This window comes from Nocardia sp. NPDC049149, from assembly GCF_043197455.1.
Classification (GTDB): Bacteria; Actinomycetota; Actinomycetes; order Mycobacteriales; family Mycobacteriaceae; genus Nocardia.
In genome coordinates, this window is sequence record NZ_JBICTD010000008.1 from 1 (window position 1) to 230686 (window position 230686).

The 230686-nt window shown below is 64.8% G+C and carries 205 protein-coding genes, 1 tRNA gene and 3 pseudogenes (1 of these 209 cut by a window edge); 112 read left to right on the forward strand and 97 right to left on the reverse strand.

Features of this window, described 5'->3' with window-relative positions; all coding sequences use genetic code 11:
- Window positions 1-180 precede the first annotated feature (180 nt).
- The 3 genes from ACGFNJ_RS29800 to ACGFNJ_RS29810 are packed head-to-tail and all read right to left on the reverse strand — an operon-like array spanning window position 181 to window position 3419.
- Window positions 181-849 carry an HD domain-containing protein gene (locus ACGFNJ_RS29800; protein ID WP_393455414.1) on the reverse strand — a complete coding sequence of 223 codons (669 nt, stop codon included), beginning with the start codon at window positions 847-849 and terminating at the stop codon, window positions 181-183.
- Window positions 850-883: 34 nt separating this feature from the next.
- Window positions 884-1954: a hypothetical protein gene (locus ACGFNJ_RS29805; protein ID WP_393455417.1), complete on the reverse strand. Its 1071-nt coding sequence runs from the start codon at window positions 1952-1954 to the stop codon at window positions 884-886.
- Window positions 1955-1961: 7 nt separating this feature from the next.
- Window positions 1962-3419, reverse strand: coding sequence for a hypothetical protein (locus ACGFNJ_RS29810; protein WP_393455420.1), 1458 nt, complete (start codon window positions 3417-3419; stop codon window positions 1962-1964).
- A 1325-nt stretch (window positions 3420-4744) separates the two neighbouring features.
- Between ACGFNJ_RS29810 and ACGFNJ_RS29815 the strand changes: the two genes are divergently transcribed.
- Window positions 4745-5179, forward strand: a complete 435-nt coding sequence (locus ACGFNJ_RS29815; protein ID WP_393455423.1) for a hypothetical protein — start codon at window positions 4745-4747, stop codon at window positions 5177-5179.
- Window positions 5180-5297: 118 nt separating this feature from the next.
- Window positions 5298-5594: a pentapeptide repeat-containing protein gene (locus ACGFNJ_RS29820; RefSeq protein WP_393456482.1), complete on the forward strand. Its 297-nt coding sequence runs from the start codon at window positions 5298-5300 to the stop codon at window positions 5592-5594.
- Window positions 5595-6425: 831 nt separating this feature from the next.
- Here the strand turns inward: ACGFNJ_RS29820 and ACGFNJ_RS29825 are convergent.
- From ACGFNJ_RS29825 to ACGFNJ_RS29840, 4 genes are all read right to left on the reverse strand, one after another.
- The gene (locus tag ACGFNJ_RS29825) at window positions 6426-7004 is read right to left on the reverse strand and encodes a recombinase family protein (protein ID WP_393456485.1); all 579 of its coding nucleotides are present in this window, start codon (window positions 7002-7004) and stop codon (window positions 6426-6428) included.
- A 203-nt stretch (window positions 7005-7207) separates the two neighbouring features.
- Entirely contained in the window at window positions 7208-9466 is a 2259-nt protein-coding gene (locus ACGFNJ_RS29830) for a hypothetical protein (RefSeq protein WP_393455425.1), read from the reverse strand.
- A complete protein-coding gene (locus ACGFNJ_RS29835; protein ID WP_393455428.1) occupies window positions 9466-11805 on the reverse strand; it encodes a P-loop NTPase fold protein in 2340 nt (779 codons plus the stop codon). The genes ACGFNJ_RS29830 and ACGFNJ_RS29835 overlap by 1 nt, the downstream gene beginning before the upstream one ends.
- Before the next feature lie 29 nt (window positions 11806-11834).
- Window positions 11835-12176, reverse strand: a complete 342-nt coding sequence (locus tag ACGFNJ_RS29840; protein ID WP_393455431.1) for a DUF5663 domain-containing protein — start codon at window positions 12174-12176, stop codon at window positions 11835-11837.
- A 2300-nt stretch (window positions 12177-14476) separates the two neighbouring features.
- Between ACGFNJ_RS29840 and ACGFNJ_RS29845 the strand changes: the two genes are divergently transcribed.
- The 3 genes from ACGFNJ_RS29845 to ACGFNJ_RS29855 all read left to right on the forward strand — a co-directional run bounded on the left by ACGFNJ_RS29845 (window position 14477) and on the right by ACGFNJ_RS29855 (window position 20676).
- Window positions 14477-18505: an AAA domain-containing protein gene (locus tag ACGFNJ_RS29845; RefSeq protein WP_393455434.1), complete on the forward strand. Its 4029-nt coding sequence runs from the start codon at window positions 14477-14479 to the stop codon at window positions 18503-18505.
- Between the two features lies 1 nt (window position 18506).
- A complete protein-coding gene (locus tag ACGFNJ_RS29850; protein ID WP_393455437.1) occupies window positions 18507-19430 on the forward strand; it encodes a hypothetical protein in 924 nt (307 codons plus the stop codon).
- A gap of 574 nt (window positions 19431-20004) precedes the next feature.
- Window positions 20005-20676 (forward strand): hypothetical protein, encoded by a 672-nt coding sequence (locus ACGFNJ_RS29855; protein WP_393455440.1) that lies wholly within the window; start codon window positions 20005-20007, stop codon window positions 20674-20676.
- Between the two features lie 708 nt (window positions 20677-21384).
- On the opposite strand, the gene ACGFNJ_RS29860 is transcribed toward ACGFNJ_RS29855, so the two are convergent.
- Entirely contained in the window at window positions 21385-22032 is a 648-nt protein-coding gene (locus tag ACGFNJ_RS29860) for a TetR/AcrR family transcriptional regulator (RefSeq protein ID WP_393455443.1), read from the reverse strand.
- A gap of 346 nt (window positions 22033-22378) precedes the next feature.
- On the opposite strand from ACGFNJ_RS29860, the gene ACGFNJ_RS29865 reads away from it, so the two are divergent.
- Window positions 22379-23197, forward strand: a complete 819-nt coding sequence (locus tag ACGFNJ_RS29865) for a cytochrome P450 (protein ID WP_393455446.1) — start codon at window positions 22379-22381, stop codon at window positions 23195-23197.
- Here ACGFNJ_RS29865 and ACGFNJ_RS29870 read toward each other — a convergent pair.
- The 3 genes from ACGFNJ_RS29870 to ACGFNJ_RS29880 all read right to left on the reverse strand — a co-directional run bounded on the left by ACGFNJ_RS29870 (window position 23107) and on the right by ACGFNJ_RS29880 (window position 25388).
- On the reverse strand, window positions 23107-23652 hold the full coding sequence (locus ACGFNJ_RS29870) for an IS3 family transposase (RefSeq protein WP_393455449.1): 546 nt from the start codon (window positions 23650-23652) through the stop codon (window positions 23107-23109). The two genes, ACGFNJ_RS29865 and ACGFNJ_RS29870, sit on opposite strands and share 91 nt — an antisense overlap.
- A 56-nt stretch (window positions 23653-23708) precedes the next feature.
- Window positions 23709-24038 carry a transposase gene (locus tag ACGFNJ_RS29875; RefSeq protein ID WP_393455452.1) on the reverse strand — a complete coding sequence of 110 codons (330 nt, stop codon included), beginning with the start codon at window positions 24036-24038 and terminating at the stop codon, window positions 23709-23711.
- Window positions 24039-24587: 549 nt separating this feature from the next.
- On the reverse strand, window positions 24588-25388 hold the full coding sequence (locus tag ACGFNJ_RS29880) for an enoyl-CoA hydratase/isomerase family protein (RefSeq protein WP_393455455.1): 801 nt from the start codon (window positions 25386-25388) through the stop codon (window positions 24588-24590).
- Window positions 25389-25485: 97 nt separating this feature from the next.
- On the opposite strand from ACGFNJ_RS29880, the gene ACGFNJ_RS29885 reads away from it, so the two are divergent.
- The 4 genes from ACGFNJ_RS29885 to ACGFNJ_RS29900 all read left to right on the forward strand — a co-directional run bounded on the left by ACGFNJ_RS29885 (window position 25486) and on the right by ACGFNJ_RS29900 (window position 30001).
- Complete coding sequence (locus tag ACGFNJ_RS29885; protein WP_393455458.1) at window positions 25486-26436, forward strand: winged helix-turn-helix transcriptional regulator; 951 nt, start codon at window positions 25486-25488, stop codon at window positions 26434-26436.
- 677 nt (window positions 26437-27113) lie between these two features.
- On the forward strand, window positions 27114-28442 hold the full coding sequence (locus ACGFNJ_RS29890) for a flavin-containing monooxygenase (RefSeq protein ID WP_393455461.1): 1329 nt from the start codon (window positions 27114-27116) through the stop codon (window positions 28440-28442).
- Window positions 28443-28477: 35 nt separating this feature from the next.
- A complete protein-coding gene (locus ACGFNJ_RS29895) occupies window positions 28478-29251 on the forward strand; it encodes an SDR family NAD(P)-dependent oxidoreductase (RefSeq protein ID WP_393455464.1) in 774 nt (257 codons plus the stop codon).
- Between the two features lie 117 nt (window positions 29252-29368).
- Window positions 29369-30001, forward strand: coding sequence for a TetR/AcrR family transcriptional regulator (locus ACGFNJ_RS29900; RefSeq protein ID WP_393455467.1), 633 nt, complete (start codon window positions 29369-29371; stop codon window positions 29999-30001).
- An 870-nt stretch (window positions 30002-30871) separates the two neighbouring features.
- Here ACGFNJ_RS29900 and ACGFNJ_RS29905 read toward each other — a convergent pair.
- Complete coding sequence (locus ACGFNJ_RS29905; RefSeq protein WP_393455470.1) at window positions 30872-31153, reverse strand: chitin binding peritrophin-A domain-containing protein; 282 nt, start codon at window positions 31151-31153, stop codon at window positions 30872-30874.
- A gap of 755 nt (window positions 31154-31908) precedes the next feature.
- Here ACGFNJ_RS29905 and ACGFNJ_RS29910 point away from each other — a divergent pair.
- Both ACGFNJ_RS29910 and ACGFNJ_RS29915 read left to right on the forward strand, forming a co-directional pair.
- Entirely contained in the window at window positions 31909-32412 is a 504-nt protein-coding gene (locus tag ACGFNJ_RS29910) for a MauE/DoxX family redox-associated membrane protein (RefSeq protein WP_393455473.1), read from the forward strand.
- A 23-nt stretch (window positions 32413-32435) separates the two neighbouring features.
- Window positions 32436-32891 (forward strand): TlpA family protein disulfide reductase, encoded by a 456-nt coding sequence (locus ACGFNJ_RS29915; RefSeq protein ID WP_393455476.1) that lies wholly within the window; start codon window positions 32436-32438, stop codon window positions 32889-32891.
- Here the strand turns inward: ACGFNJ_RS29915 and ACGFNJ_RS29920 are convergent.
- Window positions 32888-33136, reverse strand: coding sequence for a chitin binding peritrophin-A domain-containing protein (locus tag ACGFNJ_RS29920; RefSeq protein ID WP_393455479.1), 249 nt, complete (start codon window positions 33134-33136; stop codon window positions 32888-32890). The genes ACGFNJ_RS29915 and ACGFNJ_RS29920 overlap by 4 nt on opposite strands.
- Before the next feature lie 558 nt (window positions 33137-33694).
- On the opposite strand from ACGFNJ_RS29920, the gene ACGFNJ_RS29925 reads away from it, so the two are divergent.
- From ACGFNJ_RS29925 to ACGFNJ_RS29935, 3 genes are all read left to right on the forward strand, one after another.
- Window positions 33695-34057 (forward strand): hypothetical protein, encoded by a 363-nt coding sequence (locus tag ACGFNJ_RS29925; RefSeq protein ID WP_393455482.1) that lies wholly within the window; start codon window positions 33695-33697, stop codon window positions 34055-34057.
- 94 nt (window positions 34058-34151) lie between these two features.
- Window positions 34152-36179 (forward strand): lipoxygenase family protein, encoded by a 2028-nt coding sequence (locus ACGFNJ_RS29930; protein WP_393455485.1) that lies wholly within the window; start codon window positions 34152-34154, stop codon window positions 36177-36179.
- 201 nt (window positions 36180-36380) lie between these two features.
- Window positions 36381-37529: a YncE family protein gene (locus ACGFNJ_RS29935; RefSeq protein WP_393455488.1), complete on the forward strand. Its 1149-nt coding sequence runs from the start codon at window positions 36381-36383 to the stop codon at window positions 37527-37529.
- A 222-nt stretch (window positions 37530-37751) separates the two neighbouring features.
- On the opposite strand, the gene ACGFNJ_RS29940 is transcribed toward ACGFNJ_RS29935, so the two are convergent.
- Entirely contained in the window at window positions 37752-38714 is a 963-nt protein-coding gene (locus ACGFNJ_RS29940) for an amidohydrolase family protein (RefSeq protein WP_393455491.1), read from the reverse strand.
- Between the two features lie 127 nt (window positions 38715-38841).
- Between ACGFNJ_RS29940 and ACGFNJ_RS29945 the strand changes: the two genes are divergently transcribed.
- Window positions 38842-39465 carry a TetR/AcrR family transcriptional regulator gene (locus ACGFNJ_RS29945; protein WP_393455494.1) on the forward strand — a complete coding sequence of 208 codons (624 nt, stop codon included), beginning with the start codon at window positions 38842-38844 and terminating at the stop codon, window positions 39463-39465.
- Between the two features lie 213 nt (window positions 39466-39678).
- Here ACGFNJ_RS29945 and ACGFNJ_RS29950 read toward each other — a convergent pair whose 3' ends face one another.
- On the reverse strand, window positions 39679-41166 hold the full coding sequence (locus ACGFNJ_RS29950) for an amidohydrolase family protein (RefSeq protein WP_393455497.1): 1488 nt from the start codon (window positions 41164-41166) through the stop codon (window positions 39679-39681).
- Between the two features lie 258 nt (window positions 41167-41424).
- Between ACGFNJ_RS29950 and ACGFNJ_RS29955 the strand changes: the two genes are divergently transcribed.
- From ACGFNJ_RS29955 to ACGFNJ_RS29965, 3 genes are all read left to right on the forward strand, one after another.
- The gene (locus tag ACGFNJ_RS29955; protein WP_393455500.1) at window positions 41425-43047 is read left to right on the forward strand and encodes a PucR family transcriptional regulator; all 1623 of its coding nucleotides are present in this window, start codon (window positions 41425-41427) and stop codon (window positions 43045-43047) included.
- A 119-nt stretch (window positions 43048-43166) separates the two neighbouring features.
- Window positions 43167-43961: a 3-oxoadipate enol-lactonase gene (gene pcaD / locus ACGFNJ_RS29960; protein WP_393455503.1), complete on the forward strand. Its 795-nt coding sequence runs from the start codon at window positions 43167-43169 to the stop codon at window positions 43959-43961.
- An 86-nt stretch (window positions 43962-44047) separates the two neighbouring features.
- Entirely contained in the window at window positions 44048-44440 is a 393-nt protein-coding gene (locus ACGFNJ_RS29965; RefSeq protein WP_393455506.1) for a YybH family protein, read from the forward strand.
- Between the two features lie 380 nt (window positions 44441-44820).
- Here the strand turns inward: ACGFNJ_RS29965 and ACGFNJ_RS29970 are convergent, their stop codons facing one another.
- A complete protein-coding gene (locus tag ACGFNJ_RS29970) occupies window positions 44821-45069 on the reverse strand; it encodes an EF-hand domain-containing protein (protein ID WP_393456488.1) in 249 nt (82 codons plus the stop codon).
- Window positions 45070-45259: 190 nt separating this feature from the next.
- Window positions 45260-45856, reverse strand: a complete 597-nt coding sequence (locus tag ACGFNJ_RS29975) for a TetR/AcrR family transcriptional regulator (RefSeq protein WP_393455509.1) — start codon at window positions 45854-45856, stop codon at window positions 45260-45262.
- Window positions 45857-46024: 168 nt separating this feature from the next.
- On the opposite strand from ACGFNJ_RS29975, the gene ACGFNJ_RS29980 reads away from it, so the two are divergent.
- From ACGFNJ_RS29980 to ACGFNJ_RS29995, 4 genes and pseudogenes are all read left to right on the forward strand, one after another.
- Entirely contained in the window at window positions 46025-47182 is a 1158-nt protein-coding gene (locus ACGFNJ_RS29980; protein WP_393455511.1) for an acyl-CoA dehydrogenase family protein, read from the forward strand.
- A 24-nt stretch (window positions 47183-47206) separates the two neighbouring features.
- Window positions 47207-48013 carry a crotonase/enoyl-CoA hydratase family protein gene (locus ACGFNJ_RS29985; RefSeq protein ID WP_393455514.1) on the forward strand — a complete coding sequence of 269 codons (807 nt, stop codon included), beginning with the start codon at window positions 47207-47209 and terminating at the stop codon, window positions 48011-48013.
- Complete coding sequence (locus ACGFNJ_RS29990) at window positions 48013-48840, forward strand: SDR family NAD(P)-dependent oxidoreductase (RefSeq protein WP_393455517.1); 828 nt, start codon at window positions 48013-48015, stop codon at window positions 48838-48840. Before ACGFNJ_RS29985 ends, ACGFNJ_RS29990 begins: the two co-directional genes overlap by 1 nt.
- Window positions 48840-49163: pseudogene (locus ACGFNJ_RS29995) on the forward strand (MaoC family dehydratase); the annotation flags it as partial. The gene ACGFNJ_RS29990 and the pseudogene ACGFNJ_RS29995, both read left to right, overlap by 1 nt.
- On the opposite strand, the gene ACGFNJ_RS30000 reads toward ACGFNJ_RS29995, so the two are convergent.
- Window positions 49149-49829, reverse strand: a complete 681-nt coding sequence (locus ACGFNJ_RS30000) for an FAD-dependent oxidoreductase (protein WP_393456491.1) — start codon at window positions 49827-49829, stop codon at window positions 49149-49151. The pseudogene ACGFNJ_RS29995 and the gene ACGFNJ_RS30000 overlap by 15 nt on opposite strands.
- A gap of 309 nt (window positions 49830-50138) precedes the next feature.
- On the opposite strand from ACGFNJ_RS30000, the gene ACGFNJ_RS30005 reads away from it, so the two are divergent.
- On the forward strand, window positions 50139-50777 hold the full coding sequence (locus tag ACGFNJ_RS30005; protein WP_393455520.1) for a TetR/AcrR family transcriptional regulator C-terminal ligand-binding domain-containing protein: 639 nt from the start codon (window positions 50139-50141) through the stop codon (window positions 50775-50777).
- A gap of 144 nt (window positions 50778-50921) precedes the next feature.
- Here the strand turns inward: ACGFNJ_RS30005 and ACGFNJ_RS30010 are convergent, their stop codons facing one another.
- Window positions 50922-51932: a GAF domain-containing protein gene (locus ACGFNJ_RS30010; protein WP_393455523.1), complete on the reverse strand. Its 1011-nt coding sequence runs from the start codon at window positions 51930-51932 to the stop codon at window positions 50922-50924.
- 75 nt (window positions 51933-52007) lie between these two features.
- Here ACGFNJ_RS30010 and ACGFNJ_RS30015 point away from each other — a divergent pair, with 75 nt between their 5' ends.
- The 16 genes and pseudogenes from ACGFNJ_RS30015 (at window position 52008) to ACGFNJ_RS30090 (ending at window position 72498) form a co-directional block, all read left to right on the forward strand.
- The gene (locus ACGFNJ_RS30015; RefSeq protein ID WP_393455526.1) at window positions 52008-53189 is read left to right on the forward strand and encodes a cytochrome P450; all 1182 of its coding nucleotides are present in this window, start codon (window positions 52008-52010) and stop codon (window positions 53187-53189) included.
- A gap of 713 nt (window positions 53190-53902) precedes the next feature.
- Window positions 53903-54241: pseudogene (locus ACGFNJ_RS30020) on the forward strand (GAF domain-containing protein); the annotation flags it as partial.
- 315 nt (window positions 54242-54556) lie between these two features.
- Entirely contained in the window at window positions 54557-54943 is a 387-nt protein-coding gene (locus tag ACGFNJ_RS30025; RefSeq protein WP_393456524.1) for a hypothetical protein, read from the forward strand.
- Window positions 54944-55657: 714 nt separating this feature from the next.
- Window positions 55658-55903: a hypothetical protein gene (locus ACGFNJ_RS30030; RefSeq protein ID WP_393455529.1), complete on the forward strand. Its 246-nt coding sequence runs from the start codon at window positions 55658-55660 to the stop codon at window positions 55901-55903.
- 161 nt (window positions 55904-56064) lie between these two features.
- The gene (locus tag ACGFNJ_RS30035) at window positions 56065-57876 is read left to right on the forward strand and encodes a cutinase family protein (protein WP_393455532.1); all 1812 of its coding nucleotides are present in this window, start codon (window positions 56065-56067) and stop codon (window positions 57874-57876) included.
- Window positions 57877-57887: 11 nt separating this feature from the next.
- Window positions 57888-59087 carry a peptidoglycan DD-metalloendopeptidase family protein gene (locus tag ACGFNJ_RS30040; RefSeq protein ID WP_393455535.1) on the forward strand — a complete coding sequence of 400 codons (1200 nt, stop codon included), beginning with the start codon at window positions 57888-57890 and terminating at the stop codon, window positions 59085-59087.
- Between the two features lie 98 nt (window positions 59088-59185).
- Window positions 59186-60547, forward strand: a complete 1362-nt coding sequence (locus ACGFNJ_RS30045) for a hypothetical protein (protein WP_393455538.1) — start codon at window positions 59186-59188, stop codon at window positions 60545-60547.
- A 58-nt stretch (window positions 60548-60605) separates the two neighbouring features.
- Window positions 60606-61013, forward strand: a complete 408-nt coding sequence (locus tag ACGFNJ_RS30050; protein WP_393455541.1) for a hypothetical protein — start codon at window positions 60606-60608, stop codon at window positions 61011-61013.
- Between the two features lie 295 nt (window positions 61014-61308).
- Window positions 61309-61842, forward strand: coding sequence for a hypothetical protein (locus ACGFNJ_RS30055; RefSeq protein WP_393455544.1), 534 nt, complete (start codon window positions 61309-61311; stop codon window positions 61840-61842).
- Window positions 61843-62010: 168 nt separating this feature from the next.
- Entirely contained in the window at window positions 62011-63972 is a 1962-nt protein-coding gene (locus ACGFNJ_RS30060; protein WP_393455547.1) for a hypothetical protein, read from the forward strand.
- Window positions 63969-65543: a hypothetical protein gene (locus ACGFNJ_RS30065; protein ID WP_393455550.1), complete on the forward strand. Its 1575-nt coding sequence runs from the start codon at window positions 63969-63971 to the stop codon at window positions 65541-65543. The genes ACGFNJ_RS30060 and ACGFNJ_RS30065 overlap by 4 nt, the downstream gene beginning before the upstream one ends.
- A gap of 227 nt (window positions 65544-65770) precedes the next feature.
- On the forward strand, window positions 65771-67084 hold the full coding sequence (locus ACGFNJ_RS30070) for an ATP/GTP-binding protein (protein ID WP_393455553.1): 1314 nt from the start codon (window positions 65771-65773) through the stop codon (window positions 67082-67084).
- Window positions 67085-67685: 601 nt separating this feature from the next.
- Window positions 67686-68951 (forward strand): type IV secretory system conjugative DNA transfer family protein, encoded by a 1266-nt coding sequence (locus tag ACGFNJ_RS30075; RefSeq protein ID WP_393455556.1) that lies wholly within the window; start codon window positions 67686-67688, stop codon window positions 68949-68951.
- Window positions 68948-69460: a hypothetical protein gene (locus ACGFNJ_RS30080; protein ID WP_393455559.1), complete on the forward strand. Its 513-nt coding sequence runs from the start codon at window positions 68948-68950 to the stop codon at window positions 69458-69460. The genes ACGFNJ_RS30075 and ACGFNJ_RS30080 overlap by 4 nt, the downstream gene beginning before the upstream one ends.
- An 85-nt stretch (window positions 69461-69545) precedes the next feature.
- Window positions 69546-71111: a hypothetical protein gene (locus tag ACGFNJ_RS30085; protein WP_393455562.1), complete on the forward strand. Its 1566-nt coding sequence runs from the start codon at window positions 69546-69548 to the stop codon at window positions 71109-71111.
- 190 nt (window positions 71112-71301) lie between these two features.
- A complete protein-coding gene (locus ACGFNJ_RS30090) occupies window positions 71302-72498 on the forward strand; it encodes a hypothetical protein (protein ID WP_393455565.1) in 1197 nt (398 codons plus the stop codon).
- 37 nt (window positions 72499-72535) lie between these two features.
- Here ACGFNJ_RS30090 and ACGFNJ_RS30095 read toward each other — a convergent pair whose 3' ends face one another.
- The 4 genes from ACGFNJ_RS30095 to ACGFNJ_RS30110 all read right to left on the reverse strand — a co-directional run bounded on the left by ACGFNJ_RS30095 (window position 72536) and on the right by ACGFNJ_RS30110 (window position 74655).
- A complete protein-coding gene (locus ACGFNJ_RS30095; protein WP_393456494.1) occupies window positions 72536-72871 on the reverse strand; it encodes an Lsr2 family protein in 336 nt (111 codons plus the stop codon).
- A gap of 392 nt (window positions 72872-73263) precedes the next feature.
- A complete protein-coding gene (locus tag ACGFNJ_RS30100; protein WP_393455568.1) occupies window positions 73264-73698 on the reverse strand; it encodes a hypothetical protein in 435 nt (144 codons plus the stop codon).
- Window positions 73698-74141, reverse strand: coding sequence for a DUF4254 domain-containing protein (locus tag ACGFNJ_RS30105; RefSeq protein WP_393455571.1), 444 nt, complete (start codon window positions 74139-74141; stop codon window positions 73698-73700). Before ACGFNJ_RS30105 ends, ACGFNJ_RS30100 begins: the two co-directional genes overlap by 1 nt.
- 49 nt (window positions 74142-74190) lie before the next feature.
- Window positions 74191-74655 (reverse strand): hypothetical protein, encoded by a 465-nt coding sequence (locus ACGFNJ_RS30110; RefSeq protein WP_393455574.1) that lies wholly within the window; start codon window positions 74653-74655, stop codon window positions 74191-74193.
- 442 nt (window positions 74656-75097) lie between these two features.
- On the opposite strand from ACGFNJ_RS30110, the gene ACGFNJ_RS30115 reads away from it, so the two are divergent.
- Window positions 75098-76516, forward strand: a complete 1419-nt coding sequence (locus ACGFNJ_RS30115) for a hypothetical protein (RefSeq protein WP_393455577.1) — start codon at window positions 75098-75100, stop codon at window positions 76514-76516.
- Window positions 76513-77346 (forward strand): DUF1932 domain-containing protein, encoded by an 834-nt coding sequence (locus ACGFNJ_RS30120; protein ID WP_393455580.1) that lies wholly within the window; start codon window positions 76513-76515, stop codon window positions 77344-77346. Before ACGFNJ_RS30115 ends, ACGFNJ_RS30120 begins: the two co-directional genes overlap by 4 nt.
- 135 nt (window positions 77347-77481) lie before the next feature.
- On the opposite strand, the gene ACGFNJ_RS30125 is transcribed toward ACGFNJ_RS30120, so the two are convergent.
- Window positions 77482-77856, reverse strand: a complete 375-nt coding sequence (locus ACGFNJ_RS30125) for a hypothetical protein (RefSeq protein ID WP_393455582.1) — start codon at window positions 77854-77856, stop codon at window positions 77482-77484.
- A gap of 18 nt (window positions 77857-77874) precedes the next feature.
- Window positions 77875-79221 (reverse strand): hypothetical protein, encoded by a 1347-nt coding sequence (locus tag ACGFNJ_RS30130; protein ID WP_393455585.1) that lies wholly within the window; start codon window positions 79219-79221, stop codon window positions 77875-77877.
- A 229-nt stretch (window positions 79222-79450) separates the two neighbouring features.
- On the opposite strand from ACGFNJ_RS30130, the gene ACGFNJ_RS30135 reads away from it, so the two are divergent.
- From ACGFNJ_RS30135 to ACGFNJ_RS30150, 4 genes are all read left to right on the forward strand, one after another.
- Window positions 79451-80806: a hypothetical protein gene (locus ACGFNJ_RS30135; protein ID WP_393455587.1), complete on the forward strand. Its 1356-nt coding sequence runs from the start codon at window positions 79451-79453 to the stop codon at window positions 80804-80806.
- A gap of 9 nt (window positions 80807-80815) precedes the next feature.
- Window positions 80816-81505, forward strand: coding sequence for a methyltransferase domain-containing protein (locus ACGFNJ_RS30140; RefSeq protein ID WP_393455590.1), 690 nt, complete (start codon window positions 80816-80818; stop codon window positions 81503-81505).
- On the forward strand, window positions 81502-82422 hold the full coding sequence (locus ACGFNJ_RS30145; RefSeq protein WP_393455593.1) for a glycosyltransferase family 2 protein: 921 nt from the start codon (window positions 81502-81504) through the stop codon (window positions 82420-82422). Before ACGFNJ_RS30140 ends, ACGFNJ_RS30145 begins: the two co-directional genes overlap by 4 nt.
- A gap of 74 nt (window positions 82423-82496) precedes the next feature.
- Window positions 82497-85103 carry a valine--tRNA ligase gene (locus tag ACGFNJ_RS30150; RefSeq protein WP_393455596.1) on the forward strand — a complete coding sequence of 869 codons (2607 nt, stop codon included), beginning with the start codon at window positions 82497-82499 and terminating at the stop codon, window positions 85101-85103.
- Between the two features lie 417 nt (window positions 85104-85520).
- Here ACGFNJ_RS30150 and ACGFNJ_RS30155 read toward each other — a convergent pair whose 3' ends face one another.
- From ACGFNJ_RS30155 to ACGFNJ_RS30210, 12 genes are all read right to left on the reverse strand, one after another.
- Window positions 85521-85838, reverse strand: coding sequence for a hypothetical protein (locus ACGFNJ_RS30155; RefSeq protein ID WP_393455598.1), 318 nt, complete (start codon window positions 85836-85838; stop codon window positions 85521-85523).
- Between the two features lie 893 nt (window positions 85839-86731).
- Window positions 86732-90601, reverse strand: coding sequence for a MobF family relaxase (gene mobF / locus ACGFNJ_RS30160; RefSeq protein WP_393455601.1), 3870 nt, complete (start codon window positions 90599-90601; stop codon window positions 86732-86734).
- Window positions 90602-91239: 638 nt separating this feature from the next.
- Window positions 91240-91545, reverse strand: coding sequence for a hypothetical protein (locus tag ACGFNJ_RS30165; RefSeq protein ID WP_393455604.1), 306 nt, complete (start codon window positions 91543-91545; stop codon window positions 91240-91242).
- 522 nt (window positions 91546-92067) lie between these two features.
- Window positions 92068-92541: a single-stranded DNA-binding protein gene (gene ssb / locus ACGFNJ_RS30170; protein ID WP_393455607.1), complete on the reverse strand. Its 474-nt coding sequence runs from the start codon at window positions 92539-92541 to the stop codon at window positions 92068-92070.
- A 280-nt stretch (window positions 92542-92821) separates the two neighbouring features.
- The gene (locus tag ACGFNJ_RS30175; RefSeq protein ID WP_393455610.1) at window positions 92822-93178 is read right to left on the reverse strand and encodes a YraN family protein; all 357 of its coding nucleotides are present in this window, start codon (window positions 93176-93178) and stop codon (window positions 92822-92824) included.
- 639 nt (window positions 93179-93817) lie between these two features.
- Window positions 93818-94681, reverse strand: coding sequence for a bifunctional DNA primase/polymerase (locus ACGFNJ_RS30180; RefSeq protein ID WP_393455613.1), 864 nt, complete (start codon window positions 94679-94681; stop codon window positions 93818-93820).
- Between the two features lie 77 nt (window positions 94682-94758).
- Entirely contained in the window at window positions 94759-96507 is a 1749-nt protein-coding gene (locus tag ACGFNJ_RS30185) for a ParB/RepB/Spo0J family partition protein (protein WP_393455616.1), read from the reverse strand.
- A 75-nt stretch (window positions 96508-96582) separates the two neighbouring features.
- Window positions 96583-97035, reverse strand: coding sequence for a hypothetical protein (locus ACGFNJ_RS30190; RefSeq protein WP_393455619.1), 453 nt, complete (start codon window positions 97033-97035; stop codon window positions 96583-96585).
- 77 nt (window positions 97036-97112) lie between these two features.
- Entirely contained in the window at window positions 97113-97331 is a 219-nt protein-coding gene (locus ACGFNJ_RS30195) for a hypothetical protein (protein ID WP_393455622.1), read from the reverse strand.
- Between the two features lie 54 nt (window positions 97332-97385).
- A complete protein-coding gene (locus ACGFNJ_RS30200) occupies window positions 97386-98621 on the reverse strand; it encodes a hypothetical protein (protein ID WP_393455625.1) in 1236 nt (411 codons plus the stop codon).
- Between the two features lie 58 nt (window positions 98622-98679).
- Window positions 98680-99591, reverse strand: coding sequence for a DNA-processing protein DprA (gene dprA / locus ACGFNJ_RS30205; RefSeq protein ID WP_393455628.1), 912 nt, complete (start codon window positions 99589-99591; stop codon window positions 98680-98682).
- Window positions 99592-100326: 735 nt separating this feature from the next.
- Window positions 100327-101445 (reverse strand): DUF4192 domain-containing protein, encoded by a 1119-nt coding sequence (locus ACGFNJ_RS30210; RefSeq protein ID WP_393455630.1) that lies wholly within the window; start codon window positions 101443-101445, stop codon window positions 100327-100329.
- A gap of 398 nt (window positions 101446-101843) precedes the next feature.
- Here ACGFNJ_RS30210 and ACGFNJ_RS30215 point away from each other — a divergent pair, with 398 nt between their 5' ends.
- The 5 genes and pseudogenes from ACGFNJ_RS30215 to ACGFNJ_RS30235 all read left to right on the forward strand — a co-directional run bounded on the left by ACGFNJ_RS30215 (window position 101844) and on the right by ACGFNJ_RS30235 (window position 106564).
- Window positions 101844-102416 (forward strand): GNAT family N-acetyltransferase, encoded by a 573-nt coding sequence (locus tag ACGFNJ_RS30215; protein ID WP_393455632.1) that lies wholly within the window; start codon window positions 101844-101846, stop codon window positions 102414-102416.
- A 135-nt stretch (window positions 102417-102551) separates the two neighbouring features.
- Window positions 102552-102665 (forward strand): DUF1508 domain-containing protein, encoded by a 114-nt coding sequence (locus ACGFNJ_RS30220; RefSeq protein WP_393455635.1) that lies wholly within the window; start codon window positions 102552-102554, stop codon window positions 102663-102665.
- Window positions 102666-102748: 83 nt separating this feature from the next.
- A pseudogene (gene istA / locus ACGFNJ_RS30225) lies at window positions 102749-103977 on the forward strand (IS21 family transposase).
- A complete protein-coding gene (gene istB / locus ACGFNJ_RS30230; protein ID WP_393455638.1) occupies window positions 103977-104774 on the forward strand; it encodes an IS21-like element helper ATPase IstB in 798 nt (265 codons plus the stop codon). Before istA ends, istB begins: the two are co-directional and overlap by 1 nt.
- 401 nt (window positions 104775-105175) lie before the next feature.
- The gene (locus ACGFNJ_RS30235; RefSeq protein WP_393455641.1) at window positions 105176-106564 is read left to right on the forward strand and encodes a cytochrome P450; all 1389 of its coding nucleotides are present in this window, start codon (window positions 105176-105178) and stop codon (window positions 106562-106564) included.
- A 4-nt stretch (window positions 106565-106568) separates the two neighbouring features.
- Here the strand turns inward: ACGFNJ_RS30235 and ACGFNJ_RS30240 are convergent, their stop codons facing one another.
- Both ACGFNJ_RS30240 and ACGFNJ_RS30245 read right to left on the reverse strand, forming a co-directional pair.
- On the reverse strand, window positions 106569-107633 hold the full coding sequence (locus ACGFNJ_RS30240; RefSeq protein WP_393455644.1) for a hypothetical protein: 1065 nt from the start codon (window positions 107631-107633) through the stop codon (window positions 106569-106571).
- 20 nt (window positions 107634-107653) lie between these two features.
- On the reverse strand, window positions 107654-108781 hold the full coding sequence (locus ACGFNJ_RS30245) for a polyprenyl synthetase family protein (RefSeq protein ID WP_393455647.1): 1128 nt from the start codon (window positions 108779-108781) through the stop codon (window positions 107654-107656).
- 400 nt (window positions 108782-109181) lie between these two features.
- Here ACGFNJ_RS30245 and ACGFNJ_RS30250 point away from each other — a divergent pair, with 400 nt between their 5' ends.
- The 4 genes from ACGFNJ_RS30250 to ACGFNJ_RS30265 all read left to right on the forward strand — a co-directional run bounded on the left by ACGFNJ_RS30250 (window position 109182) and on the right by ACGFNJ_RS30265 (window position 112107).
- Complete coding sequence (locus ACGFNJ_RS30250) at window positions 109182-110513, forward strand: hypothetical protein (protein WP_393455650.1); 1332 nt, start codon at window positions 109182-109184, stop codon at window positions 110511-110513.
- A 293-nt stretch (window positions 110514-110806) separates the two neighbouring features.
- Window positions 110807-110974, forward strand: a complete 168-nt coding sequence (locus ACGFNJ_RS30255; RefSeq protein ID WP_393455652.1) for a rubredoxin — start codon at window positions 110807-110809, stop codon at window positions 110972-110974.
- Window positions 110975-111275: 301 nt separating this feature from the next.
- Window positions 111276-111659, forward strand: coding sequence for a peptidase inhibitor family I36 protein (locus ACGFNJ_RS30260; protein ID WP_393455655.1), 384 nt, complete (start codon window positions 111276-111278; stop codon window positions 111657-111659).
- Between the two features lie 199 nt (window positions 111660-111858).
- The gene (locus tag ACGFNJ_RS30265) at window positions 111859-112107 is read left to right on the forward strand and encodes a carbohydrate-binding module family 14 protein (RefSeq protein WP_393455658.1); all 249 of its coding nucleotides are present in this window, start codon (window positions 111859-111861) and stop codon (window positions 112105-112107) included.
- Between the two features lie 17 nt (window positions 112108-112124).
- Here ACGFNJ_RS30265 and ACGFNJ_RS30270 read toward each other — a convergent pair whose 3' ends face one another.
- On the reverse strand, window positions 112125-113096 hold the full coding sequence (locus ACGFNJ_RS30270) for a MauE/DoxX family redox-associated membrane protein (RefSeq protein ID WP_393455661.1): 972 nt from the start codon (window positions 113094-113096) through the stop codon (window positions 112125-112127).
- 1811 nt (window positions 113097-114907) lie between these two features.
- Between ACGFNJ_RS30270 and ACGFNJ_RS30275 the strand changes: the two genes are divergently transcribed.
- Both ACGFNJ_RS30275 and ACGFNJ_RS30280 read left to right on the forward strand, forming a co-directional pair.
- Complete coding sequence (locus ACGFNJ_RS30275) at window positions 114908-115324, forward strand: hypothetical protein (RefSeq protein ID WP_393455664.1); 417 nt, start codon at window positions 114908-114910, stop codon at window positions 115322-115324.
- A gap of 636 nt (window positions 115325-115960) precedes the next feature.
- The gene (locus ACGFNJ_RS30280) at window positions 115961-116290 is read left to right on the forward strand and encodes a thioredoxin family protein (protein WP_393455667.1); all 330 of its coding nucleotides are present in this window, start codon (window positions 115961-115963) and stop codon (window positions 116288-116290) included.
- A 159-nt stretch (window positions 116291-116449) separates the two neighbouring features.
- On the opposite strand, the gene ACGFNJ_RS30285 is transcribed toward ACGFNJ_RS30280, so the two are convergent.
- The 5 genes from ACGFNJ_RS30285 to ACGFNJ_RS30305 all read right to left on the reverse strand — a co-directional run bounded on the left by ACGFNJ_RS30285 (window position 116450) and on the right by ACGFNJ_RS30305 (window position 121064).
- Window positions 116450-116833 carry a YidB family protein gene (locus ACGFNJ_RS30285; RefSeq protein ID WP_393455670.1) on the reverse strand — a complete coding sequence of 128 codons (384 nt, stop codon included), beginning with the start codon at window positions 116831-116833 and terminating at the stop codon, window positions 116450-116452.
- 259 nt (window positions 116834-117092) lie between these two features.
- Window positions 117093-118652: an ISL3 family transposase gene (locus tag ACGFNJ_RS30290; protein ID WP_393456497.1), complete on the reverse strand. Its 1560-nt coding sequence runs from the start codon at window positions 118650-118652 to the stop codon at window positions 117093-117095.
- A gap of 269 nt (window positions 118653-118921) precedes the next feature.
- Window positions 118922-120217 (reverse strand): tyrosine-type recombinase/integrase, encoded by a 1296-nt coding sequence (locus ACGFNJ_RS30295; RefSeq protein ID WP_393455673.1) that lies wholly within the window; start codon window positions 120215-120217, stop codon window positions 118922-118924.
- Window positions 120218-120271: 54 nt separating this feature from the next.
- Entirely contained in the window at window positions 120272-120499 is a 228-nt protein-coding gene (locus tag ACGFNJ_RS30300; RefSeq protein WP_393455676.1) for a helix-turn-helix transcriptional regulator, read from the reverse strand.
- Window positions 120500-120990: 491 nt separating this feature from the next.
- Window positions 120991-121064: transfer RNA gene (locus ACGFNJ_RS30305), tRNA-Pro, on the reverse strand.
- Between the two features lie 214 nt (window positions 121065-121278).
- Here ACGFNJ_RS30305 and ACGFNJ_RS30310 point away from each other — a divergent pair.
- A complete protein-coding gene (locus ACGFNJ_RS30310) occupies window positions 121279-122007 on the forward strand; it encodes a GAF and ANTAR domain-containing protein (protein WP_393455679.1) in 729 nt (242 codons plus the stop codon).
- Window positions 122008-122009: 2 nt separating this feature from the next.
- On the opposite strand, the gene ACGFNJ_RS30315 is transcribed toward ACGFNJ_RS30310, so the two are convergent.
- The 6 genes from ACGFNJ_RS30315 to ACGFNJ_RS30340 form a co-directional block, all read right to left on the reverse strand.
- Window positions 122010-122675, reverse strand: coding sequence for a PAS and ANTAR domain-containing protein (locus ACGFNJ_RS30315; protein ID WP_393456500.1), 666 nt, complete (start codon window positions 122673-122675; stop codon window positions 122010-122012).
- Between the two features lie 154 nt (window positions 122676-122829).
- Window positions 122830-123111 (reverse strand): hypothetical protein, encoded by a 282-nt coding sequence (locus ACGFNJ_RS30320; protein ID WP_393455682.1) that lies wholly within the window; start codon window positions 123109-123111, stop codon window positions 122830-122832.
- Window positions 123112-123116: 5 nt separating this feature from the next.
- Window positions 123117-123767: a class I SAM-dependent methyltransferase gene (locus ACGFNJ_RS30325; protein ID WP_393455685.1), complete on the reverse strand. Its 651-nt coding sequence runs from the start codon at window positions 123765-123767 to the stop codon at window positions 123117-123119.
- Between the two features lie 47 nt (window positions 123768-123814).
- Window positions 123815-125266 carry an MFS transporter gene (locus ACGFNJ_RS30330; protein WP_393455688.1) on the reverse strand — a complete coding sequence of 484 codons (1452 nt, stop codon included), beginning with the start codon at window positions 125264-125266 and terminating at the stop codon, window positions 123815-123817.
- Between the two features lie 125 nt (window positions 125267-125391).
- Entirely contained in the window at window positions 125392-126015 is a 624-nt protein-coding gene (locus ACGFNJ_RS30335; protein ID WP_393455691.1) for a VOC family protein, read from the reverse strand.
- On the reverse strand, window positions 126012-126911 hold the full coding sequence (locus ACGFNJ_RS30340; RefSeq protein ID WP_393455694.1) for a LysR family transcriptional regulator: 900 nt from the start codon (window positions 126909-126911) through the stop codon (window positions 126012-126014). The genes ACGFNJ_RS30335 and ACGFNJ_RS30340 overlap by 4 nt, the downstream gene beginning before the upstream one ends.
- A gap of 71 nt (window positions 126912-126982) precedes the next feature.
- Here ACGFNJ_RS30340 and dapA point away from each other — a divergent pair, with 71 nt between their 5' ends.
- Together dapA and ACGFNJ_RS30350 are read left to right on the forward strand one after the other, a co-directional pair.
- Entirely contained in the window at window positions 126983-127861 is an 879-nt protein-coding gene (gene dapA, locus ACGFNJ_RS30345) for a 4-hydroxy-tetrahydrodipicolinate synthase (RefSeq protein ID WP_393455696.1), read from the forward strand.
- A gap of 52 nt (window positions 127862-127913) precedes the next feature.
- Window positions 127914-129449, forward strand: coding sequence for a DHA2 family efflux MFS transporter permease subunit (locus ACGFNJ_RS30350; RefSeq protein WP_393455699.1), 1536 nt, complete (start codon window positions 127914-127916; stop codon window positions 129447-129449).
- Window positions 129450-129559: 110 nt separating this feature from the next.
- Here the strand turns inward: ACGFNJ_RS30350 and ACGFNJ_RS30355 are convergent, their stop codons facing one another.
- From ACGFNJ_RS30355 to ACGFNJ_RS30375, 5 genes are all read right to left on the reverse strand, one after another.
- Complete coding sequence (locus tag ACGFNJ_RS30355; protein WP_393455702.1) at window positions 129560-130477, reverse strand: D-alanyl-D-alanine carboxypeptidase family protein; 918 nt, start codon at window positions 130475-130477, stop codon at window positions 129560-129562.
- A 127-nt stretch (window positions 130478-130604) separates the two neighbouring features.
- Entirely contained in the window at window positions 130605-131360 is a 756-nt protein-coding gene (locus ACGFNJ_RS30360; RefSeq protein ID WP_393455705.1) for a DUF6193 family natural product biosynthesis protein, read from the reverse strand.
- Window positions 131361-131441: 81 nt separating this feature from the next.
- Window positions 131442-133100 (reverse strand): FAD-dependent oxidoreductase, encoded by a 1659-nt coding sequence (locus ACGFNJ_RS30365; RefSeq protein ID WP_393455708.1) that lies wholly within the window; start codon window positions 133098-133100, stop codon window positions 131442-131444.
- A gap of 181 nt (window positions 133101-133281) precedes the next feature.
- The gene (locus ACGFNJ_RS30370; RefSeq protein WP_393455711.1) at window positions 133282-134067 is read right to left on the reverse strand and encodes an alpha/beta fold hydrolase; all 786 of its coding nucleotides are present in this window, start codon (window positions 134065-134067) and stop codon (window positions 133282-133284) included.
- A 19-nt stretch (window positions 134068-134086) separates the two neighbouring features.
- Window positions 134087-134653, reverse strand: a complete 567-nt coding sequence (locus ACGFNJ_RS30375; protein WP_393455714.1) for a TetR/AcrR family transcriptional regulator — start codon at window positions 134651-134653, stop codon at window positions 134087-134089.
- Between the two features lie 89 nt (window positions 134654-134742).
- On the opposite strand from ACGFNJ_RS30375, the gene ACGFNJ_RS30380 reads away from it, so the two are divergent.
- Together ACGFNJ_RS30380 and ACGFNJ_RS30385 are read left to right on the forward strand one after the other, a co-directional pair.
- Window positions 134743-135459 carry an SDR family NAD(P)-dependent oxidoreductase gene (locus tag ACGFNJ_RS30380; RefSeq protein WP_393455717.1) on the forward strand — a complete coding sequence of 239 codons (717 nt, stop codon included), beginning with the start codon at window positions 134743-134745 and terminating at the stop codon, window positions 135457-135459.
- A gap of 111 nt (window positions 135460-135570) precedes the next feature.
- Window positions 135571-136821 (forward strand): hypothetical protein, encoded by a 1251-nt coding sequence (locus ACGFNJ_RS30385; RefSeq protein ID WP_393455720.1) that lies wholly within the window; start codon window positions 135571-135573, stop codon window positions 136819-136821.
- A 27-nt stretch (window positions 136822-136848) separates the two neighbouring features.
- On the opposite strand, the gene ACGFNJ_RS30390 is transcribed toward ACGFNJ_RS30385, so the two are convergent.
- Complete coding sequence (locus tag ACGFNJ_RS30390; RefSeq protein WP_393455723.1) at window positions 136849-138354, reverse strand: putative glycoside hydrolase; 1506 nt, start codon at window positions 138352-138354, stop codon at window positions 136849-136851.
- Window positions 138355-138590: 236 nt separating this feature from the next.
- Here ACGFNJ_RS30390 and ACGFNJ_RS30395 point away from each other — a divergent pair, with 236 nt between their 5' ends.
- The gene (locus ACGFNJ_RS30395; protein ID WP_393455726.1) at window positions 138591-139559 is read left to right on the forward strand and encodes a polysaccharide deacetylase family protein; all 969 of its coding nucleotides are present in this window, start codon (window positions 138591-138593) and stop codon (window positions 139557-139559) included.
- An 88-nt stretch (window positions 139560-139647) separates the two neighbouring features.
- Here ACGFNJ_RS30395 and ACGFNJ_RS30400 read toward each other — a convergent pair whose 3' ends face one another.
- From ACGFNJ_RS30400 to ACGFNJ_RS30410, 3 genes are all read right to left on the reverse strand, one after another.
- On the reverse strand, window positions 139648-141591 hold the full coding sequence (locus ACGFNJ_RS30400) for a family 2A encapsulin nanocompartment cargo protein cysteine desulfurase (protein WP_393455729.1): 1944 nt from the start codon (window positions 141589-141591) through the stop codon (window positions 139648-139650).
- Window positions 141563-142495, reverse strand: coding sequence for a family 2A encapsulin nanocompartment shell protein (locus ACGFNJ_RS30405; RefSeq protein ID WP_393455732.1), 933 nt, complete (start codon window positions 142493-142495; stop codon window positions 141563-141565). The genes ACGFNJ_RS30400 and ACGFNJ_RS30405 overlap by 29 nt, the downstream gene beginning before the upstream one ends.
- A gap of 233 nt (window positions 142496-142728) precedes the next feature.
- The gene (locus ACGFNJ_RS30410; protein WP_393455735.1) at window positions 142729-144234 is read right to left on the reverse strand and encodes a PucR family transcriptional regulator; all 1506 of its coding nucleotides are present in this window, start codon (window positions 144232-144234) and stop codon (window positions 142729-142731) included.
- A gap of 162 nt (window positions 144235-144396) precedes the next feature.
- On the opposite strand from ACGFNJ_RS30410, the gene uraD reads away from it, so the two are divergent.
- From uraD to alc, 16 genes are all read left to right on the forward strand, one after another.
- Entirely contained in the window at window positions 144397-144909 is a 513-nt protein-coding gene (gene uraD, locus ACGFNJ_RS30415; RefSeq protein ID WP_393455738.1) for a 2-oxo-4-hydroxy-4-carboxy-5-ureidoimidazoline decarboxylase, read from the forward strand.
- Window positions 144906-145205 carry a hydroxyisourate hydrolase gene (gene uraH / locus ACGFNJ_RS30420; protein ID WP_069167052.1) on the forward strand — a complete coding sequence of 100 codons (300 nt, stop codon included), beginning with the start codon at window positions 144906-144908 and terminating at the stop codon, window positions 145203-145205. Before uraD ends, uraH begins: the two co-directional genes overlap by 4 nt.
- Window positions 145206-145208: 3 nt before the next feature.
- Window positions 145209-146084 (forward strand): factor-independent urate hydroxylase, encoded by an 876-nt coding sequence (pucL, locus tag ACGFNJ_RS30425; RefSeq protein ID WP_393455742.1) that lies wholly within the window; start codon window positions 145209-145211, stop codon window positions 146082-146084.
- A 2-nt stretch (window positions 146085-146086) separates the two neighbouring features.
- Complete coding sequence (locus ACGFNJ_RS30430; RefSeq protein WP_393455745.1) at window positions 146087-146956, forward strand: FAD binding domain-containing protein; 870 nt, start codon at window positions 146087-146089, stop codon at window positions 146954-146956.
- Window positions 146956-147429, forward strand: coding sequence for a (2Fe-2S)-binding protein (locus tag ACGFNJ_RS30435; RefSeq protein WP_393455748.1), 474 nt, complete (start codon window positions 146956-146958; stop codon window positions 147427-147429). The genes ACGFNJ_RS30430 and ACGFNJ_RS30435 overlap by 1 nt, the downstream gene beginning before the upstream one ends.
- A complete protein-coding gene (locus tag ACGFNJ_RS30440) occupies window positions 147426-148790 on the forward strand; it encodes an 8-oxoguanine deaminase (protein WP_393455750.1) in 1365 nt (454 codons plus the stop codon). The genes ACGFNJ_RS30435 and ACGFNJ_RS30440 overlap by 4 nt, the downstream gene beginning before the upstream one ends.
- Window positions 148787-151120, forward strand: a complete 2334-nt coding sequence (locus ACGFNJ_RS30445) for a xanthine dehydrogenase family protein molybdopterin-binding subunit (protein WP_393455753.1) — start codon at window positions 148787-148789, stop codon at window positions 151118-151120. The genes ACGFNJ_RS30440 and ACGFNJ_RS30445 overlap by 4 nt, the downstream gene beginning before the upstream one ends.
- 133 nt (window positions 151121-151253) lie before the next feature.
- Complete coding sequence (locus tag ACGFNJ_RS30450; protein ID WP_393455756.1) at window positions 151254-152696, forward strand: NCS2 family permease; 1443 nt, start codon at window positions 151254-151256, stop codon at window positions 152694-152696.
- A 12-nt stretch (window positions 152697-152708) separates the two neighbouring features.
- Window positions 152709-153776, forward strand: a complete 1068-nt coding sequence (locus ACGFNJ_RS30455) for an XdhC family protein (protein ID WP_393455759.1) — start codon at window positions 152709-152711, stop codon at window positions 153774-153776.
- A gap of 122 nt (window positions 153777-153898) precedes the next feature.
- Window positions 153899-154279, forward strand: a complete 381-nt coding sequence (locus ACGFNJ_RS30460) for a gamma-glutamylcyclotransferase (protein ID WP_069167058.1) — start codon at window positions 153899-153901, stop codon at window positions 154277-154279.
- Window positions 154276-155076, forward strand: a complete 801-nt coding sequence (locus ACGFNJ_RS30465; protein ID WP_393455762.1) for a hydroxypyruvate isomerase family protein — start codon at window positions 154276-154278, stop codon at window positions 155074-155076. The genes ACGFNJ_RS30460 and ACGFNJ_RS30465 overlap by 4 nt, the downstream gene beginning before the upstream one ends.
- On the forward strand, window positions 155073-155948 hold the full coding sequence (locus tag ACGFNJ_RS30470; RefSeq protein WP_393455765.1) for an NAD(P)-dependent oxidoreductase: 876 nt from the start codon (window positions 155073-155075) through the stop codon (window positions 155946-155948). Before ACGFNJ_RS30465 ends, ACGFNJ_RS30470 begins: the two co-directional genes overlap by 4 nt.
- Complete coding sequence (gene gcl, locus ACGFNJ_RS30475) at window positions 155945-157747, forward strand: glyoxylate carboligase (protein ID WP_393455768.1); 1803 nt, start codon at window positions 155945-155947, stop codon at window positions 157745-157747. The genes ACGFNJ_RS30470 and gcl overlap by 4 nt, the downstream gene beginning before the upstream one ends.
- Before the next feature lie 59 nt (window positions 157748-157806).
- Window positions 157807-158955, forward strand: a complete 1149-nt coding sequence (locus ACGFNJ_RS30480; protein WP_393456503.1) for a glycerate kinase — start codon at window positions 157807-157809, stop codon at window positions 158953-158955.
- Window positions 158948-160273 carry an allantoinase AllB gene (gene allB / locus ACGFNJ_RS30485; RefSeq protein WP_393455771.1) on the forward strand — a complete coding sequence of 442 codons (1326 nt, stop codon included), beginning with the start codon at window positions 158948-158950 and terminating at the stop codon, window positions 160271-160273. The genes ACGFNJ_RS30480 and allB overlap by 8 nt, the downstream gene beginning before the upstream one ends.
- The gene (gene alc, locus ACGFNJ_RS30490; protein ID WP_393455774.1) at window positions 160266-161294 is read left to right on the forward strand and encodes an allantoicase; all 1029 of its coding nucleotides are present in this window, start codon (window positions 160266-160268) and stop codon (window positions 161292-161294) included. The genes allB and alc overlap by 8 nt, the downstream gene beginning before the upstream one ends.
- A 127-nt stretch (window positions 161295-161421) precedes the next feature.
- Here the strand turns inward: alc and galE are convergent, their stop codons facing one another.
- Window positions 161422-162408, reverse strand: coding sequence for a UDP-glucose 4-epimerase GalE (galE, locus tag ACGFNJ_RS30495; protein WP_393455777.1), 987 nt, complete (start codon window positions 162406-162408; stop codon window positions 161422-161424).
- Between the two features lie 418 nt (window positions 162409-162826).
- Between galE and ACGFNJ_RS30500 the strand changes: the two genes are divergently transcribed.
- Complete coding sequence (locus tag ACGFNJ_RS30500) at window positions 162827-163573, forward strand: class I SAM-dependent methyltransferase (RefSeq protein ID WP_393455780.1); 747 nt, start codon at window positions 162827-162829, stop codon at window positions 163571-163573.
- A 487-nt stretch (window positions 163574-164060) separates the two neighbouring features.
- Here the strand turns inward: ACGFNJ_RS30500 and ACGFNJ_RS30505 are convergent, their stop codons facing one another.
- From ACGFNJ_RS30505 to ACGFNJ_RS30515, 3 genes are read right to left on the reverse strand one after another with little or no spacing between them, the layout of a single operon-like run.
- Window positions 164061-165188 carry a glycerate kinase gene (locus tag ACGFNJ_RS30505; RefSeq protein WP_393455783.1) on the reverse strand — a complete coding sequence of 376 codons (1128 nt, stop codon included), beginning with the start codon at window positions 165186-165188 and terminating at the stop codon, window positions 164061-164063.
- Complete coding sequence (locus tag ACGFNJ_RS30510) at window positions 165185-166498, reverse strand: 2-hydroxycarboxylate transporter family protein (RefSeq protein WP_393455786.1); 1314 nt, start codon at window positions 166496-166498, stop codon at window positions 165185-165187. The genes ACGFNJ_RS30505 and ACGFNJ_RS30510 overlap by 4 nt, the downstream gene beginning before the upstream one ends.
- Complete coding sequence (locus ACGFNJ_RS30515) at window positions 166495-167601, reverse strand: tartrate dehydrogenase (RefSeq protein ID WP_393455789.1); 1107 nt, start codon at window positions 167599-167601, stop codon at window positions 166495-166497. The genes ACGFNJ_RS30510 and ACGFNJ_RS30515 overlap by 4 nt, the downstream gene beginning before the upstream one ends.
- Before the next feature lie 99 nt (window positions 167602-167700).
- On the opposite strand from ACGFNJ_RS30515, the gene ACGFNJ_RS30520 reads away from it, so the two are divergent.
- Window positions 167701-168639, forward strand: coding sequence for a LysR family transcriptional regulator (locus tag ACGFNJ_RS30520; RefSeq protein ID WP_393455792.1), 939 nt, complete (start codon window positions 167701-167703; stop codon window positions 168637-168639).
- A gap of 29 nt (window positions 168640-168668) precedes the next feature.
- Here ACGFNJ_RS30520 and ACGFNJ_RS30525 read toward each other — a convergent pair whose 3' ends face one another.
- Window positions 168669-169100 (reverse strand): SRPBCC family protein, encoded by a 432-nt coding sequence (locus tag ACGFNJ_RS30525; protein ID WP_393455795.1) that lies wholly within the window; start codon window positions 169098-169100, stop codon window positions 168669-168671.
- Window positions 169101-169864: 764 nt separating this feature from the next.
- On the opposite strand from ACGFNJ_RS30525, the gene ACGFNJ_RS30530 reads away from it, so the two are divergent.
- From ACGFNJ_RS30530 to ACGFNJ_RS30555, 6 genes are read left to right on the forward strand one after another with little or no spacing between them, the layout of a single operon-like run.
- Complete coding sequence (locus tag ACGFNJ_RS30530; protein ID WP_393455798.1) at window positions 169865-171250, forward strand: ATP-binding protein; 1386 nt, start codon at window positions 169865-169867, stop codon at window positions 171248-171250.
- The gene (locus ACGFNJ_RS30535) at window positions 171250-171675 is read left to right on the forward strand and encodes a roadblock/LC7 domain-containing protein (RefSeq protein WP_393455801.1); all 426 of its coding nucleotides are present in this window, start codon (window positions 171250-171252) and stop codon (window positions 171673-171675) included. The genes ACGFNJ_RS30530 and ACGFNJ_RS30535 overlap by 1 nt, the downstream gene beginning before the upstream one ends.
- A complete protein-coding gene (locus ACGFNJ_RS30540; RefSeq protein ID WP_069167528.1) occupies window positions 171672-172022 on the forward strand; it encodes a DUF742 domain-containing protein in 351 nt (116 codons plus the stop codon). The genes ACGFNJ_RS30535 and ACGFNJ_RS30540 overlap by 4 nt, the downstream gene beginning before the upstream one ends.
- Window positions 171997-172602 carry an ATP/GTP-binding protein gene (locus ACGFNJ_RS30545; RefSeq protein ID WP_069167529.1) on the forward strand — a complete coding sequence of 202 codons (606 nt, stop codon included), beginning with the start codon at window positions 171997-171999 and terminating at the stop codon, window positions 172600-172602. The genes ACGFNJ_RS30540 and ACGFNJ_RS30545 overlap by 26 nt, the downstream gene beginning before the upstream one ends.
- Window positions 172599-173858: a cytochrome P450 gene (locus tag ACGFNJ_RS30550; RefSeq protein WP_393455804.1), complete on the forward strand. Its 1260-nt coding sequence runs from the start codon at window positions 172599-172601 to the stop codon at window positions 173856-173858. The genes ACGFNJ_RS30545 and ACGFNJ_RS30550 overlap by 4 nt, the downstream gene beginning before the upstream one ends.
- 10 nt (window positions 173859-173868) lie before the next feature.
- Complete coding sequence (locus tag ACGFNJ_RS30555; RefSeq protein ID WP_393455807.1) at window positions 173869-175098, forward strand: cytochrome P450; 1230 nt, start codon at window positions 173869-173871, stop codon at window positions 175096-175098.
- A gap of 57 nt (window positions 175099-175155) precedes the next feature.
- Here the strand turns inward: ACGFNJ_RS30555 and ACGFNJ_RS30560 are convergent, their stop codons facing one another.
- Window positions 175156-175980: an SAM-dependent methyltransferase gene (locus ACGFNJ_RS30560; RefSeq protein WP_393455810.1), complete on the reverse strand. Its 825-nt coding sequence runs from the start codon at window positions 175978-175980 to the stop codon at window positions 175156-175158.
- 167 nt (window positions 175981-176147) lie between these two features.
- Between ACGFNJ_RS30560 and ACGFNJ_RS30565 the strand changes: the two genes are divergently transcribed.
- Window positions 176148-176522, forward strand: coding sequence for a VOC family protein (locus ACGFNJ_RS30565; RefSeq protein WP_393455813.1), 375 nt, complete (start codon window positions 176148-176150; stop codon window positions 176520-176522).
- Window positions 176523-176538: 16 nt separating this feature from the next.
- On the opposite strand, the gene ACGFNJ_RS30570 is transcribed toward ACGFNJ_RS30565, so the two are convergent.
- Window positions 176539-177642 carry a glutamate--cysteine ligase gene (locus ACGFNJ_RS30570; RefSeq protein WP_393455816.1) on the reverse strand — a complete coding sequence of 368 codons (1104 nt, stop codon included), beginning with the start codon at window positions 177640-177642 and terminating at the stop codon, window positions 176539-176541.
- 463 nt (window positions 177643-178105) lie between these two features.
- Here ACGFNJ_RS30570 and ACGFNJ_RS30575 point away from each other — a divergent pair, with 463 nt between their 5' ends.
- From ACGFNJ_RS30575 to ACGFNJ_RS30590, 4 genes are all read left to right on the forward strand, one after another.
- Window positions 178106-178696, forward strand: coding sequence for a GNAT family N-acetyltransferase (locus tag ACGFNJ_RS30575; protein ID WP_393455819.1), 591 nt, complete (start codon window positions 178106-178108; stop codon window positions 178694-178696).
- A 31-nt stretch (window positions 178697-178727) separates the two neighbouring features.
- Window positions 178728-180302, forward strand: coding sequence for a Na+/H+ antiporter (locus ACGFNJ_RS30580; protein WP_393455822.1), 1575 nt, complete (start codon window positions 178728-178730; stop codon window positions 180300-180302).
- Window positions 180303-180453: 151 nt separating this feature from the next.
- Window positions 180454-181182, forward strand: coding sequence for a hypothetical protein (locus ACGFNJ_RS30585; RefSeq protein ID WP_393455825.1), 729 nt, complete (start codon window positions 180454-180456; stop codon window positions 181180-181182).
- A gap of 28 nt (window positions 181183-181210) precedes the next feature.
- Window positions 181211-181762 (forward strand): GrpB family protein, encoded by a 552-nt coding sequence (locus ACGFNJ_RS30590; RefSeq protein WP_393455828.1) that lies wholly within the window; start codon window positions 181211-181213, stop codon window positions 181760-181762.
- A gap of 83 nt (window positions 181763-181845) precedes the next feature.
- Here ACGFNJ_RS30590 and ACGFNJ_RS30595 read toward each other — a convergent pair whose 3' ends face one another.
- The 6 genes from ACGFNJ_RS30595 to ACGFNJ_RS30620 form a co-directional block, all read right to left on the reverse strand.
- The gene (locus ACGFNJ_RS30595; RefSeq protein ID WP_393455831.1) at window positions 181846-182163 is read right to left on the reverse strand and encodes a hypothetical protein; all 318 of its coding nucleotides are present in this window, start codon (window positions 182161-182163) and stop codon (window positions 181846-181848) included.
- A gap of 153 nt (window positions 182164-182316) precedes the next feature.
- The gene (locus ACGFNJ_RS30600) at window positions 182317-183402 is read right to left on the reverse strand and encodes a CU044_5270 family protein (protein WP_393455834.1); all 1086 of its coding nucleotides are present in this window, start codon (window positions 183400-183402) and stop codon (window positions 182317-182319) included.
- Window positions 183403-183570: 168 nt separating this feature from the next.
- A complete protein-coding gene (locus tag ACGFNJ_RS30605; protein WP_393455837.1) occupies window positions 183571-183873 on the reverse strand; it encodes a hypothetical protein in 303 nt (100 codons plus the stop codon).
- Window positions 183874-183947: 74 nt separating this feature from the next.
- On the reverse strand, window positions 183948-184352 hold the full coding sequence (locus tag ACGFNJ_RS30610; protein WP_393455840.1) for a VOC family protein: 405 nt from the start codon (window positions 184350-184352) through the stop codon (window positions 183948-183950).
- 71 nt (window positions 184353-184423) lie between these two features.
- Complete coding sequence (locus ACGFNJ_RS30615; protein WP_393456506.1) at window positions 184424-184906, reverse strand: helix-turn-helix domain-containing protein; 483 nt, start codon at window positions 184904-184906, stop codon at window positions 184424-184426.
- Between the two features lie 263 nt (window positions 184907-185169).
- A complete protein-coding gene (locus ACGFNJ_RS30620) occupies window positions 185170-185604 on the reverse strand; it encodes a hypothetical protein (protein WP_393455843.1) in 435 nt (144 codons plus the stop codon).
- Window positions 185605-185869: 265 nt separating this feature from the next.
- On the opposite strand from ACGFNJ_RS30620, the gene ACGFNJ_RS30625 reads away from it, so the two are divergent.
- Both ACGFNJ_RS30625 and ACGFNJ_RS30630 read left to right on the forward strand, forming a co-directional pair.
- Entirely contained in the window at window positions 185870-186661 is a 792-nt protein-coding gene (locus ACGFNJ_RS30625; RefSeq protein ID WP_393455846.1) for an SDR family oxidoreductase, read from the forward strand.
- Window positions 186662-186754: 93 nt separating this feature from the next.
- The gene (locus tag ACGFNJ_RS30630; RefSeq protein WP_393455849.1) at window positions 186755-187249 is read left to right on the forward strand and encodes an NUDIX domain-containing protein; all 495 of its coding nucleotides are present in this window, start codon (window positions 186755-186757) and stop codon (window positions 187247-187249) included.
- Here ACGFNJ_RS30630 and ACGFNJ_RS30635 read toward each other — a convergent pair.
- Complete coding sequence (locus tag ACGFNJ_RS30635) at window positions 187246-188247, reverse strand: LLM class flavin-dependent oxidoreductase (RefSeq protein WP_393455852.1); 1002 nt, start codon at window positions 188245-188247, stop codon at window positions 187246-187248. The genes ACGFNJ_RS30630 and ACGFNJ_RS30635 overlap by 4 nt on opposite strands.
- 18 nt (window positions 188248-188265) lie before the next feature.
- Window positions 188266-188559, reverse strand: a complete 294-nt coding sequence (locus ACGFNJ_RS30640; protein WP_393455855.1) for an ArsR/SmtB family transcription factor — start codon at window positions 188557-188559, stop codon at window positions 188266-188268.
- 341 nt (window positions 188560-188900) lie between these two features.
- Here ACGFNJ_RS30640 and ACGFNJ_RS30645 point away from each other — a divergent pair, with 341 nt between their 5' ends.
- Entirely contained in the window at window positions 188901-190352 is a 1452-nt protein-coding gene (locus tag ACGFNJ_RS30645) for an HNH endonuclease signature motif containing protein (protein ID WP_393455858.1), read from the forward strand.
- A gap of 394 nt (window positions 190353-190746) precedes the next feature.
- Here the strand turns inward: ACGFNJ_RS30645 and ACGFNJ_RS30650 are convergent, their stop codons facing one another.
- Window positions 190747-192132 carry a PQQ-binding-like beta-propeller repeat protein gene (locus tag ACGFNJ_RS30650; protein WP_393455861.1) on the reverse strand — a complete coding sequence of 462 codons (1386 nt, stop codon included), beginning with the start codon at window positions 192130-192132 and terminating at the stop codon, window positions 190747-190749.
- Window positions 192132-193535 carry a hypothetical protein gene (locus tag ACGFNJ_RS30655; protein WP_393455864.1) on the reverse strand — a complete coding sequence of 468 codons (1404 nt, stop codon included), beginning with the start codon at window positions 193533-193535 and terminating at the stop codon, window positions 192132-192134. Before ACGFNJ_RS30655 ends, ACGFNJ_RS30650 begins: the two co-directional genes overlap by 1 nt.
- 250 nt (window positions 193536-193785) lie before the next feature.
- Between ACGFNJ_RS30655 and ACGFNJ_RS30660 the strand changes: the two genes are divergently transcribed.
- The 6 genes from ACGFNJ_RS30660 to ACGFNJ_RS30685 all read left to right on the forward strand — a co-directional run bounded on the left by ACGFNJ_RS30660 (window position 193786) and on the right by ACGFNJ_RS30685 (window position 198550).
- Entirely contained in the window at window positions 193786-194883 is a 1098-nt protein-coding gene (locus tag ACGFNJ_RS30660; protein WP_393455867.1) for a sensor histidine kinase, read from the forward strand.
- The gene (locus tag ACGFNJ_RS30665) at window positions 194880-195533 is read left to right on the forward strand and encodes a response regulator (protein WP_393455870.1); all 654 of its coding nucleotides are present in this window, start codon (window positions 194880-194882) and stop codon (window positions 195531-195533) included. The genes ACGFNJ_RS30660 and ACGFNJ_RS30665 overlap by 4 nt, the downstream gene beginning before the upstream one ends.
- Before the next feature lie 120 nt (window positions 195534-195653).
- A complete protein-coding gene (locus ACGFNJ_RS30670) occupies window positions 195654-196043 on the forward strand; it encodes a hypothetical protein (RefSeq protein ID WP_393455873.1) in 390 nt (129 codons plus the stop codon).
- A 22-nt stretch (window positions 196044-196065) separates the two neighbouring features.
- A complete protein-coding gene (locus ACGFNJ_RS30675) occupies window positions 196066-196458 on the forward strand; it encodes a hypothetical protein (RefSeq protein ID WP_393455876.1) in 393 nt (130 codons plus the stop codon).
- 38 nt (window positions 196459-196496) lie between these two features.
- A complete protein-coding gene (locus ACGFNJ_RS30680; protein WP_393455879.1) occupies window positions 196497-197351 on the forward strand; it encodes a helix-turn-helix domain-containing protein in 855 nt (284 codons plus the stop codon).
- Between the two features lie 80 nt (window positions 197352-197431).
- Window positions 197432-198550 (forward strand): serine hydrolase domain-containing protein, encoded by a 1119-nt coding sequence (locus ACGFNJ_RS30685; protein ID WP_393455882.1) that lies wholly within the window; start codon window positions 197432-197434, stop codon window positions 198548-198550.
- A 117-nt stretch (window positions 198551-198667) separates the two neighbouring features.
- On the opposite strand, the gene ACGFNJ_RS30690 is transcribed toward ACGFNJ_RS30685, so the two are convergent.
- On the reverse strand, window positions 198668-199213 hold the full coding sequence (locus tag ACGFNJ_RS30690) for a GNAT family N-acetyltransferase (protein WP_393455885.1): 546 nt from the start codon (window positions 199211-199213) through the stop codon (window positions 198668-198670).
- A 320-nt stretch (window positions 199214-199533) separates the two neighbouring features.
- On the opposite strand from ACGFNJ_RS30690, the gene ACGFNJ_RS30695 reads away from it, so the two are divergent.
- Window positions 199534-199998, forward strand: coding sequence for a PaaI family thioesterase (locus ACGFNJ_RS30695; protein ID WP_393455888.1), 465 nt, complete (start codon window positions 199534-199536; stop codon window positions 199996-199998).
- 54 nt (window positions 199999-200052) lie between these two features.
- Here ACGFNJ_RS30695 and ACGFNJ_RS30700 read toward each other — a convergent pair whose 3' ends face one another.
- Genes ACGFNJ_RS30700 through ACGFNJ_RS30725 form a run of 6 tightly spaced genes read right to left on the reverse strand, consistent with a single transcriptional unit; the run spans window position 200053 to window position 205043 of the window.
- Window positions 200053-200895 carry an acyl-ACP desaturase gene (locus tag ACGFNJ_RS30700; RefSeq protein ID WP_393455891.1) on the reverse strand — a complete coding sequence of 281 codons (843 nt, stop codon included), beginning with the start codon at window positions 200893-200895 and terminating at the stop codon, window positions 200053-200055.
- Between the two features lie 16 nt (window positions 200896-200911).
- Window positions 200912-201760 carry an SAM-dependent methyltransferase gene (locus ACGFNJ_RS30705; RefSeq protein ID WP_393455894.1) on the reverse strand — a complete coding sequence of 283 codons (849 nt, stop codon included), beginning with the start codon at window positions 201758-201760 and terminating at the stop codon, window positions 200912-200914.
- Window positions 201757-202014, reverse strand: a complete 258-nt coding sequence (locus ACGFNJ_RS30710; RefSeq protein WP_393455897.1) for an acyl carrier protein — start codon at window positions 202012-202014, stop codon at window positions 201757-201759. The genes ACGFNJ_RS30705 and ACGFNJ_RS30710 overlap by 4 nt, the downstream gene beginning before the upstream one ends.
- Window positions 202011-202568, reverse strand: coding sequence for a PaaI family thioesterase (locus tag ACGFNJ_RS30715; protein ID WP_393455900.1), 558 nt, complete (start codon window positions 202566-202568; stop codon window positions 202011-202013). The genes ACGFNJ_RS30710 and ACGFNJ_RS30715 overlap by 4 nt, the downstream gene beginning before the upstream one ends.
- The gene (locus ACGFNJ_RS30720) at window positions 202568-203356 is read right to left on the reverse strand and encodes a ferritin-like domain-containing protein (RefSeq protein ID WP_393455903.1); all 789 of its coding nucleotides are present in this window, start codon (window positions 203354-203356) and stop codon (window positions 202568-202570) included. Before ACGFNJ_RS30720 ends, ACGFNJ_RS30715 begins: the two co-directional genes overlap by 1 nt.
- A gap of 28 nt (window positions 203357-203384) precedes the next feature.
- Window positions 203385-205043, reverse strand: a complete 1659-nt coding sequence (locus tag ACGFNJ_RS30725; RefSeq protein WP_393455906.1) for an AMP-binding protein — start codon at window positions 205041-205043, stop codon at window positions 203385-203387.
- Window positions 205044-205311: 268 nt separating this feature from the next.
- Here ACGFNJ_RS30725 and ACGFNJ_RS30730 point away from each other — a divergent pair, with 268 nt between their 5' ends.
- From ACGFNJ_RS30730 to ACGFNJ_RS30770, 9 genes are all read left to right on the forward strand, one after another.
- Entirely contained in the window at window positions 205312-206550 is a 1239-nt protein-coding gene (locus tag ACGFNJ_RS30730; RefSeq protein ID WP_393455909.1) for a cytochrome P450, read from the forward strand.
- Window positions 206551-206581: 31 nt separating this feature from the next.
- On the forward strand, window positions 206582-207802 hold the full coding sequence (locus tag ACGFNJ_RS30735; RefSeq protein ID WP_393455912.1) for a cytochrome P450: 1221 nt from the start codon (window positions 206582-206584) through the stop codon (window positions 207800-207802).
- A 73-nt stretch (window positions 207803-207875) separates the two neighbouring features.
- Window positions 207876-209447 (forward strand): FAD-dependent oxidoreductase, encoded by a 1572-nt coding sequence (locus tag ACGFNJ_RS30740; RefSeq protein WP_393455914.1) that lies wholly within the window; start codon window positions 207876-207878, stop codon window positions 209445-209447.
- Between the two features lie 116 nt (window positions 209448-209563).
- Window positions 209564-210832: a cytochrome P450 gene (locus ACGFNJ_RS30745; RefSeq protein WP_393455917.1), complete on the forward strand. Its 1269-nt coding sequence runs from the start codon at window positions 209564-209566 to the stop codon at window positions 210830-210832.
- Window positions 210833-211051: 219 nt separating this feature from the next.
- Window positions 211052-212704, forward strand: coding sequence for an amidase (locus ACGFNJ_RS30750; RefSeq protein WP_393455920.1), 1653 nt, complete (start codon window positions 211052-211054; stop codon window positions 212702-212704).
- A 116-nt stretch (window positions 212705-212820) separates the two neighbouring features.
- The gene (locus ACGFNJ_RS30755) at window positions 212821-213492 is read left to right on the forward strand and encodes a response regulator transcription factor (RefSeq protein WP_393455923.1); all 672 of its coding nucleotides are present in this window, start codon (window positions 212821-212823) and stop codon (window positions 213490-213492) included.
- The gene (locus ACGFNJ_RS30760) at window positions 213489-214877 is read left to right on the forward strand and encodes an ATP-binding protein (RefSeq protein ID WP_393455926.1); all 1389 of its coding nucleotides are present in this window, start codon (window positions 213489-213491) and stop codon (window positions 214875-214877) included. Before ACGFNJ_RS30755 ends, ACGFNJ_RS30760 begins: the two co-directional genes overlap by 4 nt.
- Before the next feature lie 60 nt (window positions 214878-214937).
- The gene (locus ACGFNJ_RS30765; protein ID WP_393455929.1) at window positions 214938-215888 is read left to right on the forward strand and encodes an NAD(P)/FAD-dependent oxidoreductase; all 951 of its coding nucleotides are present in this window, start codon (window positions 214938-214940) and stop codon (window positions 215886-215888) included.
- 46 nt (window positions 215889-215934) lie between these two features.
- Window positions 215935-216846 (forward strand): hypothetical protein, encoded by a 912-nt coding sequence (locus ACGFNJ_RS30770; RefSeq protein ID WP_393455932.1) that lies wholly within the window; start codon window positions 215935-215937, stop codon window positions 216844-216846.
- Between the two features lie 43 nt (window positions 216847-216889).
- On the opposite strand, the gene ACGFNJ_RS30775 is transcribed toward ACGFNJ_RS30770, so the two are convergent.
- The 4 genes from ACGFNJ_RS30775 to ACGFNJ_RS30790 all read right to left on the reverse strand — a co-directional run bounded on the left by ACGFNJ_RS30775 (window position 216890) and on the right by ACGFNJ_RS30790 (window position 219797).
- Window positions 216890-217282 carry an RNHCP domain-containing protein gene (locus ACGFNJ_RS30775; protein ID WP_393455935.1) on the reverse strand — a complete coding sequence of 131 codons (393 nt, stop codon included), beginning with the start codon at window positions 217280-217282 and terminating at the stop codon, window positions 216890-216892.
- 29 nt (window positions 217283-217311) lie between these two features.
- A complete protein-coding gene (locus ACGFNJ_RS30780; RefSeq protein WP_393455938.1) occupies window positions 217312-217692 on the reverse strand; it encodes an RNHCP domain-containing protein in 381 nt (126 codons plus the stop codon).
- 228 nt (window positions 217693-217920) lie between these two features.
- Complete coding sequence (locus ACGFNJ_RS30785) at window positions 217921-219156, reverse strand: MFS transporter (RefSeq protein WP_393455941.1); 1236 nt, start codon at window positions 219154-219156, stop codon at window positions 217921-217923.
- Window positions 219156-219797: a GntR family transcriptional regulator gene (locus ACGFNJ_RS30790; protein WP_393455944.1), complete on the reverse strand. Its 642-nt coding sequence runs from the start codon at window positions 219795-219797 to the stop codon at window positions 219156-219158. Before ACGFNJ_RS30790 ends, ACGFNJ_RS30785 begins: the two co-directional genes overlap by 1 nt.
- 277 nt (window positions 219798-220074) lie before the next feature.
- On the opposite strand from ACGFNJ_RS30790, the gene ald reads away from it, so the two are divergent.
- Complete coding sequence (gene ald, locus ACGFNJ_RS30795) at window positions 220075-221181, forward strand: alanine dehydrogenase (protein ID WP_069164063.1); 1107 nt, start codon at window positions 220075-220077, stop codon at window positions 221179-221181.
- A 41-nt stretch (window positions 221182-221222) separates the two neighbouring features.
- Here ald and ACGFNJ_RS30800 read toward each other — a convergent pair whose 3' ends face one another.
- From ACGFNJ_RS30800 to ACGFNJ_RS30840, 9 genes are all read right to left on the reverse strand, one after another.
- A complete protein-coding gene (locus ACGFNJ_RS30800; protein ID WP_069164064.1) occupies window positions 221223-221747 on the reverse strand; it encodes an Lrp/AsnC family transcriptional regulator in 525 nt (174 codons plus the stop codon).
- An 80-nt stretch (window positions 221748-221827) separates the two neighbouring features.
- Window positions 221828-222310, reverse strand: a complete 483-nt coding sequence (locus ACGFNJ_RS30805) for a pyridoxamine 5'-phosphate oxidase family protein (RefSeq protein WP_393455949.1) — start codon at window positions 222308-222310, stop codon at window positions 221828-221830.
- 5 nt (window positions 222311-222315) lie between these two features.
- A complete protein-coding gene (locus tag ACGFNJ_RS30810; RefSeq protein ID WP_393455952.1) occupies window positions 222316-223728 on the reverse strand; it encodes an amidase in 1413 nt (470 codons plus the stop codon).
- A gap of 129 nt (window positions 223729-223857) precedes the next feature.
- Complete coding sequence (locus ACGFNJ_RS30815) at window positions 223858-225201, reverse strand: glucarate dehydratase family protein (RefSeq protein WP_393455955.1); 1344 nt, start codon at window positions 225199-225201, stop codon at window positions 223858-223860.
- Window positions 225162-226604 carry an aldehyde dehydrogenase (NADP(+)) gene (locus ACGFNJ_RS30820; protein WP_393455958.1) on the reverse strand — a complete coding sequence of 481 codons (1443 nt, stop codon included), beginning with the start codon at window positions 226602-226604 and terminating at the stop codon, window positions 225162-225164. The genes ACGFNJ_RS30815 and ACGFNJ_RS30820 overlap by 40 nt, the downstream gene beginning before the upstream one ends.
- A 15-nt stretch (window positions 226605-226619) precedes the next feature.
- Window positions 226620-227756: a mandelate racemase/muconate lactonizing enzyme family protein gene (locus tag ACGFNJ_RS30825; RefSeq protein WP_393455961.1), complete on the reverse strand. Its 1137-nt coding sequence runs from the start codon at window positions 227754-227756 to the stop codon at window positions 226620-226622.
- Complete coding sequence (gene kdgD, locus ACGFNJ_RS30830) at window positions 227753-228682, reverse strand: 5-dehydro-4-deoxyglucarate dehydratase (RefSeq protein ID WP_393455964.1); 930 nt, start codon at window positions 228680-228682, stop codon at window positions 227753-227755. Before kdgD ends, ACGFNJ_RS30825 begins: the two co-directional genes overlap by 4 nt.
- A gap of 10 nt (window positions 228683-228692) precedes the next feature.
- Window positions 228693-229661, reverse strand: a complete 969-nt coding sequence (locus tag ACGFNJ_RS30835; protein WP_393455967.1) for a LysR substrate-binding domain-containing protein — start codon at window positions 229659-229661, stop codon at window positions 228693-228695.
- 73 nt (window positions 229662-229734) lie between these two features.
- On the reverse strand, window positions 229735-230686 hold the 3' portion of the coding sequence (locus ACGFNJ_RS30840; RefSeq protein ID WP_393455970.1) for a lactonase family protein. The gene runs 62 nt beyond the window's last position; the window shows 952 of its 1014 coding nt (coding positions 63-1014); its start codon lies beyond the right edge, outside the window; it ends in the stop codon at window positions 229735-229737.

Below are 230686 nucleotides of genomic sequence, written 5' to 3' on the forward strand. Positions count from 1 at the left end.
GAACAGGAGGACCCAGCACCAGCAGAACTCACCGCCTGACCATACTTCGGATCATGCGGTGACCACTCAGTTACACCACGCCCCGGGACTTGACCGACCGGACGCTATCAGTCGTTGGACGGAGGCGTTGGGGTGGCGTTCACCGGACGCAGCCGTATTGGGGCCACGGGTATCGGTTACTCAACGACGTGACCCGTCGTTGCCCGCAGAATCAGCGCGACTATTGCTCACGCGCCCGTGTTGTGGCACCCCGTCTGCAAAGAAGTGGGGCCTTTCGTCAAATATCGCCAATAATTCCTCGAAGTAGGGGCTGATCCTCGGATCAGTGGCGACCTTCGCCCGAGCTATCGATATTCTTGCCGCGTAGCGACCGTAATGAGGTCGGACCGGATGCTCGTTTGAGATAATTATTAAGATATGGGGAAGTATCTTGTCCAAGGCATAAACGAATCTGGACTCGGGGTCCACGCGGCGTTCATACGCGTCTATCGTGTTGGCTATCCATGGGAAAACATTTCCGAAATTGCTTCTAATTTTCCTCTGGGCGTGCTTCTCTCGTGAGATTTTCGACCCGAGCACCTCGCTAGGTGCCCAGATCGAAGTATCACCCGCATATCGCTCGACAACGTCGTGAACCAACGAATATTGCGCAATCAACCCGCGATCGAGTTCAGGCGCGATCGACGCAGCCAACGCGCAGGCCGTCAGCCCCAAAGAGAAGGAGTGCTCGGGCACATTCTCGCGTCTGGCAGACAGCTGAGGCAGCTTGACGGTTCTTTCAACTTCGGACAGTGGAAGGAGGAGGTCTCGCAGCAGAAGAATTAGATCATCTACATCAGGGTGCTCCATAGCGGGACTTCCTAACGGACTGGATGCGGGTAGCTCACGGTGTTCCGGATAGCGCCGCAACCAACGAGACGATCAGCGCTCCGGCCGCAGCCAAGAGGAGCCGAAGCCCAAGCGAGGATCCGACACCAAGAATAGCCGGTGCGGCGATCAATCCGGCCCCGACTGCGCTGGTCAACCCCCTGGTCAGACGGGGTGCAACTGGCCTGCTAACCACTATAGGTAGCGATACGCGTGTGGTGAGATCACCAGGTACTTGAGGATTTCCCGGCACTCTAATTGACAGTACGGTTCGCGAATTCACAGGCAAGCGTCTGGGGTGCAGCCAAAATTCAATATCATCGTATCGAGATGTAATATCATACGAATCATCGGAAGATATCTGGACGATTGCATCATCGCATTTTACGGTAATTCTACGTTCGTCCGATGCCAGGGTCTCACGAGAAAACCAACATCGCAGAATTGCGGCATTTCTATTGGACAATGTAGCGCTGCCATCATGTAGTTCCACCGGCGTCATGCTGAAGAACTTGGACCTCGAAAACATTTCTTTGAAGCTCTTATTGGTGGCGTACACCAACGACAGCCTGATGAAAAAGCTGCCGGAAAATGCCGACAGCTTCGACAACCGAGAGACAACGTCATTCCACTCCGATGGCCCACTGCCTGCTGCATTGGCGACCAGGCCGTCGCTTCTTGCAACCGCAGGCCAGTAGGTGCCACCATACCGAGACATAACCTGAGTTAGTACAACTTTACCTTTGTCTTCAATATCCACAGCATCGCGCTGAAGGCTAGTGACATCAGGGAAATCCTTAGCCAGAAACTTGATAATCAGCGCCTCGGCAATGATCTCCGCCGAGTGCACGGAGGCCAAGCGTGTCGGCATAATAAATGCGTCGACAGTTCCAACCTTTCCGCCGAATGCAATAACGGCATCCTGCCCTACAATCATGCCATTTCCAACGATGGATTGAATATCAGGAGCTACATATCGGGTTTCATAGCGAAATTGAAATATCCCGCCTGGCGGTGTGGCAACTACCGTAAGTATGTCCTCCGCGTAGCGTGGGCGTGCATCGGAAGAGATGAAGAGCAGGGTCATCTATATATCACGCGGCTTCGTTGTAGTATCCATCTATCTTTTGAGAAAGCACAATAAACCGATCCCATACGGCGTCTTGAGTTAGTTCGTCGAGATTCTTACGAGCTCGGGCTTGATACCTGATTCCATCCCCCTCAAGCTGATGGGCCCTCTGAATAATTACCCGCTGATCGAAGCCCACAGCTTGATCGGCGGTGAGGTCGACGATAATTCTGTTGGATGACCGCTCTTCGCCGATCTCAATCCAGCAGTGCCTCTTTACCGGACTAATATCGTTTCGATCGAAAGACAATTCACCATAGCAGTAGGTTGACTGCATGGAAAAGTCCGCTCGCAGTTTGCGTGCGAGCCATACTGACGACACACCACACTGCCCCGTTGGTTGCCCATCGATGTAGTCCTCGGCAAAATCCGGGTGCATTGTCTCACGGCACCAGCCACGTTCAAGAACTTCGCGAAATTTCGACAAAATTGAGAGCAGTTCTTTAGGAGCGCTCGGAGAACTGCTCTGCGCCTTGTCGAGAATCTTCAGATCCCTGAATGGAGTCTCCTGCATGCACCTGAGTCGCGAAGCAATCGGTGACTTCATATCGATAGGTCGGCCCAAGACGACATTGGGCGGCCAATCGGCAGTAGTTTTGCGTGCAAGCGGACTCGCAATCCTATTATTGACAAACTCGCCAGTTCGCTCGTACCGGTAATCAACTCTGAGCAACCCAAAGGGAATAAAGTTACTAGCAAGCATGGACGCACCACTGAAGCCGAGTAGAGGATTAACTGCAGTGAAAAGTATTCCATGTTGTCCGAGAACCACGAGCTTCTCGGCTATCCGAGCTATAGTGTAACTTACAAGATTCTTAGGCAAGTCGGCCACGCCCACCATTCGTGTCAGGATTAGAGGTTGCATTTCGGCTGTAGACGTAAGCTCGCGAGCTAGATTGATGTGATACGTGCGGTCGCATCTGGAGAGTCCAACGTACAACAGCGGATAGTCGGCTCCGGCTTCAAACGCGCCAAATTGAAATAGTGTATCAGCGCGCGGCGAAAGCAGATAGTGAATCTTTGATTGATACTCGTGCCCAATTGATGGAGGCACTGATCGGATATCAATCTTTAACTTCTCATCGTTACGCGCCACGGTTCCGCAACGATCAATCTTTAAATCACTCGAAACGCCGAAATAGTCTGCTCGCATATTGGCGAGATAATGCGAGTGCGAAATTCGATAGGCACGTGCTGCGACAATCGGCGCAACACTGTTGTACGCAACAGACGGTGAGGAGCTAATTTTGCAGTCAGGAGAAGGGAGATGCAGCCGAAGCTGCCGCTCGAATACAGGCTGAGTGGACTGCACTGCAGCGGCATCGCGACCGATCGAAGCACGCATCGTGGCGATGACCTGTTCAATCCGAGCATCACGTAGCGCTGCAAACCCCTCGGTGTAGCCAACTGCGCTGGCTGACATCACGGCTCTCCTCGGTGGGACGTCGTCCGTCGATTATGCCTTGTGGCACAGGCGCTCCGCACGGCGATCGAGTTGGCTCGATACTGGCACGGGAGCATAGCCGCAGCACGTCCCCCACTCAACCGTGACACATCGATCTTATTGCGTCACCCTTCACCCTTCACCCGTCAGACGGGAAATTTCGATCCAGCCAAATTCCTTAGCAATGCAGACGACCAACCGTTTGTTCCCTTTTGTAGAAGAAATCCGTTGCAAATCATTAGCCAGTGCGAAACACCCAAGAGCTTGGTTGGGCGGCCGGAAGGTGCAGAGTCCGGAACCGGTCCCGGCAGCCGCATCGCGCGAGTCGATCACACATCCAGAGCGTCGCGGAGTTGAAGAGGCCTTACCGACCGTGGTGCGGCACGGACTGATGTCAATGGCTCACGGGAGGTTCGAGCGTTAGCTTGGCCGCGTCGAACGCGCGACCAGCGGCTACTTGACTCTGACGCTAGGACCTGACTCCTGACAAGGATCGAGCCCCCAGGTACAAGGTGAGAAGCTCGAAGTAGCGGTGCCCTTCCCGATCGAACTGGCATCGGCCGGAAAAACCAATCCGGTCGATGCTCATTCGGTGGAGTTGGTGGCGTTGGGGTCACCGAACCTCCGCCGAGTTCAGGCGGATTCGGTGGTCGCCTGAAGGATGCTCGCCGACAGTCGCAACGAGCTCGGTCGCTCCCGTGCTCACACTGCCAAGAAGCAATCGGCTCGGACGAACTAGTACTGGCTTTCACAGCGGCCAGCACATTTTCCAAGATGCGCGGTCGGGCGGATGCCTCCAAGGTGGGCGGCGCACGATGCCGTCGCCATGGCCACTACCTGAGCCTTGGCCTAGCTCCTCACAAATCATGTTCCTGCGCATGACTTTCCGTCGGCGCGGTGCACTGTCGGCTCGATCCCCAGGCGGCTGGGTCACCACCGACGAAGCAGCCCGGCTACGGCGTGAGTTGTGCGCTCTCTGGTGTCGGCGGAACCATATCCTGAGCAGGCCGTGTTTCTTGCTTTCGCGGCAGCCCGGTCCTGATGGACGTACGGAAGATTCCCGTCGACAGTTGACCTTGCACGGCGAGCCGGCCTGATCTCGGCACCTGGCTCCGGTAGTTGAACATTCTCGACAGTCTGCGTCGTGGTGGTCCGTCCGGGAACTGCCCAATTCTGTACTCTGCCTCCGTGTCTGAAGGGGAGAAGCCTGCGCGCCACAAATCAGCCATATCGTTGTGGCGGTCAATCGCACTCATAGTTGTTGGCGCTGGTGTCGCCGGGTTTGGCGCGGCCGTGCTCTCGGGGTGGATGCCGACTTTTCGCAGCCGTTGGCGACGCTACTTGCAGGATCAGGCGTGCTTACGGCAGGAATCCTCACGTACCTTAATGGCCAAAGCGCCCGCGATCAGGCCGAGGAACACCACAACGAAGAGATGGCGCGGGAGCGTGAACGCCACGCAGACGACACCGAGCGGGCCCGAGAAGCGGCGTTGCGGGAGCGGTTCGGAGCCGCGGCGACCCAGCTGGCTGACAAGTCCGCAGCGATTCGTATCGCCGGGGTGTACGCGATGGTCGGTGTCGCGGACGAGCAGTCCGGTCTGAGGCGGCAGCAGTGCATCGACGTACTGTGCGGTTACCTGCGCCTGCCCTACGACCCGGAACAGGGCGGGTCCGGCCGCACCAAGTTAGTGACCAAAAACCTCCAGCGTCGACGGAGGCGAGCAGGAAGAACACACTGAATACCGGCAGAACGATCGCGAAGTACGCACGACCATCGTCCGAGCCATTGCCGACCACCTTCGTCCTGAGGCTGAACACGGCTGGTCATCAAGCAGTTTCGACTTTCGCACAGCGCACCTGGAGGGCGCCAACTTTTTCAAGGCAAAGTTCGGTGGCAGTGCCCAGTTCGACGGAGCGACCTTCTCCAACGACACCGGCTTCACTAGCGCGACTTTCGAGGGCGACACCTGGTTCCAGGGCGTGACTTTCGAGGGCAGCCCCCAGCGGCTCAGCGGGTTGGTTTGGGATGCCCAAGTTGCGGGCTACCGCGGAGGGACCGGCACCGCGGAGGCATCGACCGTTTGGGTTTGCCGATGCGGCTACGGGATGCTGCACGGCGGGCGATCCACTCGATCGGCTACGGTGCCGTGTTGATGATCGTGTCGCGCATGGTCTTTCGTGCTCGACTGTGCTGTTGTCGCACCGTCGATTCGGACGCGCACCCGAGCGTACTGCTCAGATAGTCCGCCCTTCGCGGCAAGGTACTCACTCGTGGTACCTCATTGGTATGAGGTACCACGAGTGAGCACCATTTCCTCCTCCGATCAGCGGCTTCGCAGACAGTTGGAGAGGTAGGTACTGATCGGAGGGAGAAATGAGGGACTGTACGGGGGACTAGATGGAAGGGAGACGAGATGGAGGCGAAACTAGACGCAGGAGATGACCGGCATCGGAGGGTGTTTCGAGCGGGGCTGGTTTGGGTGGCCGTGTTGCGGTTTGCGAGAGGTGGGACGGCACCGCGGAGGTGAGCGGGGACGGGACTTGTGAGCGCGGTTTGCGGACGCAAGGGGTAGCGAGGCTATTCGTCGGGCATCGGAAGTTGTTGCCTATGAACCGACCGGCGGGATTATTGATGCGCGTGCGTCATCGAATTGCCTTGATGCTTATCTGTCGAACACATCTAGGCGTGACATCGTTCTCGCTCATCTACCAGGTCGCTATGAGTCGTCGATGACTACAGCGCGTGAGGCATCGCGGTCGGCGGGGGTGGACCAGGATTGGGTGCAGCCAGCGCACATCGGGGGTGGGCTGGTCGCGGGGGCCGGTCCAGTAGGTGTGCCAATGAGCGCATCGGATGTGCGGCCGGACGCGCTTACTGGACTCTGTGCATCTGTGTCGTCGGTTTCTTGGGCTTCCAGGAGGGTCGCGATGGTCTGGTTTCGATGCTTGCGATCGGAAAGGGTTGCGAGCCAACCATCGAGCGGGTCAAAGAGTATTGATTCTCGCAGGTTTACGGTCATTGGGTGATCGGTCAGCGCATCGCTGCCGGGTGTGAGAGTTCTTGCACGGCAGCGGTAATAGACGTTCTGGCTGACTAGTTCGGCTTGCATTTTTGCGGTTGCAGGCGTCGCAGCGGATGTGCCGGCGCAGCAGGTACGGGCGTGGGATCAGTGTTCTGGTCCGCTCGAGTTTGGCGTGGTCTCGGTTGGTGATGCCGGCTCGGCCTCGGCGGATCAGGTGCGCTTCGGTGAACTGTTCGACGGAGACGATTTGCGGATGGGCAGGACGTCGGGAGCGGATGATGCGATCCGCGGTCGCTTGCACGAACCGGATCGCATAACCAGCTGCAACGTCATCGGGGTCGATCAGTTCTTCTCGCTTGGTCCATCGCCCGAACACCGCGTAGCCGGTGTAGCGCGGGTTCTGCAGGATCGCCGCGACTGTTGGTGCCTGCCAGCCGTCGCCGGAGTAGTGGCGGTTCTGCTCGGGGCGATGGGCTGAAGGGCACGGTATCTGGTCGCGGTTGAGTCCTTCCGCGATTGCCTTATCGCCTCGGCCGCCGATTTATTCGCGGAACAGGCGCTGGACAACCGGCGCCGCGGCCACATCGATCGAGAGGATGCGCAGCTTGAGCCCGTCCGCTGCGCGGTGCGGATTGGGATGCGGCGGCCCGTCGACCACGACGTACCCGTAGGGCGCGCGCCCGCCCTCTCGATGGCGTCGAGGAGCAGGATGGTCAGAGTCGGATGACTACGACGGCCAAGCCGCTAAACGACGGTCGCGGTCCGCGCCATCTCGGCGATCACCACGTACTCGGCAGTCGAGCTTTCCTCGACACCGGCACAACATGATTCGGTGGACACTCGGCTTAGGCTAGCCAGGACACGTTCGGCGTAGTATCTGCCGACCAGTTCCGCCTCGGCCATGATCGGACTGCCGAAGATCAGCGGATCGTCTGAATTGAGGCTCACCTGCAGACCCAGATTTTGCCACCGCTCGATAGGGAGATAGGCGACTCTGGGCAGCCCGGACAATCGCATGTTCGAGGTAGGGCACGCCTCGATGACGACGTCCGACTTCATTGCTTCGACGACCATCCCGGCAATCGATTCACCGAAATCGGCATTCATCTCCTCATAGTGACCGGTCAGATTGTCTCCGAGCGGTACATCGAGCACGTCGAAAGGAAAGAATGGCGCCCGGTGCGTCAATAAGAGCAACGCCAGCTGTTCACCGCCTGCGAGGCGGGCGGTATCGGCCGTCACGCTTTCTGGCGGAAACTCGATTCCGTTCCCTAATCCCAACCTCTGGAAACCGGACACCGACCGACGGCTGATCCACGCCCCGACCATGTCCTCCACCACGATCCCGCCGGCATGCAGGTTGGTGTCGGCGACGATTCGCTCCAAAAGGAGTCGTGCCTCGGCGGCGTGGATGCCGGACGCGATCATCCAGCACATGTCGTCGACTACCGACCGACGGGAGTATTCCCGATTGTCCGAACCCAGGACGAAGTCCGAAGTGATTCGGTCCAAAGCGAGAGCATGACCAACCCGCTCGACCACACGATTGGGTAGCACGAGTTCACCGATGCTTCGCAGGCCCTGGATGCGGGCAAGGAACGATTCCCCGGCATGACACGAACGCACCAGCGTCCTCCCCGTGCCCGCGCCGACGGAGCCCAGATGATCGAGCAACGGGACGAATACCCAATTGGGCATGGCGAGTTCGTCACCGGCGACGTCCACCGCGTTGACGTACGCACCGATTTCCCGATGCGATGCCAGTACGTTCAGGATCGCCGAAGTCAGCCGCCACAGCGGCTGGAGCGAATGGATGAGTGCCGGAGCGTCGCCGTTCTCGAGACGCTCACGGGTGCGCAGGAATGTCACCGGCATCGACAGCCGTCGCGGCGCAGCGGCAAGCGCCGAACTCCCGACAAAACCTGCCAGATGATCGGCAAGGCTCCGCAAGATCTTCTGTTCAAGATCGGCGAGCGATGTTCCGGTCGACGCACCGATCGACTTGCGAAACTCGGCGGCGACCACCTGCTCCTCGGTCATCACGCAATCGACCGAGTGAGCCACCGCAAGGGCGCGACCAACTGACACCGACGAATCTCTTAGCAACCCCATCTGATCGAAGCGGTCGACGAACGACGGTAGCCCCTCTCCTGGGCTCGACCGCAAAAAGCGGTTCACGAGAAACAGTGCGGCCATCAAGCCCTCGCATAGGCGTCGCTGTCGCATGTCACCGAATGCGACGCTGTCGCTAACGAACTTATGCAGGATTTGGATCGGGTCCCACATGGTAGCCGTCGGGACGCTGGATACCGCCGAGAGAACGTCCCAGGTGAAGGGATGGTCGACAGCTGCGTCCTTGAAACCGATAACGGCCGCCGAGCCGACGCACGCCCAAAACTCGCCGTCCACCCACTTGGCCATGATCTCAGGGGGCATCTCGACAGCTTTTCCTGCCGTTTGGTTCGCGAGGATGATCAAGAACTGACGCAGCGCGGCAACGATCACGCCGACCGAGTACGGTTCGCCTATCTCGTCATGTCCGACGACCTCCCGCAACTCCGGCGGCGACGATTTCGTCGAAAGACAGAGCATCCGGATCAACGTCTCCAGCCCCATCGAGGCACCCGAGTGGAGGTGGGCATCCGCGAGCAAAAGATCCTTCTCACAATGGTGGCTCGGGCCAACGGTGGCTTTAGGCGAGCCGATCAACTCCACGGGAAGCAGGTGACCGACCAGCTCCACCGGCGCTTTCGCGCCGTACACCGCGAGCTTGACCGGATCGTACGCGAACCTCTGGAGCACCGCCCTGATCTCCTCGGCCAGTTGCGGGGTCGTCGCCCCGGGCGATGCCAGCCGCCGGACGACAGTGGCCAACTCGAATGGCGCCCGGTCGACTCCCAACATCAGGCTGACGCGGACCAGTTGCTGGTGCGACAGCCCCATCCATTCGATACGTCCGAAGGCACGCGCTGCCAGCAGTGCGGCGGTTGTCGCTGCTCCCATCAACGTCTCAGCTGCGCGAGCACCGAGGCGATGAGTTCACGCTCAGCTACACCTTCGGCGGTGGCGGTCTCGGCGAACGAGTAGGAGGAGGTGTCCGCGACCACCTCTACCGCATCACTCGTCGACGTCTTTCCGATCACACCTCGACCTCGCAATTTCTCGTACTCACCGAGCAAGTGCTCGATACTCCCACGCATGTCGGAATCAACCTGATCGAACAGCGCGGTATACCCACACAACCACAGCCCCTCTTTGCCAATTCGAGTCGGCGGGGTGACATTCTTTTCGATCCGGCTACGGAGATTGGACCGCAATTCGTCCAGCCCTTCCGCGCCTCGTCGCGCCACCGTCAGATATTTAAGCCACGTTTCTATCAGCACGGGAAGATTGATGTCTTCTGGGAACAGTAGCTGATGGAACACGTAAGGCAGACCGGTCTCGAACCAGTGACAAAAAGCTTTCCCAGGCGTGTAACTGTCGCGGACCCTGCCGCCGTAGCGACCTTCTTCTTTAAGATACACCCGGCCGCAACTATCGATCAGCTGGAACATATCGGGCGGATCATCGGAAAGTATTTCCTCCGCCCCTTGGCTGGACCACCACGATCTCAGAATTAGGGCGACATATCGACGGATAAAGAGAGCGAGCTTCGCATGATCGGCCAAATGACTGCCGTAGAGAGAATTGTACAAGGAGTTCCATATGGCGTGCGAGCGTTGAGTATAGACAGCGCCAACGGAGATCGGGAAAAGAAAGAAGAGATCATCCGTGTTTTGACCGGCCATCTTGATGGACTGCAAAAAGAAGAAATCTGTCGACGAAATATCAGAGGCAGCCCGCGGCCGGGGCTCTGCGAATCCGGACAGCCGGAATATGTCTTGCAACAGAAGGAACGACGAGGCAGCCCCCGACCCGAGGTCGGCTTCGGTCATCGAGTCCTTGTCCTTCGACTCCGAGGGCAAGCTCAGCGCGGGGCGCCAAAACCTGCGGATCCGCAGGCGAACAGTGGAATCATCGATCACGGTTCGCCACGCGCCCGATGGGAGAACGTTCATCAGCAGGCCGGATGTCCAGGCAGTAGAAGCCTCGATGGAGATCGCGCCGTCGACGATCTCCACTCGTTCCACATCTAACCGCAGCCCGTAGTCCGCCCGAGCGCAGATTTCGTCCAACCATCGTGACAGCCACGGCCCGATGCTCCACATCTCACTGTTGCGCAGGGCGGACTCCAGCTCGTAGGAGACCCGCCAAAGGTTCTCGAGGCTGCGCGGCGTGTCCGGAAGCCAGGCAACGCCGGTGACCGAATTCAGGGTCGTAGGAATCTCGGAGTCCACCAGCCATTCGATGATGGCGTGGGCCTCGACACCGGTAGGGTCGAGCAGGCCGAGAATTTTTCGGAGCAGGCTTAGCAGCGTTTCGGATTCGAGCAGCGGGGCGAATGCCAGCCGACGTCCTGGCCGCAAGTAGGGCGGTGCGATCGAGTTTGCGGGACGTATCGTTTTGATGATCTGCTGGCGGGCCAGCGCCCGGACATGGCCCTCATGCAAACCGGGACCGTACTCCCTGCTCAGATCGGCCTCCAGATGCCGCTGAAGATTACCGCCATCGATACAGATCAACGGAATGACACCGGGAATGGAGCTGAGCGTCCTCAGGTCTGACAGGATCTCGACGGTCCGGTGCGGCACGAGGTCGGCATCGTCGAGCGGTACAACAATGGGGCAGTCGACCGGCTTCCGCAAAATGACCCGGGTCTGCGATACGAGATTCCGGAGCAGCGGGCCCAATTGGTCGCTGTGCTTGATCAGGCCCACTGCGTCGAGCGCGTACTGAGACAAGCTGTCTGAGCTTCTGCTGAGCACGTCGATCGTCCTCGGTGCGGTCAGCGCGGCGCTCTTGAGGACCTGCTGTATCAACAGCGCGATTTTCGGATCGGCGGCGCCGTTGTCCGTCCTCTGCTCGTGTGACAGCCCGATCTCGATCAGTTCACGCAGATGGGATACGAACACCGAGATGAGCGAATCCGTCGAACGAAAGGACTCCGGCCGCGTGATCGGCAGTAGCACATCGTCAGTATTCTCCAATATGAACCGGCACACGGTGGTCAGCAGTGTCGTTTTTCCGGATCCGCGTTCGCCGACGATCGCGACGACCGAGTCACCCTCTAGTATGGACGCGCTTCTGAAATAGCATTCCGCAGCGTCGACGCTATTGTCGACCGGTGGGTCGGGCGTCTCATCCGCATGCAATAGGTCGACAGCGACCCGAGCAAGATCTTTCAGCTCGGTTGTCGGCTCGAGCTGTCCGGTCAGGATGGAATACGCGGCAATCCTACGCACATTATTTCCCTGCTAGTTATACGGACGAACTATCGGCCACCAGGCGTCATATCTCTCTTGATGTGATGAGCTGCCGCCGCCGCCTTCAGTCGATCCAATATCAGACCCAGCTCCTCGACGACCACTTCCCTATAATCCGGGAGATTCTTCCGCAACCAGATCGCCCCCTCGGGACCGTCGTCGCCCTCGCGATCGATAATCTTCTCGAACTGCGCCAATTGCAACGCTGTCGCTTTTCGCGACAGGCTCCGCCCGACCCGGACCTCGAGAGTATCGTACAAATCCTTAATGCACTCCTCGACCTGATTCCGAGTGAGATTCCGGTAACCTGCTTCGGCCAGCATTTCAGGGCCGAGACTGAGTCGAGTCATGACGCTTTTATAGCACACCCACAGCTGGCATTCCTGCGAATCGGTTATCGATCTTGAATTCGTGTAGACCAATTTTGATCAACCGTCCAGCATTATTTCCCGCTGCTCTCGCACCATTCTCGGTTCCGCTCCGCCCGGACCTCCCAGCGCTTCGCGCGTTCCTGTTCGCGCTGACGCCAGCCAGTATTCAGCAACAGCACTTGAAGCAGACTTTGCTCCCACGCGCGTACCGATGCAAGATATTCGTGTCGGCCGCCTCCACTTGTGCGGTGTGCTTGCGATTCCCGCTCAGGGCTCCAGCGAGACCCGTCGGCGGTGCGGGCGGCACGAAGTCCGGACAGACGTGGTACTGCGGCGGTGGGGGCGGGGCGAGCAGGTCGGGACGATCGAACGGACGGTCTTCGATGTATTGGGAAGCGACTCCAGGTCGACCCAGTCGTCGACATCCAGCGTCGCTCGAGCAGATCGTCGATCTCGTCATACACCATGGCCAGCCGGGCATTTATATCGGTGACTTCCGCCTTGGCCGCCTTCTCCGTGGCGGCTCGCTCTGCGGCTGTTGCTCGCATCGCGGTTGCCGCAAACCTCTGCTGCCCCCTAGCGAACCGTTGGGCCTCGCGGACAACCGTATTGTGTGCACGCACAGCAGCGCGCTGACGCTGCTCCTCCCGTTGCTGCTGATGCTGTAGTTTGGCGAAAATTCCTCTACACCGGGACATCTCGGTTCGATCCCTCTCGTACGACTGGAGGTAGCCGGCCGTTCGTGGATGGAATGGTCCAGCTCAAACGAGTGTCCCAATACAGGTGTGCACTGTCTGTCCGCCGAACAGTCGACAGGGCACTGCCGACGGGTTCCATGTTATAGGCGGCTGCGCTCCAAGGCCCTCGGCTGTGGCCGCCGCTACGGTCAAATGAAGGAACCGGACGGTACTCTGCCGCGTCTAACCCATTGAATCGCACCAACGTTCGAGGATGCGGAATGACGGGCCAAATCCAATTACGCCGACTTCGCCCCTGTGTCGGACGAGGTCACCGACACCAGTCGGTACGTCCAGCAGGTCGTCGAATCGCTCATCAACGGCCGGACCTTCCTGGACACGGATATTGCAGCGCTGCTGTCCGAGTGCCGCGGAATCTCCGCTGAGTCGTTCGGCGCGGGGTGGCCCGAGGCAAAAGAAGGTGCGGACACCGTACTCGTGCCCTGGCCGAGATGGCCGAACTGCTCGGGGATCCCTAGTAGAACACTCGACGCTCAGGATCAGGGGGCAAGCGAATGCTACCCGCGAGTTCACCGGGTCGCTCGATCTACCGGTGCAGTGATGGCTCGGTCTCAGGGTTCATCGGATTTCTCAACGACAGCCTCGACGGTTGCAACAGCGCATCTCCACCGTGCAACAGACTCCACCGTGCAACAGAACTGAAACGGTGCAGCTGCGGAGGCGCCGGCCGAGGCTTTCCGCAACTGGCACGCCGGGGCAACCGACGTTTCCGAGGACAACGAATCCGTGCGCAAAGCCGTCCAAGCTGCGCACGACCGATATACGGCCGCCGTGGCCGGGGACCTGGCGATGCTGAACAGGTCATAGGACTCCATGACGAAATCGATCGTCGATACGCTGGCATCTTGGAGGAATGGCTGGAGGTCCTGCCGGCGCAATTGCCGCCGCTCGTGCTGCGTTGCCACTTCTCCCACCGGTCGGCGTTGCAATCGTCAAAGCATGCATGTGGTCAGTACTAGACGTCAGGCTCTAATGACCTGCTCGTTTGATCCGGCTGTCGGCGTAGGAACAACTCGGACCTGTCGAGCCGTGTCCGCGGCAAGGTCGAGCGTTCGGGGGCTGACGATACATCCGCTGGCAGTGACCCGTACACGTCCGAGGTTTGGGCTGACTAGGACAGCAGGTCCACAGCCGTTCAATATGTCGATCACATCGAAACAGGTCCAGGCGCAGGAGCATTCACGTCCGCATCGTCCTGCATGTCCGAAATTCTCGACACCAAGGCCCTCCATTGGGAAAAGCTTCGACTCCGACGCCTTGTCAATGTGCATTCGCTGCGGAATGCCCAGGCTGTCGTGGCCGGACCAGGCTACCTACAGCCTAAGTGGTCGGCCGTTCTATAGATGGTGCACCCAAGGCCGACCGAGTGAAGCGCGATCGTTTACATGCTATGTGCGCCAAGGACTTTCGCGTGGCTCTCTGGTGTGGCATCCTGTAGAGTCCGTCGCGACTGGCGGGCGGGCTCTGGGTGCGTTCTGCTCTACTACGTCTGTTGGCCCGTAAATCGAGGGGATCTGCGGTATGACCGCACAGCTGGACACTGCGAGGTTGGATGTCGTCGTCGCCAAAGCCGGCGAGTGGCGGGACCGGCTCATTGATCTTGGTTTCCGAAATACTCTGCTCTATTTTCGCGACACAAAGCACGGAAGTCTGGATCTGACAGCGGTGGATTCGTCGGCCCTGGCAGATCTCGAAGACGGCAAGCGGGTTTCGCTACGCGCCCTATTTCCTGATACGAACAAGCATCGTGACGCATGTGCTCGTGCCCGCAGCCTGTGCCGGCGCATCCAGCTCTTCGACGACGAGCAGGGTATCGACGTCGGGCGTGTCGCGTTCGGCCTGATACGGACAAATCCCTTGCAGCACAAGGGACTCGGTCCTGTGCCTGCGCTGCGGGCACCGCTGCTGCTACGCCCGGTTGTCCTCAAAGCCAGAACAGCCGCACAGAGTGACTACAGCATTGAGTTCAGCGACGAGGCCGAGTTCAATCCAGTGCTGCTCCATGCGCTGGATAGCCAATATGGCCTTGACGTTGACAAGGCACGCGCCGAACTGGAGCGATTGCTCGGTGAAACCACCAATCGTGCCGTTCTCGTAGAACAGGCGCACGCTGCGCTGGCCAGGATCGCCGACACTCAAGGGATCGAGCTCCGACTGGATCCGGCAATGGTTCTCGGCACGTTCAACTACGAGAAGCTACCGATGGTCGAAGACCTCGCCAGTGCAACCGATTTGCTCGAATCCCACGACCTTATTGCTGCCCTAGCGGGCTACGCGCCAGCCAGGGAGGCGCTCGCACTGGAAGCCAGCGACTACGCGCCGCCAGATGTTGACCAGTTGCAGCCCGCTGATGAGTACCTTGTACACGACGCTGATTCATCTCAACACCGGGCAATCATGGCGGCCCTGGCTGGTCGGCATGTCTATATCGAGGGACCGCCAGGCACAGGCAAGAGCCAGACCATCGCCAACATCATCGCTGGTGCCGCGGCCACTGGGAAGAAGGTTCTCTTCGTCGCCGAAAAGCGGGCGGCGATCGAGGCCGTCACGAACCGGCTGATCACGGTCGGTCTGGGTGGCCTGATGTTCGACTTGCATCAACAGAGTGCCAGCAAGCGTGAGGTGGCCCGACAACTGGCCGAGAGCCTGGACCAGGTCACCAAGGAACCACCGGTGGAGGCCGACGAGGTTCATATGCGACTGGTGGCATCCCGCCGACGTTTGCTGGATCATTCCAGGGAATTGCATACCCGACGGGCACCGTGGGGGTTGAGCGCGTATGAGGCCAGGGATCGACTGCTCGACCTGCCAGATCCGGCGATACCGTGCACCTTCCGCGGCCAACAGCTCCAGGCGTTGGATGCCCGCGTCGCCCAAGGCCTCGAAGAACAACTGAAAGAGTTCGTCGATCTCGGCGGACTGAGGATCCTGCGCCGTGAAACACCGTGGTGCAACACCGATGTGCGGGATCGCAACGACGTCGAACGCATCCTCATCGAACTGGATCAGCTGGCCGACCAAACGCTGCACCGCAGCCAGCAGGGCATAGACTGGCTGCTCACACAGACTGGACTGATCAAACCTGACAATGTCGCCGGCTGGCAGGATCTACTGACCCTGCTCGACGACGTGTCGAAGACCGTCGATACGTTTGGCGCCGACATCTTCGGCGACAAACTAGATTCCTACTTCCTCGCCACCGGCAGGAAAGAGCTGCGCCAGCGCCTGGCACCAAACCGGAAGATGGGCTGGAAAGAGCGGTACACGCTGGTCAAAGAGCTCCGGACCATGTCGCGGGACGGAGTGAAGAAGAAGGCCAAGCTAAATGAGGCGCTGAGCAAAGTTCGCGAGCAACAACACCGATGGCAGCAGCTCGGTGGGCCGGGCAGCCGTCCCGGCAAGGTCCAGAATCTCGATGACGTCTCTCATGACTACCAGGTGCTGCGCACCCAGCTGGCCGCTGTTGCCGCTTCCGCGCGGCGGCCCGAGCTGACCTCGGGCCCGGCGCCGCAGATCGAACGACAGCTCGAAGAACTCCGTGCCGATAAGGCCATGTTGTTCCGGATGCCACAACTCAACACCCACCTCGACTATTTCCAGCGGTTGGGGTTGAACACGTTCCTCGGCGAGGTCGCACAGCGCAATCTGACCGCGGACGAGGTATGGGAAGCGTTCCGACGGGTGTGGCTAACTTCTCTAGACGACGAGTTCAAAATTCAGGTGCCCGAACTCGGCCAGTTTGTACCCGAACAGCTCAGTCGCGCTGGCGAGGAGTTTCGCGCGACCGACATCGCTCATCGTGAGCTTGCGGCACGGCGCGTGCGTCGTCACCTCGCGTGTAAGGCACGGCAAGCTAGCGACACCTACCCGGATCAGGCACGGATTTTGCGCCAGCAAGCCAGTCGCAAAACCAGGCATATGCCGACCCGCAAACTGGTCGAACAAGCGTCGAATGTCCTACTGGCTCTGCGGCCGTGTTGGGCGATGTCGCCATTGGTGGTCTCGCGGATGCTGCCAGCCGAGCGGCTGTTCGATCTGGTGATCTTCGATGAGGCCAGCCAAATCAGACCACACGACGCGATCACCTCGATCATGCGCGGGGCCCGCGTCGTTGTCGCCGGAGACGAGAAACAGTTGCCACCGTCGGACTTCTTCGAGCGGGTGCTCGCCAGCGACGGCGAGGATGAGGACGTCGAGGATGATCTGGCCGATTACGAGTCGATTCTGACTGCGCTACGGCCTTTGCTGCCGACGGCCCAGATGTTGACCTGGCACTATCGCAGTGCCGACGAACGTCTGATCGCCTTCTCGAATCGTGAGATCTACAAAGAACAGCTCGTCACGTTCCCGGGATCGGCCAAGGACAGTCCCGTGTCACTGGTCCGCGTCTACGGCGAGGCATCTCCCGGGCAGAAGGGTTCCTCGCCGGCCGAAGTAGACAAAGTTGTTGAGCTGATCCTGCACCACGCCCGGACACGACCCACCGAAAGCCTCGGCGTGATCACACCGAATATCACCCACCAAGCCAGGATCGAACGTGGCCTCGCTCAAGCGCGTCAAGACCATCCAGACCTTGACGAGTTTTTCTCCGAGGAGGTCGAACCGGGTCGGCGGTTCTTCGTGAAGAACATCGAGAGCGTGCAAGGTGACGAGCGAGACGCGATCATCCTCTCGGTCGGCGTCGCACGCAGCGCGGGCGGCCGGATCGTGCGCACTGGATTCGGCCTGCTGAACCGGAAAGGCACCGAACGACGCGTCAATGTTGCCGTCACCCGCGCCAAACTTCGAATGACCGTCGTCGCCTCATTCTCGGCCGCCGACCTTGCCCCCACTGAGATGACTGGCACCGAGCTACTGCGACGCTATCTCGACTTCGCCGAGCACCACGGCCGGATCGACGAAGTCGGCGCACCCGTCGAGGGGGATCTCAATGGCTTCGAACGCGCTATCTACGACGCGCTACGCGCACGAAACGTGCCGGTGTACCCCCAATGGGGATTCTCCGACTACTGCATCGACTTCGCACTGGCACACCCAGATCAGCCGGGCCGGATGGTCCTGGCGGTAGAAGCCGACGGCCACCGCTACCACAGCTCGACCTCCGCACGCGATCGTGATCGCCTGCGTCAAGCTCACCTGGAAAGGCTCGGCTGGCGCTTCCATCGGCTCTGGTCCTCAGCATGGTTCCAGGATCCCCAGGCCGAGACCGACAAGATTGTCGCAGCCTGGCAACGCGCAGTGAAAGACGACGATGCACCACGGGAGCCTGAAACCGACAGCGCTTCGATATTTGCCGCAGAGCCCGCACCCACGGTCAGACGACGTCTCCGCCCGAGTATCCGTGCCGGGCTACGGATACAGGACTACAGCGACCGTGAGTTGATCGAGATCTGCCGCTGGTTGATGACCGACCGGCTCCAACTGGACCGGGAAGAACGCCTCATCCAAGCGATGGCCGAACTGGGATTCCGCCGCCGCGGCACCAAAATCACTGAACGGCTGCTAAAGGCGATCGACATCGCCCAGCATCTTGCCGACAAGGAGGAGTGAAATGCTCACCCTGGATCCTCGCACCCTTGACCGATTAGCCGAGGTCATCGTCGACATCGGCGGCCCTTACGAACGGAAGGGCTACCAACTGGAAGTCCTGCTCCACCACGCCAAATGGGAAAACCCTCCAGAGTATGACGGCTCACCACGGATACCCTGGCTTCGCGATGAGCTCGAAGCGCGCCAAGACCACGACGGGGAACTAGAGCGCCTGCTGTGCCGCGTCTGCGATCCCATCGAATACGACGACGGCGCAGCAAGCGCCGACGAATTCCGGACCGTCATCAACGAAAAACTCGCATCCGAGCAACTCGTTGTCACCCTGGTCAGCGGCCGACCCGTCCTCGGCACACTCGCTCCCGATGGCCACCAAGCAACATTCGCCGAACCACCGGACCTGAAGCAGCGCCTGGAATCCCTGATCGCCGACCAACAGACGGTCGAGGTGCTCATGGGCAGAATCGAAGAGACCCGGATCTGCGTTTCCGGCGGCGCCTATCGGATGGCGACGATCGGCATCGGGACCTTCATCGAAGGCCTACTGCTCGCCGTTCTGCTCGAACGTGACGCAGACTTGCGGGCGAACGGCTTTCCCGATGTCCGGCAACGGGTTCAGGCAGATGGTCGCGCGAAGAAGCGGTCCAGTGCGGATCGTGTGTCTCTGGAGCTCTTGATCGACACCGCCTACGTCAAGAAATGGGTCCAGCTCGATGCCACTGCATTCGCCCACGCAGTCCGTGACTTCCGCAACTTTATCCACCCGCGCAAGGAGGTGACCGAGCAACCACGCTTCGACGCCGACACCGTCATGTTGTGTTGGGGCCCGGTTCAAGCTCTTTTGAACGACCTGGAACAGAACGTGCCACCATTGCCATCGGATGTATCCGAGAGCTCTGCTGATCCGGTCACGGTGACCATCACTTAAATGTCGTTGTCAGGCAGGAGAATCCGACAGAATCGCATGGACATGCGGTTGGTGCCGCCACCAGTGGCTCTGCCTCGCATTCACGTAGATCATCTGGGTGATGATCGTCGGTACGACGAGATGTCCGGCGTTTCGGTATGAAGGGGCGACAAGCGAAGCTGAATGCCAGCCGCGGTCGACGCTCTCGGAGCTGGGGGTGGAGTGCTCGGCTGATCGAGCCGCTGACGGCAAAGCTCTTCCGAACACCTCGGCAAGCGGCCAGCACTGCGAGGGTAGCGGTGCCGAACCGCCCGGATTGCCGCTCACTGCAGGCGCGGACGAGAAGAGCGGCCAGAGCTGTCTGCCAAACAGTGGCAACGTGTTCGATCCGTATCTCTTCGGGTGGCGACGCAGGTACGATGCTGCCGTATCGGCGACTGGGGGAGTGCTCGGGTCCAGCTGTTCAGTGGTCAGGATCTTGACTGGCCAGCAGGTCCCGATCTATCACGGCATTCACCGCAGCAGGGCCCGGGCTTGTCAGGGGTGCCGGTCGTACTGCGAAGCACTGCAGGAGATTCGGACCAGGGAGGGGAACATGAATATCGACCCGAATGACGTCTATGCCGGTATGTCGATGCTGGAGTTTCGAGACCGTCTTCGAGCGCTTGGCAAATACAATGTCCTCTACGACGTATGTATTGCGGAACAATTCGACCCTGTCGCGATGGATTGCCTGCTTGTCGACGGCTACATCGAGCCCACCGGCGAGGTCGACCGAGACGGTGATGCTATCTACAGGCGCACCATCAAGGGCATGGCCGTAGTGAACGCCAGTGCTGCGAAGTCGGTGAAACGCACTACCGCTGAGAAGGCGCTCGCCGGGTTGCTCAACCGTATCGAAGAAGTGGATGTTGACCCACACAGTCTGTGGGTCGTGAATCAGGCAGTTTTGTTCGGGTCGATGTTGGACGAGTCCCGAGACCGAATCAGTGACGTCGATGTCGCCATCGAGCTGATTCCGCACCCTGATCGGGTCGCTCCGGAATGGGCACGACAAGCCCTCTTCGACGCATGGTATTCGAGGATCCCACTGCCGGATGGGTTTCCTTGGCGAGGCGAGCAGCAGGTGCTGAAATTCCTTAAGAACCGCCAGCGGACCCTGAGCCTCATGGCAATTGACGAGCACGGCATCGCCGGACTCGGCTGGGGAATCCCACATAAGGTCCTGTACGACCGCAGCGGGAGCGGGCAAGGGCCGAGCAGCTGACAAGTGGAGACATCAAGGCCGGTGCGGGCGGCAAAGGCTGCCTCCGAGTCGCCATAGGTCGGTCAATGCGGCCCGGATCATTTATCAAGTACGTGAATGGGACCCTGGTTCCGGCCTATCGCCACGGCAACACTGGGCGCGTGGACCACGGTCGGGCACCCACTCCTTCTGCGCCGAGAACCCGCTGACTTCACCTGTGCTCGACGGACCCTGCGGACACATCCGCTGATCGGGGGCGCGGTCCCGTTCCGGTCCCGCTCTGCGAGTATGAGAATGACGAAACCCCTCCGACCGAGGTCAGGAGGGGTTTTCTTCTGTCGGGCTGACAGGATTTGAACCTGCGACCACCTGACCCCCAGTCCAGAATTAGTACCCGATAAGGACAATTCGTGCACGGAACGCTCGATATGCCCGCGCGCATGTCGAGTATATCCGCTGGTTACGGGCAGAGCGTGCAGAACGGGTGGTCCACAATTGGTCCACACAGCGCCAACGGATCGGGTTGTTGGTCCACGATTGGTCCACAGTTCTTCGCTGTCATGCAAGTTCCATTGCTCGGCACGATGACGCCGAGTCGGGGGAGCGGCTCGTGCTGTACAACCTTCACGAGTCGGCCCGAGATGGTCTCGGGCCATTCCGGGGACGGCCACGATAGGACCGGCAGTGACGGCGAAGTGATATCGGCCTTCTTGTCAGTGGGCTGGAACTCTATCCGCCGAGAGTTTCGGTGGGGTTCGTCGGTTGGAGGCGGTTCATCCAGATTCTGGTGGTCTCGGCCAGCGACGTTGCCGCCGTCTCCGCGTCCATCATCGTGGCGGTTTGAGTGGCAGCGAGTCCGATTGCGCTGGAGACGATTCCATTGAATGCGGCGTCGAGGGCCGCGGTCTCCGCATCGCTTGTTCCCAGACCGCTCGCGTCGGCGATCACTGTGCGAAGCATGCCCCGCAGCAACTCCCAGAACGCGGTGAGCTGGGCGTACTGCTCGGGATCGCGCCGGACGGCGACTGCGTATTCGATGACCAGGATCGTGTAGGCGTCGTTGGCGGTCAGGATTCGCCACTGCTGGGCGAGCATCTCGATCTTTGCGTCGAGATCGTCTCCGGATCGGGCGAGCAGCTCACTCGCCTCGGCGAACAGTCGCCCGTAGTGGCGCTCGAGCAAGGCCTGGCACAGTGCCTCTTTGCTGGAGAAGTGGGAGTAGATAGAGCCCGTGGTGCGGGCGGCGTTGGCCGCGATCTGCGCGACGGTGGTACCGAGGAATCCGTTGGCCAGGAAGACCTCTTCGGCGGCTTCGAGCACGAGTTCACGCGTGTGCGCTCGACTCTCCTCCCGAGTCAGTGGCTTGCCCCGTTTCATCGCTGGGTCTCCTCATGTTCACCGTTGTAGACACCGACTCCAACCATATCGCACTGCTATACGCATTCCTTCATTCGAAAGATTTCATTGCAATCCAGATAATGACATTATATGATTGTGCGGTGGCGGCCCCGAGGTCGCTGAGGCTCCGTGGGGAAGGGGGTGTCGCGATGAGGCAATTGGGGTTCCGGCGCAGTGGCAGAGCCCATGATTTCCGTGTCGATGCCGGGAAGGCACGCTGCGGAACGCCCGCGACCGCGTGAGTTGTCCCGAAGCGGCGCAATTGGCCCCCTAATTCGTTTTCCAGCAGCACATCTCGTTCGAACATCGCCAGGAGCACAGTGCCGTGACCAGTGAATCGCATCCCACCCCAACCGCCCCAGCGGCGGCATCGAAGTCGGCGACCCTGCCGTCATCGAAAAGCCTTGCAGTTCAGCAGATTCCGAAGCTGGCGTGGTGGTCTCTGCCGAAATTGATCGGCGGCTACGCCCGTCATGGCGACGACCTGCCGTACCGGCTGTTCGACCGGCTCGGTGACGTCTTCGAAATCGAGCTGCCGATCGGCTTCGACCTCATCGACGGAGTCCGCAAGATCGTGCTGTTCCGGGACCCGGACCTGGTGCGGCCGTTGTTCACCGCGCTGACCACCGAGATCAACCCCACCAGGGCAAACCACATCCTGGAACTGCTCTACGGCGATCGGTCGCTGTTCCTGATCGACGGCGATGATCACAAGCGAATCCGCAAGCTCGTCCTTCCCCGGCTCCGGGGAAACGAACTCAACAGATGGACCGAGGGACTGCAGCACAGCATCACCCATGAGGTCGCGACATGGCCCGACGCGAAGTTCGTTCCTGTCCAGGAACGCATCCTCGACGTCACGCTGGAATCGATCCTGCAGATCACCCTCGGTGTCTCCGAGGCCGAGATGCCCCGCTGGAAACCGGCGATGCACGCCCTACTGCGAACCGCCGCGTCCAACCAATACATCCTGCGCTACGCCACGCGCCGAATCGGCGGACTGAAAACCTGGAAGGCGATGCACGCCATGATCGCCGAGTGCGATGGCTTGGTCTACGAGGAGATCGCGCGCCGGGCACAGGACCCTCCACGGGTGGCCACCGCCCGGTCCACTGCGGCGATAACCATGTCGGTGCGCATGTGATCGGCCATCGACCAGCCCAAGATCTTCTTGGAGTGCTCGTCCTTGATCGCGCACAGATACATCTCACCCTCACCGCAGCTCAGGTAGGTGATATCCGAGGTCCACACCGCATCAAGACGCCCCTGATCGAAACATCTGTTGACCAGGTCCTCGGGGATCGACGCGTCCGGATCCACCACGGTGGTGCGCACTTTGAACGTGCGCGGGCTGATCCCGGCCAATCCGATCTCGGCCATGATGGCGGCCACCGTGTTCTCCGATACCCGATCACCGGCGGCACGCAACTCCGCGGTGATACGCGGCGCACCGTAGGTGCCGTGTGAATCCTTGTGGACCGTGGTGATTTTCACCGCCAGATCCGCCCGGCGCTGCTGCCGGTCGGTCAACACCATGGTCGCCTTGCGTTTGCACCAAGCGTAGAAACCCGACGTCGACACTCCCAGCAGTCGGGCCATACGCCTCACCTCGGCCTTGGCGCCGGTGATGTTCGGGGCGGCGCACTCCGCCGCCATCAGCTCGAACCGGGCCGGTTCTGCTGCATCGCCGCGAAGTACGCCGAAGCTTTTTTCAAGAAAGCGTTGTCCTTCTCCAATTCGCTTACCTGCCTGCGCAATCGGAGCAACTCGGCCCGCTCATCCACACCCAACAGCTGCTCACCATGCGCCTCGGCCGCCTCCATCCGGCGCCGTTCTTCCTGGACCCACTTCGCGAGCAGACTCTCGTGCAGATCCAACCCTCTGGCGACCTCAGCGATCGTGCGACCAGAATCGATCACCCGATGCGCGGCCTCGACCCGGTACTCGGCCGTGAACGACCGACGCTTCCTCCGAGACGATGACATCCTGGACATCCTTCCAGCAGGACCATGATCCGCTAAATCGGTGTCCACTGCTTCGGGGGAGCCTCAGGTTGCCCGCGGTGCAGGCTGCCCGGACGGCTGCCGTTGCTCGAGAGCACTACGGGCAGGCTTGTTCTCGTCCGTAGGTCGGGGACCCGGGAGGTATGCGAAATGCGGAGAGCCGTAACGGGATCGGACATCTAGCGCAGCCTCGGCTGCGAGTGTCGCTGGAGAGCCGGATGCCGGGAAACTGGCCCGTCCGGTTCGGGAACGCGGCATGAGGAAACGGACCCGATGAAATATCGGGCACCGCGCCTCATGCCGACGTTCATCGTTGAGAGGTCCTGTCAGCCAACCGGTTTGGACGTCTGACCAACGCGCGCTCCGCGGCAACACCGGACGTTCTGCGCCACAGTCGATCTCGCGACGCAGGCCGCCCGCCCAGCGGCAGATGAATGTATTCGCATATCGACCGCGGAAGTCGATCTCACGCAATTCAGCCACCGCAGGGCGTTGTGTGAGAGTTCTGGCGCCGAATGGGCACAGGGACCGTCAGCGATCCTGCCAGAAGTTCTCGGAGAGTTTGCGTCGGCTGGTGCGGGTTTGGCGATCGGTGAAGTCGCCGATTCCCGCCGCCTCGGGTGGGAACGGGGCGATGGGGACTTCGAAGGCGAGGGCGCCGGCAACGGGGAGGTCGGCCCCTTGGTTCAGGATGAATTTGGTTCGCCGGGTGGTGAGGGGATGTTTGGCGAGGATCACTTCGGTCAGGTTGTCGACCTCGGTGTCGAGGTCCTGCGGTGAGCAGACCCTGTTGACCAGGTCGTGGCGTTCGGCTTGTGCGGCGTCGAATAACGCGCCGATGAGGTTCCACTCCTTGGCTTTTCGCCTTCCGGCCACGCGTCCTAGCCGGGAGGTGCCGCCCCATCCGGGAGTGATGTCCCAGTCTATTTCGGGCATTCCCCAGCGGGAGCGGTCGGTCGCGATCACGAAGTCGCACACCAGCGTCAGTTCGAGTCCACCGCCGGTGCAGACGCCGTCGACGGCCGCGATGGTGACGGCGGTGAGGTCTTCGATGATCTGTACGGTCTCCTGGTACTTGCGGGCCTGCCAGTACGGATCCTCTGGTGTCCAGGTGGTGAACTCGGCGATATCGTCTCCGGCGCAAAAGGTTTCGCCTGCTCCACGCAGGATCATGACTCGACACTCGCGGTCCTCGCGGACAGCGCGCACCGCGCGGTTGAGGTCCTCCGACAGTGCCCGGTCGAGTGCGTTGTGCACGTGGGGGCGGTTCAGGGTGATGGTGGTGACCGGCCCGGATCGGTCGAGGAGGAGGTGGCTGTTGGGCTCGTTCATGGGTTCGTCCGTTCGACTCGGCAGTGAATCGGCTTGCATAACGAGACTCTAAGGAGGGTGGGTCTCGTTATGCAAGCTTTTTGTTAGGATTGCCGACATGCAGGATGGCCGTCTGGAACGGGATTGCTCAGTTTTCCGTGCCGCTTCCACGGTCGGTGACGCCTGGTCATGGCTGGTTCTGCGTGAAGCGCTCTTCAACGACGTGCGGCGTTTCGACCAGTTCCAACAGCGCCTGGGGATCGCGCGCTCGACGCTGACCAACCGCCTGGGCCGACTCGTCGCCGCACAGATGCTGCAGCGCAACGGGTCCGACTATGTGCCCACGCCGCGGGGACTCGATTTCCTCGCTTGTCTGCTAGCGGCCATGCATTGGGGAGACCGCTGGTCTCCGGACGAGGATGGACCGCCCGTTCAGGTCTCCCACCTGGGGTGTGGGCAACCGATGCATGCGGAACTGTCGTGCAAGCACTGCGATCGACCGGTGGTGGCGCAGGAAGTCAGCTTCGATCGAGCCCCGGAACCGATGCGGCGACCCGACGGGCCGCGTCGCCGCAACCGGATCCCGGGACTGGATCTACTCGAACGCGGACGCCCCTGTTCGATCGCGCGCACACTACAGGTCATCGGAGATCTGTGGAGTGCGTTGATCATTCAGGAATGCTTCCTGGGAGTGCACCGGTTCGACCAATTCCAGCAACGGCTCGCGATTGCGTCCAACATTCTGTCCCACCGGCTTGCGCGCCTTGTCGAACTCGACATCCTCGCCGCACCGCCCCCGGATCATCCACATGACGGCTACCGGCTCACCGACAAGGGAATCGCGCTGTATCCGGTTCCACTAGCGATGCTCACGTGGGGTGATCGCTGGTGCGCGGTCGGTGAACCGCCGATGACACTGACCCACACGCCGTGTGGTTGTCGGCTGCGTGCTGTCCTGGGCTGTTCCGAGTGCGGTCGTCGGGTCGAGCGGGTCGACCTGCGCTGGGACAAGTCCGTTCCATCCGAGGACGGGGCTGTGGCAGCAACGGCAGGAAGGTATCGGCGATGACTTGGTATCCGGCATCGTTGTCGTGAATGTCGTTGCGGGACAAGTTGTTCCATTCCATGATGCGACACTCGCCAGGCCCTGACCGGCCACGACCTCGCCCAAGCCTTCACCGGTTACCTCGGCCGCCCCGTGACCTACCGTCACATCACTCCTGCCGAGCTCGCCGATAGCTGCCGGGATCCGGGGCCCTCTACCGAGCCCTCGAAGAAGATCTCGCTCACTTTCGCCCCAATCACCGGCTTCATCCAACTGCTGGACACACCAAACTGCGCACCGTCGCGACCTGGCTAGCCGAGCAGGACGCCATCTCGCCTGACCCGAGGCGGGCCGCGCGCTGTTCGGGTCCGCTGTCTGACCTGCGCCCGTCAGTCATGGTGTCCAGCTGATCACCCGCCCTGCGTAGATCTCGAACTCTTGTAGGGGGCAGCTGTGAAGCTACTGTGTCAACCGACTTGGTCAGTTGACAGAGTCGACTGACCGGCTTACCTTGAGGGCATCGTGATCATCGCGTCCAGGCTCACTGAGCACGGGCTTCCTCGAGCAGTCGAGGCCGCTCATGCAGACACCAGGGGAGTTTGGGATGCGCGGTGCTGTGTGTTCGTCGGTGGTTCTGGCAGCTGTTGTTCCAGTCATCGACTGACCAGCCCGGAAGTAATGTCGCAGAAAGCGAGTTCTGAATGGATACCACCACGGCCGACCGCGTGTGCATCGTCGGCGCAGGCCCTGCGGGTCTTGTCATGGCCCGTCGGTTGCGCGCGGCCGGAATCCCGTTCGACGTGTACGAGAAGCATTCCGACGTCGGCGGAATCTGGGATCCCACGAACGCGGGCAGTCCGATGTATGCGAACGCCCACTTCATCAGCTCCCGATTCACCAGTGGGTTTTATGGATTTCCGATGCCGGAGAGCTATCCGGACTACCCGGGCTGGCGCCGGATCCTGGACTACATCAGGGAATTCGCGCGGACCGAAGAGCTCTATGAGCACATCCGGTTCAACACTGCTGTCCGCAACGCGGTCCGCGAGGAGGACGGGAATTGGAGGGTCACCGTCGGGCAGGAGCAGCGGCTCTACCGTGCACTGATTGCCGCGCCCGGGGTGACTTGGCATCCGAACACCCCCGAATTCCCTGGCCAGGACACGTTCACCGGAGAGATTCGGCATTCGTCGACCTATTACCATCCAGCTGAATTCGCTGACCGGCGTGTCCTGATCGTCGGAGCGGGGAACTCGGGTGTCGACATCGCCTGCGACGCGGCAGCGAACGCCGCGGCGGCGTTCCTGAGCGTGCGGCGCGGATATCGCTTCCTGCCCAAGCATGTCTTCGGGTTGCCGATCGATGTGTTCATCAATCAGGGCGGGCAACCCCCGGCGGGCGTGAGCGTGCCCGAGGACCCGAGCGCGTTGATCGACGCGCTGGTCGGCGACCTCACCCGCTACGGACTACCCGCCCCCGACCACGGCGCGCTCGAGTCGCACCCGATCGTGAACGACCAGATCCTGCACTACCTGGCCCATGGGGATATCGCGGCCAAGCCGAATATCGCCCGATTCGACGGCGACACTGTGCATTTCACCGACGGCAGCGCGGAGGTCATCGATCTCGTGCTGTTCGCCACCGGCTACCGATACGGGCTGCCGTTCCTCGACGAGGACCTCTTCGACTGGCACGGGGGACGCCCTGAGCTGTACCTCAATATCTTCCACCGGACGATCGACAACCTGTACGTGCTCGGTTTCATCGAGTTCGCCGACGCCGCCTACCAACGGTACGAGGAAATGGCACAACTGATCGCCATCGACCTCGCCAGCACCGGCGAGGAGAAGCAGCGATTCACCAACCTGAAGAAGGAAGATCGCCCCGACCTACGCGGTGGGGCGCGCTACATCGACAGTCCGAGGCACGCGAGCTACGTCGAAGCCCACACCTACCAGAACGCCCTTTCGACGATCAGGAACGGGTTCGGCTGGGCTCCCCTCACCGACGAAACATCCACTCGCCGTTGATGCGAACCATTTCTACAGAACAAGGAAGAAGGATCATGTTCTCACTCGAAAAGAAGGTCTGCGTTGTCACCGGTGCCGCATCCGGAATCGGCCGCGCCACCGCCCAGCGGCTGGCTCGCGCCGGTGCTCTGGTTGTCGTGTCCGACATCGCGGACGCGTCCGGTCTTGCCGCGGAAATCGGCGGCAAGTTCATCCGGACCGACGTCAGTGACGAGGCCAGTGTCGCCGCCCTGATGAACGAGGCCGCCAGCCTGCAGGGCCACCTCGATATCTGCGTCAACAACGCCGGAATCATGACCGAGGCACCGCTACTGGAAACCACCGCCGCCGATTTCGACAAGATGATCGACGTCAATGCGCACAGCGTGTTGTTCGGGCTCAAGCACGCCGCGCCACACATGACCAACGGCGGGGCCATCGTCAACACCGCCTCGCTGGCCGGGCGAACCGGATTTCCCGCCTACGCCGCCTACGCCGCGTCCAAGGCCGCGATCATCTCACTCACCCAGGTCGCGGCGATCGAGTACGGACCGCTAGGCATCCGAGTGAACTGCGTCTGCCCGAGTTCGGTTGACACTCCACAGCTTTCGTCCACACCCGGCGGCGAAATCGAACGCACACTCAGCAAGATCGCCTCGCCGCTCGGCATCACCATCAGCCCGGAACAGATCGCCGCGGCGATCCATTTCCTGGCCGCCGACGACTCGGCGGCAATCTCCGGACAAGCACTCAACCTCGATGGCGGTGCCACCGCCGGCTACTCGGAGAACCTGATCGGCACAGTGGTCGCGAACGCGACAGTCGGATAGCCCCGACCGACCAAGCGATCGGTCGACATGGTCGATCGACTTGGTCATGTGCAACCGCGCAGCTACGCTGGCCAGCACACCGACGGATCAGCTGACATCAGGAGAAACGGGATCTCAGTGGCTCATGTACCCGCAGAGCAACGCCGCCAGGAACTGATCGCCGCCGCGTTCCGGGTCATGGCCAGAGTGGGGGTGTCGGCGGCGAGTACCCGGGCGATCTGCACCGAAGCCGGTGTGCCGCAGAGCGCGTTCCACTACTGCTTCCGCTCCAAGGAGGAGCTGTTGCAGGGCCTGACCCGGGTAGTGGTCGCAGACATGGTCGAAACCGCGGTCGGCGCCCTGTCCCCCGGTGCGGACCTCGAGCAGTCCATCAGGAACGGGCTCGACAGCCTGTGGCGCCTCACGACCGCCGAACCCGAACGCCAGCTCGTGCTCTACGAGTTGACCACCGTAGCGCTGCGTGACCCCAACCTCAGCGACCTCGCCCGATGGCAATACGAGCAGTACTTCCAGGCGACCGAAACCTTCCTCACCAAACTCGCCGAGGCCGCGGGAACACAATGGACACTGCCCATCCCAGTGCTGAGCCGGATGCTCACCACCGTGATCGACGGACTCATCCTCAACTGGCTGACCGACCGCGACACCGAGCAGGCACACGCCGTGCTGGATTCGTTCGCCACCCTCTTCACCGGCCTGGCGGTCGAAACGAAAAAGCCGAAGGCCAAGCGCCGCCCAGCAGCGGTGTAGCCCCGGTATGGAATTCAGTGACCTGGAACGTAATTCAGTTCGCGGAGCGTTCGAACCTGATTCGGTACGCATGTGCTCGGCCATCGCGTATCCGACAATCTTTTCGAGGACGCGCTCGACGGCATTGCAGTCGAGGGCGTCCTGTCGTTCGAGGTGGTTGGTTTGGCGGTCGGTGAGGTTAATCGACATGCCGGAGATCTGATTTCGGGGCGCCCGAGACTCGGGAAGGAACAGTGGTTCCGGAGGCCAGGTGCATCGACGGCTTGAGTACAACGGCGTCACCCTCGACTGTGGCGAGGACACCTCGTTGTCGGAATAGGGCGCTGGCGAGAACCTCGACCGGCCACGCAGAAAGGCTCCAGCTCGTGTGTACCGGCTGGAGTCCTTCTGAACTTCAGGACCACGATTCGACGTAGCCCACAGACGTTGGGTCTAGGTCAGTCCTCGCTGTCGTCCTCGTCGTTCGGGGTAACGGCGTCGTGCGCGCTAGCTGCCTCGGCATGTCTACCAGCGGCTTCTGGGGGCTCGCCCACGAATGTCTTATGTGCGTCAGCCGAGACGCGATGAGCGTCGGCACTAGTTTTTTTGGGATCGGTCATTGAAGTTCTCCCGCTACTTGGACGATCGCTGCTGCACGAGTCATTCTCCTGGACCGCTGCAATGTGGGAGGCGGTTCGCTGCAAGTGCAGTCAGCTCCGTTTGGTCGAATCATCCAGCGGCCGTTGATGGTGCCGCACCACAGCCAACTTGCGATAGTCGGCAGTTGGGGATGCTCCAAAGGCGTTGGTGGCCGACCAGGTCCGAGGCCTGGCCACGTCCCAGCCCGATAGGACTGACGAGCGCGTACAGGTCGAGGGGTTCACCCGTCGCCTACCTCTGGTCCGGTGAAACCACACCGTTCTTGACCGCCCAGTCGTAGATCGTTGCTTCGGTGCTGCTTGCAGGGAAATCGCAGGTGCCGATTGCGGGGTTGAAATTCATCCCGGGTGGGCACGGCTGGAGATACGGGACGCCCTCCGAGCATCGGTAGAACGATCCCTTATCCTGCCAGTTGAGGTGGTACTCGTCCTCATCCCACGGCCGCACGCATGTCACCTGTCCGCCGTTGACCCAGTTCCAGGTTGTCCTGTCGTCGATGTTGAAGCCCGCCATGGTTCTACCTCCGCTGCCGCTGCGCGAGAACCCATTTGGTCCCTTGGGTATTGTCGCGCGCCACGCCCGCCCAGGTAGGCCTTTCGTCGTCGACCGGATACCTGCGGCGCTGCGACATATACACGATATTGCCGGGTAGGCCGGGCGCATTACTGCGCCCGGCCCCCCTCAGAACCGGACGTGCACATTGCTATGCATCCGGCTCAAGCAAGCCCGTGGAGGTCAGGTGTCGTCGTCGCCGTACAGGCGTATCCTTGCGATGCCGCAATTCCATAGTGGCACGGTCGAATACGCTCATCCTCTGGTCCGTTCACCGAGTATCCGGCGTCTAACTTGTCCGTCGGTTCCAGCGTCTTGGCCACCGTCTTCCTTCGCAGGCTCACCTGGCCCGCGTCAGCACTCTTTCGAGTCCGGACACAAGGTCCGGTATCCGGCCGGTTATCCACCACGCACCAGCGGAGGGGCCAGTGACTACCATCGTGGTTTCCCGTTGCCTTTCGGCCACCGGCATTCGCTTCTCGGGCCATCCCAATCCCGCTCGGGGAGTTCAGCTTTCCTCACAGTCGGCCTACCGGGCACCAACTTTCGATGCCTGGACCCCGTCGGGGTTACCACGTTCCACACGCGCGAGATACGACCGGGGAGAGTCGACTAGGGCACGGCCTCAACGGAGCATCGAAATCGGTTGACCGGTGCTGCTGGCGTTGGGACGGCAATCTCCGGCGAGAAGGGTTGCCGTGCATGACAATGGTCGCGTGATCAGTTATGGCGTGTGGATCGCGCGGCTTCTGGTGGCTGTGGTGTTCGGGTGGGCCGGTATCGCGAAATTGACTGATCGCGACGGAACGCGAAAGGCAGTCCAGGAGTTCGGCGTACCGGCTCGTTGGGTCGCCACAGTGGGGTGGGCGCTGCCAACGGTGGAGCTCGTTGTCGCGGCCGCGGTACTGCCGTCGTGGACGGCGGTGTGGGGTGGGGTGGCGGCGCTGGTGCTGTTGATCGGTTTCAGTACTGCTGTGGCGGTCTTGCTCGCGCGGGGGCAACGACCCGCGTGCTCATGTTTCGGCGCGGCCGGTACCGCTCCGATCGGGTGGGCGACGCTGGTCCGCAACGCAGGAATCATCGGCTTGACCGGACTCGCGGTATGGGGTTCGCTGGCGAAGAACACTGTGCCACAAGCGTTGCCGGCCGATCGGCCGATCGGTGGGTCGGCCTCGCGGCCATCGTCGGATTCGCCGCACTGCTCTGTCATCAACAACTAGAACTGCGGCAGTTGCGTCGTCGGATGGCGGAAGGTTCCGCCGGGCAACCGGGGACCGATGGCTTGCCGATCGGCGTACCCGCACCGGCCTTCGAGTTGAGCGACCTCAGCGGGGAACGCCGCAGTCTGGGCGATGCGTTGACGGCCGGGAAGCCGGTACTGTTGTTGTTCCTGCACCCTGGCTGTACACCCTGTGTGACGGTGGCCGCCGAACTCCCGCGATGGCGGCAACGTCTGCTCGATACCACCACCATTGTGGTCATCGGAAACAACGATCCGGTCGCCTCCGCACAGTGGGCGCGCGAGCACAATGTCGCCTCGATGCTGGTGCTCGACAACACCGAACTGATTGCCCGATACCGGCTGCGCGGCACGCCCGCGGCGGTGCTGGTCGACGCCCGAGGACGGATCGCGTCCTCGACCCGGGGCGGCAGTTACGCGATCCGGGATTTGGTGGACGACCTCCCGATCTCGCGTTAGTAGCCTGAACTTTCCGTGACACATCCGGCCTCGCTGAGGAACAGGCAGTGGTCCGTCCCGTGGTCGTAGTACAGCTTGCCGTCCGGACAGTTGTTCGGGTCGATATGGCAATCCGGACACTCGTTCTCGTAGGCGTACATCCCGTCCACGCAAATTATCCACTTGTGGCAGTCCGTGGGGTGGACATGACCCCCATCCGCCTTGCCCTCGCAACTATAGAAATCCACCAATCGCCCGTCGGTCATCGGCCTGTTCCCCTCTCACACAATGGATTCCGCAACCAGTCGGGAAGCGGCGTCCACTATGAGGTTACGGTGCCGACCGCCGGTGGGTGGGTTTGTTGCCGATTCCGGTGTACCAACTGGTAGCGGCAGTGCGGACGCCTACTTGAACATCCTGCATTCGGCATTATGGGACGTCCGCTTAGACGGCTGGGTCACGACTGGCCGGGGGCGGCGTTGGCAACCGGGCCGCTATCGGCACACAGCGATCACAATCTAGCCGGGGCTTGACACTCGGTGGTTTGCTATGTCCGATTCGGAGCGCATGCGGGCATTCAGATGTGGGGTCGGCGGATTGAATGTGGTTGGGGGCGTGGTTGGCGGCGGCGATTCCGTTCAAAGGAGTTGCGGGGTGCGTCTGGTCGGCGAACTGGCTTGGGCGAGTTGGATGGCGGCTGATCGTAATTCGAATCGTTCATTTGGCCGGGATGGCTGGCATGCGTTGGCGGTCGTTGGTCAGCTGTCGGGGCGATGAGGCAGAGCCGGAGCTGACGTGGTTCGCCGACGCCGGCGTGCCATTGCATGTTCCAGCGCTTCGACGGCCTCCAGGACCAGCACGACTACTCGGCGCGGCTCCATGTGTCTGAATACTATCGGAAGATGTCTATTCAGACTCTGGGCTCGCTGCCGGTAGCCGGTCAGACTTGGCTGCATGACCAACCGCGGACCTCTGAGCAGCACCGCAGCCCCTTGAACGCAGATGCCGAGGCCTCCACCGCGAGCGATGTCCTGGTGATTCCGGATAGTCCGCTCGCCCGCGATGTCCTCGACTTCGTCATGAGCACCGAAAGTGTCGCCGTGGCCAATCACAGCGTCCGCATTTGGTTGTTCGCTCGCTTGCTCGCCCGCCATCGCGGGTATCGATCTGGGTCGTTTCACGATTGAGTTTGCTCGCTTCACCGAATTCGAGAAGTGGTCAGGACTGATAATGGATCGTAGACAATTCTTCAAGAAATCGGCAGTAGCTGCCGGAGCGTCAGTGGTCGGCACCCTAGGGATACCCGCATTATCGGCTAATAGCGCCCCACCGTTCGACCTTCCCATGCCCTTCGGTGACCCGGCAGGGCCCGGAACGGTGAATCCGTTACTTCCGCAATATGATCCGAATCCAGCTGGCCGTGCGGCCGAGCTGGGTCGTCGGCAATCGAAGTACGTGTGGACCGAGACCGCCAACTACGTTCAGGGCGTTCCGATGGCCGCAGCCTTGTCGATCGAGGACAATCCGACCCTCGAATGGTTCACCATGGCAATCGATCAGCAATACCAGGTCGTCTCCAACATACTGGTAGCGCTGACCAAGCATTTCAGCCATCTGGTCGGCGATCTGCTGCAGCCGTTGGTAGATCAGCTGTCCGGTCTGAAAGGCACGATCGACAGTGTTGTCCGCACCGTCGCGCCTATCCTGGAAAACCCGGTGGCCTATCCTCTCGATCCAGTCGCGCGCGCGGGGGAGTACCTGGCTCTCCAAACCGGAGAAACCGTCCTGCGCACACTCGATCAGATCCGTGATGGGCTCTTTGCGGCGCTGCGCCAGATGTTCAACAGTCCCGGCCTCGGAAATTTCGGCACCGCGGACGGGGTGGAGCGCTATTTGCAGCTGTATGCCACTCTGCCGGTGCCCGCGATCGCCGATCGCATCCACGAGGACATGGACTTCGCGCGCATGCGGGTCGCGGGGCCGAACCCGATGGTACTGCGGCATGTACACGGCACCATGCCTGCGAACTTTCCGCTCGACAACGAGGGTTATCAGTCGGTCATGGGATCCGGCGACAGTCTGGGTGCGGCGATCTCGCAGGGGCGGTTGTATCTGATCGATTACGCGGAACTCGGCTCCGCCGCATCGGAGTCCGCGACGTACAAGCTGTTGACCGGCCCAGGCTACAACACCGCTCCGATGGCGGCGTTCGCCGTCCCTGCCGACGGTGGAGAGCTACAGCCGGTGGCAATCCAATGCGGTCAGGATCCCGAGAAACATGTCATGTTCTTGCGACCGGGCTCCGGTGACGCCGACCGTTACTGGGGTTGGCAGATGGCGAAAACCGTCGTACACACCGCGGATTTCAACCATCATGAATGGTTCTCGCACCTGGGGCGGACACATCTGGTCTCCGAGGCGTTCTGCGTGGCCACCCGCCGGCACCTGGCGGCCAATCATCCGCTGTCCGTCCTGCTGACTCCCCACTACGAGGGATCGCTGTTTATCAACAATGTGGCCACCTATCTCATCCTGGCACCGGAGGCTACGGGCGACCTGATTTTCGCGTCCGAGCTCCAGTACTCCATCGACGCGGCCGGGCGGGCACGGCTGGACTGGGACTTCTACGAGATGATGCCGCCCAACGAGTTTGCCGAGCGTGGCGTCGACGACCGGCACCTGCGGTACCCATACCGTGACGACGCATTGTTGATCTGGGATGTGATCCACGACTGGGTGGTCGACTACGTGCATACGTACTATCTGTCCGATGACGATGTGCGCGATGATTTCGAACTGGCCGCGTGGGCGGACGAAATCGCGCAGGTAGGGAAAGTCAAGGGCTTCAAACGAATTGACAGCGTCGATCAATTGGCCGACGTCGTGGCGATGATCATCTTCACGGCCAGCGCACAGCACTCCGCCGTCAACTTCCCGCAGCGGGACTTTATGGAATTCATGCCGTACTACAGCGGCATGATGGCGGCCCCGGCGCCGACCGATATCGCAGGGCATGCGGAGTCCGACTGGATGCGAATGCTGCCGTGTCTGTTGACATCGATTGCCCAGATGTACGTTCTGGACACTCTCGGCAGTATCCACTATCGGCCGCTCGGTGATTACCGGACGAACACCTTTCCTTTCGCGAACGCGATCGACGATCCCCGGATTGTCGGAGCCGGGGGACCGTTGGATCGGTTCCGAGCGGCGTTACGTAATGCCGAGGACACGATCAACGACCGTAATTCGCGGCGCGAGCCCTACACGTACCTACTGCCCAGCGGCATTCCGACCAGCACCAACATCTAGGAGAGGCGAGACATGAGAACTCTTGGATCCTGGACCCGGTCCTTTTCGGCAACCTGGTGACCGCGGGCATCGGTCGCACACCGGGACAGGTGATCGTCTTCGACCCTCACATCGATCAGATCGTCGGAGACCCGATTCCGACGAATACCGGTCCCGGCGTTCCGGTTTGGCTCCCGTCGATATAGCAAAGTGGGTTTCGTCATGTTCAAGCACACAGATCGAACGGGGTCCGGCCCGGCTCGGCGCGCCACCATTCTCATCACGATCTGCGCAACCGCTGCCTTCTGGATTTCCGGTGCCGCGCTGGCGAATCCATCGATCCCGGGTTCCACCACAGGTCCCGACGGACCGATCTTCGTGCCCAACTACGGAACTGGATCGGTCCTGCGCATCGATCCCGCCACCTTCGCGGTCCAACAGGAGATACCGAATGTCGGCGACCACCCCATGGTCATCAAGGCCTTGCCCGATGGCTCGCGCATGTTCGTCGGCAACTTCGGCCCAGTGAACCCGTTGACGTGGAATGTCTCGGTGATCGACATGCCGAGCGGCAATGTCGTCAAACGGATCTCGACGCTCGGGGCGCCATACGCCACCATCACCCTCTCGCGTGACGCACGCTACCTGTTCGTCCCCACAGCGCTGTCGTTGACGCAGGTGATCGACACCCAGACACTGGAAGTTGTCCGGACGATGCCGATTTTGCTACCGCCCGGTCCCGCACATATCGAGGTATCGCCGGACGGTGCGACGCTCTATGTCATGGCCGCGAGTGGGCTCTTGACGAAATACGATGCCTACACCGGCGCGATTCTGGGGGTTCCGCTGTTTCTCAACGGTTTCACCCCTGGCTGGGGTGCGCTGTCCGCGGACGGCAACACGCTCTACGCGATCAATTTCTGGTCCGGTGTCACCATTGTCGATGTCCGCACCTGGACCGTGCGCACCACCACGTTCATGGACTTCTGGGCGGAACCGATCTCGGCGACCCTCACGCCGGACGGCACCCAGCTGTGGGTGTGCAACTACAACTCCGACGAGGTCATCATTCTCGACGCGCAGACGGGAGCGGAACTGAACCGTTTCCCCACTAACGGTGCGGCGGTGTACACGGGCTTCTCCCCGGACGGCAGTACCGCGTATCTCACGACGTTGTCCGATGGCGTTCCGCTGCCGTACTGGAATCCGCTGGTCGGCTGGTACCACGCCAAACAACAAGCGTGGGACCCCTTTATGGCCAACCTGGCGAACCTGGACGCCTCACTCGTCGCTTACGACACCACGACTCTGAAACCGATCCGGTCGTATACCACCAGGGGCGTGTTCGTCGCCGGTGCCTACCCCGGCTGACGGTCGGACTCGAGATCCGTTGATGCCGTGTCAGCGACGTGGTGCGCCGAATTCGTCGTCGGTGTCACCGGAACTAGGAAGGCCCCTGTGTCTGTTGGGACACAGGGCCTTTCGGTTATCCAGCCGGATCAGGGGTGCGGCCGTGGCGGCGGGTCCTGCTGGTCGGATGTATGAGCGACTGAAGTCGGCATGGGTGGGTGTGGCGCAGAACTTCTTAGTTGATTACAGGGTGATGGGTATTGCCTGTGCGTGGGTTCGGGTTCCGGTGGGGTGGTGGAGGCGAAAGAGGCGGGCGGCGTTGTGGTGGCAGACGGCGCGAAGCCAGTTGTCTCCGAGGTCTAGTGCGGCGAGGGCGTCGAGTCCGTCGATGTAGCGGTAGGCGAGGTTGGGGAAGTCGCTGCCGAACAGGATGCGGTCGGCCAGGTCGGCGAGACGTGGCAGTTCGGTGTGTGGGTAGGGGTGGCGTTCCTCGGTGAAGTCCACGAATACCCCGGCGGTGTCGAATCGTAGCGTGGGGAATCGGTCCGCGAGATCGAGAAATTGGCTGTATTCGTCCATGCCCAGGTGGGCGACGATCAGCTGTAGTCGCGGATGTTGTTGCAGCAGCCGGGCAATGGGGTCGGGTCCGGTGAACGGTGTTGGTGTCGGGCCGGATCCGCAGTGGATGATGACCGGCACTTCGGCATCGGCGATGGCCGCCCATGCGGGGGTGAGCAGGGGATCGGTGGGGTCGTAGCCGCCGACCTGAACGTGGGCTTTGAACAGTTGCGCGCCGGAATCGATTGCGGTGCGGACGTATTCGCCGACGCCGGGCTCGGGGAACAGGGTGGCCGTGTGTAGGCAGTCGGTATTGCGGGCGGCGAAATCGCGGGCCCACGCGTTGAGCCATGCCGCCATGTCCGGTTTGTGGGGGTAGACCAGTGAGCTGTAGGCGCGCACACCGTAGCGGCGTAAGCGGTCGAGGCGGAGATGCTCGTCGTGGCGGTACCCGATCGGCCACGGCCGTGCGATCAGTGGGCCACCGGCCTCGAAGTACGCCCAAACCTTATCCATGACCCGTTTGGGCATGAAGTGAGTGTGCACATCGATCAGCCCCGGCAGCCCGAGCCGTTTCCAGAAAGCCACCACCGGAGCGATATCCGCCTCGTCGGCCGGATCGACGGAGTTGTTCGTTTCGTCGCACATACTGCCTCCTCGGGCGGGGCATGGCAGGTCAATGAGCAGGCCAGCCACTGTTTTGAAAGACGTTCAGTATTTTGAACGACGTTCAGACGATAGCGTAGGCGGCGACCAACAGAGAACGAGGGACTGCGTGGCCGACTCCAGCCGAACCGATCGCCGCGACGCGATCAACGAAGCGAAGCGAAGCATCATCCTGCGTGCCGCACGTGAGGTGTTCGAAGAACACGGCTTGGAAGCAGCCAACATGCGCGCGATCGCGCAAGCCGCCGGCTATACCCCCGGCGCGCTCTACGGGTACTTCCTCAGCAAAGAACACATCTACGCCGCGCTACTCGAAGAGTCTCTCGACCGCCTCAGCGCCGCGACCGAAACCGCTACAGCCTCTGGGACCCCTGCCGACCGATTCCGCGCTGCTGGCCTAGCGTTCTACGACTTCTATGACGCCTCGCCACGCGATCTAGACCTCGGCTTCTACCTCTTCCGCGGCGGCATCCGCCCGCACGGGCTCTCCGCCGACCTCAACCGCGACCTCAACGCGCGCCTGCTCACCTGCCTGCACCCCATTACCACCGCCGCAGTCCAACTCGGCCTGACTCTGGCCGAGGCCAAGCAAGCCACCGCCGACGTACTGGCCTACTCCTCCGGACTCCTGCTGCTCGTGCACACCAAACGACTGGCCCTCTTCAACGTCAACGCCCGCACCATGATGGATAACCACCTCTGCCTGCAAATCCGCTCGGTCACCAAGAGCTGACGCGAGCGGAGCATCCTGGCGTTCGATTGTCGACGGGTGTGCCGCGATGATGGCCGATGTAGCTATGGAGGCGCGCTTCGGACGGTCGGGCAATGGTGAATGTTCCCCATCGCGGCGGGCGCCGTATGCGAGAGGTGACCTGCAAGTGTCTCGACGTGCGTGCGTCGGGCGGTGGGTTGAGCGCCGTTGTGCGCCAAGGGGATTGAGCGGCGGTCAGCGTGGATCGGCGCGTAGGGGGCGGCCAGGTAGGGCGTCGGTGACGATGGAGCCGTCGTGGACGACGAAGGTGCCGTTGACCAGGAGGTGGTGGATGCCGGTGGAGGGGCGGATGCCGTCGAGGTAGGTGGCGCGGTCGGTGACGGTCGCGGGGTCGAAGACGGTGATGTCGGCATCGTGCCCGACGCTGATGCGCCCTTTGTGTCGCATGGCGGGTACGGCCTGTTGGAGAGTTTGGGCGGGCAACAGGGTGCAGCGGCGGACGACTTCGGTCAAGGAAAGGGCGTGCCGTTCTCGGGTGAGTTGCCGCAGGGCGCGGGCGAAGGTGCCTGCGGTGCGGGGATGGGTCGTGGCGCCGCCGGAAAGCGGCCACGCCATCGGGTCGTGGCCGGGTGTTTTCCAGGTAAGGGGCATGGCGTCGCTGGCGATCGCGGTGTCGTCGAAGGTCAGCGCGCGTTCGAGGTAGGCCTGGTCAGCGAGCCGCGTCTCGTCGAAGTATTCCGCGACTACCAGGGCGCCGGGGTCGGTGGCGCGGAGTTCGGCGAGCCGGGCGGCGTCGGCGATTCGTTCTCCGGTGCGGGCATGGACGATGGAGCGTGGGGTCATGCCGAGGCGGTGCAGGTTCTGTGGTGCCAGGAACGCCGCGCCGATGGTTGTCGATCCGGCTCCGTAGGGGTAGGCCTCGGTGCTTACTCGAGCTCCGGCGGCGCGTGCTTTCTCGATGAGGGTGCGGACTCGGTCGATGTGGCGGCGTGAGGTGCTGTTGATGTGGCAGTAGTGCATGTGGGCGCCGGTCTCGGTGGCGGCCCGTACGATCTCGGCGGGCCCGTCGATAAGGGTGTGCGGATCGGACTCGACGAGTTCACGTGCGTGGGTATAGGTGGGCACGCCGGCTTCGGCCGCGAGGGCAGCGACCGCGCGATACTCGCCGGGATCGATCAGTGGGGCGTATCCGATGAGGATGCCGATTCCCAGTGCGCCGTCGGCCAATTCGGCTGATAGCGATCCGATGATCCGGGCCAGGGTCTTCGTCGATATCGGGCGCTGCCAAGCGGGGTCGCCGAGACCGGCCCCGAATGCCTCGACGGGGATGTTGGGATCCACGAGTCCCAGTGCGGCCATTCGAGTGGTTGCCCAGGAGACGGAATAGCCATAGTTCAGCGGTCTGCCTTGCGCGGCCGCACGCCGGTAGGCGAGCGCGACGGGAAAGGCGCCGGCTTCCAGCTCCAACGTGGTGGTTACGCCGTCCATGGCCTGCAATCGATGGACCGGGATCTGCTGGCCGTGGCTGTGCAGGTCGATGAATCCCGGGCACACCACCAGCCCCGACACGTCCACCACCCTGCGCCCCGCCAATGGTGCCTGCGAGACCGCTGCGATGGTATTGCCGATGACACCGACATCACGCAGGCCGTCGGTTTCAGACTCTGGGTCGATCACTCGACCACCGCGCAGCACTACATCACAGATTTCTGGCTCCAACACATCTGCCTCCGCCCGATCGTCGAGGACTTGATCGATCTGCGTTCCGCTCGGGGACTCGCCCGTCGGCCTGCGTGACTTTTGTCCGGGTCGAGGTCGCGTTGGGCGATGACCTGCTGTTGTCCTTCCCATCCAGTGCTGGACTTAGCTCGTACTCTCTGCCTTGGTCTTCACGATGCATCGCCAGTGCATCGGACTGCTTGTCCTGAGCATCAAGAATGAGTTCAGAAAACTGTCTGGTGCGACAACTAGACTGAGTGGGTGATCGACGGGATGCCCTCCACGCGTCAGTTGGTCGAGCAGCTGGGGTCGGGCCTGGCGCGGCTCGCGTTCGATGCTGAGTCGGCGGATCACTCGGTCACCGGCATCGACATCCACGACAGCGCGCACCCCACCGCTATCACCCCCGGCACGCTGGTCCTGGGCATAGGAGTCGGTTCGGCGCGGCAATTGCGCACACTGATTCGTGCGGCGGAGCGGGTCGGCGCGGTGGCGGTGGCGGTGAAGGCCCCGCTACCAGCGGAGCGGGACGAGCCCACCGCGATAGCGATAGTCGAGGTCGCGTCCGACGCGTCGTGGATGTTCGTGGCGGAGACCCTGCGGCAACGGTTGATTGATCACTCACGCGCACATTGGGCGCCGCGTGGCGCGCCCAATGATCTTTTCGCGATCGCCAATACCCTCGGCGCCATGATGGCGGCGCCGGTCATCATCGGCGACGATGCGCTCACCGTGCTCGCCTGGTCTGCTGATCAGGACGGTGCCGACACTCCGCGGGTGGACGCGATCGTCGGTCGCACGGTTGATCCTCGGACACTGCGCGAGCTGCGTACACGCGGTGTGTTCGAGCAGCTGCGCACATCAGCGACACCGTTGTTCGTGGAGGCCATCAGCCCTGGCGAGCGGCCCCGGGTTGTCCTCACGATTCGTGCGGGCACCGAGATCCTCGGGTACGTCTGGGTAGCGGTGGACCGACCCTTACCCCCGGAACGTTCCCGATCATTGGAACTGTTTGCCCCCCTCGTTGCGCTGCATCTGGCCAACCACCGCCCGGACACATCCGTCCTGGCCGGGCGGGAACGCCGGGAATTGGTTGCCGAACTGTTCGCCGGTGGCCCGACTGCCGTCACCGCAGCCCGCCGCCTCGGACTGGACCGCGGCACGCTGTGCCTGGTCGCGGTCGGATTAGGCCGCGACCAGGCACAGGACGAGGCAGGTCGAGCCGCCGCCGACGCCCTGTTGATCGCAGGCCTGCAACGCCTGGAGGACATGCTCATCCACTATCTGTCCGCCATGCACCCCTCAGGCGTGGCGGTACGCGGCGACCGCGCGGTCTATCTGCTGCTGGCCTGGCATCTGACACCCGCCGAAGCCCTGGCCGCCACACGCGTCCTGGCCACCGACTTCACCGACCGCGCCAGCACCGGTAGCAGCTACCTGCTCGCCCTGGCGCCCACGGTCACCGCGCTCAGCGATCTCGCTCAGGCCCGGGTCCAGGCGGACGCGGTCTTGCGCGCCATGCGACACCACCACTCGGTGCCGGCGGTCGCGGGTTTGGACGACGTCGTCTTGACTGTGCTGCTGCAGCAGCTGGCCGATCTCACCACCGCGCTCGGTCTGCCCGAGACCACCGGGGCGCTGCGCACGCTGGTCGAGGGCGACAGTGCCGATGGTCAACTCACCCGCACCCTGGCCGCCTACCTCGCCGCCGCGGGTGCCGCCGATACTGCGGCCGAACACCTGCACATCCACGTCAACACCCTGCGCTACCGGCTGCGCCGCATCCACGAGCTGACCGGACTGGACCTGCGTGATGCCGACACCCTGCTGCTCACCCACCTCCAGCTCCGCTTACAAGAGTTCCGAAACCCCGGCCACGTTTGACGTCGACGACAAGTGTGGGCGCCTATTTTCGTCTTCGAGTACAAGATATCCAGTTCGGTATCTCCAACACTGGTCAGCAGACGAACACATCGTGTTGTTCGACCAGGAGGGACGGTCCGATGACCATAGAGGTGCACTACGAGGTAGCCGGGCCGATTGATGGCGAGGTCGTCGTGCTCAGCGGATCAGCAGGCAGCGATGTGAGTGCATGGCAGCCACAATTGCGGCCCTTACGCATGGCCGGTTTCCGAGTAGTGCGCTACGACCACCGCGGCCACGGCCGGTCACCGATACCTACCGGGCCGTCCTCCCTGGCCGACCTCGGCGGCGACTTGATCGCACTGCTCGACAAGCTCGCTGTCCCGACAGCGCACATCGTCGGACTCTCGCTCGGCGGAATGACCGCGATGTGGACTGCGGCGAACCACCCCGACCGGGTCCGCAGCCTCACACTGTGTTGCACCTTGGCACAACACGACGGTATCCAAGCATGGGAGCAACGAATCAAGGGAATCCATGCCGCCGGGATGGACGTGGTCGCCGCTGAAGCCATGCAGCGATGGTTCACTCCAGCGTGGCGCGCGGCCAACCCGGAGCAGGTGCGCGCCTTTCAGCACATGGTCACCGCGACACCGTTGGACGGATATGTCTCATGCTGTCGTGCGATCCAGTCGATCGATATCATCGACAGCCTGCCCACCATCAGCGCATCGACACTGGTGATCTCCGCCGCGCAGGACACCGCAACCCCACCCGAAGCCGGCCGCCAGATCGCTGCGGCAATCCCCAACGCCCGCTTCGAACTGGTCGAGGACGCCGCCCACCTCGGCAATATCGAACAAGCCGACCGTTTCACCGACCTCATTCGTTCCCATCTGCTCGAGGTGGAGCGGCACTCGGTATTTCCCACCTGACTACGACATGGGTGCCGACTTATCGTGCAGCGCACGCAGATCCAGTGCATGACAACACCGAGATACCGAACGACCGAGGAGATGTGATGACGGAAATACGAACGGACAGCGCCGAGGATTTCATCTATACCTTCAACCAGGTACTGCTCGGCGGCGATCTCGATGCTGCCATGCGGCTCTACGAGCCCGATGCCGTCTACATTCCCGAACCGCCCGCGACACCGTTACGCGGCAACGACATCAGAGCCGCCTTATCGGCCGTGCCCGAACTCGGACTACCCATCACCCACCACCGCCGCTACATCTACACCGCAGGCGATATCGCGCTGTTCAACGGTGACTGGGTCATCGACGGCATCGGCCCCGACGGTAGGCACGTTCACCGCGAAGGCACCGCGATAGATGTCATTCGACGAGGCACCGACGGACAATACCGATTCCTCGTACACAACCCTTTCGGACTTGCGGGCCCGTCCTGAACGGACTGCCGCGTGTCGACGCGGAATCGCCAGGCTCGATTCGGCCGCCAGCGATCGGGCCGGGAGCCATGACATGAGCGTCGAGCCTTGGGCCCATCGGCCGTTCGGCTGCAGGTCGCCTTATTGAATGCTCAGCGGCGTCGACCGCGCGCAACGCGCGTATGGTCCACCGATTAGGGGGCGAGTGCTCGCGACGAGCGCTTGCCTTTTCGGTTCCGCATGTTTTGTGGGGGCGTCCCGATGCCGGGGCTGGGTGCGATTCGCGGTGGGGTGCGTGGCATCCAACCGGTCAAAATGGGGGTGGTATCCAGCCGGTCAGACTCATCGGTCGGTGTTCAACAAGCGATCAATTCTCGATACCCGAGGTGACGCCCCGGGGTTCAGGAGTTGGCGTTGCGAGCGTTGAGGGCCGCGAGGAACTCATCGAAGGTAAGTTCTTGGTTCTTGTCCGCATCGGCCTGATCGAAGAAGTTCGCGATATCGTCCGGGTCCTTGAAACCCAGCGCCTGGACGTCGGCATCCCGGGCCTTCATGCGCACGGCGGTGATCAGTTCTCCGTGTGTGATGACGCCGTTCTTGTTGAGGTCAAGGGTATCGAAGAGCTTGCGTGCCTGAGTCTGATCTACCATCACACTGCCTTACTCTCGAGTGCGGTTACCGGGTCGCCGGATGTTTCACCGGTGCACCATGTTTGAGCCGTTGTCCGGCCTCGCACTCCACGATCCCACTCCGTCACGACGTTCGGAGCCGATCGTTGAATTCAGCCGGTGAGTTGCTGAGGTGTTTGTGGAAGCTCACCGGATATTCGGCGATCGTTGCTTATTGCGACGTTGCCGCGGTCAGCATCGTGCGAACGGTGCGGCGCCAGTCGGCGAGCAACTTGTCGCGGTGGTTGGTGCTGAGAATGGTTGTCAAGGCCAGCCCGCGGAAGTAGGTCAGGGTCATCTCGAAGACCATGTCGATGTCTTCGGGTGCGCCCTCGACGTTGCTCACGATGGTCGCGTGGATGTTGTCGTGCAGTTCCCTTTGATGACGCAGTAATGCCTCGCGCAGTTCGGTGTCGGTGCGGGCGGCTACCCATAGCTCGAGGACCGCACCGAACAGCGGGGTCGCGAAGCTGCGCCACAGTGTGTCGGTCCAATCCTCTTCGGTCGCTTTCATTTCCGCGTTGTCGGCCGCCTCGCGCATCTGCTGGTCGGTGAGATGTCGCACGGCGTCCACGAGCAGGTGGGCCTTGTTCGGGTATTGGTGTAGCAGCGCGCCGCGAGAGACTTCGGCACGCGCCTGGATGGCCCCGATACTGGTTGCGGCGTAGCCGTCCTCGATGAGGCAGTCGACTGCCGCCCGCAGGATGCGCTCGCGGGTCTGGTGGCTGCGTGCCGCGTCGCTATGTTGACGTCCTTCCGTGCGTGCCATGGGTGAATCATCGCAGGTGTTGACAACGGTACGATCGGACTGTTTCACTTTGCGGGCAGCCGTAACCCCCCCCGCCGGGGGCGCTGCCCGGCCGCGAGTGACGGGCAGGGTCGAGGTTCGTCGGCAATCGCGGACCTGGCGGTCGATACCACGAAATGGAAGCAATTCATGCAGAACACAACGGTGACGTCGAGGTGGTCGGCGAGCGAGGACGCGGTTGCGGTGCGAGCAACGGCGCAAGCTTTCTTCGCCCGCGAGGCCGTCCCGAATATGGCCCGATGGGCCGAACAGCGATACGTCGACCGTGACTTCTGGAAAGCCGCGGGCGCATTGGGTCTGCTGTGTATGGCCGTGCCCGAGGAGTACGGCGGTGGCGGTGGATCGGCCGCCCATGACCTGATCATGCTCGAGGAGCAGGCCCGCATCGGCGAGCCCGGTTTCGGCAATATCGTGCACAGCGGGATCGTCGCGCCCTACCTGGTGGAATACGGCACCGAGGAACAGAAACAGGCTTGGCTGCCGAAGATGGCTACCGGTGCCGTAATTGCGGCGATCGCCATGACCGAACCCGGCGGCGGTTCAGACTTGGCTAACATGTCCACCCGCGCTCGGCGTGACGGCGACGAATACGTGATCAGCGGTGCGAAGACCTTCATCACCAATGGTGGCTCCGCCGATCTCGTCCTGGTTGCGGCGAAGACCGACCCTGATGCCGGTCCGCACGGGGTGTCGTTGCTGCTGGTGGATACCCAGGACTGCGCGGGATTCCGGCGGGGTCGCGTCCTCGACAAGCTGGGCCAACATAGCGGTGACACTGCGGAGTTGTTCTTCGACGAGGTCAGGGTGCCCGCCTCGAATCTGCTTGGTGGCCGGGAAGGTCAGGGCTTTGTCCAACTGATGACGCAGTTGCCGCTGGAACGGCTCGAGATCGCGGTCGTCGGTGTGGTCACGGCGGAGCTCGCGGTCGAGTTGACGCTCGCTTACGCCAAGGAGCGCAATGCATTCGGCAAGCCGCTGTTCGGATTCCAGAACGTGAAATTCGAGCTGGCCGAGTGCGCGACTCTCGCACGGGTGGTGCGGGTGTTCGTGGACGACTGCGTCGAGAAGCTCCTCACCGGAACTCTCGACACCGCCACCGCATCGATGGCGAAGTACTGGGTCACCGATGTCCAATGCCAGATCATCGACCGCTGCCTGCAACTGTTCGGCGGCTACGGCTACATGCGCGAGTACCCGATCGCGCGGCTCTACGCCGATTCCCGCGCGCAGCGAATCTACGGCGGCACCAACGAAATCATGAAAGAACTCATCGCACGGTCGCTGTAGACCGCCCGACTGGAAGTAGGTTCCATGTCCAACGACACCGTTCTCATCGAGCGTGACGGGCCGGTCACGCTGATCGGCATCAATCGGCCGCAGGCCCGCAACGCAGTCGACGGCCTGACTGCCGCAGCACTCGCCGCCGCCTTCCGCGACTTCGATGCCGATCCCGATTCGGCAGTCGTCGTACTGCACGGCATCGGCGGAGCCTTCTGTGCCGGAGCGGATCTCAAGGCGCTCGGCACCGAGCGCGGTAACCGGGCCGGCCACGACGGCGACGGTCCGATGGGACCTACGCGCATGCGCTTGTCGAAACCGGTCATCGCGGCAATCTCCGGGTATGCGGTGGCAGGCGGTATCGAGCTGGCCGTATGGGCTGACCTGAGGGTGGCTGAGGAGGACGCCGTCCTGGGCGTGTTCTGTCGGCGCTGGGGCGTTCCGCTGATCGATGGCGGCACTGTTCGACTGCCCCGGCTGATCGGCGTGAGCCACGCCATGGATCTGATTCTGACCGGCCGCCCCGTCGATGCCGTCGAAGCGCACCGGATCGGCCTGGTCAATCGGGTCGTGCCGCATGGGCAAGCTTTGACTGCGGCCCGTGAACTCGCCCACGAACTCACTCGATTCCCGCAGACCTGCATGCGGCAAGACCGGCTGTCCATGCTCGAACAAGACGGTCTCACCGAAACCGAAGCCCTGGCAAACGAATTCGAACACGGCACCACCTCGTTCCTTGCTGACAGCCTGGCCGGAGCCGCGCGTTTTGCCGCGGGCGCGGGCAGGCACGGCGATTTCACGAAGCTCACCACCGATCCCACGAAAGGACCGGCATCCTGATGTCAGCATCTTTAGCAGGTAAGACCGCGATCGTCAGCGGCAGCGGACGCGGCATCGGGGCCGCCATCGCCCACAAGCTCGCTGCGAATGGCGCAGCGGTGGTCGTCAACGACCTCGATCCCGTTGCCGCGCAACAGGTCGCCGATCAGATCACCAGTGCCGGTGGCCGGGCCGTTGTCTGTGCGGGCAGTGTCACCGATGCCGACTTCGCGCCTCGTTTCGTCGATACGGCGGTGCAGACCTTCGGCGGACTGGACATCATCGTCAACAACGCGGGCTACACCTGGGACACTGTTGTACAGAAGATGACCGACGAGCAGTGGGACGACATCCTCGACGTACACCTCAAAGCCCCGTTCCAGATCTTGCGCGCCGCTCAACCCATCATCAGCGCCGCCGCGAAACGCGAACGCGAGGAAGGGAATCCGATCACCCGCAAGGTCGTCAACATCTCCTCACTCGCAGGCCTGTACGGCAACGCCGGACAAGCCAACTACTCGGCCGGAAAGGCCGGAATCCTCGGCCTGACGAAGGCGATCGCCAAGGAATGGGGCCGCTACCGCGTCACTGTGAACGCGGTGGCCTTCGGCCTCATCCAAACCCGACTCACCGAATCCGCCGCCGAGAACGCCACCATCGACATCGCGGGCCGCGAGATCAGGGTCGGGGTCAACCCGATGATCCTGCAGGCCGCATCGCACATCGCACCACTCGGCCGTCTCGGCACGCCCGAAGAAGCCGCGGGCGCGGTATACCTGCTGTGCCTACCGGAATCCGACTACATCACCGGCGAAACCCTCACTTGCAGTGGCGGATTGGTCGGCTGATGCGCGCGTTCGAATCGATCGAAGAACTGGCTACGGCTGTCGGCGAGGATCTGGGCACCTCGCAGTGGCTCGACCTCGATCAGGACCGGATCAACCAATTCGCCGACGTGACTGGCGATCACCAGTGGATTCACACCGACCCCGAGCGCGCCGCCACCGGCCCGTTCGGCGCCACCGTGGCCCACGGCTATCTGACACTGTCGCTGCTGGCACGGTTGCTGCCTGATCTGTTCACCGTCGGCGGAGTCGCCATGGCGGTCAACTACGGCCTGAACAAGGTCCGGTTTCCAGCCGCAGTACCCAGCGGGTCACGCATCCGCGCCGGCCACCGCGCCCGCGAGCTCGGCCCGCACCAACTGACGGGGATTGACCAGCATCGCCTCACGCTGCACGACACCGACATGCGCGGGCTCGAAATGCAATGCGGGATAGGTCTTGGCCAGCTCCTCTTCGTCGAGGCGTTGCACCTCGACGCCGAGATCGGTCGCGTTGTCATACAACCGGTCCAGGTTGAACCACTCTGCGGCAACAGCGCTTTCGATCGCACGCGGCCCGACGGTCAGCGAATGCACCGGACGGGTGAACTCGATCCCGGTACTGGCAACCAGCGCCGCGAACCGGCGCATGGACCTGGTCGCCAGCAGTCCGGTGAGCAACGGCGCTTCGAGCGCATGCGCCAACCGCCCCTCGTCATAGTGGCCCGCCCACAAACCCGGATTCTCGATCCCCGCAGGCTCCTCGGGTCCCACTACCGCTACCGAGGCGCGACGCGCGGTGAGATGTCGCGCAGTGGCCGCGCCGATAGGACCGGCACCGACCACGACGACGTCGAACTCCTGTTTCGCCACAGGGGAATCCTCTCTTCGGGTGTTCATCAATGGCCCGGCTGTCACCGCCGCGGCCGCCAGCGCTCCCGCTCCGATGACCCCGGCTCGCAACGCCGACCGGCGAGTCGCGCCCACCGTGTTCGAGCGCTTATCCGGCATCATTGACCCGCCAGACGGCACGAAATGTTTGTTGCTGCATGAGCGAGTCCTCTGTTCCGGTGTCGATGACAGGCATCAGCTGTCGCGCTGTCTGATATGTCGATCCAATTCGCGGCAAGTACGGGTCCACTGGCTGCCGCGAACTCATCGGGATCGTGCAAGGGCTCATCCGGATGGACGTCGTTCCTATCCGGCGTAAAAGGCGCCCAGGGGGGCGGGGCTGTGCTGGCATACGTCCCGACACCTGCTAACACGGCAAGTGTAGCGATAAGTGACCTGTTAACGCAACAGTTGTCTTGATAAGGTGAGCGTGTGGACGCCGAATCCCGAGCTGGAACCGATGATGCCCAGCCACGACCTGCCCGTCTGCGTGCCGGAGGCCGCAGTGAACGGGTACGTCGCGCGGTTGCCGAAGCAGGGCTCGCACTCCTGCAGGAAGGGCGGATCGACTTCAGCGTCGCCGAGGTCGCCGAACGGGCCGGTGTGCACCGCACGACGGTCTATCGATGGTGGCCCACACCGGCCGAGCTGGTGCGTGAGGCGATGACCGTGCACACCGCTCGTCTTGTCGTCCCCGACACCGGAAGCTGGGACGAGGACGTTCTCGCACTGTGCGTGCAACTCGCGGAGTTCTTCGCCGACCCGGTCGAGATCGCCATCAACGCCGTCATGGCCAGCGGTTCCCATCCCGAGCTGAACACGATCCAGGTCCAACACTGGGATCCGATATCGCTGGAGTTCGCCACACTGATCGAGCGCGCCAAACGCCGCGGAGAAGTCACCGCCGACGCAGACCCCGAGATCGTCCTGAACCTGCTGACCGCCCCCCTGCTCATGCACACCGTGATGCTGCACTCCCAGCCCGCCCCCGACCTCGTCCGAGGGATCGCCGCGGCGGTGTCACGAGCATTCAGCACGACACCCTCATCGGCAACAACACAACCCAGCTGAGACCACCAAAGCCCACCGATTCAACCCCGAACATGATGCCGCCCTCGCGGCGAATGCGGACTCACCGAGACCGTCATCGATACGCGCTACCGCACTCGTTCGGAGTTGCGCCGGTCCGGACCTGGTCGGCCGGGCACCTTCGACTCAGGCTCTGCGGACGGTGATGAGTGCGGCGGTGGTGGAGCGGTTGAGGATGATGAGTTTGGCGATGACGTCGTAGGGTTCGTAGTCGCCAGTTCTGGTGAGTAGGCGGATTCTGCCGAAGGCTCGCCCTGCGTCGAGGTCGCGTTGCATCCGTTGGACGATCGCTTGGTCGTCGGGGTGCACCTGTGGTCGGCCTTGACGTCGGATCTCGTCGTATTCCCATGCGAGGTCGGGGCAGGGTTCGCCGTACCAGCGCAGCAGACGAAGCGGTCGGAGTTCGAAGATCGCGCGATATTCGCCCGGCTCGGCGGTGGTTGCCGCGACCAATTCTGCGAGCATGATTGGTGACTCCGGGTCAAGGCGCTCTTCGGCCAGGCCGAGGTCGTGGGAGATTCCGCGGAGTATGCGCTCGGACGCGCTGCCGACAGCAGCGTCAGGGGGTGGCTCGGAAGTGATCCTGACGGCGAAGTTGACATCATGGCGTGTGCCATCAGGTCGCTTCTGCGGCCAGGTGGTTTGATGCCGGGTGCCAGGGGCGGCATTGATGACCTTGACGAGCGTCTCGGACGCGTCGGCGCCGGTTTCGAGCACGCTGAATGCTTCGGCGATCGTCCATTCCTTGGGTTGGTGTTCCTCGGTCGAGCCTTCGGGGACGAGACCTTTGCTTCGAGTCACTGTGCCTCGGGTCAGGTTCCATACGAAGGCCCAGGCGCGATTGTGCGAAGGAACTGACGTCTCAGTGAGGTCGGCGGAGCGTAGCCACACTCCGTGAACTTGACCCCAGTCGTTGCAGATGGGTTCGGCAGTTGCGCGCTTATCTCCGGGTAGATCAGTCTGTTGTTGCTCGGCAGACTCGCAGACGTTCGAGATGAGTGCGGCCAGAGCGTCCTTCGCCTTGCTACGCTTGAAGAAAGATTCGATCGGCACCATGGCTTTGACCGCGCTCCCTTGCGCTATCACCGACGGGGCGCGTTGATCCAAGGTTTCAATCAGCAACCAGCTGCTCGGCATATTTCGAAGATTAGCATTCTTGCTAACAGACGAATGGAATGAACCGTGCTACCTGCGTCCGCGGAGTGCATCTCATTGCCACGCAACTTCTTTCAGGAGCCGTACGATTTCTATCGTGTACTGAATGAAAAAGGGTCGTTTCATCCGGTAGTTCTCGACAACGGCATGCGTGTCTGGTTAGTGACCGGGTTTGAGCTTGCTGGAGAGCTGCTGCGAAATCCTGCTCTCTGCAAGGATGCTCGTACGACCGCAGGTGTGGCGGCGCGATCAGGGGCAGGTCGCAGTGGGGCGACGACAGTAAGCAGCGGGATCACCGCGCACATGCTCAATTCTGATCCGCCGCGACATACGAGGTTGCGGCGCATCGTGTCGTCTGCATTCACACCCGCGCGTGTGGCGGCGTTACGACCGCGCGTTGTCGAGATCTCGGACGGTCTGCTCGACCAGATGGCGCGCTCTGGGCCCGCCCCGGTCGATCTGATCGAGGAATATGCGGCGCCGATCCCGATAACGGTCATCTGCGAGCTGCTGGGTGTGCCGGTGGCCGACCGCAAGACGTTTCGAGAGTGGACAAACACGGTCATTGACGTCGTAGTTTCCGACCCGGAGGCGGTTGCACGCGATAGCCGGAGCCTGGAGCGCTACGTGCACGGACTGGTTGAGGAGCGTCGGCGAAGTCCGCGAGATGACCTCATCTCGGCCTTGGTCGCCGCGGGAGGGGTAGACGAGCGGCTTTCCGATACGGAGCTGGTGTCGACAGTTTTTCTGATCCTGGTGGCAGGGCATGAAACTACGGTCAACCTCATTGCCAACGCTGCTCTGGCCGTTGCTGATGGCACCGTGTCGGCGCACCGCGCCCTGGAGTCTCCTGAGCGGCTGGTCGAGGAAACGCTTCGGCACAATGGGCCGGTCAACGTCGCAACTCTTCGGTACGCGGGAGAAGACATACCGACCGCTTCTCACACGATTGGCCGAGGTGATGTCGTGCTCATCGCTTTGGCGGCTGCGGATCGAGATGAAAAGCGCTTCGTCTCTCCGGAGGTCTTCGATCTCGATCGTGAAGCCCGCGGTCATCTCGCGTTCGGTGGCGGCATCCATCAGTGTCTGGGAGCGGGTTTGGCGCGCATGGAAGGATCTATCGCGATTCGGCAGCTTCTTACCCGGTTTCCGGGCATTGGGTTGGCTGAGCCGAAAGGGCGCTGGCGGTCGAGCATACTTATTCGTGGCTTGGACCGCCTCATGGTCACGTTGGAATGACCTCGCATCTGGCAGTGCAATTTAAACCTTTGGTTGGATTATTTGACACATCCCATATTCCTGGTTTGTCTGAATCGACGTTACCGGATGTGTGTATTTTTTTGCAGCGACTTGCTGTGAAATTCCTTGCGTGAGGCGTGTTTCAAGGTCTATAACCGTAGGAGCAACGTTCCCGCAGCCAGCGGGGTCCTGGCGCATCGATGTCGGTGTACCTTGTAGCGTTCAGCAAGTCGACGATCCGGAGCGGGTACTACGCGGAGGATGTCGCTTCACTGCTGCAGGGTGTGTGCCATGACCACCTCGATTGGAATTCACGCGAATTTGCCGATGACGGCGGCGTCAGTCGTTGCTCGAAGCTCGCATTGGCAAGCTGCCGCGGTTGTCACTCCTGCTGTCCGGTCCTATGTGAAAGATGCTGTCGCTGTTCGGTGCGTTGCAGGGCGCGACGTTGGACCACAGGGCATGCGGGCTTCGTACGCCGATGGCTCGGTCGCGGTGATCGTGGGCAGCCCACGAGTGGCGGGCTGTGGGCTCGAGGCGTCGGAGCCTTTGCCGGGAGTGCCGCATGTAGCGGTGCCGGCGGTCGATATCCTGCGCGAGTCGACGCGGGAGGGTGGCGGCCTACAGACGTGGTTGCGTACCAAATCGTCGCGTGGGGCAGAGGGTCTATGACTACCCCCGGCGTTCGTAGGTCATGTCCATCGCCGGGTGATATGCCTCGGCGACTTCCCTCCGAGTTGAACCGAGTGACGGGAACTTCGGAACGGTGCGAGTGGATAGTGGCTGAAACTCTCAGGGGCCCTTCGTATCCGACTGTTGTCGTTGATGGGAGATATCGACGACGATTCGGGAATCTGACGCGAACGAGCATTGCGAGAACGGCATCTCTGGTGCGAAGGCTCCCGACGGTCGTCGAGCAGTGTGCCACGACGGGGGAGCCTCAACTAGTGCCTGTACGGCTGCCCTCAGGCAGGACGAGTCGACTTGTGACGCTTCCGGTGCAAGGACCGGAGGGCACCGTCTATGCGGTGCTCGTGTGGGCTGGACCTGCTTCGTGTACTCCGTCATCGCCGTCACCTGTCGGAACGCTCGAGTGGAATGCGCGTACCGGGGTTGCGACCTCCAGTGCTGAGGCAGAACGCATGCTTGGTCTAGCACGGCCGGGCGAGCGCCGAGATCGTACTCTCGCCGACCTGATGTGCCGCTTCGAATGGTGGGAGGATCGAGCGGGATTCCTGGCATTGTTCGACTCGTCCGACTCGGCGGACGGGTGGACGGGAACCGCGACCATAGCGGGCCCGGCGCAGGGTAGTCGCCGCCACATATATGTGGCGGCGCGGCGGTTTCGGTCGACTGCGGGACACTCCGTGCGCGCGGTGGTTCACGATCTCACCGAGTTGGAGCCGCCACCAAGATTTGATATTCATGCTGTTGCCCTGCGGCGCATACCGACTCGGGAAGGCCACGCGATCGGGCTGACCGATGTGAGAAGCTGGCTGGTCCACGATTGGATTTCGATCGACGACACGCCACTATGTCAGTGGCGACACCAGGATCCTGAAATCCATTCAGACGATGTGGAATCCATAGCCCGGTGTCGCGCATCCTTGCTCGCTGGTGCTGAATCGGTCGGCTGTACTATCCGTGTTCGCTTCTCCGGGCACGACCAGTGGCGCGTGGTCTGGGCCGAATGGAGGCTGCTGTCGCGCGAAGAGCGACTACAGGCGATCTTCGACATCACTTGGGATCCTTGATGAGCCAGCGGATGTCGAGAGGTGAGCTCGGGAACCTCGGCAGTACACGCTATTAGCGTTGGACTACGTTCTTGACTCTTGTTGCTCTTGATAAATTTAGGTATATTGGATCCTCCCCCCATTATCGAGGGAATGCCCGGCACCCGCGACTGCGGAACCGGATGAAGGCCGGACGATTCAGACGCTAATCTCATGTTGCTCCCGCGTCGTGGTTTCGTAGACGTGTACGCGGCGAGCGCTATCGGCCGGTATGGCACACTCTGCGCTCGGCTTTGAGGCCAATCCACTTCCAACACAGGAAGTTTCGATTCTCGTCAGGCTGGGCAGAAGAGGGGGTCGCTATGAACCATCTCTCGTTACAACGTGCTGCGCTCATGGATATAGTTACCGCGGACGCGGATGAGCCACTGGCTCAATGCGATCGGCGGCGCCCGGTTGTCTTACGGGATACGGGACTTAGTGAGCGCCTGGAACGGCTGTACGACGTGAAGGTCGATGAAGACCGACGTATGCGGCGATTGGTTCATGAACGTCGTCGACTGCAAGGTGAAGGGATGCGGTCGCGCGATTGTGGGTTGCGACAGCATCGAGCCGCAAATCCAATTGAGGGATAGGCGCTTCGAGCGTGATCAGCGAGATGTCTGTGCCTATTCGGTATGGCGGTAGTTCAAAGGCTCGAGATGGCTTGCGAGCTACATCGGCGGAGGTGGTTGAATGAGCGATGGTCCGGCAGGTTCGAACAGTGTTCCGGGTGAGCGGGTTTTGCGGATCCGGGAAATCAGTGCTCGCACGGGAGATAGCCCCGATCGGATCCGTCATCTGCGTGTCGTCGGGCATGAATTGTATTCGCGGGCTTGGAAATCGGGACTCGCGAAGAATTCGCCGCTGAAGTTGGAAGCTTCGGCCGTCGATGCCTGGGTGGCGCAGCAGAAGCGATCGACCAGTCGAGATGCCTCGTGATGGCGGCAGGTGAGCTTTTGGGAGGACGAGCTCTTGCGATCCGGGCACTGACGGCTGGAATCGTGACCCCTTTATGGGTCACGGGGGTACTGACGTGCAGTGGCGTGGCCGGCGGAAGTCCTTGGCTTGGTGGAGGATCGAACGGCGCGGATTGCCCCGCGGTGGTCGGTGTGTTTCTACCCGGTACTTGGGAAACGAATGCACGAGCGGATGAAACCCGGCCAGTCGGGCTCCTGGGATCGGTGGCTACACGTCTATCAGAGCAGTTCGGTGGCAGGTTCGCCTTTCGGTTCCCGGCGTATGCGGCCGCGGCATTCGATGGGATGGCGTACGGGAACAGCAAGGCTACCGGGGTAGCCGCAGCCGGTCGGGTCGTCGAGGATTTCGGACAGCGCTGTGGTGCAACGAAGTTCGTGTTGGCCGGCTATTCGCAGGGCGCTGATGCGATGGGTGACCTTGCTGCGTCGATCGGCTGCTCCGGCGCTCCGATCGGTGCGGATCGTGTACTGGCGGTCGGACTGATCGCCGACCCGCGTCACGGAACAAGCGGCGGGAAGCTCATCGGTCCACAGGTCGAGGGTGAAGGTATCGCGGGCCCACGCCCAGGTGGGTTCTGCGCTCTGTCCGCGGTTACGGCCGAAATATGCGCGCAGCAGGATAAATACTGCGCCACAAACACTTCGAACAACCCGATCCTGGCCGGGTTGGGGAGATTCCTGTCGCAGCCAATCGGAAATGCGACTGGCATCAGCCAAGAGCCTGGCTCAGGTGCAGGGACGGTCGAGTCGCTGGTCTCGGACGTCAGCCGCGTCGACTTTTCCAGTGTGCGGTCAGCGATCGAAAAGGTCATCGCGTCGGCCGGACAAGGACAGGCCGACGCGAGAGGCCTGCCTGCCGCAGTCCGCGACGCGGAGGCAGCATTAGGACCGCTTGGTGAGCTGGCGTCATGGGTGAAGGCGAACCCCGGGGCGGTGGCCGCGCTGGCGAACGGCGCTCCGGGCTCACCCGAACGGCTCGCTGGCGATGTCGTCGAGGGACTGTCGCACTCGGACATACCAGCTGCGATGCAATCGTTGTCCGCTCTAAGCGACAGCGCTGACGGCGCGCTGAACAGCGGCGAGGAGACGGGCGATTCGCGCCGGCTGGCGTCGGCGACTGCGCCGTTGATTAATCCGATGGCCTCGTCCACGCCGGATCCGTTGTCTCAAGCATCCCGGGCGTTGGGCATTCTCAAGCCAGCGGTCGTAGTCGATCAGGTGAGCAATGTAGCCACACATGGTTTGGCCTTCGCGAAGAACGTACCTGTGATCGTGGAGACGGTCTCGCAGATCATCGCCGCGATCACCGAGGCCAATGAAGTGCCGGCGAAGGTGAAGAGGCTGCACGCGCTGTTCGGCGAGCTGAACGCTCTATTCAGGCCTCTAATGGTGATGGCTGAGGGCGTCGATCTGCGGACGGTGTCGCAGCTGGTTGCGATGATCCCGGACACCACAGGCGCGGCGCAGGCTGCGTCGGTGCTGGTCGGGTTACTAGACAATCTAAACATCGTTGCGTTGGCGCGACAGGTCGGACAGTTGCAGGAGGACCTGTGGGGCATTGCGGAGGCGATCGCTGACGGCGGTGACTTGGTAGCGATAGGGACCAGGGTGGTCGGGATGGTCCCGACGATGCTCGGATTCGCAACTGTGGCGGTAAACGCCCTCTCAGGGACGGGCGGAAAGACTAACGGCGCCGTGGGAGTTGGTGCTGGGGATGTGAGCGAGGTAGCTCGCACATTTGTTGACGGTGCGACTGGGCAGGGTGGTGCTGCGCTGGCGCAGTTGGTATCGGAAGGGCTCACCGCGGCGGACTTCTTTACTTCCGGTGTCCATCAGGACTATCAGCACTACCTCGTCGACGGACAGCGCAACGCCGTTGACTGGCTTACCGATTGGTTCGCCGCGCGCATCCGCAATGTCACCGGAGTGGTGTGATGGCGGCTCCGATGATCGCTGTGATCGGTTTGGGTGGTGTGGCGATGATGGGCGTTGTCGTGTTGCTGCTGGGGGCAGGAGATCGGCAGCCCGTGGCGCCGAATTGTCTGCCGAATGTCCCGCGCACTCACCAGCGGGTAGCGACCGGGGGTGTGGTGATGCCGCTGACGCCGGGTAGCTACACAGTGTCATCGCCGTTCGGGATGCGCGAGGGCGGGATGCACCGCGGCGTCGACTTCGCGGCGGAGCTGGGTACGCCCATCTTTGCCGCCACGAGCGGCCGAGTCGTGGCGGCAGGCAGGGCTGACGGGTTCGGGCACTGGATCGTCATTGACACCGCTTATGGCGGTGCGCCGTTGTCAACGGTCTACGGGCACATGAGATCCGGGGGAATCTTCGTCAAGGAAGGTGATGAGGTAAGCGCCGGACAGCCTATCGGTGCTGTCGGCGACGACGGTGAATCCAGCGGTCCACATCTACATTTCGAAGTCGTGCCCGGCGGACGCTTGACCGGCGGGCAGCAAATCGACCCGGCGCCATGGCTCGATGAGGGAACAAAATACGCGGCGGCGCCAGCGATGCGATCGGTGGCCGACGATGAAGTGGCGACGCTGAAGAGGACTTCGCGCTCGCGATGGGTTGCGGGGCCCGACATTCGGTCCCGGGTGTGCGCGCCGGAGCACAGCGCTGGAGTTGGGAATTCGCTGCAGGCCGGGTCCGTGCCCGAAGAGTACGACATGTGGATTCGTAAGGCGGCGGGCACGTGTCCGGAAGTGACTGCACCGTTGTTGGCCGCAGAGTTGAAGCAGGAGTCAGGATTTCAGAAGTTCGCGCGGTCACCGGCGGGTGCTCTGGGCCCAGCGCAGTTCATGCCAGATACGTGGGCGCGCCACGGAGTCGACGGTGACGGTGACGGGCAAACCGATATCTACTCGGTGGCAGATGCGGTGATGTCGCAGGCAGCGTACGCGTGCTCATTGGTAGAAATCGCGAAAGCTGGCCTGGCAGAAGGCACGTTGCGCGGTGACCTGACCGAGCTGTGGCTCAGCATGTACAACTGCGGACCCGAGGGCACCCTGCGTCAAGGCGGCGTGTGCCAGAACGCCGAGACCCAGAGCTATGTGAAAGCCATTCCACGCATGGCCGCCCAGTATGCCGCGGTTGGCAGAGCACCTGGCGGTAAGGGGCTAACGGCTGCAGCACCGAGCTGAGCACGGCAGAAAGCGAGGTGATCGCTGGTGGACATTCCGGCAACGACGGGCAACAGGGGCGTGCGGTCCCCATCGATCATCACTTGAAGGAGGTGGTTATGGACAACAGCAACGTCCCAGGCGTCGAGGATGCGACTACCGAGATGGAATACACCGCTGAGCGGCCAGTAGATCTGCGGCGGCAGCGCCTCCGTCCGCCGTCCGCTCCGAGGACCGAGCTCGACAACGAGGAGTCGCCGCCTCAAAGCGTCGAAGGAGCATCGGGGGCGGCGAACGATCCGTACGGAGTTGGAGAAGCGAATCTTTCGGCGACTCCGCCGTCAGTACTCGATGTCGCGGCGGCACGAGAGATCCGGCTGTCGATGTTGCTGCGTCCGGCACCAGGGGCGGAAACCGATCCGGCTCAGTGGGGATGGCGCGGCAAGGCGAACGCAGTCGGTTTGCGATTGAAGCCTCGCCGATCTGGCCCGGAGGTGGCGTATCGGCGTGCGGTGGAACGGATTAGGCAACCGCTGCCTGGGACACCGGTGATTACGGTGGCCAATGGCAAGGGCGGGTCTGGAGTGACCCCGGTGACGGTGGTGTTGTCGGCGTTGTTCGGACGCTTCCGCGGCGGTCAAGTGGTGGCGTGGGACGCCAATGAAGCGTGTGGCACTCTAGCTGCTCGCGCAGCGGCATGCAGCGGACCAGAAACCGTGTGGGACGTTCTTGCGCACGCGCGCGAGCTGTGCTCAACCAACGGAGACGCCTCGGCGCTCGGGCGAATGCTACAGCGACAACCAAGCTTGGACGAGGTGCTGGCCTCGGACCAAACCCCCGGTGGCAGTGTGAATGTGGGTCGCGATGAATGTGCGGCGATCATGGCGGTGCTGCGGCGGCATCGTTCGATGATCCTTGTCGACACTGGTGACAACGAACGAGCACCCGCATTTCGTTGGATGATCGAGAACAGTACGCAGCTCGTGGTGCCGGTGGTGTGCCGCCGCGATGTGGTCGTGGCCGCGCTACGGCTGCTTGATGGCATTGCCGACAGCGGACATGAGGCCCTAGCCACCCGCGCGGTCATTGTGCTTGCCGACAGCGGTGACATCGGTCGAACTGAAGTCATCGAGGCTCTCGAAGGATCGGGTATCGGGCGAGTCTTGCGTGTTCCACATGACCCGACGTTGGCTGGCGGCGAGCGGATCGTGGTATCGCGGCTGAGCCGACCGTCGCTGGGGGCGTGGGCGCAAGTTGCAGCGGCGATCGCCGACACAGTCGCGGAAACCCTCGCAGCACAACACGCACCGATCGAGACAGAGTTTGTTCCTGACTCGCGGCGACTCGGGGATGGGCCTGACTCGTCGACGCATTCGCGGCTGCTGGCCTATGCGCTGCACCAAGGTACGGGATCGCGGGGGAGTCGTTACCAGGCGCCGGAGTGGGCCGACCGCAGCGACGGCAACGGCCTTGATTGGTAGCCCGGCGCACCGATCCGTCGATCGACGGTTGATGGCTTCAGGCAGGAGGTGGATTGCGATGGTCGGTAAAAATATTGCGCCACAACGGCTAACGAAGTTCAGTCGTAGCAATGTTGTGGTTGGCCTAACGATCGGGTTAGCGCTCGTTTTAGCGGGAGTGCCGGAGGCATCGGCTCAGGGAATCCAAAATCCACTGAACGGGGTCAGCCCAGACTTCGGGTTGTTCGGCGGCGCCCTTGACGCGACGTGGAAACGAATAGTCGCGTTCGTATGGGCGTTGGTCATCATCGGCGCCTCTGTACGAGTGATCGTGGGCGCGTTCAAGGTCAAGCGAGCAAAGAGCCGCGGATACGCCAACGATCTATCCGAAGGGTCGGAAGAGCTTCAGGACGCCCTGATCTCGGTGGGCCTCGTTGCGGCCGCTTCACCACTCGTGGCGACCATTTTGTTTGTCGTCGGGGGATAGGAAGTGAGCCAAATCTTGTCGACTCCATGATCGATCTTGGGGGTGACCTGGACGGGAGGTGCGCCAAATGCAATGGAAGAAAGCAGGTTTCGCTGAGATCTCACCTGAATCGATAGGCAATGTTGAGGTTCGAGCGCGATCGGGCGCGGGCGGTGGACAAGCCGGTCGCGAACGGCCGACGAGAACAATGAGATGGCTGCTCCTTGGTGGAGGTGTTGCGTTGTCGGTGAGCCTGGCCGGACTGGTGATCGTTGGTTCGTGCGGTGGAGGTGGATCGACGGAGCAAGGATCCGCGGTGAAGGTACGGGTTGCGCACGGACCGACCGGCGTACGCGACGGTGTGCCGATCGGATACACGCGAGACGTCGAGGGCGCGGCGACCGCCGCAGTCAATACTGTGCAGGCCTTGACCCAAGCCGGGCAGGGTCGAATCACGATGGACGCGGTGCAGGCGGCATTGCTCGCACGTGATCCGGGACCTCACCTGCGAAGCTCGATGCGCATCGGGCGGGATCGCATTGCCAGTGCGGATGTGGTCAATCTCGTTCCGGCGGCAGTGAGCGTCACCGCTTTCACGCAGTCGGCTGCGCGAGTGGTGGTGTGGACCGTCGCGGTGTCGCGAACGGCGATCGCAGAAGGCGCGCCGATCTCAGTCGTGACCGCATGGGCGACCCACACCGTTGAGCTGGTGTGGGAACACGGGGACTGGAAGGCCAAAGACGCCGCCGGACAGGTCGGGCCGACCCCGGAGGAAGTCGTCGCACCGGGCATCGATTCCCCGCTGGGCAGGCCGCTTCAATCCGGCTACTACACCGTCTACGTCAACTAGGTGGGGGAAGCGATGAAGCGACACCGTGTAATAACCATGCTCGCCACCGTTGTATGCGCCTCAGTGATAGGCGTAGTCATTGGTAGCGCCACCGCAGGTGCGCAGCCTGCGGGACAACCGGGCGCGAAATCGTTGCCGAATGGCTTTCCCGCCGAGCTGCGGCAGTTCGTGGGCGGAAGCGATGAGTTCCGCACCGCACCATGGTTTTCCGGAGCCTGTGCGAACCGTGGCGGCGATATCGGCCGCTACGTCAACGAGGTGATGAACGTCGAGGACCGGCTGCTGTACTGGTCGGCCAGCGCCGAGCAGAAGAAGGCACTACTTGGGGGCGCGGATGCGGACGCGGCACGCAAGGTTGAGCAGGGGATCGAACCACCGAAAGAACTGCTTCCCAAGGTGTTTCCAGCCGGTGACGCCAATTTTCATCTGCCCACGCCGGCCTGCGCGGAAGATGTGAAGCGCTGGACAAAGCCAGCCTGGAACGCATGGGGCCTGGACTGGGCAAGCACCCCCGACCGGCAATCGATGCGTGAGATCACCAAGACAACCGGTGAGGACTTCGCGGCAGTGCCAGGCCAGGCATGGACCGACCCGTGCAGCATTCACCAGACCTACTGTGCTCACGCGTTTTTCGCCGATTGCACGCACGCTGACACTGCCACGGGTGACCTGGTGCGCTGCTTGGACTGGAACCGCGCGGTAGGAAGGCTGTTCGTCGGGGCCGCGCAGTGGCTGGACCGAAACACCTCCTTCGGCGACCGTCTCGGCAAAGCGATGTTCGGTGCGGCCGGTCAGTCAGCAGGCGCGGCGTTCACGAAAGCTTTTTCCTGGCTGTGGGACGCCACGACGAAAGTAGCCAGGTTCGTTGCCGATCCGCAGTCGGTGATCGATGACTGGGCCAACTCTTCGAAAGACAGCGCAGCTGAGTTGAGTGCCCGGGTGCTGGATGGGTTGGCGGCGACTGGCGGATTCGATCCCGGCGCAGCGTGGTTCCTGCGCTGGTATGGGCTCAGCACGGGAATCGGGGTGATGGTGATGGGAGTGATGACGCTGATGGCGTTGTGGCGGGCGGCATCTCGCGCGGAAACGGTGAAGACCATTGCGGCAGATCTGTTCGGCTATCTGCCTGCCGGGGTGTTGCTGATGCTGTTCGCACCCATGATCGCGGCCATGCTGGTCGAGGCCGCCAACCTCGCGTCAGAGGCAATCGCCCGTACAGCGGGGCCGGACATGGGTGAGATGATCAATCACCTCAAGCAGTTCACTGGTGAGCTCACCGCGACCGACCTCGCCGGGGGTGTCCTGGTGGGGCTGTTGTTGTTCCTGCTGCTGATCGTGTGTGCGCTGTCGGTTTTCGCGGGATTGCTGATGCACCAAGTCGCACTGCCGTGCCTGGCGGTGGCAGCCGGAATCGGGTTCGGCATGTGGGTGCACCCGCAATGGCGCAAGAAGGCGTTGCGACCGGTGCTGGTGTTCATCGCCATCGTCGCCTCCAAACCCCTGCTGTTTCTGCTGCTTGCCACGTTGACCGGCGTTATCGACGCAGGCCTGACCGACACGACCGGGCAGGAGAAACTGGGTACTCTGGGCCAACTGTGCCTGGTGGTGGTCGCTTTCGCGGTCGCTGGTCTGGCGCCGTGGTCGCTGCTGCGATACGCGCCGCTGCTGCCGTCCCGCTCGGACGCAGCAGGATTCGGCCAGTCCAGTTCACTGCTGGCCGGGGCAGTCGGCGGAGCCGGAACCGCAATGTGGTGGAGCAGCCGCGGCGTCGGCGGCCGCAGCGGGGGGATGCGCGCCCAGAGCGCCGGTGACGCAGAGGCAGGAGGCGAGGCACGCGGGAATCATGATCCGCAGTGGCGCACCGCCGACAGCAGTGATGGCCGCTCGGCAACCGAGTCCCGATTCGGACAGACCTTGGCCCGTAACACCGGTGGCAGTGTGGGGCGAGAGCGTGGGATCGGCGAGGCCGCACGCGCAGCGACGTCAACGACCAAACGGGTGGGCTCTGGTGTGCTTGCTGCAGGGATGGTCGCCGCGCCCGTCGCTGCCCAGGCCGCGAGTGGTGCCTTGAGCAAGGCCCGCTCGGTCGCCGAAGCGGCACCCGGCGACGCGGAATCGGACTCGCAATGAACACCGAGACACGGACCTCGATCCTGGGCGGAGAAATCGCCCGCCGCTCTTGGCTGGGCCTGCCGCGGCCGGTCCTGATCACCTGGGCCGCGACCATCGGTGCGGCAGTGGCGATCTACGTGCTCGGCGGCGGGCAACCGTGGGCCATCGGTGCGGCGATCATCGTGATGGCAGCGGTGTTCGCCGCCACGATGGAATGGCGCGACAAACCCTCCTGGGCAGCCCGCCACGCCCACACGATGCGGGTATGGGCCCGCCGACGGCGAGGTGAGCACATCTACCGCCATCAGGGTGACCCCTGCTACGGCGACCCGGACCGCGACCCGGGCTGGGCGCTGCCACCGCCATTGGGCAACACCGCACCTCTGCAGGTGGCTGGAACAGGGTTGGACGACATGTTCATCCTGCGCCATGCCAATCCCGGTGAGCGCCCGACATATTCGGTCACTCTGGCGGTCGACGGCGTCGCCGACGGGTTGCGGGGCGACGCCGCCTACGCGGCATCATCAACGGCGTTTGGCATGTTCTTGGCCCAGTTGGCACGCAGCAGCTCCCACATTCGCGGCATCCAGTTACTGCATCGCAGCGTCCCCCACGACATGACCCCACACATCCAATGGGCCGATGCGCGCGTCGCCTGCTTGACCGACGCCCGACTGGCTCCGGCGGTCGAATCCTACGGAGCGCTGATCGACCTGGCCTCACCGCTGGCGGAGGAACACAGATCCTTTGTGGTGCTGCGGATTCCGCAAACCGAAGCGTTCATGGCCGAGACTACCCGGCTGGCTCGAACCAAACACGCCAACACCCTAGCCGCCATCGCACAACTGGTCCGCGACGAAACCGAGCGCGCCACAAGACTTCTCGCACTCGCCGGGATGGGAAGAGTTGATGTCCTCGGTGAGCGCCGAGCCTGCGCGGTCATTCGGGCCTTTCTCGACCCCAGCTTCAAAATCGACCGCCATCGCGACGCGACGTGGGCCAGCTGCTGGCCCAGCTATATCGGCGGCCGCGACAGCGTCGCGATCGGTGCCGGCGGCCGCTGGCAGACCAGAGTCGGCTATATCCGCCCGCGCAGCATCGCAGCTGTCCCGTTGGGGCCGTTGTGGTTGGCGCCGTTGCTGACCGGTGTGGAAGCCGACCCCGGTGATGACGACACGGCCCCGGCACCGACCATTCGCACCGTCAGCGTCCGGCTGGATTTCGTGCCCGCTCACCGTGCCCGCGCCGCCGCACGCGGCGACTTCACCTCCGACCAAGCCCGCAAAGCCAAAGAGGCCAAACGCGGAAAACTCGACGACGGCTCGACCCAAGTCCTGGCCAGCGCCTCGGACCGGCGCCGTAACGACCTGGTACCTGGTTCGGGGCAACACGGCGCCATCTACGCCGCCATTATCGCGGTCACCGGTCGCGACGCCGATGATCTCGACCGCGCCTGCCTGCGCGTCACCGAAGCGGCGAACGAATCCGTCATCGCCGAAATCGACTGGGCACGAGGCGATCACGACGTCGCAATGTTCGCGACCCTGCCACTCGCGCGCGGTTTAGCCGCCACCCCCTATACCCGATGAGGAGGCCAACACCCATGCCACGACCACACACAACGCCCACTTCGGCGAGACATAACAGCATCCAGTCACGTTGGCTCAGCAGCGGTTTCGGTCGCTACAGGTCACGGGCGGATCGACCGGCCGCCCCGCCTGCCAGCCGAACGGGGGAGACCTCGGCGCAACCGCTGCGAATCCCGGCGCCTAAGCGTCGTCGGTGGCTGGACCGGTACGGGTGGTATGAGCCGCGCTTGGAAGGTGCGTGGACCACGACGCGGCAAGCAGAAGCCTGGAACCTGGCCACCAACCGGCGCCGCTCTCGCCAACAAGGCGTACTCGCTGGACTCAACACCATCTCTCAAGAGCTCGAAATCGTCGACGCTTTCGCCGCCTATGGCAGCGAAACCAGTGGAATCAATGTCGTGGTGATCGGTGACATCGGCCGAGGCAAAAGCTCATGGATCAAAACCGTCTGTGTCCTACGGCAATTAGTCGCCAACCGCCAAGTCGTCATCCTCGACAAGAAGCCTCAAGCAGGCGTTGGCGAATACAGTCCACTCGCCGAGGCGCTCGGTGCTCAGAGCATCCGGTTCCGTGTCGGCGGCAGTGGTGCCTGTCTCAACTTGCTCGACCCCGCCATCAGCACCCGTGGTGACCACACGGGCGGCATCGACGGTGTTGTTCCGGCCGGGCAAGAATCTCTGGTCATCGCGGTCCTCACCGACGCCATGGCACGCGAGCTGGATGAAAAGGAAAAAGCTGCCGTCGGTGCCGCGCTGTCGATGGTGAACAGTCACGCGCGCACGACCGGGCGAGACCCGGTGATCCGCGACCTCGCGCTGCGTCTGTTGAACCCTGATCCAAGCGACGGAAGCGGTTTCGGCCCGCGATGGGCCGAGCGCGCCCTCGAATGGGGCGTCGAGCCAGGACTGGCATTGCTGCGACTGGCCGACCGTGACCTGAGTGGCTTGGTCGATGCCCCCACCAGCCCGGCGGTGCGAGTAGCACTCGACAGCCACCCTTTAGTGCACTTCGATCTCAGTGCCCTGCCGACCGAAGGACCCTCGCTGCGCGTGGTCATGACCGCGGCCAACACCTGGCTGGCCAACAAGCTCGCGTCAAGATCCTCGCATTACCAGCAGACCATCCTCGTCGTGGAGGAAGGTTGGCACGTTGCCGCCGGCTCCACCGGCGAAATCTTCCGCGGCAACGTCAAACTCTCACGCGGACTGGGACTCTCAACGGTAGCGGCGTTCCATCATCCCGCAGACCAGCCCGCGGATTCACCGGCGCGGGCGTTGATGAGCGAGGCCAGCATCGTGGTGCTGTTCGGACAGGCACGCGCTGACGACGCCACCGAAACCGTGCGGCTCTACCGACTGCCCGCCGGTACCGAAGACACACTGATGCGACTGGGGCGAGGGCAATGCCTGGTCAAAATCGGTACCCGCGACCCATTCCTACTCACCCACATTCGCTCTCCACACGAGATCGCACTCACCGACACCGACGCAGCCATCACCGGGCCACCCGAGAACCGCGTTCAGGGCGAGGTGCTGTCGTGACAGGCGGGCGACGAGTACCGAATCCTATTCGCAGCGAACCGGTGCTACCGGCCGGGATTGCGTTGGCCTGCTACGCGAGCACCACGATCACGGCGGGAGTGTTCGGCGGCGGCGCTCTGTCGGCACTGCTGGCCGGGCACGGCCTCGGAATCGTCGCGCCGCAGAGAATGCTCGCGACCCTGCTGCAGTTATTGCGCCATCCGGCAGACCCAGCCGCCGTGTGGCCGGGCGATCCGCGGCCGGGGCCCGCGTGGCTGACCTGGATGTGCATCGGAGCGGTTGCCACGCTGTGGTGCGCGGGGATTCTGATGGTGACCGACGAACTGGACCAGCGATGGCGGCACCGACACCGCCCTGGATTAGCGACCGCAGCCGACCTGAATCGTCTTGGCTTGGACCGTCGTTCAGCGACACGTAAAGCCAGGCACGAGTTTCCGGTCCTGTCGCGGACAGTTCGACGGAGGTGGGGCCGATGAGAAGCCGCCCATGGCGTTGCACCCACGAAAGCACGTCTTCGCCGTCGCTGGAGGTGATCGACGTAGGCGCTCTCGCTGACCGGCCGAGTGAGCATGTTTACCTTCAGCACCGTGACGGTGTGATCGTGCACGGGCCCACTGGCGCTGGCAAGACCTGGCGTGTGGCTTACCAACGCGTCTGTGACGCACCAGGATTCGCTCTCGTCACCACCACCAAAGCCGACCTCCTGGCCGCAACGATCACCCAGCGGGCACGTCGAGGCCACGTGGCGGTCTTCGACCCGGAAGGCTTGACCGGCTGGCCCGCCGGGCTGCGCTGGTCATTCCTGGCCGGCTGCACCGACCCCGACACCGCGATCCGCCGCGCGGACGCAGCAGCACGCGCGATGCCGCTCGAAGGCACCCGCAACGGTGCCTACTTCGAGCAGAAGGCATCCACGATGCTGCGCTGCTGCCTGCACGCCGCAGCAGTTGCGAACTACTCGATCCGCGACGTCCGGGTATGGATCTCAGCGCGCACCAACCGCACCCCGGTCGACATCCTGAGCCAGACCCTGCCGGACTGGGCCAGCGAACTCGACCAGATCCTCGCATCGGGCAGCGAATCCACCGACGACGTCATGGCCGCCGCCTCACGACTGCTGGAACCACTGGCATCCCCGAAACTCCTGGCCGCCATCGACATCGAGCTGTCCGAATCCTTCGATGTCGAACGGTTCGTGCTCTCCGGCGCGAACACCCTCTACCTGGTGTCGCGGGGCAGCAGCCGATCCATGGCACCCTTCGTCGCCGCGCTGGCCGCCGAGGTCCATCACGTGGCCGACCGCGCCTCCCAACGAATGCCAGGCAAACGGCTGGATCCACCGGTCCGGCTGGTACTCGACGAAACCAACAACGTCGCCCCGATCCCTGACCTGCCCCAGATCATGACCGACTCCGGCGGCAAGGGCATCTGCGTGTGGGCCTTCGCCCACAACCAAGACCAGAACGAATTACGGTGGGGCACAGAAGGAGGCCGAGTCCTCGCCCAGTCCGCACCCGCCATGCTGATCCTGCCCGGGCTGCGCGGCACCGACGAACTGGCCTCGATCTCGCGGCTCATCGGAGAACGCCGCAGCTGGGAAGCCAGCCTGCATCAAGGCGGGCGCAGCTACCAGCTCCACGACGACACCGTCCTGCGTGCCGATGAAATCCGCGAACTCCCCAGCGACCAAGGACTGCTGCTGTACCGCAACGCACCCGCGTGCCTGCTGCGGCTACCCAGCGTGTGGGAGGTCCCTCGCTGGCGCGAACAAGCCCTCACCTCCACCGCACTGTTCGACCAGGTCGTCTCCAGCGGTGTCGTTCCCACACATCTACGCCTGGCCGACGAATCTGGAGGCCCGCCATGAACACCGAACACGGCCGAGGATCGTCGACTGAGGCCAAACCAGCTGCACCGCAGTACTACCCAGGCCGCTACAGCTGGCGGCACCTAGATCGCAGCGACGCCGCAGCGCTGTGGGAGGAACTGATCGACTGGGTCGACTGGCTGCGGGAAACCTATCAGCTCGGCTCCAGGGTTCCTGGGTGCTGGTTCCAGCATGACGGTGTGCGCGAGGAATTGACCGCGTTGATGGCCGCACACACCGCCGCCTACTGGCGCGACACCGACACCGCCGAGCTGCCACGCGAAGACATGACCGCCTGGCATTCGCAATGGCTGTGGCCCACCATCGAACGGCTCACCAAGATCTCGGACTTCTCCGGATGCCAACCCGAGTCCTGCCGCTACATCCGACGACCACAACCAACAAACGCTGGCATCGCCGAATACGTCGCGGCAGACCTACACGACCGCGACACCGTCACGCCCACCAGCGACCCCAACGTCGATGGGACCGACTCCCGTTGGCGGTGAATGGCTTTGAACCAACCCCCGAAATTGACGCGACCGACAGGAGACAGCACTCGGCAGCATCTCGAGACCACTGAGGAGGCATGTCATGGACAACAAGGAGGCCCCAGGCCAAAGTTACGACTTCGACGAACCCGCGATGCGGACCGCATACGACCACCTCTACCGACTACGCCAACGCGCGATCAGCACCGACTCCGCCACCGAATACAACGCATCGAATACCGAAGCGTCCCAACTGGAACAGCTCTGGCTAACCGGCCCCGCGACCTGGGCATTGCAATGGCGATACCTCGACACCGCGGTCGAGAACTGGGCAAACGACCCCCCATCAGCCAGCGGATTACTCAACCACATCTTCGATGACCTCGAACGCGGCCACACCGAAGCCGCCAGACTCGAACGCGACAGCCTACTGCAAGCCGACAGGCTGACCTCCGGCTCCACTGACGCAGTCGGCACCCCACACACCAGCTCGCTGACCTACATCACCACCTACACCAACGGCCCGACCACCGACCTCACCACCCACACCAGCTGGTGGAGGGCCCGGGAATGGGCTCGCGAGCGCGCGAGCGGCGACGCCGATACAACGGTGGACCTCACGATCGCAGCCCATGACCTGATCAGCGGGAAACGACGCCTACTGACTACCGCCACCACGATCCCCGCGACAGACGTGATCACCGAACTCGACCGCCTCACTGCCGTACTCGGTGGCGCCCGCCAACGCGACGGGAAAGAGTTCGTCGACGAACTGCACTACGACATCCTCTGCGACGACTATCAGGCCGCCATGACCGCAGCCAACCATCCCACAGCGGAGGCACGACGGTTCGAGCACAAACTCTGCGCCGACGATCTACGAGACCAAACCCTCGACTTCGCCCGCAATATCGGCATCCAGGACGCCGTAGAAACCTTGGCGAACATCGACCGCACCGCACGCGAGACCACCAGAGACCACACGACGCCGCAAGCCAGCTGGCTCGACCAAATCACCAACCACGCCGAACGCGCCCGCGAGCAGATCACCTGGCACGGCATCGACGCCCACTACAGCCTCACCGATGACTCGACCCGGACCATTCGTGCCGGACGCAGCCCTGGCGAATCCCTCGAACCTTGGTACGGGGAGGAACTGCGGTGGAGTCAACCTGGCGGTGAACACGTCGGGGAGATGCATCGGATCGGCCGATACGCCACCTGCGAAGAACTGCTCAGCGCCCTGGAAAACTACGCTGCCGCAACACCTCCCGCCCACAGCGGGCAGCCAGTCGCTGCTGTTCCCGCCGAGGCGGCGACCAGGCTGCGGGAGTTCGACCAGACACTGCGCGAACTCGACAACAACTTGACGACCAGCACAACAATCCGCGCCGCGATCCGGTCCGGATCACCTGTGCAGTTGAGGACATCCGGAAAGCGCTCGAACGTCAACGAATCCGCCCCATCGGGGGAGCGAGACTCTTCACCCACACCGACCGTGGCGGGTGACAATTCCCGCCGCCACAGCGGAACCCATCAGGCCGGGATCGGTACAAGCGCAGCCACGCCACAATCGCCGGCCGACTCGGCACGCGAGGCGGCAAGCAAGCGCCGCGAACGAATGATGCGTCAGCCCAACCGATCCCGCCTTCATCGTCGTCATCTGTGACTTCTAATCACCCACGCGGCGTCGAGGAGGTCACATTATGGCGCAACCACACAACCGCGAAGCCGCCCCCGCGGCAGCGGCCAGCGACGCGATCCAGGCCATCCGAGCCCTGATAGACGCACGCGATATCCGAGCCGCCAAACAACAACTCCGCCGAACCCAAGCCCGCTTCGACGATGTCACCTGGGCCATGATCGGCGAGATCGCCAACACCCTGCGCTACAAGACCCACGACGTCGCGATCACCAAACTCCGCAAACTCTGGCGAGACAACGAACAACACCGCGCACTGATCGAGGCATGCGTACCGAAAACTGATCAACACCAATACATTCCCGAGATTCAACCCGCCGCGACAAGACGGCCTGACCTACCATCGCGACCACCGGGACGCGTTGCGCACCGGGTCGATCCAGCCAAACGCACCGACCCGCGCCAACGCACCGGCAGTGCGGCGGCTACCCGCGTGGATGCCTACGAAGACCAACTCACCGCCGAGGAACGCGTAGAGGAAGGGACACCCCGCCCCGAACTGATCGTTGATCGCCGCGACTACGACCGCGACGCCGCCGTCACGGTCACCGAACCACTGTGCGTGTCATGTCGACTCGAACGCGCCTGCATCGACCGCTGGACCGGCCAGATCACCACAGGCCACGGCGACGACGGCCTGTGCGGATACTGCCGCGACGAAGGACGTCCAGGCATCCCCGAGCTCCCACGCGGACACAGTCGACACCAAGCGATCCAGGCCCGCCTCGACACCATCGCCGCCAACTTCGACAGCCACACACCGGATCTGTTCCGACAGGAGTGGCGCTACGGAGACCACCTGACGAGGGAAGTCACGGAGACGTGGGTCAGACAGCACAATCCGGACGTGGCTGTAAGACCAACCGCTACAACCGAATCAGATGAACTCAACGGCGAATGCGCCCAATGCGGTGACTGGAGACAGCTTCGCGACGACTTGTGCGTGGACTGCCACCAGGGCTTGGCCGGCGACGTAGTCATCGCCGGAACACTGGAACCCCTCACGATCAAAGGGGTGTTCAACAGCAGAGTCATCAACAGTGACGCCATGGGCAAGGCACAGGCGCACCCACCAGACGGCACCGCGAACAACGCCCGGTATCGAGACCAATTCCTGCAGCGACTCAATACGGGGCGCTCCGAGGACGATGGCGCGACAGTAAAAAGCACCCACGCGCCCAACGCCGCATCGTCGCCCGATCCAGAGCGACGCAATAAAGAATCCGCGATGGCGACGCCAACCGCTCCTCGGAATGCAGTACCCGAGCTATCCAACGACCCAGCAGCTCGACGACGACAGCAACTTCGCAACCGAGGGATGGCAGCGACCGCGAGCCGAGGCCGACGGATTTGACTGGACCCGTCAGCGAGCACCTGGGCCTATTACGGCTTTAGCTCGCCTTGTTGTACGCCGCGACTACATCGGCTGGGATTCGACCGCGGGTGGACACGTTGTGTCCGTGCTTCCTGGCCCACTGCCGTATCGCCACTGATTGTTCACGGTCGACCGCCGACGGCGCAGCTTTCCCGAAGCTGTTCCTCTTGGCTCGACCGGTCTTGCGAGCCTTTTCGATCCAGGGATCGAGCGCCCCACGAAGCTTGCCCGCGTTAGTAGTGGACAGGTCGATCTCATAGACCCTGCCATCGATCGAGAATTCAACTGTTTCACTCGCCTTGGACTTGCCGTCGAAGTCATCGATCAGAGTGACAGTAACCTGCTTTGCCATGCGAACATCCTGTGGGTAGTCGCGACTATTTGAGTAAATGCTAACTCCGAATTCAAAGAATACCGAATTAGTCGCCGCCGATCTCGTCTCGAATGTCCGAAATGGAGTGGCCATACGAGTTCGCGGGCGGATACGAAGCGGCCTCAATAGAGCTAATTGAGCCGAGCTGTTGTGCGCGCAGTGAAGGCGCGGCCGCACACGACTCTTGATTCGCGCCTCCACGTCGAACTCGGCGGTGCTGGTATCGGTGTCCGACACAGCTGGCTCGTCGACGGTGCCGGTGGCGAAACCGCGGCATAGCGCCGTGCGGCTCGTCGTCGGACTTGTCGAGGGTCGAGCACTCCTATCCACGGATGTTCTCGGCTATGGGATGTGTTGCGCAGCAGGGCTGGTCACCACGGAATGGCGTCCGGAAGGCGGCGAGTTCCCTGTTCGAGCTCGTCGACCAGATCTTGGTATGCGTCGCCGAGCTCGCTGAGCTGCACGGACGCGTCGTAGAACAAGCCATCCGGCGCAGCAGCGAGTGCGATATAGGTTTGGACGGTGGCCTGTGCGAGCCGGTCGATGACTTGGCCCATCGTGTGGGTATGTACTCGGGCAGACGGGAACGGTATGGGCGTCACCAACGGCACCCACAGGTCGATGTCGCACATCAACCGAACGCGATGCCAGTCGATCTCCTCGAGTGCGCACAGCGGCGTGTGCTCGCGCGTTTGGTGCAGCGCGGCGAGCTCGCCAGCCGCGTCCAACAGCACGACGTCTTCGATCGGCGGGAAGCCCCTGCAGGCGGCCAAGACCGCGTCCTTGCATGGAAGCGCGATAGCCATCAGCTGCGATCTCCCGGTGCAGGAAGGCGTCGAGCACGCCGAATCACTTCGGTGGTGAGGTCGGTGTATCCGTCGGCCAGCTCGGCCACCCGATACCAGGCTGCGTGCACTCGTTCATCGGTTGGGTCGAGGGTCATCAGCAGGTGGTAGGCGTGCGTCACAGCTTGAGCGAACCGGTCGATGATCGAACCGATGGTCTCGGTGTGCAGCGTTGCCGTCCGATGTGGGACCGGCAGCCGCACCGCCACCCACACATCGATCTTGAGCATGAGCTCGGTTCTCTCTAAAGAAGTTTCAGTGTCCGGGGGGTCGGTCGCGAGCCGCCAATGCAGCTGGCCGAGTTCGCTGGCGAGCTGACACAGCTGGTGGTTGTCGGTGCGGTGGCCGCGGATCGCCAGGATCAACGCGTCATCGGAGGGGAATGACAACACTGGCTGAACCATCAACCGCTCCACCATGAGCAAGAGACGACGCGGCGCGGCACCCATGTGGTCAGCACCGTTCAGCGTGCGCGACAGTCCGACTGTCGAGCGCAGCCCGGACTGCCTGGAACACCGATGTGCGTGACGGCACCGAGCTCATACCGCCCAGAGGCGGTGAAGCCCAGTACCACCCTGTTCGGGAGTCCGACATCGGCAGCCACAGACGGCAACCGGCGTTGAGCACCCGGACGTCATGTCGCTGCAACTCGATCAGCGCTTGTGGACCAAGACGTCGTGCCCGTTCGGGACCGGCCAGAAAGATCCATTGCCGATGCTTCGGGTGGCTGATGATCGGGACCGGCACAGCATCGCCGAGCAACTCGCGAACCGAGCGGCCAAGCGACGACACCATCACCACCGCACCGAGCTTGGAGCTGGTGAGAATGGACGCCCGCCCGCACGCCAGCTCGACCGGATACCCGTGACGGGCGTAGACGTAGGCGACCTCATGAGGGCTGTGGCACCGTTCGAACATCACTGCACCTCGTTCGGGTGACGGCCTGGCTCTTGGGCTGGAAGTAGGTGTGCCGACCTAGATCCGATCGACTGCGCTTGCGCCTTCTCGGTGCCTGTTGATTGGCTAGCGACGACGAGGCGATTCGAAGCGCAATCGGCGACGAAGATTGGCAACACGACAGAACTGAACTGATCGTCGGGATGGACTAGACCATCTCGGTATTTCTTGCAGTGCCACTCAGTTGCGGCTGCTGGTTGCACTGTCGGACAGGCCATAGACCATGTTGTGTTGTTCATCGACGCCCTCCTCGCCCGGTTTGCCTGCAACGATGGGGTCTGATCCTTATTCAGTGGCGTCGGTCGCGAGATGATTGTTTGGTCAGCTTTTGGTCCACATCTGCTCCGCCTGATACCCCGGAATTCCTGCATGTCCGTAGCCTGAAATCGAAGGTGTACCCACCATGGCCGATCACGGAGAGGGGTTCGAGGTGGACGATCAGACAGCCCGTACGCGTCTCGAGCAACTGGTCAAGAGGAGAAGGCTTTCGACCACCGAGTTCGTGCGCGCGTTCAATCAAACGGCCGCTGAGCTCGCCCTGATGTCTCCGAAGCGTGAGAAAATCGAGGTCTCATGGGGACAAGCACGAAGGTGGATCAACGGCGAACTGGTTACGCTGCCGCATCCGATCTCCTGCCGCGTGCTGGAGAAGATGTTCGCGGAGTTCAACGTCAGCGCCGAGGCACTCTTCGGACCGCCAATGCTCGACGAGACGGCGTCGATTCAAAGCTCGCATCCTCTCCCTCAGCAGCACTCGGCCAGCACCCTCCGGCGGGTGGGACCGGTATCGCAGGATGAGATCGAAGAGGTGACGAATATGGCCGCAGCCGAGTCCGCGGCATTCGGCGAATACGCCGAACAGAGCAACGTCGGTCCACACACACTTGAGCAGTTCGAGGAAGACCTGCGCCGCATCGTGAAGGTGTATCCGAACAGGCCGATCTACCCGCTGTTCGTCGAGCTCCGTTCGCTCACCAACCGACTCTTTCGGCTTCTCGAAGGCCGTCAGCCACCAGGCCGGACACGTGAGCTCTACGCGATCGCTGGGACGTTGTGCGCGGTGCAGGCCAACGCCTGTTTCGACCTCGGCAATCTTGATGCAGCCAAGACGCAAGCCCGCACGGCCTTCCTGTGCGGAGAGCTTGCCGAACATAATGCTTTGCGCGCGTGGGTGCGTGGCCTCCAAGCGCTGATCGCTTACTGGGACGACAATTACGACGTGGCCGCGGACATGGCAGAGCAGGGGTGGGGGTTTGTGCCCGAAACCGGCACCGCCCGTGTTCGGCTCGCCTCGATCGAAGCCCGCGCCCGCGCCCGTCTCCACGACGTCAGAGGTACCGAGGCCGCGCTCGCTAAGGCGGAGTGGGCACGGGAACGAGTTGCTGGTCATGACGATCCGGGAGGGATGATGGCGTTCCCGATAGCCAAGCAGGCGTATTCCGCTGCGAGCGCTCACCTGTGGCTCGGCGGCGACGCCCACTACGCGAAAGCCGAACACCTCGCGGAAGAATCTCTGCAGCTCTACACCGCCGACCCGCTCGAGGAACGCCGACTCGGCGAAATGTCACTGGCCCGACTAGATCTCGCCGTTGCTCGACTGGCCAGACGCGACCTTGACGGCGCAGCCGAGCAAATCCGGGAGGTGCTCAGGACAGGCGGGCAACGTCGGGTCGAAAGCGTCGGACGCAGACTTTTACAGTTCCGTACCCAGCTCGAACGTCCGTACTTCCAGACATCGGCCCTCGCCACGAGCATGCGTGACCTTATCGTCGACTCTCCGGTAACGAGTACTCGCGCACTGGGCGCCGGGAGTTCGTCATGATCATCGGTTTGCTCCACCCCGGCAACATGGGCTCTGCGATCGGCGCGCGCCTAGCAACTGCCGGGAACACGGTGTTGTGGCACCCCGGGAATCGGAGCGCCACAACCCGAAAGCGCGCCACCGAAGCCGAGCTGACTGCGGTCGATGATCTGGCAGAGTTGCTTTCGCGTGCGGATATCGTCATCTCAGTCTGCCCGTCCGCGGCCGCGATCGATGTCGCCGAGAGCGTCGGCGAGCACCAGTACTCCGGAATCTTCGTCGACGCCAATGCGGTTAGCCCGCAACAGATGCAGCACATAGCAGGCTTCCTATCCGAAGCCGGTGCCACTGTGATCGACGCGGCGATCTCTGGTCCGCCTCCACGTGACGCACCGACTGCGAAAATCTTCCTCGCAGGGCCAAACGTACCTCGCTCCGTTGTTCGCGAAATACTTACCGAGGCCGGACTGGAAGTCGAGGAGCTCGGCGAAAGCCCCTGGGCAGCAAGCGCACTCAAGATGGCGCTTATCTCCTACCAACGGCCTGCACGAATGCTCGCCGCCATCGCCCACGGACTTGCCGACCAACACGGGGTCGCCGACGCCCTTGTCGCTGAAGCGGTCCGCACCGGGAACGATTTTCTCGCTGATCGAGACGCCCTCTCCGGGATGGCGGCTCGTGCCTGGCGGTGGATTCCCGAGATCAACGAGTTCGCAATCAGTCTCGCGGAGGCGGGCCTGCCCACCGACTACGCCGACGCGACCGCAAAGCTCTACCAGCTCTTCGCATCCGACAAGGACCAGTGGGAACTACCTCCCGCCGAGGTCATTCAGCGGCTGATCGCCGAGTGACCATCAGCTCCCAATTGCGGCAACGCCAGGAAACTTCGAACGTATCGTTGGCTCAGTATCCGGCCGTACTTGCCGAAGACTACCGGCATACCGGCTGCGGATGGGCGGCACCATTGTCGATATCCCCAACGGTGGCTAGCTCTTAGTTGCGAGTGAGTCTTCGATTGCGTCGAAGATGTCGGCGTCGACCTGTTGCTGCCAGGCCGGGAGCTGATCCCAGTCCGCGACGTAGGAAGGTTTCGGGTCGGGAAAGTGCTTGTAGATCTGCCCGATCCAGCAGAGGGCGACGAATCGTCCGCGTTGCTCGCGGGTAAGTTTCTTGACGGCCCCGTCGGTGGCCTCTATGAATGCGGCGACCTGCTTGTAGACCGCGATGGCGCTGGTCTGCTCCCACTCTGGCATCTGTTCCCAGGGCGCGATGTAGCCCGGCTTCGGCTCCCCGGGATAGTGCTCGGTGACGCCAGCGATCCAGGCGGTACGGAAGATGTGCCCGCGGTCGATGTCTTGCAACGTATCTCCTTGGAGTGTTCAGCGGAGTTGTAGGCCCGCGATCTGTTTGCTGAGATGACGTACGTGCCGATCATCTTGGATCGGTTCGAGGTGCCGTCGCAGGAGTTCGAGCCGGCGCCCGAGATACCCGGAATGTGTTCGACGTGCGGCGTCGAGCGCGGCGTTTCCATACGTGACGAGCTGGATCGGGTCTTGGCGCATTGCACCGGCGGCGGCAAGGTCTATGAGGACTCCTGCTCTGCGTCGGGTTGACAGGGGACGATCGAGAACGGAAAGCAATATTGGCTCGGCCTGCTCTGGACGTCCGAGTTGCACATAGCAGGCGCCTAACTCTTCATCTAGACGCGATCCATCGAAGCGCAGCCAGCCGATATGCGGTGCGCCCGTCATGTCGAGTGCGGCTCGCGCGGAATCGCTTGCGCGTCGACATCCGTCGGCATCTCCAAGGCCGGCGAGAGCCTGGGCTAGTACCGCATCAACCCAGTACCGGGTAGTCATACTGGGGTCGCCCCGATGTGCGAGTTGGCTCGCTGACTCGAGCAGCGGGATCGCCGCGCTGAACTGGCGGTCGAAGAGGTTGATGTAGGCGTGACGGGTCATCGCACAGGCCCATAGATCCATCGCGCCTGCGTCCTTGCTGAACGCGGCGGCGAGTGTGTAGCAGTGCGATGCCGTGCCGTAGTCGGCGTTGTCGAGCAGAATCTCGCCAGCGAGCTGCAGGACCTCACCAGTGAGGGCGCACATCGATCGCCTCACAGAGTCATCGCGAGCTCGGAGCAATCCGTCGAGTACAGCGTCGAGGTGCTCGCGAACAGCGGGGAAGGTCTCGGCTTTGGTAACCGCTCGCGAATAGCTGGCCCACAGTGTGTGGTTGATGCTCGCGTACTCGTTGGCTGTCGCTGCGTCGATGCGGCTGAAACCATCGGCCGCGGCGAGGATTCGGTCCCAGTCCAGAGGTGGCGACGCCAGCGCAGCGCTGGAGATGCTCAATAGTCTCAGCAGCTCGCGGCGGTTCATGTCGTTGATCTCCATGGCGTACGGACCGCACGGTGCGGAGGGGCGATCAGGATCGTCGATATCGAGCTTAGGCGTTGAGCTCGCTTCCTCGGCGTGGTCGTCCGGTTGACGCAGTTCAGCGCAGCGAAGGCGAAACCGGTCTCGTTGATCGTCGGTTGCTCGCGCCAGGGTGGTGTCCATGATCGCGGCATTGCTGGCGCGCAGCGTCACCGTCGCGCCGCGGCGCTCCCATTTGCGGAGTGCTTCGAAATGCACTCCGGTGATCTCGCAGAAGCCTGGCCGCGTTTCGCGTAGGGCATTACGTAGCGCTCGCACTTCAAGGCCGGTCCAGCTCAGTTGAACAACCATCGCGGAACTCACCCCCGCTTCCGATTTGTGCGAGAAGCGTACCTCTGCAGCACCCTTGCCGTACCCCTGACGGTTCTTCCCGACCGGCTCCCCACCTGCGACCGTTGAACTACCGATTCGCCGTTGCATCTTCGAAACAAGTAGCACTGCAACGGCTTTCACCTGCCACTCGACTCGGCACCCATGATCTGGGTTGACCGGCGCTGTGGCATTCAGGATGGAGAACTTCGTGGGGATCCACCAATTGGTCGTCGTCGGCTTCGATGAGATCGTCGCCAACAAGTACATGCCGGTCATCCGGGCAGCGATCGCGGACGGCCATCTCGACTCGTGGTCGCTCGTGGATCTGGAGTCCGAGCGCGAGGTCATCGAGGCTCGGCTCGTCGGTGTCGATCCGCAGCCGCGGATGAAGCTGTTTGTGGCCTCGGACCGAGGCGATGCCGAGCGAGCGCTGGAGACAGCCCAGTCGGCGCTGCGGTTCATGCGGGTGCCCGGCCTGCCGATGAAGGCATACATCGCCACCGAAGTCGGCTCGCATGAGCAATATCTGCGGCGCTGCGTGGAAGAGGGCGTGGACTCGCTGGTCGAGAAACCTGTCCTGGCTCCGATGATCGGCGACATATTCGAGCCCTCGCTGATTTCCACGACCATGGCCGAGTTGATCGCGACCGCGAGCCACCGCAAGGCCAATCACTCGGTCATGACATTGAGCCGCTACCACAGCATCTACAACGACAGGATCATTCGGTCCCTGCGTGAACGGATGCTGGCGTGGAAGTCTCCGCTGACCTCGTTTCACCTACGTGCCGCCGGTGGTGTCTGGAACCTGGAGCACGAGTTCGTCACCCGTGACGATCACCCGTACCGCTACGGGTACGGGATGCTCATGCACGGCAGCTACCACTACGTCGACCTCGCTGCCCAGGTGTTGTCGCTGAACAAACTGCTGTTCCGCGACCGGCACCTGCGGTTGCAGGTGTGTTCCTTCGGCGCCTACCCCGCCGATCAGTGGCAGCGCGTATCTCGGCCGGCCACGAAACGCCTCGGCGGTGACTCGCGCTGTGCCGTGCTCGCACGCGAGCCACGCCGCTACGGCGAAACCGACATAACCTCGACGTTCCGGCTGGCCGACGCAGAGTCCGACGACACCATCACCCTGGGAACTCTGTCGTTCGAGCAGACCACTCCCTCGATCCGGAACTGGTCGAGTTTCCCGGATGGCGTCTACAACAAGAACGGCCGCACTTCCAGCGTCGATCTGGAGGCACAACTGTCAACGTTGTACTCGGTGCACGCCACCTGTTACGACGTTCCTCGCGGGCCGGACGCCGACAAGATCGGAGCGGTCGCGGAAATCCTGACTCGGGCCAACGCCTCGCTGCTGACCGACGATGAGTACGTCTCTCGCGAAACCTTCGACGGACTGTTCCACTCCGACAGCAACCGTGCACTCATGCAGAACTGGTTGCGCGGCACCGAAACTCGAAGCCGTCTGCAGCAACACTTCCTGCCGATGCGCATCACCGAAGCGCTGGCCCTGTCGCTACGCATCCCCGGCCAGACGGTCGAGATCGACGGATTCTAGGAGCAGCACATGTGCATCGTGCGGACCCAACACGACGTCAGCGAGTTCTACCGCAAGGCCCTGGCCGAGGGCACCCAGACCGCCGAACGGCTGTGCGCACCGGTCTCGGACCGGTTCGCGGGATTCCTCCATGGCATCAGCGCCGACGCTCCGAGGACCGCGCTCGAGCTCGGGTACGGGATGGGTACATACAGCCTTGCCCTGGCGCGCAGCGGCTTTACCGTTGTCGCGGTTGACCAGGTGCCCGCACGGATCTTCCGCTCCAGGCTGAGTGCCAACCCGGACTGGTTGAAGCACATCGACGTTGTCGAGCAGCGAGTCGAGAGCTGCTCCGTAATAGGCAATTTCGGATTGGTGATCGCTAAAGACGTGCTTCATTACTTGCGTCAGGACCAAGTCCGCGAGCTACTCACTCGCTGCATCCAACGAGCGCCTGCGGCTGCCGGACACTTCCTGGAGGTGTTCACCGACATCACGCGTACCGACCGCCGCGGCCATGGCGTGATGATCGACGGTGAAGCCGCCTACACCGCAGCAGGTTTCAGAGACCTCATCGAACGCCTCTATAGCGGATGGGCCATTCACACGACATTGAGTCCACACGCCGAACGCGACACCGAAACGGCTCGAAACTACTTCGAGGCAAACAGAATCACCGTCTGCGCCTACCGTCATACCGGCACGGGAGCGCTCCGATGAGCCAGAACCGCGGAATCAGCGTCCTGTTGCCCTGCCACAACAGCGGTGACCTCATCGCGGAAGCCGTCGAATCAGTTGTCCAACAACCACTTTCCGTTCCCTTCGAGGTGATTGTGGTGGACGATGGCAGCACCGACCCCGTCACCTTGGCAGCCATCGAGAACTCCAGCACACACGCAGGCGTCCGCATCGTTCGTCTTCCATGCAACCGCGGTGCACAGGCCGCTCGCAACGCAGGGTTGGACGCCGCGCACTTCGAATACATCCTGCCGTTGGACTGTGACGACCGCCTGGCCACCGACGAGCAGCTACTCGAAACAGGAGGCTACCTCGAACCCGCCGTCCAGATACTGGCCTCGCGCCCGCAGGTTGCGTTTGTCCACACCTACTCGCGCATGTTCGAAGGCTTCGACGGGCTGACGATCTCGGCCTATCCGTGCCGAGAAGAACTGCTGGTACGCAAGCATCACACGCCGATGCCGATCGTGTACCGACGCGCCGATGCCCTCGCCGCAGGCGGGTACGACCGCCGCATCCAAAAATGGCAAGACTGGGCATTCGCCATCGATCTCATGGCGACCCGCCACCGAGCTGGTGACGCGAACGAGATCGCCTGCCTGGCAGGACCATTCCATGAATACCGGGTCCACAACCGCTTCTCCCGCCTGTCCACCTCGCAAGTCAGTGAGCTGGAAATGACACAGCTCGTGGTGGAGAAGAACCTGGACTATTTCCGCACACTGCTCGGCGACGCCCAATCCGCCAGTGAGCTCGCAGCATTCGTGTACGGCAGCAAACCGGACCGGCTGACCGACCTTCTGCACATGGCAGCCGCCGATCTCGACCAGGCGCTCACACTGGCCCGCCAGCGCCGCGCCACCCTGACCAGCCGCTCTGATTCGCTCGGAATCCCATAAGCAACCGGCCCCGATTCAGACCATCCTCCGGTACTGCCAAGACCGGCGATGCGCAGGCAATATGCTGTGCGACTGTGACCGAAACCCACCCCCGAAACAGCAACGACCCGACGACCCTGCCGACGACTTTCGTACCGGTAGAACTCGAAGGCGAGCTGTACGTACGGTGGGTAGACAGGGGGTACTTCAGAGCCGATGCCACCAGCAACAAGCCCGCCTACACCGTGGTCATCCCGCCCCCGAACGTCACCGGCCGCCTGCACATGGGCCATGCCTACGAACACACTCAGATCGACGCCATCACTCGCCGCAAGCGCATGCAAGGCTTCGAAACCTTGTGGCAGCCAGGCATGGACCACGCAGGCATCGCGACCCAGAACGTCGTCGAACGCGAACTGGCCAAGGAAGGACTCTCACGCCATGACCTCGGGCGCGAAGCGTTCGAGCAACGCGTATGGCAGTGGAAAGCCCAGTCCGGTGGCGCAATCTCGGATCAGATGCGGCGCCTCGGTGACGGCGTGGACTGGGACCGTGAACGTTTCACCATGGACGAGGGTCTTTCCCGCGCGGTACAGACGATCTTCCAACGCCTCTACAACGACGAGCTGATCTACCGCGCCGAACGCATCATCAACTGGTGCCCGCGCTGTACCACCGCGATCTCCGACATCGAAGTCGACCACAACGATCTCGACGGCGAGCTGGTCTCGATCCGCTACGGCGATGGTGAGGATTCGATCGTGGTCGCCACCACCCGTGCCGAAACCATGCTCGGCGACACCGCAGTTGCGGTGCACCCCGACGACGACCGCTATCGCCACCTCGTCGGCCGCGAGATCGAACTGCCACTGACCGGCCGCCGCATTCCCGTGGTCGCCGACGAACACGTCGACCCCGAATTCGGCAGCGGCGCAGTAAAAGTGACACCGGCCCACGACCCCAACGACTTCGAGATCGGCCAACGCCACAACCTGCCCTCCCTCACGGTTATGGACGAACGAGCGAGCATCACCGTTCCCGGCCCATTCCAAGGGCTCGACCGGCTCGAAGCCCGCAGCACTGTAGTCGCTGCCCTGCGCGCCGAAGGGCGCATCGTTGCCGAGAAACGACCGTACGTGCACGCGGTCGGGCACTGCTCACGTTGCGGCACCGTCATCGAGCCACGCCTGTCGATGCAGTGGTGGGTCAAAGTGGCACCGTTGGCCAAGGCCGCGGGTGACGCGGTGCGCGACGGTCGAGTCAGCATCCATCCACCCGAGTTGGCCGGCCGCTACTTCGACTGGGTCGACAACCTGCGCGACTGGAACATCTCCCGGCAGCTGTGGTGGGGCCACCGCATCCCGATCTGGTACGGCCCCGGGGGCGAGGTGATCTGCATCGGCCCCGACGAGACCGCACCCGAGGATTACGTCCAGGACCCCGACGTACTCGACACCTGGTTCTCCTCGGGCCTGTGGCCATTCTCCACAATGGGCTGGCCCGAGCAGACCGATAGCCTGGCCAAGTTCTATCCGAACTCGGTGCTGTTCACCGGATACGATCTGTTGTTCTTCTGGATCGCCCGAATGATGATGTTCGGGCTCTACGCAACTGGCGAACCACCCTTCGCGGTGATTGCTCTGCACGGCATGGTCCGCGACAAGCACGGCAAGAAGATGAGCAAGTCCTTTGGCAACGTGGTCGATCCGATCGAATGGATGGACACCTACGGCACCGACGCCTTGCGCTTCGCCCTCGCCCGCGCCGCCAACCCCGGCACCGATGCACCTATCGCCGAGGAATCGGTAGAAGGCGCCCGCAACTTCACAACCAAGGTCTGGAACGCCACGCGCTTTGCGTTGCTCAATGGTGCCACCACCACTGGCCCGCTACCGTCCCATGCCGAACTGTCAGCTGTCGACCGGTGGATCCTGTCGCGACTGAATACCGTTGTGGCCGAAGCCGACAGCCTTTTCGAGGACTATGAGTTCGCTAAGTTGACCGATGCGCTCTATCACTTTGCGTGGGACGAAGCCTTCGACTGGTACGTCGAGCTGTCCAAAGCCACCTATGCGGCAGGCGGTGACGCCGCCGACGCATCCCGACGCGTTCTCGGTCACATCCTCGACGTCCTGCTGCGACTCCTGCACCCGATCATCCCGTTCGTGACCGACAAACTCTGGACCACACTCACCGGTGAGGAATCGGTCGTGATCGCGTCATGGCCGACCGACACCGGCTACCGCGACTTGGGTGCAGAAGCCGAGATCGCCGAGCTGCAACACCTCGTGACCGAGGTCCGCCGGTTCCGTTCGGAACAGGGCGTACGAACCAGCCAGCCCGTGCCAGCCCGCCTCGAGCTGACTCCGGCATTATTGGCTCACGAGTCCGCGATCCGGCAACTGCTGCGACTCGAACCCGTCACCGACGAGTTCAGCCCGACAGCGACATTGCCGATCGGCCAGGCTCGAGTCAGTCTCGACCTTTCGCAAGCCATCGACGTCGACGCCGAACGCCGCCGTCTGGAGAAAGACTTCGCGGCAGCACAGAAAGAGCTGGAGAACACCTCGAAGAAACTAGGCAACGACAGTTTCCTGGCCAAGGCGCCAGCGGACATCATCGACGGAATTCGCAGTCGAAGGGACAAGGCCCAGAACGACACTGATCGAATTCAGCGTCAACTAGAAGCTCTGTCCAAGTAGTTGGGTCGCCTTGGTGCAACCAGCAATTGGTTGCACCAAGTTGCGACCGGCCGCTGTCGGTACTCAGCATTCAGGATTAGCCGGGCTTGACACTCCAATCGCGACTCCCCAGATCGGGATCCATCGCCGAGTGACCGTAGTTCAACCACCGGAAGCGGAGGTACCGATCATCGTGCTGCTGAATCCGCGCGGGGCCCGCGTTTCGCGAAACGTCCGCATCGGCCGCAGAGACTGCGCGACGAGATCGGCTGCGGTGCAAAACGTTCGCTTGCCGATTATGTTGCATGTGCGGTGGTCCGCCCAGTGTGTGGGTTGTCCCGAGGCCATTAGTAATAGCCGATGAGGACGGTGTGGGCTGGGGACCCGAGGGCAGCAAGCTACCCGACCGGGTAGCGGATGGGCGGCAGCGCTATCTGATCACACTTCGTGGGTGTGATTACCCTTTCCAACACCGATTGTCGCCCACCCACTCGCAACCTCAATCGGCCCGTGCGCGGCTTCGGCGATCTCGGCCCAGTCGGCGAGCGGAGGCACACCCCATCGGGTGTGGTGTTCTCCGTCGAAGTCGATCCTGTTTTCGACCCTGGACGTGTACCATTGATGGTTAATTCGGATCGCGACGAATGTGTAGATGCGCCGGGTGTCCTCCCATGGGTGCTGATCGGAATGCTGGACCGAGAAACGGACAGTTGAACGCTCAGCCGGTTCAGGTGGAACGTGTTTGGGGTCGGGCATGGCCGGGCTCCTCAGTTTTCGCTCGTATTCCGAGCTATATTCATAGCGTTGTGACCTCGCTACCGGACCCAACCTGTCGCGCCGCCAATCCCGATCGCTTCCGCAGCACGACCAACCGGGCGACGAATGACGCCCGTCATATGGATTCCGCGCCCATGGATTCATAGCGCATAACTCTTTCATCGTGGATTGGGAGCACTTCGTTTCTACTTCCGTCGGGTGTCAACCATCCGGGGCAGCGATCCAGACTGCCGGATAGAACCTGCCAGCCGATAATCCGAGCTTGCTGCACGACGCGGGCCTCGACCCGCGTCGCCTTCTGCAAGCACATCCCCGCATCATCCCGACCCCTGTGGATCGTCGTCATGCGTTGCACTCCCATACCACTGGGTGCGTGTACGGCACCGCGAGATCGCCTGTTGCGCAGAACATCCGTTCATCAGCGTAAGTCGTTCTACGGCAAGCGGTTCTAGCGTATTCCACTGGCTTCAGTCGACACGAGTGCGCTCTCAGCCGCATATCGGTCGTTCGGAAACGCGGCGTTCGCCGATCGACAGCGCGACAAACTTGTTCCGCTTCATACTGCTGTCGGTGGTCTCAGGACTGGCAGCGGGGTGCACAGCGGCGGCAAGCGACACAATCCGCCGACCGGTGAGGTCGCCTGACCCGCTGCCTCAACCGCAAGAGCCAATGGTGCGAACGTGACCCCACTCATGCCCTGAACGGTCCGCACCTGGCCGATATCCATGCACCTCTTGCGGTCTCGACCACTCGGTCAATTTGCCCATGCTGCTGCTGTCGTGTCACCCGTCTGTTGCCAGCGGATTGAGACCGCCCTCCGTTCGGTGGCAGCGAAGACCTGGCGCTGCGTTCGATGAGACCGGCTGCGCTGATCAGCGTCTGCGCCGGATTCGGTTGGGCGGCTGCAGGGGTGGCACGCGGCGGTGCCGTTGGCGCTGCACCGTGTGCGGAGGGCGATCCGGTTCAGCGATATGAGCTGTGAGCGCGCTCTGGGCTGTTGGATTCGTAGTTTCGGCGGTGATGATGCGCTGCCGGAGTTGTGCGGCGTGGCTGGCGAGTTCAATGTCCATTCCAGGGTGCCGTGCAGGCAGGGGGCGAGCAATATCGGTGCAGGGATCGTCGTGAAGTGCGCGGAATCGGTGGTGCGGCAAACCGACGACGGCGTTGATATTCATGTCAGCGACGAGTGCGGATGCTGGTTGCGATGGCAGATCGGTGAGCGTCGCAACCGGGGCTGTAGCGACTGCTGGTGGTGTGACATGGCGCTGGTTGCGGATCCAGGTATCGGCGCGGGAGCGCAAAAGGGCGGCGAGGTCACGAGCGGTAGCGAGGGATTCACCGAGGTCGTGAAAGTTGCTGGTCGCGATCGAGGCGACGAGCTCGCAGGTGTCGAGACCGTGTGCGTCGGCGAGAGCGATGGTGTCGAGTAGCTGCTGGTAGGTCGGTGACTGTGCGGTGGTGTGGGAGAGAACAACTGGTAGCGCACGGTCGAGAAGGTAGGCGCCGCGTGCGTCGGCGAGGAGTTGGTAGGCGTGGTCGTACGCGGCGCGGGTCCGACGGTCGGCGGCTGCTTGTTCGGCGCGCATGACATCGATTGCGGAGAGGTTGTCGTCCTCGCGGGCCAGGACGCGGGCGAACATGTGTTGGGGTTCGATGGGGTCGTCGGGTTGTTGGTCGCCGGTGGGGTCGATGAGGGTGTCGGTGGCGAGGAAGATGCGGTTGAGTTCGGATCCGCGGGTGAGGCCGACGTAGGCAAGTGCGCGTCCGAGGCTGGCGTTGAGGAGGACGTAGGCGTGTCGGACGGTGATGCCTTGGGCGCGGTGGACGGTGGTGGCGTAGCCGAGTTCGACGTGTTGGTGGAGGTAGTCGGTGGGGATGTGGGTGCTGCCGCGGTGGTTGGTGCCGGTGAGGGTGATTGTTCCGTCGTGGTGGATTTTGTGGATGCGCCAGAGGTCGCCGTTTTCGACGTGGGTGGTGTTGCGGATCCCGCCGGTGATGCGGAGTCGGGGGGTGTTGAGTCGGGTGACGACGATGTCGCCGACGTATCCGGTGTGCCCGTCGGACAGCAGGACTCGCCCTTTGTCGGTGTTGATGTGGCCGGTGAGGGCGTGGGTTGCTTGGGTGGCGGCGTTGAGGGCGCTGACGTCGTCGAGGGTGGCGGCGATCATGATCGAGGTGATCCGGGCCCTGGTGGCGTCGAGATGTTCGGTGAGGATGGCGCGACGGAGTTGGTCGCTCATGCCGTGGGTGATGCGGGCGTGGCCGTCGTAGAACTGCCAGGCATTGTTGATGTCGCCGTCGCGGACGGCGAGGGTGGCGTCGGCTTCTTCGGGGTCGGTGAAGCGGATGACTTGGTCGAGTTGTGGTGCGTGGGTGTCTTGGGCGAGGGTGCGGAAGATGCCGCCTGCTTCGACGGCGGGAAGTTGTTCGGGGTCACCGATTCCACGTACAATTGCGCCGGATGCGTGAGCGAGAGCGCACACGGCGTCGAAGTCGGCGGTGGCAGCCATGGAGGCTTCGTCGATGAGGATCATCGCACCGGGGGAGAGTCCGGTGGGAACGTTGTAGGCGGCCTGGGTGAGGACCCGGTCGATGGTGTGGGCGGGGATTCCGAGATCCTCGGATAGGACTCGCGCCGCGGAGGCGGAGGGCGCGAGCGCGATGACTTCTCGACCGGAGGCACGCCATGCGGTGGCGACGGCTTTCATGGCAGTCGTTTTGCCGGCGCCTGCGGGTCCGACCGCGACGGCCAATTGTGTAGCGCAGCAGCATAAGTAGCGTGCGATTTCACACTGACCTTGGTTGAGTACCAAATGGTCGCGCTTGTGGATCAGCGCGATTGCATCGTCAACGAGTTGAGGTGAGATCGTTTCGGGGCTGGGCATGCGGGCCGATTCGAGCAGGCGTGTCTCGGCATCGAAGACGGCGTGGGAGGTGTAGCGGGTGGCGCCGGCGACGGTGAACATGCTGTCGCCGTTGCGGCGTGCCATGGCTGTGGGGACAGGGTCGGGGTGAACAGTGAGCTGGATGCTGTAGCGGTCACGCACCGCGGTAGTGATCTGTTCGACGGCAGCGCGGTGGGCGAGGTCGGTGGGAAAGTCGATGATTGCCAGGCGATCCTCGACCGCAGAGCGGATATTGGACTCGGTCCATGTCGCGCGGCGACGAGCAACCGTCGCAACGACTTCACCTGCAATGGATTCCGGCGCCCAGATCCTGCGTCGGATGGCGGTGTGAGCTGTCCCGATCCGATCGAAAAACGTCGGCTCTGGACTGGGCGTGAGGAGAGTCCGAACGGTCTTGGCTGCATCGATTCGAGCCGCGGGAGTCTCGAATTGGTAGCGGGTGAGGTGGCTATCGATGGCCGCGTCGAGTCGTCGGCGTGAGATCTCAGTGAGAGCTGCTGGCCCGCCGAGATCGACCCCGAGCGCGAGGGCAACCTGCTCGGGATCCCAAGTGCTGGGGGTGCGAGATTCGTTGTGGGCGTGCAGGATGTCGCGCACGAATGCGGTGCCGTGGCGTCCGTCGCCGAGGAATCGGCGGGCGCGCAGGTCCCACTCAGCGACCATCTTGCGCAGGGTTTTCGGTAGCGGTTTGCCGGTGCGGGTTTGCAGGGTCGCTAGTTGGGCGAGTCGGTATTGGGTGACGGTGCTGGGGGTGCGGCCGTGGCGAGCGCGGTAGTCGGCGACGAGTTGTTCGGTGCGAGCGATGATGTCGGGGGTGCGGGAGAACTCGCGAATCATCTCGTCACTGACGCCGACGACTTCGAGCACTGGTTGCTTTCCCGGGCCGCGGTTGCGTTCCTCGAAACGAAACCCGATCTGGCGACGAACCTTGCCGATGATAGTGGCGTTGTAGCGGGACGAGAACGACACCGCGGAGCCGTACAAGGGGCGCGCGTCGAGGGCAGACCACTTGCCATCCGAACCAAGGACCTTGCCGGACAAGACGGCGTGGGTGTGCAGGTTCATGTCACCGCAGCGGTTGTCGAAGTGATCGAACGCGGCGACCACGAACCCTTGGGCATCGATCTGGCGGACGCCGTTGCGGCCGCGCCGGGTCACCGCGCACTGAGATTCGGCCCATGCCAGGACTTCACGCACGGCCTCGATATGACAGCGCCAGATCGCGGCGCGGAGCTCGTCGTCGCCCAGCCCCCACAGGATCGAGATCGACTTCGGTGGTGTGAAAACCAGATCGAACCCGGCCACGGCCTTGCGGCTGCCGGATTTCTCCTGTGCCAGAGCGGCTTCGATTTCGGTGCGGCCGGGTTCGCGAGCGAGGATGGTGGTGAGGTGCTCGCGGGCAGCGACGGTCCGCAGGATCGTGCGTTCATCCCAGGTCGGGCGACGCTGATGCAGGCCGGTGAAGGCGTCGATATTGCGTTCGAGGATGTCGGTGATCGGTGAAGATTTGTTGGTGAATTCGTAGAAGATGGTGCCGAGTTTGGCGGCTTCGATTGCTTGTGCTGCGGTCTTGCCAGCAGTGATTTCAGCGGCGATGATCGTGTTCGCTTGTGGATGTAATCCTTCACCGAACAAGGCATGCATTTGCGCTTCGGTGACATTTCCAGATACACCCAACCGGGCGGCGCCGGTGCCAAGCCATACCCCGGGTGGCGTGCCACTCTCTAGGTAGTAATCGGTGAGGTCACGTGTGCGATCCCGCAGGCGATCGCCGCTGGCCACCTGGCTTGTCAGGTACTGGTAGCCATCGCCTGAATGGAGTCGATGGATCGTCATCACAATGTCGAAGATAGGCGCAAAGCATCGCGCCTAATTGATCATTACCGGCCAGTAGCATCACGATGCAAGAGGTGTGTCAGTTGATGGAAAGAAAACCCATATGGGAAGTGAATGAAAGCAATGGTGGAGATTGTGTAGGTAACAGTTTGGTGAGATTGTGGAATGGAGAAAGAAGAATGCGAGAAGTAATGCCCGTGCGTCGCCGCGCGCAGTGCGGCGCGAACGCACAGCAGTAGAGGAGGTGCGGAATGAGTGCACAGGAGGTGTCGGCGCGTAAGTGGGCGCGCAGCGTGATGGCCGCGATGCTGGAGGCGCAGATGCGCGCCGCGAAGGCCGCGGAGGCGGACCTGGTCGAGTTTCGCAAGCAAGCGGGGCGATCACAGCGCGCAGCGCGGCGCCGTGACGCAGCGATCGCGAGTGCGGTGGCGCAGTACGAGGCAGTTGCGAGCGAAGCGGAAGCGGCGCAGAGCGCGGTGCTGCAGCGACTGAAGTCCGGCGGAATGGACGAGGCGCAACTGCGGGAGATGACCGGAGTAGAAGCGGCAGAATTGAAACGACTACTGCGGATATGCACCCACACGGGACGCCCACGGCACGAGCGCCGGACCACCCGAGTCGGGGTCGGACGACCGCAGCTAGTTGATCAGCACCGAGCGGGGAATCAGGTGCCGCAACCCGGGGAGCTGGAAGAAAGACCGAGCAAGCCGGGATCCCCAGACTCCGTGTTTGGCGGCCCAGGCCCAATTCCCGGCCAGCCAGAGCAAGACTCCAGCGGCGAGCCACGGGAGACGGGCAGGCAGCGCATAGTCGGGAAACAACACGATCCCCAGCAACGCGTCGATAGCGATCAGAACACCGAGGATGCGGGCGAGCATGGGAAACAACCACCAGACCACGAGCAGGACTAACGCGACGAGTGCTACGAGCCAGATCAGGGACATCAGCAGACCTCCGATCGTGCGGCAGCCGAACACGGCTGGGTACATCCATTGCAGCGCGATACCGACCGGTATGCCAGCGGTCGAGGAGAGCCGCCCGGTAGCGGCAGGAGTCGTTCGTGGTGCGGACACAGGGCGTGGGCGGATTCGCGGTCAAGAGAATCGTCGAGCGCGACAGTGAGCTGACGCAGGTGAGCGCGTAGAAGGCGGTTGTCAGACACGAGAGCGCGGATGCGGTCCTCGAGTAGCGCGATGAGCGCGAACTGAGCGTTGACCGGAAGTTCGGGATCCGAACCAGGCGATTCATCGGGTGCCGGTCGGGTCGAGGCGTGTGGAGGCAATGCAGAGTGTTTGTTCAGCGCCGACGTACGGCGTGCGGTGTCGGTGGTCATGGTGGGTCACCTCCTGGAATGAGGTGGGTAAATGGCCGCGGTCCATATCGGTCGGCTTTGCGGGTCCGCGGCGACTGCGAAATCTGATGGCAGGGCGCGGACACGACGGAGTCCGCACCCTGCGATGGTGGTGTCAGAACGGTGGTTCCTCATTGGCACCGACCGCGGCGAACTGCTCCTCACCGGTGGCAGCGGATTCGTCGGCAGGGTCCATGGCGGGCGGTTGAGGATCGACCGCCTTGTGGTCGATTTTGGTGACCTCGGCGACGGCACCTCGAAGCGAGGGCGCGATCTCGTCGACGAGTACCTCGGTGACGTAACGCCTTTCGCCCTCGGCAGTGTCATAGCTGCGCTGCTTGAGCTTCCCGGTGACGACTACACGCATGCCTCGCCGAAGACTCTTGGCGGCATGCACGGCCTGCCAGTCCCAGATGTTGCACCGCACGAACAGCGTGTCCCCGTCCTTCCATTCACCGCCACGGCGGTCGAAGAAGCGGGTGTTCTGGGCAACGGTGATGTTGAGAACCGGCTTACCGGACGGCGTCTCACGCAGGTCGGGATTGTCGGTGAGGTTGCCGACCACAGTGACGAAAAGGTCTCCGGCCATGACAGATCTCCTAACGGGATAGATGAATGCGGAAAGGAAACAGATCGACACCCACTCCGGTTGGTGACCGAAGGGGCTGTCGATCTGCGGCCGTGGCCATCGGAGGCGGGCCGGGCCCGCAGGGTCGGCGGGGGTTCTGCGCCGGGGCAGGGATCGCCGTAGGCGACCGGAGCGCAGCGACGGCTTGTCCCGCTGCCTGCGGCGCAGGTTCATCGCCGGTTCACCCGGCCAGGCTCTGATCCCCTGTGGGGCTGATCGACGGCACCTACGCGCACCGCCTTCAAAACACGCTTTGGAAATACTCGATCTCGGGTTCCTGGTCAGGCGCGAGCACAACAGAGGCGAGGTCGAACCGGATTCGATGCCAGGGCTCGGGTTGCCTGGCCAACCACAGCAATGCGGTTCGGCGCAATCGCTGCTGTTTGCGGAAGGTGATCGCGTTGGCGGGAACTTGGAACGATTTCCTCGTCCGAGTGCGTACGTGCACAAAGGCGGTGATGTGGGCATCGCGAGCTATGAGGCTTATTTCGCCGCAGCCGCAGCGCCAACGCCGAGCGAGGATCTGCATTCCCGCGTCGGTCAGGTATTGGACGACCAGGTGATCGGCTTGGCCTTCGAGTGTCGATTCGGGTTGCATTCGATGGTCCCTATCTGTAGAGAGGCGGGTCGGACCGGAAAGAGCTCGCGCAGTGCCTGGCGCTCAGGGGGCCCGGAATGAGGCACTGGTATGGGACCGGTATTGGACCGTGCGCTATTGCGGCGTGACTTGCGTCGGCGAATTCCTGCGTCAGCCCGAGCTATCGAGGCAGGTCGCATGTCTCAGGGACCGGCCCACCGCGGCGTCGGAACACCTCATGCCGCTGATCTGGCGGCGGGGCTATGGGCATGGCTTCCCGACGATCCGACGCCGACATACGGAAGCAATCGGGCCGTATATGGCGGCACCGGACGTTGAACGCCACGATGGATCGGCAGGCGAGTGAGGGGCCTGTCCGGAGTGTTGCGATGATCAGTGAGGTGGCCGCTGGATTGGGCGGACACGGTGGGTGTGGTGGAGGTCGGATAATTGTTCGTCGCCGTGGCTGTCGCAGTAGGCGGTGGAGAGCCATCGTCGGATTCCCCAGCGCTCCATATCGATCCAGCGCGTGGCCGGATTGGAGCACCCGAACATCCAGCAACCGATCGAGCCGTCGGCGAGGGTGTCGAAGTGGCGGATGTGGCTCGGCGTGTTTCCTTTGCCCATGAGCGGGATCCTTTCGGAGAGAGAGCGGTTGGGTCAGCGAGTGCTGATATGGCGTGGTCGTTGTGCGCCGTAGGCGAGCCCGTTGGTGATCGCGCGTTCGAGTTCGTCGTGGGTAAATCCGTCGACGCCGATGTGTTTGGTAGCGGCGGCGGTCAGGGTGGCTCGGACCTGCTGCTCATCGAGTTCGCCAGCGGCGATGAGTCGGCCCAGGACAACGGCCGCGCGAAACAACGTGACGTTGCGGGTATGTGGTGCAGGATTGGCGACCCGGCGAGCTTCGTCAGCAACGATCGACGCGAGGTATGCGCTCGGATGCCCAGGCGACGAATTCGGTGTGAGCAGGGGCGGTGGCGGTGGGACCAGCAAATCGACAAGTGTCGAGGGCAGCTCAGCCACCGGCCGGGAATCGATGATCCTGTAGTTGCCGAGTTTCGTTCGTGAGCCTGCGCCGACGACATAGCCACCACGGCCGCGTGAGTCGATGAGAGGACCGATGCGACCAACCGAGCAGCCCAGTTCGGGGGTGGATGGTGCGTGATAGTAGAAATGGGCTCCGCCGGACGGAGTCCGTACAGCAAAGGTGCGCAGGTTCGAGAAATCACCCGCGACGGCCGCTAAGGGGGCCAGCAGCTGCGATGCGTCGACCGAAGCCGTTGGGGTGCCGACTTGTTCGTCGATGTCGATGACGAGCAGGCCGCTGCGACCGGTGGCGATGCCAATGTTCCGATAGGGGCGAGTGCTCCACCAGTCACGGATCTGACCGGGATCGGTGGTGGCGTGGCTCAACCAGGAGCCGCGAAGGGCGGGGGTTTTGGCGTTAGGGCGCAGCGGGAAGACATGCCAGCCGCGATCGGCAGCCTGCAGGGCAGCGTCAAGCAGAGGGTTGGCCGCAGGCACTGAATCCTCCTTGGCAGTAGAAAGCGGCGCGCGCCGTCGAGCTCGGATGGCGCGCGCCGCTGCGTTGTGAAAGGGGCTCAGATTTCGATGGTGTCGGCGTCGAGGTCGCCGATGGCGACTTGTTCGATGGGGGTGAGGTTGTGTCCGACCTCGGCGAGGAACCGCAGATAACGCTGGACTCGGACGTCGTTGTAGCGCCAGGCCTTCTTGCCTGTGCGCAGCTCATACCCAGCGAGGACGAGTGCGAGGACTACGACCCGGCACCGTGGCGGTCGAGCATTTTCGAGACTGCTCAGCAGTTCTGGCCGCCAACCCTTGATGCCGAGCAGGTCGAGTGCGATGACCGTGGCGTCGTGGCTGTCGAACAGGCCGGGGTCGTTGATGACGGATTGCAGGACGAACATCGATGATTGTTGCGGCGGTTCGTTTTTGCGGGACACCAGCTTGGTGATGAATTCTCGGCGTGCCTCCATGGCGGCCTTGCCGAGTTTGTCGAGCTCGTTGGCTCGATCCTCGGCCAGCTGGCGTTGGCGCAGTTCCTCGGCGGCACGGGCTCGTGCTTCGGTACGTTGCTGCTCGGCTACACGCGCCCGCTCGAAGGCCTCGGGATCGGCGTCAGCGTCGACGGCATCAAGTGCGACGAATTGGGCCGGATCCGCGGCGTCAGAGACCGTGTCGCTGGATTCTGGAGTGACGACGGATTCGTGCAGACCGGTGGCGTCGAGTTGATCGACGGGTAGGTAGTAGATGGCGTCCCACAGGTCACGGCGTTCGACCTCGCGTGCATGGCGTAAGCCCTCATCTGGGCTGGTGTCGGGGTAGCGCTCGGTGGTCCAGTCCACGGTTTCCGGATCGACAGGTTCGCGGGTTTCCCGGTCGATGGTTGCGACGTCGTCGAGCAAGTCGCAATAGACCGCCCACCGTTCGGGTTCGGCCTGGATCTGAGCCAGGCCGACAGGCTGGTCGTCGCTGGTGAACAACCTGTCGGCCGGAATGAATGTTGCGTCCGTGCCGTCGGTATCAGGATCCTCGGTGAGGATCGTGAACCCGGCCGCGGCGTAGGGCAGCGACGTCTGCAGCAGGGCGCGGCGTTCTTCGCGCCGGTTGGCGATGCGTCGTGCCTCGTAGGCGAACATGCTGTGTGGAGTGTTGAGCAGATGTTGCACCGCATCGGTGTCGCCTACGACGTCGTACTCGGCCAGGATCGCAGCTTGCTCGAAGTCGAGTTGCTCGTCGTCGACGCTGCGGCATGCGGTTTCGGACTGGCCGATCCTTCCTGCGAGTTTCACCTCCTCACGGTCGGTTTGCAGTTCCCGGGCAACGCGGGTGAGTGAGGCGCCGAAGTCGAGCATCTTGGCGATTCCCGCGGCGCGGTCACCGTCTGTGAGAGGGATACGGCGGTCGTTGACGGTGATCTGCTCGCTGATCCGGGTGATCTCGGATTCGGCGGTTCGGGGATCGACTGCGGTGTTGATCCACACGGGCACCCGCGCCAGTCCGATCTCTACGGCGATGAGGGTGCGTAACTGACCGTCGCGCACTTCGATACTGCCGTCAGGCATACGGTCTGCCCTGATCGGAGACAGAACACCGTGCTCACCGATCGAGGCGGTGTACTCCGGATGGTCGTCGAGGTCGAACGTGCGCCGGACATTCTCGGCGATCACCAGGTCGCTGGGATCCATCATTGCGGCCTCGAACTCGGATGGGGATTGGGCTCCGTTGGATGTTGCAACGATGCTGAGCGCGGTCGATGTGGTCTCAGCTGGAAGGTTGGTCTCGTCGCCTGGACCGGTGGTTGCGGGTGTGTCAGTGGTGGTGGTCATCGAGGGTTGCTCCTATCGTGAAATAGGTAGGCACCGGGCAGCTACGAACTGTCCGGTGCCTACTCAGGTGGATATTCAGATGGCGCGGCTGATGGCGAAACGTGGCTGTCGTCGTCGCCCCGCGAGCAGGTCGGCGACGAGCTGGTCGTAGCCGAGGGCCAGATCTGACAGGGCGATATCGAGCTCACGGCTTTCGCTACCGATATCGCCTGCCACGGCTAGGACGCTGCGGGTGATGGTGAGCGAGACGAGCCGGTCGATGACCATGGCCAGCGGCTCGGTGTGCACTTTCGCGTTGCGGCGTCGGCCGTGTGGGAGCCGATGGCGGATATGGCGATCGAGGCCGGTGAGCAGCTCTTCGTGCGATAGCTCGGATTCAGTCGCCGCAGTGTCCAGCAGCGGGTGCTCGGCATAGTGGCTATGCCAGCCTAGGGCGGCTAGATCCCTTACTAGCCAAAGTATTTCGGATCCGCGATCGGTGACGCCGCGGTGCGAACTGGCGGCGATCAACAGTGCCGCGCTGGGCATGGTCGCCTCTGGTGGTCGCCGTCGTGGACGTCGCCGATCTCGCGAAGGTTGGTGCGCGGGGTGCGGCTGCCGGTGATTCATCGGCGTGCCTTCGTGCGTGCAGCGACGTTGATCGGTTCCAGTCGCAACATGGTCCCTTCGTCACTGACGGGGATGTAGGACCAGTACTTGGCTTTCCAATCCGGATACTGCTGACGCCAGCGAGCAATGTCGACGTCGTCGAGTTGTGATGCGGTTCCGGCGTCACCGAAATGGACTCGGCGATCAAATTCCTCGCGAGTGATGGTGTCGGTCATGTGTGCTACCTCCTGTGTTGTTGATGGGTGACAACTGTTGTTCTGCAATGGTTTTCAGGCCATGCTCATGGCGCGCAGGGCGAGGTCGTCGAGGGCGTCGGCGCGGTCGGGGTCGGGCACGGTTTGGCTGTAGCTGGTGACCGCGTTGGCGATTCCGGCTGCTGTGAGCTGGCCGGCGGCGATGAAGTGGGACAGGATGCCGGTGCGTTCGGTCTCGGTGAACCCCAACTTCTTGGCTAGCACCTCGATCGTTTTGTCCGGCTGTGTGACTGGGCGCCCGGCTTGCTCTTCGAGCTCATCGACGCGCGCATTGAGAAATTCCGGCGACAGCCATTCGCTGACCTTGTCGCGGGTTTTCGCGGTGATGACGGCCAACTCTTTGCGGTAGGTGTCCTGAGACCAGGACACGGTGCCCGTGTCGAGCTTTTCGCCGATGTGGTTCTTGCGGTAAGCGAACAGCGGCACTGCCAACCCGTTGCCGCACACCTGAACCACCAACTCTGGCTTCAATGTGATTGCATGATGGCCGGTTTCGGAGTTGGAGAACCGGAACCCGGCCACGATGACAGGTTCACTGCCGAGGTCATATCCCATGCCGTCGCGGGCGGCGATCGGACGCCACCGATCCAACTCACCGGCCGCACGGCGTCGTTCGGCTTCGAGCTCGGGATTGTCGAACGGGTTGCGATAGTTAGCCAGGAAATGCGGCGCGAGTGCCGAGACCTGCGGGGAGTACACCTTGCAGCGCATCGAGGAATCGCTCAGGTCACAGGAGCGGATCGTCACATCCACGTCGACCTGGCGGATACCGTCCATAACCGCGGTGAGCAGGTCGAGATTGTCGACGATGCCGTAGCGAGTCGACAACAACGCGCGCAACACTCCAGGCCGGTTGGGGTTTCCGGACGTGAACAGCCGCAACAGATAGGACTTATCATCCGGATCGGGTGCGACGTGGAGGCCGAGTGGTCCGTGGAGCAGGCCGTTGACGTTGTTGTCATAGAGATCCATGCGCTTTTCTTCACGTAGCCAGCGCAGGTATCCGACGGGGATTTTGAGCTTGGTGCCGATCTGGGAATCGGCGGCGAAGGTCGGCCGGTAGAGGCCAGCGACGTCGGTGACGCCGTTGTCGTCGATCACCGGTGGAACGTCGAACAGTTCGAACATGCCGTCACGTGCGCGTATCGACGCGGCCGGTGCGACGACATCAACCTTGTTCGCTTGCTGCTGTTGCAGTAGCGCGACCATGTCGGCGAAATCAGCGTGACGGAGAAACTGGGGATTCGACATGACGAGACCTTTCCTGGGCAGGTGTGATCGATAGCAGAAGGAGCGGAAGGTGTTGACCTCAGATGTATTTGGACTCATGCAGGGCGCAGTGGATGTCGTAGGGCGACGTCACGAGCTGTGCGAGCCCCGCTCGGATCATGTGATGGCAGCCAGCCGATGCTGCGGAGGTGATCGGCCCTGGTACGGCGAAGGCTGGGCGCCGCAATCGCTTAGCCCAGCCGATGGTGTTGATCGTGCCGCCGCGTAGCCCGGACTCCACCGCAACGACACCGTTGGAGAGGGCGACGGTCAACCGATTCCGGACAATGAACTGGTATCGGATAGGTGCTGTCCCGAGCGGGTATTCACTAAGGACCAGCCCAGACTCGGCGATCTGAGCCAGCAGCTGGCGATGGCTGGCGGGGTAGGACCGGTCGATCCCGCACGCCAGCACCGCGATGGTGAGGCCATCTCCAGCCAGCGCCGCACGATGCGCGATGCTGTCGATACCGAACGCGGCGCCGGACACGATGGCCCAGTTGAGGACAGCCAGCTCGCCGGTGATCTGCTGTGCGGCGCGGTCTCCGTACTCGGTGCTCGCCCGAGTGCCAATGACCGCGACCGCCCGATCGGTCGCCGTGCGTAGCGAGCATGGGCCACGAGCCCACAGCGCTACCGGCGCAACGAATTCCCGATCTGTGTAGGCGGCATTGAATGCGAGGAGACGATCGGCGGGCCACTCGTCATCGTCCGGAGTGATCAAGCGCCCACCAAGACGGTACAGGTCGTCCAGATCCCGTGCCGCGACCTCAAAGCTGCTGCCTCGCTCAAGAACTTGGCGATCGACGGCGACCGGAACATCACCGGCCACCACAGCCGCGGCGGCCTCTTCCACACCCAACTTGGCGATCAGTTCCTGCACCGGCCGGCACGGCCCGCACGCCGCCCGCGACAACAAAGCCCACGCCCGGCACCGCATATCGGCGTTCATCGCCACACCTTGTGTAGTGAGAAGCTTCCACGAAAACTCTGTCCACAGTCGAGGCGGAACCTGCGCCTCCCTCGACGCCTATCGGCTGCGCGGCCGCGGCCGATAGTGCGAGTCGGATCGAGTCTGCGTTTCACCGAAAGGCGAATGGAGAATAGGTAATTCATGTCGAACCTCCTTCGTCGAGCAGCCTGGCGGGTCGGCTGAGTGAGGTCGCCGAAGCAGGCTGGTTCTGTGAATTGGGTGGGCGAGTGAACCTGCGCGTGCGCGTGGGCGACTGAGTTGGCCGGGGGAGTGCGGGCCGGGTGGGGCGGTGGGCGCACTCAAAGACACCGGCGGCGCCAGAGCGTGGTCAAGCGGAGCTTGACCACGCGGTCGCCGGTGTAGAGTGCGCCAGCCCATCGCCCCACTGGCCCCGCCCGGTTGTCAGGGAACGCCACGAATTAAGCTGGAGCCGAATCGCTTTCGTAACGCCTGCGCGGCTTCGGAGGTGATGGCTCGATGCTGTTTAAAGATGCCGATTTCGCGGTCGGCTTGCCAATTGCACCTGCGATCGATGATCGTGACCTGTGTGATGCGACCAAGACCGCATAAGCATGGCCGAAGTCGATGGCGTCACCGGAGCCGATGTCGCCGGCATCGCAGTAACCTCGCGCGTCGCGGATAGCTTCGAAACCCATCACGTGCGCCTAAGGATTTTGATTGCCTCAAACCACTGCTCATCGGTTGGCAGTCGGTTCACGACGAGGCGTCCGGTGGCAGATCGGTCTCAATGCCGAGCCTGCGTGTGATCTTGGCACCAGAGCGACCGAGTTGCCGCATGCTTTCTGGCTCCAGACCGAGCTCGAGTGCCGCCTCGAGCATGATCGCGAGGTGATGGTATGGATCGGCATCAAGCGCTGCCTGCATCGCGATACCGGCCAAAGTGCCGTGCCGACGAATATAGGCGCTGTAGGCCAGCAGCACCGCGGCCTCGGCGCGTTCAGGGCTTGGCAGCGTACGGGTCAGATGTAGCCACAACGATTCGGCCGCGCGTGCGTAGTTACTCAGCGCCGTGGCGAGTAAGCCATCTCGGACGCGGCGATCGGCCAGTATGGCGGCGAGCTCGGCGGTTTGGGGAACAGTTGGCAGGCGACCAGAATCGACGGCAGCGATAAGCCCGAGTACGCGTTTGAAGCTCCCTCGAGTGCCGCCATCAGGATCCCCGTCGCGTCGGCTGGCAGCATAACGACGCAGGACTGTGGCCCGAGCCGAAGGCAATAACCGATCGACCCGTTCCACCGTTTCCTGATCCGGTTCGACCAAGGCAGCAAGATCGGAGCGAGAAGCAAGAACCGGTTTGCCTCCAGCGATCATATCCATCGAAACGGCCGAAGCCTTGACATCCGGAATCAGTCCCTCGTTGTCTGGCCCGAGCATGCTCCACCACAGCTGACGCGGCGCGATTGCCGGGGTCGTCCAAGCCGCGACCAGACCTATTCCAGAATCGGCGAGATGCTCTGCTAGAGAGTCGATCAGTGCGGCGTTCGCTCCGCGACCACCGCCACCCTGCCCTGAAACAGGGACCGGCACGCGATCATCGACTACGACCGCCATGACCTCGGTGGAGTCAGCGGAAGCGCAGATCCTGATGACAGCAGCGGCAAGAAGTTCAGCGGGACCTCCGAGGAGCCCTTCGGGCTGATCGAGGTCGAATCGCAAGGCCGCGAACACACTTGCCGAACCCGTCGGAGGATCACAGGCAGATTCCTTCAACGCCGTGACAATGAGGGAACGTTCAGGAACAAAGCCGAGCATCACCGGAATTGCGGCAATGAAATCACCGGGATCATCGATATGGATAGGGGAGGACGACACGGAAACTCCTTTGCTGAGAACAGGATTGGAGCGAACAAACCGAATCCATCGGTCCGTCGCCGCCCGCCGACGGCGAGCGATCAACCCACCCCAGGCCTCACAGTGAGTCGTTGGGCGGTGGGCGCACTCCAGCTACGCCGGTGGCCGCCCTCGGGCGTCAAGGCGCACGCCCTTCGCGCCTTGACCCCGTCGCCACCGGCGTAGAGTGCGCCCGCCCGCCGCCCAACGACTCAGTCCGACCGTCAACCCCATGCCGTTTGGGACTTCCCCGTCATCGTGTGGCACAGTCAGCGAGTTCCGAAGTGTGCTATGGGCGTTCGTATCTCGGCATCTTGGCCACGCTGGGGTGCATATGGATGACCCGAGAGTTTGTCGGTTGGTGCATGTAGCTTTGCCGAATGATTCAAGAAGCGGGCACCGACGAGATGCGTCAGGACGTGTTGGACTTCTTCCTGATCAACTTCCACGATATCGATCCCAACGCAGTGCCAATGACCGCGCTCGACGGCATGTACGCACCCTTGGTGGTGCAATTCCGGGATGACGTGACCGGGCGTCTGCTCGGCGCAGCGCTCAGTTGCCGGGCGCAGGTCGCCGCTGGTTCGACGTTTATGAAGGCGCGTGGAGTACCGCTGGAGTCGGAGGCCGACTATTCGGGGGTGCTGGACAGGCACAGTGAACTCGATCTGATGAGCGTTGCGCCAGAGGCTCGTGGGCAAGGAATTGGTTCGCAGATGCTCATGTACATGGAGGAAAAGCTGTGCCGGCGTGGCGTCCGGGTGTGGTTCGGCAATGCCACAGCAGACCTTCAAACAGACCGGTTGCGAGGCTTCTACACATCGCATGGGTTCACGGTGCTAGGGCAGGGAGAGCCGTTGCCACCGTTCTTCGGCAAGCGATGGATATCGCCTAACGCCGTGCCGCCGGCGTTCTACTTCTACAAGAAGCTGGCCTCCAGGGAGGAGCGGTAGAGGGTATCGAGTGCTGACGATCTATTCACATTTGATCAGGCGTTTCCTTCCGGAGTGAAACGAGATAGCCCACATAGCTGGGAACTTCGAACTCTTCAAGGATGCTGCAGGCGGCTGAAGGCTGGTAATGGTGAGGTGATCGCTCAGTCGAACGCGTATGAGAGTGAAGCTTTGGCGAAGAAAGGGATTGCGTCAGGGCAGACAAACGCAGCTGGCGCGCAGCTCGTTGATCTGACGGCGGCGGCCTAGCTCACAGAGCCTGTCGAGTCCGTGTCCAATACTGACCTGGTGGTTCCGAACGAACCTTGACCCACCCCGTGACGAATCATGAGGTGCTCGACATGGAGGACTGGGCGGAGATCCGCAGGCTGTATCGGGCCGAGGGTATGCCGATCCGGGCGATAGCCCGGCATCTGCAGATCTCGAAGAACACCGTGAAGAAGGGCCTGACAGCACATGAACCACCGAAGTATCAGCGCGAGCCGCAGGGTTCGGCGGTGGATGCGTTCGAGCCGGCGATCCGGGCGTTGCTGGTCGAGTTCCCGGACATGCCGACCACGGTGATCATGGAGCGGGTCGGCTGGCAGCGCAGCCGGTCGGTGTTCTTCGATCGGGTCGCGCAGCTGGGGCCCTTGTTCAATCCCCCGGATCCGGCCTCGCGCACCGAGTATCAGGCCGGGGAACTCGCTCAATGCGATCTGTGGTTCCCGCCGGTGGATGTCGCGCTCGGGTTCGGACATGCGGGTAGACCTCCGGTACTGGTGATGGTGTCGGGCTACTCCCGGATCATCACCGCGACGATGATCCCGACCCGCCAGGCCCCGGACCTGCTGGCGGGGCATTGGGAGTTGATCTCGGGGTGGGGGCGGGTGCCGCGAGTGCTGGTGTGGGACAACGAATCTGCAGTCGGTCAATGGCGCGGCGGCAAACCGCAGCTCACCGACGCGATGAACGCGTTCCGGGGAACCCTGGGTATCAAGGTGATCCAATGCCGCCCTCGCGATCCGGAGGCGAAGGGTCTGGTGGAACGCGCGAACGGGTATCTGGAAACGTCGTTCCTGCCCGGCCGGACCTTCACCGGGCCCGAGGATTTCAATACCCAGCTTACCGACTGGCTCGACCGGGCGAACCAGCGACAGCATCGGCGCCTGGGCTGCCGTCCGGTCGACCGGTGGTCCGCGGACCGGGCCGCGATGCTTGAGCTGCCACCGGTCGACCCGGTCGTCGGCTGGCGGACCTCGGTGCGGCTACTACGCGATCACTATGTGCGCCTGGATTCCAACGACTACTCCGTGCACTCCTCGGTGATCGGCCGCCAGGTCGAGGTCCGCGCCGACCTACGGCAGGTCGTGGTCACCTGCGCCGGAGTCGAAGTCGCACGCCATCAGCGGTGCTGGGCTGGCCATCAAACCCTCAGCGACCCTGACCATGTCGTCGCGGCCGCAGAGCTGCGCCGTCCCGTCGCCTGGTCGCGGTCCCTGTCCTGGACACGACTGTCGAGCATCGGGATCTGTCCGATTATGACCGGGTGTTCGCCCTGGACGACGAAGGGATCGCGTGATGGCCACCAAGACCTCGACCAACGGGTCACGCAATGTCGGATCCGAAATCGCCTATCTGGCACGAGCTCTCAAAGCCCCGACCCTCGCCGACGCCGTCGACCGGTTGGCCGACCGCGCCCGCACCGAGAACTGGAGCCATCAGGAATTCCTGGCCGCGTGCCTGCAGCGCGAAGTCGCCGCCCGCGAAGCCCACGGCGGGGAAGGTCGGATCCGGGCCGCCCGGTTCCCGTCCCGAAAATCATTGGAGGAGTTCGATTTCGATCATCAGCGCTCTCTCAAGCGTGACACCATCACCCACCTGGGCACCCTGGATTTCATCACCGCCAAGGAGAATGTGGTGTTCCTGGGCCCGCCGGGGACCGGGAAGACGCACCTGTCGATCGGGTTGTCCATCCGCGCCTGTCAGGCCGGGCATCGGGTCGCGTTCGCGACCGCCGCGGAATGGGTCGCCCGGCTGGCCGAGGCCCATGCGGCCGGAAAACTGCAGGCAGAGCTGATCAAGCTCGGCCGGATCCCGCTCCTGGTGGTCGACGAGGTCGGCTATATCCCGTTCGAGTCCGAGGCCGCGAACCTGTTCTTCCAGATGGTGTCGTCCCGCTATGAGCGGGCAAGTTTGATCGTGACCAGCAACAAGCCGTTCGGGCGGTGGGGAGAGGTGTTCGGCGATGACATCGTCGCCGCTGCCATGATCGACCGCCTGGTCCACCACGCCGAAGTCATCTCGTTGAAAGGCGACAGCTACCGGCTCAAGGACCGTGACCTCGGTCGCGTCCCCGCCGCCAAAACCAACGACTGACGCAGACACCCGGCACCGCCGGGCAGCAACCCGGCCACAGGCGAGCATCTTCTCGTCGGCATGAACACGTGTTGGAACACCGTGTCGCCAGCCGATCTGAACGATTCACCAACGCGCGCCATACGACAGAAGCGTGCGTTCCGGATTGATCCCTCGCGGGCACCAAGCGCATCGGATAGCGAAGGGCGCTTCGGATGGTTGGCTGAAGCTGAGTTTGTCTCACCTGGGTTGGGCAGCGTCGAGTCAGTCGGTTCGTCTTCGGGTAGTGGATGATTGGGTGGGATTCCGTCTCTGGTCAGGTGGTGGCGCTCGTGCGCAAGCTGTTGCGATTCGGTTCGGCGGTGGGTACCGCCGTAAGAGCGAGGGCCGCCCAGGACATGTCCGGGGTTGGGCACGCGCCCGTGGCACGAGTCACTAGCTCGCAGGGTGTGGTGCCGATCGCGACGGCACCGCACCGTCTTCCGTTGCTGGGGCATCTGGTGCCGTTGCTGCGTGACCGGTTGGGGTTCCTGTCGTCGTTGCCCGCGCACGGTGATCTGGTCCGCATCGGTATCGGACCGCTCACCGCGGTGGTGGTCTGTGACCCGGATCTGACTCAGCAGGTGTTGCGGCACGACCGTGTCTTCGACAAAGGCGGATTACTGGTCGATATCGGTAAGGAGATGATGGGCGAGGGCCTGGCCACGTGTCCCTATGCCGGGCATCGTCGGCTGCGACGGCTGGTGCAACCGGCGTTTCATCCGGACCGGATAGCCGGGTACGCGCCGATGATGAGCCGACGGATTACGGCGATGACCGAATCGTGGTGCGACGGGCAAGTCGTCGACATCAACGCGGAGATGCGCACACTCACCGCGGCGATGACCGCCGAGGCGCTGTTCACCCGGTCGATCCCGGAACAGGTCCGCGATCAGCTGCTCGACGATATCGGGGCCTTTGTCGACGGCGCGATAGTGCAGGCGTTGATGTCGAGATGGCTGCGGCGATTACCGATTTCGGGCAACCGTGCTCACCGTCGAACGATCGTCGGTGCCCATGCCACGCTCGCCGAGGTCATCGCCGAGCGCCGCGCCGCAGGTGTCGATCACGGTGACCTGCTCGCGGCGCTGCTCACCGCCCGCGACAGCGACGGCAGCCGACTCAGCGACGCCGAGGTGCGCGACCAGGTCGTGACCTTCTTCCTCGCTGGCACCGAATCCACCGCCGCCGTGTTGGCATGGACACTGCATCTGCTCGACCGCCATCCCGACATCGCCGAACGGCTACACACCGAACTCGATGCTGTCCTGGCTGGTCGCCCGGCACGCTACGAGGACCTACCCCAATTGCCGTTGACCGGCCGGATCATTACCGAGGCCCTACGTCTATGGCCGCCGGTCTGGCTCGTTACCCGGGTCCTGCGCGAGGACACCGAACTCGGCGGCCACCGTCTCACCGCGGGCACCACGATTCTCTACAGCGCCTACCTGATCCAGCGTCGTGGCGACCTCTATCCCGACCCCGAGCGATTCGACCCCGACCGGTGGGATCCCGCGACCACCACACCGCCGCCGCGCAACGCCATGGTGGCGTTCGCGGACGGTGCCCGCAAATGCATCGGCGACAATTTCGCGATCACCGAGGCGACCCTGACCTTGGCAAGTGTTGCCGCCCGCTGGCAACTGCACTCTCTGCCCGGTGACGACATCAAGCCGGCGTCGTCCTCGGGCCTGCAACCCAAACGACTACGTATGCGCGCCACCGCGCGTGGGAGCGTCCCATCGTTCCCGGAGCGGGTTGAGCAGCCGTGACTGTTCAGTCGAGTTGGTCCCACCACCAGGCGATGTTCGGGTAGGGCGGGGGTGTGAGCCCGGACCTGGACGGTTGCTCGGCACGGCTCACGCTGGGGCGGCCTGCGCCGGTGGTGAACCGGGCGGTGATGGCGCACCAATCCAGGATTCCGCTCAAGGTGGTGCCGAGGTTGGTCAGATAGACCGACGTCGCGGGGCTGACCCTGGGAAGGGTCTGGGTGCGCAGTTCGAGGAACAGCACCATGATCCGATCGCACAATTCGACCGCTCCGGCCAAAGCGTGGTCACGATCGCGTCCGTCGGCTCGCAGCACGTTGATGATGTTGCGGTCGGTCGGGGATTCCTTGGCGTGGGACGACAGATCGGCGTACAGGTTCATCAGCACGCCCGCGGCGTGGGTCAAGGCGGTGACGGCGGGGCTTTCCCGTTCGGCCGCGGGAAGTTCCGTGCCGCCGCACACCTCCACGGTGGTCGTGACGGCGCGGGCGGCGCCGTCGAACATTTTGGTGAACAAGTACTCATCGATGCCGGGCAGCGCCCCGGTGAGGGCATCGTCCAATTCGAATGCCACGCCGAGCAGCCACGCCTGATACGAGTCGATCCACAGTCGGACCAGTGACGGCGAGACCTGCGCGGTGAGATAGCGGCGCATATCCCCGAGCAGCGCCACATGTGGAAGATCGTCGGTGACATGCGCCAAAGGTGCTTCGAGGACCCGCAATAGCCGCGGTGCGAGCGCGCGGTACTGCCGGCGGCGTTCGGTAATACTGCCGGCATCGAAGAGGTCGTCGAGCAGGAAGCCCCAGTACATGTAGGTCATCTGGAAAAGCAGCAGGTCATCGGATGCGTCGGGGATCATGCTCCCGCTGACTCGTGCGCTTTCGGTGGCCAGCGCGTTCTCCCGAGGCATGGTCGCATCCCCGAACAGCCGCAGCCGCTCCATCCAATCGAACGAACGGTCCTGCACCAGTTGGGCGTTCGGGTGGAACGACAGCGGGATCGGGCAGTAGAGCGCGAGCGCGGGAACGCTCTGATCGGCGATGTGATCGGGTACGGACTGCGTGGCCACGGGCGACTCCTGCGGGTTGATCAAGTGGACCTGTTGGCGGCGGTGTGGACAAGTCGGCGCAACGCGCCCTCGGCATCGGGCTCGAGCGTGCCGACGTCGAGGGCGGCGAGAGCCTGCGAGACACGACTGTCGATCATCTGCTCGACCGCCTCGCGTGCGCCGGTGTCGGTGACAACCCGCCGGATCCGGTCCGCGTCCCGCTCGCTCAGACCGGGGTTGCCGAGATATCGACGTAACAGTCGCGTTTGGGCGGGGGTGGCCCGCTGATAGGCGGTGGCCATCAGGACAGTGTGCTTGCCTTCGCGCAGATCGTCGAGCGTGCCCTTGCCGGTGTCACCGGAGTCTCCGAACACCCCGAGCAGATCATCACGCAATTGGAACGCATCACCCAACGGGATCGCGTATTCGGAAAGCGTCTCCAGTTGCGCGCGACCGGCACCTGCGAGTAACGCACCGAGTTGCAGCGGGCGTTCGATCGTGTACTTGGTCGTCTTGAGCCGGATGATCCGCCACGCGGTCTCCAGGTCCGCCGCACTGCACCCGGTCGCGGACAGATCCAGATACTGGCCGATCAACGTCTCGGTACGCAACGCATTCAGTGCAGCGCCGACCGCCCTCGACAGATCCGGGGCGCTGTCGCGATCATGCAACAGTTCATAGGACCAACCCAACGCGATGTCCCCCAACAGAATTGCCGCATGCTCGCCGAGGCTGTCGGCATCGCGGTGATTGCGGTACCGGGCGGCGAACACGCGATGCGCGGTCAGCCGACCGCGGCGCAGCACAGAGTGATCCATGACGTCGTCATGAATCAGCGCGAACGCGTGGAACAACTCCAACGACGCCGCGACCCGCCACACCGCCGAAGTCGGTGGTTCACACGTGATCGCGTGCCAGCCCAGCACACACAGCTGCGGCCGGATCCGCTTCCCCCCGGCGGCAATAAGATCTCGCAACAGCCCGGTGAACAGCGCCAACTCGGGAAGCTCAACGGCCAGCAAGTCCTGCTCGTCAAGGAAACCCAGCAGCAGCGTCTCGGCCATCGAACCGATCTCGGCCGCATCCAACAGCACCCCCGCCGACCCCGTCGCGGCCTGCCACGCAACCGAACCCTGCCTGATCACACCGTCACGCTCGGGATGATTCACAACCGCCACGATCAGTCTCGGGGATCACCGATCAATTCTCTCACAGAACGGGGGTTGATACCGGACAAAGTCCGGCGCCGACCCGCCGGAGAGCGACTGTCTACCAAAGCAATTGACGAAACCACACACCCGAACGGGGAGGGAGAACCTGGCAATCCACACAGGATGCAGGGTTCACCACCGATGACGGACTCGCCATCGGGTGACCTGTGGTTTCGCTTGCCACCGCATTACTGGCGTTTGCGCGCGAGCGAACGCGCGGGTCGCGGCATTTCAGCATGTTCGTTCCGTCGTGGTTCGAGTGTTGTCGACCTCCGAAGATGCGACTGTTGTGCGGGTGGCACCGCCGGGCGGGTGGTATCAGCTTCAATGGTCAACAAGATCCGTCCAAGGAGTGCTTGTGACCATCAACGAAACCGATCCTGTTGCCGAATTGGTCGTGTCGGCTGAACCACTCGAGGTGGCACCGCACGGTCGTGATGGTGGCGGGGACGCGGTCCTGAGCGAGGCACTCGAACGCGCGGGCATGATGTTCTATGGTTCGGTGCATCCGTGCCGGTTCGACCCGCTGGTGGTGTCGGCATCGACAGCGCAGGCGGTGCGGGCAGCCACCGAAGGACTACATGCGGTGGTGGAGAAGGCGGTTCGCTATCGGCTCGAGGGCGGATTCGGGGTCCCTGTCGGTCTCGCGGGTGAATGTCTGCGACTTCCGATGTTCGAGCCGATCAATCAAGTGTGTCGGTTCGACGGGCTGCTCGACGCCAACGGTGAGTACAAGATCGTGGAGATCAACGCGTGCCGACCTGGTGGTGTGCTCTACACAGCGCAGTTGATGCGCATCTGGCGCGAGGTTGCCGCCCCGCGGGCGGTGGTGGAGATGGCTCAGCCGCTACTCGAGCAGCCCGATCTCTACATCGATCAGCTGCTCGACGCCTACGCTCAACAGCATCGGGGCCTACCGGGTGAGGTCTTCGTGGTCAGCCTGGACGGGCAGTACCAGATCGAGGTCCCCGCCATGCTGAAAATGTTGCGCGGCAAGGGAATCGCTGCCGACCAGGTGAACGCGACCGAGTTACGCATCCGGTCCGGGACCATCCGCGACAGTCGCGGGCGAACAGCGGATCTGCTGTGTAACAACATGGACCCAGCGGCCTTGCTCGCCGAGCCCACGGCGGCGGAGTATCTGTTCGCCGAAATTCGTACTTCGGGCTGTTTCGTCAACCCGTTGGCGTCGCTATATCTGCACGGTGACAAGGCGATGCTCGCCGCGCTGAGCGATCCGCGCTCAGCGCACTTGTGGACCGACGACGAGCAGGCTCTGATCGACCGACATCTGCCATGGACCCGTCTGCTGAGCGAGGACACCACCACAGATCCGGACCGCAACCTGATCTCGTTGCCGCAGTTCGTCGCCGATCACCGGCACCAACTGGTCATCAAACCGGCCGATCGATCCGGCGGCACCGGTGTACTGATCGGCCCGGTGACCGCCCCGGCACGCTGGCGAGCCGCGATCGCCGCCGCGTGCGGTGGACAACGCTACGTCGTGCAACAGTACATCCACCCACCAGCATTACCCGGCGCACCCGAATTGTATTACGACCTGGACGTTTTCATATTCGGCGGACGATTCGCCGGTTTCTGGTCACGTGCCTCGACCGATCCGGTGATCAATCTGCGCCGCGGCGCGATGAACGTCCCCGTCGTTGCCCTCGTCGTTGCCCTCGCCTGAACACACCAGCCACCAACCAGCTCCCACGTCTGCGACACACAACGCCATTCAGAAACCACCCGCGGACCTTCCAGAAGCGTTGGCAGCCACCTGATCAACCGCTAACCCCGCTATCCGCTCACAACGCGCGGGTCGCGGCAGCAGAGTGCGTTCCGGTTGATCCCTCGGGGCACCAGGGCGTACTGGAGAGCGATAGGCGCTCCGGATACGTTGGCAGAAGCTGAGTTTCACTTCCCGGCAATCGCGCCGCCCGTACGATTGCGGAGCAGGTCATACGGCCCAGGGAGGTTGCTATGAAGAAGTATCAATGCATTACGTGTGGATTGATCTACGACGAGCGTGACGGGTGGCCGGAAGACGGTATCGAGCCAGGCACACTCTGGCAGGACGTGCCGGGGAGCTGGCAATGCCCGGACAGCGGCCATGGGAAGGCAGATTTTGAGATGATCGAAATAGCCTAAGCCTGGGCAGACGCCCCGTGGTCGGCCTGATTGCCGTCAGTGACGCCCCATGCATGTAGTTCCACCCGAAGTCGGAAGTAGCGGATGATCCGGGACGCACGAACGCCCCGAGATGATCTCGGCGCGTTGATCTTCGGGCCTGTTGTGTCCGTTTCGAGCCTCACGGTCAGCGGCGCAGGCCGACTCGGGCGGGTCCCCAGCGTGGGACCGGAGAGGCGAGCCCGGCACATCTTCAATCCAGCGACGAGCCAACTGGACGCGTGCGAGAATTGTTGCACCCGACGCTCTTTGGAGGTTTCACATGACTCAGGCCACAAGTGCGGTCCAGCTGTTCACCCACGCGAATTACTCGGGCGGGACGATGAGTCTGGATGTGGGCGCCTACAACTTAGAGCAGGAGTCAGATCCCGACAAAGTGGGCGATGACACCATCAGCTCCGTCAAGGTGGCATCCGGTTATCAGGTCACCGTCTATACCGACGCGGACTTCCAAGGCCAAAGCACAACCTTCACCACCGACACTGCTTACATCGGCGACGACCTCAACGACAAGATCTCCTCACTCCAGGTCACCCGGACAAGCCCCGCACCGAGAACTAAAGTCGTCACCAAGCCGGGCGCCGAGCCGACCACCGTGCTCAACCCCGCAGCCGCCTGGCCGTTTCCCGCCGGGCAGCGGCCTTAAGCTACCCCAGGACGCGGTGCCCCCGGCGGAGCGAAGGCCGGGGGTGCTTCGGACGCGAGGACGGGCGGCGTGCGCGATTCAGGCTTTGGCCGGTATCGGCAACTGGACTACCGGCTGGGGGGCCACCACCGTATCGTTGTGGTGGACTGCGCGGCGTGCTGCGGTCGCGGAATTCACTGCGCGAGAGGGGAGCAGGACGATGTCGAACGACCAGGCACTGGTGGACTTCTACGATTGCACGGGCAAGCCGGACGGGAACTATATCCACCCCTTCGACTGCACCAAGTTCATCACGTGCGAGGGCCAGGTCCGCGCCTACGAGATGTACTGTGCGGATTGCCATGTGAACCCGGACAACTGCCCCCACGGCAGGCTGCATTACGACCACGGCCAAGACGCGTGCCTGTGGTCCTACGAGGCCGGTTGTATCGTCGACCCGCCGCCGTAGTCAGAGTCTGTAATCCACTACCGGACCGGGATGCCGTCCACCAGCTCCCGGATCGCGTAACTGCCGGTCCTGGTCGAGGACGCGATCCGGCCTCGGGCATCGATCAACACCGCACTGGGTGCGCCGCGCAGGCGGTATCGGGTAATCAGTGCGGTGTCCTCGAGCGCCAGCATCGACGCGACGTTGTGCTCGTGCGCCCACTCGGCGGTGGCGACCGGGTCATCGTTTCCGATCACCATGACGGTGGCGGCACCGTCCAGCCGTTGCCGCCAGCGCGGCAGTTCCGCCGCGATGGTCGCGCACGGCGTACAACCGGGATGCAGGAACAGCAGCAGCACCGGTCTCCCCGCCGCCAATGCTTTGCCGAGATTGTGGCGTTCGCCGTCGGTGTCGCTCAACTCGAAGGCCGGTGCGGGCACCCCGATCGCCAAGCCGTCGGTCGCGGTTCGCCCGGCGAGACCCTCATCCACCCGTCGGCGCAACCGCCGCAGTTCGAGCTGCTGATACCACAGCAGCACGGCGACTGCGGCCATTGCCGCGAGACCGACCGCCCGATCAGCTGGGATCGATTGCGGCACAGCGTCATTCACCAGCGAACCCCATATCGCCAGCCCGGTCAATGCCGCGATCCCCGCGTTGCGGATCAGTGTCGCTGACCCGATCGGGGCGGTATTCGCCGCGCCGAAACACGAACACGCGGGCCGCCGCCCCCGCGCAAGCAACACTGCCACCGCGATGCTGAAGCTCCCCAGCAGAATCAGCGCTGCCACTCCACCCCACACCGCGGTCCAGGACGGCAGTACTGCCACCGCGACGGCGAGCTCGGTCGCGGGTAGCGTCCACGCTACTGTGGCGACCCAGCGGGTCGGTACCCCGAACTCCTCGACCGCCTGCCGCGTCCCGCCCCGATCGGCCCATTTCGCGAAAGCGGCCCATCCGAACACCACGGCCACCGCGAGCCGCGCAATCCACACTCCGCAAGCGATCACATAAGCATTGTCGCCCCCGACCACCACAGAAACGACCTTACCCAACAACATTCACCCGATAGGGCCCATCCAGCGCACGGCATTCGGCTAGTAGCAGACGTTCCAGAGATGTTGATGGCCAGGCGTTCTGGACGACTGACCAACGCGCGCCGCGCGGCAGTAGCGCGGTGCGCCACGATGCGCATCGTCATATCCCCGGCGCAGCCGGGACAGACTGGAAGGAGGTCTGTGGGTCCGCTGACTTACCCGAGGCCGAAAGGTTAACGGGGACAAGAGCATGTCAGAAATACCGGCGGCCGTGCCCAAGCATCGGGGCGGTGCGTCCGGGGGACCCGCGCGATACGGTGAAAGCTGGATTGCCTGAAGCCCAATCTCCAGTTGGTGCAAATGCCCGCCCGTCGGAAATGATGCTTGATGACCGACGCTGTGTCCCGGGCCGGTCTCGCGCGCTGGCCGGCTCGCCTTCCGGATGCGGGGCGATGTCCAGTGAGGACATTTAAGGAGATGAGTGGGCCACCTACGTCGCGCTCGATACGTATGACGATGACGAACGTGGGATCGCCTACGGGGTCGTTGACCCTATGGCGACAGAGTTCCGGTAGTAGTCGTGGGAGTCACGCCCCACCAGGGAGGGCGGGAAAGCCGTCTGCAGGGCGAAGCGGAACAGGTGACCGGGATATCCGGGACCCGGGAGGTACGCGAAATGCGGAGAGCCGTAACGGGATCGGATATCTGACGCAGTTTCGGCTGCGATGGTTGCTGGAGAGCCGGATGCCGGGAAAGCTGGCCTGTCCGGTTCGGGAACGCGGCATGAGGAAACGGACTCGACGAAATGTCGGGCACCGCGCCTCATGCCGACGTTCATCGTTGGGAAGCGCTGTCGGACAAGTGGTTTGGACGGCCGACCAACGCGCGGGTCGCGGGGCAATACCGGACGTTGGATTGATGCACCACGATTCAGGCCGATGTGAGAAGTAGATCGACCTGCCTCGTGGCTGCCAGCCAAACACGCCTTAGCGGCAGCCACGAGCCTGGCTACGCTCGTGGGGCAGAGTCGAAGATGACGGTGAAATTGCCTGCGTAGTTCCGTGCCGCAATGGCAGGGATCGGGGTCTCCGGTTCAGCAGAGCCTGCCGTGTATGTAGCGAGCAGATTCCCTGCGCCATCTGTGACCGCGAGACTCTGCGGGACTACGCGCCCGCCAGTCAGAACGAGCTCGGGCACACCCTCGGTGTATCGAACCGACAACGCACCTACATCCTCCGGCCTCACCTCTGTTGCCGGAATCACGACCGGCTCAGCACCTTCAGGTTCGGATTGCGACTCAGTCATGTCCAGTCCTCCTGTGGGCCTTCAACATTCGCGAGCTAGTCCACCCGCCAAAGAACAGTCTGAGGCCGGGGCCGGTTCCTGTCTCAACAACGAGAGCAGCTGACCGAGTGCGGAAGGATCGCGCGGACTAGCAGAGGCGCGCACATCGGCTATGTGCGTGCGTTGGGAACCTGCTGCCAGCCAGCCATTTTGGACGACCGACCAACGCGCGCTCCGCGGCATAGAAAGACGTCTGCGCGGAATGATCGACTACATCGACACGAAGTCGATCGCCGCCGCGAGCCGCTCGGCCCTGAAGAGGTGCGACGTCGATCTACGCGAATTGATTGTCGGGTTGACCCATCTGGAGATGCGTCGGTCCCGAACCATAAGGGATTGTTCGGGACGGAATCGTCGAGTACTGAGAGTCGGTCGCTGGCGAACGAGTAGGTCGCCTCAACAAGCCCGGCATCCCCAGTAGCTATCGTCAGGGAGACCGTATGAGCATGCGTCAGCCGAATATCAGCACCCGCCTGAAAAAGGGAGGCTCAACCGCTCCACGACGTTGCTGGACGGTGGTGACACTCGCCGCACTGATCGGCGCCGTGCTCGTTGCGGACGCCGACCTCATGCCCCTACTGGCGTCAGCGGCCCCGACCGCCACTACCTCCACCGTCGCGGGAATCAGAGTCCCCGCCGGTAAGTCGCCGGCGCGCGTTCTCAGGAGCCGGACTCTCGATGACGGAACCAAGGTGATTGTCGTGCCCGCCGAGGACACCTTTCTCCTCAACGGCCAGCGCGCCGCCTACGTGAACGAGTACAGCTGCGTCAAAACCGTGCGTACGGCTGGCAAAGTCAGCCAGTATCGAGCGTCCTGCCTACCGGAAGTGGAAGTTGAAGCACCCGCCGGTGCGTGAAACCGCATTCCTGATGCCCGAATCGATTGTGGCCCAGCGCTGCCGAGCCCGCTCCGACCCACGGACTGGGCTCGGCGATCGACGCGCGGTAGTCAGGCAATATCGGATGTTCGCAGGACCGAGATGATCTCTGTCCGTTGACCTTTCGGGAATGCCGCTTGGCCATATCAGAACGCGCGCCCAGCGGCTAGTATCGCACGTCTGCCTGCCCATGTCGTGCCGGTGATCGCGTCACAACATAGGTCCGCCGGGGGACTCGACATCGGGTCGGGGCTGGGTACTGGCCTGCCGCCGGAGCCAATCGCAGCCGAGTCGGCGTCGGCCGGACGCGTGCGGTGTGATGGGCGCACGATATTCGGTGCGTGCGGATGTTCCAGAGGCTTTGGTGGCCAACCGATCAGCGGCTGACCACCGTGCGCTCGTAGCGCGTCGCGCGGCATGATGGTGCGTTCGTGATACGAGCATGAGTATGAGAGTTGTCGCTGCGCGGCCTGTCGGAGATTGCGGGGCCGCTCGGCCTTGAAGAAAGTGGGGTTCGCCTGGGGTTAACCGATTAGAATCTCAAGTGCCCGAGGGTATTTGGTGAGCAACGGCGCTTGCAGTTGCCCTTCGTTTTATCCGCTCAGGAGGAGCCCGATGTCTTCCGACCTGATTGTGCACGTGTCCGATTCCACCTTCGAGGAGACCGTGCTCAAGGCTGACCATCCGGTTCTGGTCGTCTTCTGGGCCGAGTGGAGCGCTGAGTCCAAGGCGATCGCGCCGGCCTTGGGCAACATCGCGACGGCGTACCAGGGACGTGTCACCGTCGCAAAGCTGAATATTGATGAGAATCAGGAAACCCCCGCCAGACTCGGCGTCAGGACCATCCCTGTGCTAATGCTGTTCATGGACGGCAATGTCAAAGACTCAAAGATAGGGAATCTGAGCGAGTCCCGGATCGCGGCTTTCCTCGACACCTACATCTGAGGCTTACCTCAGGCCGAACCTTAGTGCGCATCAGCGGGCTGGATTCACATCTGGAGCATCGACACGTACGCGCGTAGTCGGCTACGCGGATGTTGGTGTCGCGTGGATTCGCTTCGGAATGAACCACGCAACACCACCGGGTGGAGTGACAGTGCTGTGTCAGAAATCGTTCGTGCAGGCGCGGCACCCGGCCGCGATCGACATCCCCCTCGCCGTCGGCGCCAGACGGACTTGAAGCTCGGGGACCTCACCGTCCGGGCCGAGATACTCGGGGCTGCTCACCGAGTCGACAAGACTCGGAAGCTGGCTCGCGATCTCGGCGGCCAACTCCCCGGGCTCTTGCCCGAAGGCATCGGCCGCTTGCGCGAGTTGGCTTTCCCCGATGATCAGAACGACCTGATCAGCGGTAACGGGTGCGTTCGCGCCCGCACCGAACCACGACTGAGCGTGCGATTCCAACGCTGCCTCGGCAAGGTTTTCGGCCGGGATAGTCAAGATCATCGGAGATACTGCGCCACTGTCGTTCACCGTTGAGTTATCCATACCTGACATGGTCGCGCGCATCGGTCCTGCGGCAAGGACTTTCAGAAACCATCGGTGCCGACTGGCCGACAAACACTCCGATCCTGTCGGCAATGACCCCTGCCACCACACTCGTGCCGCGACCAAGGCAGCAGCAGACGTCCTGGACTCGGCATTTTGGTGCGTTCGCGGGCGGCCCCTGGGTCACGTTTCGGTCGGACCAGCTGGGTCAAGGTTCGGGATCAGGCACAAATTTGGTGATCTGATTGGGTCGGGATGTTCAGTCGCTCAAGAGGATTCGTTTCCGGAGAAGATCTGGTTTTGCCCTGCCGAACATCTGGCGTTTGATCATCTTGATCCGGTTGACGTGTCCTTCGACCGGTCCGCTGTTCCAGCTCAGCGTCAAGCCTGCGGTGACCGCGTCGAGGTCACGGCGCAGGCCGCGGACGAACGAGTGCAGGGCGGGCAGGTCCTCGGCATCGACGGCGGCCATCCATCGCTCCAGCTCACGACCACGCAGCTCGACCATCATCGTCGCGAAGGCTCGGACGTGACCGACCAAGGCGGTGAGTTCGGCGCTCCTGGTGAGGATCGCGTCGAGCCGCTGCCGATCGTCGGGATCGAGACGGGCGGGCTCGCTCATGATCCAGCTGACGACGCGACGGGCTGACGGCGGCTTGCGGACTGCGCGGGGAATGTCGCTGATGGCGCGGAACGGGTGCAGGTAGTTCAGCAGGATCTTGCTGCCTCCGCGGTAGCCGAGTTCCTGGATCTCACGGAATAGCTGAGTTGCGTTGGTGCAGCCCTCATTCCATCGTTGATGCAGATAGGGCTTGAACTCCTCGAGCAGACTCGGGCGCCGCCCGGTGCCATGGTTGACGAGCAACTCCTCGACGCTGGCGGCACGGGCGAAACGCCGCACGGTTCCCCGGGCCAAGCCGAGCTGGGTGCCAACAGCCCGGATGCTCACACCGTCGCCGAGCAGTGCGTGGACTGCGACGTAGCGTTCACGAGTCCGGACAGCCCACTTGTCCGTCCTGCCGGTTGGTGGCTCGATCACCTCGGAAGCCATCGGCGGTTGCTGCTGGCGCACGACCACTGGCTCGACATCGCACTCAGCGACGGCCGTGGCGCCCAAGCAGTCTCGGCGTCGGGCTACGACGCGTTCGACCGCTTCGCCGAGGTTGTGCCAGATGTGCCATCGGTCTGCGACCTGCAGAGCATTCGGCGCTCCGGCCGAGATGCCGTCGGCGTAGGCGCCGGCGCGGTCGCGGCACACGATCTCGACTCCGGGATGGGCACGCAGCCAGGCAGCGAGGGTGTCAGCGGTGCGGTCGCCGAGCACGTCGACCGGACGCCGGGTCTCGATGTCGATCAGGATCGTGCCGTAGTGGTGCCCGCGACGCAGGGCGAAATCGTCGACCCCGAGTACGCGGGGTGTCGCCTGGTCGGGATCGGGCAGCGCCCGGATCTGCCGCAGCAGCGTCATCCGGCTGACCGAGGCCGCCAAATGCCTTGTCATCCGGGCACCCGGACGACCACCCAATGCCAGCGCGACCACACACAACAGACGCTGCAGGATGGTCGTCCGTCGGGCATACCGCTCCGCCAGTCCTGGCAGCTGCTCGGCGAAAGTCCTTCTCCCGCAATCGGAGTTGTCGCAGAACAACCGCCTCACTCGTAACCGGATCACGACCTCTCGGCCGGCGATCGCCGTATCGGCCAATCGCCGCCGGTAGCGACTATGGATCCGACGGGACGACGTTCCGCAGCCCGAACAGACCGCTGCCTCGTCACAGGTGCTCACATCGAGGTCCACTCGAAGCCCGGCCGCGGTCATGCCGTCGATCTGCAGCCCATCCAGATGCGGGAACAAGACCGCGAGCGGTCCAAGATCAGAACACCAGCGACATGATCGATCATCAAGCGCCCGTTGGCAATCCAGGTCGGGTCAATCACGCAAACTGTGCCTGATCCAAGGTTCGATCGGACTTGACAGAGCCACCAGTCGGCCTCCCGCCCTTTGATCGCAGCGGGCGGGAGGCTGGCCGGTGTGGATCTATGTCTGGTCTCCGGGCACCTGGGAGTTTCGGCGTGGGATGTCGATATTTAGTTCGCCGATCGGCGCCGGAACGGTAGGACATTCGATGGGAGTTGTTGCTCGGTGGTCTGAATATCCTGTGACGTTGCAGGATTGGTGGCTGGCGGCTCGGGAGTGTTCGTGCCGGTGCGCAGGCGTATCGATAGGCGTTGTCCGTCTTCGCTGAGACTCTGGTGGTCTGGGCGGATGTAGCGTTCGGTGACCCGCGAGTCTGCGTGCCCGGCGATCTGCTGGAGTCGGTGGAGTGGTACTCCGGCGTCGGCGTACCAGGTGAGTCCGGTGTGGCGCAGTGTGTGGCGTACGAGATGTTCATAGCCCAGCTTGGCGACGACTTCGTCCCAGTGGGTGCCGTCGCGTAGTCCGGCGGTGGTGATTCGTCCGCCGCGTGGCCCGGTGAACAGACGCGCGTCAGGGTTGTTGCGTTGTAGGGCAATGAGTTCGGTGACGAGTGGTCGGATCTGTTCGATGATCGGGACGTAGCGGGCGCGGTTGCCCTTGGTGCCTTTGTCGATGAGTCCGCCGGGGCCTGGTGTGGTTTGTCGCCGTACGGTCCAGATCCAGGAGTCGGTGTCGATGTCGCGGACTCGGCACCCGGATACCTCACCGATGCGTGCGGCGGTGCAGGCGGCGAACATGACGACGTTGCCCCAGCCCCGGTAGTTCTCGTAGGACGCGGCGACGAGGGCATCGCACAGTTCGACGAGGGCGTGCCAGTTCGGAAGAGCTAGTGCGCGTGGGTCCTCGAGTTCGTCCTCGATCTGTTTGTAGAGGGCTTGCCAGCCACGCACACGGGCGGGATTGAGGACGACCAGCCCGTCTCGTCGGGCTTGCTCCATCACGCGCACCAGAACCGCGATGGTGTTTTTGATGGTGGACTTCGAGCAGTTGTCCTCTTCGATCCATTGCACGACGGCGCGGTCCACGATCCCGTTGGTGATCGTGGGTACCAGGAGGTGCCCGAGAGTTGGTACCACCCGCTTTCGCCAGCCGCAGAGATAGGGGTCGGTTGTCTTGAGCTCGAGCCCGCTCAGTGCCAGCGACATGTTGGCGTCGCCGTAGTCGAGGAGTGAGACATTGGCGGTGACCGGATCCAGGCCGCGGCGAGCGAGTTGCATCATCTGGTCGATCCACGTCTGGGCGAGGTCTTCGGTTTCGAACACCTCGGATTTGGAGTCGCGTTGTTTGGTCAGGGGATTGGTCCAGCGCAACCGAGCGCGGAACGGTTTGCCCGACCTTCGACGTTCGAGTTTCTCGATGTCGACGGTCAGCTTGATCCCGAGCGGAACCTGCACAGCGTCAGACATGGCGCCGCACCTCCACGCCCAAGCGAGACGGTGCGGGAGCAGCGTGCTGATCGCTCACGCGGCGGGCGTTACGTGCCGTGCTTCCAGATAGGCTTCGAGGTCGCTTTCCGGGTATTTCGCGACTCGTTCGGACATCCGCACGAATCCCGGTCCCTCGACCGGACATCCGCGACGCCATCGCCGCAATGTCGAGGTGTCCACCCCGAGGATCTCGGCGACTTCGCCGGTGGTGTACATCCGCTGCTTCAACAACCCCAGCGGGGCGCGGTCGGCATGTTCCATGGCAGACCCCCTTGCCTTCGGAGCCGACATCACACCAACCCCGAAATAGCGCAGCGCTTTCGGACAGAGGATGACGTCGACCGTCATGGGATGCCAGCCGCCGTCGACGATTCCGGAGCCCGTCGTGTGCCTGGTTCAGCGACGCGATCACGGCAAGCTCGCGTGGGATCGGATCTCTATGGGCTGGCGCTACCTCCGGCTCCGCTGCCGCGGTTACCGGGAAACCCCGACAAATCGGGTGCTCTAGAAGAGTAAGCCCCACACGCGGCGGCGGGCAACCATCCAGCACCCACGACGGGACCAGCGAGCGGTCCCGTGCGCCGTGCCGACCGCCGTGTGTGGGGCAGACCCAAAAAACCGTTCGACCTGCGCCGAGAACCCGCTGACTTGACCTGTGCCCGTCAAACCCGTTGCACCCGGGCCTTGCGCCCTGGTCCACAATTGGTCCACAAAATGACTCAGGTCAGAGGCGGAAACCGCCTCTGACCTCGTCGGGCTGACAGGATTTGAACCTGCGACCACCTGACCCCCAGTCAGGTGCGCTACCAAGCTGCGCCACAGCCCGTGGTGCGCCCGGTTTCGGGCGCTCGAAGAGATTACCTCAGCGAACCCCAACGGAGCGAATCGCCTGGTTAACGGCGTGGCGCGAGGGTGAATTATGGTCCGCCGCATGGGTTGTGGCTAGGGGGGTGACGTGGGTGGCTGGTTGATGGCTGGCGGCGGGGGCATTACCGCATCGACGGAATTGCCGGGTTGGTTCGGCGAATGGAGGGAGCGGTATGAGTCGGGAGCGGCGACTGGTTGCGGCGTTTGTCCAGGTGGCGGTTTCGCTGGTGGACGAGTATGACCCGCTGGACGTCGTCCAGGAGCTACTGGATCGGGCGGTGGATTTGTTGCCTGTCGATACCGGGGCGGTGTTGTTGGCGGGCCAGGACGGTGCGTTGCGGGTGTTGGCTTCGACGAGCGAGGCGACCCGGTGGCTGGAGTTGTTGCAGATCCAGGTGCGGGACGGGCCGTGCGTGCAGGCATATCAGACCAGTAGGTCGGTAATTGTCGAGGATTTGGCGGTGGCGGAGGCGCGTTGGCCGCTGTTCGCCAAGCAGGCCATGGTGGAGGGGTTTCGATCGGTGTACGCGTTGCCGCTGCGCTTGCGTAAGGATCGGGTCGGCGCGCTGAATCTGTTCAATTCCGGCGAGGAGCATTTGAGCGAGGACGACCTGCTGGTCGGGCAGGCGTTGGCCGATATCGCGAGCATCGCGATCGTGCAGGCCAGGCTGCTCGCCGACCACAAGGCGGTCAACGGTCAGCTGCAGTCGGCGTTGCAGAGCCGGATTGTGATCGAGCAGGCGAAGGGGATCCTGGCCGCGCAGGGCGATCTTGATCCGGAGGCGGCGTTCGACGCGTTGCGCGGGTATGCCCGGCGCACTCGAGGACGGTTGCACGAGCTGGCTCGTGCGGTGGTCGACCGCACCATCGACACGAGCCAGATCTTGAACAGTCCGCGCTGAGCTCACACCCGTTCGTGCACGGTCAGCAGCAGGTGGTCGAAGCGGGTGCGCAGTTCGACCATCGGCGCGTCCATGGTGGCGATTTCGGTGACGAGTTGGGTGGCGAGCGCGCGCAGTTTGACGCCGGTTTCTTGGGAGCGCCAGATGAGCACCCGGAACGCCTGCTCTTCGCTGATCCCGTAGACCAGCATGAGCGCGCCTTTGGCCTGTTCGATGGCGGCGCGCGAGTTGTACAGCTCGGGGAGTGCGCCGTCGAGGATGAGTCTGCGGTCTTCGGCGAGTGTCTCGGTGATGTCGACGTAATAGCCGGTGGTGCCGATCACGTCGCCGTTGCCGTCGAGCATGTCGTCGCCGACGACGAGGATGTGCCGTACCCGGCCCGCGGTGTCGAGGATGCGGTGTCGGCTGCAGAACGGTTCGCCGGTCTCGACGGTGCGTGCGATGGTGTTCGCGACTTGTTCGCGGTCCTCTGGATGTTTGTGTGAGAGTAGGAGTTCGGTGGTCGGATGCACGGTCCCGGGTTGGTAGCCGTGGATGAGCGCGACTTCGTCGGACCATTCCCAGCGCTGATCCTGCAGCCAGAAGCGGAAGGTTCCGGCGCTCTGCGTCTTGCCTGCGCCGAGCACGCCTTCGACCGGCGTTGCCGTGTTTGCCCCCGTGGTGCCCATGCCCGCCGGCGCGTTCCCGCGCGCGGCTTCCGGAACATAAGCAGACTTATCCAACGACCTGCCCCTTTCACTCGACCGATGTGGTTATCGAATTCGGTCGGCTGGCGGGGGCTGGGGCAGCGCGTCCGCTGCAGAGAATACCCGGGTGCGGAGATCAGATGTACCAGTGCGCGATGCGGGCGGCGTCGTATATCGGGTCGAAGATCCTGACGTGTCGCTCGCGGGCGGTGTCGAGCAGTTGCTCGTCGACGCCGAGTCGGTGCAGGCCCGGCCAGACGACGGTGTCCCGGAAGTGGTAGTGCCGCCGCTGGATTCGGCTGATCCATGCCTCGACGTCGGTGTGGCGGCGGATGCGCCAGGCCCAGGCGGCCGGGATGGGCGCGGGTAGGCGTTCGACGCGTGCCCCGAACCGCTGTGACGGGATCGGTTGCGGCATAACGGTTAACCGCGTCGAGCGACGGTGAGGATGTCGGGCACGAGCTGGTCGGGGATCGGCCTGCGCACCGGGCGTTGCTGGGTGATGCGGAAGCCCGCGGCTTCAACGAGTGCCCGCATCTCGTCGGGTGGCGGGAAGTAGGCGAGGCCCTGCACCACCGTCGGCTGCAGCAGTCGCGCGAATCGGCTGCGCGGGTTGTTGAGCACGATCGCGAGAAGCCCGCCGGGGGAGAGGATTCGATGGAATTCGGTGAGTGCGGCTGCATGGTCGAAGAAGTGGAAGGCGTGTGTCGAGACGACCGCGTCGACGGCTCCGTCGTCCAGTCCGAGGTTTTCGGCTTTCCGGTTGATCCAGCGCACCTGGTTCGATCGGGCCTGCGCCTCACGCAGCATGCCGACGGAGGCGTCGCAGCCGTAGATGAGATCGGGTGTCAGTTCGCGCTGGATGCGTGAGGCGAGAATCCCAGTGCCGCAACCGACATCGGCAATCCGCTGGATGCCGGCGATCCGCAGCTGCTCGATGATTTCGTCCTGTGGTGGCTGGTAGGCGACTCGCTGCAGGATGGGGGAGTTGTACACCCGCGCGAGCTGGTTCCAGCCCTGGGTGACGAGGCTGTTGAAGGCGCGGGCGGGGGAATACGGCAAAGCGGCTGACATCGGTGTCCCTTCCGTGGCTCACCCAAGGGTAAGGTGTCTGAGACAATTTAGGAAGGTGTCTTCGCCACAGCGGTGACACTCAACGGTTGCGCGATGTCCTCCAGCGAACGCCCTTCAGCGCGCACGCCATAGGCCAGCTCTACGAGTCCCGCGAGGAACATCGCAGTGGCGCCGATGGCGAACGCGAGCGCGGTCTTGCCGAGATCACCGGCGGCGGCCAGCTTCGCGAACACCAGCGGGCCCGCCACACCGCCTGCGACGGTCCCGAGCGCATAGAAGAACGCGATGGCCATCGCCCGCGTCTCCATCGGGAAGATCTCGCTCGCCGTCAAATACGCGGCACTGGCCCCGCAGGACGCGACGAACAGCACCGCGGTCCAGCACGCGGTCAGCGTCGTCGCCGACAGCATCCCGCCCGCGAAAAGCCATGCCGTGCCGAACAACAACACCGCAGACCCGAGATAGCAGCCCGCGATCATCGGCTTCCTGCCGACCGTGTCGAACAGTCTGCCGAGCAGCAGTGGGCCGAGGAAGTTGCCGAAGCAGAGCACAGCAAAGTAGTAGCCGACCCGATCGTCGGCCACGCCGAACGACTTCGACAGGATGAGCGCGTAGTTGAAGGTGATCGCGTTGTAGAGGAACGCCTGCCCGATGAACAGCGAAAGCCCGAGCACGCTCCGCTTCGGATAGTGCCGCACCATCACCGCCGCGATTTCCCGAAAACTGATGGTGTGGCGTTGTTTCACCTCGATCCGCTGATCGGACACGTCGGTCAGCTCGCGGCCCGTGTCGGCCTCGACCTGTTCTTCGATCGCGCCGACGGTCTGCTCGGCCTCGTCCTCGCGTTCGTGGATGAACTGCCAGCGCGGGCTCTCCGGAACATGGCGGCGGACAACGAGAATGATCAGGCCGAAGATCGCACCGAGCGCAAAGGTCAAGCGCCAGCCGATATTCGGCGCGAACAGGTCGGTGTTCAACGCGACGATGGACAGCAACGCACCACCGGTCGCGCCGAGCCAGAACGTCCCGTTGATCACAATGTCGATGCGCCCCCGATACTTCCGCGGTATCAGCTCATCGATCGCGGAGTTGATTGCCGCGTATTCCCCGCCGATCCCGAAGCCGGTGAGGAAGCGGAACAGGATGAACCACCACATCGAGAACGACAGCGCCGTCATCGCCGTCGCGAACAGATACACCGCCAAGGTGATCAGGAACAGTTTCTTGCGGCCGAATCTGTCGGTGAGCCAACCGAAGAACAACGCGCCCACCCCCGCGCCCGCGACGTACATCGCCGCGGCTATCCCGGAAACCTGTGCGGCGGTGATGGTCACGCCACTACCCGGCTCCGCCAGCCGACTTGCCACGCTGCCGACGACGGTGACCTCCAGGCCGTCGAGAATCCAGACGGATCCGAGCCCGATCACCACCATCCAGTGCCAGCGTGACCACGGCAACCGATCAAGTCGCGCGGGTATGTCGGTCGATATCGTCTGCACAGCCCACCTCCGGTCTCCGCAACCTGCCGCGGACGCTGCGTGACGGCGGGTCGACGAGGTCGCGCGCGGTGCGATCGCTGCCGAGCGGTTACCCGGGGGAGAGGCGACTATTCACTCGCGTGCGCTCAAAGCAGGGTGAGGCTGCCGTGCGGTCCGTCGAGCACGGCGATCAATCCCGGCCGAATGCCTGGCCGCACCCCGAGTTCGACCCACAGTGCCCGCAATCGGGCAATCGTCGCCACCGGATCGGGATGCACGGCGTCGAGCGTTCGCAACCGCGCCTGCGGCAGGCTTTCCGAGGGATGGGCGGTCGACCCCCAGTCGATGAGGAACGGCACCACATCGCGCGACCCGGTCAGCCGCCAGCTCAGCGTCTGGCCATCGGGGGCCTGCCTGGACATGTCGGCAATCGACCCGGGGTCGTACCCGCCGGTGCGCGCCTCGGCAACGGTCGCGTCGATATCGCTGACCCGCACCGCCCAGGTCACCAGGCGTGGTTCGGTCACGTAGTCGACCAGGAACGGCCGAGGAGCCCGCGGCGCAGGCTGATCGGCGTCGATCCCGATGATCTCCAGATAGCCACCGTCGCCGAGGCCGAGCAGGAAGTTGCGGGTACCGCGGCCGACGTGTCGCCCGCCCTCGACCGGCGAGACGCCGAGCGCTCGCGTCACCATGGCCACCGTGGCAGGCAGGTCCGGCGTCGCCAACACGAGATGATCCAACTGGTTCACCACCGCCACCTTAGTCACGACAGTTGCTTTCCCGCACCATGATTCGTGCTGCCGGCGACCGCGGCGACCAACGCCAGGCGGGCGGCTCGCACGGCGGGATGGTTTCCGGTGCCGCGCCGATACGCCAGGTGCGTCCGACGCCGCGTCGGCAGCGCGGTGAGCGTGACCTCGGGCGGGCAGGTCAGCGCACCGAGCTCGGGCACGAGCGCCACCCCTTGCCCGGCCGCGACGAGCGCGAGCACGGTGCCGAAGTCGTCGGCATGGTGGCGGATCCGCGGCATGAATCCGGCGGCCTGACAGGCACGTACGGTCATCGTGTGGCACAGCGTGTCGGGTATCCCTGCGATCCAGGATGTTTCGCGATGCGCGGCCAACGGCTCGGCGGTCAACGCGGCCAGATAGATGGTCTCTTCGAGCAACGGCTCGGTGTCGAGCGCGTCATCGGGTTCGACCGGCACATAGTCGTATTCGTGCATCAGGGCCACATCCAACGTCCCCGCACGCAGCGCGGCGGGCACGGTCGCCGGATCCAGCTCGGTCACCATCAACTCGAGCCGAGGATGTTCCCGGCTCAACGTGACAAGCGCAGGCGAGAGAATCGTGTGTACTGCGGTGGGAAACGCGCCGATTCGGAGCGTCCCGGTGAGTTCGGTACGCGCGGTGGCCAACTCGCTGGCGGCCTGCTCGAGCACCGCGAGAATCGTCTCGGCGTGCGTGACGAGCGTCCGCGCCGCGGGCGTGAGCGCCACCCGCCGACCGGTCCGCTCGAGCAACGGCACGCCCGCTTCCCGCTCCAGCGCGGTGAGCTGCTGAGATACCGCCGAGGGCGTGTAGGCGAGTGCGTCTGCGACCGCCGCGATGGTCTCGCGATGCGCCAACTCGCGCAGCAGCCGCAACTTTCGAATATCGAGCATCAGCTCACCTTATGCTCGGCTGAAGAAATGTGAACTAGACCTGAAGCTTCAACTGGCCCAAGCTCGAACCCATGACGCTCACAGGCCTTTTCGTTCCCCTCGTCACGCCGTTCACCGCCGACGGCGCACTAGCGGCCGACGCGCTGGTCGAGCTGGCCGAATCGGCGCTGGACGGCGGCGCGGCAGGCCTGGTCGCGCTCGGCACGACCGCCGAAGCCGCGACGCTCACCGCGGCCGAGCGTGCGCAGGTCGTCGAGATCTGCGCCCAGGTCTGCGCAGAACGCAACGCCGCCTTGATCGTCGGTGCGGGAACCAACTCGACGGCGGCCTCGCTCGACGCGGTCGCGGCGCTCGGCCCGCAGGTCACCGCCGCGCTCACGGTCGTCCCGTACTACACCAGGCCCTCCGAGGCGGGCGTGCTCGCCCATTTCCGCAGTCTCGCGGCAGCGAGCCCGGTGCCGCTGGTCATCTACAACATTCCGTACCGCACCGGCCGCACTCTGTCCGCCGACACCCTGCGCCAGCTCGCCGACGAGCCGAACATCATCGGCGTCAAACATGCCGTCGGCAGCATCGACGACACCACCATCGAACTGATGCGCACCTGCCCACCCGATTTCGCGGTGCTGGCAGGTGATGACATCTACATTGCACCGCTGCTCGCCCTCGGCGCGACGGGCGGCATCCTGGCCTCCGCGAACGTGGCCGCCGCGCCGTTCGCCGCTCTGGTCACCGCGTGGCGGGACGGCAAGCTCGACGAGGCACGAGACCTCGGCCATCGCCTTGCCGGACTGTCCTCGGCGTTGTTCGCCGAACCCAACCCCACCGTCATCAAATCGGTCCTGGCGGCGCAGGGTCGGATCCCGAGCCCGGCGGTGCGCCTGCCGCTGCTGCCCGCGACCGCCTCCGCCACCGCGTCGGCCCTGGCTGCGTTCGCATCCTTCTCATAATTGACAGGTCAATTCACTGGTGTTGGAGCCCTCGAGGTGGAACGCTGAAGCGGTGACCCAACCTCCGGATAGCCAGGCAGTGCAGCCTGATCCGACCGACGACAAACTAGACGCGGCGGTCTTCAAGGTAGCGGGCGTGGTCGTGCTGGGCGCGATCATGTCGATTCTCGACATCACGGTCGTCAATATCGCCCTGCCCACCTTCCAACAAGAATTCGACACGAGCTACGCCATCGCGGCGTGGACCATCACCGGCTACACGCTGGCGCTGGCTACCGTCATCCCGCTCACCGGCTGGGCGGCGGACCGGTTCGGCACCAAACGGCTCTACATTGCCGCGCTGGTCTTCTTCGTCCTCGGCTCGGCCTTGTGCGCCACGGCATGGAACATCGAGTCGCTCATCGTGTTCCGGGTGATCCAAGGTATCGGCGGCGGCATGTTGATGCCGCTCGGCATGACGATCATGACGCACGCGGCCGGTCCGCAGCGGGTCGGCCGCGTGATGGCGGTGCTCGGCGTTCCGATGCTGCTCGGTCCGATCTGCGGTCCGATCCTCGGCGGCTGGCTGATCGAATTCCGCTGGGAATACATCTTTTTGATCAACGTGCCGATCGGCGCCATCGCGCTGATCTTCGCGTTCGTCGTGCTGCCCGCCGACAAGCCGGAGCCGTCGGAATCGTTCGACTTCCTCGGCATGCTGCTTGCCTCACCGGGTCTGGCCCTGTTCCTCTACGGCGTCTCCTCGATCCCGGGTGAAGGCACGATCGCCGCGACAAAGGTGTTGCTGCCCGCGATCATCGGCATCGTGCTCATGGTCGCGTTCGTCTTCCACGCACTGCGCACCGAACACCCGCTCATCGATCTGCGCCTGTTCCGCAACCGGGCGCTGACCTTCGCGACCCTCACCATGGTGCTGTTCGCCATCGCGTTCTTCGGCGGCGCCCTGCTGCTGCCGACCTACCTGCAGCAGGTGCGTGGCGAGTCGGCGCTGGCGGCCGGATTGCTGCTGGTGCCACAGGGATTGGGCGCGATGCTCACCATGCCGATCGCAGGCAGGCTGGTCGACAAGATCGGTCCCGGCAAGATCGTGCTGGTCGGCATCGTGCTGATCGCCGTCAGCACCACGTTCTTCACGCAGCTGAAGGTCGACACCTCCTATCCGCTCATGTGCGCGGCGCTGTTCGTGATGGGCCTCGGCATGGGCTGCACGATGATGCCGATCATGACGGCGGCGATCCAGACGCTGAAGCACGCGCAGGTCGCTCGCGGGTCGACGTTGATGAACATCGTCAACCAGACGGCGGGTTCCATCGGCACCGCGATGATCTCGGTGGTGCTCACCAACCTGCTGAACAACCGCGAGTTCGCCAAGCCGGCGATCGTGGCGAACGCCAACCCGGAGTTCGCGAAGCAGTTGCCGCCCGGTGTGCTGGAGATCGGATTGCAGCAGGCGGCATCGGCATTCAGCCACACCTACATCGTGGCGGTGGTGCTGATCGTGCTCACCTTGATCCCCGCGGCGTTCCTGCCGCGCACGAAGCCGAAGAACCCGGAGACGGCCGACGCGGTCACCGCGGTCCACGTATAGCAACCGGTCCGGGATCGCCTCGCTCGTCGAGGCGATCCTGGTTCGTCCGCCTGTATTCCGCTCCGGCACAACAGGTTTGTGCGCACACGCTGATTTCCGGGCGCGGTGCGCTAGCCGATCGGTAGTGCGCTCAGGATCGGGTGATAGACCCAGTTCAGCATGCGCTCGGCGTCATCCGTGGCGGCGACGGCGCCATGGGGTGAGCTGTGCAGCACCACGCCGATCAACGGGATTCCGGCCCTGACCGTATGGAACAGCAGGCAGGTTCCCGCGGCGTCGGTGTATCCGGTTTTGATGCCGGTGGTGCCCGGGTAGTCGTGCAGCAGCTGATTCGTTGTCTCCCAGTGGTGTTCGCGGTTGCCGGGGCCCGCGGGCAGGTGATACGTATCCGCCCCGACGATGTCGCGGAACGCCGGGTTGCTCATCGCGCGCAGGCCGAGGGTCACCAGATCCGCGGGCGTGGAGTAGGTGGAGGTGTCGGTCGGCACCGGCAGTCCGCTCGGGTCGGTGAAATGTGTTCCGGCCAAGCCCATTTGATGCGCGGTGTCGTTCATTTTGGCGATGAAGTTGCCTTGGCCCGGCCCATACGCCTCGGCGAGCGCATGGGCTGCGTCGCAGCCGGATGGCAGCATCATCGCGTAGAGAAGCTGGCGCGCGGTGAGCACCTCACCGCCGACCAGGCCTGCGCTGCTGCCGCCGTACCTGGCGGAGTACGCGACGCTTTCGTGCGGGACGGTGATCGCGCGGTCGAGGTCGCCGGCGTTGACCACGACCAGCGCCGTCATCACCTTCGTGATGCTGGCGATCGGCACCGAGGTATTCGCCTGCCGCGACCACAGCACCGTGCCGGTGATGCCCTCCGCCAGCGCCGCCGCCGTCGCCTGCACACCGTCCGGCTCCGGAGCCATCCATGGCAACTGGATCCCGGGCACCTGGCTTTGTGCTGGTGTCGCGGCGACGCCCTGCCCGACCACCACGAGCAGCACCCCGGCGAGAACAGCCTGCAACAATCGGGCAAATGTCCGCATAGTCCACATTCTGCCGCGCCACCCCACCGATCAGCGGTATTTCCCCACCGCAATTACCCGCGGCCTCCCCATTGACAGTTGCCCAATATTCGGGTTTCGTCGACCATTGCCTGGATCTGGCGTCTGATCAACTCGGCTCTGATGTTGAGTCAGGGTCGTCTAGTTCCAGAGCGGTCGCGTCGACGGCTGGTCGGCAGCCGTCGGGGAGATGGCGCACTACGAGGTCGACGGCCTCTGACGGTGTGTTCGCGTGTCCGAGGTGAGATCGGCGTTTGGGCCAGGTGACGCGATAGGTCCCGTCCGCGAGGGGAGTGATCCCGGGGATGTCGCGGGTGAAAGGGAATCGGGTGCAACGACTGAGATGCAATGACTCGTGGCTGGTGTAGGGGAACAGCATCCGTAGTCGAGGCTGAGCATAGGCCGCCTCGATCAAAGCATGGTCGATGTGTGGTGCCCGTGTCTGACGGTGGAGGTTCCACTGGGTTTCGACGGGGTCGCCCCGTTCGTAGGCTTCGGCTAGTTCGCCGAACCTGACGAACGACCACGCGGCCTGCAATTCGCGCAGGCGAGACCCTGTCTGCCAGAGGCCGATCGCGCCCGCCGAGCCGGCCAAGTCGGCAGTTTTGCCATGGGCCATGCAGACACCGCGCTCCCAGAATTCCATGGTGAACCAGCGTTGTTCGCTGCCCGCGACGGTTGTCACGTGCCTGCGGTTGTCTCCGACCCGGGTTGCGCAGTCCCACCAGCCGGGGGAGCTGGTCAGCGACGCCGTCAGCGAGTATCCGGCGTGGTCGAGCTCGGCTTGCATTGCGGCCTGCAGGCTCCCTGCCACCGCCACCTCGGGATACAGCTGCGCGATGTGTTGCCGCGGTTGTCTCGGCATGACGCTTATTCTGCCGGTGCGACGCCGACTTGTGCAGGGGCGCAGCGTGAACCGTCCCGATCGGGACAACCTTGTCCGACGCTATTCGCCGACCGGGGGATTGTCGGGGCGGTCGAGGTATTGGTGGAGGAGGAAGACGGCCATGGCGCCGTCGCCGACGGCGGAGGCGACGCGTTTGATGGAGCCGCTGCGCACGTCGCCTGCGGCGAAGATGCCGGGGACGCTGGTTTCCAGTGGGAGGGGGTGATGGTCGGGGGTGGTGGCGTCGGGGCCGGTCAGGATGAAGCCGTGGTCGTCGAGTGCGACGCAGTCGCCGAGCCATGCGGTGCACGGTTCGGCGCCGATGAAGACGAACAGGGCACGTGTGTCGAGGGTGCGTGTAGTTCCGGTTATGTTGTCGCGCACTGTAATTGCTTCGAGAGTGGCCGCGCCGAGCAGCTCGTGCACCTCGGTGTTGGGGATGACCTCGATCCCTGGCGTCTGTTCGATCTGGGCGATCAGGTAGCGAGACATGCTTGCCGCCAAGTCGCCTGCGCGGATCACCAACCGCACCTCGGTTGCGAATCGGGACAGGAACATTGCCGCCTGCCCAGCCGAATTGCCGCCGCCGACGACCACGACCGGTGCGTCGCGGCACGACTCGGCCTCGACGAGTGTTGCGGCGTAGTAGACGCTGGTCGGTTCGAAGTCGTCGAGTCGCGGCACGGCGAGCCTGCGGTATCGCGCGCCGGTGGCGATCAGCACGGCCCGGCCGGTCACCTCGGTGCCGCCGGAGATCCGCACCACGAAATCTCCGGCCCGGGTTTCCAGCGCGGCCGCCTCGGCGGGGAGGGTGAGGGCGGCGCCGAACTTCCTGGCCTGCAGTTCCGCTCGTTCGGCGAGTGCCGCGCCGGAGATCCCGGACGGGAATCCAAGGTAGTTTTCGATTCTGGAAGACGTGCCCGCTTGGCCACCGATTGCGATCGAGTCGAGTACCAGTGTCGACAGACCTTCCGAGGCGCCGTAGACGGCGGCACCGAGTCCCGCCGGACCCGCACCGACAACGATCAGGTCGTAGCGCCGATCCGAATCGGTGGTGAGGTTGAGCCCGATGGCCCTGGCGAGCTCGGCGGTGCTCGGATTGCGTAAGACCAGGTTTCGGTCTCCGATCACCACGGGTGTCTGATCGGGCGGGATGCCGAGTTCACGAAGCAGCGTCTCGGCTCGAGCGTCCTTTTCCAGGTCCAGCCAGCGGTGCGGGATGTTGTTGCGGGTAGCGAATTCTCGTAGCCGCCGGGTGTCGGGTGCGTAGCTCGAGCCGATGATTTGCAGTCCGGCACCGAGTCCGACCATGACCGCGCGCCGAACCAGGTAGGCGCCGAGCACCAGATCTCCGAATGTCGTGTCGCGCGAAACCAATTCGCGAAGCGTCCGGGCAGGCACGACCAGCACTTCGCCTGCCTCTTGGACCACGACGGAGACGAACGTGGCTTGTCCGGTCAACAGGCTGAGGTCGCCGAGGAAGCGCCCGGGGCCGAAGACGCTGATGACCCGCTGCGTGGCGCCGTCTCCCTCGAGCACCGCGACGGTGCCGGAGAGGACGACGGTGAAGTCGTAGCCGCGGCCGCCCTGCCGGTACAGCACCTCACCGGCCGTGGTCGTGTGTCGCTCGCCGTGTGTGCAGAGCAAGCGAATCTGTGGCTCGCTCAACCGCGGATAGGCCCCGTAGCGGTCCGGGGTTTCCGGTTCCATCGCACCCATCGACAGCTTCTCCCTTGGTTCGGTTGGAGCCTGTGGTTTCGATACGTAGCGATGGAGCGCCGAGGTCGCGGCCGGGTCCGACGATACTGGCTGCGCATACGCCGCGGTTGTCTGGTCTGGTACGGCGGCGATTCGAGCCCGAACTCGGCGAAGTCCGCCTGCTGTCTCGTCGAGGAAGCTGTCAGTCGGCTGTCTGGTCGAGGAAACTCAGGACGAGTGGCCCTGCGACGGAGCGGAATTCGTCGAAATAGGCGTGCCGCGCTCCGGGGATCAGGTGCATGCTGCCGTGTGGGATGCGCTCGGCGAGTAGGGGAGCGTTCGCGGCCGGATTGAACCGGTCGTCGGTGCCGTGCACGATGAGGGTCCGAGCTTCGATGTCCGGCAACACATCCCACGCATCGTGCTTGTTGCTCGCCATCAGATGGCGGCGTTTGGCGTAGGCAGGCATGGCCGGATCGCCGAGCGTGTTGTAGGGGCCGGACGTGCGTGCCAGCCATTCCGGCGTGTACATCAGTTCCAGCAGCGCCTGTCTCGCCGCGCCGGGATCGGGTTGGATGAGCGACTGCCGGATGTCGGGTCCGCGTTCGATGCTGTGCTTGCCGCCAGGCGACGTGCAGCCGAGCACGAGTGCGCGCACTCGTTGCGGGTGCCGCGCGGCCAGCCACTGCGCGACCCGCCCGCCCATCGAGGTGCCGTACACCGCAGCCTGGTCGACGCCGAGATCGTCGAGCACCGCGATCACGTCGTCCGCGAAACCCGCTGTGCTGTAAGGCTCGTCGGGCTTGTCGCTGTCGCCGGTGCCGCGCCAGTCGAGGGTGATGGTGCGGTACCCGCCCTCGAAGTCCTCCCGGATACCGTCCCACCAATGGTGATTGTTCGCCTGCCCGGCGAGCAGCACCAGCGGAACGCCTTCGCCTCCGGTCTGATACGCAAGTCGAACACCGTTGGCGGCCTTGGCATATGGCACAGGATTGCCCTTCCTCTCGCTAGCGGGTTGGTCCGTGCGGCGCACGCAGACCGTCGAGCGCGAAACCGAGGCACCGACGCCACGCAGGGGAGCCGGTCTTCTCGCCGAGCAGCGACAGCGCCCACACCAGATGCACCACATCCTCGTCGGTCGCGTCGGCGCGCAACGCGCCTGCCTGACGTGCGCGCTGTAGCAGTTCCGAGAGGCTCGACATGCCGCGATGACAGGCCTGCGTCAGCTGCGCGGCCGCCGGATGATCGCCGGTGAACGCCTCGAGCAGCCCGCGGTCGGCGGTCATCTGCCCGAGCAGCTCCTCGATGAACCCGCACAGTGCCACCCACGCGTCCGGCTCGGCGGCTGCGCGCGCGGCGAAGTCGTCCATCGCGGCCAGCCGGGCGGGCAGCAATGCGTCGATCAGCGCGTCCCGGTGCGGGAAGTGGTTGTAGAGCGTGCCGATGCTGACCCCGGCCCGGCGTGCGATCTCCTCCAGCGATCCGTCGAGCCCCTGCTCGGTGAATACACCGGCGGCCTCCCGCAACAGCTTCTCGCGATTGCGGGCCGCGTCGCGGCGCAGCGGTTTGGTCATGCGGACCATCTTACAAAAGTCGAGGGGCTCCTCGATTTCGTGCTATCTTCTGAAAATGAGGAGCCCCTCAATTTTCTGAAGGAGATCGCATGACCACCACACCAACGGCCGTGATCATCGGCGTCGGACCCGGTCTCGGCATGTCCATGGCCCGGCGATTCGGCCGCGAAGGTTTTCGAGTCGCCTTGCTCTCGCGCAGCTCGGCGCGCCACGACGGCTATCTGAAAGATCTTGCGGCGCAAGATATCGACGCCACCGCCTACGTCGCCGATGTCACCGACCGCGCCCGCCTGCGGGCCATGCTGGACGAGATCGCCCGTGCCGGCGAGGTCGAGCTCGCTTACTACGGTCCTGGGCCGCAGCAACATCCGGTGCCCATCACCGACATGGATTTCGCCACTGCGCAATCCGCCTTCGAATGGGTCTGGCCTGCCGTCGACGCGGTACAGGCCGTGTTGCCCGCCATGCTCGAAAGAGGTCGTGGCGCACTGTTGTTTGCCGGCGGTCTCTCCAGTGTCCGCCCGATGCCGATGCTCGGTCAGCTGGCTCTGCCCTCGGCGGCGCTGCGCAACTACGCGATCACGCTCAACGCCGCGCTCGCTGAACGTGGCGTCTACGCAGGCACTCTCACGATCGGCGGCCTCGTCGAACGCGGTGACATCCACGCCATGGTCACCGCCGACCCTGCCCGCTTCGGCTCCGTGGCGGGCCACACCCTCGACCCCGATCGGCTCGCCGATGCCGCGTGGGACATGTATCGCGCCCGCGATCGCGCCGAGGAGGTGTTCGACATGCTGGGCGGCTGACAGCGGAAGCTGTGATGTTGCTCATTGATATTTACGACCGTTCGGTCCGAACGTAGCCTGGGCGTATCGGCTCGCGAGGAGCCGGTTCGGACGCTCGAAGGAGGTACGGTCGTGACAGTTTCGAACACCATTCGAGCACTGGCCCCGACTGAGGTGCCGCACGTCGGCACAGGATTGTCGGTCGGCTATTCGGTGCGGGTACGCGGCGCATTGGACGTGGTGGCGTTGTCGGACGCCTTCGACGTCCTGCGCCGTTTCCATCCGGTACACGGGTCATATCTGGTCGCAGACGAACAGGGAATCGCGATTTCGCGGGAGTCGTCACTGCCATCGGCGTTCAAGGTGTTCAACGGACCGGTCGAGGAGGTATTTCACGACCTGTCGTTGAATCCGGGTCGGGCACTGACGGAGTTACATGTCGTCCGCGAAGGCGAACGTGCGAACGTCACGCTGCTCACCCACCACAGCGTCGCCGACGGGTATCACTCGCTCGCGGTATTGAAGGATCTGTGGTCGCTGTACACCGACTTCGTCGAGGGTGTTCCTGAGCCAACGGTGGAACAACGCGGGTATCCGATGTCGTTGGAGGCACTGTTCGCCGACCGCGCGATTGCCCCGGACGATGACGAGGCAGTGCCGTCGCCCGAATCACCCGCTGCCCCTATCGTTCTCACCGGTGCGGCGGCAGTGGCCAGTTCCTATCTCGCGGTGTTGTCCAGCGTGCGTTGCGCGCTCGACTACGGCGAGACCCGCGCGCTCGTCGACGTCGGCCGCCGCGAACGGACGACGATCAACAGCCTGGTCTCTGCGGCGATCGTGCTCGCCCTGTCGGACACTCGCGAGGTGCCGTTGTCCGACACTTTCTATGCCTTCGCGGTGGATCTGCGCTCACGCATCTCTCCCCCGGCCGCCTTCACGGATGGCACGAACATTCTGGGGATCGGGCAATACCAACCCGGAGATGGACCGACCGAGCTCGTGGACATCGCGCGAGCGGTCGGCGCCAGGCTGGCGTCGGACCTCGCCGATCACAGCATTCATCACGCGGCATTCGGCGGGGTCGGGACCGCACAGGCGACGCTGGCCGGGTTCCAGCAGGCACGCGCATCGGCCTTCACCACGAATTGGGGCAAGATCCCGGCCCTGCGCCACCCGGCCGCGCTCGAGCTGCAGGACTTCTGGCCGCTGTTCCATTACGACCCGCTGGTTGCGCCTCCGCAGCTGCCGCCGGTACCGCCGATCATGGTGGTGATCAGTAGCTTCGACGGTCGACTCAATATCGATCTGGCCAGTTTCGCGCCGGATGACGCGGACCGGGAACTCATGGCGGCAGTGCGCAGTCGGCTCTTGTCGGTCCTCTAGCGCGACCGACAAGAGCCGCTGCATCGGTCAACCAGCTGCGAGATGATAAGTGACCGTTGGACTCCAGAGGAAGTAACCATCGACGCCCGCGTCCCGTGCCGCATCGATCTGCGCAGCCACCTCACCGGACCCATAGCTCACACCAAGGCTGAAGTCCTGTAACCACGGGACGATCTTGGCGCTGGTGCCCTGCGTCTGCTTGCGGAAGTCCTGCAGCGAGCGGAACACGATGTCGTACGGCTGCGAATTCGGGTTCGCCACACCGTATTCCCCGGAATTCCAGTGGGACGGGTACAGCATCGGCGCGATGTAGTCGACGTACTTGGACATCAACGGGATGTCCTGGGCGATCTCGTCCGGCCGTGTCGCGGCCACACCGAACACCGCGGCACTCAGGTCGGCGCCCGCGTCCCGCACCGGATCGCGGCTCTCCCGGAGGAATTCGGCGATCGACACGCTCGGCGATGCGGTGGCGCCGGGGAACACCATCTGCGACAGTGCGCCGTCCGGGCGGCGGATGTAGTCGTACATGATGCCGTCGAAGCCGAGCTTCGCCGCCTCGACCGCGAGATCGATGTTGTACTTGCGCATTTCGGGATTCGCGAAATTGGTGAACGCGATCGCGCCGTACCTGCTGGCGTACGGCTGACCGTACGGGTTCTGGATGACCCAGTCGGTGCGGCCGGAGTTCCACGCCCACTCGGCCATCGTCGAATCGCGGAACGCGACGATCCGGCCCACCACCCGCACGCCCATGTCGTGCAGCTGCCGGAGCGTGGCACGGGCGTCGTAAATGGGTTCGACGGCGCCGGATTCCCGGGCGAGCGGCACCTGCGAGTCGTAACCGACGACGCCGTCCTCGTCCTTGATGTCGAGTTGCACGGTGTTGATCCGCCCGTCGCGCACCATGTTCAGCACGTCCTCGCGCAGGCCCTCGTGCGCCCACCCGTACGCGGTGACATGCACCGAACTGATCTTCGGTGTCTCGATCGCGGCCGAGATCGCCTGGGTGGCTTTGTTTCCGGCCGCGTCCATCGCGACGATCTCGGTGCCCGTCGGCGCGCGAGGCATGGTGATCTCGAACGATCCGTCGTCGGCGGGGGCAACCGACTGCGTGCCGATGACCACCCGGTCGGCCCCGGTTGCGGTGCCGCGCACCATGACCGGCTGCCGGTAGGACGACACGGCCTGCGGCGGGGTGACGGTCAGCGTCGGCGCCTCGTTGTCCACGGTGAAGACCTCGGAGACGCCGGGACCGGTGCGCAGGAAACCGAAGAATCCGCCAACCGGGATCTCGGCGGTGAATTTGTGCTCGCCGTCGGGCAGCGATCCTGGTCGATAGACCACGGCGCCGCCATCGACGCGGCCGTCGACGGACTCGCCGTCGAGTTCCAGCCGGAGGTCGGCGGGGTCGTGCCCCTTCGCGTCCACTCGTAATGTCATGGCGGACAGCGTCGCCGCGCTGATCGTGCCGTCCGGTAGCCCGGTGACGGTCAATCCCTCCGGTTCGGCCTGAACCGAGCTGATGGTCACAGAAGCGACGAGAATTGATAAGACTGCGGTAACTACCACTGCCGCCAACCGCCGGTGGCCTGTAGTGCGGAATCTATCCAGCAACGCGCGTGCCAACTTTCCTTCGGAGATGGCTCTACTATCCCGTCTCCGGCGCGCCGTCGCGGCAATCTTCATCAAGATGTTGTTCATAGTCGCGTACCGTTTGGCCGATGACCAAGAACGCGGTAAACGTTGTTCGAGTTATGTTGTCGGCCTTGACGTTCGCGGCCGTCGCCGCGTGCGGATCGACACCCGCCGGCCCGGCAGACAGCGGGCAGGCCGACAAGGAAGCGGCGGTCACGCCCTCGGCCCCCGTGCCCGACCCGGCCGCGGTCGGCGCGAACGAGCTCGGGCTTGTGCCCGTCCTGATGTATCACCAGCTTTCGCCGACACCGGTCAGCGAATACGACCAGACGCCCGAGAAATTCCGGGCCGAACTCGACCGGCTGTATCGCGAGCGCTATCGCCCGATTACCGCGGCCGCCTATATTTCCGGTGCTATCGATATTCCCGCCGGTACGCATCCAGTGCTCCTGACTTTCGATGATTCGACCCTGAGCCAACTCGCGTTCACCGACGACGGCAGGCCTGCGCCGGATACCGCCATCGGGATACTCGAGGAATTCCGTGCCCACCACCCCGACTTCGCCCCCACGGCAACGTTTTATGTCAACAACCATCCTTTCGGAGAGGATGCGCGCGCCCTGCCATGGCTGGCCGCACACGGTTACGAAATCGGCGCCCACACCGCGACGCACGCGAATCTCGCGCAGCTCGATGCCGACGGAGTCCAACAGGAATTGGCGGAGAACGTCGCGGCCATCGGCGCGGCAGTGCCGGGACGGGTGCGCACGATGGCGTTGCCGCTCGGTATCTCGCCGAGCGAGCGCGCCCTTGCCCGCGCGGGGGCCTGGGACGGCACGTCCTACGCGTTCGACGCCGTCATGCTCGTCGGCGCCGAACCCGCTCCGTCACCGTACGGGCGGCTCGATCCCGCGGCGGTGCCCCGAATCCGTTCCGGCAATACAGCTGTCGACTTCGACTCGACCTACTGGCTCGACCGCATGGCCGCGAACCCCGATCAGCGCTACACCTCGGATGGCAACCCGGCCAAGGTGTCCTTTCCTCGGCAGCTCGCCGAGGAACTGACCCCGTCATGGTCGGACCGGGCCGCGGCGTATTGAGCAGGAAGCCGTTGGCGCACCTCGGTTGTCGCCGCCGCACGCTGCGGTGCGGCCGCGACAGCCGAGGTGGCACCGGTCCGAGCTCAATTCACCGCGGCGTACGCACCGCGAGCTGTTCGAGGACGGCAACCATGCGGTCGATCTCCGCACAGGTGTTGTAGAAGGCGAACGACGGACGCACCGTCGCCTCCAGGCCGAGGCGACGCAGGATCGGCTGCGCGCAGTGATGCCCGGCCCTGACGGCGATGCCCTTCTCGTTCAACGCCTTTCCGACCTCGATCGGCTCGTACCCGGCCATCACGAACGACAGCACGCTCGCTTTGTTCGGGGCGGTACCGACCAGCCGGACACCGGGCACGTTCGCCACCAGCGGCGTCGCGTACTCGAGCAGTTCGTGCTCGTAGCGTGCGATGTTGTCGATGCCGATGCGCTCGATGTATTCGATCGCGGTGCCGAGGCCGACCGCATCGGCGATATTGCCGGTGCCTGCCTCGAATCGACCCGGGGGCGGCTGGAAGATCGACCGCTCCAGCGTCACATCGCTGATCATGTTGCCGCCACCCTGCCACGGCGGAACATCTTGCAGTATCTCGGATTTTCCGTAGACGACGCCGATTCCAGTCGGGCCGAACAGCTTGTGGCCGGAGAAGACGAAGAAGTCGGCGCCGATCGAGCGCACGTCGATCCTGGTGTGCGGCACCGACTGTGCCCCGTCGATGACCGTGACCGCACCGGCGCGCTGTGCCTCGGCGACGATCTCCTGCACCGGCGTCAAGGTGCCGAGCGCATTCGAAACCTGGGTCACCGAAACGAGTTTCGTGCGATCGGAGAGCAACTTGGTGTACTCGCCGAGCAGCAGCTCGCCGTTGTCGTCGACCGGGATGACCTTCAGCACCGCGCCCGTCTCACCGGCAAGCATCTGCCAGGGCACGATGTTCGCGTGATGCTCCAGGTGCGAGATGATGATCTCGTCACCTTCGCGAATGTTCTTGCGGCCCCAGGTCTGCGCGATCAGGTTGATGCCTTCGGTGGCGCCGCGGACGAAGATGATCTCTTCGGGCGACGACGCCCCGATGAACCGGGCCACGGTGTTGCGGGCCTGTTCGTAGGCATCGGTGGACCGCGCCGCCAATTCGTGTGCGGCGCGGTGGATATTGGAGTTCTCGTGCTCGTAGAAGTGCGCGAGGCGTTCGATCACCGAGCGCGGCTTCTGCGTTGTCGCGGCGTTGTCGAACCACACCAGCGGATGGCCGTTGACCCGCTCCCGCAGGATCGGAAAATCGTTGCGCACCGCGTTCACATCGAACGGCGGGTGCGCATCGGGTCGCCGACCGGCGGCCACGGCGCCGGGCGAGTTCAGGAAATAGAAGCTCGGCTCGCCCGCGGCCGGCGCCGCTGCCTCGGGAAACCGCGACGGCGACAGCACATCCCGCAACGACGGCAGCGTGGTGAAGAAGGGGTCGTAGTGCACGCCGTCGGGCTGGGTCGGCACGCTCGTCGCCTCGGCCATCGGGACCTCACGGCCCCAACTCGGCACGGTCGGCTCCGGCGTCGGGCCACCGGGCGGGGTTCCACCCGAAAGGCCTTGTGTGCCAGATGGTGTCGGTCCGGGGACAGTAGGATCGCCCTTCCCGCCGCTCGGCGTTCCGGAAACCCCGGTGACCCCCGACGACGGCACCATCGTCCGAACATCGGGCACCGCCGCGAATCCCGGCGCTCCCGCTGTTGTCGGCATCGGCGCGGACGCATCCGGCCGATGGGGTGCTGCCCCCGAAACCTCCTGCGGGCCTGCCGATGTCGCCGCGTGCGAGGGGGAAGGGACCCCTACGTTCGGCGGCGACGTCGGCACATCCGGCTGCGCGACACTCACGCCCACCGGAGCGGCGGGCAAGCCCGCCGACCCCGACGGCAGCGCCGAGAAGAATTCACCGGCAAGGCGATTCAGTGTCGCCTCGTCCGGCAGCATCCACTCGGCGCCACCTTCGTCCGCTGGGCGCGGAATGTCAGCTCCGGTAGGTCGGTGCGTAGTCATGGAACTTGCCCACCTCGGCTCCGTCGAGCACCGCCACTGCGTCGTCGGTGAGGATCGCCAGCGAGCAGTACAGCGACACCAGATACGACGCGATCGCGCTGCGATCGATACCCATGAACTTCACCGAAAGGCCCATGCCCTGTTCACCGGCCAGGCCCGGCTGATACAGGCCGACCACGCCTTGGCGTGCCTCGCCGGTCCTGATCAACACGAACTTGGTCTTGCCGCGCTCCAGCGGAACCTTGTCCGACGGAACGAGCGGGATCCCACGCCAGGTGATGAACTGGGATCCGAACATGCTCACGGTCGGCGGCGGCACACCGCGCCGGGTGCATTCCCTGCCGAAGGCAGCGATGCCCTGCGGATGAGTCAGGATGAATCCCGGCTCCTTCCACACCTTCGTGATCAGGTTGTCGATATCGTCGGGCGTTGGCGGCCCGGCGATCGTCGTGATGCGTTGCGACTTGACGGCATTGGCAATGAGTCCGTAGTCGGGGCTGTTGATCAGCTCGCCTTCTTGGTGCTCCTTGATGGCCTCAATCGTCAATCGCAACTGCTGAGCAATCTGGTCGTGCGGGCTCGAATACAGATCCGAGACGCGGGTGTGCACATCCAGGATCGTGTGCACTGCCTTGAGTCGGTACTCCCGCGGGTCCCGCTCGTAATCGATGAACGTCTCCGGAAGCGGAGACTCGTCGAAGTTGTCGCACTGAATATCGACGGTGTTCTCGTGGGTAACCCGGTTTCTCCGGTAGATACCGGCTTCGACGGGAACCCAATCCAGCAAATGCACCAACCACCGTGGGGTGATCGACTGCATCTGCGGGACGGTCTTCGTTGCGTTAGCCAGTGTCCGGGCAGCTTCATCGCCCAGTGCTACCGGCCGTGGAACAGCTTTAGTCATCGAACCACCTTGGGATCGGCAAATCCACCGTTACCAGCCCGATCATGCTAGCCCTTGCCCCTGGCAATGCCCGGATCGACCCTATTGCCCGCCTTGTTCCGCGCGCCGCGCATCGCGCTGACGGCGTGCGGCGCGGCACGAGGGCGAGAAAAACGTCGAGGCAATCCTCGAGTCGGAAACCAAGACTCGAGGATTGCGAAGAAAAGTCGACGCGATTCCTCGCGGCGCGAGAATCAGCGCAACGCGAGAGCGAGAAAGAAGTCGACGCGATCCTCGAGCCGGGACAGGTCGCGCCCGGTGAGTTCTTCGATGCGCTGGATCCGATAACGCAGCGTGTTGACGTGGACGTGCAGCAGCTCGGCGCACTTGGTCCACGACCCGGACACCTCGAGGAACGTTTCCAGGGTGTGCACCAGGTCGGCGCGGTTGTCCTGGTCGTAGGTGGTGAGCGGGTCGAGCAGCCGCAGCCGGAACATGCGCCGCACTTCGTCGGGAACCGAGGCGAGCAGCAGCATGTGGGTGGCGAGCTCGTCGTGGCCGACGACGCTGGCCGGCTGCAGGCGACCGGCGGCCATCCTGCGTGCGTAGCGGGCCTCCTCGACGGCGCCGCGCAACCCCTCACCGTCGACGACGCCGCTCACGCCGACGGATAGTCGGCTGCCACGCAACCCCGGCTCCAAAGCGGTGACCGCACGGTTGATTTCGTCGATGACCGGGCTGTCCGGCCCTGCCGGAATCAGCGCGATCGCCTCGCCGTCCACCACGCCGGCGGCCGGCCTTCTGCCGTAAAGGATTTCGCGAAGCAGTACGCGTAGCTCGCCGGGCCGCAGGCTGTCATCGGCGGCGGCCGCGACCGCGATATAGGTTTCCGCGGGTCCGAGCCCGGTCAGCTCGAGCCGCGAAATGATCTCTGTCGGTTTGGCATCCGACACGATCAGCTCGATGAGCTCCTGCGCGAGCCGTCCCTCGGCGCTCTGCCGATCGTCTTGCCGCGCGCGTTCCAGCGAGACCACCGCGGCGAGCTCACCGGCGAGCGCACGCCGCTCCTCGGGCCATTCGGTGTAGTCACCTTCGAACACCAGGAACCAGTCGGCGGCTCGGGACGTGCGATGCTCGTCGACCGCGAACAGCGAGAACCTGGCCTTGTCGTCCAGGAACGCCAGCGGCAGCCTGCGCGCGCTGAGGAACGCGGGAGTCACCTCGACCGGCGGCGGCGTCGCAGGCCCGGCGACCACCCGCCCGGTGGACGACATCACCCAACATCGCATGCCGAGATCGCGTTCGATGAGCTCGAGCACCGACCCGAGTCCCGCCCCGGACACGAGCTGGCGATGCCGATCGAGGATCGCGGTGAGATCGGCCGCCCGCCCGGTCGACAGATTGCGGGTGATCTGCTCGGTGACCGCGGCGAACGCGACGTTCTCCGGCACCCGAAACAGGGGAATCCGATGCTTGCGACAGGCCTCGACCACATCGGGCGGCGCGCCACCGTATCGCGCATCGCCCGCGGCCATCCCCGCCACGCCGGCCTGGGCCAGCGCACGGACGAACACCTCGCTGTCGGCGGGATCGTGGCGCCACTGCATACCGGTGAGCACCAGCTCGCCGCCGGACAGGTAGCGACCGGGATCGAGCATGTCCGTGGTCACCACCCAACGCACGAACCGGTCCAACTCTTCTTCGCCGGTGACGAGTTCGAGTCCCAGGTCCGCCATGGTCAGCAGTGATCGAAGGCGCACGGTCCGAAGGCTAACAGTCGGCCCCCTGGTGAACGCCCTTGGACATTCACACAAAGAGTGCGGTGTGAACTGGCGCACAGTTCAGATTTCTCGTTTCTAGCTGCGGTTCTGCTCGCCGGGTGTACTTGCGGAACAGATTGGCGAACCCCGACAGGAGGTCAGATGGCAGGCGACATCGGATGGCTGAACGCGTTGCCACCGGAGGCGGCCGAGCAGGAACTGCTCGCCTGCTGTGCGTCCAGGCAGTGGGCGCAGAAGGTGGCGGCGACCAGGCCGTACCCCGACGTCGACAGCGTCATCGCCGCCGCGGTGACCGCGGTGTGCGAGCTGGGCTGGCCGGAGGTCGAGGAGGCGCTCGCGGCGCATCCGCGCATCGGTGACCGCGCGAAGGCCGAGCTGTCCGAGCGGGAGGCGGCGTGGTCGCGTGGCGAGCAGTCCGGCGCCGCGACCGCCGACCTCGCCGTGCGCAGAGAGCTCGCCGCGGGCAATCAGGCCTATGAGGATCGCTTCGGCCACGTCTTCCTGATCCGTGCGACCGGGCGCAGCGCCGAGGAGATGCTCACCGAGCTGCGCAAGCGCCTGGCCAATTCGGTCCTCGACGAGCGCATCAAAGTACAGAGCGAGCTCGCCGACATCACCCGCCTGCGCGTGCGAAAGCTGCTGGGGGACAAGTGAGTCTGTCCACCCATGTGCTGAACGCGGTGACCGGGCGTCCCGCCGCGGGGCTGCTGGTGCGCCTGTCGCGCGCGGACGGCACCGTGCTCGCCGAGCGGCACACCGACGACGACGGCCGGATCAAGGATCTACCCGCTCCGGAAATCGGCACGCACCGGCTGACTTTCGACACCGGCGAGATCAGCCCCTTCTATCCCTCGGTCGCCATCGACTTCACCGTCGCCGACCCGGCCGCGCACTACCACGTGCCGCTGCTGCTCAGCCCGTATTCCTACTCCACTTATCGAGGTAGCTGAACAATGTCGATCAAGCTCGGACCGAACCGATATGGCAAAGCGGAGACCCATGTCGTCAGCGTGACGAAAAACGGTGGCGTGCACGAGATTCGCGATCTCAATGTCGGGGTGGCGCTCTCCGGCGACATGGACGAGGTGCACCTTACCGGCGACAACGGCGCGGTGCTGCCGACGGACACCCAGAAGAACACCGTTTTCGCCTTCGCCAAAGAGCACGGCATCAGCTCACCCGAGGCCTTCGGTGTCCTGCTGGCACGGCATTTCGTCGATTCGCAGCCGTCGATCCACCATGCGCGGGTCAGCGTCGAGGAGTACGCGTGGGAGCGGATCGTGATCGACCCTGGCGACGATCAGCACTCGTTCGTCCGCTCCGGCAAGGAGATCCGCACCGCCCGCGTGCACTACGACGGCGAAAAGGCCTGGGTTGTCGCGGGATTGCAGGGCCTGGTGGTACTCAACTCGACCGGTTCGGAGTTCCACGGCTATCTCAAAGACAAGTACACGACGCTGAAGGAAGCCTACGACCGCATCCTGGCCACCGAGGTCAACGCGGAGTGGCGCTTCGTCGACGAGCCGAGCGACTGGGACAAGACCTATCGTGAGGCCAGGAACGCGCTGCTGGAGGCGTTCGCGGAGACCTACAGCTATTCGCTGCAGCAGACGCTGTACGCGATGGGCGAGCGCGTGCTGAACGCCTGCCCCGAGGTCGGCGAGGTGCGGCTGTCGCTGCCCAACAAACACCATTTCGTCGTCGATCTGTCCGCGTTCGGACTGGAGAACGACAACGAGGTGTTCTACGCCGCCGACCGCCCGTACGGCCTGATCGAGGGGACCGTGCTGCGCGAGGACGCGCCCGCCGCCGGTCCGGCGTGGGAGTGACGATGGACTTTCTCCGACCGACCAGCTGGGCCGACGCCCTCGACCTCAAGGCGACCCGTCCGGACGCCAGCCCGATCCAGGGTGGCACCGACATGATGGTCGAGCTCAACTTCGACAAGGGCAGGCCGAGCGCGCTGCTCGATCTCAACCCGTGCCGAGAACTGTTCGAGTACAAGGAGATCGACGGCAAGATCCGCATCGGCTCCGGTGTGCCGTACGTCCGGATCATCAACCGGCTCGCCGGACCGCTGCCCGGCCTGGCGCAGGCGTCGCGCACTGTCGGCTCGCCGCAGATCCGCAACCGCGGCACCGTCGGCGGCAACCTGGGCGGTGCCTCGCCGGCCGGCGACGCCCACCCCGCGCTGCTCGCGGGCAACGCGGTGGTCGAGGTCGAATCGGCGGCCCGCGGCACCAGGATGATCCCGATCGACGATTTCTACATCTGGGTGCGCAAGACCGCGCTGGAGCCGGACGAGCTGATCCGGGCGATCTGGCTGCCGCCCGCCGAAGGGCCGCAATACTTTTCGAAGGTCGGCACCCGCAACGCCATGGTGATCGCGGTGTGCTCGTTCTCGATCGCGTTGTACCCCAGCACCGCAACCGTGCGCACCGGCATCGGCTCGTCCGGCCCGACCCCGTTGCGGGCCGAGCCCGCCGAGGAATTCCTGGCCACGCAGCTGCCGTGGCACGATCCCGCGCCGCTCACCGAGCGGGTGCTTCGCGAGTTCGGCGCGCTCGTCGCGGCGGCCGCGAAACCGATCGACGACGTGCGCGGCACCGCCGACTACCGCAAGCACGCCCTCTCGGTGCTGGCCCGCCGCACTCTCGGCTGGGCATGGACGGACTACCTAGTAGAAAGGAAGGCAGCCTGATGCGCGTGACCTTCGACGTGAACGGTGCACCGGAGACGGTCGACGACGTCTGGGAGGGCGAGAGCCTGCTCTACATGCTGCGCGAGCGCATGGGCCTGCCCGGCTCCAAGAACGCCTGTGAACAAGGCGAATGTGGCTCGTGCACCGTCTATTTGGACGGCACTCCGGTGTGCTCGTGTCTGGTGGCGGCCGGGCAGGCCGAGGGCCGCTCGGTGCGCACCGTCGAGGGCCTGGCCAGCGGTGCGCAGCTGGATCCGATGCAGCAGGCGTTCGTCGAGGCAGGCGCGGTCCAATGTGGCTTCTGCACGCCGGGTCTCATCGTGCAGGCGCACGACCTGATCGAGCACAATCCCGAGCCGAGCGTTGTGGAGATCCGCGAGGCGCTGGCCGGAAACCTCTGCCGCTGCACCGGTTACGAGAAGATCCTCGACGCGGTCCGGCTGGCGGCGCAGCGGAAGGCGGCGGCGAAATGAGCGCGGGTGAGCCGAAGACCGTCATCGAAAACGCTTACATCGCACCGGTTGTCGGTGCAGAGATCCCGTCCGGCCATGTGGTGATCGCCGATGGCCGCATCGCATCGATCGGCGCGGGACCCGCTCCCGTCCTCCCGGACGCACGGCGCATCGACGGCACCGGCTGCCTGGTCACCCCCGGTCTGGTCAACACCCACCACCACCTCTACCAGTGGGCGACCCAAGGCCTGTACCAGGATTCGACACTGTTCGAATGGCTCACCGGGCTCTACCGCACCTGGGCAGGCATGGACGCCGACGTCGTCTACGGCGCCGCGTCGGCCGGACTGGGCTGGCTCGCGCTGACCGGGACCACCACTAGCAGCGACCATCACTACGTGTTCCCGAAGGGACGCGGCGATCTGTTCGAGGCCGAGGTCAGGGCCGCCCACGAGCTCGGCATCCGGTTCCATCCGTGCCGCGGCTCGATGGACCGCGGTCAGTCCGCAGGCGGTCTGCCGCCGGACGAGGTGGTCGAGGACCGCGACGAGATCCTGCTGAACACCTCGGAAACCATTGACAAGTACCACGATCCGTCGTTCGATTCGATGCTCCGGGTCGCCGTCGCGCCCTGCTCGCCGTTCTCGGTGAGCGAGGGCCTGATGACCGACGCGGCGCTGCTGGCCCGCACCAAGGGTGTCCGGCTGCACACCCATCTCGCCGAAACCCTCGACGAGGAAGAGCACTGCCGCGAGCAGATGGGGTGCACCCCCGTGGAATACATGGAGAAGCTCGGCTGGCTCGGCGACGACGTGTGGTTCGCTCACGCGGTGCACCTGCACGACGCCGACATCCGCCGCTTCGCCGAAACCGGCACCGGCTCAGCGCATTGCCCCAGCTCCAACGCCCGACTCGGCGCGGGCATCGCCAGAGTCTCGGAGCTGCTGCGTGCCGGCGCGACGGTCGGCCTCGGTGTCGACGGCGCCGCGTCGAGCGAATTGACCTCGATGGCAGGCGAATTGCGCCAGGCGATGCTGTTCCAGCGCGCGGTGCACGGCCCGACCGCGCTGACCGCGCGCCAGGCCTTGGAGATCGGCACCTTGGGTGGTGCGCGAAACCTCGGCCGTCAGCAGGAGATCGGCAGCCTCGAGGTGGGCAAGCTGGCGGACATCGCGATGTGGCGGGTGGACGGCTTCCGTGCCGCGCTCACCGACCCGGTGTGCGCCTTGGTATTCGGCCCGACGCCGCCACTGGCCCGCTTGCTCGTCGGCGGCCGGACCGTCGTCGAGAACGACGAGTTGCGCACCGTATCCCACGATGCCGTCGGCAGGGCAGGGGCGGCCGCGCGCCAGCGGCTACTGGAGCGGGAGGAGTCACGATGACCGCGGTACGAGGCACCCGATTCCCCGGCGAGGTCGCCGCACCGGGCAAGGGCGGCATCGGCGAGAGCCCGCTGCGCCCGGACGGCACGCTGAAGGTCAAGGGCGACTTCGCCTATGCCTCCGACCTCTGGATGGACGGCATGCTGTGGGGCGCCACGTTGCGCAGCCCGCACCCGCGCGCTCGCATCCTGAGCATGGACATCAGCCAGGCGCTGGCCTTGCCGGGCGTGCACGCGGTGCTCACTCACGACGACGTGCCGGGCCGCAAGCACTACGGGCTCGACATGACGTGGGACCAGCCGGTATTGGCGTTCGACGAGGTCCGCCACCACGGCGAGCCGATCGCGCTGGTCGCCGCGGACCATCCCGAAATCGCCCGCCGCGCCATCGAAGTCATCGCGATCGAGTGGGAAGTGCTGACCCCCATCACCGATCCGCTCGCGGTGATCGCCGATCCGGTGACCAACGCGGTGCAGGAACGCGGCGGCATCGCCAGGCATCAGCCCGTCCGGGTCGGCGATCTCGCGGTCGGCCGCGCGCTGTCCGACGTGGTGGTGACCGGCGAATACGAGGTCGGCATTCAGGACCAGGCGTTCCTCGGCCCCGAGGCGGGTCTGGTCGCGCCGAACGAGGTCGGCGGGCTCGATTTCTATATCGCCACCCAGTGGATGCACAACGACCTCGACCAGATCGGTCCCTGTCTCGGCCTGGCCGCGGACAAGATCAGGATGACCCTGGCGGGCGTCGGCGGCGCGTTCGGCGGCCGCGAGGACCTGTCGATGCAGATCCACGCGGGCATGCTCGCGCTCTACACCGGCAAGCCGATCAAGATGATGTACAACCGCGAGGAATCCTTCTTCGGGCACGTGCACCGGCATCCGGCGCAGCTGCGGTACGAGTACGGCGTGACCAGGGCGGGCAAGATCGTCTTCGCCGACGTGCAGATCGTGCTCGACGGCGGCGCCTACACCTCGGCCACGCTCAACGTCACCGGCAACGCGTCCTCACTTGCCTTGGGGCCCTACGAGGTTCCGCATATCAAGATCGATGCGTACGGCGTCTACACGAACAACCCGCCGTGCGGCGCGATGCGCGGATTCGGCGCGGTACAAGCCTGTTTCGCGCACGAGTCGATGATGGACAAGATCGCCGAGACGCTCGACCTCGATCCGGTGCACGTGCGTCAGGTGAACGCGGTTTCCCAGGGCTCCAAGCTGGCGACCGGCCAGATCATCCATGCGCCGATGCCGATGGCGCAGATGCTGGCGCAGGCGCGCGCGATGCCGCTGCCCGCACCGCTCGACCCGTCCGATATCCGCAATCTGCCCGGTGGCGCCTCACAGACCACGCACGGCGAGGGCGTGGTGCGCGGCATCGGCTACGGCGTCGGCATCAAGAACATCTGCTTCTCCGAAGGTTTCGACGACTATTCGACCGCAAGGGTGCGACTCGAGGTGATCGGCGGCGAACCCGTCGCGCTGGTGCACACCGCGGCCGCCGAGGTCGGCCAGGGCCTGGTCACCGTCGAAGCGCAGATCGCGCGCACCGAACTCGGCATCGAGCGGGTCACCATCCATCCGGCGGACAACCAGATCGACAGCGCCGGTTCCTCTTCGGCCTCCAGGCAGACCTACATGACCGGCGGCGCGGTGAAGGCCGCGTGCGAGGCGGTGCGGATGCGCGTACTCGCCTTGGCCCAAGGACGTTTCGGCGCCACCCGCGGCCTGCGGTTGGTCGGCGGCAAGGTGGTGTCCGAGCGCGGCGAAGTGTACGCCGCGATCGTGGATCTCCTCGGTGACGAAATCATCGAGGAGACAAGGAAATACCACCACAAGCCGACCACGGGGATGGATCCGGTGACGGGACAGGGCAACAGCCACACCCAGCTGGCCCTGTGCGTGCACCGCGCCGTGGTGGACGTCGACACCGAACTCGGCCTCGTCAAGGTCGTCGCACTGGACGCCGTCCAGGACGTCGGCAAGATCATGAACCGCCTGTCGCTGGAGGGCCAGATCCACGGCGGCTCCGCCCAAGGCCTCGGCCTGGCGGTCATGGAGGAAATCCAGGTCCGCGACGGAAAGGTGCTCAACCCGTCCTTCACCGACTATCTGATCCCCACCATTCTCGATTCGCCGCCACAGCGGCTCGAGATTCTCGAAAACGCCGACCCGCACGCCCCATACGGGCTGCGCGGCGCCGGGGAGCCACCCACGCTCTCCTCGACTCCCGCGATCGTCTCGGCCATTCGCGACGCATGCCGATCCGCGGGAGGAACCGTGCACATCAACCGAGTGCCGGTGCGTCCGGAAGACATCATCCGGAGCAGTTGATCAACAGGGGCAGACCGCCTTTCGTGCCCCGCTCGGCACGGCGGTAGGGACCCCACAACAGCAGAACCGAACCAGGCGATCCGGCCGCTCACGCCGGATCGCAGGTCGGCTATGCCCCGAGGAGGGCACGCCAATGACCCAAGTACAGACCCACTCCGCCACTCCGGAGCCGGCCACCGGAAGGTCCGCGCTCGACAGATATTTCCGGCTGAGTGCACGCAACACCACCGTCTCGCGCGAAATCCGCGGCGGCATCACCACGTTCGTCGCGATGGCCTACGTTATCCTGCTCGTCCCGCTGATCATCGGCGGGGTCAAGGACATCGACGGCAACAGCCTGAGCATCGCCCAACTCACCACCGCCACCGCGTTTTCCGCGGGGCTGAGCACCATCCTGATGGGCGTGGTCGGCAACGTTCCACTCGCCTTGGCGGCCGGACTCGGTGTCGTCCCGGTGGTCGCCTTCCAAGCGGCGCCGCACATGACGTGGCCGCAGGCCATGGGCCTGGTGGTGTTGATGGGCGTCGTCATCGTGATCCTGGCGGCGACCGGTCTGCGCACGATGATCATCAATGCCATTCCGCTGTCGCTGAAGAACGCGATCGGCGTCGGCATCGGCATGTTCATCGCGATGATCGGCCTGGTTTCGGCCGGCGTGGTCGGCCACGGGGCGCAGACCGGCCCGCCGGTCACGCTCGGTGCGGGCGGCCACCTCTCCGGTTGGCCCGTAGTGATTTTCGCGGTCGGGCTGCTGCTCATGCTCGCGCTGTTCATCCGCAAGGTGCCCGGTGCGATCCTGATCAGCATCGCCATCGCCACCGTGCTCGCCATCGCGGTGAACTCGCTGGCGAAGGTCGACGCGAAGGCGTGGGGCCCGGTGGTGCCGGAGACGCCGAAGGGCTTCTTCGCCGCGCCGGACTTCGGCCTCCTGCTCAACGTCGACCTGATCGGCGGATTCGCCAGGGCGGGTGGGCTTGTCGCAGGCGTCGTGCTGTTCACCCTGGTGCTCACCGGCTTCTTCGACGCCATGGGCACCGTGTTCGGCGTCTGTGACGAGGCGGGGCTGCTCGACGAGCGCGGCACCATGCCCGGCCTCGGCAAGGTGCTGACCATCGACGGCATCGGGCAGGTCATCGGCGGTGTCAGCGGCGGGGCAGGGAATACCGTCTACGTCGAATCGGCGACGGGCGTCGGTGAGGGTGCCCGTACCGGCTTGGCGAGCGTGATGACCGGTGGATTGTTCTGTCTCGCAGTGCTGTTCACCCCGCTCGCCGCGGTGGTGCCGATCCAGGCCGCGGCCCCGGCGCTCGTGCTGGTCGGCGCGTTGATGATGACCCAGGCCCGCAAGATCGACTGGGCCGACCTGGAGGTCGCGGTGCCCGCGTTCCTCACCATCGTGCTGATGCCCTTCACCTACTCGATCACCAATGGTGTCGGCGCAGGGGTCATCGCGTACGTGGTGATCAAGGCGGCGCGCGGGAAGTTCCGCGAAATCCATTGGCTGATCTGGGTGGTCGGCGTGGTCTTCGCAGGCTACTTCGGCATCGCGGCCATCGAACTATTGCTCGGCGGATAGAACGGCAGAACAATGCGTGACCTCGCGGCAGAACTCTTGCAATGGCATTCGGCGGGCAAGTCCTACGCCGTAGCCACCGTCATCGGTGTCAGCGGCAGTGCGCCGCGGCCGCCCGGCGCCGCCCTGGCGGTGGACGCCGAAGGGGTAGTGATCGGGAGCATTTCCGGTGGCTGCGTCGAGGGTGCGGTGTACGAGCTCTGCCGCGAGGTGCTGCGCACCGGGCGGCCGGTGCGCGAAAGTTTCGGATACAGCGACGATGACGCGTTCGCCGTCGGACTGACCTGCGGCGGCACCATCGAGGTATTCGTCCAGGCGATCACGCCTGCCGAGCACGACACGATCGAGGCGCTGCTGCGGTCGGCCGAGCCGGTGGCGCTGGTGCGTGACCTGAATAGCGGTGCCGCAATGGCTTTGGGGCCGTGGTGGACGCTCGGCGCGACCTTCGAGTCGACGGTCGTCGCGGAGGGGCGGGCGATGCTCGACACCGGAAGCACCGGGGTGCGGGTGATCGGCTGCGGCAATCGCGAACGCACCGTGTTCGTGGAATCCTACGTACCTCCGCCGCGCATGATCGTCTTCGGCGCAATAGATTTCGCGTCTGCGGTGACGAGCATCGGCCGGTTCCTCGGCTATCACGTCACTGTGTGCGACGCCAGGCCGGTGTTCGCTACGCAGGCCCGCTTTCCAGACGCGCACGAGGTGGTCGTCGAGTGGCCCGACAAGTATCTGGCCCGAACCTCGGTCGACGCGCGGACGGTGCTGTGCGTGCTGACGCACGATGCGAAGTTCGATATCCCGTTGCTGGAGTTGGCTTTACGGCTTCCCGTTGCCTATGTCGGCGCGATGGGATCGCGGCGCACCCATGACGAGCGGATGGCCGCCCTGCGTGCCATCGGCTTGTCGGAATCCGAACTGGCCGTGCTGCATTCGCCGATCGGACTGGATCTGGGCGGGCGCACGCCTGCCGAGACCGCGGTCGCCATCGCCGCCGAGATCGTCGCGGTCCGCCGAGGCGGCTCCACGCAACCGCTCACCGTGAGCGACGGTCCGATTCACCGGGACTTATTGCCTGCCTGGTGATCGGCTGGAGCATCCTACGAAATCGGCCGGAGAATGATCGACCACCTTTGGGTTGATCTCATCTACCCCGATAACGCGTAATCCACGCATACTTGGTGCAATTCGAGATAAAGGACCCGATAATGCCGTTGATTTTCCTGAACGGCTCCGCCATGCGCGGAGGGCCGCTCAATCACCTGTTGAACGGCGCACCGTTCGCCGGTGAAGCGAAAACCGCTCCGCGCTACCGATTCTTCTCGGTCGGCGACCGTTTTCCCGGCCTCGACCCCGCGCCGGACGGCGGGCATTCGATTGTCGGCGAGCTGTTCGACGTGCCGCTCGATGTGCTTCGTGAGCAGCTGCTTCCCGCCGAACCGCCGGAGCTCGAGCTCGGCGCGATCGAGCTGGACGACGGCCGCTCGGTCCTCTCGATGGTGTTGCGCCGCCCGCCGACCTCGTACCCGGAACTGATCGACATCACCAGGATCGGCAGCTGGAAGAAATATCGCGAAGGAGCTGAATGAAGCATTACGCAGGGGAGTCCGGTCTCCCGAAATTCGACGTCAATTGTTCGATCCTCTTCACCGATCTGCCGCTGCTGGAACGTCCCGCCGCCGCCAAGGCGGCCGGATTCGACGGTGTCGAATTCTGGTGGCCCTTCGGCGAAGATCCGACACCTGCCGACAAAGAGATCGATGCGTTCGTTCGCGCGATCGATGACGCAGGCGTTGCGTTGGTCGGCCTGAATTTCATCGACCTGATTCCGGTGGGGCGCGGACTGGTTTCAGTGCCCGGTGAGATCACCAGGTTCCGGGACAACATCGAGGTGGCGGTCGGCATCGCCGAGCGCACCGGCTGCCGTGCCCTGAATGCCCTGTACGGCAACCGCATTGCGGGTGAGGACCCGGCGGTGCAGGACGAGATCGCGCTGGAAAACCTGCGGCTGGCTGCGAGCGCCGCTGCCCGGATCGACGCCGTCGTCCTGGTCGAAGCGCTGAACGCCCATGAGTCGCCGCACTATCCGATCGTCAGCGCCGAGCATGCCGTGCGCGTGATCGAGCAGACCGGTGCGCCGAACGTGCGGTTCCTCTGCGACCTCTACCACCTGGCGAAGATGGACGAGAACCTGATCGAGGTGATCAAGACGCACGCGCGCCACCTCGGCCACGTGCAGATCGCCGACGATCCCGGCCGCGGCAGGCCTGGCACCGGCGAGCTCGACTTCGCCACGCTCTTCGACACCCTCGCCGCCGCAGGCTACGACGGCTGGATCGGCCTCGAATACAAAGACCCCGAGCTGGATTGGACGTGGATCAAATGACCAAGATCGCCTTTATCGGCCTCGGCATCATGGGGAGCCCGATGGCGGGCCACCTTGTCGCCGCCGGGCACGAGGTGACCGGCTACGACATCGGCCCGAGGGGGCTCGACAAGCTGAAGGCCGCCGGTGGGTCCGCCGCTCCCAGCGTCGCGGAGGCGGTGCAGGACAAGGACATCGTCATCACGATGCTGCCGCAAGACGAGCAGATCGAGGCGGTCTTCCCTGAGATCGTCGAGCACTCGGTGCCCGGCGCGCTGTACATCGATTTCTCCACGATCACCCCGAAGACCGCGAAGTGGACCGCCGAACAGGGCCAGAAGAACGGGCTGCGGGTGCTCGACGCCCCGGTCAGCGGCGGTGAGGCGGGTGCGGTGAACGCGGCGCTGTCCATCATGGTCGGTGGCTCTGCGGCCGACTTCGAGGCCGCGACACCGATTTTCGAGACGGTCGGAAAGACCTTCGCGTTGGTCGGCGGCAACGGCGCGGGCCAATGCGTCAAGGCGGCCAACCAGCTCGTCGTCGGCGGCACCTACGCCCTGGTGGCCGAGGCGATTCTGCTGATGGAGAACCTGGGCGCCGACGCGGCCAAGGGCCTCGACGTGCTGGCAGGCGGGCTCGCGGGCAGCAAGATCCTCGAGCTCAAGCGCGAGACCATGCTGGCCCGCAACTTCGTGCCCGGCTTCCGGATCGACCTGCACCACAAGGACATGGGCATCATCCTGCAGGCCGCGCGTGAGGCCGAGGTGTCCATCCCGATGGGCGCGCTCACCGCGCAGCTCATCGCCGCGGCGCGGGCCATGGGCTACGGCGCACTGGACCACTCGGGCCTGCTGCTGGTCGCGGAGGCGCTGTCGGGCCGGGGCGAAGCATGAAGATGCGCACCGTCGACGCCGCGGTCTTGATCCTCGAAAAGGAGGGCTCGACGCAGGCGTTCGGGCTGCCCGGCGCGGCGATCAACCCGTTCTACAGCGCGATGAAAGCGCACGGCGGCATCAAGCATGTGCTCGCCCGCCACGTCGAGGCTGCCTCGCATATGGCGGAGGGGTACACCCGTGCGGCCGCGGGCAACATCGGTGTCTGCATCGGGACGTCGGGCCCCGCAGGCACCGACATGATCACCGGGTTGTATTCGGCCAGTGCGGATTCCATTCCGATCCTGTGCATCACCGGCCAGGCGCCGGTGTCGAAGTTGCACAAGGAGGACTTCCAGGCCGTCGATATCTCCTCGATTGCCGCGCCGGTGGCGAAGTGGGCGGTCACCGTCCTCGAGCCGGCGCAGGTGCCGGGCACGTTCCAGAAGGCGTTCCAGCTGATGCGCGAGGGCAGGCCCGGGCCGGTGCTGATCGACCTGCCGATCGATGTGCAACTCGCCGAGATCGAGTTCGACATCGCGACCTACGAACCGCTCACGGTGCACCGCCCGGCCGCCACCCGGGCGCAGGCGGAGAAGGCACTTGCGATGCTGAACGCGTCCGAGCGTCCGCTGCTCGTCGCAGGCGGTGGCATCGTCAATGCTGACGCCGCGCATCTGCTTGTCGAATTCGCCGAACTGACCGGTGTTCCCGTGGTGCCGACGCTGATGGGCTGGGGCACCATCCCCGACGATCATGCGCTGCACGCCGGCATGGTCGGCTTGCAGACCTCGCACCGGTACGGCAACGCCACGCTGCTGGAGTCCGATTTCGTGCTCGGCATCGGCAACCGGTGGGCCAACCGCCACACCGGCGGCGTCGAAACCTACACCAAGGACCGCACTTTCGTGCACGTCGATATCGAGCCGACCCAGATCGGCCGGGTGTTCGCGCCGGACTTCGGCATCACCTCCGACGCGGGCGCGGCATTGCGAGTCTTTCTCGAGGTGGCCCGTGAGCTCGCGGCGGTGGGAGACCTGCCCGACCGCACGGCCTGGGCGGCGCAGGTACGGGCGCGAAAGCAGCAGGGCCAGCGCAAGACCCACTTCGACAATGTGCCGATCAAACCGCAGCGTGTCTACGAGGAGATGAACCGGGCGTTCGGACCCGACGTCCGCTACGTGTCCACCATCGGACTGTCCCAGATCCAGGCCTCGCAGCTGCTGCACGTCTACCGGCCACGGCACTGGATCAACGCGGGCCAGGCCGGTCCGCTCGGCTGGACCCTGCCCGCCGCGCTCGGCGTCGCGACTGCGGACCCGGAGGCCACCGTCGTCGCGTTGTCCGGTGACTACGACTTCCAGTTCCTCATCGAGGAATTGGCGGTCGGCGCTCAGTTCAACATCCCGTATATCCATGTGCTGGTGAACAATTCATACCTGGGCTTGATTCGGCAGGCACAGCGGAACTTCAGCATGGACTACTACGTCCAGCTCGACTTCGACAACATCAACAGCCCCGAGGTCGGCGGCTACGGTGTCGACCACGTCAAGGTCGCCGAAGGGCTGGGCTGCAAGGCGATTCGCGTCTTCGAACCGGACGGTATCGGGCCCGCCCTGGAAGACGCGAAGAAGATGATCGCCGAATTCCGGGTGCCCGTCGTGGTCGAGGTGATTCTCGAGCGCGTGACGAACGTGTCGATGGGCCTGGAGATCGACAACATCGTGGAATTCGAAGACCTGGCGCGGTCCGCCGCGGACGCGCCGACGGCCACTGTCGCCATCGAACCGGAACCGGAACCGGTCGGAGGCGGCAGGTGAGCGGGCCGGACGCTTCCCACCAGCCCGCGATGTTCGATATCGCGGAGTTCGGCACGGATATGCGCGGCGGGTGGCGCGAAGGACACTGCGTCGTCGCCCCCGACAAGTTCAAGGGGTCGCTGACCGCGCCCCAGGTCGCCGCGCATATCGCGACCGGACTCCGCCGGGTCCGCCCAGACGTCCCCGTGGTCACCATGCCGGTGGCCGACGGTGGGGACGGCACCGTCGACGCGGTGGTGGAGTCGGGCTTCGTCCGCTTCCAGACGAGCGTCACCGGTCCACTGGGATTGCCGGTGGCTGCCTCGTTCGCGATGAGGGGCGAAGCGGCCGTGATCGAACTCGCGGAAGCGTCCGGCCTGCGTCGGCTGCCCATTCGGCCGACTTTCCACACTGCTTTGGCGGCAACGAGTTACGGCACCGGCGAGCTGATCCGTGCCGCCGCGGCCCGCGGAGCCAGGCGGGTGGTGCTCGGGCTCGGCGGCAGCGCGTGCACCGACGGCGGGGTCGGCATGATGTCGGCGCTCGGGGTGCGGTTCCTCGACGAGCAGGATCGCGAATTGCCGCCGGGCGGTGCGGCATTGAGCCGGTTGGCCCGCATCGACGCCACCGACATGCTGCAGGTGCCGATCATCGTGGCCTCCGACGTCGACAACCCGTTGCTCGGGCCGCGCGGCGCTGCGCACGTCTACGGTCCGCAGAAGGGCGCACGGGCAGGCGATGTCGACGAATTGGAGTGGGGCCTGGCCCGATTGGCCGCGATCGTCGAACGTGATCTCGGCGCCGATGTCGCCGAACGGCCGGGTGCGGGCGCGGCTGGGGGAGTCGGCTATGCCGCACTCGCCTTCCTCGGTGCGACCGTGCGCCCCGGCATCGAGATCATCCTCGAGCTGATGTCCTTCCCCGAGCAGATCGCGGGCGCCCGGCTGGTGATCACCGGCGAAGGCTCGCTCGACCCGCAGACCCTGCACGGCAAAGCGCCGGTCGGGGTTGCTCGGGCCGCGGCAGGCGCCACCGTGCCGGTCGTCGCGGTGGCAGGCCAGCGCTCGCTCACCAGCGAGCAGCTGCGCCGCGCCCACATCGAGCAGGCGTACGCGTTGACCGACCTCGAACCCGACCCCGAGGTGTGCATCGCGAACGCCGGACCTCTGTTGGAACGGCTGTCCGGCGAGATCGCCGGAGCTTGGCTGGGAGCGAGCGCACATGCATGATCTGGTTATCCGTTCGCGAAGGGTCGCACTGCCGGAGGGAATCCGTGCCGCGTCAATTGCCGTGCAGGACGGCAAGATTGCTGCCCTGGCCGACTACACGGCCGAGCTGCCCGCCGCCGCGACCACCGACCTCGCCGACCTCGTCGTGCTGCCGGGGTTGGTGGATTCGCACGTGCACGTCAACGAGCCGGGGCGGACCGAGTGGGAGGGTTTCGCCACGGCAACCAAGGCGGCCGCGGCGGGCGGGGTGACGACCATCGTCGATATGCCGCTCAATTCGCTGCCGCCGACGGTCAGCGTGCCCGATTTGGAGACCAAGCGGTCTGTTGCGGCCGGGCAGTGCCACGTCGACGTCGCGTTCTGGGGCGGTGCGATCCCGGGAAACCTGGCCGCGCTGCGACCGCTGCACGATGCGGGCGTGGTCGGGTTCAAATGCTTCCTGTCACCGTCCGGGGTCGAGGAATTCCCGCCGCTCGGCCTCGGCGAGATGGAGCAGGTGATGCGCGAGCTCGTCGCGTTCGACGGACTGCTCGTCGTGCACGCCGAAGATCCAGTGCGCCTGCGTGATCCGGTCGACGGCACCTACCGCGCGTTCCTGGATTCGCGGCCAGGTGCGGCGGAAAAGGCCGCGGTGCAGGAGGTTATCGCGCTCGCCGAAGCGACCGGCGTGCGCGCGCACATCCTGCATGTCTCGGCGGCCGCCTGCCTCGAACCGCTCGCACAGGCCCAGGCGCGCGGCGTCCGCATCACGGCCGAGACCTGCCCGCACTACCTCACGCTGTCCGCCGCCGAGGCATCGTCGACCGCGTTCAAATGCTGTCCGCCGATACGGGATTCGGGCAACCAGGACGCGCTGTGGCAAGGGCTCGCCGACGGTGTGCTCACGTGCGTGGTCTCCGATCACTCACCCTGCACGCCCGACTTGAAGGAAGGCGACTTCGCCACCGCGTGGGGCGGCATCGCCTCGCTGCAGATCGGCCTGCCCGCCGTGTGGACCGCCGCCGCCGAACGCGGCTTCCGGCTGACCGACGTGGTCCGCTGGATGGCGTCCGCGCCCGCCGAACTCGCAGGGCTGCCACACAAAGGCCGCATCGCGATCGGCTGCGACGCCGACCTGGTCGCCTTCGACCCGTGGGCGCCGATCACCGTCGACCCGGCCACGCTGGCGCACAAGAACCCGATTACGCCCTACGGCGGCCGCGAACTGCGCGGCCTCGTCCACGCCACCTGGCTGCGCGGCCGCGTCGTCGGCAACGGCAGGCCGCCCGCGGGCAACCTGATCGCCTTGCACCACAACCGACAGGGGAACCATGTCTGACTTCACCAGCCTGCCCGACCTCGCGCTCCGCACCAACCGCGCAGGCGTCGTCGCCGCCAGTGACGAATCGTTCGAGGAACGCGAAAACCTCATCAATCCTTGGGAACCCCGCTTCGCCGAGCACACCTTCGGCCCCAAAGGGCAGGAGTACGACGGCTGGGAGACCCGCCGCCACCGCGGACCCGGCCACGACTGGGCCGTCATCCGGCTCGGCATGCCAGGCATCATCCGCGGCGTCGTCATCGACACCGCCTGGTTCAAAGGCAACTATCCGCCGTTCACCTCGATCGAGGCCTGCCGTGCTCTCGGCTATCCGTCACCGGCTCAACTGGATTCGGCGGACTGGGTCGAGATCCTGCCTCGCACCGCTCTCGGTGGCGACACCAAGCACGAACTCCCCGTCGCGGATGACCGCATCTTCACCCACGTCCGCCTCAACATCTACCCCGACGGCGGCGTCGCTCGCCTGCGCGTCCACGGCGAAGTAGTACCCGACCCCGCCTTGCTCGCCGGCCTCACCGTCGACCTGGCCGCGCTGGCACACGGTGCGCGAACTATCGCGTGCTCCAACATGTTCTACTCCGCGCCCGACAACATGCTTGCTCCTGGTCTGGCACGGAACCAAGCCGAAGGCTGGGAGACCGCGCGCCGCCGGGACACCGGAAACGACTGGGCCACCATTCAACTGGCTGCCCAGGGCATCCCCGCTGTCATCGAACTCGACACAACCAATTTACTCTTCAACGCCCCAGGCGAGGCCCGCGTACTCGGCATCGATCTCCCTGCAGGCCAACCACTTCCACCGGCTGACGACCCGGCGTGGTTCGAACTGCTTCCCCGAACGGCGCTACAACCCGATACCCCACACCGTTTCCGTCTCGCGCCCACCGACCGCCCGGCAACCCACGTCCGCGTCGATATCTACCCGGACGGCGGCATCGCGCGACTCCGGGTGCTCGGCGCCCTCACCTCGGACGCCGAGCGCACCCTCAACTCCCGCTGGTTGTCGGACGGGAAGTAGACGGGACTCGCGCCCGATGTCGTCGACATAGTCTTCAACGTGCGGGTCCTGACAGGCCGACGACGAGGTCGCGCACCTGGGTGTGCAGCGACGCGTGTGTGTACCGTCGGCTGATCAATCGATGTGGTCAGGACCGGGTCTCGGCGTGGACAGCCTGGTGGAATTCCCATGCGTCGGAGATGATGTCGGCCAGGCCTGAGCGCGCTGGTTTCCAGCCGAGCACCCGGTGCGCCTTCTCACTCGACGCGACACTGACCGCAGGGTCGCCGGGGCGACGGTCACCGATGAGCACCGGGAAGTCCCGGCCGGTGACGGTGCGGACCGTCTCGAGGACTTCGAGGTTCGAGAACCCTTGCCCGTTACCGAGATTGAAGATCTCGTGGCGGCCCGGCTCCAGCGCGTCCAGTGCGAGTAGGTGTGCTTCGGCCAGATCGCTGACATGCACATAGTCGCGCCGACACGACCCGTCCGGCGTCGGGTAGTCGGTCCCGTACAGCGTGAACGACTCCCGTTCGCCGAGCGCGGTTTGCAGCAGGATGGGGATCAAATGACTCTCGGGATCATGGCGTTCGCCCAGCCACCGCCCCTCGGCCAGCACCGCACCGGACGCATTGAAGTACCGCAGGCTCGCCGCCGCCAGATTCCCCGCGCCGCACTCGCCTGCGATCATCAAGTCGATCATTGCCTTCGTGGCGGCGTACGGATTCTGCGGCCTGACCTCGTTCGTCTCATCGAACGGGCGCGTGCCGTCACCGTAATACAGCGATCCGGTGCTCGAGAAAATCAACCTCGGCACCGCAGCGGCGCGGATCGCGCGCAACAGCGCCAACGACCCCTCGATGTTCTGCTGCCAGTACTTCTCCGGATTCCGCACCGACTCCGCCACTTCGATCTTCCCGGCGAAGTGCAGCACCGCCTCGAAACCGGCGGCAGGCGTGAGTATCTCACCGACATCGTGCACCGACATCTGATGAAACTTCGCCCCACCGGCCAGATTCGAGGCAAACCCGGTCGACAGATCATCGACGATCTCGACCTCATGCCCCGCACCCACCAACTGATGCGAAACAACGGACCCGATATACCCGGCACCACCAGTAACCAAGATCTTCATCCAACCCGCACCTTCCGGTAGTCGATCACGGACATCCCCTTGCCGCCGCGAAACTACCCTCCCCACCTCAACCCAGCCACCTCCCAGCCCGCCCATACCCAGCCCACACATCCGCCGACCCCATGGCCCCCGAATCCGCGCGTTCTGGAGTTGGTCACCTGATCACGAGGCACTGGTGGCGGCATCGCGCGAGTAGCCTCCGCCACCAGTGCCCTCTCGACCATCAGCCACCCCTTGTGCTCCCACATACCGGGGTCGCTGGTATCTATGGGACCGGAAACCACGGCAAGCCCCGCGCCAACCCTGAAATCCGCACTCCTGAACTGAAGGGTAGTTGCGGCGGTGGGCGTGGGGGATAGGGTCCGATCATGGGGATCGATGTCGTGGTCGGCGGGGACGTGCGGTTTGGGGCGCGGCGATGACGGTGTACGACACCACCGGTCGGACGTATGCGACTACCCGGCAGCCGGATCCGCGGATCGCGGCGGCGATCGTCGCGGCGCTCGATGGCATGGAATCGATCGTGAACATCGGCGCGGGCACCGGGTCTTACGAGCCGGCCGGGACTGTTCTCGCGGTGGAACCCAGCGGGGTGATGATCGCGCAGCGGCCGGTCGGGTCCGCGCCCGCGGTCCGGGCCACTGCCGAACAGCTGCCTGTCCGCACTCGCGCGGCGGACGCGGCACTGGCGGTGCTCACCGTGCACCACTGGACCGATCTCGAGCGCGGTATCGCTGAGATGATCCGGATCGCCAGACGGCGCATCGTGATACTCACTTGGGATCACACCGTGTACCGACAATTCTGGCTGGTTCGCGACTACCTGCCCGCCGCTGCCGACACCGACGCCCGCCTCGCGGTCCCGCTCGATCGCCTCACCGCACTGACGGAAAACTCTGAGATCCAAACGATCCCGGTGCCGCACGACTGCGTCGACGGTTTCGGCGGCGCATTCTGGCGGCGTCCAGACGCCTACCTCGACGAGACCGTGCAAGCGGGCATGTCGATGCTGGCTCTCACCCCGAAACCATTACTGCAAGAAGGATTGTCGCGACTGCGGTCGGATTTGGAGACCGGCACATGGACCGCCCGGTACGCCGACATCCTCGACCAGCCCCACCTCGACCTCGGATATCGCCTGATCACGGCGGACCTCGCCGACTGACTCAGTCGTTCGGGCTATTCCGGCGCAAGCTGTGTCACCACCACGGCGGCAGCAGCAGCGCGACCGCCACCCGCGGCAGCGCGACCGAGAACGCCACCGCCACCGGCAGCAGCAGCGCCGTCACCGGCAGCGGGCTTTCATCACATTGACAGTCGCGTGGTCACGGCCGAGGTCACCGCCGCCGAGCAGATCATCACGCGATCGGGCGGTATCGCGGTCTCTGCATCTGCTGTCGAAGTCGTTGCCGCGCAGTCTGTTTCAAGTGTCTCGCCCGCGACCTGATCAAGCAGGAATCGAACGCGAGCGAGAAGCCGGAGGCTCGCCCCGTGTGAGGGTGTCGCGGCTTGGCCTGTGCGATGGTTGTCGTCAGTTCGCTCCGGTGGGGGTGTCGCGATTTGGCTCGCGCGAGGGTATCGCCACCGTTCCGGCCCGACCCTGCTGCAAGTATCCAACGGGGGCACGTGGAGGCGACGCGTTCACAGTGAAATCAAGCGGGGTCCGGCTGAACTGCCTGCGAGTGGGTGCGGGCGATGGTGTGGCCGATGCGGACGAGGAGTTCGGCGGTGAGGGTTGGGTTGTGGGCGGTGTTCTGGTTGGTGTAGTCGGAGAGTGCGTGGACTTCGGTGAAGGCGGGCAGGGTGTTTCGTGGGACGGCTACTCGACCGGCGACTGCGATGACGGGTGTTGAGGCGGCGCGGCGGGCTACTGCGGCGGGTAGTTTGCCGTGTGCGGTCTGCTCGTCCAGGCTGCCCTCGCCGGTGACGATCAGGTCCGCGGCCATGCGGTGGCGGTCGAAGTCGAGCAGGTCGAGGAAGTAGTCCGCGCCGGAGACCAGTCGAGCGCCGAGGAGCATGGCGGCGAAGCCGAGGCCGCCTGCGCTGCCAGCGCCAGGGATCTCGGCAAGGGTGGATGCCTGGGGAAAGCTGTTGTCCGACAGTGCTTCCACTATTCGGCGGAGCCCGCGGTCGAGGTGACGTACGGTCGCCGGGTCGGCTCCCTTCTGTGGGCCGTACACGACTGCCGCACCGGGGGGGCCGGTCAGCGGATTGGTGACGTCGCAAGCGGCGACCAGCTCGACGGCTGGAAGTCGTACGGCCGCAGTGTCATCGATCGTGGCTATGTCGAGCAGTGTGCGTCCGCTGGGCGGCAGTATCCGGCCGGTGTCGTCGAGGAATCGGTAGCCGAGGGCGGTGAGCAGACCCATGCCTGCGTCGGTGCTCGCGCTACCGCCCAGAGCCAGCAGGATCCGCCGTGGATGCAGCCGCATCGCCTGCCGCAGTGCCTGCCCGAAGCCGAGACTCGAAGCGTCGAGCGGATATCCGCGCCCCAGCGGCGCGGTGGCGAGCCCGCAAGTGTTCGCGACCTCGATCACCACGGTGTCGCCACGCAGGGCGATCCGGGTGCGGCGGGGTGTGCCCGTCGCGCCGGCGACCGTGATCCACACCGGTTCGAATCCGGCGGCGACAGCAGCCTCGACGCTGCCGTCACCGCCGTCGGCCAACGGCAGTTCGTGGCATTCGGCTCCGGAACCGCTGAGCCCCAAGGCAAGACACCGCGCAACCTCGGCGGCGGGCAGGCTGCCTTTGAACTTGTCCGGCGCGATCAGCACCTTCATGCCTGCCACACTTTGATCAGGGCGGCCGCCGAGATGACGGTGGTGACACCGCCGACGCGGGTCGAGATCTGGGCGAAGGGCATCAGGTTCATCCGCTGGGACGCGGAGAGGATGGCGACGTCGCCGGTGCCGCCGAGCCCGCTGTGGCACACCGTGACGAGCGAGGCGTCGACGGGATACATGCCGATGGCACGGCCGACGAAGAACCCGGTGGCAGCCATGGACAGCACGACGGCCACGCAGGCGGCGACGTAACCGACCGAGAGCACACCGATGATGCTCTCCAGCGGCAAGTACAGCAGGCCGAGCCCGATCATCGTCGGGTAGATGAAATGCCTTGAAATGACGGTGTATATGCCGCGCACGCTGTCCTCTACCGCGGCAGGAAAGATGCCGAACAGCTTGCAGAGCACCGACAGGATGATCACCAGCACCGGCGCAGGCAGGTGCACCACGTGTTCCAGCAGCGTGGCGAGCACGAACAGACCGCAGATGATGAGCACGCCGAGCGCATGATTGCGTGCCGGTACGGCAGTGGCGGCGTGTGGATCCGGTGCGGCGGTCACCGAGTCGACCTCGGCATCAGGCACTTTCACCAATCGGCCGCCGCCGTCGAGCTGCGGCCTGCGGTCGCCGAGCCTGCGCAGCACGCCCGCGGTGATGACGGCCGCGATATTGCCGATGATCGCGGCCGGAATGAGTTCGGCGACAAAGCTTGTCGACTGCCCGCCCAACGCCGAAGCGTACGCCGACGAGAGCGGGATGACACCTTCGCCGATGCCGCCGCCGATGATCGGCACCACGATGTAGAACAGCGCACGATGCAGGCTGTACCCGAACGCCATGGCCACGCCGACGCCGACCGCGATCGCGATGGCGGTGCCGAGCACCAGCGGTGGGAAGATGCGGATCAGCCCGCCGATCATCACCTTTCGGTTCATCCCGAGGATGCTGCCGACCACCAGGGTGCAGATGACGAAGTACAGGAAGTTCGCCTGCTTCATCAACGCGGTGACCGCGTCGAGCGTGTTCTCGTTGAACGCGCCGTGGTACACGAGAATCGACGGAACCAGCAAGCAGACCAGCGCCCCGCCACCGATTTTCGAGATGACCGGCAGCCGATTGCCCAGTGGTCCGAGCAGCATGCCGAGCCCGACGATCACGGCGAGCCCGCCGATCATGTTCCGCGGTATCGCCTCGAAGAGGCCTGCGACAAGCACGCCTGCGGTGAGGATGATCGGCACGATCAGCGGGATACCGTCGAGCGCGGGCGCCGGAAACGAGCGCCGGGGCTTGGTGTCGAGTTTCATGACTGACCCACCGCACTCATCGAGGTCGCCGCCTCGAGCTGTGCGCGCACCAGCGCACCGAACGACGCCGTCGTGCCCGAGCCGCCCATGTCGGGCGTCATCGCCGACTTCTCCTGAGTCAGCGCCGCTTCGATCGCCGCAAGCACCGCCGCCGCGGCGGCCTGCTCACCGAGATGCTCCAGCATCATTGCCCCGCTCCAGATTTGGCCGATCGGGTTGGCGATCCCGCGTCCCGCGATGTCGGGGGCCGACCCGTGCACCGGCTCGAACAGGCTCGGGAACCGGCGCTCTGGGTTGATGTTTCCGCTCGGCGCGATGCCGATGGTGCCGGTGCAGGCCGGTCCGAGATCGGAGAGGATATCGCCGAACAGATTGCTCGCCACCACCACGTCGAACCAATCCGGGTGCAACACGAAATTCGCCGTCAAGATATCGATGTGGTACTTGTCGACGGCGACATCGGGATAGTCGCCTGCCATGTTCGCGACGCGCTCGTCCCAATAGGGCATCGAGATGGAAATGCCATTGCTCTTCGTCGCCGACGTGAGGTGTCGTTTCGGCCTGCGGCGCGCTAGTTCGAAGGCGTACTTCAGAATTCGATCCACGCCGGTTCTGGTCATCACGGTCTCCTGGATCACCGTTTCCCGATCGGTGCCTTCGAAGATCTTGCCGCCGATGCTCGAATACTCGCCCTCGGTGTTTTCTCTGACCACGTAGAAGTCGACGTCACCTGGCACGCGCCCGGCCAGCGGGCTGCTGATGCCCGGCAGCAGCCGGACCGGCCGCAGGCTGACGTACTGGTCGAAGTGCCGGCGGAACTGCAGCAGGCTGCCCCACAGCGAGATGTGGTCCGGCACCACCTCCGGCCAGCCGACGGCGCCGAAGAACAGCGCGTCGAACGCGGCCAGTTCGTCGAACCAGCCGTCGGGCAGCATGGTGCCGTTGGCCGTGTAATAGTCGGCGCTCGCGAAATCGAACTCGGTGATATCGATGCTGAAGTCGAAGGCGGCAGCGGCGGCCGACAATACCTGAATTCCCTGCGGCACGACTTCTTTGCCGATGCCGTCGCCTGGAATGACAGCAATTCGGTGTGTGGCACCCATCGTCGCGTGCTCCGATCTTCTTGGTAGCGGGTAGTTCTCAACGGTAGGCTCGGATATTCCGCGGCAAAAGCACGGAGCGCGCAAGAGACTCTTTCCGGAATGGAAAAGAACGAGGAGGTCGCCGTGTACGGTGCGTCCACCGACGACGTGTCGTTTTTCGATATCGTCGCCCGCTCGCGCAGCCTGACCGAGGCGGCCATGCAGTTCGGCGTCTCGGTGTCGTCGGTGAGCAAGCGGCTCGCTCAGATGGAGGCGCGGCTCGGTGTGGTGCTCGTGCAACGCAGCACGCGCAGGCTGACGTTGACGCCGGAGGGGGAGCGCTACGCGGCGGGTGCCGCGGTGATCGCCGCACAGCTGGAGGAACTGGAGGATTCGATCGCGGAGCAGCGCCACGACTTGCGCGGGCGCGTGCACATCCGGTCGACGATCGGCCTGGGCCGGGCCCATATCGCGCCATTGGTCGCCGATTTCGTGGAACACCACCCCACAGTGCAGGTGGACCTGGACCTTTCGGCGGTGCCACTGCATATCGCGGGCAGCGGGTTCGACATCGGGATCAGGGTCGGCGCGCTCCAGGACTCGCGACTGACCGCGACCAGGCTGTGGGTCAATCAACGGGTGGTGTGCGCGTCACCGGAGTACGTGCGGCGCAACGGAATCCCCGCGACGGTCAAGGACCTCGAAGCACACAACTGCATCGTGCTGCGCGAGAACGAGTCCGACTATGCGCTGTGGCGTTTCGAGAGCGCGGGCAAGGAGATCGCTGTCCGGGTGGCAGGCAATCTGACCAGCAACGACGGCGACGTGATCACCCGATGGTGTCTGGAGGGCCGCGGGCTGGTGATGCGCTCGCGCTGGCACGTCGATCCGCTGCTGCGCGACGGCGCACTGGTCCAGGTGCTGCCGGAACTGGCGACTCCGAGCGCGGATATCTTCGCGGTGTACGCGGCAACGGCACCGCTGCCGCGCCGAACCAGGGCCGTGATCGATCATCTGAAGGCGGGCCTCGGCCGCCGCATCACCGAAGCGGCAGGTTGAGCCGTCGCGGCTCGACCTGCCGTGTTCGATCAGGCGTACAGCGCGACGAACTTGTCCAGGGATCGCTCGATATCGCCCTTCACCGCGCGCGCCACGCCCGCGCCGATCGGCCCGAACAGCGGCCTGCCGCCGAGCTCGATGTCGACGGTCACTTCCGAGCCGGTGCCCTTCGGGGCGACGAGCAGTTCGAGGCCGAGCTTGGTGCCGCCCTTGCCCGCACCGGTGAGCGCGAGCCGCCGCGGCGCATCGGCCGCCTTGACCGTCCAGGTCACCCGGTTGCGCAGTCCTTTCACCGAGGCGACGCCGACGAGCTGGGTGCCGACGGTGAGCTGGTCGGGGATCTCGCTGCGCCAGGCCTCGTGCATTGTGAGCCACTTGTCGAGGTCGGCCAGATTGGATGTGTGCGACCACGCGTCTTCGGGTGAGAGCGGCACGTCGACGGACACCTTCAGCTTTGCCATGGCCGCATAGTATCCGGTACCGGCGGTTCTCCCCAGTCGGCGCCCGGCGGCCGGTTGCTTCCCTGAGCTGGGAACTGTGGACAGTCGTTGGGGGAAGCCGACCGAACAGTCCGGCGATCACCGGGCAACCTCGCAGAAGTCAACAACCATAGAGATGAATGTGGTTCGCGGACAGCGATATCGGGGCCGAACTGGACGGTCCAGCAAACTTCCGGTCGGAACCGTACCCAATGTTCCTACCGGTCATCCTGTTTCGTGGTCGAACCGAGATAGGCGTGGTTGACAAGGATGTGTGGACGGCGCCGAACCGTGAATAGGTCCGATGATGTGTCCTCTGTCGGTGTTGTCGGAATGCCGCTGGTCATCGTGCGGCAAGCGATCGTGATCGATAGCGGCGCAGCATTATTGCGCATTCGGCGGCACTCGTCATCCGTCGGTGCGCAAACGCAATCATGTATGTGGATTTGGCAAGACACGGTTGCATTGCTGCTAATGTCGGAACGTCGGGTTCTGGTAACCGTTCGGACACGATCCGTACGGTTGGCGATCAAACATGGAATCGCCTGCCCCGTCGGTGCTGTGAGGTTACGAGCTGGTGCTGTGAGGTACGAGCTGAAGGACCTCGCGGCTACGTCGGGTCTCCGGACCTTCGACGTGGACCAGATCCGACCAGGGTTGTGCATGGTCGGCGTCGCGAGGAAGGCGAGACGAAGCACGATGACGGAGAGTCGATTCCTCGGCGCCAATCGACGACGAAAGAACTGATGAATCAAGATATCGCCGTGGTGCTTTCATGGATCCTGGCCGCCGCGCTGCTGATAGCGGTAGCGGTGGCGTTCTACGCAGCCCAGTATGCGAAACAGCAGCGAGCCAAAGTCGAGGCCCTCAGTAGAGAGCAGCGAGCCACCGAGGAGGTCGTCGAGCGCTTCGCCACCACCACGCTACCCGCGGTCGCGGAGTCGATCAGACGCTACGACAGCAGCGCGCCCGTGGTCGAAGTGCCGCAGGCGCTGGAGAATTCCCGGCTGGCGCAGATGTTGCGCTGGATCGCCGAACGGTACGCCGACGACCTGAGCCTGCTCCGCTCCGAGACCAGGGAACTGGCCAATCGCGAAGCGCAGCAGGCGATCGGCGCCGCCGAAGAGAAGGTCCGCGGCGAGGTGTCCTCCGCGTCGCGTCAGGCGACCAGTGCGGCGGTCCGCTCGTTCGGCACCTCGGTGGTCAGCCTCGGCGCCGACGTCGGCCAGGTGGTGAGCGCCGCGCTGCGCGAGCATCGCAAGGACGAGGTGTACGAAACCCTCACGCGCATCGACCACACCGTGCAGCAGATGATCCGGCAGGCGCAGTCCTACGTGATCGTCTGTGGTGGTCTGCCCGGCAGGCGGTGGCCCGCCCAGTCGCTCACCGACGTCGTCGGCGGCGCGACCGGCCGAGTCCGTGACTACCTCCGGGTGCGCCCCAACCAGCTGGACCGGGTCGTGATCAGCCGCGCGGTCGAGCCGCTCGTGCACACGCTGGCGACCCTGCTCGACAACGCGCTGCGCTACTCCCCGCCGACCTCCTACGTGGACGTCAGCTTCCAAGAGGGTCATCACGGCGTCACGGTGATCATCGACGACGCGGGCGTGCGGATGAACGCCGAGCAGATGGAGGAGGCCAGGCAGGTGCTCGCGCACGAGCGCTCGGTCGACATCCACCAGCTCGGCCCGTCACCCAAGGTCGGTTTCCCCGGCATCGCCGCGCTGGCCCGCCGCTACGGCTTCACCGTCTATATCGATGGACCGAACGTCTACGGCGGCATGCGGGCGATGGTCTACATCCCCGAGGCGCTGCTGATGACCGCGCCGCCGAGTCAGGAGGTCACGCCCGCGCTGGAGAAACCACCCGTCGCCGAACCTGCTCCCGAGCCGGCCCCCGTGAGCGAAACGCCGCGCGAAGAGCCAAGCGAGAGTGAGCAATTCGCCGTGCACGAGATCACCGATGGTGGCCTGCCCAAGCGGCGTCGCCGGGCCGTCGCGCTCGCCCCGGTCGGTCCGCGCACCGAGCCGGGCCTGGCCCGGCCCGATGTCGCCGCCGCCTGGCACACCGGTTCCCAGAGCGGCCGCGCCGCCGCCGATCAGTCCGATCACACGGAAGGGACGAACCCCTGATGGCCACACCCGTGACCGACAGCAGCAACAAGCTGGGCTGGCTACTCGAAGACCTCACCGTGCCCGGTGTCAGATTCTCGGTGCTCCTGTCCGAGGACGGGCTGCGCATCGCGCATTCGGCGGGCATCGAGCGCGACCAGGCCGAGCGGTTCTCCGCCGCCGCCTCCGGCCTGCGTTCCCTCGGCAAGGCGCTCGGCGAATTCTGCGGCAGCGGCGATAACGGCGTGCGGCAGAACATGACCGAGTACGACCAGGGCATGATCCTGATCACCGCCGCGGGGGAGGGCGCGCTGCTCGGCGTCGCGACCACCCCGGACATCGACGTGGCACTCATCGCGCATCGGATGAACGAACTCGCCGGCCGCGTCGGACACGAGCTGGGTAGCGAGCCGCGGCGACGGGTTGATGGTGGCGACCTGACATGACCCGCTCCCGGCGTGATCCCGATTTGGTTCGGGCGTACGTGCGCACCGGGGGGCGGACCCGTCCCACCCGCGAACTGGACCTGGTCACCCTGGTCCGCGCGGCCAAGGACCCGCTACCGGGTACCGCTCCCGATGCACGCCGGGTCATCACGCTCTGCAGCCGCCAAGGCACGCTGTCGGTCGCAGAGATCGCCGCGTACCTCGATCTACCGCCGTCCGTTGTCAAGATCGTGGTGGCCGATCTGATGGACAGCGGACATTTAGTCACGCCTACCCCGGCAGAGCACCTGCCGGAGATCGCTCTGCTGGAGGAGGTACTCAATGGGCTCCGTGCTCTCGCCGTCTGATCGTGCAGTCGACTATGTGCCGGAGACCGTTACCCGTTCCGTAAAGCTGTTGGTGGCAGGCAATTTCGGGGTCGGCAAGACGACCTTCGTGAGCAGCGTCTCGGAGATCAAGCCGCTGCGCACGGAGGAGACGATCACCGAGGCCAGCGTCGGCGTCGACGACATGGCCGGTCTGCCAGGCAAATACCAGACGACCGTCGCGATGGACTTCGGTCGCATCACGCTCAGTCCGAAACTGGCGCTGTATCTGTTCGGCACGCCGGGCCAGCAGCGGTTCGTTCCGCTGTGGGAAGAGCTGGCCCGCGGCGCGCTCGGTGCGCTGGTGCTGGTGGACACCAGGCGCATCGAGAAATCCGATGAGGTGCTCTCGGTGCTCGAGGAGCGCGGCGTGCCGTATTCGGTGGCCGTCAACCAATTCGAAGGCGCCAGAAACTATCCGCTCGACGAGGTCCGCGACGCCTTGGATCTCGCCGCCGATACCCCGCTCACCAATCTTGACGCGCGTGATCGGGGCACGTGCTTGCGGTCGCTGATCACGCTCGTCGAATTCCTGTTCCAGCGTCAGGAGTCACGTCTTTGAGTACCCCACCGGCGAGTACCCCACCGGCCCATTCCTGCCCCGTTCAGCACGGTTCCCCGATCGACAACGACGGCCCACGGGTGCCGCTGTACACCGAGGAACACGCCGCGGATCCGCATCGTGCCTACCGTGAGATGCGCCGCAACTACGGCTCGTTGGCGCCGGTGGAGTTATCGCCCGGCGTGCCTGCGACGCTGGTGGTCGGCTATCACACCGCGCTGCGCATCCTCAATGACCCCGAGCACTTCCCGGCCGACCCGCGCACCTGGCAGAAGGATATTCCCGGCGAGTGCCCGATCCTGCCGATGCTGGAGTGGCGGCCCAACGCGCTGCGCAGCGCGGGCCTGGAACACAGCCGCTACCGGCAGGCCAATGTGTCCGCCGTCGCAGAGGTCGACCTGTACTCGTTGCACGCGACCGTCGAGCAGATCGCCATCCCGTTGATCAATGCCTTCTGCGAGGACGGCGCGGCAGACCTGATCAGCCAGTACGCCTTCCCGCTCACCTTCGCGGTGCTCAACGCTACGCTCGGCTGCCCGCCAGATATCGGCCAGCAGGTTGCCACCGGCATGGCCGCGATCTTCGAGGGCATCAACGCGGAGAAGGGCAACGCGATGCTCACCGACGCGCTGTTCGAGCTGGTCACCCTGCGCCGCAAAGAGCCAGGCAACGACATCACTTCGCGGTTGATCGCCCATCCGGCCAAGCTCGACGACGCAGAGATGATCCATCAACTGGCCACCCTCTACGGTGCGGGGATCGAGCCGCAACTCAACCTGATCATCAACACACTGCTGCTGATGCTCACCGACGACCGCTTCGCGGGAAGCGTTCTCGGCGGCAGTCTTTCGACGCGGGACGCGCTCGACGAGGTGTTGTTCACCGACCCGCCGATGGCGAATTACTGTGTCTCCTACCCGAAGCAGCCGATCTTGATCGACGGTGTCTGGCTGCCTGCGCACCACCCGGTGGTGATCAGCATGGCCGGCTGCAACAACGACCCCGCGGTCAACGCGGGCGAATATGTAGCCAACCGTTCACATTTGGCGTGGGGCGTCGGCCCGCACGCCTGTCCGGCACGATCGATGGCGCTGCTGATTGTGCAGGATGCCATCGATCAACTGCTGGATGCATTGCCCGAATTGAAACTCGCGGTTCCCGCCGATGAATTGACTTGGCGGCCAGGTCCTTTCCATCGCGCGCTGGTATCCCTCCCCGTAGCATTTCCTAAGTCACCACCGCTACACGTGTTTTAAGGAGACTCCGATGGACACCGAGCCGCTAGTCCTGGACCCCACGGGTACCGATATTCAAGGTGAGGCCGCCCGCTTACGCGAACGCGGACCAGCGACTCCGGTGGCACTGCCGGGAGGTGTGCAGGCGTGGTCCATCACGGACGCCGATCTGCTCAAGCGGCTGCTGGTCGATCCACGGGTCTCCAAGGATGCCAGGCAGCACTGGCCTGCCTTCGCCAACGGTGAAGTGCCGCAGGACTGGCCGCTGTTCCTGTGGGTGGCGGTGAACAATATGTTCACCGCCTACGGCGCCGACCATCGCCGACTGCGCAAGCTGGTCGCGCCCGCGTTCACCCATCGGCGCACCGAGGCGATGCGCCCCCGGATCGACGCCATCACCGAGCGGCTGATCGCCACGCTCGCCGCGGTACCGGCGGGCGAAGTCGTCGACCTGCGTGAGGGTTTCGCCTACCCGCTGCCGATCCAGGTCATCTCCGAGCTGATGGGTGTGCCGGAATCGTTGAACCCCGGGCTGCGCCGGTGCGTCGACGGCATCTTCGACACCTCGCTCGGCCCGGAGGAGTCGCAGGCCAACTACATGGAGATGTATCGCATCCTGGCCGAGTTGGTTGCCTTCCGCCGCGAGCATCCCGGCGACGACATGACCAGCCTGCTCATCACGCACCGCGACGAGGGCGACGGCTCGCAGCTGACCGAGCAGGAACTCATCGACACGCTGCTGCTCGTCATCAGCGCCGGGCACGAGACCACCGTCAATCTGCTCGACCAGGCGATCTACGCGATGGTCACCAGGCCCGAGCAGCGCGACATTGTGCTGAAGGGCGAGGTGAGCTGGTCGGACCTGATCGAGGAGTCGTTGCGTTTCGAGGCGCCGGTCGCGCACCTGCCGTTGCGATTCGCCGTCGACGACATCGACATCGAGGGCGTTCACATCGGCAAGGGTGAGCCGATTCTCGCGTCCTATGCGGCGGCCAACCGGGATCCGAAGCTGCACGGCGACACCGCCGACGAGTTCGACGTGACCCGAGTGACCAAGGACCACTTGGCTTTCGGGCACGGCGTGCATCATTGCCTCGGTTCGCCGCTGGCCAGGCTGGAGGCGGCGATCGCGCTGCCTGCCCTCTTCGAGCGCTTCCCGAACATGCGGCTGGCGGCGGACCCGGCGGAGCTGGGCACCGTGGTCAGCTTCATCTCGAACGGTCACCGGACCTTGCCGGTGATCCTGGAACCCGTGCAGTAGTCAGGCGCCGTGCAGGGGCGTCCGTTGCGGGCGCCCCTTTCGAATGTTTATGCCGCGCTAGTTCTTTCGAGCAAGCCCGGCGACGATGAGCTGTTCCCAGACCGACAGCTCGCGGTCGCTCACCCCGATCGCCGGGGTGCCGTCGGCGGGCGCCGGATCCGGGCGCCAGTGCGCGCAGGGGGCGATGCCGGGGTCGAGGATCTCGAGATCGCCGAACAACGCCACGATTTCCTCGTCGGTGCGCCAGCGGCCGCGCCCGAAGGTGGACTGCAGCTTCTGTTCGGCAGCCGTGGTCTCCGCGTTGTGGCCCGACCGGAAATGCGAGATGTACACCCGGCTGCCCGGCGCGAGTTGCTCCGACCAGTAGCGCACCACCCCGGCCGGGTCCTCGTCGTCGTTGAGGTGATGCAGGATCGCGCTGAAGATGACCGCGACCGGCTGATCGAAGTCGATCATCTTGACGACCTCGGGGTTGTCCCGAATCGACGGCGGGTCACGGAGATCGGCTTGGAAGACCGTGGTGTTCGCGTCGGTCGCCAGCAGTGCGCGGCCGTGCGCGAGCACGATGGGGTCGTTGTCGACGTAGGCCACCGTGGCATCGGGGAGGTGGCGTTTGGCGACCTGGTGCACGTTGTCGGCGGTGGGCAGTCCGCTGCCGAGGTCGACGAACTGGCGGATGCCGTCGCGGGCGATATCGCGGACGGCCCGCACGAGCGCCTGCCGGTTGGTGAAGGCGATGGCCACCGAGCCGGGGAGGTTGTTCTTGAAGTGGTCGCCGATCTCCCGGTCGACGACGAAGTTGTCCTTGCCGCCGAGGAGGTAGTCGTACACCCTGGCGATGCTGGGCGTGGATTGATCGATCACGTGTGACAGGTCGGTCATCTCGGATCCCCCTCCTCCGTGGACAGTATGGTTTCCATCGTAAGAGACCGTGCCGGGGTGGGTGCGTGCTTCGGCGGCGGGATGCATGTGACCACAACATGTTTCATCGTTTGCCCGCGGCCGCTGCGGGGTAGGCGAGGAAGAGTCCGGATTCGAAGGAGGTTCGCATGACATCGAACGGTGGGGTAGGCAAGCTGCGCAGCGTGGTGCTCGATTGCCCGGAGCCGCGTAAGCTCGCGCAGTTCTATCTCGGACTGCTCGGGGCTGAGATGTTCTCGGACGAGGAAGAAACCTGGGTGGTCATCGTCGACGGTGACGGCAGGCGACTCTGCTTCCAGCTGGCGCCGGAGTACAAGCCGCCGCGGTTCCCCGATCCCGAAGCGTCGCAACAGTTTCACCTCGATGTGCTGGTCGACGACATCGAGGAGGCCGAGCCGAAGGCGCTTGCGCTCGGTGCAACGCTGGTGCAGCCCAACGACAATGATCAATTTCGCGTCTACCGCGATCCGGTCGGGCACACCTTCTGTCTGATGTGGTTGTAGGGCCGAGTGGTCGTCCTCACCGGCAACCCTCCAGGGTGGCGGACGCCAGTTCCGTGACGACATCGACGGCTTCGCGACGCACGCGAAAGGCGTTGAGCTGTCGCATCGCTCCGTTGCCTCGGGCGAGCACCGCAGCCAGTGCATCGGTGACCGAGCGCCGATCACCGAGCTCGTCGAGTGCGGGACCCACGTAATCGACGAGCTCGGTCAACAGCTCGGCAACCGGAACAATGCGGCCTCGCACCGGATCGACCGCGTCGCCGTCGAGCCCACTGCGTGCCGACTTCCAATACGCGGCATGCAACACCTCCGTGCCGACGCTAGGCGGAGAGATGTTGCGCGCCAAAGATGTTCGCGCCGTCATCACCATCGCGCGCACCAGGGTCGCGAGCAGTACCGTCTCCTCGATCGTGGCAGGGACGTCGCTGACTCGGATCTCGACGGTGGGAAAGCTCATGGATGGGCGGACATCCCAGTAGACCATCTTCTTGTCGAGGATGCTGCCGCTGGACTGCATCATGGCGACCATCGACTGATACTCCGCCAGTGAGCCGAAATGCGGGGGCGGACCTGCGCTCGGCCAGCGGCGCCAGAGGATGCTGCGCCAACTCGCGTAGCCGGTGTCGACGCCGCGATAGATCGCCGAGTTGGCGGTGAGCGCGAGGAACAGCGGCAGCCACGGCCGCAGGAAATTGCCGACCAGCACCGCGGTTTCGCGATCGGGCACCGCAACATGGACATGACAGCCGCACAGTCCCTGCTCGTGGGCGAGCATGCCGTAGGCTTCGGCGATCCGTTGGTAGCGTGGAGTATCGGTGACCGGGAATCGGTCGGGCACGGTCGGCGGGATGCCCGCCGCGAGCAGTTGGACACCGTTCTTTTCTGCGCATTCGGCCACGCCACAGCGCAGGAGGCGCAGTTCGCTCGCCAGCTCTGCCGAATCGCTGTGCACTCCGGTGCTGGTTTCCACCTGGCAGCGGGTCAGCTCGAGTTGTAGATCGATGCCGAGTTCGGCTGCGGTTCTGGCGACCTCGACATTCTTCGCCACCGGCGCACCGGTTTCGGGATCGGTAAGGATGAATTCCTCTTCAACGCCGACGGTCACCGAGGCTGCGTCCATGCCGATGGATTACCCATAGATCGAGGTCATACGCGTCGGCGTGCCGTCGAACAGTTCCCGAGCGGCGGGGGAGCGCAAGCACCGCGGGACCGGGACGTCCCGCGGTGCGGTGTGCCACACGTGTGTCTAGCTGCTCGCCGGGTTCAGATGCCGATCACGTCTAGCATGAGACGAACCCAGTGGCTGATCGTGCCGATAATCATCGGAATTCTCCTTCCACCACTCAGGGAACTGCATCGTAGGCTCAGATTGCCGCAGTATCGGCGGCGCCAAACGCTGATCGCCCGGACGTCGGGAGGACATCTCGTTCACCGCGCTGTCAGCTTGCGCCTGCGTTGCGGCGAGTCTCCGCGTCGAGTCCTGATCGGCTGCGGTCGCAAGCGTGCGGTGGGAAAAGACTCGACGAGTGCGGCAAGTTACCGACAGAATGCAAACGGCCACACTTTGATCGGAGAAGTCGCTGGTGGACGTGCTGCTGGATACCGAACGGCTGACGCTGCGCCGATTCACCGAGGACGACGTCGACCTACTGGTCGAGTTGGACAGCGACCCCGAGGTGATGCGGTTCCTCACCGGCGAACCCACGCCGCGCAGCGAGATCGAGGGCGAGGTGTTGCCCCGGATCTTGCGAGACTACGAGCGGGGTCCGGCGGGGCGATGGGCCGCCATCGAGCGAGCCAGCGGACGGTTCGTGGGTTGGTTCGCGTTGCAGCCACCCGAGGACGGGGGCATCGCCGAAGTGGAACTCGGGTATCGGCTCGAGGCGTCGGTGTGGGGCCGGGGGTATGCCACCGAGGGAGCTCGGGCGCTGCTCCGGACGGCGTTCACCGAACTCGGTGTCGAGCGAGTGTGGGCCCAGACCATGGCGGTCAACAGCGCGTCGCGACGGGTGCTGGAGCAGGTCGGCCTGCGCTATCTGCGGACCTTTCACCTGCACTTCGAGGATCCGCTGCCCGGCACCGAGCACGGCGAGGTCGAATACGAGCTCACCAGGACCGACTGGACTACGCTGCCCGCGAATCGCATGCGCGATCATCAGCGATCGCTTCGGTAAATCACAGGCCCGCGCGGCACACTAAGTGGGCGTGAATCATCTGGAACTGCCGTTTCTCGTGCTGTTCGGCACGATCCTGGCCCAGCCGCTCGGTCGTCGGCTCGGGATAGCTCCTGCCGTCCTGATGACGGTGTTCGGGTGTGCGCTCGCGCTGATCCCGGCGGTGCCCGATGTCCGGGTCGCGCCGGATCTTATTCTGCCGCTGCTGCTTCCGCCGCTGCTGTACGCGTCGGCCCGCCGCACCTCGTGGCGCACCTTCGCGCAGAACTGGGGTGCGATCGCGCTGCAGGCCATCGGGCTCGTGGTGGTGACCGCGGCGGTGGTGGCGGTGGTGACGCATCTGTGGCATCCGGCGGTGCCGCTGGCCGTCGCGTTCGTGCTCGGCGCGCTGGTCGCCCCGCCGGACCCGGTGGCCGTCGGGGCGCTGGCCGGCCGGCTCGGGCTGCCGCGCAGGCTCGTTGCGGTGCTGGAAGGGGAAGGGCTGTTCAACGATGTCACCGCGATCGTGCTGTACGGGATCGCGGTGCAGGCGGTGGTCACCGGGCAGTTCTCGGCGTGGTCGGCGGCAATGGAATTCGTGCTCGCCGCGGTGGTCGGGATCGCGGTCGGGCTGGTGTTCGGCTGGTGCGGCAGCAGGCTGATGCGGCGGCTCGACGAGGCGGCGTGGCAGGTGGCGTTGGGGTTGGCGCTGCCGTTCGCCGCCTACCGATTGGCCGAAGCGCTCGGCGGATCAGCGGTGCTCGCGGTGCTGGTGTGCGCGCTGTATCTGACCGATGCTGCCACCGATTTCGGTGGCAGCGACTACCGGCTGGTCGGTGACTCGTTCTGGGCGATCATCGACATGCTCGTCACCGGAATAGCGTTCGGGCTGATCGGGTTGGAGCTCGCGACCGTGCTGCGCGATGCGGGACCGGATTGGCCGCAATACCTTGGTATTTCGGGCGCGGTCATCGGTGCCGTCGTCGGCATCCGGCTGATCTGGCTGCTCGCGACCTGGGCGATGTTCGGGCGCTGGTGGCGCAGGCACGAGGCCGACGAGCCCTACACCTGGCGCGAAACCGTCGTCACCTGGTGGGCTGGGCAGCGTGGCGTCGCCACGGTCGCTTTGGCTTTGGCGGTGCCGTTGACCACCGAATCCGGTGCGCCCTTCCCGTGGCGCAGCGGAATCCTGTTCACCGCCTTCGCCTTGGTCCTGTTCACCCTGCTGATCCAGGGGCCGACCCTGCCACTCGTGGTGCGCGCCACCGGAGTTCGCGCCGACACCGACGCCGAACGCGTCATGGAACGCCAACTCTGGACCAGGATCCTGCGCGCCGAACTGACCCGACTACAGCAGGTCGCCTACCTGGAGGACCTCCCCGACGACGTCTACGACCGTCTGCACGTCGGCATCGAAAGACGTTTGGCGAGAGCCGATCCCGAAGCCGCCGACGAGGCGAAAGCAGCCGCCGAACACAGCGCCGACCTCAATCGGAAACTCCACCGCATCAACCAGGAAGTGCTGGCCGCGGGTCGGGACGAGGCCATGGCCGCTCGCCGCGAACACGGCGTGCCACCGGACCTGGTCGACCGAGTAATGCGTCGCCTCGACCTGCGGTCGCCTTAGTGTGTGCGATGCGGTTCGGTCCGACTGTCGGAATCGGCCGCCTGGAGACCACGAATCAGCGAGTTCGATACTCCTGGAAGGCCGTTCGGTACGGGGCTGCCCCTGTTAGTGACGTCTGCCACCGGTCGGGCGATCACTCTAGCCTTGGCGCATGGAGGAGGGGACTGCTCAGCGGCTGGCGTTGAAGGTGCTGAGCAGACCACAGTATGGTGCGGAAGGCCTGCTCGATCCGTCGGGGACAGCGACGGATTGGGCTTGGGTCTTCCGGTGGGGTAACACGGCCGACAACCACGGAATCGTCATCGTCGTCAAGGATTTGGCGCGTGCGTGGGCGATCCGCCTCAGTCGAGACGGTGCCGATTTCGACGCTTTCACCAAGGAATATTCCGACGCGTTCCGGCTGGCTTTCGATCCGACAGCGACTCCGCCGAAACCGGGGCGACGGCTGGTGGCGAGTGCTCGTCTGTTGGCCAATAATGGTCTCGGTTTTGCCGCCGGCGCAGCGGCGGCCATCGGCACCGTCGGCCTGCTGCGGTTCTTGTGGTCCGGTGTGCCAACGTGGATCCTCATTGTGGCGGCCGTCGGGTCCGCGCTGGCGATCGGCGCGGCCCACGCGACCCTCGAGTGGTTGACGGATCGACGCCTGGCGCGTTCCGTCAACGAGGAGTTCGCACGCGGGCGCTACGCCCACCTCCTCGTCCCCGCTCGCCACATGCACACCCAGACTCTCGCCACGGCCCGCCAGGACACCGAGGTCGTCGTGGGCTGGTCCATCCGATATGACCACATTCGAGATGTGTTGGCCCGCAACCAGCCCGAGGATCTACCGTTTCGTCTCGCCTTGGTCAGGATCCTGCGCGAAACCAGCAGACGCGAGTAGGGGAGCTCGCGGCTGCGAAGATGGTTCGGTGAATGAGCGGACAGAACTGATCGGCGGCCGCGAGAAGCGCGAGATCCGGATCGTCGACTACGACCCCACCTGGCCTGCCCGTTTTGCCGAGGAGCGGGATCGGATCGCCAACGCGCTCGGCGCCGTCGCGCGTCGCGTCGACCACATCGGCTCGACCTCGGTGCCCGGTCTCGCGGCCAAACCGATCATCGACATCCAGGTCAGTGTGCCGGATGTCGACGACGAGGACGCATACCTCGAATTGCTTTCCGCCGCAGGCTATCAGCTTCGCGTGCGGGAGCCTGCTCATCGCATGATGCGGACGCCCGAGCGGGATGTGCACGTTCACCTCTGCACGATCGGGAGTGCATGGGAACGTCCGCAGCTGCTGTTCCGGGACTGGTTGCGGCATGACGACGCGGATCGCGCGGCCTACGAGCAACTCAAACGTGAACTCGCGCAGCGAGACTGGAGCGATATGAATGCCTACGCCGATGCCAAGGGGCCGCTCATCACGGAAATCGGTGCACGGGCGCAGGCGTGGGCGGACGCCACCGGTTGGACCCCGTAGCGTGCCAGGATCTTGTGGGCGCGACGTGGTGGCAATCGGCGGTGATCGTTCAGCTTCGAAATCTCGAAATGATTGGAACCCTCTCACCGTGGGTTGCTCTGCCCGATCGCCCGCAAGACATCGGCGAGCCAAACAAGGTCATAGGTGAGGACACGATCCGGGTCAGCGATCGAATCACGCAGGTGCTGCCATGATTCGGAGAGCTGGCCGATCGTCATGTTGACCGGCACGTCGTAGACGTCGTACAACTCCTCCGCAGGGATCGACCAGAAATAGTCCTGGTCCAGGGCTGCAGATCCCGTCCCCGCGGTCGCCTCGACATGGTTCAGTGCCACCTCGAATGCCTTGCGCAGTTCGGTGAAGGACAGGATCAGTTGCTCACCAGTCATGGCCACCGTCATGAACGGCGCACCCTGCAAACGTCGGGGCGACGGGCGTGGATCACCTCACGTTCAACTGTGAAAAGCCACCACCCGACGATCCAGCACCGTGCACACCATGATCGGCCTACGCCCCATTCGCTGAGTTCATTGCGGGCTGGCGCGAGTGCTGGGTCAGATGGCAGGTTTGATCCCGACCCTGCCGACGACCGCGACGGTGATCGCGGAATGGCTCATCACCTTTCCTGTCTCGAAGACCACCGCCGGAGTGGTCTGGTTACCCTCGCCGAGCACCATGTTGCGGATCATGGTGCTGCGGGTGCCGATGATCTGTTCGGTACTCGGATCGATGATGATCTCGTCGAGTTCGGTACCTTGCGGCACAAAGCGGGTTGCGTCCACGAACCCGAGCGCAGTGCCTTTGCGTCCGTCCAGATTCGGCACATTCTCGGTGACCTTGATCCCGGGCAACCGCAGCAGTGCCTGGTGCAACGTTGTGCGCAGGTCCTTGGGCACCAGGCCGGTGGTGAGGAACTCTCTCGCGTCACCGAAGGCATCGAGTTCCGGGCTGATCTTGGCGTCGGGTCCGGGGCCTTCTTTCAGCTTGGCCAGCAACGCATCCGGGTCTCGCGGCAGTGCGGCGACGTACTGCGGGGTGGGCCGGTGCCACCCGCCCTCGATGGGGCGGCACTCGGGTCGATCGACGTTCTCACCCATATAGCTCCACGACCCGCAGGCGGCCCGCCATTCCCCGGGGAAATAGCTCTGGTCGACCGACCGCTGTCGCTCGGGAGTGTCTGCGCTGGCGGGAAGTATCTTGACCGGCCGGGCGTGATTGCGGCGTTCCATCCATCTGTCACTCCAGGTGGCAGGCACCCAGATTTCCCGAGTCGCCTCCACTTGGTAGGCCACATCGCCCCGCGCATTATTGATCCCGTCGCTGCGCGTCCCGACATAGAGGTACTGACCGGCGGCCAACCCCAGGTCCGGGTCGGCCGCCACAGTGCCGCGGGGTTGGACCCGCGAGGGCGATTGGTCGTTGTCGCTCGTGGTGCAGGCGGCGGTCGCCGCGATCACCATGGCGGCCGCAGCGGCCCCGATCAGCAGCCATCGAGACGTGCGCCGTGTGGGAGCGAGTTGGACCACCCTGGCCTTTCCCTCGGCGTGACCAGCCGGATCGCCGGTGATTTCGGCAAGAATCTTCGCTCGGCCCGAGTCCGACTGTTCCTTGCTCCGTGGGCGGACATCGTCATTGATCATCGAGAGAGCACACTCCTACCGGTTAGTCGAACACGCTCTCCAGGGAACCAATGCCGTGAGCGACCGGCATCATCGATTCGTCACAAGCCGGTCATCCAGCTCATTCCTGGAGGTAGCGGAAGGACTTTCGGCGCGAGGGAAACGCGCTGGATCGACGGCTCCGGGTGCTCAGCTCTGCTCGAGCAACGCGGTCAACTTGTCCAGGCCCTGTTCGAGCTCGGCCTTCGCATGGTCACGCATCAGCGCGGTCGGGTGGCCGAACTCGGTGACCGTCATCGCTGTCCATTTGCTCGCGACCGCGGTGAAGGTGACGATGTGCCGTCGAGGCGGCGTCCTAGGTGCGCCCGCGCTTGCCGCATTGGTACGCGCGAGATCGAACTCGATCAGGCTGGTCGGCTCGATCTGACGGTAGGTCAAGGTGTTGTAGATGTCGGGCCCGCGGTGCTCCGCGAGCGCACGCAGGCAGATCACCGAGGGCTAACGCATCCGGCGGAATCTCAGGCCTGCAGTGACCAGTGGCCTGAGATGCGCTGCGGTTCTGCACGTTAGGTATTGGTGCGGGGGCGGTGGGCCCGGATGTCCACGGGGCGTCCGTCGGGATCGCGCGCCGTCATCGTCCATTGCGTGGGCAACGTCTCGATCTCCTCGACAGGCCACCCGGCGGCCAGGATTCGTTCGCGAACCGCACACAGCTGCGCATAGTCGCCGACCCGCAGCCCCCATCCCGCACAGCCGAATGGGTCGAGATCAATGGTTGCGCCAGTAGCTGTTTCGACGATCATCAGGTGGTCAGCCCCACCGACGTCGATGACCGCGATTCGAGGATCCGCAGCGGTTGCCGCACGCTCGAAAGCGAGTGTCGCTCCGAGTAACTCGGTGTAGTACCGCACGAGCTGGTCGAGGTCGGTCGTGGCAAGTGTCAGATGGTCGATTCCGAGCAAATCGGGCATGGTGAACTGAGCGTAGCGCCATCGCTGGAGGAACCCCAGGGCGAACGCCTATACCTTCTACGTTCAGTGGGCTATCGCGTCGACTTCCGCCATTCCGTTCCGTCCGGCGGGATCTCGGGCAGTCCTTCACTCGCACGGAGCTTTTCGGCCATGGCGGTCAGCAGGTTCTGCGACTCTTCGGACAGGTCGAAGGCCCGGCTCGACAGCCGTCGCAGTCCCGTGGCTTGCAGCTGGGTCAGCAACACCAGATCGTGGTCGATCTTGGCGGCATAGACGTCGTTGTAGAAGTAGTCCGGGTCGACCTTGAAGAACTTGGCCAGCGCGGCGACTGTCTCGCCGGAGGGCGTCGACCGTGTTCCCGACCGCAACTGCGCGAGGTACGTCGTCGAGATCGGATGCCCGTCCGCTGTCAGGGCGGCCGCGACCTCCCCGTTGGTGTGCGGCTTACGCCATGGCGGATGCACGGTGGCGAACAGTTGGTTCAACCGTCCGGCGAACTTCTTGCGTTGCCGGTACTTCGACCATTCGCCGAATTCGAGGACCTCGCCGTCGATCTCGCGTGACGGGGTGGTGGCGACGGGGAATCTGCGGTAGTTGACACCCGGCGTCTGCGGACCAGTCGGCTGCACAGTCTGCGGATTGTCGATGACGATCCGCCGCTTGCGGACGTCGGGCATGCCGACACCGAGCAACCCGGCGAGCACCCGGCGGCCGACGGAATGCCCTTCCGTGACAGGAGGCTTCCCCTGTCCGAACGAGCGCCGTCGCACGCCGAGCAACCCCGCCAGGATCCGACGACGGAACGAACCTCTCGACATCAACTGGCCTCCGTTTCGGAAACCCCTGACTGTTGCGGCGATTCGGCGCCCGCCGACGACAATCCCGAGGGACGGGTCGACGTACCGGTGATCACGGAGGCGAGTTGTGGAACCGAACCCAATTGCGCCAACACCGCCGGAGCCGCGAACCCGAGCACGACCGCGACATACGCCCCGCTGATCTGTCCGGTGGTGCCGAAGAGCGCGGCCGCACTCGCGCCGAGCAGTGTCCGCACGGCCAGCATCCACCCGTGCACCGGCGCATCGATGAACGTGCGCACCCGCGGCGGCTTCCCCTTCACTCGCCCTGCGGGCGTGCGCCTGGCGTCCCGCCACACCGCGAGCCAGCGCAGCACCGCCAGCGCCTCGACAGCAGCTCCACCGCACGCGCCGAGCAAGGAGAACTCCCACCACTGCACGATGCGCCTTTCCACGGTCGATCCTGCTGTCGACACCATCATCGTCTACTCGGGCGGTCCATGATGCAGGTTGCAGCAAATCGTTCGCTATCAGCGGAATTTCACTTCTCCCGCGGTGTGGCCCGGTGCGAGAGCCGCTGCGCACCGGCCGTGAATGCGTTGTGCGACTGGCTATTCGGCGAGCCACCACGAGCGTGAGAACAGGGAAGAGGACAACCACGGACATCTTCCCAGCCGCTGCGATCGTGGTTCGATGGGGACACCAGTGGGAGAGGAAGCGATGGCACCACACACAGGATTCGCCGGACGAACGTATGTCGTCACCGGCTCGGCATCAGGCATCGGCGCGGCGACTGCCGCACTCCTTCGCGAGCGCGGCGCGAAAGTCATCGGCTGTGATCTCGACGACGCCGACGTCACCGCTGACCTGTCCACCGCAGCGGGCAGGCAATCACTGATCGATCAGGTGACGGCACGCGGGCCGATCGACGCGGTACTCGCCATCGCAGGCGGCGGCAGAACCGGCCTGCTGGAGACCAACTACTTCGGCGCCGTCGCGACATTGGACGGCCTGCGGCCGCTGCTGGCGCAGAGCCCCGCGCCGCGCGCGGTAGCCGTCTCGTCGACGTCGTCGCTGGCGCCCGCGGACGAGCGCATCGTCCAAGCGTGCCTCGACGGTGACGAAGCCGCCGCGGTCGGCTATCTCGCCGCCGATCCCGCGCTCGGCGGGCCCACCGGCGCCTACGGCATCGCCAAGCGGGCGTTGAATCGCTGGGTACGCACGGCCGCGCCCACACCCGAGTGGGCCGGTGCCGGCATCGCCCTGAACGTCGTCGCCCCAGGTGTCGTCGACACCCCGGCGGCCGCCTGGATCCTGGCCGACGACGAAATCCGCAATGCCGTCGAAACAGCTGCGCCGCAACCGTTCGGTGGCTTCCCCGGCCGGCCCGAATGGGTCGCCGAGCTGATCTGCTGGCTGTCCTCGGCGGACAACCGGTTTGTCACCGGACAAATCGTCTTCGCCGACGGCGGCTCGGAGGCGACGGCGATCGGCGACCTCCATTGGCGATGACACCGCGCCGGGGTAACGTTGCGGCAAACACGGCCAGGGTCGGCCACGGACACAGCATGCAGACTTCCTCACCCTTGATACGGAAGGCAGCGGATGACCTACCGCACCATTGTCGGCGTTCAGATCCTGTTGATTCGTGACGGAGCCGTGCTGCTGGCCCGGCGGCGCAACACCGGATTCGCCGACGCGAAGTGGAACGCGCCAGGGGGCAAGCTCGAAGAAGGGGAGGATGTCGTCTCCGCGGTGATCAGGGAGGCGCGCGAGGAGATCGGCGTTCATCTCCGCCACGACGAGGTCAGGATGACCTCGTCGATTCATATCCAGGCACCGAAGGGGCAGTACCGGGTGCTGTTCATCTTCAGCGCGGAAAGCTGGACCGGCGATCCGCACAACCGGGAACCCGACCTCTGCTCGGAGCTCGAGTGGTTTCCCCTGGAAGACCTCCCCGGCGACACCATCCTGAGCACCCGCGCCGGAGTCGAATTGCTCCAGCGCGGTGAGCATTTCGGGGTGTACGGCTGGCCCGACCCAGCGCTGCAGGCACACGACCATCGGGTCAATCATGTGCCTGCACCCGTGCGAGGTTAGCGACCGACAGGCTCGAGCATGGCCGCGGCGGTGAGCTCGACGGAGCGGACGCGGTCCTCGATGGCGGTGGCGTGGTGGGCGAGGATGAGTTCGTCGGCCTGGATCGAGGCGGCAAAATCGTCCAGATACGAACGGACTTCGGCGGGGGTGCCGGTCGCCGTGTAGCGGACCTTCGAGGTGAGCGGGTAGGCGTCCGGGGTGGCGAGGAAGGCGTCGATCTCCTCGTCGGTGAAGTCGACATCCGACGTGCGACGCTTGACCATGGCCCGAGCGCGGGCACGGTAGGCGATCTTCTGCTGTTCTGCTGCGTCGTCACCGTTTTCGGCGGCGAACACGTTGACTCCCGCCATCATGTACGGCTCTGCCAGTTGCTCGGACGGCCGGAAGTTGGTGCGGTACAGGGTGGCTGCCTCATGCAGGGCTTCGGGCGCGAAGTGCGAGGCGAACGCATACGGCAAGCCGAGTTGCGCGGCGAGCTGCGCACCGAACAGTGATGAACCCAGGATGTAGAGCGGCACAACACCTTCCGCCCGCGGCACGGCATAGACGCCGGGGATCCGTGACTGGCCGGTCAGATATCCCTGCAATTCCAGCACGTCCTGCGGGAAGGAATCCGACGACGTCGCATCTCGGCGCAGCGCCCGCATGGTCGTCTGGTCACTGCCCGGCGCCCGCCCGAGTCCGAGGTCGATTCGGCCGGGAAACAGCGTCTCCAACGTGCCGAACTGTTCCGCGATCACCAGCGGTGAATGGTTGGGCAGCATGATGCCGCCCGCGCCGAGCCGGATCGAGTCGGTGTGCTCGGCGACATGGCCGATCAGCACACTCGTGGCGCTCGACGCGATGGTGCGCATGTTGTGGTGCTCGGCGTACCAGACGCGGGTGTATCCGCTGTGTTCCGCGGCCCTGGCCAGCGCGACGCTGTTGGCGAAACTGTCACGCGCGGTCTGGCCGGGCGCGATCGACGCCAGGTCGAGGATGGACAGAGCAGTCGACATTGAGGTGCCTTTCCTTGGTCAGAGCACGCGGTGGAGTTGTTCGGTGAAGGCGCGGATGCGTGCGTCGTCGCGCCGGTAGTAGGCCCACTGCCCGCGCCGGTTGACGGTGAGGAACCCCGCACGCTGCAGGATCGCCAGATGCACCGAGATGGTCGACGCCGACGTTCCTGCCTTCTGCTGAATGAGTCCGACGCACACACCCAGCTCGGCCGACCCGTCCGAACGCCCAGGGAAGTGTGTCTCCGGATCCTTCAACCACTCGAGGATCCGCAGCCGAGTCTCGTTCGCCAGGGCTTTGCACTCGTCGAGCACCTGCACCGCCCTTCGTCATTTCGCTAATTAACGAACTTACGCTGCGCGTGGCCGGTCGGCATTGTGATGCCGCTCACGCGGGTGTTGTCGCGGCGTGGGGATGTCGTGGGCAGGCGCTGCTAGTCGGCGGCTGGACTCGACAGCGCTTGGACACGTTTGTCGTGCTGTCTCGAAGGGTGCTTCGAGCCCGGCCCGGATGGCACTGCAACGACAGGCGGTGGGGTCAGTGGCGAGAGCGCGATAGGACGTCGCTGAGTGAGTGTGGCTGCCATGGACTGCCAATCTTTGATTCGGTTCGAAACTGCCTGGTAGGTGGCGCTTTTCGCGGGTAGGCTTCGAACATGTCTTCGAGTAGCGTGGCTGTCGCTGATCCCGGTGTGGAGGCGGCGTTGTGCGCGCTGGAGGCCGGGCTTGCTCAGTTGTGTGGGGTGCGGACTGATGGGTTGTCGAATCCGGATCGTCTGGTGGTGATGCAGCGGTTGGAGACTGTCGTGCGCGCGTTGCCGGGTGTGGGGTTGGAGTTGGTCGCGCAATTGCTCGATCAGTGGAGCAACAACGATTTCGCCACTCATAGCGCGATCGAGACCCTCGCCGACGGCCTGCGTATCAGCCCCGCTGAGGCCCGGGCTCGCTGGCGCGCGGCCGCTGATCTCGCGCACCGCTACGGCCTCGACGGTGAAGTCCTCGATCCGGTGATGCCCGCTACCGCCGCAGCGCAACGGGAAGGGGTGATCGGGGGTGCGCATGTGAAGGTGTTGCGGGAGTTCGTCGAGCATCTGCCGTCGTGTGTGGACAGTGTGACTCGTGATCAGGCTGAGGCTGAGTTGGCGGGGCATGCCAGGGTTTTGCGGCCTGATCAGTTGCGTCAGGTGGCTGATCGGTTGGATGCGATCCTCAACCCGGATGGGGTGTTCACTCCGAGTGATCGGGAGCGGCGTCGTGGGTTCATCCTGGGTCGCCAAGGCCCTGATTTGATGAGTAAGTGCACGTTGGTGGCGGATCCGGAGTTGCGTGCGTATTTGGAGGCGGTGTTCGCCAAATACGCCAAGCCTGGTGCCTGTAATCCTGAGGATGTGGTGCGTCATGTCGATGACGAACCCGATCCTGATGCGGCCGAACGGGATACGCGTTCCGGGCCGCAACGTCAGCATGACGCGGTCAAGGCGGTGTTCCGGGCGATGCTGGCCTCCGGGCAGCTCGGACACCACCGTGGCCTGCCAGTCTCAGTCGTAGTGTCGATGGGCTTGGCCGAGCTCGAAAACGCTGTCGAAGAGGTCCAACACAGCCCCGACCATCATGAACTGCGTGCTTCCGGCCCACCCGTGGTCACCGGTGGCGGGAGCCTGCTGCCGATCCACGACGCCATCCGCATGGCCGCCCACGCACGCCACTACCTCGCCCTGTTCAACGACACCGACGGCCGCCCCCTCTACCTCGGCCGCGCCAAACGCATCGCCACCGCCGACCAACGCATCGTCCTGCACGCCAAAGACATCGGTTGCAGCTACCCCGGCTGCTCCAAACCCGGTTACCTGTGCCAAACCCACCACCGCACCGACTGGGCCGCCGACGGCAACACCAACGCCGACGAACTCACCTTCGTCTGCGAACCCCACCACCAACTCGCCACCTCAGGCCGGTGGGCGACCACCGCCACCCCGACCCACCACCGCACACCCGGTCGCACCCAATGGATCCCACCCACCCACATCGACCCCCACCGCAAACCCCGAATCAACCACTACCACCACCCCAGCGAATACCTCACCCTCCAAAGCGACCCCGACGGATGACACCAACACCTCGACGGGTGACACCGCCAGGGAGCGCGACCCGAACTGGGCAGACCACCAGGACTGCCCAGTAATCGAGCGTGCCAGGGATCAAGGTCGCGGAGAACGTGCCGAACCTGGACGGACGCAAGGGCACTGCGCTCGGTTTCGGGGACGTCCACCCCCTCGTGCCGCAAGGCACCGAACTCGACGAAATCATCATCGATCCGAACAGCGAGCAGATCATCGGGACCTGGTCCGCGACATGGTGCTCGGCGAGGGCAACCAGACCAACCCGGCGGCGGTCTTCGAAAAGGCAAGGTGATGGACCACTCCGCGATCACCATCGCGGTCGTCAGCAAGCTCGGCACCAAACCCACTGCGTGACTGAGCTTGGCGGCAGCACATACTGAACTCAGTCGAGTGGGCGTAGCCCGATCATGGTGTGTGAGTCGGTGAATACGTATGTGCCGCTGCTCGTTTCAGTGAGTTGACCGTCGGCGATAGGGGTAGGTGCGTCGTTGACGGCGCGGAAGGGGATGTCCCAGATCGTGTCGCCGGTGTGCGGATCGATCGCCCACAGTCCGGCGTTGTCGGAGAGTACGGCGAGGCGTCCGTTCCAGGTGTGCACGGTACCGAAGCGTCGAGTGCTCGCTTTCCACAGCTGGTGGCCGGTCCGGAGATCCAGGCCCGTGGTGGTGCCTGCGCGGCTGTCGAAGAGGAGAGCGGCGTCACCGAGTGCGGCGACTCGGAGCGTGTTGCCGTCTCGGGTGGCGAGGTCGGGGTTGGTCCAGCGCACGGTGCCGTCGCGGCGGTCGTAGGCGCTGTCGGCCAACAGGATTGGGATCGTGGCATCGGTGGGACGATCGATCGCGACATCATGCACTGCCGCGCTGTCGGTGTTGGCGAGGGTGCGCCCGGTGCGGTCGAGGATGTCGGCGCCGGTGCGCCCGTTGCTGCCTTCGGGCCGGGATCCGGGGCACTGTATCCGAGTACGGACCACGAGAGCGTCGAAAGTCCCACGGGCACTGGAGCATCCGTTCAAATCGGCGGTCCAGGTCGGGCCGCCGGTGCGCAGGTCGAAACCGGCGAGGCCTGCGCCGAGTCCGAGCACGCCCTGCCCGTGTGCGACATCGAGGACTTGGCTGTCGACGCTGTCCCATGAGGTGCCCACCGCGAAGGCGCGCGACCAGTGGGCTTTCGGGTCCGCGAGTGTTCCCGCGTGCACTCGGACCTCGTCGGACTCTACGTCTCCCTCCGCGACGTAGAGGCGATCCTGGTCGGCGGCGAGGCCGAAGATCAGCCAGTCGATTGAGGTTCGGGTGATGGCACCGGTGTCGATGTCGTAGCCGACCAAGGCGGGCGGTTTGTCCCCCGCGGCGGTGAAACAGACGAGGTTGCCGTCGACCGGAGTGTCCGCGCAACCACCCAGCCCGGCGGCGGATGCGTGCCAGCGCGTCGCACCGGTGCGTGCGTCGATGCCGTACATCTGTGGGTCGCGCAGCGCTGACTCGCCTCGTGCCCCGATCACGGTGATCATCGTGTTCCCCGCGGCCACGAAACCCGCACTGCCGTGGTCGTATTCGGTGCCGCCCACCGGAGTGCGGAACTCTGCGGACGCCTGGCCTGCGAGCGTGGCTGCGTTGATCGACCAGGCGAGACCCGGTGCGGCAGAGTTGGTTCCGGTGATCTTGCGGATGCTGTCTTCGGGGTGCATGAGCACCGCGATCGCGCCTGCACTGGTGCCGACGGCGAGCACCGCGGCGAGCACAAGACCGCGGACACCCGGTGGCCATGCCATCACTTCACCTCCAGTCCGGGGGTCAGTGCGATCGCCTCGAGTTGGGTGGCGCTGAGCAATTCGGGCGTGGTCTTCGCGGTGGATTCCACCCGCACCGCGGTGCCCGACGCCCACGTCACGAGGACGGTCCGCGTCACCTGAGCTGCATTCGCTCCGGCTGCGGCGCCGGCTGCCTCCGGTTCCCGAGTCTCGACGACCGTCCCGTCCGGCAGCGTTCGAGTGCTTGTCGGCTGGTCGCTACTCGACGGCTGCGCGGATTCCGTTGGGCGCGTTGGTGCGACGGTGATCGCGATGTTCAGCTCCGACTGTTGTCCGGCGGCGGTGACCCGCACTGCCTGACAGACACCGGGTGCGGCACGGCGCAGTGCGCCGAGGGGGTCGACGACGAGCGCGAACCCGCCGGGGCGCAGTGCGCCGAGCGGACGGTCGAGAACGAGGCCGTCGAGCGGTATCCGCGCCAGCACTGTATCCAGCCGGCGGGCGGTGGCCTCGTCGATCGCAGCGGAAGCTGCCGTCCAGGCATGACAGGCCAGCGGCGGATCCAGTGTTCCCGGCGGGACCGGGGTGGTGACACGGATGCCGGGTGCAGCCGCCGCGGTGACAAGTTCATCGATGGTCATCGGCACCGTTCCGGTGGGCTTGCCGCCGTCCGATACGTCGCTGGCGGACAGCCAAACCAGTGTGCCGTCGGGCGCGTAGGCAGTGACGTTGCGTTCGAGCGTGCGCACGCCATCGGTTTCCGACCACGTGTCGTGTGTGTCGACCGTCGTACCGTCGGGGAGACGACGGCGCTCGTCGAGCGTGCCCGCGACGCACGCCGGAATCGGTTGCGTACCTTGCTTGACCGAGATGAAGAGCGCGCCAGCCCGATCACCTCGCGTCAGCTTCGAGTGCGCGGTCGTCGACCCGCCGGATTGCGCGGCGTCCGCCGGGTCGGAAGGGCTGGGGATCGGCCGGAAGAACAGCGAGCTGTCTGCGGCCGCGAAGGCAAGGGAGACGCCCTCCGGCAGCGCGTCGTGCAACGCCGCCGACATGGCGACGGCCTTGGGGCCGGAGAACCAGGGGTGCGCCGGGTTGTCGTAGCCGAATTTGTCCTCCGCCAGCATGCTGGACGATCGGTTCTTGCTGGGTGGTTCGACCGTGGCACAGCCCGGAATCTGGGTCGGGTACGTGACGGGTGGGGTGACGTAGGTGTGCTTCTCTTCCGGCTTCGGCTTTGTCGTGGTCACCGGCGCGGTCGTCAGTTCGGGCTCGGGGTGGTGCAGGAGCCCGCCGACGATCACGCCGACCGCCACGATCGACAGGCACACCAACCCGAGCGTCCACGCGGTGACAGCCCGCGATGGCTTGGCCGATTGAGCGTTGTTGTCCGCCACTTCAGCGTCGTTGTTGTCCGGCACCATGCACCCTCCCGATGTCGGTGACCAGCGTAGGGGGCGACGCAGGGAACAAACCATTCGCGTCGATGCGCGCGGTCGGCGGCAGGGTGTTTCGCGGATCCGCTCATGGGTCGGCGCGTCGTGTACGCGGATCTGCGCACGGGGGTCGGCGCGTCGTGTACGCGAATCTGCGTATGCGAGATACCGCTTCGCCGCCGATGTCGAAAGATGGCCGGCGGCCCAGGATTGGGTGCATGCGGATCGGGCGCGGGGGATGAAGATCGGAACGCCGCTGTTCGTTGATGCCGCGGTGGCCGTCGTGCTCGCTGCGGTAGGAGCGATCGGTACCGCGTTTGCGGTGAGCTCGACACGGGCCGAGGTGCCGATCGAGGGGTTCGGCTACGCGTTGTTTCTTGTCGCGGCGCTCGCGCTCGGCCTGCGCCGGCACTGGCCGCTGCCGGTTTTCGTGGTGGTCGCGGTGTGTACGTCGTGGTATCTCGTGCTGGGTTTTGCCTATGGTCCGATCCTCGTCGCGTTCATGGTGTCGGTCTACTCGGCTGCCAGGCATGTGCGCTGGGCACGGGCGCTGCCGTTCGCGGCAGCCGGGTTGGGTGTGCTGCTCGTCCATCTCATTACTCCGGGCACAAAGCTCGGTGTGCTCGGTGCCGCCCCTGTCGCCGCATGGGTGGTGGTGCCGTTCTGTGTCGGTGTCGTCTTTCAGCTCCGGCACGACGCGTCGGTGCGGGCGCGCGCGGAGACGATCCGCCGGATCGCCGACGGCGAACGGTTCCGGGTTGCCCAGGAGGTGCACGACATCGTCGGGCACGGACTTGCCGCGATCAAGATGCAAGCCGACATCGCGCTGCACGTGCTGGCGAAGAAGCCGGACCAGGCGGAGGTGGCGCTGGCGGCGATCAGCCGGACCAGCAGTCAGGCGCTCGACGAGTTGCGGGCAACGCTTGCCGTGGTCCGGCGGGGCGCTGAACTCGCGCCGAATCCTGGTCTGGCGCAGCTCGACGAGCTGCGCCAACGCATGGCGCAAGCTGGAGTGACCGTCACCGTGCGGACCCGGGGTGCCGCCGTTCTCCCCGCCGAGGTAGACCTCACCGGGTATCGGATCGTGCAGGAATCGCTGACGAATGTGCTGCGGCACAGCGGGTCCGGGCAGGCAACTGTCGACATCGCCTATGAGCAAGACCAGGTGCGGATCGCGATCGCGAATCCGACTGTCGCCGTGCCGAATACCGTCGAAGGATCCGGCATTCGTGGCATGCGTGACCGGGTGCACGGACTCGGCGGACAGTTCCGCGCGGGTGTCACCGACCAGCGCTTCGAGGTCCACGCTCGCCTCCCGATCGGAGCCCGCTCATGATCACCGTGCTCGTCGTCGACGACCAGGATCTCATTCGCATCGGGCTGCGCACGCTGATCGACACCGAAGACGGATTGTCCTGCGCGGGAGAGGCTTCCGACGGACTGGCGGCCGTCCAGCTCGCACGGCAGGTACGGCCTGCGGTGATCCTGATGGACATCCGGATGCCAGGCATCGACGGGATAGAGGCGACCCGCAGAATTACCGCCGACCCGTCGCTGATCGACACCAAGATCATCGTATTGACCACGTTCGAACACGATGAGTACGTCTTCAACGCACTACGGCACGGTGCGAGCGGATTCTTGCTCAAGGACACGAAGCCCGCCGACCTCGTTCAGGCTATCCGGTCGGTCGTGTGCGGCGGCGCGCTCATGTCACCGACGGTGACCCGCAAGGTCATTCGCGAATTCGTCGCCGCCTCGCCACGGACGATCCGGCCGCACCCGAACCTGCACACCCTCACTGCCCGCGAGCGTGAACTCGTCATCCTGGTCGCCGCGGGCCTCGGCAATGACGACATCGCCGAGCGACTCGTCATCAGTGCGGCCACCGCGCGCACCCACATCAGCCGAGCCATGCTCAAACTCGGCGCCCGCGACCGAGCTCAATTGGTCGTCTTCGCCTACCAATCCGGCCTCGTCCGCTGAAAGTCCTTGCTGTACGCAGATTTGCGTACAGCAACTGCCGCTGTTCAGTGGACGCTCGGCCCGCCGGCAAGCAGCACGATGCAGGGGACACGAACCGAACACTCGAACAGGGGGTACATCGTGCGCGGATCGAACCGCTTCCGCATCGGAACCTGCCTCGCCCTCGTCCTCGCGGCGATCGGTGACGCAGGCCCCGAGATCATCGAATCCAGAAGTCTCATCGCAGGTTACGACGGTCCAGGACCGCTGATCTATCTCGCTTTCGCGGCTTTGGTCGCACTCGTGCGCTGGCGATACACCCCGCTGTTCGCGGTCGCGATGTCGGTCTTCTTCCTCTTCGGCGGTTTCGCCGACGCCGACTTCACGAACAGATTCATCACCCCGTCCGCGACGGTCGAGTTCCTCGCCGCCTGGCTCCAGACCCTCGGCTTCGTCGCCACCATCGGCTTCGGGCTCGCCGCCGTCTGGTGGCGCTCCGCAGCCGAAACCTCCCTCTCCGCAAGGCAATAGCCGCACCAGAAAGGCTCAGACAATGACCACGCTCACTCGCCTGCAGACAGCCCCGACGTACACCAAGGTGGCCCTGTCCGGTCTCGCCATCGGCATCCTCGGCCTGCTCATTCAATGGATCGCCGATCCGCCGAAGTTCGGCATCTTCCCGCCGGGCATCCTCGTCATCGCCGTCTGCGGCGCCCTTGTCGCCTTCGGTACGCGCTGGTGGTGGACCCCGATCTTCGCCACCGCGATCGGCATCTGGATCGTCATCGGCGGCTTCCTCAGCGACCAGCTCACCGAGAACCTCGCCTCCGGCGACCCGGGCACCGTCACCGGCAACGTCGTCATGTGCGTCGGCCTCCTCCTCGCCGCCGTCACCGGCGTACTGGCCATGATCGAGGGGCGTCGCCGATCGTCTTCGCGGCAGTGACGGTGCACCGGTCCGGGACTTTTCCGTAGCCTGGATGGGTGGGAGCTGTGGACGTCGAGCGTGGGCCCGATGCGGAGTGGGACTTCGCGGGCCCGGTCGAGGCTGCGGAGTTGGGGGCCACGATCATCGGTTATCGGGATGTGGGTGGGTCAGGGGTGGATCTCCGGGTCGCCGGGACGGCGGCGGTAACCGTGGTGATCGAGTTCGGGGGGCGTGGGCTGATCGTTGACGACGCCGTCGGGCGGCGGACGCTCGGGGGATTCGTTGTCGGGCTGCCCATCGAGCCGATGCGCGTTCGCGGGGAGCGGGCGGCGTGCGTCGAGGTTCGGTTCTCGCCGACGCAGGCGTATTCGTTGCTCGGTGTCGCTCCTGGCGATTTGGGTCGGGAGGTTGTCGACCTGGAGGAGCTGTGGGGAGCGCGGGCTCGGCGGCTGCGCGAGCGACTCGCGTCCGCCGAGACGTGGGACGAGCGGTTCGCGGTGACAAAATCATTTCTGGCGCAGGGCAATACGGTAGTGCTGAGGCCGGATCCTGAAGTGCTCGCCGGGTGGCATCGAATACTGCTCTCGCACGGCCAAGTGCGGATCGGCGCGCTCGCCGAATCTGTTGGCTGGAGCCATAAGCGGCTGCTGGGGCGGTTCGAGTCGCAGATCGGGCTGACGCCCAAGCGTGCGGCGATGTTGGTTCGGTTCCGGTACGCGGTCGACGGCCTGCTGGCGGGACTGCCCGCCGCCGATGTCGCGGCGGACTGCGGGTACACCGATCAGGCGCACCTGTGCCGCGATGTGTCGATCTTCGCGGACCAGCCACCGCGCGTGCTGACGACGCATTACCTGCCGACCATCGCCAAGTATCGGTACCGGGCGTGGGGAAATTTTTCCAATACCGGGTAGGACCTGTCGGTCGATAGTGGTGTCACTTCGGGTGCGGTCGGCGAGTCGGCCGCCACCCATCGAGAGTGAGAGGACACCCCGTGACCAACCCCCTTGATCCCGTGAAGCTACAGGACGCCCTGGCGGCCGTTCATCGGGCGGGCATGCCGGGAATCTTCGCCGAAGTGCGGGACGGCGACGAAACTTGGCGCGGCGCAGCAGGAGTCGCCGATGTGGATACCGGTCGCCCCGTCACCGCCGATATGCGGCATCGCGTCGGCAGCGTCACCAAGCCGTTCACGGCCGCGGCCGTGCTGCACCAGGTCGAGAACGGTGAAATAGGCCTCGACACACCGATCGGTCACTACCTGCCGCGGTTGGTGCCCGGCGAACGCGGTGCGGTGATCACCGTGCGGATGTTGCTCAACCACACCAGCGGTCTCGCCGAGTACCTCCCGCATGCCTACCCCTCGCTCGCCGCATTCCCCGCCGTCGCGAAGACCTCACCGAAGAGCCTGGACGACCACCGGTTCACTCGGTTCCACCCGACCGAGCTGATCGCGCTGGGGGTCGCGGCGCCTGCCACCAGGGCACCTGGTTGCCGGCCCGGGGTGTATTCGAACACCAATTACCTTCTCCTGTGCCAACTTCTGGAGTTGGTAACCGGTATCTCCGCGGAGAAATGCATCACCCGCGATGTCATCGACCCTGCGGGACTGCGCGACACCGAGCTCCCGAGCGGGTCGGATCTCACCGGACCGCACTCGATGCACTACGAGGCGTGGTTCGGCATGATCGAGCCGCCGCGCGACTACAGCGTCTTCGACATGTCCTGGGTGGGGCCCGCGGCGTCGCTGATCTCGACCGTCGCGGACTTGAACCGGTTCTTCGGTCTGCTACTGGACGCCGAGATTGTCAGCCGGTCGTCGCTGGCGCAAATGCAACGCACCGGCCCAGTGATCTCCTTCGAGGGAAAGATCATCGAATACGGTCTCGGCCTGCACAAGGTGACCGTGCCCGGCGGCGGTACCTACTGGGGCCACGACGGCTCCGCCTGGGGCAGCGGCGCGATGTCGATGATCAGTGCCGACGGCGACCGGCAGCTGTCCTTCGCGGTGAACCTGCAGCGATGGAACACGCTCGATCCGCAAGGGCGGCCGCAGCCGCACCCCATCGACGCCGCCCTCCAGGCGTTCACCCAGCTGGCGCTGGGGGATTGACACGCGGCGACGGGTCCGTGCGTGCCTCGAACCTGCGACATTGCGAAACATGAAGCTGGACAGTTGATCACGGGGAACTGGTGTAAGTCGGCCGATGCCGCCACCAGTTCCCAGTGATCAGTCGACCAACAGTGTTGTCTTCGTGAAGTCGTGGTACATCACGTGCAGGCCGACCCGGCCCAGGGTCGGGTGGGCGAAGGCGCCGGGGACGGTGCCGACTACATCGAAGCCGAGTCGTCGGTATACCTCGACTGCGGCGTGGTTGGTCTCGGCGACCGCGTTGAACTGCATTCCGGCGTAACCTGTTTCGCGTGCCCACGCCAACGTGTGTCGGCACAGCGCGGTGCCTACTCCGCGCCCTCTGGCGTCACGGGCGACCATGAAGCTGGCGGTGGCTATGTGGGAGCCGGGACCGGGGCGGTTCGTGTTCATGTGTGCGGTGCCGAGGATTCGCGATCCGTCGACCGCGACGACGGTGCGGCCCGGTGGTGCGACCACCCAGATCTGTGCCGCCTGCGCGGAGGTCAATTCGGGATCGTAGGTGAACGTTTCGCGGTTGCGGACGATGTCGCGCACGATCGGCCAGACGGCTGGCCAGTCGGCATCGGTGTAGTCGCGAATGAGCATGGTGCGGAACATATCGGGTTCAGCGGGCGCGGGCATTCGAATAAGTGGGTGCGGGGGTTCGGGTGGGCATTCGAATAAGTGGGCGCGGGCATTGGGGTGAGTGGGTGTGGGCGTTCGGGTGAGTGGGTGTGGGCGTTCGGGTGAGTGGGTGCGCGCATTCGTGTGAGCGGGTGCAAGCCTGGCCCTGCCGACGCCAACATGGCCTTCGAGGTCCTCGCTCGAGTTGGCGGACGGCCGGGGAGGCGAGTAAACCCGATCAGCCGATCGAAGGTGAAAATGCAAGGGCGGCAAGCCTGCTGGTGTTCACCGGGCGCTGATCGAATGGCATGGCATCGTTCGCCAGGGAGGAAGAGGCCATGACCAGCATCGATACGCACACCAACGGGACCGTCGCGTCCCGCGTGAATGAACTGACCACGGTATTCGAGCGCGGACTGCAGGAGAACCTGGGAGTCGGCGCGTCACTGGGCATTCGGTTGGAGAGCGCGGGCGACGGCTACACGCGGTACTACCTCGACCCGAACCCGGCCACCATCAACGCGATGTTCACCGTGCACGGCGGGGTCATCGCGACCCTGATGGACACGGCGATGGGGAGCGCGGTCTTCACCAAACTCGGTGACGGCGTCGCCTATACGACGCTGGAGCTGAAGGTGAACTTCATCCGGTCGGTCACCTTGGACGGCTCGCGGCTCACTTGTGAGGCCAACGCGATCCACGTCGGCAGGCGCACCGCGACGGCCGAGGGCCGGATCACCGACGGCAACGGCAAATTGATCGCACACGGCTCGACCACGATCCTCGTGTTGCACCAGGACTGAACACGAGAATGGCCCTGCTCCCGAAAACCTCTCGGAAGCAGGGCCATTCGCATTTCAGGCCACCGAGCGGCACTCCTCGATGAACCGCACCAACTCGTCTACTCGATCCGTGCGGGCATCCACCGCGCGATCGATCACCTTCACCAGATGCTCGTAGGCCTCGGTGTGGTCGTAGGACGCCACGTCGGCAATCTTCAACGCCCACCGCCAGTACCCGCGCATGGTGTCGGCCAGCGGCATCCGGAAGTTGGCGATCACGTCGCGGATCGGTGCGACGGTCGCGTCGCCGTGCACCCGCAGGTAGCGTCCGACCACATCGGCCATGAAGCTGAAATGTCGTGCCTCGTCCCGGGACAGCTTGGCCAGCACCGCCGCGAGCACCGGATCGTCGACCACGTCGCGCAGGTGCTGGTAGTACATCTGCGTCGCCTTCTCCTGCACCAGCGCGTAGGCGAAGAACTGCACCGGATGGTCGTAGGGCAGGTCGAACGGCTTTTGCCCATCGATCGCCAATTCGGTACGCAGCGAACCACGTTCGGCGATCCCGGCCGCCTCCTGATAGCGGGCCAGCGCGCGAGCGTGCGTGTCCTCCTCCAACGCCCAGCGCACGGTGAAGTGGTACAGCTCCCGGTTGTGCACGAAGGTGTCCCGGTCCACGCTGTCGTCGACCGGGAAATACCGGTGGTAGACCTCGAAATACCCGGGCAGGTGGTCCTCGATGAGGGTGACGAACTGTACCGCGGACCGCTGCCCCTCGGTGAGCCTGCCTGCGTCGGCGCGCGGCCAGTTGAACGCGGTCTCCACGTCCCAGGCCCGGGACGCGGGCGAGGCCGCCAGGAAGCCGTCGACCGCCGCGACCATGTCGTCGACGGGTATCAGTGCTGACTCGATGTTCATCTGCCTCTCCTTGCCGTCAACGGGCTTTGCGACAGGTCAGCGCGTAATGCTTTGTCGTGTAACCCCATCCGGCGTTGGCGATCTCCAGATAGTGTCGCAGTGCGGCCGCCTGGCCCGGCCCGTGCGCGTCGATCCGTTCGGCCGCCGCGTTCACGTTGGCGATCCAGTCCTCGATGGTGCGCCGGTAGTGGTCGGTGAGGTCGTCCACCGCGATGATCGAGAACCCGGCGTCCTCGGCCCCGGCGATCAGCTCGGACAGTGGGCGCAGTTCGCCGAAGCCGAAGATGTTGTTGCGCAGGAACTCGGTGCCGACCTTGCTGTCGAAGGCGGTGCGAGCCTTGGCGTTTCGGAAGCAACTCTCCGAGACATACAGGGTGCCATCGCGGCGAAGCACCGCGCGGGCGCGCCGGAAGATCTCGCCGAGATCGGGCATGTGCACGATCGACCCGAGTAGCGTCACCGCGTCGACGCTGCGGGCGGGCAGGTCGAGCCGTTCGAAATGCCCGACCGTGGTGTGCACGCGCGCGGAAACCCCACGGGCGGCGGCCTGTTCGGCGATGTACTCGTGCTGTCGCGGCGCCGGGCTGATACCGGTGGTGTCACACCCGAATTCCTCGGCCATGAACAGGATCAGCGAACCCCACCCGCAGCCGACGTCGAGCAGCTGCTCGCCGCCGCGCAGCCCGAGGCGATCGGCGACGAACCGCAGCTTGTGCCGCTGCGCCTGCTCCAGCGTGTCCGTCGGCGAGGTGTAGAGCGCGGAACTGTACTTGCGCAGCGGGTCGAGGAACTGGCCGAAGATGTCCGGATCCAGGTCGTAGTGCTGGTTGGTGTCGGCGGTGGCCGGCTGATCGGTGACGGTCACGCCGCCGCCTCGCGCAGCGCCCGATCGACGACGAGGACGACGTCGTCGAGGCTGGACAGGCCGAACACGTCCTCGTCGTCGAGCTCGATATCGAAGGTCTTCTCGATCTTGGCGACCATGCGGAGCACCCGAACGGAGTCGACGCCCGCCATGCCGCGCAGGTCGGCGTCGGGCCGCAGGTCGGCTTCGGCGATGCCGGTCTCGGCGACCGCGATCTCGGTGACGGTGCGCAGGATGTCGGCGGGAGCGGTCATGAGTGAACTCCATTCAGCGAGAAGGGCGGATCGCCCAGTGCGTTCGAGGTGGTCAATGCGGTCGAGAGCAGGGCGACCTCGTCGTCGCCGAGCGTGAGTTGATGGCGGACGTCGTCGAGCACGAACGGCTGATAGGCCGCGGTCGAGGTGGCGCAGACGATGCCGTTCGCGTCGACGATCTCGGCGGCAGCCTGGATCGGCCGGTCCGGTGCATGGTCGGACAGTGTTGCAACACAGCGGTATTCGTGATCGACCAGCAGCGGCGTGATGAACCGGGTGCGCTGGGAGACGGTGAAGGCCGGGTGGTTGCGGACGAGCACGATCAGGTTGCCCATCACCTCGTCGCAGATCACGCCGATCAAACCGCCGTGCACCACACCGGGATAGGACTCGAACTGGCGGCTCAGCCGGAAGCGCGCCTGCAGCCCGTCGGGATGCGGGGTGAAGGTCAGCCGCAGGCCGGTCGCGTTGTGCGGGGAGCAGCCGAAGCAGTGGTAGTCCGGGATCACCGACCACGGCACCTGGACGGCCTCGTGTACGGGATCGTCCATCATCAGGCGATCACGTCGGCTAGTGCTCGGCGCACCTTGGCGTTGCTGGACAGATCGAGCCCGGTCATGTTGGCGAAGGTGCGACGCACCTTGTCGTGCAACACATCCAGCTCGCCCTCCGCGGCGACCTGCTCGAGGAACAGGTCGAACCCGGTGTCGATGGTCTCGTGGTCGCCGAGCTCGCTGATGCCTGCCTTGAACGTACTCACCGGGTGCTTGATCTTGGCTTCGGAGCTGTAGACGTAGAGGGTTTCGAGCACCGAGGGCAGTTCCTCCGGCCGCTGCTCGAGCCGTTTGGTCGCGTAGTGGATGAACTCGCGGGCGTGCCCGGCCTCGTCCCGACTCGCGTTGAGCAGCAACCCCTTCAACACCGGCTCCTGCACCCAGCTCGCGACCGCACGATAGATGTGGTTGACCGTGAGTTCGGAGATGATGTTGGTGGCCAGGGTGGCCGACGGCGTGCTGCCGGGCGCGTAGGGCTCGCGCATGGAGTCGACGGCCTTCTCATCGACGCTCTCGTCGACCGCGCCGAGCCAGGACCGGAACGCGTAGTGGTGCTGCACTTCCTGGTAACCCCACACCACCGCGAAGGTGGAGAAGTCGTAGTCGTCGACGAATTCGTTCATGAAGCCGTGGACGGCGGCGATCACGTTGGATTCGCCCATCGTGGCGCTCTTGGCGAGGGTCACGTACTCGGGCCGGACCAGGGCACGGTCGACCGCGTCGAGGTCGAGGTCGGCCAGCTTCCAATGCAGGCGCTCGTAGTGCCGGAAGACGTCATAGCTGTGCACGGGTGACTCCACTTCGTTCGTTTGGTTGTCATCGGCTCTCGGTGATGAGACTGCGCGCGGCGAGCCGCTGCAGCTTGCCGCTGCTGGTGCGTGGAATGCTGCGCGGCGCAACGAGATAGACCTCGATCGCGGTCAGCCCGATGGCGGCGGCGACCTGTCCGCGGATCCGGTCGGCCAGTTCATCGGCGGCCGCGGCGGTCAGTTCGGACTCCGCGATGAGCGCGATCACGTCCGCGCCGTCGGGGTCGATGGCCGCGGTGCAGCGGCCCTTGTAGACGCCGTCGAGGTCGCGGACGGCGGCCTCGACGTCCTGGGCGTAGTAGTTCACGCCGCGCACGGTGATCATGTCCTTGGCCCGCCCGGTGACGAAAAGCTCGCCGGCACGGCGGTATCCGAGATCGCCGGTGCGCAGCCAGCCGTCGGCGAACAACCCGGCGACGGCGGCGGGGTCGCCGGTGAGGTAACCGTCGGTGACCGAGGCGCCTTGGATGAGGATCTCGCCGACCGCGCCGTCCGGCAGCTCGTGGTCGTCGGCCGGGTCGACGATGCGCAAGCGCAGCCCGGCCACCGCGGAACCAACACCGGCCACTGCACGCGCGCCCGTGGAATCGGACGAAACCAGCTGTGCACGAGCATCATCCGACAGTGCGGCGCGATCGACCCATTCGAACACCGGTGTCCGGCCGAGCGGTGGGAAGGCCACCGCGAGGGTCGCTTCGGCCATGCCGTACACGCCGAACATGGTCGTCGGCGCGAAGCCTGCGGGTGCGAAGCGCGTGCAGAAGGCGTTGACCACGTCGCGGGAGATCGGCTCGGAGCCGTTGAACGCGATGCGCCAGTTGCTCAGGTCGTAGTCGGTGACCTGCTCCGGCGGTATCGCGGCGAGCAGCGCCTCGTAGCCGAAGTTCGGCATCGCGGTGATCGTCGTTCCGCTGGCGGCGAATTCGGCCAGCCAGCGTGCCGGATCCTTCACGAAGGCCATCGGCGACCAGACGTGGGCGGGAATGCCGCGCAGGATCGCCGAGAGCGTGCCGAACAGGCCCATGTCGTGGAACAGCGGCAGCCAGAATCCGCCACGATCGGTGAGGTCGAGGGCGATGCCCGCGCGGATCGCGGCCAACCCGCTGAGCACGTTGTGGTGTGTCAGGCGAACGCCTTTGGGCGTGGCGGTGCTGCCCGAGGTGAATTGCACAATGGCGAGGTCGTCGCCGCCGAGTTCGGGCAGCGGCACGGTCGCGGTGGCAACTTCCTCGAACAGTTTTGCGGTATCGACCAATTCGACCGGCACCGCGTCACCGAGCGGGGCCGCCAAGTCGGCGAACCGATGTGACACCAGCACGGTGCGCATGCCTGCCGCCTCGACGATCGCGGCGAGCTTCTGTGGATACCCGCCCAGCTGGCGGGTGCCCGCGGGCAGTGGCAGCGGTGTGGCCGCGCCACCCGCGGCCGCCACGGCGAACAGGCTGATCAGGAACTCGGGGGCGTTGGGGGACAGGATGCCGACCGGCTCGCCCCTGCGCACACCGCGCCGAACCAGCGCGGCGGCCGCCGCCAGTGCGCGCCGGTTGAGTTCGGCGTAGTCCACGGTCTCCGAGACCGACCAGAACGTGGCGGCCACCGTGGGGTGCGCGGCCGAGATCTCGGCCATGCGGCCGTGCAGGGTTGCCACCGTTTCCGCGGAATTCATGACTGCCACGACAACAGCGAATTGTGACGGCGCCTTGAACTGATTGTGAATTGCCGTGTGCGATAAAGAAGGGCGATCAACCAATCGTTCTGCACGATAAAGGATTTCGACTATGGCGCGATAGGAACGGGTGATCGCCGGTGCGCAGGCATGTCGGTGCGGCCGACGATGGACCGCGGAATTGCTTATGCAGTCCCGACATTGTGGATCGCCATTTGAGCGGTGGCGCACATTCTTTCAGGAAAACCCGCTATCGGAGGAGTTGCCGGTGAGTTCCGACCATCCGGTGGTAGAGGAATTGACCCCGGTCCAGCTGGCGGTCATCGAAAGTGTTGCCCCGCACCTGCGGCACAACCCGTACCGCAGCTACGAGGTGTTGCGCGGCGCAGGCCCGTTCGTGCCAGGCCCGCACGACATGCACCTGGTGACCAGGCACCAGGAGGCGCAGACGATCATGCAGGATGCGCGCTGGAGTCACGCGGAGGAACCGCAACTGCTGCACGGCGACAGCGATGTCGAGCTCCCCGGGTCGTTCCTGTGGATGGAGCCGCCGGACCACACCCGGCTGCGCGGCCTGGTGAGCAAGGCGTTCACCGCGCGCACCATCAGCGGCATGCGCGAGCGGGCCGAGCAGCTGGTCGACGAGCTGCTCGACACGATGCTCGCCGAGCGTGAGGTCGATCTGCTCGACGCGCTGGCCTATCCGCTGCCGCTGACCATGGTGTGTGAGCTGCTCGGTGTGCCCGCCGAGGAGCACGAGCACGTGCGCGAGATCTCCACCAGCATCGCCCGCGGCCTCGACCCCGATGTGCTGCTGTCGCCGGACGAGCTGGCCGCGCGCACCGCCGCCGTGTACGCGTTCCTCGACTTCTTCGGTGAGCTGGTGGAGCAGCGCCGCGCCGCCCCGCGCGCCGACCTGATCACGGCGCTGGTGCAGGCCGACGACGCGGGCGCCAAGCTCACCTCGAACGAATTGCTCGGCACCCTCCTGATTCTCGTGGTGGCGGGCCACGAGACCACGGTGAACCTCATCGGCAACGGCGTGCTCGCGCTCATCCGCAACCCGGAGGAATTCGAACGGCTGCGCAGCTTTCCCGAGCTGTGCGAACCTGCCGTGGACGAGGTGCTCCGTTATGACGCACCGGTGCACCTGACCACCAGGACCGCGCACGCCGAAATGACCATCGCTGGCCACACTTTCGTGCCCGGCGATGCGGTGATCGTGCTGCTCGCCTCGGCCAACCGAGATCCGCTCGCGTTCCCGGACGCTGACCGCTTCGACATCGCCAGGTACTCCCGCGGTCGAAAGGCGGAGCGGCACTTGTCCTTCGGGCTCGGCCTGCACTACTGCCTCGGCGCGCCGCTTGCGCGGCTGGAGATGTCGACGGTGCTGCGGGCGCTCGCCGCGCGGGTCGGGTCCATGTCCCTGCTCGAGGAGCCGCCCTACCGGCCGAATGTGGTCGTGCGCGGCATGTCCCAGCTACGCGTGCGGCTGGACGGCCGATGAGCCTCGAGTGCGCACAACCACAGGAGTTTCAATGAGTACCGCCGTTCCCACCGACGTCACCTTCGATGCGTTCGATCCGAGCGAGCGGGCCGACCCGTATCCGGCCTACCGCCGGGTGCGCGACGCCGCACCGCTGTTTCCCTACGAATTCGGTGATGTGCCAGTCACTTTGATCACCCGGTACGAAGAGTGCGCCGCGATCCTCACCGGCACCGACTGGGGCCACGGCTATGCCGCGGGCATCAGCCCGTTCCGGGACACCACCGCCGCGATCCCCGGCTCGTTCGTGCGGATGGACCCACCCGAGCACAGCCGCTACCGCAAGCTGGTGGCCAAGGCGTTCACGCCGCGGATGATGGCCGACATGGTGCCGCTGGCCGGGCGGGTCGTGCACGACCTGGTCGAGGCGGCGCTGCGCCGCGGCGAGCTGGATGTGCTGAACGGCCTGGCGGTGCCGCTGGCGGTGGCGATGGTGCCGGTGCGGCTGCTCGGCGCCGACCCGGCCGACGCCGCGCTGTTTCGGCAGTGGCAGTTGGCCATTGCCCGCGGCAGTGACCCCGATTCGTTGCTCGGCGAGGCGGAGGTGGTCGCGCGTGGTGCGGCGGCGATGGAGTGCATGGGGTACTTCGGGCGGCTGATCCAGCAGAAGAAGGACAACCCGACCTCGGATCTGTTGAGCACGTTGGTCGCGGCGAGTCAGGACGGGCAGCTGACCGAACCCGAGGTGATCGGCATATCGCTGCTTACCCTGGTCGCCGGCATGGAGACCTCGATCAACCTGATCGGCAACGGCATGCTCGCGCTGCTGCGCAACCCGGAACAGCTTGCGCTGCTGCGGGACAACCCGGAGTTGATCGGGCCCGCGCTGGACGAGATGCTGCGCTACGACGCCCCCACCCAGTTCACCATCCGGGTGGCGCTCGCCGATACGGCGGTGGGCGAGCACCGGTTCCGGCGCGGCGACGGCGTCGTGGTGTTGACCGCGTCGGCCAGCCGGGACGATCGGGTCTATCCCGATGCCGACGTCTTCGATGTCACCCGGTATGCCGGAAATCGGCCTGCCCGTAAGCATCTCGGGTTCAGCCTGGGCATCCACTACTGCGTCGGTGCGCCACTGGCGCGGATCGAGGCCGAAGCGGCGGTCGGCCAATTGCTGGCGAGCGCACCGAAATTGGCGTTGGCGACCGACACCGTCGGCTACCAGCCGAGCTTGATTCACCGAGGCATCCTGTCGTTGCCGGTGACGCTGTGAATGAACGAAGTGAGCGAACCATGTGTCAGCCGGCCTCCGGCATGACAGAGCCGAGCGCCGACGAGGCGCAGTCATGACGGAAGGGCATGCGGTCGTCCTCGGGGCAGGCATCGCCGGATTGCTGGCCGCCCGTGTGCTTTCCGAGCACTACGCACGGGTCACGATCTTCGAGCGGGACAGCGTCGAGTCCGACGAGGTGCGCCGCGGCGTGCCGCAGGCCCGGCACCTGCACGGCTTGCTCGACCGAGGACGCACGATCATCGAGCAGCTGTACCCCGGGTTCACCTCGGAGATGGCAGAACGCGGCGCGACCACTGCGGAGGCGTTGGTCGGAACCCGCTGGTATGTCGGGGGATTGCGGGTCGCGCCGACCTCGACGGGGCTCACCTCGGTGATCGCCACCAGGCCGTTGCTGGAATCCGTGCTGCGGCAGCGCACGCTGGCCGCGCCAGGGGTGCAGCTGTGCGAGGGCACGGCGCGCGGCTTGATCGGTGACGGGCACCGGGTGCGCGCGGTGTCGGTCTCCGGTGCGCACGGTGCGCACGTGCAAGCGACCGACCTCGTCGTCGATGCGACCGGGCGTGGCTCTCGGGCACCGGCATGGCTCACGGCGATCGGCGCGCAGGCGCCCGCCGAGGACCGGCTCGAGGTCGACCTCGGGTACGCGTCGCGGTTCTTCCGCCGCACGCCGGGGCAACTGGACGATCAGTCCTCGGTGATCATCTCGACCGGCCCGAACGGCCGTGGCGGCGGGGCGATTCGGGTCGAGGGCGACCGCTGGCACGTCACCCTCGCCGGGATGCTCGGCGATCACCCGCCCGTCGATTCCGTCGGCTTCGAAGCGTTCGCGGCGACGATCTCGGCACTGGACATCCACGAGATCGTGACGACGTCGGAGCCGCTCGGTGACGCGGTGCCGCACCGGTTCCGTTCCCCGGTGCGCCGCCGCTTCGAGCGACTCGACGAGGTGCCGCAAGGGTTTCTGGTGCTCGGTGACGCGCTGTGTAGCTTCAACCCGCTGTACGCGCAGGGCATGGCGGTAGCCGCGCAGCAGGCGCTCGCCTTGCACGACTGCCTGGCGGCGGGTGACGCCGCGGACCTACCTGGCCGGTTCTACAGTGCCGCAGGCAAAGTCGTCGATGTTGCCTGGCAGCTCGCGGCAGGGGCCGACCTCAGCCACGCGGGCGTCGTCGGCCCACGCACCGCCCGTACCAGGGTGACCAACGCCTACGTGTCCCGCGTCCATCGCGCCGCCCACGTCGATCCGGTGGTCGCCAGAACCTTTCTGCGGGTAGCCAATCTCGTCGACCCGCCTGCCGCGCTGCTCCGGCCACGGCTCGCTGGCCGAATTCTGCTGCGCGGCATGGGTAGTGGCGGTTTCGGCGGCGGTTTCGGCGGTAGCGGTTTCGATAGCGGCGGTTTTGATAGCGGCGGTTTTGATAGCGGCAGTGCCGCCGCGACCACCGATGTCGGCGGGCGGGCGGCCACCAGTGTCGGCGGGCAAGCGACCACCGATGTCGGCGGGCAAGCGACCACCGATATCGGTGGGCAACCATCTGCCGATGTCGGTGGGCAGGCGACCACCAGCATCGGTGGCCAACCGTCCGCCGACCGCACTCCTCTCCCCATCGAGCCGACGAGGTGATGATCCGCAGCGGCGCGGGCCGGCACCTCCCTACGCATTCCGAACGCTGACGCATTCCGAACGACCGGCTACACCGGCACAGCCCGTCGGTGTACCGCACAGGAGGGACACTCGACATGGATTCGTCGCACGCGAGCACGGCTGTCGCGGAACAGGATTCCGCCGTACAGACCGCCATCGCCCAACTGTTCGGCCCCGACGGCCGAGCCGACCCGTATGCCCCGGCCCGCGTGCTGCGTGAGGCGGGACCGGTGCATCAGACCCCGCTCGGCCATCGTCTGCTCACCCGCTACGACGACTGTGTCGCCGTGCTGTCGACCACAGCGTGGAGCCACGCGGAGGAGGCCGGGATGATGCACCCGACGGTGAAGCCGGAGGACGCACCCGAGGAACTGCCGACCTCGTTCCTGTGGATGGAGCCGCCGGACCACACCCGGCTGCGCAACCTGGTGACCAAGGGCTTCACCCCGCGCATGGTGACCAGGCTGCGTCCGCGCATCGAAGAGCTCACCGAGCAGCTCGTCGACACGGCCTTGGAATCGGGCGAGTTCGACCTCGTCGAGCTGATCGCCTACCCGCTGCCGCTGATCATCGCGTGTGAGTTGATCGGTGTGCCCAAGGAGGCCTACGGCCAGGTGCACCAGTGGTCGCAGGATCTAGCGCGCGGTTTCGACCACGACTACACGCTGCCCGAGGAGGCGCTCGAGGCACGGAGTGCCGGATCGCGCGGGTTCATGGGCTATTTCCGTGAGCTGCTCAACGAGCGGCGCAAGGACCCCAAGGACGACCTGCTGAGCGTGCTCTCCCAGGTGGAGGATCGCGGCGACGTGCTCACCGAGCAGGAGCTGCTTGCCACCTGCATCACCACCTTCGTGGCCGGGCACGAGACCACCGCCAACCTGATCGGCACCGGCATGCTGCAGCTGATGCGCAATCCCGATCAGATCGCGACACTGCGTGCGCGTCCGGAGCTGATCCCCGCCACGCCCGACGAGCTGCTTCGCCTCGAACCGTCCGTGCAGATCACCACCAGAGCGGCCACCAGGCCGATCACCGTGGCAGGTCACGACTTCGAGCAGGGCGAAGGCGTTGTGGTGCTGATCAATTCGGCGAACCGCGACGATGCCGCGTTCCCCGATTCGGACCGGATCGATGTCGCGCGGTACTCCGATCCGAAGAACCCGGCGAAGAAGCACCTCGGGTTCAGCCTCGGCATCCACTACTGCCTCGGTGCACCGCTGGCGCTGCTGGAGATGGAGGTCCTGCTCGAGGTGCTGCTGCGCAAGGTCCGCGACATCGAGCCGCTGACGGACACGCCGCCGTACAAGCCGAACGTGGTGATTCGCGGACTGGAGGCGTTGCCGACCCGGTTCACGCCCGCGTAGCCGACGCACCCTGCACCCGGTTCACCCCCGGGTGCAGGGTGTCTCGTCGTCTGGGCTTGGCTGCTGAGGTCACTACCGCCGAGCCTGACTTCCGGCTCGCCGTCTGCGTCGTGCATACAGGAGAGCTCGATGAGACGAATAGACAAGACCATCCGGTACGTTTGGCAGTGATCACTGGCAAGGAGGGAAGGACCTACGCGGCTCGCAAGGAGGCGTGCAATGGATCGACGCTCGTTGTTCGGAATGGTGGCGGTCGGCACGGCCGCGACGACACTGGCTGCCTGTTCGCAGGACGATTCGACCGACGGCGCCGCGCCACCCTCGCTCGACGCGGAATTCACCGTGCTTCCGGATGTCGACCCCACCGGGACCGATACCCTTCCGCCGTTCCCTGCGCCACTGCTGGTCCGGCCGGGCTCGGCGGCACCGAGCTTCGAGCTGCGGCTACCGAATCCCGACGACATCGACCGCACGGATCTCACCGCGCTCGGCGTGCTCGAATCCATCGCGCTGCTGCGCGCCAAGGTGGTGACGAGTTCCGACCTCACCAATGCGCTGCTCAATCGGATCGATCTGCACGATGCGGCGATCAACTCGTTCGTGCGGAAGTACGCCGATCAGGCCCGCGAACAGGCGCGTGATGCGGACCGACGGCTTGCGGCACGCGACGCACCGCCGCTGTGCGGTGTGCCGGTCGCGCTGAAGGATGTCTATGCGGTGCAAGGCCTTCCGTTGACCGCGAGCGTTCCGGTGCTCGACGGCAATGTCGCCAAAGGGGATTCGACGGCATGGCGGCGCATGAAGGCGGCCGGGATGCCGCTGCTCGGCCACGTGCACACGCACCAGATGGCCATCGGGTCGCTGACCGAGCAGACCGCGAACCCATGGGATCCGCGCAAGGTGCCCGGTGGCTCGTCCGGTGGCTCGGCCGCCGCCTTGGCCGCTCGGTTCACCGCCGCCGCGTACGGCACGGATACCGCTGGCAGCCTTCGTATTCCGGCGTCGTGCTGCAATATCTGCGCGATCAAGCCGACCAGCGGCGTCGCGTCCGTCTACGGCACCATTCCGGTCGCATGGACCTTCGACAACGTGGGCCCGATGGCCCGCAGTGCCGCCGACCTGGGGCCGCTGCTCGAGGTGATCGCCGGCGTCGACCCGATGGATCCGCGCACTGCGGCCATCGTCGGGTGGGGACAGCCGAGCTTCCCAACCGCACCGAGCGCAAAAGGGTTGAGCCAGTTCAGGATCGGCGTACCAACGCCGTACCCCGCGCCGCTGGAATCGGGGATCGCTACTGCCTTCGGCGCGATGCGGGAGACCCTGCGCGCGTCCGGCGCGACCATCGTCGAGTTCGAGGCGCCCGCCGCCATGACCTACCAGGACATGCTTGTCGCGCAGGGTGTGGAAATCGCCGAATACCAGCGGCAATGGTGGTCGAAGGACAAGTCGCGCTATACGCGGTATCTGCGCGAAGCCATGGAGGGTTTCGAGAAGCTGGGGTTGTTGGCGGTCGACTTCCTGCATATCCAGCGCAAACGAACACAGCGACTGGAAACCTGGCTCGCGAAATTCGAGGAACACAAGCTCGACGCCGTCCTGATGCCGGTACTCGGCAGCGAAATCGTCGACCGGCCACCGTACGGCGACTACGGCCCCGAAGAGGGCATGGCGATGGCCCCGCAAACCAACGACGCGAACTACTGTGGTCTGCCCGCCGTGGCCATCCCGACCGCGCCGAGTTCGACGACCGGGCTGCCGGTCGGGGTGCAGCTGCTCGGCGCCCCCTACAACGACGCCAAGCTGCTCCAGATCGCGATCGATATCCAACAACACAGCGACTTCCACCGCCGCGTACCGCAACTAACTCCATAGCGCGCCGCACCCGGGTCCATCGCGCGCCACAACTGGGTCCATCGCGTGCCGATTTGTCCAGGCACGACAGTGGCGGGCTCCCTGCCTGCGCTGATGGCATCCGTATCATCCGGGTGATGCGCGTACTGGTGGTGGATGACGAGGACGCGGTCCGGGACGCTCTCGTGCGCGCGATGGCCAGCGAAGGGTACGAGACCAGGGCCGCGAGTGACGGAGCGGCCGCGTTGGCCGAGATGCAGCGGTGGCAGCCGGAGGTGGTGCTGCTCGACGTGTTGATGCCGTTCATGGACGGGCTGACAGCGTGCAGGCAGCTGCGAGCGCGCGGGGACCGCACGCCGATCTTGATGCTCACCGCGCGGGACGCGGTCGCCGATCGGGTCGACGGGCTCGACGCGGGGGCGGACGACTATCTGGTCAAACCGTTCGACCTGGACGAGCTGCTGGCCCGGGTGCGTGCGCTGGTGCGGCGCACCTATCCCGAGGACGGCGCCGTGCTGTCCTGTGCGGACCTGGTGATGGACACCACCGCGCACACGGTGCGTCGCGGTGCTCGCGGCGTCGAGCTGAGCCGCACCGAGTTCGCGCTACTCGAGGTGCTGCTGCGCAACGAAGGCCAGGCGTTGCCCCGCGAGACGCTCATCGAACGCGTCTGGGGGAGTGAGCTCGGCCCGACCTCGAATTCGCTCGAGGTCTACATCCGCTACCTGCGCCGCAAGCTCGAAGCCGATCACGAGCCTCGGCTGATCCACACCCTGCGCGGCATCGGATACCGGTTGGCGCCGTCGTGAGGCTGCCCGGCTCGTTGCGCGCCCGCGTCACCGTCTTCTGTGTCGCCGCCATCGCGCTCGCGCTGGCCGGGATGGCCGTTGCCGCGTATGCCGTTGTCGCCCATGAACTGAACGACTCGCTCGACCTCGGACTGCGCAGGGAGGCAACGCGCATCAGCCGCACGATCAGCACCGACGCCGACGTCGCCACGGCATCCGGGTCGTGCCGATACCTGACCGCGCCGAGCTGTGTTCAGGTGGTGGCCAGCGACGGGCAGATCGAATCCGCGCAGGACGAGCAGCAGTTGCCGGTCGACGCCGGAACACGGGCGGTCGCCGCGGGAGCGCGGCCCGCGTACTTCAGTGACGTCACGCTCGCGGGCTATCCGCTCCGGATGTATACCGCCCCACTGCGTTCGGGCACCGCGGTGCAAGTTGCGCAGCGCGCAGATCCGGTCGACACCAGCCTGCGCCGGGTCGCGTACGCGCTGCTCGCCGCCGCGGCGATCGGCACAGCGCTCGCCATCGCTGTCGGCGTCGCCGTCGCGCGCCGTGTCGTTGCCCCGGTCACGACCTTGACCGCCGCTGCCGAACGCGTCGCGGGCACGCGTGATCCGCGTCAGCACATCAGCGTCACCGGTCCCGACGAACTCCGCAGCCTGGCAACCAGTTTCAACATCATGCTCGACGAACTCGACCAGGCGCTGACCGCAGAACGGAATTCCCGTGCGGCCCAGCACCGCCTGATCGCCGATGCCTCCCACGAACTACGCACCCCACTCACCGCCCTGCGCACCAACATTGATCTCCTTCGTCGCGCCTCTCGCCTCACCCCGGACCAACTCGACGACACGGCAGCGGGTTTGCGCACCCAGTCCGAGGAGCTTTCCGGCCTCGTCACCGACCTCATCGATCTCGCCCGCGCCGACGACCCTGCTGCCGCGCCGGAGGTGTTCGAAGACCTCCGCCTCGATCTGCTCGTCGCGGACCGTCTCTGTGCCGCTGAACGTCACTGGCCTGCCGTGACATTCGATGCCGAGCTGACGCCGACCACGATCACCGGCGTGCCGGTCCGGCTCGCCCGCGCCGTGACGAACCTGCTCGACAACGCGGCCAAATTCAGCCCACCGCAGGGCGTCATCCGCGTCGAGCTGCACGACAACGCGCTGACCGTGCGTGACCACGGCCCCGGCATTCCCGCCGACGATCTCCCGCACGTCTTCGACCGCTTCTATCGATCCGCCACCGCCCGTGCGAAACCCGGTCACGGTCTCGGCTTGGCCATCGTCGAACAGGTCGCAGAATTGCACGGCGCCACGGCAACCGCGGCCGCCGCCGACGGCGGGGGAGCCGTCTTCCGGCTCGCCTTCCCGCAGGACAATCCCCGCTCTAGTACCACCGAATGACGACAGGTTCACGCTTCGGTATGAGGTGAGCCCAGCAGGGGATGCCTACCGACGACGACCATGGCGGCGGACCTCGTCGTCGACGCGAGCGGTCGGTCGTCGAAACTGCCGCAATGGCTTTCCGTGCTCGGCTACGCCGCGCCGCCGGACGAGATTGTCACCTCCGGCATCGGATACACGACCCGCTACTACCGGGTTCCGCCGGGGCAGGACGACGCCGTTCCGCTGATCGTCATCGAGAACGACTACACCGCAGCCAATCCGGCGGGCGGCGTGCTCGAGCGCATCGAGGGTGACATGTGGAGCGCCTGCTTGTCCGGCATCGGCGGTCAGTATCCGCCGACCGATGCCGAAGGGTTCGACCATGGTCTGACAAAGCTGATCAACCCCGCCTTGGCAGAGGCATTGCGCGACGCCGAACCATTGACTGCGCCACGGGGTTTCCGCATTCCGGTGTGCGTGCGGCACCACTACGAGCAGATGGAGCGCTGGCCCGCCGGGCTGCTCGTGCTCGGTGATGCGCTGTCCACCGTGGACCCGATCTACGGCCAGGGCATGACCGTTGCCGCAATCCAGGCCGAGACCATCGCCGCCACGCTCCGCGACCACGACGGGCCGGCTTCGAACAGGATGTCCTGCAGCGGATCCAGCGCGCCTCCTACCCGGCCTGGTGGCTCAGCTCGCTGGAAGACCTCCGATGGCCCGGCGTCGAACACAGCGGCGGCACGGCCTTCGAGGCGTCGCGCTGTTGCACAAATACTTCGATCTCGCCTTGGAGCGGATGACGCAGCAGTTCGCGCGCCGCGGATCGGACTTCGACCCGACATTCCTGAGCTATTTCGCGATGACCGGCCTGCTCGTTCCGCCGGGCGAGGTCATCAACGCGGGCACGCTCGACGCGCTGCTCTGGGTCCCTCCACCGCCGCCGAGCAGGCAGTGCGTGCCGAAATTCGGGCAAACGGCGGGTCGATCGATGCCCTGCTGGACTGCCTGGTTTCTGCCGGTTCCTAGCGGATCGCAACATTGGTGGTGGCGAGCAGCGCCAGGAAGGGGAAGCATGGTCGTGCAAACGGCGGCGGGAACGGCGCTCCGATGCCCGCCAGCCTTCGCCACAACAGGGGAGCGGACCGTGCACGACGCCACCGAAACCACCGACGCGCTGCCATGCTCGTCCGCCGACGCGGTCACCGAGCTCTACACGTGGGAGATCGCCCACGACGGCGCCATCGTCGAGTCGGGTGCGGCGCAACTGGGCGAGCCGCATCCCCTCACCGGGAGCACGGCCGGACATCACTACGAGATCGCGTGCGGGCTCTTCGAGCAGGCGTGCGAGCGGGTGGTGGACGAGCATCGCTACGAGGTGATGATGGCGCGGGTGGAGGGCGAGCCGGAACCGCGCGCCGTCTCCGTGGTCACCGTGGTGCTGCGCTATCCCGACAACGCCGTCGCGGTGTCGATGACCGCCAACCCACGGCATCGGCCGATCACCGAAAAGGACATGCGCGAATACCGCGAGTACCTCGAGTGGGCCGAGGAGGATCACCGGCGCTACCTCGAGCGCAAGGCGTTGAACGACGAAGCCCTCGACCTACCATGGGAGACCACCGAGGTGGAGTGGGCGCCCGAGGACGTCATCGATCGGGCGGACCCGCGGCTGGCGCGGATCATCGAGTTGGAGGACGAAGCCGCCGACGTCCGCGACGAGGTGTTCGATCCGGAACATTGTCGCGCAAGACAATTCAGGGCCGAGCAGAAGTTGCACGAGGCGCGTGCCGCCGCCGCGAACGGGGACGGCACCGCGGCAGAGGAGATCACCCGCCGGGCCGAACGCGTCACCCGCTGGACCAATCTGCTCGCCGAGACGACCGCCGCCTATCTGCAGGCGGCGGCGCTCGACGCCGAGGCGGCCCGGTTGCGCCGGGTGCTGCAAGCCGAGGTACAGGCCGAGGTGCAGGCGGTCCGCGACTAGCTGCCCGGTGTCCACCGCACACCGAGGCAGACACCGGGCAGCATCACAGCGACAGCAGCGCGCGTCGACCGATGCGTGGATCGGCCAACGGGCGCAACGCGATCCGCATCAAGGCGAGCGCATTGTCGTCGCCCGCAATGCGATTCGCCTTCAACGCGCCGCACGCGACGCATTGATGGACGAGCAACCACTCGCCGTCCTCGCGCGCCGACATGCTCACCGCGGTCATTCGCCCGCGACACGGCGCGGCCCGATCGCCGGGGACCCGCCGGTCGACGTGACGGCTGGCCAGGCAATGCGGGCAGTGGTTGCGATGCGCGGTGCCCGGCGCGCTGACCGGCACGTCCATCCGGCACCCGACGCACCGGAACGCGTCGCCGGATTCGCCTGCGCGCCCGTGCAATACGTCCTTGGCCCGCTGTGGACGGCGCCGCACTGGTTTCCTTCGTGGCATCGGCGCACCCCCTACAGATCGCCGAAGACTTCGAGCGGGAACGGTGGCTCGGCCAGTGGCCGGACCGCCATGCGCATCAGGATGAGCTGGTTGTCGTCGCCGCATACGGGGTGCAGCGCTAGCTCCTGACAGCGGGTGCAGCGATGCACCACGGCCCATTCGCCGGTGCGCAGCACCGCGATGGACAGCGGCGCCATCCTGGCCCGGCATTCCGACGGGCCGCCCTCGACGTGGTCGTGGGTGTGCCGGGAATGCAAACAGCTCGGGCAGTGATTGCGCCAGCTGTTGTCCGGTGCGAGCGTCGCGACGACGAGGCCGCAGCGGACGCAGGTGAAGGTATCGGTACGCAGCGATGCGCTCGGCCCGTGCGTTTGAGAGGTGTTGTCTGACACCCGGATACTCCTTTGCTTGGTCTGAATGCAGAACAGCAGGAGCAGGCCGGGCGCGCCTCGGCGAGTTAGCGGCGTGTGGCGTCGGCGGGTTGGCTCGACGTCAGGTCGTGAGGCGCGCTCGGCGCATTCCGGGTCATAGGCATCCTTCGTCTCAGGGGCCGTCAGCCCGGCAGTCCGATTTCTCGGGCGCGCTCTCCGCGCGGCGGCAACCGTAGCAACGCCGCGGCCTCACTCGCCACTGATTTTGCTGCGATAGTTCCTGGCCACCAGCGCCAGGCACGCGGCGGCGGCGAGCGCGCAGCACGCGAACATCGAGGGGTAGTCGACGTCGAAGCGCTGGTTCAGGAACGACAGCAGCGCCGGAACCCCGAAGCCGAGGTAGCTGACCGAATAGAACACCGCCGTCAGCCCGGCCAGGTCGTCGGGGCGGGCGATCCGCTCGATCTCCTGGAGCCCGGCCACCAGGCCGATGCCGTAGCCGCAGCCGAGGACGACGGCGGTCGCCAGTGTCGCGACGAGGGTCAGCGCGCCGGCCGCCCACGCCGCCATCGCCATGCCGACGGTGCTGAAGACCAGCGAGACGACGGCTGCGCGGGCGGTGCCCGGCTTGTCGATTCGTCGCGCAACGGACTGGATGGCGAAGCCGCAACTCAGCGTGAGCACGCCGACGAACGCGGAGAACGCGATCGGTGCGCCGTGGATGTGCGGCGCCATCAGCGTCGGCATGATCGCGTAAGCCGTTCCGGCGGAGGTGAACAGCCACAGCGCGACCGGCAGCGCCACCCGCCGGAACCTACGGTGCTTGGCGGCGGGGATCGTCAGATCATCGAGCAACCGGCCCGGATTCGCCTGGGGGATCACTGTTTCGGGCGCCCGCGCCACCCAGAGGGCGGCGCACAGGCACAGCGTCACGTTGATCAGATAGGCGAGGGTGTTCGGCCACGGCGCCCACTGGGCAAGCAGCCCAGCCGATCCCGCGCCGACGGCGAAGCCACCGGTCAGGCTCATCGCCGAGCGCCGTGCCCCGGTGCCACTTGGCGCGGCGGCACCGAACGGCGGTTGCGAGAGTTCCTTGAGCCAGCTGCTGCCGACCGCCATCGCCAATCCCAGCGCGATGCCGCACAGGACGCGACCCGCGGACATCATCGGCACCGAGGTGGCGCCGAAGGCGAGCAGCAGCGAACCGGCCGCGCTGATGAACGGCGCAGGCCGCAGCACCACGCGTCGGCCGTATCGGTCCGAGAGCGGCCCGCCGATCAGCAGCGCGGGCACGATGCCGAGCACGTAGTAGAACAGCAGCAGGTCCACCGTGGTGACGGGCAGTCCGTGGTTCTTGTACATCACCAGCAACGGCGTGAATTCGTTACCGCCCCAGGCGATCGCGAACATGGCGGCGGCCACGCCCCACCATTGCTTCGCGGCGATATCGGTGGGGGTCTGCCGGATCGGCGTCTGTGTCGTCATCACAGCCCCCGTAGTTCCAGTTGGTGCACGCCGGCGAGGTGCTCGGCGAGCGCGGGGGCGAACCGGTCGACGTCGCCGGCTTCGATGAGCCCGGCGAGGTGGGCGTGCTGCTCGATGATCCGGTCGATGTCGATCGGTCCGCGCCGCAGCGCGACGCTGTTCATCCGCCGCTGCCGTTCGCGCAGCGAGTCGTAGAAGCCTGCGAGCAGCGGATTGCCTGCCGCGATCACGTACGAGCGGTGAAAGTCGGTGTCCACCAGGGCGAATTGGTCGAGGTCGCCGGCCGCGGCGAGCGCGCGCTGCCGGTCGAGCGAGGCACGGAACGACGCGGTGAGCGCGGTGCGGTCGGTCGAGGCCAGCGCGCGCACCGCCGCCGCCTCGACGACGTAGCGGGCGTAGGCGACGTGCTCGGCCTCGTCGGGCGGGATCGGCACCACCAGGGCGCCGCGCTTCGGGTAGAGCTTCATCCACCCTTCGGTCTCCAGACGCAGGAATGCCTCGCGCACGGGCGTGCGTGAGGTGCCGAGCTCGGCGGCGATCTCGCCCTCGCTGATGAGCTCGCCGCCGGCGAGGGTGCCGGCGAGGATGCGCTCCTTCACCTCGCGATAGGCCTGCTCAGCGGATGAATACGTCTTAGACACAAGTTGTATCTTAGGGCTGGCCGCCCGAATAACCGACTCGTGGGTCTGTAACTCTCGTCACGTCGCAGGCGCGGTGGCGGTGTGTTCTGTCGAACATCTTGCGGCTGGGGGTACTGCAGGTTGTCTCGATCTGACGATTCGACTGACTTGTAAGCAATCTTGAGAATTATCTTCAAAGATATAGACATGATCTTGCATGATCTTCATGATTTCACCTAGAAAGGTCCACATCATGCGGATCGACTATCGACCCATCCATCGACATTCAGGAGCGCAGGTGAAGATCGGGATCCCCCGCGAGGTCAAGAACCACGAGTATCGGGTGGCGATCACTCCGGCCGGTGTCCACGAGCTCGTCTCGCGCGGGCACGAGGTCTACATCGAGACCGGTGCCGGTCGCGGATCGGCGTTCGAGGACGAGGCGTACACCGTCGCGGGCGCCAGGGTGCTGAACACCGCCGACGAGGTCTGGGGCACAGCGGATCTCGTGCTGAAGGTGAAAGAGCCGGTCGCCGAGGAATACTCGCGCATGCGCGACGGCCAGGTGCTGTTCACCTACCTGCACCTCGCCGCCTCCAAGGAGTGCACCGACGCCCTGCTCGCCTCCGGCATCACCTCCATTGCGTACGAAACCGTCACCGGCCGTGACGGATCCCTGCCGCTGCTGGCCCCGATGAGCGAGGTCGCCGGTCGGCTGGCCCCGCAGGCGGGCGCCTACCACCTGATGCGCAACGGCGGCGGCCGCGGCGTGCTGATGGGCGGCGTGCCCGGCACCCCGCCCGCGAACGTTGTCGTCATCGGCGCGGGCGTCTCGGGCGGCAACGCCATCGCCATCGCGCACGGCATGCGCGCCGAGGTGACCGTGCTCGACCTGAACATCGCGCGCCTGCGCGAGATCGACGCCCAGTACAAGGGCCAGGTGCGCACCATCATGTCCAACCGGCTCGAGATCGAGAAGGCCGTCCGCGAGGCCGACCTGGTCATCGGCGCGGTGCTGGTGCCAGGCGCGAAGGCGCCGACGCTGGTCTCCAACGACCTTGTCGCGCAGATGAAGCCGGGCTCGGTGCTGGTCGACATCGCGATCGACCAGGGTGGCTGCTTCGCGGATTCGCGGCCGACCACGCACGCCGAACCGACCTACCGGGTGCACGAGTCGGTGTTCTACTGCGTCGCCAACATGCCCGGCGCGGTGCCTTACACCTCGACTGTCGCGCTCACCAATGCGACGCTGCCGTACGTGGTTTCGCTGGCCGAGCACGGCTGGCGCGACGCGGTGGCGCTGGATCAGGGCCTGGCCGCCGGACTGAGCACGCACGGTGGTGTGCTGCTTTCGGCGTCCGTCGCGGCGGCGCACGGCTATGTGGCGGAGAGCCTCGCAGCCTGACGCATGCCGAAAGGGCGGTCGGCCGTTGGTCGGCCGCCCTTTTATGCGGGCTGTGTGGTGCGCGGCCGCATGTGCTCGAAGATGAGGATGGTCTCGGTCGAGGCGACCGCGGGGTGCTCGCTGAGATTGTTGAGCACGAACCGGCGCAACTCGTCGGTGTGCGAGGTGGCGACGTGGATCAGGTAGTCGTCGGCGCCCGCGATGAAGTACACGTTGAGCACCTCCTCGAAGTCCGACATCTCCTCGCCGAACTCGGCGAGCTGCTGGCGCGCGCTGGCGCGCAGCCGCACCGCGATCATGGCCTGCAGGCTGCGGCCGAGCGCGGCCGGATCGATGTCGGCGTGAAAACCGCGAATGACTCCGCGCTCCACCAGTGCGCGCACCCGCCCGAGGCAGGTGGACGGTGCGATGCCCGCCGCCGCGGCGAGCGCATTGTTCGTCATGCGTCCGTCGCGAGCGAGCTGGTCCAACAGGATTCGGTCGGTATCATCTATAGGGACACCGGCCGGGGGATGTAGCGGGGTAACTGTCGAGGTGATGCCGACAGGTGAATCATTCTTGCGCATACGTCGACCGTACCGAATGTTGTTTGCTGACCCTGTCGATTGTTTGAATGATATTCGACGGTGGAAGGTAACAATCGTGTCTAGGCGCGCCAGTTCGTGGCAGGCAATCCGCGCAGCATATCCTTGCCGACCAGCACGCGCAGCCGCCACGGACGCAACCGCAGCATGCTGACACCCGGCGCCTCGGGCCCGGTCCAACCCGGCACGCCGATGCCTGCTGGATCGTAGCCGAGCGGCTCGGGGGTGGTACGGAACAGCTCCCACACCCTCTTCTTCGTCTCGAGTTCCTCGATCCAATCGGCCGCGCAGTCCGCAAGACAGGTGTCATGCGACGGCGCCCAGTAGTTGCATGCGGCGTACGGACTGTGTGCAAGGTGGGCACGCTTGGCCGGCGTCTTGCTGGTGACGATCCACCCGGTCAGCTCCTGGCCGTCCCACTCCCAGATCGGATGCAGGATCCGGCTGCGAGCACGTCCGGCGGTGTCGGTAGTCGAGACGGTGCACCACACGATGTCGTGCGCCATCGCCACGAATGCCGGTGCGATATCACCCAATTCGGTCACATTCGTCACCCTAGCGCCTCGCGGTCAGCGCGCGGTCGCGGGTGCGGACGGGCCTGTTCGAGTTGTGCGGCGACCGAAAGGATCGCCGTCTCGCCGTTGTACGGGCCGACCAGCTGAACCGACAGCGGCAAGCCGTCCGTGCCGACCCCAGCGGGCAGCGACGCCGCAGGATGCCCGGTCACGTTCCACAGCGCGGTGTAGGCGATCATCGGGATGGAGCTGCGCAGGGCCCCGATGGCGCTCGCGCCGTCGAGGATGCCGACCTCCGGTGGCCGGCAGGCGATGGTCGGCGTGAGCAGCAGATCGCACTCGGCGAAGACGCGATCGACCTTGCGCGCCAAGGATTCTCCCCGGCGGATGCCCCACTCGATGACCGGGCGACGCGCCCAGGTGCCCAGCGCGATGATCTGCTTGGTGCGGGATTCGAGCCGCTCCGGGTGCTCGACCGCGGCGGCCTCGGCCCGCACCCCGCCGAAGAACTGTGGGAAGAAGGCATGCGTGGACTCGGGATAGGTCGGCTCCACCTCGAACACGGTATGGCCCAGGTCGGCAAGGAGTTTCGCGGTGTCGTGCACCGCTTGGACCTGCACGGGATCCGGCTTCGCCAGTGGCGTGGTCGATTTCGTGCTGTAGCCGATGCGCAGCGGGGCAGCCGGCTGCCGGACGGCCTGTTCGAACGACAGCACCGGTTCCGGTGCGGTGAACCGGTCGCCAGAGGAGTTGCCGCGGATCACGTCGTACACGATCGCGGAGTCGAGCACGGTGCGGGTCAGCGGTCCGATCACGCCGAGTGCCCACCACAGATGTTCGTGCGGCGCCACCGGCACCCGTCCGCGCTGCGGCTTGAGGCCGAACAGCCCGCAGCAAGCCGACGGGATGCGAATCGAGCCGCCGCCGTCGCCGCCCATCGCGACCGGGACCAGGCCCGCCGCGACCGCCGCGGCGGAGCCGCCGCTGGAGCCACCGGTCGAACGGTTCCGATCCCACGGGTTGCGGGTGAGCCCGTAGGTGCTGGACTCGGTGAACGGCCACTGGCCGAACTCCGGCATCGCGGTCTTGCCGATGATGATCGCGCCCGCGTCCCGCAGCCTGCGCACCACTTCGGCGTCGGCGGCGGCCGGGGTGGAGTTGGCGCTGGTGCCGAAGGTGGTGACGACACCGGCGACGTCGACCTCGTCCTTGATCGCGATCGGAATGCCGTGTAGCGGACCGACCGGGCCTTCGGCGCGTTCTCGGTCCCGTTCTTTCGCTTCGGCCAGCGCCTGTTCGTGCAGCACCGTAGTGAACGCACCGAGATCGGTGGCATGGTCGATGCCGTCGAGTGTGGCGGCGATGAGCTCCTGTGCCGTGAGGACCCCCTGGTTCAACAGCTCCCGCTGCTCGACCACGCCCGCGGAAACGACATCCTGGAGATCCATCTTGCTCTAGCTCCTCTCGATCACAACCCGAGCGGTGTGACCCAGCACGAATACTGTCGCGCCGAAGACACGACAGTAGATAGCCGTATGACCATTCCGCAATCGATACGGACGCAGATCACCTCGAGTTCAGTACTTCGGGGAAATATGCGGCAGATATCCGGGTTCGGCGGCCCGCATGGCGGCGACGTCGTCCCGATCGCGCAGTGCAGGCATGGTCTGCCAGCGGTGATGCAATCGGTCCAGCTCGTCTCGGTCGAGATCGACGCCGAGGCCGGGCGCATCGCTGACCGCGATCGACCCTTCGGTGAAGGAGAACCGCTCGGTGATGACGTCTTCGGCCTGCCACGGATAGTGGGTGTCGCAGGCGTAGTCGAGGTCGGCCACGGTGGCGGCGACGTGGGTCATGGCGGCCAGGCTGATGCCGAGGTGGGTGTTGGAGTGCATCGAGACGCCCTTGCCGTAGGCGTGGCAGACGGCGGCCAGCTCCCGGGTGGCGTGCAGGCCGCCCCAGAAATGATGGTCGGACAGCACGACCTGGACGGCGTCGGCGTCGAAGGCAGGGCGGATCTCGTCGACGGCGGTGACGATCATGTTGGTGGCCAAGGGCATTCCGGTGCGGCGGTGCAGCTCGGCCATGCCCGCGACGTCGGCGGTGGGATCCTCCAGGTATTCGACGACGCCGGTGAGGCTTTCGGCGACCGCGGTCGCGGTGGCCAGCGACCAGCCGCCGTTGGGATCGAGGCGCAGGGGATGGTCGGGGAAGGCCTTCGCCAGCGCGGTGATCGCGGCGACCTCCTCCTCGGGCGGAAACACCCCGCCCTTGAGCTTGAAGGAACGGAATCCGCCGTGGGCGCTGAAGCTTTCGGCCAAGCGGACGACGCCGTCGGGGTCGAGTACCTCGCCCCACTCATCGGTCGGCGCGTCGGACACCGGGTGTTCGGCCCACTTGTAGAAGAGGTAGCCCGAATAGTCGACACGGTCGCGCACCTTGCCGCCGAGCAGCGCGTACACGGGCAGGCCGAGGGCGCGGCCGGTGGCGTCGAGTGCCGCGGTCTCGAACGCCGAGATCACGCTGAGCCGAACCTTGTCCGTCGTCAGGGTGCCGCGCAAGCCGCCCGCGATCGGGTTGTCCGCCAAGCCGCCCGCGATCGGGTTGTCCGCGAGCATCCTGGTGTCGCTGCCGCCGAGTCGCCGGATCGCGTGGCACGCGGTGACCGGCATGCCGATCAGACTCGGTGCGAGGTCGGTTGCCATGGCGAGGTAGTGGTGATCGCCGTAGGTCTCACCGAGACCGGTTACGCCGCTGTCGGTCTCGATTTCGACGATCAGTCGCGGGGTGTAGGGCTGGTGCACGCCACCGACATTGAGCAACGGTGCGTCGGCGATGAGGATCGGGGTCAGGTGGACGTCGGTGATGACCGGCGGCATGGTCAGTCTCGCTTTCCGTCGACGCGGCGTGGCAGCCGCCATGGGTTGTTCTCCCGCAAGGCGGGCGGGAGGAGGCGATCGGGGAACCCCTGCCAGGCGACCGGGCGCAGGAACCGATCGATCGCGGCGGTGCCGACCGAGGTGGTGGTCGGCGCGGTGGTGGCGGGGTAAGGGCCGCCGTGCTGCTGGGCCCAGGTGACGGTGACACCGGTCGGCCAGTCGTTCCAGACCAGCCGTCCGGCCAACGTCGTGAGTGTCGGCAGCAGCGGGCGGACGTCGTCGATCTCGCTGTCCTCGGCGAACACCGTTGCGGTGAGACCGGGCTCCAGGGTCTCGAGAAGTGCTTGCAGCTCAGTGGAGTTCGCGTATTCGACGACGAGTGCGGCGGGGCCGAAGCATTCGGTGTGCAGCAGCTCGCCGCCGTCGTGGAAGTCGGCGGCGGTGACGCGCAGCAGCGTCGGCGTGAGCGGGTCGTCCGTGGCGGAAAGCACCGTGACGGAAGGGTGTTCGCGCAGCCGGGTGACTCCGGTGCGGAAGCCGTGCGTGATCCGGTCGTTGAGCAGCGGCCGGGCGGGCACGGCGCCGACGGCGGTGCGAAGTGCCTCGGTCAGCCCGTGCTCGGTGGGCAACAGGAGAAGGCCGGGTTTGGTGCAGAACTGTCCGGCACCCAGGGTGAACGAGCCGACGAAGCCGTCGACGATCTGCTGACCACGGACGCGGATCGCGTTCGGCAGCACGATGACCGGGTTGACGCTGCCCAGCTCGCCGTAGAACGGAATGGGCCGTGGTCTGGCGTTCGCGATGTCGAACAGCGCGCGACCGCCGGGCACCGACCCGGTGAAGGCCGCCGCGGCGATGGCAGGATGCCGCAGGGCGGTGGTGCCCGCGTCCACGCCGTGGATGACGTCGAAGATGCCTGCGGGCGCACCGGTTTCGCGCAACGCGGCACGCACGAGTTGTCCGGTGCGCGTGGACAACCGCGGATGCCCGGGATGGGCTTTGAGCACCACCGGACAGCCTGCGGCCAGTGCGGCGGCCGTGTCGCCGCCGGCCACGCTGAACGCGAACGGGAAGTTGCTCGCCGCGAACACCAGGGTCGGACCGATCGGCACCACGCTGCGCCGGATATCCGGTCGCGGGCCCATCGGCCACTGCGGGTCGGCGTGATCGACGGTGGCGCGCAGGAATTCGCCGTCGGTCAGCACCTCGGCGAACAGGGACAGTTGAAAGGTGGTGCGCGCCAATTCGCCGCGCAGGCGCGGTGTTTCGGGCAGCTGCGTCTCCGCCGCGGCGAGCGGCACCAGCTCGTCCGCGGCGGCGTCCAACGCGGCCGCGAGATGGCTGAGCCAGCGGGCGCGTTCGGCGGGTGTGCTGTCGGCCAGCGGGCCAGCGGCCGCCGCTGCCGCGTCGATGATGCGGGACAGGTCGGTCGGGTCGGTCTCCATGATTCCTCCGAAAGATCAGGCGCGGACGGAGTGTTCGGCGACGGTCCAGGCGCGGGCCTGGTCGCTGCGGGTGATGCCGAGCCCGGGGCGCGCCGAGAAGTGCATCCGCCCGTCGGCGATGTCGAGGCGTTCGTTGAACAGCGGGTCGAACCATTCGAAATGCTCGACCCACGGCTCGCGGGCATAGGCCGCGGCGAGGTGGAGGTGCACCTCCCTGACGAAATGTGGGGCCAGTTGCAGGTTTTCCTGGTCGGCGAGCGCCATCACCCGCAGGAACGGGCTGATGCCGCCGATCCGTGGCGCGTCGGGCTGCACGATGTCGGCGCCGCCCGCGCGCATCAGCTGGGCGTGCTGGGCGGCGCTGGTCAGCATCTCGCCGGTGGCGATCGGGGTGTCGAAGGTCGACACCAAGCGGGCGTGGCCGTCGAAATCGTAGGCGTCCAACGGTTCTTCGATCCAGGTCAGCCCGAACGGCTCGAAGGCCCGGCACATGCGGCGCGCGGTGGCACGGTCCCATTGTTGATTGGCATCGACCATCAGCGGCACCTGGTCGCCGAGTTTCTCCCGCACCGCCGTGACCCGCGCCAGGTCGACCGCGCTGTCGGGGTGGCCGACCTTGAGTTTGATGCCGCCGATGCCGTGTGCCAGCGATTCTTCCGCGCGCTCGAGCACCTCCTCGATCGGTGCGTGCAGGAAGCCGCCGGAGGTGTTGTAGCAGCGCACCGAATCCCGATGCGCGCCGAGAAGTTTGGCCAACGGCAGGCCTGCGCGCTTGGCCTTCAGATCCCAGAGCGCGATATCGAACGCGGCGATTGCCTGGACCGAGAGCCCGCTGCGGCCGACGGACGCCGCCGCCCACAGCAGCTTGTCCCAGATTTTGGCGATATCGCTGGGATCCGCGCCGAGCAGCACCGGGGCGAGCTCCTGTGCGTGTGCGAATTGCGCTGGGCCGCCAGCGCGTTTCGCGTAGCTGAGGCCAAGGCCGGTGCACCCGGCCTCGGTGCCGATCTCCGCGAACAGCACGGCCACCTCGGTCATCGGCCGTTGCCTGCCGGTCAGCACCTTGGCGTCGCTGATGCCGGTCGGCAGGGGCAGCGTGACCGAGGAGATCGTGACCTCGGTGATGCGGTCCATGGTCGACGCGGCGTTCACCCGGCCGCCGCCGCGGTGATCGTCCGCACCAGCGTGGTGAGCTCGCTGAGTTCGCCGTCGGTGAGATTCGTGAGCGGCGGCCGCACCGGGCCGGCCGGGCGGCCGATGGCGGCGAGCCCGGCCTTGACGATGGACACCGCGTAGCCGGGTTGCCGATCACGAATATCGAGGTAGGGAATGACGAATTCACGCAACTGCCGGTAAACGGTGTCCCGGTCGCGGGCGCGCACGGCGCGGTAGAAGTCGAGCGCGAATTCGGGCAGGAAGTTGAAGATCGCGGAAGAGTAGGTGGTGACGCCCATTTCGGCGTACGGCAGCGCGAACGTCTCGGCCGTCGGCAAGCCGCCGATGTAGGTGAGGCGGTCGCCGAGCCTGGCGTAGATCCTGGTCATCGTTTCGATGTTGCCGACGCCGTCCTTGAACCCGATCAGGTTCGGGCAGCGTTCGGCCATCCGTGCCAGGGTGACGTCGTTGCAGGTGGCATTGGCGCGGCTGTAGAAGATGACGCCGAGCGAGGTGGCCGCGCACACGGTGGCGACATGCTCGACCAAGCCATCGGGACCCGCCTCGGTGAGGTAGGGCGGCAGCAGCAGAATGCCCTCGGCGCCAGCGACTTCCGCCGCCTTCGCCTGTTCCACGGCGGCGGCGGTGCCCGCGGTGGCCGGCGCGATGACGGGGATGCGGCCGCCCGTTTCGCTGACCGCCGCGCGGACCACCTGATCGATCTCGGTGGGGGTGAGCGAGAAGCCCTCCCCGGTGCCGCCTGCCGCGAACAACCCCGCGACGTCGTATTGGGCAAGCCAGGCAATGTGTTTGCGGTAGGCGGCCTCGTCGAAGGTGAGGTCCGCGTCGAAATGCGTGACCGGGAAGGACAACAGCCCTCGTCCGAGCGCGGGACCTAGTTCCGCTGCGGATAAATGTGACATGGTGCTCCTTTCACTGAGCGGGTGGTAGCGAGCCGAGCAGCCGCACGACCCGGTCCAGGGCCGGGTTCGCGCAGTCGCGGCGCCACACCGCATACAGGACAACGGGATCGTCGACGCCGTCCAGCGGCCGGAACCGCACGCCGTCGGGGTGGAGGTGGCCTGCGGTCTCCGGCACCAGTGCCAGGCCACGGCCTGCGGCGACCAAGGCGAGCATGGTGTGCACCTGGGTCAGTTCATGGGTCGACGTATAGGGCACGGCGGCAAGGATTCCGGCGACCAGGTCGGCGAAATACCGGGCCGGGCCCGGCGCGTACACCAGCAGCGTCTCGCCGCCGAGTTCCTCGACCGCGATCGGTCCTTCGGCGGCCAGCCGGTGTGCCGCGGGCACCGCGAGCATGAGATGTTCGGAATGCACCAGCTCACAGTCGAATTCGGTGCGATCGAACGGCGGCCTGGCCAGCGCCAGGTCCAGCGTCCCGCTGCGCAGGTTCTCGAACTGGGCCGAGCTCACCATCTCGCGCAGCACCACCTCGACCCCGGGCAGCCCCTGTTCCACATGGTTGAGGAACCGACCGAGGAAGCCGAACCCGGACGCGGCGGTGAAGCCGATCCGCACCTTGCCCGCGCCGCCCGCCGCGACCAGCCGCGCGGTGTCGGGCGCACCCTCGGCGAGGGCGAGCAGCCTGCGCGCCTCGATCAGGAACACCTCGCCGGCCGGCGTCAGCTGCACCTGGCGCTGGCCCCTGTCGAAGAGTTCGACGCCGATGTCACGCTCCAGCTTCTGAATCTGCCTGCTCAGCGGCGGTTGGGTCATCCGGAGCCGGTCCGCAGCGCGGCGGAAGCTGCCCTCCTCGGCGACCGTGACGAACCCGCGGACCTGTTCGAGAGACACCATGGCACCCAGCCTGCCCGCAGCGGCGCGCCGCTGCGGGCGATCCCGCAGCCACGACACCGAGCCTGCGTCTTCCTGGCCGGTCATGCTGTGCCCTGCATCGCATGCCCGAGGGGCCCTCCGTGGTTACCCGAGCTGCCTCCTCCGGGCCCTGACTCGGTCATGCGGCGGCCAGGTCGATGATCTCGACCCAGGTGGGGTTGCGGCCGACCGCGCAGCGGTCGCGGGCGGTGAGCGCGCCGGTGCGCGGGTCGATGGCATAGGTGGTGATGGCATTGGACTTCTGGCCCGCCGCCACCAGAAAGCGGCCGCGCGGGTCGATGGCGAAGCCGCGTGGTTGGGCTTCGGTGGCGGTGTGCCCGAGCGGGTCGAGCGCGCCCGGTGTGCTGCCGACGCGGAAGCCCGCGATGGTGTCGGAGGTCCGTTCGGACACGTAGAGGAAGCGGCCGTCCGGCGTGACGTGCACGTCCGATGTCCACGGGCTGCCGGAAAAGCCTTCGGGCAGTGCGGATATCGCCGCCAGGCGGGTCAGCGTGCCGGTCGGGTCGAGCAGGTAGCTGTTCACCGTGCCGTCGAGCTCGTTCGCCACGAAGACGACGCGGCCGCTCGGGTGGAAGACGATATGCCGTGGGCCCGCGCCGAGTTCGGTCTCGACCGCCGCGGGATGATTCGGGGTCAGGCTGCCTGCGACCTCGTCGAAGTGGTACTGCAGCAGGTGATCGCCGCCGAGCACCGCCGCGAACACATGCCGGTTCGTCGGATCGACGACGATCGAATGTGCGTGTGGCGCAGTAGCGATCACCTCCAGCGGCGACGCGTCGACCGTGCCATCCGCCGCGATCGGATTGATCGCGATTTTGTCGCCGGTGTAGGAGGCGCTGAGCAGAAACCGCCCCGTCCGGTCGGTGCTGAGGTAGGCCATATTGTCCGGCAGCGGCGTGGTCGAGAGGTGCCGCAGCCGCCCGGACGGGTGGATGGCAAACGTCTTGACCGCGAACGGTTCCGAGCGGATCCCTGCATAGAGAAAACGGTGTTCCGGATGCACGGCCAACGGCATCACCGTCCCGTCGACCTGCGCCGACCCCACCGGCGTGAGCACGCCGGTGGCGTCG

What these genes read in the sequence shown, in the direction of transcription:
- ACGFNJ_RS30470 (WP_393455765.1), top strand. Translation starts at nt 155,073, where the DNA reads ATGACCAAGATCGCCTTTATCGGCCTCGGCATCATGGGGAGCCCGATG.
- ACGFNJ_RS29830 (WP_393455425.1), bottom strand. Translation starts at nt 9,466, where the DNA reads ATGGGAGCAGCGACAACCGCCGCACTGCTGGCAGCGCGTGCCTTCGGA.
- ACGFNJ_RS30815 (WP_393455955.1), bottom strand. Translation starts at nt 225,201, where the DNA reads ATGGCGGCTGCCACGCCGCGTCGACGGAAAGCGAGACTGACCATGCCG.
- dapA (WP_393455696.1), top strand. Translation starts at nt 126,983, where the DNA reads ATGACGCTCACAGGCCTTTTCGTTCCCCTCGTCACGCCGTTCACCGCC.
- ACGFNJ_RS30800 (WP_069164064.1), bottom strand. Translation starts at nt 221,747, where the DNA reads ATGCGCAAGAATGATTCACCTGTCGGCATCACCTCGACAGTTACCCCG.
- ACGFNJ_RS30820 (WP_393455958.1), bottom strand. Translation starts at nt 226,604, where the DNA reads ATGGAGACCGACCCGACCGACCTGTCCCGCATCATCGACGCGGCAGCG.
- ACGFNJ_RS29875 (WP_393455452.1), bottom strand. Translation starts at nt 24,038, where the DNA reads ATGTCATCGTCTCGGAGGAAGCGTCGGTCGTTCACGGCCGAGTACCGG.
- ACGFNJ_RS30010 (WP_393455523.1), bottom strand. Translation starts at nt 51,932, where the DNA reads ATGCCGAGCAGCTGGTTGCTGATTGAAACCTTGGATCAACGCGCCCCG.
- ACGFNJ_RS30195 (WP_393455622.1), bottom strand. Translation starts at nt 97,331, where the DNA reads ATGACCGACACCATCACTCGCGAGGAATTTGATCGCCGAGTCCATTTC.
- ACGFNJ_RS30265 (WP_393455658.1), top strand. Translation starts at nt 111,859, where the DNA reads ATGTCGAACGACCAGGCACTGGTGGACTTCTACGATTGCACGGGCAAG.
- ACGFNJ_RS30090 (WP_393455565.1), top strand. Translation starts at nt 71,302, where the DNA reads ATGATCGGCGAGATCGCCAACACCCTGCGCTACAAGACCCACGACGTC.
- ACGFNJ_RS30435 (WP_393455748.1), top strand. Translation starts at nt 146,956, where the DNA reads ATGCGCGTGACCTTCGACGTGAACGGTGCACCGGAGACGGTCGACGAC.
- ACGFNJ_RS30275 (WP_393455664.1), top strand. Translation starts at nt 114,908, where the DNA reads ATGAGCATGCGTCAGCCGAATATCAGCACCCGCCTGAAAAAGGGAGGC.
- ACGFNJ_RS30430 (WP_393455745.1), top strand. Translation starts at nt 146,087, where the DNA reads ATGGACTTTCTCCGACCGACCAGCTGGGCCGACGCCCTCGACCTCAAG.
- ACGFNJ_RS30535 (WP_393455801.1), top strand. Translation starts at nt 171,250, where the DNA reads ATGGCCACACCCGTGACCGACAGCAGCAACAAGCTGGGCTGGCTACTC.
- ACGFNJ_RS29895 (WP_393455464.1), top strand. Translation starts at nt 28,478, where the DNA reads ATGTTCTCACTCGAAAAGAAGGTCTGCGTTGTCACCGGTGCCGCATCC.
- ACGFNJ_RS30540 (WP_069167528.1), top strand. Translation starts at nt 171,672, where the DNA reads ATGACCCGCTCCCGGCGTGATCCCGATTTGGTTCGGGCGTACGTGCGC.
- ACGFNJ_RS30510 (WP_393455786.1), bottom strand. Translation starts at nt 166,498, where the DNA reads ATGAAACTCGACACCAAGCCCCGGCGCTCGTTTCCGGCGCCCGCGCTC.
- ACGFNJ_RS30755 (WP_393455923.1), top strand. Translation starts at nt 212,821, where the DNA reads ATGCGCGTACTGGTGGTGGATGACGAGGACGCGGTCCGGGACGCTCTC.
- ACGFNJ_RS29990 (WP_393455517.1), top strand. Translation starts at nt 48,013, where the DNA reads ATGTCAGCATCTTTAGCAGGTAAGACCGCGATCGTCAGCGGCAGCGGA.
- ACGFNJ_RS30380 (WP_393455717.1), top strand. Translation starts at nt 134,743, where the DNA reads ATGACCACCACACCAACGGCCGTGATCATCGGCGTCGGACCCGGTCTC.
- ACGFNJ_RS30725 (WP_393455906.1), bottom strand. Translation starts at nt 205,043, where the DNA reads ATGAATTCCGCGGAAACGGTGGCAACCCTGCACGGCCGCATGGCCGAG.
- ACGFNJ_RS30520 (WP_393455792.1), top strand. Translation starts at nt 167,701, where the DNA reads ATGGAAAAGAACGAGGAGGTCGCCGTGTACGGTGCGTCCACCGACGAC.
- ACGFNJ_RS30085 (WP_393455562.1), top strand. Translation starts at nt 69,546, where the DNA reads ATGGACAACAAGGAGGCCCCAGGCCAAAGTTACGACTTCGACGAACCC.
- ACGFNJ_RS29810 (WP_393455420.1), bottom strand. Translation starts at nt 3,419, where the DNA reads ATGTCAGCCAGCGCAGTTGGCTACACCGAGGGGTTTGCAGCGCTACGT.
- ACGFNJ_RS30295 (WP_393455673.1), bottom strand. Translation starts at nt 120,217, where the DNA reads ATGTCTGACGCTGTGCAGGTTCCGCTCGGGATCAAGCTGACCGTCGAC.
- ACGFNJ_RS30785 (WP_393455941.1), bottom strand. Translation starts at nt 219,156, where the DNA reads ATGACGACACAGACGCCGATCCGGCAGACCCCCACCGATATCGCCGCG.
- ACGFNJ_RS29805 (WP_393455417.1), bottom strand. Translation starts at nt 1,954, where the DNA reads ATGACCCTGCTCTTCATCTCTTCCGATGCACGCCCACGCTACGCGGAG.
- ACGFNJ_RS30715 (WP_393455900.1), bottom strand. Translation starts at nt 202,568, where the DNA reads ATGATGGACGATCCCGTACACGAGGCCGTCCAGGTGCCGTGGTCGGTG.
- ACGFNJ_RS30115 (WP_393455577.1), top strand. Translation starts at nt 75,098, where the DNA reads ATGGCCGATCACGGAGAGGGGTTCGAGGTGGACGATCAGACAGCCCGT.
- ACGFNJ_RS30065 (WP_393455550.1), top strand. Translation starts at nt 63,969, where the DNA reads ATGAACACCGAGACACGGACCTCGATCCTGGGCGGAGAAATCGCCCGC.
- ACGFNJ_RS30190 (WP_393455619.1), bottom strand. Translation starts at nt 97,035, where the DNA reads ATGCCCAGCGCGGCACTGTTGATCGCCGCCAGTTCGCACCGCGGCGTC.
- ACGFNJ_RS30595 (WP_393455831.1), bottom strand. Translation starts at nt 182,163, where the DNA reads ATGACGGTGGCCATGACTGGTGAGCAACTGATCCTGTCCTTCACCGAA.
- ACGFNJ_RS30340 (WP_393455694.1), bottom strand. Translation starts at nt 126,911, where the DNA reads ATGCTCGATATTCGAAAGTTGCGGCTGCTGCGCGAGTTGGCGCATCGC.
- ACGFNJ_RS30655 (WP_393455864.1), bottom strand. Translation starts at nt 193,535, where the DNA reads ATGGTGCCGGACAACAACGACGCTGAAGTGGCGGACAACAACGCTCAA.
- ACGFNJ_RS30320 (WP_393455682.1), bottom strand. Translation starts at nt 123,111, where the DNA reads ATGCCGCAACCGATCCCGTCACAGCGGTTCGGGGCACGCGTCGAACGC.
- ACGFNJ_RS30360 (WP_393455705.1), bottom strand. Translation starts at nt 131,360, where the DNA reads ATGCCGAGACAACCGCGGCAACACATCGCGCAGCTGTATCCCGAGGTG.
- ACGFNJ_RS29845 (WP_393455434.1), top strand. Translation starts at nt 14,477, where the DNA reads ATGACCGCACAGCTGGACACTGCGAGGTTGGATGTCGTCGTCGCCAAA.
- ACGFNJ_RS30500 (WP_393455780.1), top strand. Translation starts at nt 162,827, where the DNA reads ATGACGGTGTACGACACCACCGGTCGGACGTATGCGACTACCCGGCAG.
- ACGFNJ_RS29935 (WP_393455488.1), top strand. Translation starts at nt 36,381, where the DNA reads ATGTTCAAGCACACAGATCGAACGGGGTCCGGCCCGGCTCGGCGCGCC.
- ACGFNJ_RS30155 (WP_393455598.1), bottom strand. Translation starts at nt 85,838, where the DNA reads ATGCCCGACCCCAAACACGTTCCACCTGAACCGGCTGAGCGTTCAACT.
- ACGFNJ_RS30635 (WP_393455852.1), bottom strand. Translation starts at nt 188,247, where the DNA reads ATGTCGACTGCTCTGTCCATCCTCGACCTGGCGTCGATCGCGCCCGGC.
- ACGFNJ_RS29855 (WP_393455440.1), top strand. Translation starts at nt 20,005, where the DNA reads ATGAATATCGACCCGAATGACGTCTATGCCGGTATGTCGATGCTGGAG.
- ACGFNJ_RS30200 (WP_393455625.1), bottom strand. Translation starts at nt 98,621, where the DNA reads ATGTCGAATCCCCAGTTTCTCCGTCACGCTGATTTCGCCGACATGGTC.
- uraD (WP_393455738.1), top strand. Translation starts at nt 144,397, where the DNA reads ATGGCAGGCGACATCGGATGGCTGAACGCGTTGCCACCGGAGGCGGCC.
- dprA (WP_393455628.1), bottom strand. Translation starts at nt 99,591, where the DNA reads ATGAACGCCGATATGCGGTGCCGGGCGTGGGCTTTGTTGTCGCGGGCG.
- ACGFNJ_RS29920 (WP_393455479.1), bottom strand. Translation starts at nt 33,136, where the DNA reads ATGACCGACGGGCGATTGGTGGATTTCTATAGTTGCGAGGGCAAGGCG.
- ACGFNJ_RS30835 (WP_393455967.1), bottom strand. Translation starts at nt 229,661, where the DNA reads ATGACCGGCCAGGAAGACGCAGGCTCGGTGTCGTGGCTGCGGGATCGC.
- pucL (WP_393455742.1), top strand. Translation starts at nt 145,209, where the DNA reads ATGTCGATCAAGCTCGGACCGAACCGATATGGCAAAGCGGAGACCCAT.
- ACGFNJ_RS30810 (WP_393455952.1), bottom strand. Translation starts at nt 223,728, where the DNA reads ATGGATCTCCAGGATGTCGTTTCCGCGGGCGTGGTCGAGCAGCGGGAG.
- ACGFNJ_RS30105 (WP_393455571.1), bottom strand. Translation starts at nt 74,141, where the DNA reads ATGGTTCAGCCAGTGTTGTCATTCCCCTCCGATGACGCGTTGATCCTG.
- ACGFNJ_RS30530 (WP_393455798.1), top strand. Translation starts at nt 169,865, where the DNA reads ATGAATCAAGATATCGCCGTGGTGCTTTCATGGATCCTGGCCGCCGCG.
- ACGFNJ_RS30315 (WP_393456500.1), bottom strand. Translation starts at nt 122,675, where the DNA reads ATGGGCACCACGGGGGCAAACACGGCAACGCCGGTCGAAGGCGTGCTC.
- ACGFNJ_RS30560 (WP_393455810.1), bottom strand. Translation starts at nt 175,980, where the DNA reads ATGACCGACCTGTCACACGTGATCGATCAATCCACGCCCAGCATCGCC.
- ACGFNJ_RS30185 (WP_393455616.1), bottom strand. Translation starts at nt 96,507, where the DNA reads ATGACCACCACCACTGACACACCCGCAACCACCGGTCCAGGCGACGAG.
- ACGFNJ_RS29905 (WP_393455470.1), bottom strand. Translation starts at nt 31,153, where the DNA reads ATGGCGGGCTTCAACATCGACGACAGGACAACCTGGAACTGGGTCAAC.
- ACGFNJ_RS30110 (WP_393455574.1), bottom strand. Translation starts at nt 74,655, where the DNA reads ATGTTCGAACGGTGCCACAGCCCTCATGAGGTCGCCTACGTCTACGCC.
- gcl (WP_393455768.1), top strand. Translation starts at nt 155,945, where the DNA reads ATGAAGATGCGCACCGTCGACGCCGCGGTCTTGATCCTCGAAAAGGAG.
- ACGFNJ_RS30000 (WP_393456491.1), bottom strand. Translation starts at nt 49,829, where the DNA reads ATGATGCCGGATAAGCGCTCGAACACGGTGGGCGCGACTCGCCGGTCG.
- ACGFNJ_RS30030 (WP_393455529.1), top strand. Translation starts at nt 55,658, where the DNA reads ATGAGCGATGGTCCGGCAGGTTCGAACAGTGTTCCGGGTGAGCGGGTT.
- ACGFNJ_RS30050 (WP_393455541.1), top strand. Translation starts at nt 60,606, where the DNA reads ATGGTCGGTAAAAATATTGCGCCACAACGGCTAACGAAGTTCAGTCGT.
- ACGFNJ_RS29915 (WP_393455476.1), top strand. Translation starts at nt 32,436, where the DNA reads ATGGCGGAAGGTTCCGCCGGGCAACCGGGGACCGATGGCTTGCCGATC.
- ACGFNJ_RS30080 (WP_393455559.1), top strand. Translation starts at nt 68,948, where the DNA reads ATGAACACCGAACACGGCCGAGGATCGTCGACTGAGGCCAAACCAGCT.
- kdgD (WP_393455964.1), bottom strand. Translation starts at nt 228,682, where the DNA reads ATGTCACATTTATCCGCAGCGGAACTAGGTCCCGCGCTCGGACGAGGG.
- ACGFNJ_RS30325 (WP_393455685.1), bottom strand. Translation starts at nt 123,767, where the DNA reads ATGTCAGCCGCTTTGCCGTATTCCCCCGCCCGCGCCTTCAACAGCCTC.
- ACGFNJ_RS30630 (WP_393455849.1), top strand. Translation starts at nt 186,755, where the DNA reads ATGACCTACCGCACCATTGTCGGCGTTCAGATCCTGTTGATTCGTGAC.
- ACGFNJ_RS30365 (WP_393455708.1), bottom strand. Translation starts at nt 133,100, where the DNA reads ATGGGTGCGATGGAACCGGAAACCCCGGACCGCTACGGGGCCTATCCG.
- ACGFNJ_RS30215 (WP_393455632.1), top strand. Translation starts at nt 101,844, where the DNA reads ATGATTCAAGAAGCGGGCACCGACGAGATGCGTCAGGACGTGTTGGAC.
- ACGFNJ_RS30300 (WP_393455676.1), bottom strand. Translation starts at nt 120,499, where the DNA reads ATGGAACATGCCGACCGCGCCCCGCTGGGGTTGTTGAAGCAGCGGATG.
- ACGFNJ_RS30505 (WP_393455783.1), bottom strand. Translation starts at nt 165,188, where the DNA reads ATGAAGGTGCTGATCGCGCCGGACAAGTTCAAAGGCAGCCTGCCCGCC.
- ACGFNJ_RS30260 (WP_393455655.1), top strand. Translation starts at nt 111,276, where the DNA reads ATGACTCAGGCCACAAGTGCGGTCCAGCTGTTCACCCACGCGAATTAC.
- ACGFNJ_RS29965 (WP_393455506.1), top strand. Translation starts at nt 44,048, where the DNA reads ATGACGGAAATACGAACGGACAGCGCCGAGGATTTCATCTATACCTTC.
- pcaD (WP_393455503.1), top strand. Translation starts at nt 43,167, where the DNA reads ATGACCATAGAGGTGCACTACGAGGTAGCCGGGCCGATTGATGGCGAG.
- ACGFNJ_RS30310 (WP_393455679.1), top strand. Translation starts at nt 121,279, where the DNA reads ATGAGTCGGGAGCGGCGACTGGTTGCGGCGTTTGTCCAGGTGGCGGTT.
- ACGFNJ_RS30570 (WP_393455816.1), bottom strand. Translation starts at nt 177,642, where the DNA reads ATGGACGCAGCCTCGGTGACCGTCGGCGTTGAAGAGGAATTCATCCTT.
- ACGFNJ_RS30455 (WP_393455759.1), top strand. Translation starts at nt 152,709, where the DNA reads ATGCGTGACCTCGCGGCAGAACTCTTGCAATGGCATTCGGCGGGCAAG.
- allB (WP_393455771.1), top strand. Translation starts at nt 158,948, where the DNA reads ATGCATGATCTGGTTATCCGTTCGCGAAGGGTCGCACTGCCGGAGGGA.
- ACGFNJ_RS30645 (WP_393455858.1), top strand. Translation starts at nt 188,901, where the DNA reads ATGTCTTCGAGTAGCGTGGCTGTCGCTGATCCCGGTGTGGAGGCGGCG.
- ACGFNJ_RS30600 (WP_393455834.1), bottom strand. Translation starts at nt 183,402, where the DNA reads ATGATCAATGACGATGTCCGCCCACGGAGCAAGGAACAGTCGGACTCG.
- ACGFNJ_RS30400 (WP_393455729.1), bottom strand. Translation starts at nt 141,591, where the DNA reads ATGACTACGCACCGACCTACCGGAGCTGACATTCCGCGCCCAGCGGAC.
- ACGFNJ_RS30665 (WP_393455870.1), top strand. Translation starts at nt 194,880, where the DNA reads ATGATCACCGTGCTCGTCGTCGACGACCAGGATCTCATTCGCATCGGG.
- ACGFNJ_RS29885 (WP_393455458.1), top strand. Translation starts at nt 25,486, where the DNA reads ATGCAGGATGGCCGTCTGGAACGGGATTGCTCAGTTTTCCGTGCCGCT.
- ACGFNJ_RS29890 (WP_393455461.1), top strand. Translation starts at nt 27,114, where the DNA reads ATGGATACCACCACGGCCGACCGCGTGTGCATCGTCGGCGCAGGCCCT.
- ACGFNJ_RS30145 (WP_393455593.1), top strand. Translation starts at nt 81,502, where the DNA reads ATGAGCCAGAACCGCGGAATCAGCGTCCTGTTGCCCTGCCACAACAGC.
- ACGFNJ_RS30545 (WP_069167529.1), top strand. Translation starts at nt 171,997, where the DNA reads ATGGGCTCCGTGCTCTCGCCGTCTGATCGTGCAGTCGACTATGTGCCG.
- ACGFNJ_RS29870 (WP_393455449.1), bottom strand. Translation starts at nt 23,652, where the DNA reads ATGGCCCGACTGCTGGGAGTGTCGACGTCGGGTTTCTACGCTTGGTGC.
- ACGFNJ_RS30045 (WP_393455538.1), top strand. Translation starts at nt 59,186, where the DNA reads ATGGACAACAGCAACGTCCCAGGCGTCGAGGATGCGACTACCGAGATG.
- ACGFNJ_RS30445 (WP_393455753.1), top strand. Translation starts at nt 148,787, where the DNA reads ATGACCGCGGTACGAGGCACCCGATTCCCCGGCGAGGTCGCCGCACCG.
- ACGFNJ_RS29970 (WP_393456488.1), bottom strand. Translation starts at nt 45,069, where the DNA reads ATGGTAGATCAGACTCAGGCACGCAAGCTCTTCGATACCCTTGACCTC.
- ACGFNJ_RS29840 (WP_393455431.1), bottom strand. Translation starts at nt 12,176, where the DNA reads ATGACTCGACTCAGTCTCGGCCCTGAAATGCTGGCCGAAGCAGGTTAC.
- ACGFNJ_RS29800 (WP_393455414.1), bottom strand. Translation starts at nt 849, where the DNA reads ATGGAGCACCCTGATGTAGATGATCTAATTCTTCTGCTGCGAGACCTC.
- ACGFNJ_RS29985 (WP_393455514.1), top strand. Translation starts at nt 47,207, where the DNA reads ATGTCCAACGACACCGTTCTCATCGAGCGTGACGGGCCGGTCACGCTG.
- ACGFNJ_RS30585 (WP_393455825.1), top strand. Translation starts at nt 180,454, where the DNA reads ATGGAGGAGGGGACTGCTCAGCGGCTGGCGTTGAAGGTGCTGAGCAGA.
- ACGFNJ_RS30285 (WP_393455670.1), bottom strand. Translation starts at nt 116,833, where the DNA reads ATGGATAACTCAACGGTGAACGACAGTGGCGCAGTATCTCCGATGATC.
- ACGFNJ_RS30555 (WP_393455807.1), top strand. Translation starts at nt 173,869, where the DNA reads ATGGACACCGAGCCGCTAGTCCTGGACCCCACGGGTACCGATATTCAA.
- ACGFNJ_RS30375 (WP_393455714.1), bottom strand. Translation starts at nt 134,653, where the DNA reads ATGACCAAACCGCTGCGCCGCGACGCGGCCCGCAATCGCGAGAAGCTG.
- ACGFNJ_RS30745 (WP_393455917.1), top strand. Translation starts at nt 209,564, where the DNA reads ATGGATTCGTCGCACGCGAGCACGGCTGTCGCGGAACAGGATTCCGCC.
- ACGFNJ_RS29940 (WP_393455491.1), bottom strand. Translation starts at nt 38,714, where the DNA reads ATGTGCGACGAAACGAACAACTCCGTCGATCCGGCCGACGAGGCGGAT.
- ACGFNJ_RS30175 (WP_393455610.1), bottom strand. Translation starts at nt 93,178, where the DNA reads ATGCAACCCGAATCGACACTCGAAGGCCAAGCCGATCACCTGGTCGTC.
- ACGFNJ_RS30750 (WP_393455920.1), top strand. Translation starts at nt 211,052, where the DNA reads ATGGATCGACGCTCGTTGTTCGGAATGGTGGCGGTCGGCACGGCCGCG.
- galE (WP_393455777.1), bottom strand. Translation starts at nt 162,408, where the DNA reads ATGAAGATCTTGGTTACTGGTGGTGCCGGGTATATCGGGTCCGTTGTT.
- ACGFNJ_RS29860 (WP_393455443.1), bottom strand. Translation starts at nt 22,032, where the DNA reads ATGAAACGGGGCAAGCCACTGACTCGGGAGGAGAGTCGAGCGCACACG.
- ACGFNJ_RS30675 (WP_393455876.1), top strand. Translation starts at nt 196,066, where the DNA reads ATGACCACGCTCACTCGCCTGCAGACAGCCCCGACGTACACCAAGGTG.
- ACGFNJ_RS30710 (WP_393455897.1), bottom strand. Translation starts at nt 202,014, where the DNA reads ATGACCGCTCCCGCCGACATCCTGCGCACCGTCACCGAGATCGCGGTC.
- ACGFNJ_RS30480 (WP_393456503.1), top strand. Translation starts at nt 157,807, where the DNA reads ATGCGCGGCGGGTGGCGCGAAGGACACTGCGTCGTCGCCCCCGACAAG.
- ACGFNJ_RS30740 (WP_393455914.1), top strand. Translation starts at nt 207,876, where the DNA reads ATGACGGAAGGGCATGCGGTCGTCCTCGGGGCAGGCATCGCCGGATTG.
- ACGFNJ_RS30095 (WP_393456494.1), bottom strand. Translation starts at nt 72,871, where the DNA reads ATGGCAAAGCAGGTTACTGTCACTCTGATCGATGACTTCGACGGCAAG.
- ACGFNJ_RS30525 (WP_393455795.1), bottom strand. Translation starts at nt 169,100, where the DNA reads ATGGCAAAGCTGAAGGTGTCCGTCGACGTGCCGCTCTCACCCGAAGAC.
- ACGFNJ_RS30515 (WP_393455789.1), bottom strand. Translation starts at nt 167,601, where the DNA reads ATGGGTGCCACACACCGAATTGCTGTCATTCCAGGCGACGGCATCGGC.
- ACGFNJ_RS30565 (WP_393455813.1), top strand. Translation starts at nt 176,148, where the DNA reads ATGACATCGAACGGTGGGGTAGGCAAGCTGCGCAGCGTGGTGCTCGAT.
- ACGFNJ_RS30280 (WP_393455667.1), top strand. Translation starts at nt 115,961, where the DNA reads ATGTCTTCCGACCTGATTGTGCACGTGTCCGATTCCACCTTCGAGGAG.
- ACGFNJ_RS30290 (WP_393456497.1), bottom strand. Translation starts at nt 118,652, where the DNA reads ATGACCGCGGCCGGGCTTCGAGTGGACCTCGATGTGAGCACCTGTGAC.
- ACGFNJ_RS30140 (WP_393455590.1), top strand. Translation starts at nt 80,816, where the DNA reads ATGTGCATCGTGCGGACCCAACACGACGTCAGCGAGTTCTACCGCAAG.
- ACGFNJ_RS30690 (WP_393455885.1), bottom strand. Translation starts at nt 199,213, where the DNA reads ATGCCCGCGCCCGCTGAACCCGATATGTTCCGCACCATGCTCATTCGC.
- ACGFNJ_RS30130 (WP_393455585.1), bottom strand. Translation starts at nt 79,221, where the DNA reads ATGGTTGTTCAACTGAGCTGGACCGGCCTTGAAGTGCGAGCGCTACGT.
- ACGFNJ_RS30165 (WP_393455604.1), bottom strand. Translation starts at nt 91,545, where the DNA reads ATGTCCCTGATCTGGCTCGTAGCACTCGTCGCGTTAGTCCTGCTCGTG.
- ACGFNJ_RS29880 (WP_393455455.1), bottom strand. Translation starts at nt 25,388, where the DNA reads ATGAACGAGCCCAACAGCCACCTCCTCCTCGACCGATCCGGGCCGGTC.
- ACGFNJ_RS29975 (WP_393455509.1), bottom strand. Translation starts at nt 45,856, where the DNA reads ATGGCACGCACGGAAGGACGTCAACATAGCGACGCGGCACGCAGCCAC.
- ACGFNJ_RS30650 (WP_393455861.1), bottom strand. Translation starts at nt 192,132, where the DNA reads ATGGCATGGCCACCGGGTGTCCGCGGTCTTGTGCTCGCCGCGGTGCTC.
- ACGFNJ_RS30660 (WP_393455867.1), top strand. Translation starts at nt 193,786, where the DNA reads ATGAAGATCGGAACGCCGCTGTTCGTTGATGCCGCGGTGGCCGTCGTG.
- ACGFNJ_RS30450 (WP_393455756.1), top strand. Translation starts at nt 151,254, where the DNA reads ATGACCCAAGTACAGACCCACTCCGCCACTCCGGAGCCGGCCACCGGA.
- ACGFNJ_RS30695 (WP_393455888.1), top strand. Translation starts at nt 199,534, where the DNA reads ATGACCAGCATCGATACGCACACCAACGGGACCGTCGCGTCCCGCGTG.
- alc (WP_393455774.1), top strand. Translation starts at nt 160,266, where the DNA reads ATGTCTGACTTCACCAGCCTGCCCGACCTCGCGCTCCGCACCAACCGC.
- ACGFNJ_RS30040 (WP_393455535.1), top strand. Translation starts at nt 57,888, where the DNA reads ATGATCGCTGTGATCGGTTTGGGTGGTGTGGCGATGATGGGCGTTGTC.
- ACGFNJ_RS30355 (WP_393455702.1), bottom strand. Translation starts at nt 130,477, where the DNA reads ATGCGGACATTTGCCCGATTGTTGCAGGCTGTTCTCGCCGGGGTGCTG.
- istB (WP_393455638.1), top strand. Translation starts at nt 103,977, where the DNA reads ATGGCCACCAAGACCTCGACCAACGGGTCACGCAATGTCGGATCCGAA.
- ACGFNJ_RS30465 (WP_393455762.1), top strand. Translation starts at nt 154,276, where the DNA reads ATGAAGCATTACGCAGGGGAGTCCGGTCTCCCGAAATTCGACGTCAAT.
- ACGFNJ_RS30700 (WP_393455891.1), bottom strand. Translation starts at nt 200,895, where the DNA reads ATGAACATCGAGTCAGCACTGATACCCGTCGACGACATGGTCGCGGCG.
- ACGFNJ_RS30440 (WP_393455750.1), top strand. Translation starts at nt 147,426, where the DNA reads ATGAGCGCGGGTGAGCCGAAGACCGTCATCGAAAACGCTTACATCGCA.
- ACGFNJ_RS30770 (WP_393455932.1), top strand. Translation starts at nt 215,935, where the DNA reads ATGGTCGTGCAAACGGCGGCGGGAACGGCGCTCCGATGCCCGCCAGCC.
- ACGFNJ_RS29925 (WP_393455482.1), top strand. Translation starts at nt 33,695, where the DNA reads ATGTTCCAGCGCTTCGACGGCCTCCAGGACCAGCACGACTACTCGGCG.
- ACGFNJ_RS30735 (WP_393455912.1), top strand. Translation starts at nt 206,582, where the DNA reads ATGAGTACCGCCGTTCCCACCGACGTCACCTTCGATGCGTTCGATCCG.
- ACGFNJ_RS30625 (WP_393455846.1), top strand. Translation starts at nt 185,870, where the DNA reads ATGGCACCACACACAGGATTCGCCGGACGAACGTATGTCGTCACCGGC.
- ACGFNJ_RS30120 (WP_393455580.1), top strand. Translation starts at nt 76,513, where the DNA reads ATGATCATCGGTTTGCTCCACCCCGGCAACATGGGCTCTGCGATCGGC.
- ACGFNJ_RS30765 (WP_393455929.1), top strand. Translation starts at nt 214,938, where the DNA reads ATGGCGGCGGACCTCGTCGTCGACGCGAGCGGTCGGTCGTCGAAACTG.
- ACGFNJ_RS30255 (WP_393455652.1), top strand. Translation starts at nt 110,807, where the DNA reads ATGAAGAAGTATCAATGCATTACGTGTGGATTGATCTACGACGAGCGT.
- mobF (WP_393455601.1), bottom strand. Translation starts at nt 90,601, where the DNA reads ATGACGATCCATCGACTCCATTCAGGCGATGGCTACCAGTACCTGACA.
- ACGFNJ_RS30100 (WP_393455568.1), bottom strand. Translation starts at nt 73,698, where the DNA reads ATGGCTATCGCGCTTCCATGCAAGGACGCGGTCTTGGCCGCCTGCAGG.
- ACGFNJ_RS30405 (WP_393455732.1), bottom strand. Translation starts at nt 142,495, where the DNA reads ATGACTAAAGCTGTTCCACGGCCGGTAGCACTGGGCGATGAAGCTGCC.
- ACGFNJ_RS30460 (WP_069167058.1), top strand. Translation starts at nt 153,899, where the DNA reads ATGCCGTTGATTTTCCTGAACGGCTCCGCCATGCGCGGAGGGCCGCTC.
- ACGFNJ_RS29980 (WP_393455511.1), top strand. Translation starts at nt 46,025, where the DNA reads ATGCAGAACACAACGGTGACGTCGAGGTGGTCGGCGAGCGAGGACGCG.
- ACGFNJ_RS29850 (WP_393455437.1), top strand. Translation starts at nt 18,507, where the DNA reads ATGCTCACCCTGGATCCTCGCACCCTTGACCGATTAGCCGAGGTCATC.
- ACGFNJ_RS30610 (WP_393455840.1), bottom strand. Translation starts at nt 184,352, where the DNA reads ATGCCCGATTTGCTCGGAATCGACCATCTGACACTTGCCACGACCGAC.
- ssb (WP_393455607.1), bottom strand. Translation starts at nt 92,541, where the DNA reads ATGGCCGGAGACCTTTTCGTCACTGTGGTCGGCAACCTCACCGACAAT.